General features: G+C 45.0%; 215 protein-coding genes, 10 tRNA genes, 4 pseudogenes, 1 riboswitch and 1 other annotated feature (1 of these 231 running past the window's edge). Of the genes and pseudogenes, 167 read left to right on the top strand and 62 right to left on the bottom strand.

What is annotated here, in order from left to right; genetic code table 11:
• From E5260_RS11735 to E5260_RS11725, 3 genes are all read right to left on the bottom strand, one after another.
• On the bottom strand, positions 1–133 hold the 5' portion of the coding sequence (locus E5260_RS11735; RefSeq protein ID WP_003641147.1) for a cation:proton antiporter family protein. It extends 1,724 nt beyond the left edge of the window; only the first 133 of its 1,857 coding nucleotides appear in the window; the start codon lies at positions 131–133; its stop codon lies off the left edge, out of view.
• Between the two features lie 21 nt (positions 134–154).
• Positions 155–1,108, bottom strand: coding sequence for a GrpB family protein (locus tag E5260_RS11730; protein WP_022637917.1), 954 nt, complete (start codon positions 1,106–1,108; stop codon positions 155–157).
• A 133-nt stretch (positions 1,109–1,241) separates the two neighbouring features.
• Complete coding sequence (locus E5260_RS11725; RefSeq protein WP_003641149.1) at positions 1,242–1,916, bottom strand: DedA family protein; 675 nt, start codon at positions 1,914–1,916, stop codon at positions 1,242–1,244.
• A 204-nt stretch (positions 1,917–2,120) separates the two neighbouring features.
• Here E5260_RS11725 and helD point away from each other — a divergent pair, with 204 nt between their 5' ends.
• The 11 genes from helD to E5260_RS15520 all read left to right on the top strand — a co-directional run bounded on the left by helD (position 2,121) and on the right by E5260_RS15520 (position 13,193).
• On the top strand, positions 2,121–4,427 hold the full coding sequence (gene helD, locus E5260_RS11720; protein WP_003641150.1) for an RNA polymerase recycling motor HelD: 2,307 nt from the start codon (positions 2,121–2,123) through the stop codon (positions 4,425–4,427).
• Positions 4,428–4,720: 293 nt separating this feature from the next.
• The gene (locus E5260_RS11715) at positions 4,721–5,650 is read left to right on the top strand and encodes a nitronate monooxygenase (protein ID WP_003641151.1); all 930 of its coding nucleotides are present in this window, start codon (positions 4,721–4,723) and stop codon (positions 5,648–5,650) included.
• Between the two features lie 168 nt (positions 5,651–5,818).
• Entirely contained in the window at positions 5,819–6,748 is a 930-nt protein-coding gene (gene coaA / locus E5260_RS11710) for a type I pantothenate kinase (protein WP_003641152.1), read from the top strand.
• Between the two features lie 93 nt (positions 6,749–6,841).
• Positions 6,842–8,398: a glutamine-hydrolyzing GMP synthase gene (gene guaA, locus E5260_RS11705; protein ID WP_003644035.1), complete on the top strand. Its 1,557-nt coding sequence runs from the start codon at positions 6,842–6,844 to the stop codon at positions 8,396–8,398.
• Positions 8,399–9,066: 668 nt separating this feature from the next.
• Positions 9,067–10,998, top strand: coding sequence for an AAA family ATPase (locus tag E5260_RS11700; protein WP_003641156.1), 1,932 nt, complete (start codon positions 9,067–9,069; stop codon positions 10,996–10,998).
• A gap of 23 nt (positions 10,999–11,021) precedes the next feature.
• Positions 11,022–11,540 carry a hypothetical protein gene (locus E5260_RS11695; protein ID WP_003641157.1) on the top strand — a complete coding sequence of 173 codons (519 nt, stop codon included), beginning with the start codon at positions 11,022–11,024 and terminating at the stop codon, positions 11,538–11,540.
• Positions 11,541–11,781: 241 nt separating this feature from the next.
• Positions 11,782–11,985, top strand: coding sequence for a transposase (locus tag E5260_RS15540; RefSeq protein WP_003641158.1), 204 nt, complete (start codon positions 11,782–11,784; stop codon positions 11,983–11,985).
• A 31-nt stretch (positions 11,986–12,016) separates the two neighbouring features.
• A complete protein-coding gene (locus tag E5260_RS15535) occupies positions 12,017–12,316 on the top strand; it encodes a helix-turn-helix domain-containing protein (protein ID WP_003641159.1) in 300 nt (99 codons plus the stop codon).
• Positions 12,317–12,323: 7 nt separating this feature from the next.
• Positions 12,324–12,581, top strand: a complete 258-nt coding sequence (locus tag E5260_RS15530) for a hypothetical protein (protein WP_003641160.1) — start codon at positions 12,324–12,326, stop codon at positions 12,579–12,581.
• Between the two features lie 23 nt (positions 12,582–12,604).
• Positions 12,605–12,823, top strand: a complete 219-nt coding sequence (locus E5260_RS15525; protein WP_024002942.1) for a hypothetical protein — start codon at positions 12,605–12,607, stop codon at positions 12,821–12,823.
• A 190-nt stretch (positions 12,824–13,013) separates the two neighbouring features.
• Entirely contained in the window at positions 13,014–13,193 is a 180-nt protein-coding gene (locus E5260_RS15520; RefSeq protein WP_003641162.1) for a hypothetical protein, read from the top strand.
• A 125-nt stretch (positions 13,194–13,318) separates the two neighbouring features.
• On the opposite strand, the gene E5260_RS11680 is transcribed toward E5260_RS15520, so the two are convergent.
• The 3 genes from E5260_RS11680 to E5260_RS11670 all read right to left on the bottom strand — a co-directional run bounded on the left by E5260_RS11680 (position 13,319) and on the right by E5260_RS11670 (position 16,250).
• Positions 13,319–14,743 (bottom strand): hypothetical protein, encoded by a 1,425-nt coding sequence (locus tag E5260_RS11680; protein ID WP_003641163.1) that lies wholly within the window; start codon positions 14,741–14,743, stop codon positions 13,319–13,321.
• A 536-nt stretch (positions 14,744–15,279) separates the two neighbouring features.
• Positions 15,280–15,648 carry a membrane protein gene (locus E5260_RS11675; RefSeq protein ID WP_003641164.1) on the bottom strand — a complete coding sequence of 123 codons (369 nt, stop codon included), beginning with the start codon at positions 15,646–15,648 and terminating at the stop codon, positions 15,280–15,282.
• Between the two features lie 233 nt (positions 15,649–15,881).
• Positions 15,882–16,250 carry a helix-turn-helix domain-containing protein gene (locus E5260_RS11670; protein WP_003641165.1) on the bottom strand — a complete coding sequence of 123 codons (369 nt, stop codon included), beginning with the start codon at positions 16,248–16,250 and terminating at the stop codon, positions 15,882–15,884.
• Positions 16,251–16,815: 565 nt separating this feature from the next.
• Here E5260_RS11670 and E5260_RS11665 point away from each other — a divergent pair.
• Both E5260_RS11665 and E5260_RS11660 read left to right on the top strand, forming a co-directional pair.
• Positions 16,816–17,499, top strand: coding sequence for a CPBP family intramembrane glutamic endopeptidase (locus E5260_RS11665; RefSeq protein WP_003641166.1), 684 nt, complete (start codon positions 16,816–16,818; stop codon positions 17,497–17,499).
• A 219-nt stretch (positions 17,500–17,718) separates the two neighbouring features.
• Positions 17,719–18,063 (top strand): winged helix-turn-helix transcriptional regulator, encoded by a 345-nt coding sequence (locus E5260_RS11660; protein ID WP_003641167.1) that lies wholly within the window; start codon positions 17,719–17,721, stop codon positions 18,061–18,063.
• A gap of 131 nt (positions 18,064–18,194) precedes the next feature.
• On the opposite strand, the gene E5260_RS11655 is transcribed toward E5260_RS11660, so the two are convergent.
• Positions 18,195–19,493 (bottom strand): MFS transporter, encoded by a 1,299-nt coding sequence (locus E5260_RS11655; protein ID WP_003641168.1) that lies wholly within the window; start codon positions 19,491–19,493, stop codon positions 18,195–18,197.
• A 273-nt stretch (positions 19,494–19,766) separates the two neighbouring features.
• On the opposite strand from E5260_RS11655, the gene E5260_RS11650 reads away from it, so the two are divergent.
• The 15 genes from E5260_RS11650 (at position 19,767) to E5260_RS11580 (ending at position 35,652) form a co-directional block, all read left to right on the top strand.
• Positions 19,767–22,271 (top strand): CAP domain-containing protein, encoded by a 2,505-nt coding sequence (locus tag E5260_RS11650; protein WP_024971510.1) that lies wholly within the window; start codon positions 19,767–19,769, stop codon positions 22,269–22,271.
• Positions 22,272–22,756: 485 nt separating this feature from the next.
• Positions 22,757–23,140, top strand: coding sequence for an MORN repeat-containing protein (locus E5260_RS11645; RefSeq protein ID WP_003641170.1), 384 nt, complete (start codon positions 22,757–22,759; stop codon positions 23,138–23,140).
• Entirely contained in the window at positions 23,130–24,977 is a 1,848-nt protein-coding gene (locus E5260_RS11640; protein ID WP_003641171.1) for an acyltransferase family protein, read from the top strand. The genes E5260_RS11645 and E5260_RS11640 overlap by 11 nt, the downstream gene beginning before the upstream one ends.
• 240 nt (positions 24,978–25,217) lie before the next feature.
• Complete coding sequence (locus tag E5260_RS11635; protein WP_003641172.1) at positions 25,218–25,472, top strand: GlsB/YeaQ/YmgE family stress response membrane protein; 255 nt, start codon at positions 25,218–25,220, stop codon at positions 25,470–25,472.
• 11 nt (positions 25,473–25,483) lie between these two features.
• Complete coding sequence (gene amaP, locus E5260_RS11630) at positions 25,484–26,029, top strand: alkaline shock response membrane anchor protein AmaP (RefSeq protein ID WP_003641173.1); 546 nt, start codon at positions 25,484–25,486, stop codon at positions 26,027–26,029.
• Between the two features lie 12 nt (positions 26,030–26,041).
• Positions 26,042–26,224: a hypothetical protein gene (locus E5260_RS11625; protein ID WP_003641174.1), complete on the top strand. Its 183-nt coding sequence runs from the start codon at positions 26,042–26,044 to the stop codon at positions 26,222–26,224.
• 14 nt (positions 26,225–26,238) lie between these two features.
• Positions 26,239–26,661 (top strand): Asp23/Gls24 family envelope stress response protein, encoded by a 423-nt coding sequence (locus E5260_RS11620; protein ID WP_003644046.1) that lies wholly within the window; start codon positions 26,239–26,241, stop codon positions 26,659–26,661.
• 60 nt (positions 26,662–26,721) lie between these two features.
• A complete protein-coding gene (locus E5260_RS11615) occupies positions 26,722–27,162 on the top strand; it encodes an Asp23/Gls24 family envelope stress response protein (protein ID WP_003641176.1) in 441 nt (146 codons plus the stop codon).
• A gap of 203 nt (positions 27,163–27,365) precedes the next feature.
• Complete coding sequence (locus E5260_RS11610; protein WP_022637931.1) at positions 27,366–28,166, top strand: fumarylacetoacetate hydrolase family protein; 801 nt, start codon at positions 27,366–27,368, stop codon at positions 28,164–28,166.
• Positions 28,167–28,297: 131 nt separating this feature from the next.
• A complete protein-coding gene (locus tag E5260_RS11605; RefSeq protein ID WP_003641178.1) occupies positions 28,298–29,308 on the top strand; it encodes a DUF4767 domain-containing protein in 1,011 nt (336 codons plus the stop codon).
• Between the two features lie 361 nt (positions 29,309–29,669).
• On the top strand, positions 29,670–30,002 hold the full coding sequence (locus E5260_RS11600; protein WP_015825253.1) for a PTS lactose/cellobiose transporter subunit IIA: 333 nt from the start codon (positions 29,670–29,672) through the stop codon (positions 30,000–30,002).
• Between the two features lie 106 nt (positions 30,003–30,108).
• Complete coding sequence (locus E5260_RS11595) at positions 30,109–30,681, top strand: hypothetical protein (protein ID WP_003641180.1); 573 nt, start codon at positions 30,109–30,111, stop codon at positions 30,679–30,681.
• A 181-nt stretch (positions 30,682–30,862) separates the two neighbouring features.
• Complete coding sequence (locus E5260_RS11590; protein WP_022637932.1) at positions 30,863–33,397, top strand: M1 family metallopeptidase; 2,535 nt, start codon at positions 30,863–30,865, stop codon at positions 33,395–33,397.
• 141 nt (positions 33,398–33,538) lie between these two features.
• Positions 33,539–35,329: a DUF2075 domain-containing protein gene (locus tag E5260_RS11585; RefSeq protein WP_003641182.1), complete on the top strand. Its 1,791-nt coding sequence runs from the start codon at positions 33,539–33,541 to the stop codon at positions 35,327–35,329.
• 5 nt (positions 35,330–35,334) lie between these two features.
• On the top strand, positions 35,335–35,652 hold the full coding sequence (locus E5260_RS11580; RefSeq protein WP_003641183.1) for a nucleotide pyrophosphohydrolase: 318 nt from the start codon (positions 35,335–35,337) through the stop codon (positions 35,650–35,652).
• 363 nt (positions 35,653–36,015) lie between these two features.
• On the opposite strand, the gene E5260_RS11575 is transcribed toward E5260_RS11580, so the two are convergent.
• Positions 36,016–36,546: a histidine phosphatase family protein gene (locus E5260_RS11575; RefSeq protein ID WP_003641184.1), complete on the bottom strand. Its 531-nt coding sequence runs from the start codon at positions 36,544–36,546 to the stop codon at positions 36,016–36,018.
• 114 nt (positions 36,547–36,660) lie between these two features.
• Positions 36,661–40,443: a MucBP domain-containing protein gene (locus E5260_RS11570; protein WP_024002937.1), complete on the bottom strand. Its 3,783-nt coding sequence runs from the start codon at positions 40,441–40,443 to the stop codon at positions 36,661–36,663.
• Positions 40,444–40,651: 208 nt separating this feature from the next.
• On the opposite strand from E5260_RS11570, the gene E5260_RS11565 reads away from it, so the two are divergent.
• The 4 genes from E5260_RS11565 to E5260_RS11550 all read left to right on the top strand — a co-directional run bounded on the left by E5260_RS11565 (position 40,652) and on the right by E5260_RS11550 (position 42,825).
• Entirely contained in the window at positions 40,652–40,771 is a 120-nt protein-coding gene (locus tag E5260_RS11565) for a putative metal homeostasis protein (RefSeq protein ID WP_003645748.1), read from the top strand.
• Between the two features lie 88 nt (positions 40,772–40,859).
• On the top strand, positions 40,860–41,354 hold the full coding sequence (locus E5260_RS11560) for a kinase (protein WP_024002936.1): 495 nt from the start codon (positions 40,860–40,862) through the stop codon (positions 41,352–41,354).
• A gap of 67 nt (positions 41,355–41,421) precedes the next feature.
• Complete coding sequence (locus E5260_RS11555; RefSeq protein ID WP_003641188.1) at positions 41,422–42,174, top strand: helix-turn-helix domain-containing protein; 753 nt, start codon at positions 41,422–41,424, stop codon at positions 42,172–42,174.
• Between the two features lie 99 nt (positions 42,175–42,273).
• Positions 42,274–42,825 (top strand): helix-turn-helix domain-containing protein, encoded by a 552-nt coding sequence (locus E5260_RS11550; RefSeq protein ID WP_003641189.1) that lies wholly within the window; start codon positions 42,274–42,276, stop codon positions 42,823–42,825.
• Positions 42,826–42,895: 70 nt separating this feature from the next.
• On the opposite strand, the gene E5260_RS11545 is transcribed toward E5260_RS11550, so the two are convergent.
• A complete protein-coding gene (locus E5260_RS11545; protein ID WP_003645746.1) occupies positions 42,896–43,822 on the bottom strand; it encodes a LysR family transcriptional regulator in 927 nt (308 codons plus the stop codon).
• Between the two features lie 186 nt (positions 43,823–44,008).
• Here E5260_RS11545 and E5260_RS11540 point away from each other — a divergent pair, with 186 nt between their 5' ends.
• Positions 44,009–45,898: an FAD-binding protein gene (locus E5260_RS11540; RefSeq protein WP_003641191.1), complete on the top strand. Its 1,890-nt coding sequence runs from the start codon at positions 44,009–44,011 to the stop codon at positions 45,896–45,898.
• A gap of 275 nt (positions 45,899–46,173) precedes the next feature.
• Here the strand turns inward: E5260_RS11540 and E5260_RS11535 are convergent, their stop codons facing one another.
• The 6 genes from E5260_RS11535 to E5260_RS11510 all read right to left on the bottom strand — a co-directional run bounded on the left by E5260_RS11535 (position 46,174) and on the right by E5260_RS11510 (position 53,025).
• Entirely contained in the window at positions 46,174–46,647 is a 474-nt protein-coding gene (locus E5260_RS11535) for a MarR family winged helix-turn-helix transcriptional regulator (protein WP_003641193.1), read from the bottom strand.
• Between the two features lie 108 nt (positions 46,648–46,755).
• Positions 46,756–47,385, bottom strand: a complete 630-nt coding sequence (locus tag E5260_RS11530; protein WP_003644060.1) for an NAD(P)H-dependent oxidoreductase — start codon at positions 47,383–47,385, stop codon at positions 46,756–46,758.
• 170 nt (positions 47,386–47,555) lie between these two features.
• Positions 47,556–48,851, bottom strand: coding sequence for an asparagine--tRNA ligase (gene asnS / locus E5260_RS11525; RefSeq protein WP_003641195.1), 1,296 nt, complete (start codon positions 48,849–48,851; stop codon positions 47,556–47,558).
• Positions 48,852–48,889: 38 nt separating this feature from the next.
• On the bottom strand, positions 48,890–49,897 hold the full coding sequence (asnA, locus tag E5260_RS11520; RefSeq protein ID WP_003641196.1) for an aspartate--ammonia ligase: 1,008 nt from the start codon (positions 49,895–49,897) through the stop codon (positions 48,890–48,892).
• Between the two features lie 77 nt (positions 49,898–49,974).
• Positions 49,975–50,227 (bottom strand) — a binding site (T-box leader).
• 123 nt (positions 50,228–50,350) lie between these two features.
• Positions 50,351–51,757: a C69 family dipeptidase gene (locus tag E5260_RS11515; RefSeq protein WP_003641197.1), complete on the bottom strand. Its 1,407-nt coding sequence runs from the start codon at positions 51,755–51,757 to the stop codon at positions 50,351–50,353.
• A gap of 35 nt (positions 51,758–51,792) precedes the next feature.
• Positions 51,793–53,025, bottom strand: coding sequence for an RNA polymerase sigma factor sigma-70 region 4 domain-containing protein (locus E5260_RS11510; RefSeq protein ID WP_003641198.1), 1,233 nt, complete (start codon positions 53,023–53,025; stop codon positions 51,793–51,795).
• Positions 53,026–53,561: 536 nt separating this feature from the next.
• Here E5260_RS11510 and E5260_RS11505 point away from each other — a divergent pair.
• From E5260_RS11505 to E5260_RS11495, 3 genes are all read left to right on the top strand, one after another.
• A complete protein-coding gene (locus E5260_RS11505) occupies positions 53,562–53,759 on the top strand; it encodes a helix-turn-helix domain-containing protein (RefSeq protein ID WP_003641200.1) in 198 nt (65 codons plus the stop codon).
• 257 nt (positions 53,760–54,016) lie between these two features.
• The gene (recQ, locus tag E5260_RS11500; protein WP_015379962.1) at positions 54,017–55,825 is read left to right on the top strand and encodes a DNA helicase RecQ; all 1,809 of its coding nucleotides are present in this window, start codon (positions 54,017–54,019) and stop codon (positions 55,823–55,825) included.
• Between the two features lie 42 nt (positions 55,826–55,867).
• A complete protein-coding gene (locus E5260_RS11495) occupies positions 55,868–56,749 on the top strand; it encodes an RluA family pseudouridine synthase (protein ID WP_003641202.1) in 882 nt (293 codons plus the stop codon).
• 191 nt (positions 56,750–56,940) lie between these two features.
• Here the strand turns inward: E5260_RS11495 and E5260_RS11490 are convergent, their stop codons facing one another.
• Positions 56,941–57,267 (bottom strand): ArsR/SmtB family transcription factor, encoded by a 327-nt coding sequence (locus E5260_RS11490; protein WP_003641203.1) that lies wholly within the window; start codon positions 57,265–57,267, stop codon positions 56,941–56,943.
• 335 nt (positions 57,268–57,602) lie between these two features.
• Here E5260_RS11490 and E5260_RS11485 point away from each other — a divergent pair, with 335 nt between their 5' ends.
• From E5260_RS11485 to E5260_RS11460, 6 genes are all read left to right on the top strand, one after another.
• Positions 57,603–58,385, top strand: coding sequence for a flavodoxin family protein (locus E5260_RS11485; RefSeq protein WP_003641204.1), 783 nt, complete (start codon positions 57,603–57,605; stop codon positions 58,383–58,385).
• 419 nt (positions 58,386–58,804) lie between these two features.
• The gene (locus tag E5260_RS11480) at positions 58,805–59,806 is read left to right on the top strand and encodes a hypothetical protein (RefSeq protein ID WP_003641205.1); all 1,002 of its coding nucleotides are present in this window, start codon (positions 58,805–58,807) and stop codon (positions 59,804–59,806) included.
• Entirely contained in the window at positions 59,770–61,020 is a 1,251-nt protein-coding gene (locus E5260_RS11475) for a YibE/F family protein (RefSeq protein ID WP_015825265.1), read from the top strand. Before E5260_RS11480 ends, E5260_RS11475 begins: the two co-directional genes overlap by 37 nt.
• The gene (locus E5260_RS11470; RefSeq protein WP_003641207.1) at positions 61,017–61,781 is read left to right on the top strand and encodes a YibE/F family protein; all 765 of its coding nucleotides are present in this window, start codon (positions 61,017–61,019) and stop codon (positions 61,779–61,781) included. The genes E5260_RS11475 and E5260_RS11470 overlap by 4 nt, the downstream gene beginning before the upstream one ends.
• Positions 61,782–61,783: 2 nt before the next feature.
• Positions 61,784–62,401: a GNAT family N-acetyltransferase gene (locus E5260_RS11465; RefSeq protein ID WP_003641208.1), complete on the top strand. Its 618-nt coding sequence runs from the start codon at positions 61,784–61,786 to the stop codon at positions 62,399–62,401.
• A gap of 131 nt (positions 62,402–62,532) precedes the next feature.
• Entirely contained in the window at positions 62,533–63,201 is a 669-nt protein-coding gene (locus E5260_RS11460; RefSeq protein ID WP_003641209.1) for a histidine phosphatase family protein, read from the top strand.
• A gap of 208 nt (positions 63,202–63,409) precedes the next feature.
• Here the strand turns inward: E5260_RS11460 and E5260_RS11455 are convergent, their stop codons facing one another.
• The 8 genes from E5260_RS11455 to E5260_RS11420 all read right to left on the bottom strand — a co-directional run bounded on the left by E5260_RS11455 (position 63,410) and on the right by E5260_RS11420 (position 72,906).
• Positions 63,410–63,739 carry a bacteriocin immunity protein gene (locus E5260_RS11455; RefSeq protein ID WP_003641210.1) on the bottom strand — a complete coding sequence of 110 codons (330 nt, stop codon included), beginning with the start codon at positions 63,737–63,739 and terminating at the stop codon, positions 63,410–63,412.
• Positions 63,740–63,882: 143 nt separating this feature from the next.
• A complete protein-coding gene (locus E5260_RS11450) occupies positions 63,883–64,899 on the bottom strand; it encodes an alpha/beta hydrolase (RefSeq protein WP_011101236.1) in 1,017 nt (338 codons plus the stop codon).
• Positions 64,883–66,283: an MFS transporter gene (locus E5260_RS11445; RefSeq protein ID WP_003641212.1), complete on the bottom strand. Its 1,401-nt coding sequence runs from the start codon at positions 66,281–66,283 to the stop codon at positions 64,883–64,885. The genes E5260_RS11450 and E5260_RS11445 overlap by 17 nt, the downstream gene beginning before the upstream one ends.
• Positions 66,284–66,626: 343 nt before the next feature.
• Positions 66,627–68,108 carry a UDP-N-acetylmuramoyl-L-alanyl-D-glutamate--2,6-diaminopimelate ligase gene (locus tag E5260_RS11440; RefSeq protein ID WP_015825270.1) on the bottom strand — a complete coding sequence of 494 codons (1,482 nt, stop codon included), beginning with the start codon at positions 68,106–68,108 and terminating at the stop codon, positions 66,627–66,629.
• A gap of 194 nt (positions 68,109–68,302) precedes the next feature.
• Positions 68,303–69,505, bottom strand: a complete 1,203-nt coding sequence (gene dapG, locus E5260_RS11435) for an aspartate kinase (protein WP_003641214.1) — start codon at positions 69,503–69,505, stop codon at positions 68,303–68,305.
• 4 nt (positions 69,506–69,509) lie between these two features.
• Positions 69,510–71,411, bottom strand: coding sequence for an asparagine synthase (glutamine-hydrolyzing) (gene asnB, locus E5260_RS11430; RefSeq protein ID WP_003641215.1), 1,902 nt, complete (start codon positions 71,409–71,411; stop codon positions 69,510–69,512).
• 470 nt (positions 71,412–71,881) lie between these two features.
• Positions 71,882–72,208 carry an AzlD domain-containing protein gene (locus E5260_RS11425; RefSeq protein ID WP_003641216.1) on the bottom strand — a complete coding sequence of 109 codons (327 nt, stop codon included), beginning with the start codon at positions 72,206–72,208 and terminating at the stop codon, positions 71,882–71,884.
• On the bottom strand, positions 72,205–72,906 hold the full coding sequence (locus E5260_RS11420) for an AzlC family ABC transporter permease (protein WP_003641217.1): 702 nt from the start codon (positions 72,904–72,906) through the stop codon (positions 72,205–72,207). The genes E5260_RS11425 and E5260_RS11420 overlap by 4 nt, the downstream gene beginning before the upstream one ends.
• 330 nt (positions 72,907–73,236) lie before the next feature.
• Here E5260_RS11420 and E5260_RS11415 point away from each other — a divergent pair, with 330 nt between their 5' ends.
• Positions 73,237–73,455, top strand: coding sequence for a helix-turn-helix domain-containing protein (locus E5260_RS11415; RefSeq protein ID WP_003641218.1), 219 nt, complete (start codon positions 73,237–73,239; stop codon positions 73,453–73,455).
• 984 nt (positions 73,456–74,439) lie between these two features.
• A complete protein-coding gene (locus E5260_RS11410; protein ID WP_025015641.1) occupies positions 74,440–75,582 on the top strand; it encodes a hypothetical protein in 1,143 nt (380 codons plus the stop codon).
• Positions 75,583–76,351: 769 nt separating this feature from the next.
• Here E5260_RS11410 and E5260_RS11405 read toward each other — a convergent pair.
• Positions 76,352–77,074 (bottom strand): DUF4811 domain-containing protein, encoded by a 723-nt coding sequence (locus E5260_RS11405; protein WP_003641222.1) that lies wholly within the window; start codon positions 77,072–77,074, stop codon positions 76,352–76,354.
• Positions 77,074–78,552, bottom strand: coding sequence for an MDR family MFS transporter (locus tag E5260_RS11400; protein WP_003641223.1), 1,479 nt, complete (start codon positions 78,550–78,552; stop codon positions 77,074–77,076). The genes E5260_RS11405 and E5260_RS11400 overlap by 1 nt, the downstream gene beginning before the upstream one ends.
• Positions 78,553–78,681: 129 nt before the next feature.
• Between E5260_RS11400 and E5260_RS11395 the strand changes: the two genes are divergently transcribed.
• Complete coding sequence (locus tag E5260_RS11395; RefSeq protein ID WP_003641224.1) at positions 78,682–79,146, top strand: MerR family transcriptional regulator; 465 nt, start codon at positions 78,682–78,684, stop codon at positions 79,144–79,146.
• A gap of 503 nt (positions 79,147–79,649) precedes the next feature.
• Here E5260_RS11395 and E5260_RS11390 read toward each other — a convergent pair.
• Positions 79,650–79,994, bottom strand: a complete 345-nt coding sequence (locus E5260_RS11390) for a hypothetical protein (protein WP_003644081.1) — start codon at positions 79,992–79,994, stop codon at positions 79,650–79,652.
• Positions 79,995–80,205: 211 nt separating this feature from the next.
• Here E5260_RS11390 and E5260_RS11385 point away from each other — a divergent pair, with 211 nt between their 5' ends.
• The 4 genes from E5260_RS11385 (at position 80,206) to E5260_RS11370 (ending at position 82,718) form a co-directional block, all read left to right on the top strand.
• Positions 80,206–80,853: a metal-dependent transcriptional regulator gene (locus E5260_RS11385; protein ID WP_003641226.1), complete on the top strand. Its 648-nt coding sequence runs from the start codon at positions 80,206–80,208 to the stop codon at positions 80,851–80,853.
• Between the two features lie 251 nt (positions 80,854–81,104).
• Positions 81,105–81,305: a cold-shock protein gene (locus E5260_RS11380; RefSeq protein WP_003641227.1), complete on the top strand. Its 201-nt coding sequence runs from the start codon at positions 81,105–81,107 to the stop codon at positions 81,303–81,305.
• 168 nt (positions 81,306–81,473) lie between these two features.
• Positions 81,474–82,223 (top strand): threonine/serine exporter family protein, encoded by a 750-nt coding sequence (locus E5260_RS11375; RefSeq protein ID WP_003641228.1) that lies wholly within the window; start codon positions 81,474–81,476, stop codon positions 82,221–82,223.
• A gap of 33 nt (positions 82,224–82,256) precedes the next feature.
• Positions 82,257–82,718: a threonine/serine exporter family protein gene (locus E5260_RS11370; RefSeq protein WP_003641229.1), complete on the top strand. Its 462-nt coding sequence runs from the start codon at positions 82,257–82,259 to the stop codon at positions 82,716–82,718.
• A gap of 285 nt (positions 82,719–83,003) precedes the next feature.
• Here E5260_RS11370 and E5260_RS11365 read toward each other — a convergent pair whose 3' ends face one another.
• A complete protein-coding gene (locus E5260_RS11365; protein ID WP_003641230.1) occupies positions 83,004–84,041 on the bottom strand; it encodes an LCP family glycopolymer transferase in 1,038 nt (345 codons plus the stop codon).
• Positions 84,042–84,302: 261 nt separating this feature from the next.
• On the opposite strand from E5260_RS11365, the gene E5260_RS11360 reads away from it, so the two are divergent.
• Positions 84,303–84,965: a phosphatase PAP2 family protein gene (locus E5260_RS11360; protein WP_003641231.1), complete on the top strand. Its 663-nt coding sequence runs from the start codon at positions 84,303–84,305 to the stop codon at positions 84,963–84,965.
• A gap of 184 nt (positions 84,966–85,149) precedes the next feature.
• Here the strand turns inward: E5260_RS11360 and E5260_RS11355 are convergent, their stop codons facing one another.
• The gene (locus E5260_RS11355) at positions 85,150–85,944 is read right to left on the bottom strand and encodes an alpha/beta hydrolase (RefSeq protein WP_003641232.1); all 795 of its coding nucleotides are present in this window, start codon (positions 85,942–85,944) and stop codon (positions 85,150–85,152) included.
• A 62-nt stretch (positions 85,945–86,006) separates the two neighbouring features.
• Between E5260_RS11355 and E5260_RS11350 the strand changes: the two genes are divergently transcribed.
• From E5260_RS11350 to rpoC, 19 genes are all read left to right on the top strand, one after another.
• Complete coding sequence (locus E5260_RS11350) at positions 86,007–86,552, top strand: GNAT family N-acetyltransferase (RefSeq protein WP_003641233.1); 546 nt, start codon at positions 86,007–86,009, stop codon at positions 86,550–86,552.
• Between the two features lie 11 nt (positions 86,553–86,563).
• Positions 86,564–87,088 carry an Rrf2 family transcriptional regulator gene (locus E5260_RS11345; RefSeq protein WP_003641234.1) on the top strand — a complete coding sequence of 175 codons (525 nt, stop codon included), beginning with the start codon at positions 86,564–86,566 and terminating at the stop codon, positions 87,086–87,088.
• Between the two features lie 185 nt (positions 87,089–87,273).
• Entirely contained in the window at positions 87,274–88,956 is a 1,683-nt protein-coding gene (alsS, locus tag E5260_RS11340) for an acetolactate synthase AlsS (RefSeq protein ID WP_003644083.1), read from the top strand.
• Positions 88,957–89,014: 58 nt separating this feature from the next.
• Positions 89,015–89,196, top strand: a riboswitch (Lysine riboswitch).
• A 143-nt stretch (positions 89,197–89,339) separates the two neighbouring features.
• Complete coding sequence (locus E5260_RS11335; RefSeq protein WP_003641236.1) at positions 89,340–90,791, top strand: amino acid permease; 1,452 nt, start codon at positions 89,340–89,342, stop codon at positions 90,789–90,791.
• Between the two features lie 345 nt (positions 90,792–91,136).
• Positions 91,137–91,910, top strand: a complete 774-nt coding sequence (locus E5260_RS11330) for a M15 family metallopeptidase (protein ID WP_015825278.1) — start codon at positions 91,137–91,139, stop codon at positions 91,908–91,910.
• Between the two features lie 382 nt (positions 91,911–92,292).
• Positions 92,293–92,928: a deoxynucleoside kinase gene (locus E5260_RS11325; protein WP_003641239.1), complete on the top strand. Its 636-nt coding sequence runs from the start codon at positions 92,293–92,295 to the stop codon at positions 92,926–92,928.
• Between the two features lie 282 nt (positions 92,929–93,210).
• Positions 93,211–94,488, top strand: coding sequence for a serine--tRNA ligase (gene serS / locus E5260_RS11320; protein WP_003641240.1), 1,278 nt, complete (start codon positions 93,211–93,213; stop codon positions 94,486–94,488).
• A gap of 416 nt (positions 94,489–94,904) precedes the next feature.
• Positions 94,905–94,986: transfer RNA gene (locus E5260_RS11315), tRNA-Leu, on the top strand.
• Between the two features lie 3 nt (positions 94,987–94,989).
• Positions 94,990–95,062 (top strand) — tRNA-Thr (locus tag E5260_RS11310).
• Between the two features lie 24 nt (positions 95,063–95,086).
• Positions 95,087–95,158 (top strand) — tRNA-Gly (locus E5260_RS11305).
• Positions 95,159–95,166: 8 nt separating this feature from the next.
• A tRNA-Leu gene (locus tag E5260_RS11300) sits at positions 95,167–95,252 on the top strand.
• A gap of 10 nt (positions 95,253–95,262) precedes the next feature.
• Positions 95,263–95,336 (top strand) — tRNA-Arg (locus E5260_RS11295).
• Between the two features lie 7 nt (positions 95,337–95,343).
• Positions 95,344–95,417, top strand: a tRNA-Pro gene (locus E5260_RS11290).
• Positions 95,418–95,467: 50 nt separating this feature from the next.
• Positions 95,468–95,541 (top strand) — tRNA-Pro (locus tag E5260_RS11285).
• A 490-nt stretch (positions 95,542–96,031) separates the two neighbouring features.
• On the top strand, positions 96,032–96,499 hold the full coding sequence (locus E5260_RS11280) for a CtsR family transcriptional regulator (protein ID WP_003644086.1): 468 nt from the start codon (positions 96,032–96,034) through the stop codon (positions 96,497–96,499).
• 18 nt (positions 96,500–96,517) lie between these two features.
• Positions 96,518–99,022, top strand: a complete 2,505-nt coding sequence (locus E5260_RS11275; protein WP_003641244.1) for an ATP-dependent Clp protease ATP-binding subunit — start codon at positions 96,518–96,520, stop codon at positions 99,020–99,022.
• 178 nt (positions 99,023–99,200) lie between these two features.
• Positions 99,201–99,803, top strand: coding sequence for a TetR/AcrR family transcriptional regulator (locus tag E5260_RS11270; RefSeq protein ID WP_003641245.1), 603 nt, complete (start codon positions 99,201–99,203; stop codon positions 99,801–99,803).
• A 246-nt stretch (positions 99,804–100,049) separates the two neighbouring features.
• Complete coding sequence (gene rpoB, locus E5260_RS11265; protein ID WP_003641246.1) at positions 100,050–103,664, top strand: DNA-directed RNA polymerase subunit beta; 3,615 nt, start codon at positions 100,050–100,052, stop codon at positions 103,662–103,664.
• A 17-nt stretch (positions 103,665–103,681) separates the two neighbouring features.
• Entirely contained in the window at positions 103,682–107,323 is a 3,642-nt protein-coding gene (gene rpoC / locus E5260_RS11260; protein WP_003641247.1) for a DNA-directed RNA polymerase subunit beta', read from the top strand.
• 653 nt (positions 107,324–107,976) lie between these two features.
• Here the strand turns inward: rpoC and E5260_RS11255 are convergent.
• Positions 107,977–108,657 carry a prepilin peptidase gene (locus tag E5260_RS11255; protein WP_003641248.1) on the bottom strand — a complete coding sequence of 227 codons (681 nt, stop codon included), beginning with the start codon at positions 108,655–108,657 and terminating at the stop codon, positions 107,977–107,979.
• Positions 108,658–108,919: 262 nt separating this feature from the next.
• On the opposite strand from E5260_RS11255, the gene rpsL reads away from it, so the two are divergent.
• The 32 genes from rpsL (at position 108,920) to rplQ (ending at position 126,960) form a co-directional block, all read left to right on the top strand.
• Positions 108,920–109,333: a 30S ribosomal protein S12 gene (gene rpsL / locus E5260_RS11250; protein ID WP_003641249.1), complete on the top strand. Its 414-nt coding sequence runs from the start codon at positions 108,920–108,922 to the stop codon at positions 109,331–109,333.
• A gap of 16 nt (positions 109,334–109,349) precedes the next feature.
• A complete protein-coding gene (gene rpsG, locus E5260_RS11245) occupies positions 109,350–109,820 on the top strand; it encodes a 30S ribosomal protein S7 (protein ID WP_003638057.1) in 471 nt (156 codons plus the stop codon).
• Positions 109,821–109,961: 141 nt separating this feature from the next.
• On the top strand, positions 109,962–112,058 hold the full coding sequence (gene fusA, locus E5260_RS11240; protein ID WP_003641250.1) for an elongation factor G: 2,097 nt from the start codon (positions 109,962–109,964) through the stop codon (positions 112,056–112,058).
• Between the two features lie 951 nt (positions 112,059–113,009).
• Positions 113,010–113,318 carry a 30S ribosomal protein S10 gene (gene rpsJ, locus E5260_RS11235; protein WP_003638059.1) on the top strand — a complete coding sequence of 103 codons (309 nt, stop codon included), beginning with the start codon at positions 113,010–113,012 and terminating at the stop codon, positions 113,316–113,318.
• 37 nt (positions 113,319–113,355) lie between these two features.
• A complete protein-coding gene (gene rplC / locus E5260_RS11230; RefSeq protein WP_003641252.1) occupies positions 113,356–113,985 on the top strand; it encodes a 50S ribosomal protein L3 in 630 nt (209 codons plus the stop codon).
• Between the two features lie 18 nt (positions 113,986–114,003).
• Positions 114,004–114,627 carry a 50S ribosomal protein L4 gene (gene rplD, locus E5260_RS11225; protein ID WP_003641253.1) on the top strand — a complete coding sequence of 208 codons (624 nt, stop codon included), beginning with the start codon at positions 114,004–114,006 and terminating at the stop codon, positions 114,625–114,627.
• A complete protein-coding gene (gene rplW / locus E5260_RS11220) occupies positions 114,627–114,920 on the top strand; it encodes a 50S ribosomal protein L23 (protein ID WP_003641254.1) in 294 nt (97 codons plus the stop codon). Before rplD ends, rplW begins: the two co-directional genes overlap by 1 nt.
• A 23-nt stretch (positions 114,921–114,943) precedes the next feature.
• Positions 114,944–115,783 carry a 50S ribosomal protein L2 gene (gene rplB, locus E5260_RS11215; protein ID WP_003641255.1) on the top strand — a complete coding sequence of 280 codons (840 nt, stop codon included), beginning with the start codon at positions 114,944–114,946 and terminating at the stop codon, positions 115,781–115,783.
• Between the two features lie 42 nt (positions 115,784–115,825).
• Entirely contained in the window at positions 115,826–116,101 is a 276-nt protein-coding gene (gene rpsS / locus E5260_RS11210) for a 30S ribosomal protein S19 (protein ID WP_003638064.1), read from the top strand.
• A gap of 20 nt (positions 116,102–116,121) precedes the next feature.
• The gene (gene rplV, locus E5260_RS11205) at positions 116,122–116,469 is read left to right on the top strand and encodes a 50S ribosomal protein L22 (RefSeq protein ID WP_003638065.1); all 348 of its coding nucleotides are present in this window, start codon (positions 116,122–116,124) and stop codon (positions 116,467–116,469) included.
• 12 nt (positions 116,470–116,481) lie between these two features.
• A complete protein-coding gene (gene rpsC / locus E5260_RS11200) occupies positions 116,482–117,135 on the top strand; it encodes a 30S ribosomal protein S3 (protein WP_003638066.1) in 654 nt (217 codons plus the stop codon).
• Between the two features lie 2 nt (positions 117,136–117,137).
• Positions 117,138–117,572, top strand: a complete 435-nt coding sequence (gene rplP / locus E5260_RS11195) for a 50S ribosomal protein L16 (protein ID WP_003641256.1) — start codon at positions 117,138–117,140, stop codon at positions 117,570–117,572.
• Positions 117,562–117,756, top strand: a complete 195-nt coding sequence (rpmC, locus tag E5260_RS11190; protein WP_003638068.1) for a 50S ribosomal protein L29 — start codon at positions 117,562–117,564, stop codon at positions 117,754–117,756. Before rplP ends, rpmC begins: the two co-directional genes overlap by 11 nt.
• A gap of 22 nt (positions 117,757–117,778) precedes the next feature.
• Positions 117,779–118,048, top strand: a complete 270-nt coding sequence (gene rpsQ / locus E5260_RS11185) for a 30S ribosomal protein S17 (protein WP_003638069.1) — start codon at positions 117,779–117,781, stop codon at positions 118,046–118,048.
• Between the two features lie 42 nt (positions 118,049–118,090).
• Positions 118,091–118,459 carry a 50S ribosomal protein L14 gene (rplN, locus tag E5260_RS11180; RefSeq protein WP_003641257.1) on the top strand — a complete coding sequence of 123 codons (369 nt, stop codon included), beginning with the start codon at positions 118,091–118,093 and terminating at the stop codon, positions 118,457–118,459.
• A 33-nt stretch (positions 118,460–118,492) separates the two neighbouring features.
• Positions 118,493–118,804, top strand: coding sequence for a 50S ribosomal protein L24 (gene rplX, locus E5260_RS11175; protein WP_003641258.1), 312 nt, complete (start codon positions 118,493–118,495; stop codon positions 118,802–118,804).
• 28 nt (positions 118,805–118,832) lie between these two features.
• Positions 118,833–119,375 carry a 50S ribosomal protein L5 gene (rplE, locus tag E5260_RS11170; RefSeq protein ID WP_003638072.1) on the top strand — a complete coding sequence of 181 codons (543 nt, stop codon included), beginning with the start codon at positions 118,833–118,835 and terminating at the stop codon, positions 119,373–119,375.
• A 20-nt stretch (positions 119,376–119,395) separates the two neighbouring features.
• Entirely contained in the window at positions 119,396–119,581 is a 186-nt protein-coding gene (locus E5260_RS11165; RefSeq protein ID WP_003638073.1) for a type Z 30S ribosomal protein S14, read from the top strand.
• Positions 119,582–119,614: 33 nt separating this feature from the next.
• Positions 119,615–120,010, top strand: coding sequence for a 30S ribosomal protein S8 (rpsH, locus tag E5260_RS11160; protein WP_003638074.1), 396 nt, complete (start codon positions 119,615–119,617; stop codon positions 120,008–120,010).
• A 29-nt stretch (positions 120,011–120,039) separates the two neighbouring features.
• Positions 120,040–120,576, top strand: a complete 537-nt coding sequence (gene rplF / locus E5260_RS11155; protein ID WP_003641259.1) for a 50S ribosomal protein L6 — start codon at positions 120,040–120,042, stop codon at positions 120,574–120,576.
• A gap of 34 nt (positions 120,577–120,610) precedes the next feature.
• Positions 120,611–120,976: a 50S ribosomal protein L18 gene (rplR, locus tag E5260_RS11150; protein WP_003641260.1), complete on the top strand. Its 366-nt coding sequence runs from the start codon at positions 120,611–120,613 to the stop codon at positions 120,974–120,976.
• Between the two features lie 20 nt (positions 120,977–120,996).
• Positions 120,997–121,497, top strand: coding sequence for a 30S ribosomal protein S5 (gene rpsE, locus E5260_RS11145; protein ID WP_003638077.1), 501 nt, complete (start codon positions 120,997–120,999; stop codon positions 121,495–121,497).
• A 14-nt stretch (positions 121,498–121,511) separates the two neighbouring features.
• Positions 121,512–121,694: a 50S ribosomal protein L30 gene (gene rpmD / locus E5260_RS11140; protein ID WP_003641261.1), complete on the top strand. Its 183-nt coding sequence runs from the start codon at positions 121,512–121,514 to the stop codon at positions 121,692–121,694.
• A 31-nt stretch (positions 121,695–121,725) separates the two neighbouring features.
• Entirely contained in the window at positions 121,726–122,157 is a 432-nt protein-coding gene (gene rplO / locus E5260_RS11135; RefSeq protein ID WP_003638079.1) for a 50S ribosomal protein L15, read from the top strand.
• Between the two features lies 1 nt (position 122,158).
• Positions 122,159–123,454 carry a preprotein translocase subunit SecY gene (gene secY, locus E5260_RS11130; RefSeq protein WP_003644092.1) on the top strand — a complete coding sequence of 432 codons (1,296 nt, stop codon included), beginning with the start codon at positions 122,159–122,161 and terminating at the stop codon, positions 123,452–123,454.
• Between the two features lie 63 nt (positions 123,455–123,517).
• Positions 123,518–124,168: an adenylate kinase gene (locus E5260_RS11125; RefSeq protein WP_277745822.1), complete on the top strand. Its 651-nt coding sequence runs from the start codon at positions 123,518–123,520 to the stop codon at positions 124,166–124,168.
• 174 nt (positions 124,169–124,342) lie between these two features.
• Entirely contained in the window at positions 124,343–124,561 is a 219-nt protein-coding gene (gene infA / locus E5260_RS11120; protein ID WP_003638082.1) for a translation initiation factor IF-1, read from the top strand.
• Positions 124,562–124,597: 36 nt separating this feature from the next.
• Positions 124,598–124,717, top strand: a complete 120-nt coding sequence (rpmJ, locus tag E5260_RS11115; RefSeq protein WP_003638083.1) for a 50S ribosomal protein L36 — start codon at positions 124,598–124,600, stop codon at positions 124,715–124,717.
• A 27-nt stretch (positions 124,718–124,744) separates the two neighbouring features.
• Positions 124,745–125,110 carry a 30S ribosomal protein S13 gene (gene rpsM, locus E5260_RS11110; protein WP_003641265.1) on the top strand — a complete coding sequence of 122 codons (366 nt, stop codon included), beginning with the start codon at positions 124,745–124,747 and terminating at the stop codon, positions 125,108–125,110.
• 24 nt (positions 125,111–125,134) lie between these two features.
• Positions 125,135–125,524: a 30S ribosomal protein S11 gene (gene rpsK / locus E5260_RS11105; protein ID WP_003641266.1), complete on the top strand. Its 390-nt coding sequence runs from the start codon at positions 125,135–125,137 to the stop codon at positions 125,522–125,524.
• Between the two features lie 86 nt (positions 125,525–125,610).
• The gene (locus tag E5260_RS11100; RefSeq protein ID WP_003641267.1) at positions 125,611–126,555 is read left to right on the top strand and encodes a DNA-directed RNA polymerase subunit alpha; all 945 of its coding nucleotides are present in this window, start codon (positions 125,611–125,613) and stop codon (positions 126,553–126,555) included.
• A gap of 21 nt (positions 126,556–126,576) precedes the next feature.
• Positions 126,577–126,960 carry a 50S ribosomal protein L17 gene (gene rplQ, locus E5260_RS11095; RefSeq protein WP_003641268.1) on the top strand — a complete coding sequence of 128 codons (384 nt, stop codon included), beginning with the start codon at positions 126,577–126,579 and terminating at the stop codon, positions 126,958–126,960.
• A 403-nt stretch (positions 126,961–127,363) separates the two neighbouring features.
• Here the strand turns inward: rplQ and E5260_RS11090 are convergent, their stop codons facing one another.
• The 4 genes from E5260_RS11090 to E5260_RS11075 all read right to left on the bottom strand — a co-directional run bounded on the left by E5260_RS11090 (position 127,364) and on the right by E5260_RS11075 (position 131,432).
• A complete protein-coding gene (locus E5260_RS11090) occupies positions 127,364–128,356 on the bottom strand; it encodes a polyprenyl synthetase family protein (RefSeq protein WP_003641269.1) in 993 nt (330 codons plus the stop codon).
• A gap of 5 nt (positions 128,357–128,361) precedes the next feature.
• Positions 128,362–128,931 carry a Gx transporter family protein gene (locus E5260_RS11085; RefSeq protein ID WP_003641270.1) on the bottom strand — a complete coding sequence of 190 codons (570 nt, stop codon included), beginning with the start codon at positions 128,929–128,931 and terminating at the stop codon, positions 128,362–128,364.
• 3 nt (positions 128,932–128,934) lie between these two features.
• Entirely contained in the window at positions 128,935–129,426 is a 492-nt protein-coding gene (locus tag E5260_RS11080; RefSeq protein WP_003641271.1) for a NusG domain II-containing protein, read from the bottom strand.
• Between the two features lie 95 nt (positions 129,427–129,521).
• Positions 129,522–131,432 (bottom strand): NAD(P)/FAD-dependent oxidoreductase, encoded by a 1,911-nt coding sequence (locus E5260_RS11075; RefSeq protein WP_003641272.1) that lies wholly within the window; start codon positions 131,430–131,432, stop codon positions 129,522–129,524.
• A 282-nt stretch (positions 131,433–131,714) separates the two neighbouring features.
• On the opposite strand from E5260_RS11075, the gene pplA reads away from it, so the two are divergent.
• The 8 genes from pplA (at position 131,715) to rpsI (ending at position 138,485) form a co-directional block, all read left to right on the top strand.
• Positions 131,715–132,641 carry an extracellular electron transfer flavoprotein PplA gene (gene pplA / locus E5260_RS11070; protein WP_003641273.1) on the top strand — a complete coding sequence of 309 codons (927 nt, stop codon included), beginning with the start codon at positions 131,715–131,717 and terminating at the stop codon, positions 132,639–132,641.
• Positions 132,642–132,980: 339 nt separating this feature from the next.
• Positions 132,981–134,093, top strand: a complete 1,113-nt coding sequence (locus E5260_RS11065) for an FAD:protein FMN transferase (RefSeq protein ID WP_003644095.1) — start codon at positions 132,981–132,983, stop codon at positions 134,091–134,093.
• An 85-nt stretch (positions 134,094–134,178) separates the two neighbouring features.
• Positions 134,179–135,021, top strand: a complete 843-nt coding sequence (locus tag E5260_RS11060; protein WP_021356400.1) for an energy-coupling factor ABC transporter ATP-binding protein — start codon at positions 134,179–134,181, stop codon at positions 135,019–135,021.
• Positions 134,997–135,884: an energy-coupling factor ABC transporter ATP-binding protein gene (locus E5260_RS11055; RefSeq protein WP_003641276.1), complete on the top strand. Its 888-nt coding sequence runs from the start codon at positions 134,997–134,999 to the stop codon at positions 135,882–135,884. The genes E5260_RS11060 and E5260_RS11055 overlap by 25 nt, the downstream gene beginning before the upstream one ends.
• Complete coding sequence (locus E5260_RS11050; protein WP_003641277.1) at positions 135,874–136,674, top strand: energy-coupling factor transporter transmembrane component T family protein; 801 nt, start codon at positions 135,874–135,876, stop codon at positions 136,672–136,674. Before E5260_RS11055 ends, E5260_RS11050 begins: the two co-directional genes overlap by 11 nt.
• 64 nt (positions 136,675–136,738) lie before the next feature.
• Entirely contained in the window at positions 136,739–137,527 is a 789-nt protein-coding gene (gene truA, locus E5260_RS11045) for a tRNA pseudouridine(38-40) synthase TruA (RefSeq protein ID WP_003644097.1), read from the top strand.
• 108 nt (positions 137,528–137,635) lie between these two features.
• The gene (rplM, locus tag E5260_RS11040) at positions 137,636–138,079 is read left to right on the top strand and encodes a 50S ribosomal protein L13 (RefSeq protein ID WP_003638098.1); all 444 of its coding nucleotides are present in this window, start codon (positions 137,636–137,638) and stop codon (positions 138,077–138,079) included.
• A gap of 13 nt (positions 138,080–138,092) precedes the next feature.
• Complete coding sequence (gene rpsI / locus E5260_RS11035; protein WP_003638099.1) at positions 138,093–138,485, top strand: 30S ribosomal protein S9; 393 nt, start codon at positions 138,093–138,095, stop codon at positions 138,483–138,485.
• A gap of 298 nt (positions 138,486–138,783) precedes the next feature.
• Here the strand turns inward: rpsI and E5260_RS11030 are convergent, their stop codons facing one another.
• Entirely contained in the window at positions 138,784–139,653 is an 870-nt protein-coding gene (locus E5260_RS11030; RefSeq protein ID WP_003641280.1) for a DegV family protein, read from the bottom strand.
• A gap of 284 nt (positions 139,654–139,937) precedes the next feature.
• A complete protein-coding gene (locus E5260_RS11025; RefSeq protein WP_003644098.1) occupies positions 139,938–141,026 on the bottom strand; it encodes a hypothetical protein in 1,089 nt (362 codons plus the stop codon).
• Positions 141,027–141,314: 288 nt separating this feature from the next.
• On the opposite strand from E5260_RS11025, the gene E5260_RS11020 reads away from it, so the two are divergent.
• The 5 genes and pseudogenes from E5260_RS11020 (at position 141,315) to aroB (ending at position 148,330) form a co-directional block, all read left to right on the top strand.
• Complete coding sequence (locus E5260_RS11020) at positions 141,315–142,403, top strand: Ldh family oxidoreductase (protein WP_003644099.1); 1,089 nt, start codon at positions 141,315–141,317, stop codon at positions 142,401–142,403.
• Positions 142,404–143,280: 877 nt separating this feature from the next.
• On the top strand, positions 143,281–145,293 hold the full coding sequence (gene tkt / locus E5260_RS11015) for a transketolase (protein WP_003641283.1): 2,013 nt from the start codon (positions 143,281–143,283) through the stop codon (positions 145,291–145,293).
• A gap of 19 nt (positions 145,294–145,312) precedes the next feature.
• Positions 145,313–146,206, top strand: coding sequence for a shikimate dehydrogenase (gene aroE, locus E5260_RS11010; protein ID WP_003641284.1), 894 nt, complete (start codon positions 145,313–145,315; stop codon positions 146,204–146,206).
• A gap of 40 nt (positions 146,207–146,246) precedes the next feature.
• Complete coding sequence (aroF, locus tag E5260_RS11005; RefSeq protein WP_003641285.1) at positions 146,247–147,242, top strand: 3-deoxy-7-phosphoheptulonate synthase; 996 nt, start codon at positions 146,247–146,249, stop codon at positions 147,240–147,242.
• A gap of 9 nt (positions 147,243–147,251) precedes the next feature.
• A pseudogene (gene aroB, locus E5260_RS11000) lies at positions 147,252–148,330 on the top strand (3-dehydroquinate synthase).
• A 431-nt stretch (positions 148,331–148,761) separates the two neighbouring features.
• Here the strand turns inward: aroB and E5260_RS10995 are convergent.
• The 5 genes from E5260_RS10995 to E5260_RS10975 all read right to left on the bottom strand — a co-directional run bounded on the left by E5260_RS10995 (position 148,762) and on the right by E5260_RS10975 (position 153,499).
• On the bottom strand, positions 148,762–150,183 hold the full coding sequence (locus tag E5260_RS10995) for a DASS family sodium-coupled anion symporter (RefSeq protein WP_003641288.1): 1,422 nt from the start codon (positions 150,181–150,183) through the stop codon (positions 148,762–148,764).
• Between the two features lie 103 nt (positions 150,184–150,286).
• Positions 150,287–150,613, bottom strand: a complete 327-nt coding sequence (locus E5260_RS10990) for a metal-sulfur cluster assembly factor (RefSeq protein ID WP_003641289.1) — start codon at positions 150,611–150,613, stop codon at positions 150,287–150,289.
• Between the two features lie 63 nt (positions 150,614–150,676).
• Positions 150,677–151,288 (bottom strand): L(+)-tartrate dehydratase subunit beta, encoded by a 612-nt coding sequence (gene ttdB, locus E5260_RS10985; protein WP_003641290.1) that lies wholly within the window; start codon positions 151,286–151,288, stop codon positions 150,677–150,679.
• Entirely contained in the window at positions 151,285–152,217 is a 933-nt protein-coding gene (ttdA, locus tag E5260_RS10980; RefSeq protein WP_003641291.1) for a L(+)-tartrate dehydratase subunit alpha, read from the bottom strand. Before ttdA ends, ttdB begins: the two co-directional genes overlap by 4 nt.
• Positions 152,218–152,473: 256 nt before the next feature.
• Entirely contained in the window at positions 152,474–153,499 is a 1,026-nt protein-coding gene (locus E5260_RS10975; protein ID WP_003641292.1) for a helix-turn-helix transcriptional regulator, read from the bottom strand.
• A gap of 236 nt (positions 153,500–153,735) precedes the next feature.
• Between E5260_RS10975 and E5260_RS10970 the strand changes: the two genes are divergently transcribed.
• The 4 genes from E5260_RS10970 to E5260_RS10955 all read left to right on the top strand — a co-directional run bounded on the left by E5260_RS10970 (position 153,736) and on the right by E5260_RS10955 (position 157,456).
• The gene (locus E5260_RS10970) at positions 153,736–154,578 is read left to right on the top strand and encodes a triphosphoribosyl-dephospho-CoA synthase (RefSeq protein WP_003641293.1); all 843 of its coding nucleotides are present in this window, start codon (positions 153,736–153,738) and stop codon (positions 154,576–154,578) included.
• 330 nt (positions 154,579–154,908) lie between these two features.
• Positions 154,909–155,646: a metal ABC transporter ATP-binding protein gene (locus E5260_RS10965; RefSeq protein WP_003645514.1), complete on the top strand. Its 738-nt coding sequence runs from the start codon at positions 154,909–154,911 to the stop codon at positions 155,644–155,646.
• Entirely contained in the window at positions 155,646–156,518 is an 873-nt protein-coding gene (locus tag E5260_RS10960; protein ID WP_016511596.1) for a metal ABC transporter permease, read from the top strand. The genes E5260_RS10965 and E5260_RS10960 overlap by 1 nt, the downstream gene beginning before the upstream one ends.
• Complete coding sequence (locus E5260_RS10955) at positions 156,515–157,456, top strand: metal ABC transporter solute-binding protein, Zn/Mn family (protein ID WP_003641296.1); 942 nt, start codon at positions 156,515–156,517, stop codon at positions 157,454–157,456. The genes E5260_RS10960 and E5260_RS10955 overlap by 4 nt, the downstream gene beginning before the upstream one ends.
• Before the next feature lie 111 nt (positions 157,457–157,567).
• Here the strand turns inward: E5260_RS10955 and E5260_RS10950 are convergent, their stop codons facing one another.
• The gene (locus E5260_RS10950; RefSeq protein ID WP_003641297.1) at positions 157,568–157,879 is read right to left on the bottom strand and encodes a hypothetical protein; all 312 of its coding nucleotides are present in this window, start codon (positions 157,877–157,879) and stop codon (positions 157,568–157,570) included.
• A gap of 396 nt (positions 157,880–158,275) precedes the next feature.
• On the opposite strand from E5260_RS10950, the gene E5260_RS10945 reads away from it, so the two are divergent.
• Together E5260_RS10945 and E5260_RS10940 are read left to right on the top strand one after the other, a co-directional pair.
• Complete coding sequence (locus E5260_RS10945) at positions 158,276–159,205, top strand: L-lactate dehydrogenase (RefSeq protein WP_003641298.1); 930 nt, start codon at positions 158,276–158,278, stop codon at positions 159,203–159,205.
• A gap of 31 nt (positions 159,206–159,236) precedes the next feature.
• Positions 159,237–160,655, top strand: coding sequence for an anion permease (locus tag E5260_RS10940; protein WP_003641299.1), 1,419 nt, complete (start codon positions 159,237–159,239; stop codon positions 160,653–160,655).
• 76 nt (positions 160,656–160,731) lie between these two features.
• Here E5260_RS10940 and E5260_RS10935 read toward each other — a convergent pair whose 3' ends face one another.
• Entirely contained in the window at positions 160,732–161,694 is a 963-nt protein-coding gene (locus tag E5260_RS10935) for a sugar-binding transcriptional regulator (RefSeq protein WP_003641300.1), read from the bottom strand.
• Positions 161,695–161,889: 195 nt separating this feature from the next.
• Here E5260_RS10935 and E5260_RS10930 point away from each other — a divergent pair, with 195 nt between their 5' ends.
• Genes E5260_RS10930 through citF form a run of 5 tightly spaced genes read left to right on the top strand, consistent with a single transcriptional unit; the run spans position 161,890 to position 166,845 of the window.
• Positions 161,890–163,050: an NAD(P)-dependent malic enzyme gene (locus E5260_RS10930; RefSeq protein ID WP_003641301.1), complete on the top strand. Its 1,161-nt coding sequence runs from the start codon at positions 161,890–161,892 to the stop codon at positions 163,048–163,050.
• Between the two features lie 17 nt (positions 163,051–163,067).
• Positions 163,068–164,123 carry a [citrate (pro-3S)-lyase] ligase gene (gene citC, locus E5260_RS10925; RefSeq protein WP_003641302.1) on the top strand — a complete coding sequence of 352 codons (1,056 nt, stop codon included), beginning with the start codon at positions 163,068–163,070 and terminating at the stop codon, positions 164,121–164,123.
• On the top strand, positions 164,113–164,403 hold the full coding sequence (citD, locus tag E5260_RS10920) for a citrate lyase acyl carrier protein (RefSeq protein WP_003641303.1): 291 nt from the start codon (positions 164,113–164,115) through the stop codon (positions 164,401–164,403). Before citC ends, citD begins: the two co-directional genes overlap by 11 nt.
• Entirely contained in the window at positions 164,403–165,317 is a 915-nt protein-coding gene (gene citE / locus E5260_RS10915; protein ID WP_003644111.1) for a citrate (pro-3S)-lyase subunit beta, read from the top strand. The genes citD and citE overlap by 1 nt, the downstream gene beginning before the upstream one ends.
• Entirely contained in the window at positions 165,307–166,845 is a 1,539-nt protein-coding gene (citF, locus tag E5260_RS10910) for a citrate lyase subunit alpha (RefSeq protein ID WP_003641305.1), read from the top strand. Before citE ends, citF begins: the two co-directional genes overlap by 11 nt.
• A gap of 70 nt (positions 166,846–166,915) precedes the next feature.
• Here the strand turns inward: citF and E5260_RS10905 are convergent.
• A pseudogene (locus tag E5260_RS10905) lies at positions 166,916–167,915 on the bottom strand (IS30 family transposase).
• A 516-nt stretch (positions 167,916–168,431) separates the two neighbouring features.
• Entirely contained in the window at positions 168,432–168,971 is a 540-nt protein-coding gene (locus E5260_RS10900; protein ID WP_003641309.1) for a hypothetical protein, read from the bottom strand.
• A gap of 261 nt (positions 168,972–169,232) precedes the next feature.
• Here E5260_RS10900 and E5260_RS10895 point away from each other — a divergent pair, with 261 nt between their 5' ends.
• From E5260_RS10895 to E5260_RS10870, 6 genes and pseudogenes are all read left to right on the top strand, one after another.
• Positions 169,233–169,469 carry a flagellar biosynthetic protein FlhB gene (locus E5260_RS10895; protein WP_003641311.1) on the top strand — a complete coding sequence of 79 codons (237 nt, stop codon included), beginning with the start codon at positions 169,233–169,235 and terminating at the stop codon, positions 169,467–169,469.
• Between the two features lie 578 nt (positions 169,470–170,047).
• A pseudogene (gene ltrA / locus E5260_RS10890) lies at positions 170,048–171,434 on the top strand (group II intron reverse transcriptase/maturase).
• Between the two features lie 474 nt (positions 171,435–171,908).
• A complete protein-coding gene (locus E5260_RS10885; RefSeq protein ID WP_003641313.1) occupies positions 171,909–173,291 on the top strand; it encodes a class II fumarate hydratase in 1,383 nt (460 codons plus the stop codon).
• Positions 173,292–173,463: 172 nt separating this feature from the next.
• Positions 173,464–174,852, top strand: coding sequence for a flavocytochrome c (locus tag E5260_RS10880; RefSeq protein ID WP_003641314.1), 1,389 nt, complete (start codon positions 173,464–173,466; stop codon positions 174,850–174,852).
• 164 nt (positions 174,853–175,016) lie between these two features.
• A complete protein-coding gene (gene citX, locus E5260_RS10875; protein ID WP_003641315.1) occupies positions 175,017–175,553 on the top strand; it encodes a citrate lyase holo-[acyl-carrier protein] synthase in 537 nt (178 codons plus the stop codon).
• Positions 175,550–176,431, top strand: coding sequence for a LysR family transcriptional regulator (locus E5260_RS10870; protein WP_003641316.1), 882 nt, complete (start codon positions 175,550–175,552; stop codon positions 176,429–176,431). Before citX ends, E5260_RS10870 begins: the two co-directional genes overlap by 4 nt.
• 176 nt (positions 176,432–176,607) lie before the next feature.
• Here E5260_RS10870 and E5260_RS10865 read toward each other — a convergent pair whose 3' ends face one another.
• Complete coding sequence (locus E5260_RS10865) at positions 176,608–177,510, bottom strand: LysR family transcriptional regulator (RefSeq protein ID WP_003641317.1); 903 nt, start codon at positions 177,508–177,510, stop codon at positions 176,608–176,610.
• 174 nt (positions 177,511–177,684) lie between these two features.
• Between E5260_RS10865 and E5260_RS10860 the strand changes: the two genes are divergently transcribed.
• The 4 genes from E5260_RS10860 to E5260_RS10845 all read left to right on the top strand — a co-directional run bounded on the left by E5260_RS10860 (position 177,685) and on the right by E5260_RS10845 (position 182,973).
• Positions 177,685–179,328: a malolactic enzyme gene (locus E5260_RS10860; RefSeq protein WP_003641318.1), complete on the top strand. Its 1,644-nt coding sequence runs from the start codon at positions 177,685–177,687 to the stop codon at positions 179,326–179,328.
• Positions 179,329–179,369: 41 nt separating this feature from the next.
• Positions 179,370–180,341 (top strand): AEC family transporter, encoded by a 972-nt coding sequence (locus E5260_RS10855; protein WP_003641319.1) that lies wholly within the window; start codon positions 179,370–179,372, stop codon positions 180,339–180,341.
• Between the two features lie 502 nt (positions 180,342–180,843).
• Positions 180,844–182,271, top strand: coding sequence for an amino acid permease (locus tag E5260_RS10850; RefSeq protein ID WP_003641320.1), 1,428 nt, complete (start codon positions 180,844–180,846; stop codon positions 182,269–182,271).
• A 120-nt stretch (positions 182,272–182,391) separates the two neighbouring features.
• Positions 182,392–182,973 (top strand): ECF transporter S component, encoded by a 582-nt coding sequence (locus tag E5260_RS10845; protein ID WP_003644117.1) that lies wholly within the window; start codon positions 182,392–182,394, stop codon positions 182,971–182,973.
• 92 nt (positions 182,974–183,065) lie between these two features.
• Here E5260_RS10845 and E5260_RS10840 read toward each other — a convergent pair whose 3' ends face one another.
• Complete coding sequence (locus tag E5260_RS10840; protein ID WP_003641322.1) at positions 183,066–183,242, bottom strand: hypothetical protein; 177 nt, start codon at positions 183,240–183,242, stop codon at positions 183,066–183,068.
• Between the two features lie 71 nt (positions 183,243–183,313).
• Positions 183,314–186,019, bottom strand: coding sequence for a serine aminopeptidase domain-containing protein (locus E5260_RS10835; protein ID WP_003641323.1), 2,706 nt, complete (start codon positions 186,017–186,019; stop codon positions 183,314–183,316).
• Positions 186,020–186,443: 424 nt separating this feature from the next.
• Between E5260_RS10835 and E5260_RS10830 the strand changes: the two genes are divergently transcribed.
• From E5260_RS10830 to cydC, 4 genes are all read left to right on the top strand, one after another.
• Positions 186,444–187,883 (top strand): cytochrome ubiquinol oxidase subunit I, encoded by a 1,440-nt coding sequence (locus E5260_RS10830; RefSeq protein ID WP_003641324.1) that lies wholly within the window; start codon positions 186,444–186,446, stop codon positions 187,881–187,883.
• A complete protein-coding gene (gene cydB / locus E5260_RS10825) occupies positions 187,876–188,871 on the top strand; it encodes a cytochrome d ubiquinol oxidase subunit II (protein WP_003641325.1) in 996 nt (331 codons plus the stop codon). The genes E5260_RS10830 and cydB overlap by 8 nt, the downstream gene beginning before the upstream one ends.
• Before the next feature lie 128 nt (positions 188,872–188,999).
• A complete protein-coding gene (cydD, locus tag E5260_RS10820; protein WP_003641326.1) occupies positions 189,000–190,733 on the top strand; it encodes a thiol reductant ABC exporter subunit CydD in 1,734 nt (577 codons plus the stop codon).
• Positions 190,733–192,493 carry a thiol reductant ABC exporter subunit CydC gene (cydC, locus tag E5260_RS10815; protein WP_003641327.1) on the top strand — a complete coding sequence of 587 codons (1,761 nt, stop codon included), beginning with the start codon at positions 190,733–190,735 and terminating at the stop codon, positions 192,491–192,493. Before cydD ends, cydC begins: the two co-directional genes overlap by 1 nt.
• 206 nt (positions 192,494–192,699) lie before the next feature.
• Here the strand turns inward: cydC and E5260_RS10810 are convergent, their stop codons facing one another.
• Entirely contained in the window at positions 192,700–193,677 is a 978-nt protein-coding gene (locus E5260_RS10810; RefSeq protein WP_003641329.1) for a L,D-transpeptidase family protein, read from the bottom strand.
• Between the two features lie 189 nt (positions 193,678–193,866).
• Positions 193,867–194,674 (bottom strand): annotated as a pseudogene (locus tag E5260_RS10805) (polyprenyl synthetase family protein).
• A 144-nt stretch (positions 194,675–194,818) separates the two neighbouring features.
• On the opposite strand from E5260_RS10805, the gene E5260_RS10800 reads away from it, so the two are divergent.
• Positions 194,819–195,733: a 1,4-dihydroxy-2-naphthoate polyprenyltransferase gene (locus E5260_RS10800; protein ID WP_003641332.1), complete on the top strand. Its 915-nt coding sequence runs from the start codon at positions 194,819–194,821 to the stop codon at positions 195,731–195,733.
• A gap of 212 nt (positions 195,734–195,945) precedes the next feature.
• Here E5260_RS10800 and E5260_RS10795 read toward each other — a convergent pair whose 3' ends face one another.
• Positions 195,946–196,920, bottom strand: a complete 975-nt coding sequence (locus E5260_RS10795) for a Gfo/Idh/MocA family protein (RefSeq protein ID WP_003641333.1) — start codon at positions 196,918–196,920, stop codon at positions 195,946–195,948.
• A 447-nt stretch (positions 196,921–197,367) separates the two neighbouring features.
• Here E5260_RS10795 and E5260_RS10790 point away from each other — a divergent pair, with 447 nt between their 5' ends.
• From E5260_RS10790 to E5260_RS10705, 18 genes are all read left to right on the top strand, one after another.
• Positions 197,368–198,009, top strand: a complete 642-nt coding sequence (locus E5260_RS10790) for a glycoside hydrolase family 73 protein (protein WP_003641334.1) — start codon at positions 197,368–197,370, stop codon at positions 198,007–198,009.
• 50 nt (positions 198,010–198,059) lie between these two features.
• A complete protein-coding gene (locus E5260_RS10785) occupies positions 198,060–198,647 on the top strand; it encodes a xanthine phosphoribosyltransferase (RefSeq protein ID WP_003641335.1) in 588 nt (195 codons plus the stop codon).
• A 22-nt stretch (positions 198,648–198,669) separates the two neighbouring features.
• The gene (locus E5260_RS10780) at positions 198,670–199,218 is read left to right on the top strand and encodes a DUF2179 domain-containing protein (RefSeq protein WP_003641336.1); all 549 of its coding nucleotides are present in this window, start codon (positions 198,670–198,672) and stop codon (positions 199,216–199,218) included.
• A 112-nt stretch (positions 199,219–199,330) separates the two neighbouring features.
• Positions 199,331–200,500 (top strand): 5-(carboxyamino)imidazole ribonucleotide synthase, encoded by a 1,170-nt coding sequence (locus tag E5260_RS10775; protein ID WP_003641337.1) that lies wholly within the window; start codon positions 199,331–199,333, stop codon positions 200,498–200,500.
• Positions 200,501–200,940: 440 nt separating this feature from the next.
• On the top strand, positions 200,941–203,208 hold the full coding sequence (gene pcrA, locus E5260_RS10770) for a DNA helicase PcrA (protein ID WP_003644128.1): 2,268 nt from the start codon (positions 200,941–200,943) through the stop codon (positions 203,206–203,208).
• A 16-nt stretch (positions 203,209–203,224) separates the two neighbouring features.
• Complete coding sequence (gene ligA / locus E5260_RS10765) at positions 203,225–205,264, top strand: NAD-dependent DNA ligase LigA (protein ID WP_003641339.1); 2,040 nt, start codon at positions 203,225–203,227, stop codon at positions 205,262–205,264.
• Entirely contained in the window at positions 205,261–206,436 is a 1,176-nt protein-coding gene (locus E5260_RS10760; protein ID WP_003641340.1) for a CamS family sex pheromone protein, read from the top strand. Before ligA ends, E5260_RS10760 begins: the two co-directional genes overlap by 4 nt.
• A 40-nt stretch (positions 206,437–206,476) precedes the next feature.
• A complete protein-coding gene (gatC, locus tag E5260_RS10755; protein ID WP_003641341.1) occupies positions 206,477–206,797 on the top strand; it encodes an Asp-tRNA(Asn)/Glu-tRNA(Gln) amidotransferase subunit GatC in 321 nt (106 codons plus the stop codon).
• The gene (gene gatA / locus E5260_RS10750) at positions 206,797–208,260 is read left to right on the top strand and encodes an Asp-tRNA(Asn)/Glu-tRNA(Gln) amidotransferase subunit GatA (RefSeq protein ID WP_003641342.1); all 1,464 of its coding nucleotides are present in this window, start codon (positions 206,797–206,799) and stop codon (positions 208,258–208,260) included. The genes gatC and gatA overlap by 1 nt, the downstream gene beginning before the upstream one ends.
• The gene (gene gatB / locus E5260_RS10745) at positions 208,260–209,684 is read left to right on the top strand and encodes an Asp-tRNA(Asn)/Glu-tRNA(Gln) amidotransferase subunit GatB (RefSeq protein WP_003641343.1); all 1,425 of its coding nucleotides are present in this window, start codon (positions 208,260–208,262) and stop codon (positions 209,682–209,684) included. The genes gatA and gatB overlap by 1 nt, the downstream gene beginning before the upstream one ends.
• 104 nt (positions 209,685–209,788) lie before the next feature.
• Positions 209,789–210,811, top strand: a complete 1,023-nt coding sequence (locus E5260_RS10740; protein WP_003641344.1) for a diacylglycerol kinase — start codon at positions 209,789–209,791, stop codon at positions 210,809–210,811.
• Between the two features lie 333 nt (positions 210,812–211,144).
• On the top strand, positions 211,145–212,518 hold the full coding sequence (gene rlmD / locus E5260_RS10735) for a 23S rRNA (uracil(1939)-C(5))-methyltransferase RlmD (RefSeq protein ID WP_003641345.1): 1,374 nt from the start codon (positions 211,145–211,147) through the stop codon (positions 212,516–212,518).
• A gap of 453 nt (positions 212,519–212,971) precedes the next feature.
• Positions 212,972–213,550 carry a TetR/AcrR family transcriptional regulator gene (locus E5260_RS10730; protein ID WP_003641346.1) on the top strand — a complete coding sequence of 193 codons (579 nt, stop codon included), beginning with the start codon at positions 212,972–212,974 and terminating at the stop codon, positions 213,548–213,550.
• 267 nt (positions 213,551–213,817) lie between these two features.
• Positions 213,818–216,157 carry a cation-translocating P-type ATPase gene (locus tag E5260_RS10725; protein WP_024971402.1) on the top strand — a complete coding sequence of 780 codons (2,340 nt, stop codon included), beginning with the start codon at positions 213,818–213,820 and terminating at the stop codon, positions 216,155–216,157.
• A 248-nt stretch (positions 216,158–216,405) separates the two neighbouring features.
• Complete coding sequence (locus tag E5260_RS10720; RefSeq protein ID WP_003641348.1) at positions 216,406–217,722, top strand: PTS transporter subunit EIIC; 1,317 nt, start codon at positions 216,406–216,408, stop codon at positions 217,720–217,722.
• Complete coding sequence (locus E5260_RS10715) at positions 217,715–218,599, top strand: alpha/beta hydrolase (RefSeq protein WP_003641349.1); 885 nt, start codon at positions 217,715–217,717, stop codon at positions 218,597–218,599. The genes E5260_RS10720 and E5260_RS10715 overlap by 8 nt, the downstream gene beginning before the upstream one ends.
• 124 nt (positions 218,600–218,723) lie before the next feature.
• On the top strand, positions 218,724–219,602 hold the full coding sequence (locus tag E5260_RS10710; RefSeq protein WP_003644133.1) for a MurR/RpiR family transcriptional regulator: 879 nt from the start codon (positions 218,724–218,726) through the stop codon (positions 219,600–219,602).
• A 24-nt stretch (positions 219,603–219,626) separates the two neighbouring features.
• On the top strand, positions 219,627–220,403 hold the full coding sequence (locus tag E5260_RS10705; RefSeq protein WP_003641351.1) for a GH25 family lysozyme: 777 nt from the start codon (positions 219,627–219,629) through the stop codon (positions 220,401–220,403).
• A gap of 155 nt (positions 220,404–220,558) precedes the next feature.
• On the opposite strand, the gene E5260_RS10700 is transcribed toward E5260_RS10705, so the two are convergent.
• Positions 220,559–220,924, bottom strand: a complete 366-nt coding sequence (locus tag E5260_RS10700) for a DUF4828 domain-containing protein (protein WP_003641352.1) — start codon at positions 220,922–220,924, stop codon at positions 220,559–220,561.
• Between the two features lie 343 nt (positions 220,925–221,267).
• Here E5260_RS10700 and E5260_RS10695 point away from each other — a divergent pair, with 343 nt between their 5' ends.
• From E5260_RS10695 to E5260_RS10680, 4 genes are all read left to right on the top strand, one after another.
• Entirely contained in the window at positions 221,268–221,468 is a 201-nt protein-coding gene (locus E5260_RS10695) for a cold-shock protein (RefSeq protein WP_003638174.1), read from the top strand.
• 186 nt (positions 221,469–221,654) lie between these two features.
• Positions 221,655–222,662 (top strand): Gfo/Idh/MocA family protein, encoded by a 1,008-nt coding sequence (locus E5260_RS10690; RefSeq protein ID WP_003641353.1) that lies wholly within the window; start codon positions 221,655–221,657, stop codon positions 222,660–222,662.
• 12 nt (positions 222,663–222,674) lie between these two features.
• Positions 222,675–224,009 (top strand): DEAD/DEAH box helicase, encoded by a 1,335-nt coding sequence (locus tag E5260_RS10685; protein ID WP_003641354.1) that lies wholly within the window; start codon positions 222,675–222,677, stop codon positions 224,007–224,009.
• Between the two features lie 47 nt (positions 224,010–224,056).
• A tRNA-Arg gene (locus E5260_RS10680) sits at positions 224,057–224,129 on the top strand.
• A gap of 121 nt (positions 224,130–224,250) precedes the next feature.
• Here the strand turns inward: E5260_RS10680 and E5260_RS10675 are convergent.
• The 8 genes from E5260_RS10675 to E5260_RS10640 form a co-directional block, all read right to left on the bottom strand.
• Positions 224,251–225,432: a site-specific integrase gene (locus E5260_RS10675; protein ID WP_003641355.1), complete on the bottom strand. Its 1,182-nt coding sequence runs from the start codon at positions 225,430–225,432 to the stop codon at positions 224,251–224,253.
• A 167-nt stretch (positions 225,433–225,599) separates the two neighbouring features.
• Positions 225,600–225,914 carry a hypothetical protein gene (locus E5260_RS10670; protein WP_003641356.1) on the bottom strand — a complete coding sequence of 105 codons (315 nt, stop codon included), beginning with the start codon at positions 225,912–225,914 and terminating at the stop codon, positions 225,600–225,602.
• 51 nt (positions 225,915–225,965) lie between these two features.
• A tRNA-OTHER gene (locus tag E5260_RS10665) sits at positions 225,966–226,056 on the bottom strand.
• A gap of 239 nt (positions 226,057–226,295) precedes the next feature.
• Positions 226,296–226,388, bottom strand: a tRNA-Trp gene (locus tag E5260_RS10660).
• A gap of 189 nt (positions 226,389–226,577) precedes the next feature.
• The gene (locus E5260_RS10655) at positions 226,578–226,778 is read right to left on the bottom strand and encodes a hypothetical protein (protein ID WP_003641358.1); all 201 of its coding nucleotides are present in this window, start codon (positions 226,776–226,778) and stop codon (positions 226,578–226,580) included.
• Positions 226,779–226,789: 11 nt separating this feature from the next.
• Positions 226,790–227,566: a DUF4352 domain-containing protein gene (locus E5260_RS10650; RefSeq protein ID WP_025015697.1), complete on the bottom strand. Its 777-nt coding sequence runs from the start codon at positions 227,564–227,566 to the stop codon at positions 226,790–226,792.
• A gap of 64 nt (positions 227,567–227,630) precedes the next feature.
• Positions 227,631–228,020 carry an ImmA/IrrE family metallo-endopeptidase gene (locus E5260_RS10645; RefSeq protein WP_003641360.1) on the bottom strand — a complete coding sequence of 130 codons (390 nt, stop codon included), beginning with the start codon at positions 228,018–228,020 and terminating at the stop codon, positions 227,631–227,633.
• A gap of 30 nt (positions 228,021–228,050) precedes the next feature.
• Positions 228,051–228,377 (bottom strand): helix-turn-helix domain-containing protein, encoded by a 327-nt coding sequence (locus tag E5260_RS10640; protein WP_003641361.1) that lies wholly within the window; start codon positions 228,375–228,377, stop codon positions 228,051–228,053.
• A 256-nt stretch (positions 228,378–228,633) separates the two neighbouring features.
• Here E5260_RS10640 and E5260_RS10635 point away from each other — a divergent pair, with 256 nt between their 5' ends.
• The 4 genes from E5260_RS10635 to E5260_RS10620 all read left to right on the top strand — a co-directional run bounded on the left by E5260_RS10635 (position 228,634) and on the right by E5260_RS10620 (position 230,149).
• Positions 228,634–228,849 carry a hypothetical protein gene (locus E5260_RS10635; RefSeq protein ID WP_003641362.1) on the top strand — a complete coding sequence of 72 codons (216 nt, stop codon included), beginning with the start codon at positions 228,634–228,636 and terminating at the stop codon, positions 228,847–228,849.
• 82 nt (positions 228,850–228,931) lie between these two features.
• The gene (locus E5260_RS10630) at positions 228,932–229,666 is read left to right on the top strand and encodes an ORF6N domain-containing protein (RefSeq protein WP_025015698.1); all 735 of its coding nucleotides are present in this window, start codon (positions 228,932–228,934) and stop codon (positions 229,664–229,666) included.
• An 11-nt stretch (positions 229,667–229,677) separates the two neighbouring features.
• The gene (locus tag E5260_RS10625; protein WP_003641364.1) at positions 229,678–229,887 is read left to right on the top strand and encodes a hypothetical protein; all 210 of its coding nucleotides are present in this window, start codon (positions 229,678–229,680) and stop codon (positions 229,885–229,887) included.
• Positions 229,888–229,900: 13 nt separating this feature from the next.
• Positions 229,901–230,149, top strand: coding sequence for a hypothetical protein (locus E5260_RS10620; RefSeq protein ID WP_003641365.1), 249 nt, complete (start codon positions 229,901–229,903; stop codon positions 230,147–230,149).
• On the opposite strand, the gene E5260_RS10615 is transcribed toward E5260_RS10620, so the two are convergent.
• Positions 230,144–230,365: a hypothetical protein gene (locus E5260_RS10615; RefSeq protein ID WP_025015699.1), complete on the bottom strand. Its 222-nt coding sequence runs from the start codon at positions 230,363–230,365 to the stop codon at positions 230,144–230,146. The genes E5260_RS10620 and E5260_RS10615 overlap by 6 nt on opposite strands.
• Positions 230,366–230,422: 57 nt before the next feature.
• Here E5260_RS10615 and E5260_RS10610 point away from each other — a divergent pair, with 57 nt between their 5' ends.
• Positions 230,423–230,683: a hypothetical protein gene (locus E5260_RS10610; RefSeq protein WP_003641367.1), complete on the top strand. Its 261-nt coding sequence runs from the start codon at positions 230,423–230,425 to the stop codon at positions 230,681–230,683.
• Positions 230,684–230,686 lie beyond the last annotated feature (3 nt).

Genomic DNA, 230,686 nt, shown 5'->3' with positions numbered 1-230,686 from the left:
CGCTGGGGCCAATTACGATACCGACAATGATTTCCATGACGGCCGTTGGCAAACTGTTGATTTTGAATTTAGCCATGATAAGCGGAATTAATAATGCGGCTAATAAAATAATGACTAAGGAAACTTGATCCATGAATAAATACCTCGATTCGTTTTAGTACACACGGAGCTGATCATCATCAAAGCCCCAGAAAGCTTCGCTAGCATGTGCATCGGTGAAAACTTTCAGGATTTGGTCGACACCAGGGGCTAATTTGTCAGGCGTCAGTTGGCTCAATGGTTGCCAACTAATGGCCCCCTCGTATGAGCCGGCTAGCAAATCACCGTGATAGTGACTAGTGGTGTATAAGGTGCCAAGTGACACGTCGCCGTCCGCATTTTCGACCCACGTTACGGTGCCGACTAATTTCAATTGATCGACGTGCAAGCCGGTTTCTTCTAATACTTCACGCTTCATCGCGGTTACTTGTGATTCACCGCGATCAACATGGCCGCCGGGAAAAGTTAACCCCGACCACTGCGCGTCAATCTTATTTTCAACCAGGACATCGCCGGTCGCTGGATTGGTGATGAGGCACATGTTGACGAGTTCTGCACGGACGGTCCGGTCGTGGTGTTCATGCTGATCCTTAGTGGCTAACCAGTCTTGGGCCTTGTCATTGATGCTTGCCATGAATGCTGCTTTCGTTTGTAGGTAGGCTGCGAGATCGGCTTGCCCATTGCGCACACCTTTTTCGCGAATGGCAGTATACTTGCGGCCGTCTGTCCGGTGTGCATTGAGATAATCCCGGAAAGTGAGCAATTGCTGATAATGCTGTTCATCAGTTGTAATGATCACGTGGATGTCGTTAGCAGCTAATTGCGTTGCGTAAGTATGCGTTGTTCCAGCGACCGGTCGTGCGTGTAACGTAGCTACGGCAGCCGCCTGATCTTTAACAAGCAACGCCAAGTCAATTGTTGGACGCGCTAATAATTGGGGCATGGCCGTACTACCCACGTGACTACTTTTTAATAGATTCGCCTGTAATTGCTGGCGTAACAAGGTTTGATACTCGATTGCTTGCTTTTGCCAGTCAGATTGATAGGCAGTTAATTGAATTGGTTGCATAGAATCCCTCCACTCGAATAAGTCATTGAAAGGATACACTTTTTGAGTGGTTTTGAAAAGGAAAGACGTGCCTTTCAAAGCGAGAAGCAATAAAAAAAACACGATTGCAGATCAACCGTGTTGTGTGTGGCGCTTATTTGAGATTGAGTGTTGTCCGTTGTCGCCAGGTCTTAATCAGCGCAACCACTGTGGCTGGAATGAGCGCGGCGGCCATAATTCCTAGAAAACAGAGCGAGAGGTGGTTCTGTACGAAGCTGATCGAGCCAAAGAAGTAACCAAGTGAACAGCCGACACTGACCCAGATACCAACGCCAACTAAGTTCCAGATAGCGAAGGTCGGTTGCGGCATTTTAGCGGCCCCGGCACTCAGCGGGACAAAGGTCCGCACGAGTGGAACAAAGCGGCCAAACATGACAGCTTTCGCGCCATACTTAGCAAAAAATTGTTGTGCGCGTTGTTGCTTGGATTGGGGGAGGTGGCGTTGCAACCACGGTAAGCGAATCAGGTGGCGGCCAATTTCGAAATTGACAGTGTCGCCAATTACAGCAGCCACAAAGAATACTGGCACCAGAATCTGAATACTGAGGGCGTCGCTGTGAGTTGCAGCCATCGTGCTGGCGAGAAAGATCAATGATTCGCCGGGAAGAAATGGGAAAACGACCATGCCCGTTTCAAGAAAGATAACGGCGAATAATAAGATGTAAGACCAACTACCAAGCGTGGTTAATAGTGGGACGATACTTTGTTCTAAATGGGTTAAAATGGTTATTAAATTGACCAACGGCGCCACCTCCAATTTAAGTTGCATTTATTATAAGCGTCTGCGGGTTGAAAAACAGATGTAACCGATTACATTTCTTTCAGTTTAACACAATCGTAACTTTGATAGACCAATGTTCAAACAAATTTGCATAAAAAATCAAAAACTGGCGGCTGCCATGGGTTATTAATTGAGTCGGGCCGCCGATAGTGATAAAATTATTGTTCGATATTTAGGAATGGAGGGCGTTCAATGGCTAAGTCAATTAAAGCTGCAGAACAGGAACACTTAGATCATGTGGTTGCGAAAATTAAGGTGGCTGAAGAACAACAAAGCCAAACCATTACGCGCTCGGAAAAAGATCAGGCCGATATTAAACGTGACTTGCTGAATAACATCAATATTAAAACGGATAGTTACGAAGGCATGATGGAGACCGGATTATCCGTGCGGCAGCAACAACAGATGATGGATGAGCGGCAGAATAGTTGGAAGCACGCGACTAAGCAATTATCGACGTTAAAAAAGTTGGAAAAGAATGCTTATTTTGCGCGGATCGATTTTCATGAGACTGGTGAGCCTAAGCCTGAGACGATTTATATCGGACTCAGTTCATTTTCTGACACGCCGGATCACTTTTTGATCTACGACTGGCGAGCGCCTATTTCCAGTATTTATTATGACGGTGGGTTAGGGCACGTGACGTACCAGACTCCGGATGGTGAGCAGACCGTTAATGTGAAGTTGAAGCGGCAGTTGATGGTTGAGAATGGCCAGATCGTGACAGTCTACGATACTGATGAAGCCGTTGGTGACTCGATGCTACTAGAAGTGTTGGATGAAAAGTCCGATGTGAAGATGAAGAGTATCGTGACGACGATTCAAAAGGAACAAAATACCATTATTCGGGATACGAGTTCTGACCTCCTGTTTGTGCAGGGGGCGGCCGGTTCCGGGAAGACCTCGTCCGTTTTACAACGGGTCGCATACTTGTTGTATCGTTACCGGGGTAATTTGACGGCCGGACAAGTCATCTTGTTCTCACCAAATCAACTCTTTAATGATTATATTAACCAAGTATTGCCCGAACTGGGTGAACAAAACATGGTTCAGATGACCTATTTCCAATACGCATCGTACCGGTTACCACACATGCAAGTTGAAACTTTACAGCAGCGGTTTGAAACTGAAAATACACCGCAGATGGCAAAGATTACGAAGTTGGAAGGTAGCCTCGCATTCTTCAACGCGGTTACCACGTATGGCCGACATTTGGAACAAGCGGACATGCGTTTCCGTAACATTACGTTGAACGATGAAGTGATTATTTCCCGGGAAAAGATTAAATCGATTTACTACTCTTTCAACGAAAACTACCACTTAGCGAACCGGTTATCAGCAACTAAGGAAGAATTAATCAAGATTTTGAATCGCAAGGTTGAATCGGAGATGCGTTCCAAGTGGGTCGAAGAAGCGGTTCAAGACTTATCACGCGAAGAGATCAATCAATTATATGGCAATCAGCCGCGGGAATTTAAGAATGGCGATAAAGAGTTTAAATTCTTAGCACGTAAAATTGTGATGCAACGCTTAGGAAAAGCCCGGACGCAAATCGTGCGTAACCGTTTCTTGAGCATCAACATGCAGTACGCGCATTTCTTACGCGAAGTACCGAAGATCATCAAGTTGGCTGATCACGGTATCTCAGCTGCTGACTGGGATGCTACGGTTGAACGGAAACTAGCCGAGATTAAGGAACGTCATATCTCGTTAACAACGGTCTCAGCTTACATGTACCTGCATGACCTAATGACCGGAAAGCACGGGCAGCGTGACATCCGGTTTGTCTTCTTGGATGAAATTCAAGATTACAATGCCTTTCAGTTAGCTTTCTTGAAGTTTAGCTTCCCCCAAGCTCGCTTCACAATGCTCGGTGACTTGAACCAGGCGATTTTTACCAAGGAAAACAGCCATTCGCTGATCAATGAATTGGCCACGTTATTTGACCCTGAAAAGACGCGGGTCGTGCAATTGACTAAATCGTACCGGTCAACGCAACAGATTACTGATTTCACCAAGGAAATTTTAGTCAATGGTGAAGCCGTCACGGCTTTTGATCGTCAGGGCGACTTGCCAAATGTTGTTGTGACGCCTAACTTTGAAGCGGGGGTTGATCAAGTCGTTGATCAGCTAGCGATGAACGATTCTGAACGTGATACGACGGCAATTATCGGGAAATCCTTAGCAGAATGCGAGGCGCTCACGAAGGCCCTGAAAGCTCGTGGTGAGCAGGTTACGTTGATTCAAACTGAAAATCAACGCTTGGCTCCCGGTGTCATTGTAGTCCCGTCTTTCTTAGCAAAAGGGTTGGAGTTTGACGCGGTCATCGTGTGGAACGCTAATCAGGAAAATTACCAACGTGAAGATGAACGGCAACTATTATATACAATCTGTTCACGGGCCATGCACGAGTTAACGTTAGTCGCGGTGGGTAGCTTGTCACCGTTACTAGCGCGGGTGAACCACGCCTTGTATACATTAAATGAAGCAAAAGTTTAAGTCAGTTTAAGACAGTGAGTACCGCTCCATTCACCTGGAGTGGTATTTTTTTAGTTTTACTTGTGAAGGAAATCTTAAGGTGTGTCAGGATGATCAGTGGTGGAACAGTTGGGGAAGTGTGTCGGAATAGCTGAGAAAACGCTATCATAGCGATGGAATAAGCGTTAAAATTAACTCATCAAGTGCAGTAGTCGGTGAGAGACAATGGCCTTAATACTGACTAGGCACACAATATCGTGAAAATACTAACAACTAGTTAGAACGGTTGTTAGTGACCTGAGGAGGAAACGACGATGTCAATCACTGAAATGTTAGGTATTCAATATCCCATTTTTTCTGGTGCCATGATGCGAATTGCGACCCATGAATTAGTCGGGGCGGTTTCGGAAGCCGGGGGACTCGGTGTTTTAGGTTCAGCGGGGTTATCTGCCGAACAGTTGCGAGCAGAGATCCAAGCAACCCGCAAGCTGACGGATAAGCCGTTTGGTGTCAATTTAATGTTACAGATGAAGAACTGTCCAGAACTGGCCCAAGTCATCATTGATGAGGGGGTCAAGGTCGTGACGACTGGTGCGGGTAACCCGACTTCATATATTCCGCCGCTACACGCGGCCGGTATTAAAGTGATTCCAGTGATTGCTTCGGTCCACCATGCCCATAAGATGGTGGCGGCCGGTGCGGATGCGGTGGTTGCTGAAGGTCAAGAATCAGGCGGACATATCGGTCAAACGTCAACGATGGCATTATTACCTCAAGTCGTGGACGCTGTTGATATTCCGGTGATTGGTGCTGGTGGTGTCGGTGATGGCCGCTCGATTGCGGCGATGTTTGCGCTGGGCGCCCAGGGTGTGCAGTGTGGCACGATCTTTTTGACAGCTGAGGAGTGCCCGGTTCCAGCTAGTTATAAGCAACGGGTATTGGCTGCCAGTGACACGGATACAATCGTGACTGGCCGCAGCCAGCGCGATCCGGTACGGGCGCTAGTTAACCCGATGTTGGCGCAATACTTGCAATTGGAGCAAACTAACGCGCCGGTAGCAGAATTACACGCGTTAGCGGACGGTTCATTTGCGAAAGCCGTTGAAGATGGCGATATGGAACATGGTACGCCCATGGCTGGCGAAGTGGCGGGGATGATGACGACAATTCGGCCAGTCAAGGAAATTATTACGACGTTATTTGGTCAGGCTCGTGAGGTCGCGGCACAACTGAAAATCGAATAAGATACAGTAGCATAGCTCGGTACTAGGTCAGCGTTAACTAGTATCGAGCTATTAATGGTTATTGGCTATCAATTAGGAATCCGGTTAATTTGAATTTTAATCAGCGTTTGATAAGGGTTTCATGTTATAATCAACCCATTAATTTAGTAATGGTGGCAGACAGAAATCATGGAAGATCAGATGAACTATTATCGCTTCTCACGTGAACAGTGGAAGCAATTTTATCGTAACAATCAGCATCAAGTACCATTGACCGCAGCCAATTTGCACGAAATTGAGGCGTTTAATGACCGGATTAGTCTCGACGATGTCCGTGATATTTATATGCCGTTTGCGCATTTGTTGCAGGCCAAGTATGAACACTACTTGTCATGGCGGGAAACGGAGTCCGTTTTTTTACACCGCCAGAACCGCCAATCACCCTTTATTATTGGAGTGTCTGGAAGTGTGGCAGTTGGCAAGACCACCACAGCACGGTTATTAGAGATTCTATTTAAATATTTATATCCAGACCGGCGGACGCAATTGATTACGACGGATGGTTTCTTATACCCGAATGCCGAGCTCAAAAAGATGCAATTGATGGAACGTAAAGGGTTTCCGGAAAGCTATGATATGACGCGGCTGATCCAATTCTTGAACGATGTGAAGAGCGGAAAGCCGTTAGCGAAGGCCCCGGTATACTCTCATCAGACTTATGATATTGTGCCAAACCGCTTTGACGTGATCACGCATCCTGACATTTTGATTATTGAAGGGATTAACGTGTTGCAATTGCCAAGCAATCAGGCGATCTACATTAGTGATTTTACGGACTTCTCAGTGTATGTGGATGCGGATGCCGATTTAATTGAAGATTGGTACTTAGAACGCTTCAAGGCCCTGATGAAAACGGCTTTCCAGGATCCGACGAATTATTTCTATCCTTGGGCGATCGGTGATCCGAAGGACGCGATGGCGATGGCCGAGCGTGTTTGGGAAGAGGTTAACTTGAAAAACTTGAATGATTATATCTTGCCAACCCGTAATCGTGCGGATTTAATTTTGCACAAAGTTGCGCATCATGTGATTGATGCCGTGTATTTCCGCAAATATTAGCACCTAAGAAATTTCTCATACTGGTTGACCGAACGTTTAGAAATCAGTATGATAGACCTATTGAGCATTAATTAATCCAAAGGAGTGAACAACTTGGCAAAAACGGATACCGCGTCTTTCGATTCCATTTTGGTATTGGATTTCGGTAGTCAGTATAATCAATTGATTACCCGGCGCATTCGTGATTTCGGCGTTTATTCGGAACTACTTCCGAACACGATCACCGCTGAAGAAATCAAGGCCCGTCACCCGAAAGGTATTATCTTTTCTGGTGGCCCCAACAGTGTTTACGATGATGGCGCCTTTCGGGTTGACCCGGAGATTTTCAAGTTGGGCTTACCAATCTTGGGGATTTGTTACGGCATGCAACTGATGACCTACACGCTTGCGGGCGGGAAGGTCGAATCAGCTGATAACCGTGAATACGGCAAGGCGAACATTGACGTGACGAGTGACTCGGCGACCCTATTTAAGGACACGCCAGCTGAACAGTCAGTGTGGATGAGTCATGGTGACTTGGTTACTCAAGCACCTGATGGTTTTGACGTGGTGGCCACTTCTAAGAACTGCCCGATTGCGGCAATTCAAGATGTTGACCGGAAGTTATATGGGATTCAATTCCATGCTGAAGTTCGGAATACGGACTACGGTAATGATATTCTACGGCACTTTGCATTTGACGTTTGCCAAGCTGAAGCTAACTGGTCAATGGATGATTTCATTGATATGCAGATTGAAAAGATCCGCGCTGAAGTTGGCGACAAAAAGGTCTTACTGGGACTTTCCGGTGGGGTTGATTCCAGTGTCGTCGGTGTGTTATTGCACAAGGCCATTGGCACGCAATTAACAAGTATTTTCGTTGACCATGGTTTGTTACGGAAGGGCGAAGCTGATCAAGTTATGGCGAGCCTAGAAGGTAAGTTCGGCTTGAACATCATCAAAGTTGATGCTAAGGACCGCTTCTTAAGCAAGTTGGCTGGTGTCAGTGATCCTGAACGGAAACGTAAGATTATTGGTAACGAATTTATCCAAGTGTTTGATGAAGAAGCCACGAAGTTAAACGGGATGGAATTCCTCGCACAGGGGACCCTCTACACCGATGTGATTGAAAGTGGGACTTCAACGGCCCAAACAATCAAGTCACATCATAATGTTGGTGGTTTGCCAGAAGACATGCAGTTCAAGTTGATTGAACCGCTACGGACGTTATTTAAGGACGAAGCACGGGAACTCGGTGAAAAGCTAGGGATGCCGTCTGACCTTGTTTGGCGTCAACCATTCCCCGGCCCTGGTCTCGGAATTCGGGTTATTGGTGAGATTACGGAAGATAAGTTAGAAATCGTGCGCGATAGTGACTTTATCTTACGTGATGAAATCAAAAAAGCCGGCTTGGACCGTGAAATCTGGCAATACTTCACCGTATTACCAGGCATCAAGTCAGTCGGTGTCATGGGTGACGGCCGGACCTACGATTACACCGTTGGTATTCGGGCCGTGACATCAATCGACGGTATGACCGCCGACTTTGCACGTATTCCATGGGATGTCTTACAAAAGATCTCAGTGCGGATCGTCAATGAAGTCGATCACGTTAACCGCATCGTGTACGATGTTACGAGTAAGCCACCTTCGACAATTGAATGGGAATAGAAAATCATATAAAAATGAAATCGTAATATTGATTTAACAGTATTTGTGAGCTTATAAAATGGATGAATTGGTGGCGAATCTGAAAGATTTCCTATCAACAGTCTCACTAAGAATCGTGGAGGTCTTTAGTCACTTAGGAGTGATTAAGGATTTGCACGATTCTTTTTTTATTGGATTCTTGTTTGTTCACAAAACATTGCGGATAATGTAAGTAAGTAGAGATGTATCATATAGAGTGTGGAAGAACTGTTATGGCAATTACAGAAGTTTAAGACTAAATCTAATTGATAATTGATGAACCAAATCACAAAGAGTTTGTTAGCACTTTTGAAGAGTGAATCAAAGAGAACCCAGAAAATAATTTCTAAGTTATGAAAGTGGTAATGATTTTTACAAAGAATTGAATGAAGCTTATTAAAAAACAAACTTTTATTTAAGCGTACTAATTCAGATTTAATGCAGGCGTAATATCGATGGTGTAATAGGATTATGAATGGTTTGTTTTCAGAAGTTAGTGCAATCAAGGTTAAATTCTGAGTGATAATTTTATTTTTTATCATTAGTAGGACATTTTTTGACATTTGTGACTAGTGATATTGCAGTGCACGATACAAAGGTGATAGTGTAGTTAGTATAGAATAGTGAGTGAAAAGGAGTGAGGAGGGGTCATGAGTAATTATCTAGTGGGTCCTGATAAGAAAAATCTGTTTGGTCGGCGGTCAACGTGGGATTTTGATCAGGCAATTGAAGCGTCCAGTGATGGAGATGTCATTGAGATTGAGGCGGGATTTGATCCGTTCAACGGTCAAAATAACCAATCTATAGTTATTACTAAAAGTATTACAATTCAGGGTCACGTTGAAAATAGAGAGAATGAACATATCTATACCAATACAATCGATGGTATTGTAGTGAAGGATGGAGCTACAGTAACGTTGCAAAATATTTGTATTCAGAAAAATACTGATAAGAGTAATGCAATTACTGTGCGTATGGGTTCAACTGTAATTGCTGAAGATGTTTACTTAATTAACAAATCAACGACTGGAACAAACTATCCAATTGTGTATATTAGTGGAAATTCACATGTACAATTAAAGAATGTAACAGTCGGAGCTAGCAAAATTTCAGATGGAAAGCATCGTATTTACGTCGAGAATTCTGAGCTGACTATTCGTAATTCATGGATTTGTGCAAAGGTGTATTTGAAGCATGCTCAATTTTTATGTCATAAAAGTCAACTAGAATACACGGACGGTTGTGTGCTTAACGGAAATGAACAAAGTACTATCCAATTAATATCGTCAACTTTAACGGGTGGAAAAATTCTGTCTAAAGAAGTGTATCCATGCGTTCATATATGTGATTCCAAATTAACCTGTCAAGATTGTTCTATTAATCAGCCCAAGTTTGACATGGCTCTATTGGTGTTAAACAGTCAAATGACACTTAAAGGTGGTCAAGTGGATTCAGTTAGTTTAGATCACACCACGGCTAATATTAACGAAACACTGATTCGGGAAAGCTTTGCAATCGAAAATGGAACACAAGTCACTGGAAATCGCTTTTTTATTCTAGGGCGTGACAACGGCAAAGTAAATTTGTATATTGCGGGCCGCTCTAATATTCAGGTCTGCCATATTATTTTTGGACAAATCTCAAATCCAAATTTGAAACTTGAACGGAATGTAGATATCGGTAAGACAGCATTAGATTACTACCAATATAATTTAAACAATGGGACGTTTGTGGTGGATCAAACAAATCATTACATTTCCGCGGACAAGCAGGGTCAAGTGAGTTATTTTGGTAAAAAGCCTGCGTTGGATCGTCTCAATGAAATGATAGGGATTAGTGGAGTTAAATCGGAGATTAATGAATTTATTGCTATAGCCCAAATGAATAAGCAGCGTAAGGAGCAAGGGATAAGTAGTGATGCCATGACACTACATTCACTATTCCTAGGTAATCCGGGGACAGGAAAAACAACCGTTGCACGTATTTTAGGTGAAATTTTATTTGACAAAGGAATCATTAACGATCAGAAATTTGTCGAGGTTTCACGTTCGGACATTGTAGGACGTTATATTGGCGAAACTGCGATAAAAACTCGTAAAGTTCTAGAGTCTGCTCTTGGCGGAGTCCTATTTATTGATGAGGCATATACGCTAGCTAACGGGGATGAGAAAGACTTTGGACGGGAAGCCATCGATGAGATTTTAAAATTCATAGAGGATCATCGTGCGGATGTTGTTGTTATTTTCGCTGGGTATACCGATCGTATGGAAAAGTTCTTAAAAATGAATGAGGGACTGCGAAGCCGGATTCCTAATCACTTTATGTTTGAAGATTATACACCCCAGGAATTAATTGAAATTGGCTGGAATGACTTAAAGGCTAAAAATTATATTGTGGATAAAACTGCATACACGGACTTAGTTATGCATAATTTTAATGTTTCTCACGATCATAGTAATGGCCGCTGGGTTCGTAATCTTAATGAAAGGTTAATCAGGAAATTTGCTGTTCGTGTCGCCGGCCAGCAAGGAGAAGACCTTTCTGCAATTAAGCAGCAGGATATTGATGCTGCAATGTTATAGTGACAACAGAGGAGTAGTGAAGAATGACAGAAAAGAAACAGTATGTTCGGCCGCCCAAGCCAGTAAAGATAAAGCCTACGGTATCTAGGAAAAAACTTAGCCATAAATTAGACGCATATAATTATTTACATCCCGATTATTGGAAGCGAAAGTTAGCTCACTTATTACTAGTAATACCAGTTGTGTGGACCATTTATGGTATGATTCTACTGGCCATCTTTTATCCAGGTATGCAATCAGGAATTGGAGTTACTGTTAGCTTATTAGGAGTAACGATGAGTGTATTGCATATTGTTCTGACGGCAATAAGTGCTTATTTCTATCCATTTAGTTTGTACTGGTATCGTGAAAGTTTGATAGGACGCATTTTAAATGGCATGTGGTACTTTGGTGGCTTCTGGGCTGTTATTGGAAAAATTATTGTCACACTGATTGGTGGCATTTTGATTGCAGGTCTTTTGGCACCGATTGCTGGACCAATAACATTACGTCGTTGCCGACGAAAAAATATAATCATTGGTGACGCAAAAGATTTTGAATAGAATATTATTAATAATAAGTAAGTGGATCTAGAACCTGTTGCAGTGCTATGATCCCTTTATGGTTGTCAGATGAAATAATATAATTCATCTGACAACCATGGAGGGATTTTTTATATGCCAAGGTCTAGACATACACCGGCCGAAAAATTGGCTTTAATTACTGATTTTCAGAGCTCTGGCCTTTCTATTAGCGCATTTAGCAAGCAACATGAATTGAGTTGTTATTCCATTAGATAATGGGATGTTATGCTATCAACGTGACGGTATTGATGGACTAGCAGAGGCCACTAAGAATCAGCACTACAGTCAGACTTTCAAGCAGAAGATCATTCGAGCATATTTGAATGGCGAGGGAACAATTCAAGGATTAACTAATAAATATGGATTACGTTCAACTTCACAGCTAAGAAACTGGCCAATCAAGTATAATAGGGACAAACTGTGACGGCTTCACCGTCTAGAAAGCAGGTCCTAAAATGAGCCGTAAAACGACTTTTAATGAGCGAGTAACGATTTTGGAATGGATTAATAAAGGTAATCATTCATACAGTGAGGCCGCCGAACATTTCAACGTTTCTTATCAGCAAGCCCGTTATTGGGCCTTAAAGGACCAAGCTAAAGGTTTTGAAGTTTTGGTCGATAACCGAGGACATCGTAAACCCGAATCAGAATTAACCGATTTGGACAAAGCCAATCTGTGGATTAGACAATTAGAATCACAAAGCAAGGATCAGCAGTTATTAGAGGCTTTCATAAAAAAATATCAGGAACTTTAGCGCAAGGGTGAATTCACAACGTCGACTGGCTTACCACGCAATCAAGGAAGTTAGTCAAAATAATCACGGTACGGTCACTAAGTTATTATCAATACTCAAAGTTAGCCGCCAGGCATATTATAAGGGGCTCCATCGTGACGTAACGACTTGGGAAATTCGAGATAACTTCTTAACTGAACGGGTTCAATACTGGTATAACCAACATCATCAAAGTATTGGCAGCTATCTAATCTCAGAAAAGACCCGACCGTTACCGAACAGGTGACGTTAAAGCAAGTTAAGCGAATTATGATCAAGCTTGGAATTCGTTGCCAGGTTCGTCAGAAAAAGCATTCACGGATCAAACAACAGGAGCAATACTTACAAGATAATGTTTTAAATCAGCATTTTAGCGTTAACCAACCAAATCAGGTCTGGTTGGCCGATTCAACTGAATTAATTTATGGTGTTAATGGTCAGTATAAAGTACGCTTGAGTGGCTACTGGGTCTTTGCGGTCGGCATCTAATTGCCCATAAACTAAGTGAAACTGAAACTACGAATGCGGAAGTTCAGGTTTTTCAACGGGCCTTTAATTTTGCGGGTGACGTCCACCCTGTAGTGCATACTGACCGAGGTTCGGCATACATATCAGGAGTATTCAATAATTTTTGGCGCAACATGAGGTACTCGTAGCATGTCACGACCAGGAACGCCATATGATAACGCACCAATGGAACGATTTCAAATTACGTTGGATGGACCGACATGCCAAACCAGCTACCTATAAAGAATTAGTGGCCTTGGTTGAAGAAGGCAGCAACTACTTTAATCAGCTAGACCGTTCATCAGCAAGAAACGACCTCACCCCAGCGGAATACTGGAATGAGGCCGTTTAAGTAGAGCAAAACTTATATTATTTCAAATGACAACTTGACAGATACTCGTACAGTAGGAACTCCAATGAAAGAGGTTTTCGTCTTGGTGTTTTTATTTTGTAAAAATACTAGTGGCTAACTTGATTTTAAAACTCACCATCAATGTTCCGTCTCATTTCAATGAATTTTTTATATCTAGGATATTGAATGTGATGAAAATCTAGCTCAGGCATAATATTGATTAGGGAACTGTCGTGAAAATGCGTGTTATTCAATAGCCATTCTATCTTTCTGTAACATTCAGCAACTACTTCATCATTACTACATTCCATAAAAATCACTGAAGTGACAAAAATATCGTCAATATTATCTTCAGTTTTTTTCAAATTAAAGAAATAACGCTTTAATGAATTAGCAAGATCATCTAGATTGAGTTTTTTGGGATTTTCAATATAGCTGAGGTAAATATTTGCCCAGGTGATTCCAGTTTCGTTTCCTATTGAGGATTCTAAAGTATCAAACGTAACCTGTTTGAAGGTCTCAGGTTCCTTCATAAACTTCTGTATTGTCTTAATGGGAGGTTTCAAGAGTGCTTTAGAAACTTCTGTATAGTCAGAGTTCCAAGTACTTATTTCAAAAAAGTTTCCAATCAATCTTTTTACTAGAGAACGTAGCACGTCAAATTCAGATACGTTTTGAGAAATGTTAAAAAATGGAGTCAGCGGCCACCGGAATATTGGCTGAAATAAAAATCTGCCGTGTGCAATCGCATTTCTAAGTTTAATTACTGATTCAACGAAATACATATCATTTTCTGAATCTATACCATTTTTTGATAGTAAATATTTTATTTTTGTGCTAAAGTTAGGGCTCTTTGCGCCTAGAGCTGTTGATACAATCTTATAATTATCGTTAACATAGTTATCAAGTTCGTCATTCCTTGTTAGCATAAGTGAAGCATATTCTTTCAAACTTGACTTTATTTTGCTTTCCGCAATTTTCTTTAATTCATCTTCGCGGCTGTTACTCAATAGTTCTAAAATTTGAAAGAGTCCAAGTAAAGCTTCATCACGATATAAATTGCTTTCTAAATCCTCATTCTCTAGGTTGAGATTTTTGCGCCATCGGTCGAGTAGAGAAATAGAAAGGTTTTTATACTTTGAATCATTGATTTTAAATAATACTTTTTCTAAATCTTTTGAATAGTCATTCATTTCGGTTTGAAAAATAGTTTTTGGGGGATTGTCGATACCATTTTTAACCACGAAAGAGGATCCTGATTCAGTAATGTCATAAATAGTGATGGGACATTCAAGAAATAGAGAAATTATCCCTTGAATGACAAGTAACCATGGTCTCATTAGTCTTGAAGTTTCTACTTGTGAATAAATTGGGTCTATATTCAATTCACCACGAACTGCAATTACAGTGCTTTTATCACGACTAATTGATTCAACTGTTATACCATTGAAGCTAAAATATATTTTGATATTACTTAAATCGTAAGTATTACTGTCGACAGAGTGAACTGTAAAAAAGTGAGTTTTCAAAATGTTTTCATCTTCTCTCAAGTTTTAGTAAGCATACATTTTTCTTGCTTTTATACATACATCATATCAATAAAAATTTCATTTAAAATTTTTTCAAGCATTGTCAGAATTTATGATAGTTGAAGGATTGATTCAGCTTAAACGCTGGCTGACAAGTGTACTTATCGGCATTTATCGCAAGTATGTCAAATCAGAATTAAATAGCATATCGAATCCATCCGGTAAGGATAGTTATTCTATATTCATCAGTTAACGTTCCACGGGCGTTTCTAAGAGCAGTAGCGATAAACCCGGTGATAGTAGTCGCTATGAACTTTGAAGTGTTAACAAATTGTTGGTAACTTTGTTAGCCAACGGGCATTCGAATGTCAGTATTGAGAAATGTGTGCATAGCACTGAGTAAATTTGGTTTGCTTTGCAATTGCAAAAGACTTGTCAGAATTCGTTAATTGTAACGGCCTTTTATAAATGGTTTGCACAATTGGAACGTACGTTCTTTTTGGGCCTGAATAAAAGCCCAGTTAAGGGCTGATATTACTAACTGATTGCAGATTAGACTATGCTTGTGGTTGACTAAAATGCTTTAATGAAGCTAAATATAAAGATCCACCAATAATTGCGAGAATTCCGCCAATCCAACCCAAGAATGGAATAAGCGCGATTGCGCCGCCGACAATTAGTAAAACGCCTGATGCAGTACCGACACGCTTATCACCTTTATAATAAATTAATGCAATAATTCCTAATGCTAAAATAGCAATTTTCAAAATGTTTAGGAAAGCGGCCGCACCTGATGTATTAGATACTGATCCAGTGGCAGCATCGCTAACAATACCACCAGCAATAAACCAGCCCCCGAATAATAAAATAATGCCGCCGACTAGCCCTACAATCCCGTTAGTAAGTGCTAAATTTTTTGACTTCATGTTGAAGCTCCTCCCTTTATTAACAGCTTTTCGTGTCGATCAGTTTATTGGACATAAGTTGTTGAAGCCTACCCAAACCATTAATCCCCGTATTGATAGGCTTATTTTTCGTATAAATAAACAAAGGTGACCAATATTCTAGCCGATAAATAAGCTTTCCATAAGCGTGCCCGAAGTAACTTGGTTCGAACATTAAGATACTTCATCGTAAGGGGCGTTAGTCGCGTTTAGCCCTATTCCCAGAAGATGACGGCCATTGCTACTCGTACTTGTTGGCGTTCTTCTTCCGTAAGTGCTTCGCCTCCGTATGTCATCGAATCCACATGAGCTGTGAGAAAGTCTTTTAAGTCAGTGGTATCTTTTCTAGCAATCCATTTAGATGCGCTATCTTCACCCAGCAGGTAGTCGGTTGTCACATCATATAGATCTGCAATCTGTTTAAGCATGTTCAAATCTGGCTCATTCGTGCCATATTCATAGTTAGCATATCGCTGCATACTGCTCAACCCTAATTTCCTGGCCACCTCAGTTTTTGACCAGTTCCGACTGTCACGAAGGTTAATTAGTCTTCGAATGAAGTTGTTTTGTGTTTTTGCTGGCATGTTATAGTCTCCCAATGAACGTATTGTATAATATTTAAACGTAAAATTTATATTTTTAAATAAAAAATTTAAGAAATAACTTATTTAAATAAACTATTTAATATAAAACATGATTTATCGATATAAATTAATCGCTTGTTAATTATAATGCATTCAGGTTGTTGGAACAAAATAGATTAGTATCAAGTGTTATCTAGATGATGGTTTTATTCCTAGGATGCTACTAGATTTAGATACGATTTTTCTCACTTTAATATATACGGAGATAATGATTTGAGAATTAGTATGATTTGGAATATCGGCAGAGTTCTCCAAACAGATAAATAATTAAAAATAGGTGGTTAGACTTAAAACGATCACTGTTTTCCGATGATTATGGTTTCTTAAGATAGACTGGTCAAATAGTGCAATCATAATTTCACTCTGAAGAGGTGATTGTTCACAATCAAATGGTCTTCATTATGGTATTATGACAAGGACACTAGTGGATGTTTAGTCAGCTTGGCGGACTAATCCCAAAACGAGCTGAAAAGCTGATGCAAACACATAAGGAGGTTGGAAAATTTTGAAGTCGAATCGTTCTATTGTCACCTGGCTCCTCAATATCGTTAAACTAATTGGTCTATTCGCACTATATCAACTCGCTATGATTCCTACGATGATGCCAGCAATTCGACACGGGTTCTCGGCCACGGCAACACTAATTGCCGGAGTGGCAAGTTTAGTCTTGCTCGGATTACTCATTTGGTGGCTGGTAACGATTTATCGTCGTCAAGCGCCAATCGTGACCAGTTTATCACGACCGACACGTCCGGTGTTAACGATAGTGGGCCTATTTATCCTGGTTGAGTTAGGTAACGTGTTGGCGGGACTTATCGTGAAACAAACCCCTGAAAACCAAGTGATTTTGGATAAGGTATTTACTACTAGTCCAGTCATTAATGTTGTCATGATGGCAGTACTGGCACCGATTGTCGAAGAACTGATTTTTCGTGGGCTGATGTATCGTTGGTTATTTCCGCGGGTCACAAATTGGGTGAGTTTCACGGTTGCATTAGTTTTTGCGAGTTTAGTATTTGCCCTTGCCCATACGTTATCATTTAGCCCTGCGCTACTAGCCTACTTACCGATCGCCGTCGTGCTGACTTTTACGTACGTGTGGTTCAACGATATTCGCTATAGTGTCGCCTTGCACATTATCAATAATTCATTAGCCATGGTTGGCATGTTGACTTTGCTTTCACGTTAACACAGGTTATCCTACCGACATAGCGGTTGACATTCGCGTATTAGTTGCGTGATGTGTAATGATTAAAACAGGCAACGTCCAAATTTTGGGCGCTGCCTGTTTTATTAATAGCGGTGTGGTTGATGTAGTGGTAATCATTGTTTGGTCACTTAATAATATTAAACAGTTCAGTTATACCAAGAATATTATTATGATACAATTTTCGATGGAGGTGGCGAGATGCGTACAATTACACCAATTGAGAACAGTCGGCGACATGAAGAATTTTGTCCATTGGATACAACTTTGAGTATCTTGTCGGGTAAATGGAAATCAATTATTATCTGTCGATTAATGGGGAGTTCGCAGCGCTTTTCGTCCTTATTAAAAGGCATGCCGGGCTGTACCAGTCGAATGTTGGCGATGCAACTAAAGGAATTAGTTGCGGATCAGATTGTGAGTCAACAAACGGTCGCTAATCATTCAGTTTATGAGTTAACGAACATTGGAATATCACTAGTTCCAATCGTTAAAGCAATGGATCGATGGGGGGAGGCTTACCTTGAAACGTTACAGTTGGCGTAGTCGATTGGTCAACGCTTAGACTAAGTATAGGACGTCATTATTAGCCACTATTTTTAACAATCATAAAAATTGCTCGCAGGAATCTTCGGAGCAGTTTTTTTAATACGCATTAAAAGCTGATTGTCTCAAAGCTAATCCGAATAGTGGCTAAGTGCATTTGCAATCAATACTGCGACTAATAAGGCCGTGGCCGCTGCAATCGTCACTGCGTAAAAGCCAATTTTAGTTAAAAGCAGGCCGCCAGCGGCAGATCCTAACGTTAAGCCATAGTATAAAAAAGCACTATTAAATGACATGATGGTTGAACGATTAGATGGCACAATATTAACGATTGTCGCAGTTAATGCAGTGACACCCCAGCCTTGAGATAAGGCGAGCACAACCAGAATAATCAGCAATACTGCTAAATGTTGTCCCCAGATGCCTAAGGATAAGACTAATGTAGCTGAAACTAAGCCATTAATTGTAACGCTCTGTTTTTTACCAAGCGATGATATAAGTTTACCGGCAAAGAAACTCGCAACAAAATTAGCACTTCCATAAGTGATAAAGATGAGACCAGTTTGCATTGTGTTGAAATGAAAGGTCGCGGTTGCAAAAACACCCAAAAAGGTATAAACGCCATAGAACCCAGTCATCCAAGTTAATGTAATCAGTAGAGCAGCGATGGCGTGAGGAGTGTGGACTAATGTCTTAAAACTTGTAAAATAACCGTCAGGCTGGGCATTCTGACTCGGTAATGAAGGTATGGCAATGGTTAAAATCGATAATGCAATCAAGGTTAGCATGGCTGAACCCCAGAAAGCCATATGCCAACTACTGAGTTGTGCTAGTAAAGCACCGAGTGGTACACCGGTAGCAATTGATAATGAAAGTGCCGACATAACGATGCCCATGACTTGGTTAAGTCGTTGACCATTGAAGTAAGTACCGATAAAAGCCCAAATGTTTGGGACAAATAAAGCTGCACCGATGCCAGCGATGGCACGGTAAAGATAGAATGTTAGCAATGAGTTTGCTAATCCACAGAGTAGTGTTCCTAGTAAGAAGATGCCACAGCCACTGATTAGCAAAAAACGTTTATTAAAGCGGTCACCTAATGGGCCGAATAAAGGTGCACCGATGGCATAACATAGTGCGTAAACGGTGACTCCGTATGCCGCGGTGTTAGTCGGCACATGCAGACTAGTAGCGATAGCGGGGAGTAGTGCTGAAATAATAAATGCGTCAGCACCAGTCACAAAAGCCCCACAGAAAAGGCCAATAATAAGCCAATTTTCAGTATGTTGGTTATGGATAGTGATTTGATTGAAAATAGGACTCACTCCTTTTGAATTAGGTACAACTAGGAGTTTAAGGGCCTTACAATAGAGAAACAAGTGAATAAAAGTATACCAGCGACTGTCGTTAATCGGATAGAAATATACCACCCTAGTTTCGTTTGTTTTTGAAAACAGTGGCTATTAATGATAACTAGGTAATGTTTGATTAGCAATTGTTGATTATCAAAATAACTTTATACTGTAAAATTGGAACAATGGTACTTCCTGATTTGCGACTTCTTCAACGACTAAAATTCATAATAGTCCCGATTAAATAAGGTTTTCCAATGTTCAATCAGGACATAAGGGTGTAAACACCATCTAGCATTATGGCATCATTGGTTTATAATGATATTTATATTAGCTTATTGGAGTGAGTTTATGAATAAGAAATTATTGTATACCAGTATTACCACTGCGGCATTATTCGTGGGGACCCAATTGGGTGTTAACAATGCGCAGGCCGACACGGCAACTGATAACAGCGATACGACGAATCAGACGAGTGCCACGCAGGGGAGCGCTCAGACGGCAACTAACGAAAAGTTAGCAACGGTCAAACCGACTAGTCAGCAACAGTATCAAGCCAACGTGCAGACTGCCAAGGGGAACGTAGCCACGGCTCAAAACCAAGTCAATACAACACAAACTAAAGTGGCGACTGCGCAGGGGCAAGTGACTAATCAAAGTCAATTAGTTGCGATTGGACAGTCCCAGTATGATGCTGGTAAAGCCCAAGTTGACCGTGCACAACAAACACTGGATGCTAACAATCAGGTCCTCGCTGAGGCTGAGAATAAAGTCGACGCTGCTAAGTCGCAAATGGCAGCAGCTGAAACACAAATTCCAGCTGACCAACAGCAAATTGCGGCCAACAAAGTCGCTATCGCCAACCAGCCAGCTACCGAGAAGAAAGCACAAACGGCTAAGGACGCGGCTGACACGGCCTTGACGCAAGCTAAAACTGAACAGGCCACGGCCCAATCTGATGCCGATGCAGCCAGTGCCGTCACTGCCGCTAAACAGGCGACGGTTGACCAAGCATCTGCCGCCCAGCAAAAAGCGGCCACCCAAGCAAATCAAGCTAAAGTGGCCGTAGCATCAGCGCAAGATGCGGTTAATAAAAATACCCAGGCAATCAATTCTGCCAAGACAGCGATTCAAAATACGACCAGTCAAATTAATGCGAATAATCAAGCTGTTTCCACAGCGCAAGCCAAAGTGACCGCAGCTCAAGCAGCTTTAGCGGCAGCAGAACGGCCAACGACCACGACAGAATCGCAAAATAAGTATGACGCTGCCGAATTCCCACAATCTCAATTGACTGGGGCCGAAACAGTCAGCGTCGCCTATCCAAGTAATGGCAAGTATGTGCCTAATGCGGATAAAATCAATCAGTATATGTTTGAATATATCAATCAGCTACGGGCGCTGAATGGTCAACCAGCATTGAAACAGACGGCGACGTTGCAAAATAATGCGATTGCGCGAGCAGCTGCCCAAGTCGACGGTGGCTTGGATCATACTGGCTCAAGTTATGCAGAAAATTTAACACAAGTTTATCCGCAATGGTTCATGAGCGATCAAGAAACGGCCTATAATGCTGTGATGGGTTGGTATGATGAATCCAATAACATTGAGTCCGGTTCCTTTGGTCACCGCGTCAACCTAATATACTCGACTGGTGATGCCGGAGTAGCCATCAACTTGGCCAAACACGTGGCGGCATTTGAAGTCGATAATGCCGGGATGACGGAAGCACAGCAAGACAAGTATGTTGATTTGTTCGACAATGCCCATGCGAATGCCGCTACTGGGACTAAGGCCTTACCAGCTGTCACGTTCAATTACGTCCAGACGGCCCCCGCTGATCCGAAGAAGATTGCGGCGGCTAACGCAACGTTGATTGCTGCAACGGCTAGTTTAAATGGTTTACAAAATACCGGGAAGACATTAGCAACCACGCTGGCTAACCAAAATGCCAGTTTACAAGCTTTACAAAACCAGACAAGTGGCTTACAAGCGACTGTTACGACTAAACAGGCCCAAGTTCAAGTCGCTGCAACTAGTTTGAAAGCGGCTAATGTTGCTTTGACGCAAGCTCAAGGGCAATTAGCAATGGCGCAACAGCAACAACTATCGCCCGTTCGTAATTTGAAGACAGCAATCGCGAAGACGGCTGCGGCGCAAGTAACTGCCACGCAAGCCGCTAAAAACTTAGCCAGTGCCAAGACATTGGTAGCCGATTTGACCGCTGAAAATGCCCGATTGGCGGCCGAAATCGCGGCCCTGCCCGCGCGGATTGCAAGCATGAAGGCCCAAATTGCTACGGCTGAACAACAAATCGCTGTTGCCAAGGCCATGCTCGCGCAGGGGCAGGCTCAAGTCGATACAGCAAACGAGCAACTTGCTGCTGGAAAAGCGCAACTGGATCGTAAAAAGACCGATTTAGCACAACTTAAGCAGGTGCTCGGCGCTGCCAGAGTTGATCTCGCCGTTGCACAAGGTGATTTAACGGCTACTAAAGCCTTCTTGGCACGCGTCGAAGCTAACAAATTTACAACGACGACGGCTGCTGCGGCTGATAGAATTGCTGAAACAACAAATGTTGCTCAATCGACTGGTGTTACCGCACCACATGCGACAGCTACTAAAACCGTAGCGAATAACAATGGTACCATTAATGCCACGAGTACTAGCGTAGATGTTTCAGATGGCGATGCAACAACTAAGCTGGTTGCGGGAGCTAAACAACAGCCAGTTGCCGCACAGGCCACGGCGTTACCACAAACGGATGAAAAACAGTCAGCGAGTTTGACTGTGGTGGGATTACTAGCGGCAGGGTTCTCATTATTGGGTTTAACAAAGTTACGCAAACGCGCTTAATTTCTGAGCTCAAAGCTTTTTAGAATTATTGATCATATGAAATAATAAAAACAGTTGGACTAGGATAGCCGATGGATACCGGGAATGATAGATAGGCAATGAATGCTTACCTATGGTTGTCAATCAGCCGAAATCCTTGGCCTGACTGGTTTTTTTAGTGGTTAGATATTAAGTTTAGTGAATTAAACATAACCGGTATTAACAATAAAAGACAACTCATTTTTGATATTTTGTACACGGCAAGGCTAATATTTAGTAATATATTAAGTAATACGGCCATTGAAGTTTTTTTGATTATTTAAATAAACGAATTAAATTAATGGATAATTAACGGAATGAAAAATGATCCGTTATTAAATGCAGAGTTGCAATTGACAGCCATGGTACATAATGTGTCCGTATAATCCCGTGGATGATTGGGAAATCCAGGGTGGCTAACTGCCGATTGCTTTAAGGGGAATTAAGGTTGTGAAAGGAATAGAGGTATGGGAAAAATCAGTAGCAGAATGGTCTTTGAAATTATCACGATTATCGGTATTGTCACTTTTGCCGTTATCAGTCTAACACCATCAACGGCGAAGCAGCAAAGTGTGCAATTGGATCACGGACGGATGAGCTACAGCGGAGCCGTTTTGAAGCACAAGTTTGACGGTCAGGGTACGTTGCAGGTTAACAAACAGGGGCGCTACGTGGGTAATTTTACCAATGGCCGGTTTGAAGGCCCAGGCGAATTCATTGCACCGAACGGGTGGCGTTTGCAAGGCAACTTCAGCAAGGGTGCGTTGAATGGTGTGGTCAAACTGCGGGTCGGCAACAAGACTTATGCCAAAAAAATTACGGGGGACGGTAAGTTAGAAAATGCGGATTAAATGGTTTAGTTTAGTACGGATAACGGGACTCGTGCTGGTATTGACGTATCACTTTTTCCAAACCCAGTTTACTGGTGGCTTTATCGGGGTGGACATCTTCTTTACCTTCTCAGGGTTTTTGATTACGTCATTAATGGTGGACGAGTTTGCTCGTTCGGATAACTTTAAACTAATGGCTTTCTATGGTCGCCGGTTTTATCGAATTGTGCCACCATTATTTATTGCGGTGTTATTGGTGCTACCGCTAACTTACTTGATTGACCACGATTTTGTGACCGACATTGGTAAGCAGGTCGCGGCGGCTCTCGGATTTACGACTAATTATTTTGAAATTGCGACGGGTGGCAGTTATGAAAACAAGTTTATTCCGCACTTATTTGTCCATACGTGGTCATTAGCGGTTGAAATGCACTTTTATATTTTATGGGGCCTGATTGCGTGGTTGGTCGCTAAAATTAGTCGGCGGTTGGCGAGTGGTCGGCGCGCATTGACCCGTTTTCGCTGGGGCTTAGGGCTGTTGACCACTGCCTTTGCGATTGAAAGCTTTGTCATGATGTACTTTGGTGCGGTCGGCTTAAAGGACTTTTCACCAGTCTACTTTTCAAGTCTGACCCACTGTTTTCCGTTCTTTGTCGGCGGGCTTATCGGTGTCCTGAGCGGCATCAAAGCTCAAGGGCCAATCTATCGTTGGACCACGGCGCACTGCAATCCGATCATTGCGGGCGCGGTGATGCTTATTAGTTTTATCTTGTTAGTTGCTTTAGGCGACCGGATGAAGTTCGATGCGCTACAAACGTATCAGGGTGGGCTGTTACTGGCTACTGTACTCGCTGGCATCATGATCTATGGCGCCCGATTGTTGCATGACCACACGCCGAACCTCAAGGAACCGCGGTGGATGACGTTCTTAGCGGATGTGAGCTATAGCGTGTATCTCTATCACTGGCCGTTGTACGTGATTTTTTCACACATGATGGTCAACTGGTTGGCGGCGCTGCTCACGACGGTACTGTCGATTATCCTATCCGCGTTGTCATACTACGTGTTAGAACCAGTGATTGCGGGCAAACGCGCCCACGTTTTCGGTCATACAGTGACGTGGCGACAGTTGCAGTTACCCGTTATCACCGCAGGAGTGTTGTTGGCAGTTAATACCGGGGTCGTAGTCAAAAATGCGCCGCAACTTTCGACACTGGAACAGAATTTATGGGTGAGCGGGATTTACCAAGATATTGATAAAATCGGAACGACTCATGAAGCTGTGCTCGCGGCCGTGACGCCCAAGAAGAAGCAGGCAACGCCTAAAGGTGACCAAGAAAAGGCACCAGGCGTTTCCATTATTGGTGACAGTGTCACGCTGGGGACGCGGAGCTACCTGGGCGATCACGTCGCGAACAGCAATATTGATGCGGAGGGCGATCGGACGATGAACCTGGCATATAAAGTCATGATGAACCAGCAGCGAAGCCATACGTTACGGCAGTACGTGGTGATTTGTATTGGGACCAACGCGCTGGATGATTACGAAGAACAAACCATGAAGATCATTCATGACTTGGAGCCGGGGCACAAGTTGATTCTGATGACACCTTATAATGCCCGGGCCGATGCTGACTGGAATTCATCAAAGTTGGCCGTTTTGGAACGGCGTTTGCCAGCTAAGTATAAGTTCATTACGGTTGCCGACTGGGGCAAGATTGCGGCGCAACATCCAGAAGTTTTCAAAGGGACGGATGGCGTACATTTCGGTGGCATTCGGGCTGGTGATATTTTATACGCCAAGGTAATCAATCAAGCATTGACGGCAGCCAAACAGACTCCGGCTAAACCAGCCTAATCTAGCTAAGTCAGAGCAGTTATTAGTAGTCAATTTAATAGAAATAATCAGCTTGCGATGTAACAATTGGCAGGCTGATTTTTTTATGTTTGTGGTTAAATTGCGAAGCGGCGGGATTCGTTGATGGTAATTGTTCAGATTTTAAGTGACAATTCGACCAGTGTGCATATTAATTGTCCCAAAATTAAATTATGGTTATCATAAGCATGTACTCAAATATAACTGTAAGGAGTGATTAGAATGTTAGGATGGCTATGGTCATTAATTGTTGGTGGTGTCATTGGTGCGTTAGCAGGTGCGATTACCAGCCGTGACGTTCCAATGGGGATCATTGGCAATATTATTGCCGGTTTAGTTGGTGCCTGGATTGGTCAAGCATTGCTTGGAACTTGGGGACCTTCGTTAGCTGGTATGGCATTGGTACCCTCAATCTTAGGCGCTATTATCTTAGTATTAATCGTTTCTGCAATCTTCGGCATGCGTAAAAAACGTTAGGCGGTGATTAGATGAGCCGCTTAGCTAAGTTTACGGTGACGTTAGTCGGAATTGTATTGGTGTTATTAGCGGTTTTTGAACTGGGTCAGTTGTACCCGATCCCGTGGTTGACGTCCTGGTTAGCTGATCTGACGATTAACTACCCAATGGTTTGGAGTATCTTATTGATGGTCTTTGCCATTATTGCCGGAATCGTTGGTATCTTATTGGTAATTGTCGGCTTGTTTCGACCAGTTAAAGTCAGCACGTTGACGTATGATGGCAAGGTTGGCCAGTTAACGATTCCGCAACGGGCTTTGGAACGTGATTTGCAGTACCGACTCGTTAATCAGTTGAATCTGATTGATCCTGAGGTTCACTTGAAATTACGGCGTCGTCGCCGGGTACGAGTAAAAATTGATGCGATGGTTAATACTGACGCATCGTTAGAAACCACGGCCCAACAGGCGGCAACCTTGGCACAGGACTATTTGAAGAATCAATTGGGATTGACGGTCGAACAACCAGTAGTGCAAGTTAAGCCAGCAAATCACCAGCGTAAGTTAACCGTGGTGTAAAGGAGGGTCCTGATGAGTAACGCACAGTATGGTTTTCTGATTGGACTGCTTTTAGGTATCGTCTGGGTATTAACCAGTTTTTCGGCAGTCTTATTAGTCGCAGTTTTAGGGCTGATCGGCTGGGCGATTGGACGGTTTGTCCACGTCGATTTGGCTGCAGTTAGTCAGAAGTTGAGTGAGTATTTATCTAAATAATGGGAGGAATTACAATGGCACAACCAGAACAACAATTACAGACTCAATTGACGTTTGATGACGGTGTGATTGAAAAAATCGCCGGTCTAGCTTCACGCAATGTTGACGGCGTGTTATCCCTAGAAGGCGGCATGTTAAGCAATTTAACGAACCGCTTTCGTGATGAAGCTGACCCGACACAGGGGGTTGACGCCCAAGTTGGTAAGAAACAAGTTGCTTTAGATATGACGATGATCGTTGAATATGGTAAGGACATGCGACAAATCTTCAATCAAATTTGTCAACGTGTTCAGCAAGATGTTGAACGGTATACTGGCTTGAAGGTCATTGAAATTAAGGTACATGTCAGTGACGTCATGAGCAAGCGTGATTGGCAAGATCAGGCCACTGGCAAACCAAATACGGATCAATCAACAGATAAGCGGCAAGTTGAATAGCACGGTCGTTTAGAGTAGTCATTGGTAAGACGATTTTTGACAAAACAAGGAGGAATTTTGATGGAAGCAACAGCGACATCTTTAAAACCAGAAGTTGTTTTTGACGATACGGTATTGGCAAAGATTGCTAGTAACACGGCCCAAGAAGTTGAAGGAGTATTGAGCTTACAGGGAAATCTGATTGATGATATTTCCAATCGCTTTACGGATAAGGATCGCCCGCAGACCGGTGTTTCAGTGGATACCGATGACGATGACCAGACGGTTGGAATCGAATTGACGGCCATTCTAGCTTATGGTAAGAATGGTCAGGAGATTCTAGCACGGGTGGCGGATAAGGTTGCCAAGGCCGTTAAATCAATGACTGGTTATCAAGTGACTAAGTTAAAATTAGTCGTTAAAGACATGTTAACGACAGAAGAGTGGCGGCAACAAAATGACAAGCAAGAAAAAGCACCAGAAAAGAAACACCCAGAACCAAAGGATGACGGCCCACATTAATGGCAGCCGTAATGGTTAAAGGTACTCGCAAATTAGGCGGGTACCTTTTTTAGTGATGAGCGTTACATGAAGAAATATCCTGAGCTAAGTTCGTAATTGCGTTTGAACGTTCATAAAGATTGTCCGGAATGACCGTCACGCAACTATCATTATTGTTATGATTCATGAGATGAGTGTACAATAATATCAATGAGGTGATTAATATGAAAATTGGCATGCGGGCCAACCGACCGTTTATCATTACGGATGAACAGCATGGACAAATAGTTTTAAATGCGAAGACAGTTTTGGAAGCGCTACATATGCCAGCAGCGGACCGGAAACTTGGCTCGCTTGAAACGTTTGCGCCGCAAGAATTAGCGGCACCAATCACGGCCCCGCAACAGATTTTTGCGGTGGGGATGAACTACCGCGACCATTCGGCGGAGATCCACATTACGCTGCCGAAGGTTCCAAGTATTTTTACGAAGTTTAGTAGTTCACTGGCACCAGCGAATGTGACCGTGGTGACGCATGGCCCTGAGACCGACTGGGAAACCGAGCTAGTCGTGATGATTGGCAAGGGTGGGCGCGATATTGCGACGGCTGATGCAATGGCGCACGTGGCCGGAGTGATGGTTGGTGAAGACTTATCTGATCGAGCCGTTCAGTTCGAGAATGATAATCCCCAGTTTTCAATGGGTAAATCGTTTGAAAATTACGCACCAGTTGGGCCGTGGTTAACGACCGTCGATGAATTAGCTAACTTAGACGATGAGGTGATCACGACCACCGTCAATGGTCAGACGATGCAGCAAGCGCCGTTGAGCCAACTGATCTTCAAGGTACCGGATTTGGTGCACTACTTGTCGACGGTCTGTGAGTTACAACCAGGTGATTTGATTTTTACCGGGACGCCTAGTGGGACCGGCGTTGGTCGCAATCCCCAAGTCTTTTTGCAAGCCGGCGATCAACTGTGCGGTCAGATTACACATTTAGGGACGTTAAATATCACGATTAAGTAAATAGCCATAGTCGGTAAGTGAGATGGGTGAAGATTTATATTGTAACGCCCAGCACAATGCCGACTTTTTTTGGTACCATAAAAGTAATTATTGAATAGGGGGATACCGGTACGGGACCGGTGAGGAGCAACATGAAAAAAGTGTGGGTCGGATTATTATTAGGAAGTTTATTATTAGCGGGATGCACGACGTCGCCCAAGTCGTCAGCGCCCAAGACGAGTCAAAAAGCAACGTCAACCAAGGTAGCGGCAAAGCAGGCCGCTAGCCAAAAAAATACCGCTAGCAGTGATTCTTCATCACAGGCTGAGGCAACCTTGTGGAATACGGGCAAGCAAGCGGCTTTATCAACGTTTATGGCCGCTTGGCAACGCGAGATGGGCCAGACCTATGTCGGGACGTATGATGACAAGGTCCCGGATCATTTAGGCTTTCGTTTTCCCAATGCTTTGCTTAATGGTAGCTTAGCAGGCCGAATCAAGTGGGGCTCGCAGTCAGTGGATCTCAAGTGGTCCAAGGACGGCGAAGACCGTAGTGAATTTCAAGTGGTGGCGGTCGCAACGGGTGGTAAGGCGGAAGCACAATATCCAAACACGTACTTCTTTTGCCTCCATCATCGGCGACCAGTCGTCTTTGTGACTCAGACGACCAACGGGGACGAGTTGATCATTCATGATACGCAGAACAGTGCTTTGCAAGCCGGCTTTGCTAAGATCATTACGGGCAGTCGACCGACGACGCTGACAGATAGTTCACTGAACGTGAACATGAGTCGTGATGCGAAGGCTAATCAATGGCCTCAAGGTTATCAGGGGACTTGGTATTACTATAATAAGTACGATCACAAGATTAATTCGATGACGCAAAGTGATACCGACGGGTTGAAGCTATCTTATGTGGCAGCTGAGGGACAAAAATGGATTCATATTATGGGGGCCGAGCAGACTGCTGGGGCCGGTAACTTTGAATACGTGCGTTATCATTATTTTGATGGCCGCCAAATTCCAGTATTAATGAATGCTAGTGGTGCGGGGGCCTGGTTCGATAATAACGCCTATCCTTCAGCAGCCGCGGCAAATCAAATGCGTGACTGGCAATATGGGGATGAATCAAAGACCAGTCCGGCCGCTGACTCATTAGATTAATCGAGGGTGTCATGATCGGTAGTGCGGGCAGGGATAAATTAATCACTGTGAAAATATAATATTAATATAAAAGCCGGGACAAATGCACGTAAATTGCCCCGGTTTTCATTTTGTAAAGTTTATGTATATATTGAAAAAGTCGGAATTGTTTTCTGAAAATAATGCTATACTATGACATAAGTTAACGGTGTCAAGACATCTAACGGCCGGCGCATTCATGTGAACGGCACGACATTTTAAAGCTGATTGTCGATCATGATTGCTGTCATTTGGGGGAATGGCGCGACGATGAAGATTACCGTCAACACAAGTGTGTACGATTGGTCAAAGAGTAGGAAATCTAAAGAAAAAAGGTGTAGACATGCAGAAAAATATGGAACACACGCTCAACCTTACGATGACGATGATTTTGAAAATCGGCAGCGCCCGGTCAATGATTGCGGCTGCCTTAGCCGAGATTGCGGCCTATCGCTACGAGGCGGCGCGTGAAAAATTACGTCAGGCCGAAACTGAATTGCTGACGGCCCAGCGGTTACAGGTACGCCGACTGATCGAGAATGCCAAGGCTCAACGGTTTGTGCACTCGACACTCTTTATGAATGCCCAGTCGGCACTAGTCAACGTGATGGGCGAGTTACAGATGACTGAGAATCTGATTGGCGCTTTTGAACGCTGGGAGCCAGAAGCGGCTTAATACGAACGTGAAGCTGACGAGTGAAAGGTCGTGGTACTGGTTCATGATTAGATTTTGGAAGATGGTATTCGGTAGCAACTTAGACGGATAGAGATGGGGTTAAAAAATGACAGTTACTTTTAGTAATGAAGATGATCACAAGTTTCATAAGCTTACTGACCAATGTTTTACTGCCAATCCTAAATTACTGACAAAGGCAAGTATATCAGTACCACTAACTACCCGTACCATTCAGCCACGCCGTTATTTGGTGGTCACCAAGATCAATCAGGCTACCTTAGCGACAGCTACGTGGCAACCAGTCACCGGTGCAATTGCGCTACATAAGCATGAACGTTTGATTTATGATTTGGGAGCGCTATACGTCGGCCATTTTCAAGTTGCCATTGACGTGGCCGGTTCGCCAATGGACGCGCCGTTACTGATGCGGACAAGGTTTGCCGAACAGTTGCAAGAGTTAAGTGTCGATGCTAGTCGCGTGACCAGTTGGTTGCCCACAGCCTGGATTCAAGACGACACGCGCCACGTTGAATTATTGCCGACCACGGTCCAGTTCGAACGCCGCTACAGCTGTCGCTACATCATGTTGGAGCCGGTGGGTCAGTCGCTGAAGTGGCAGCCGGTGTTGGCGGATGCGGAGTTTGAAGAAATTATCGATGACTTTAGACAAGCGGCGTAATATCGTCGTTCGCACTAATGATTATCGATATCGTACGGTGCAAGGAACCGTGTCATCATTAGTGATGGGGGTTGTCGAGAATTAGTTGCTAGTCGCGTGACAAATTCATGGGCGGCAGAGGACGCATTCCACCCGTAATTGTCGTATAATGAATATATTCTTAAAAAACGAGGAGAATAATATGGCAACCACAACTCATTTTTACGAAACATTTCAACCAGAACATTACGATCTTTATATCAATATTAACCGGGCGGATAAGCTGATTTCGGGGAAATCAACGATTACCGGGGATGCTAAGGCGCAGGAAGTGCTGATTCATCAGAATGGTTTGACCATTGCTGGTGTCCAAGCCGATGGTGCGGACGTGCCCTTTACTGTGGATAATGCGATTCAAGGAATTCGAATTGAACTTGCCAAGGCCGGTCAAACAACTTTGACGATTACGTACAGTGCCAAATTGACGGATACGATGATGGGTATCTACCCATCATATTACGAAGTCAACGGTGTGAAGAAAGAACTAATCGGGACGCAGTTTGAAACGACCGCGGCCCGGCAAGCCTTTCCGTGTGTCGATGAACCAGAAGCTAAAGCGACTTTTGATCTTGCCATCAAGTACGATGAACATGATGGTGAAACGATCTTAAGCAACATGCCCGAAGATCATGAAGCCGATGGAGTGCATTACTTTGAAACCACGGTGCGGATGTCGACTTACTTGATTGCGTTTGCCTTTGGTGAATTACAAGGCAAGCAGACGAAGACCAAGAGTGGCGTGACCATCGGTGTTTTCGGTACTAAGGCCCACAAGGCTAACGAGCTCGACTTTGCTTTGGACATTGCCAAGCGCTCAATCGAATTTTATGAAGATTTTTATCAGACGCCATATCCATTGCCACACTCATGGCAATTGGCCTTACCAGACTTCTCAGCTGGTGCGATGGAAAACTGGGGCTTAGTTACTTATCGGGAAGCCTACTTACTATTAGATCCTGACAACACGGCCCTCGAAACGAAACAACGGGTCGCCACGGTGATTGCCCATGAACTTGCCCATCAATGGTTCGGTGATTTGGTTACGATGAAGTGGTGGGATGACCTCTGGTTAAATGAAAGTTTCGCCAACATGATGGAATATGTGGCGACGGACGCCTTAGAACCAGACTGGCATATTTGGGAAACTTTCCAAACGTCCGAAGCATCAATGGCGCTTCAACGGGATGCCACGGATGGGGTTCAGTCAGTCCACGTTCAGGTGGAAGATCCGGCCGAAATCGACTCGATTTTTGACGGTGCGATTGTCTACGCTAAGGGTGCGCGGATGTTAGTAATGGCGCGGGCCTTAGTTGGTGATGATGCCTTACGAGCAGGCTTGAAGCAGTACTTTATCAATCATAAATATGGTAATGCCAAGGGTGATGACTTGTGGAACGCCTTAGCGGATGCTTCTGGGATGCAAGTTGGAGACATCATGCATTCATGGCTGGAACAACCTGGCTATCCAGTGGTCACGGCAGCGGTTGTTGACGGTCAGTTGACCTTGTCACAACAACAGTTCTTCATCGGTGAAGGTGAAGAAGTCGGTCGTCAATGGCAGATTCCGTTGAATAGCAACTATGAGGCGGCACCAGCGATTATGAAGGACCAAGCTGTGACGGTCGGCGATTATGCTAAATTACGTGATGCGAGTGGGCAACCATTTCGCTTGAACGTTGGGAATAACTCCCACTTCATCGTCAAGTATGACCAAACGTTATTGGATGATATTCTAGCGCACGTTGATGACTTAACGGCCATTGACCAGTTACAGTTGTTACAAGACTTACGCTTATTAGCTGAAGGTCGTCAAATCTCATACGCAGCCGTTGTGCCATTATTAAGCCGGTTTGCAGCCAGCCATTCAACGGTCGTTAACGCAGCGTTGTACCAAGTTGCGGGTAACTTACGTAAGTTTGTTACGCCAGATTCTGATGAAGAAAAGCATTTACAAACGTTATTTGACCAATTGAGTGCCGCTCAGGTTAAACGGTTAGGGTGGTTGCCACAAGCTGGTGAATCTAACGATGATCAGTTGACGCGGCCATACGTCTTGAGCGCGGCTTTGTACGCCAAGAATAGCGCGGCCGTATTAGCTGCCCATGAGTTATTCGAAGGTAATCGTGATAAGTTAGCGACCTTACCAGCCGATGTGCGGGTCTTCATTTTACGGAATGAAGTCAAGAACTTTGGTAGCAAGGACTTATTCGATAGTTTATTGACGGCGTCACGGCAAACAGCCGATGCTAGTTACAAGGCTGACATTTGTGACGCATTGACCGCAACTACGGACCCCGAATTAATCAAACAGTTAGTTGTGAAGTTTGAAGATGCTGATACGATTAAGCCACAAGACTTGCGGGCCTGGTTCCGCGGCGTCTTGGCTAATCCAGCTGGTGAACAAGCAGCTTGGGATTGGATTCGCGACGAATGGTCATGGTTGGAAGCCACGGTTGGTGGTGACATGGAATTTACCACTTACATCACCGTCATTTCCCGGGTCTTCCATACGGCTGAACGTTTAGCAGAATTCAAGGCGTTCTTTGAACCAAAAATCAATACGCCCGGTTTAACGCGTGAAATTAAGATGGATACTAAGGTAATCGCCAGTCGCGTTGCCTTAGTTGAAGATGAACGTGATGCGGTGAATGCGGCGGTCGCGGAAGTTGTAAAATAAGTTAATATTCGTTATAAAGGTAGTTCGGTGCTGGACGTTTCAGCGCGGGCTACCTTTTTAGTTTGTGCGGTAAGCTCTTTTGTCCCTTGATCTTTCATGTATAATAAAGCCAGATAGATTTTTTAACACGAGGATGAAGATATGCGATACAACAAAATTGAAGAAAACATTGGCGACATTGAGCCGGTTGTAGAAATTGTTCCATATAATACTGGTTATAATGTTAGCCTACATAGAGATATGCAGAATAGAGAGCTGATATTTGAATATCCGACAGTCTATTTAATTTATGATAAATTAGGTTCTGGCCGCAGTAGTAATGACCCTAAGTTCAAAGTTTATGTTGGAGAAACTAACGACATAAGTAGAAGAACACGACAGCATTTAAAAGATACTGGAAAGTCACGGATGGATTGGAAAGCATTAAATGAGAGTCATAATTCACAGATGATTGTAATTGGGGACTATTATTTTAACAAATCCCTAACGCTCGACATTGAAAATAAATTGATGATGTATTTATTAAGTGCGGAGAGTGTTACTCAATTGAATAATCGACGCTCAAATCCGCAGCGAAAATACTTTATGTCGGATCAGTTTGAGAATGTGTTTGAAGGAGTCTGGCAAACGCTTAGGAAAAAAAAGCCTGAGATTTTTCCGGAAAAATCAGAAATTGAAAATTCTGCTGTGTTCAAAGCGTCACCTTTCCACTCTTTAAATGCTGAACAGCATGAAAGTAAGAATGAGATTTTTGGTAAAATCGAGTCTGCACTGAAGGAATCATCTACGGAACGCGGTAAGACAATCTTTATTGCCGGTCAGGCAGGAACTGGTAAAACCGTGTTGTTGAGTAATTTGTTTTACGACTTAACGAATAGTAGTTTAGTGCGGAAAGATTCAGTATATTTATTAGTTAATCACGATCAACAAAAAACAGTTTATAAAACGATTGCACATAAATTAGGTTTGGATCACGAACATAAAGACATCGTCTCCAAACCTACTCATTTTATTCAGAAACATACTGGTGCGGCAAAAGTTGATGTTGTACTAGTTGATGAAGCTCATTTACTCCTGACTCAGGGAAAGATGGCATATCGGGGACATAATCAGCTAGAGGATTTATTAAAGTTAGCCAAAGTGGTAGTTATTGTGTTTGATAAGTATCAAATACTAACTACCGAGGGATACTTGGACGACATGGCTGTTCGAAAATTGGAAGATGATGCTGAACGTGAAGGCAATCGAATTGAGCTAACACATCAGGAACGAATGATTGCCGAGCAGCGTACTATTGACTGGTTACGAAATTTTGCAATTGATGGGCGCATTAATGTAATTCCAGATGATGCACAATATCAACTTAAAATCGCGACATCTCCGGAAAAACTACACGCTAAAATCAAGGCACTAGATCGATTGAAAAATAGTAACGGTGCTAGTCTTGCCAGAATGTTGGCAACGTTTGATTGGCCATATGTTGAGAAACGAAAACCAAAAGATGGTGACTGTTGGCGAGTAAAGATTGGGACGTGGAGTTTGCCATGGAATTTGCAGATTCCTATTTCTCGCCAAGAAAAGCGAAGAAACAAAGGGCTAGCTTGGGCCGAACAGTTTCAAACAATTAATGAGGTCGGCTCAACATTTACAATCCAAGGTTTTGATTTGAATTATGCTGGTGTGATTATCGGCCCATCAGTGAAGTATCGAGACGGAAAGTTAATTTTTGATAAACAAGCTAGTAAGAATAAAAAAGCCACGAATCAACGAACATGGAAACATCAAAAAATTGACGTTTCCGAAGAATTGTTACGTAACGAACTAAATGTTTTATTAACTCGTGGTGTCCATGGGTTATATATTTTTGCTGTCGATGAGGAACTACAACAGGCCTTACTAAGGGCAGCTGGAAATCAACATATTTTGAGGTGATTTAATTGAATTATTCGGAGATAGAACAAGCATTAATCGAATTCCGTAATAAAAAAGGCTGGCAGAAGTATCATAACTTGAAGGATTTGGCAATTTCTCTAAACATTGAGTCTAGTGAAGTTTTGGAAATTTTTCAGTGGCATAATGCTAATCAGAAGTTGGATAATAGAGAAAATCAACATTTGCAAGAAGAATTAGCTGACACGTTAATTTATATATTTTATATGTGTGAAAAGCTACAGGTTGATCCATTTGAGATTGTTGCTCAAAAAATGAAAATCAATCAATCAAGACATTGGGATACGGAGAGGAAAACACAATAGTAATGAAGAGGCTAACTTACAATTTAATTTATTAAGTGCCAAAAGTTAAGTTGTATTGAGACGGTAGTTGCTAGATGTTTATGATAATTATTAAATGAATATTATTATTGTGAGGCCAGGGTAAACATGTCAAATGATTAATCGTTTCTACTTCACAGTATTTAAGTTGTGTTCAGCCATTAAATTGACATATGACTTCATTATGAGTGATATAGGCGATATACTAGTACTTGCCAAAGACTGTATGGCGTGGTAGCGAATGTCGGCACTTGTTTCGCAGTTTTTAAGCCTGATTATTATTAGATTGACAGTGGTTGATAGTTCATTATAGGCGACCATTGTTTGGCGACTGCTTATGAATTGTCAATTAACCGCAATAACACGCACACCACAATAATCCACGTCTTTCTGATCGCCAAACTGCTGCATGACCTCGCCGTGCGTGACGCAGGCGATGCAATCGTAAGATGCGGCATACTTATTCAAAGTTGCCAAAACTCGGGCCTTCATTTCAGCTGCTGATTCGTAGGGGAGGGGACTAGCGGTGGTGCGCTTGCCGGCGTGTTGTCGATAGAGCTTGTAGGCCGTGGTCGCTTGTTCATCGGTATCAGTCCGACTACCCGTGTTATCGGGTAGCCACTCGTGTAATCCAAGTTCGACCTTTAGTGGGATATCATTAAAACGCACAATTTCCAGTGCCGTTTGTAAGGCGCGTGTGTAGGGGGACGACAGAATTAATTGGACTTGTGCAAATAACGGCTGCTGGGCGCATTGTTGTGCCAGCATAATACCACGGTCGGTTAAGCCGCCGAGTTCACGGCCGAAACCAGTTAATCCAGCTGTAGTGACCTGTTGATAAGTTGGTTCGGAGTGACGAATGAGATAGACTTTCATCGATTAGGACTTCCTTCATCGGAATTATAATTATTAATTTCATTATAGGCACCTTTGATCAGAAAAAACGACACTTCGAAAAATGAAGTGTCGTTTTCGTTAGACCTGATGACGTTATGATTGCCGATGTTTACCATAGAACCCGAACGTGACGATGGATAATAACAGTCCTAGGATGACCGCTAATTTGCCAGTCTGTTCGTTGGTTTGTGGTAACTGGGCTGAGTGTTCAGTGACGGGACTCGTTGTTTTGACCAAACTTGCCTGGGCGGCCGCGGGTTTAAGCGTTGGTTTCACGGTCGCTGCTGGTTTTACAGCTACCGCTGGTTGAGTCGGCTTAATGCGATCCGGCTGCGTTACGGTCGTTCCTGGTTCGTTAGGCGTCTCGGGTGTGGTTGGCTCAACAGGCTTAATCGGCTTAGTCGGTTGTTCCGGTTCTTCGGGATCAATAATATCGTCGGTACCAGTCGTGTCAGTTGCTTGGTAGACGTACGTGACGTCTACGTTATCAGCAGTGAAGAGACCCATGGCATTTTCCGGCTGACCAACGAGTTCATGATCAGTGAACGTCAGGGGCACGGTTTGATAAGTGGTTCCCGTCTTGCCGCTCAGCACGGTTGGTTCGTTTAGTTTAATGCCGTCCTTGGTCATGTAATGCACCGTAACGGTTCCTTGGGTATCTGGAATTGTGGGGGTGTTTACAGTGTAAACATAGGTCACAGTCTTCGCGGTAGTTCCGAACGTCCCACTGACGTCACCCTGCACAGCCTTGAAGGTGTAACCATCGATAACCAGCTGTTCAGTCGAGTAGCTGTCACCTAAATACCCGCTGTGAACAACGTCAGGATGGATAGACTTACCATGCTCATCCAGATACTTGGCAGTGACGGGTAGCCCAGCCGTCCGTTCATAGACGTAGGTCACAGTCTTAGCAGAAGTCCCGAACGTCCCACTGACGTCACCCTGAACGGCTTTAAAGGTGTAGCCGTCGATAACAAGTTGTTCGGTCGAGTAGTTGTCACCCAAATACCCGCTGTGAACAACGTCAGGATGGATAGACTTACCATCTTGGTCCTGATACTTGGCAGTGACCGGCTGTCCAGCTGTCCGATCGTAAATGTAAACGACGCGTTGCGGCTGTACAGTATAGGTCCCAGTCGTGTTACCCTGTGTCGATTTTACCGTATAGCCGTTAATGTTCAGCGGTGACGTTTCATAGGGCCGTCCTAATTGACCTTGACCGCTTAATACGCTATCGGCGGCTAACTGCTGGCCGTTTTCGTCTAAATACTGAACCGTGATGTCACCCGCATCCTCGCGAGTGTAGACGTAGATGACGGTTTGCGCTTGGTCGCTGAATTGCCCAGTAGCGTTCGCCGGCGTTTGAATTAAGCGGTAGTTTTCAATCGTCTTGGCGCTAGTCTGATAGGGGCGACCGAGCTGACCGTCACCAGTTAGGACGTCGTCGGGAGCTAAGGTCGTGCCGTTAGCGTCTTGATACTTCACCGTGATATGGCCAGCATTCGAGCGCGTATACTGGTAAATAACGGTTTGCGCGTCGGTTGAAAAGGTCCCGGTGGCGTTCGCAGGTGTGGCGACTAGGTAAAAGTTAGGAATTGAAATGGCTTCCGTTTGATAGGCTGCTCCTAGCTGTTCTTTACCGTCTAAAAGCTTGTCGGGTGCTAGTGGGTTACCAGCACTATCTTGATACTTAACAACGATCTGGCCAGCATCGCGGCGCACATAGACGTAAATGACCGTCTGTTCCTGGTCTGTGAAAGTGCCCGTGGCGTTTGTCGGCGTTGTCGTCAGGGTGTAATTTTCAATATCCAACGGTTCAGTCGTATAGGCTTGGCCGAGTGATTGGGAGCCGGAAATTGTCTTATCGGGCTTTAATTGTTTTCCCTGCTTATCTTGATATTTCACCGTAATGTTACCGGCGTCTAAGCGGACATAGACAAACGTGATGCTTTGCGGATCAGTCGTGAAAACGCCAGCCGCATTGCCGATAGTTTGCTGTAATTTAAAATGGTCAAAGGTTGGCGCATCTAAATTGTAGGCGTTACCGAGATTGTGTTTTCCAGGTAGAATTTGCGGTTCGTAGACTAAGTTGCCGTTAGCATCGACCATGTGAATCGTAATGTCGCCGGCGTCCTTACGAGTATAGTAATAAGTGACGGTCTGGGCATCCGCTGTGAAGACACCACTGGCATTGCCGACAATGTTCGTAAAGTCATAATTTGGTAGCTCGTCATCAATGCGCTGAGTCGTGTAAGGCTGACCGACGATTCCGTTTAAGGTGAGGTCAGCGGTGACTAAGGATTCACCGGTAAGCGCGTCGACGTATTTGACCGTGATGGGCGCAGCAGTGGCAGCTAAGACATACGGGCGGACGACGACAAAGTTGTTACCGTCAGAAGCGGCAGTCATGAAATAATAATCGTCCATGGGAATAACCGTGGTACCGTTAAAGGTCGGACCTGTTAGTCCGGGTTGCTGGGGCTTCATATTCGTGTAGTAGATATGACCGTTGCTGTCGTAATTACCACCGCCCGCACCGTTAAAGTACCAGCGAACGTAAAGCTGACCGTTTTTGTAGAAAACAGTTTCACCGACGCCATTATTGGGCTTCAGTTGAACTTTAGAGCCATCTGGCAAATAGCAATCAATCGCCAGCGTCGCAATATTATTATCTGCACTAATATAGGCGGGTGGTAAGGTGATAAATTGGTTACTGAATGTGCCTTTCAGATTTTTAAATCCTTTAAGTGGCGAAAAATCTGAAATGTGGTTATAGGCGGCATCGACCTCCGTTAAATTCTTTAAGTTTGCGAGCGGTGAAATGTCCGTGATCCGGTTTTGCTGAATATTGACCACTTGGAGTTTTTGTAAGTTGGCTAATGGTGAAATATCAGTGACATCACTATAGTAACTGCCAGACGGTGCGTTCAAGTTGTTGTTGAGCCAGACTGTCGTAAGGTTAGTGGCATATTGCAGTCCTTCTAATGAGTAGGAAGTCTTGCCGTCGATATAAGTGTCCTTGCCATAGTAGGTGGTCAGTAGTAGCATATCTGCCTTAGTGATGTCTGCAGCTGAGTTCCAGGTACGATCTGGGTTCTGTTTGCGCAGTTGACTGAGTACCTCTTGTTGCAATAATGTGTTTGGCATCCAATCGTTAATATTTTCTGACGCGGTGCGGCTAATGGCACGGACGACTGGTTGGTTAGTTTTCAAAACTAGCTTTTCCTGGTTTACATTGGTAACAATTTTATCATCGGTTGACGCTGAGCTAGTCGCTGACTGAGTATTCACCTCGGTGGTAGTGGAGTTGGACGGCGCAGGTGCGGCTTGCTGGCTTGGTTGCTTGGAAGCTTGATTATCGGTTGTCGTTGCTTTAGCTTGACTATCAGTCGCTGATTCAGTGTTTGATTCGGTAGTTGGTTCAGTAGTTGATGCGGAGGTTGTTTGAGCTGGTGCGGTTTGAGTTGGGTGCTTAATATCTGTGGTCGGTGTTGATTCTGACGTGGTAGTTGCTTGAGATTGTGATGCTGGATTTGCTGATTGTTGTTGTGGGTTGGTGTTCACTGACGACGAGTGCTCAGAGGGACTTCCGGTTGATGTGGTGGGTGACGTGGCTGCGACTGCTGACTGGTCGGATTTTATCGTGGATACTGATGTAGAAGTATCCGCTTTCAAATTGACCTGAGTAGCGTTAACTTGAGTATTCGTATTCAACTGACTGTTGGTCGGTTCGTTGGTTGTGGTCGTGACTGTATCGTCGGCAGCCGCCGCCTGACTGGCAATCGTTAACGTTGTCAGTATCATGGCGGTTGCGCTCGTGATTACCCATCGCGATTGGTGACGTTTATTCTGATTATTAACATTGTTTGGTTTCAAAGATCCCCACTCCTTCAAAATACTTATATAATGTCGTTGACAATTTAAGGGTAACATTGTCATTGCCGTTAGTCTAATAAATGATAATTTAATTATTGGGAGCTAATTGTATCTGTCAATGTCAGCTGGCTGCATAATAGTTGACGTAAGCATAAGATTGATTATAATTTAAATGGTAATAATTACTATTTATCAGGAGGCACCCATGATGGAAAAACAAGATTTAGCAAGTGCGCGCAGGCGTCTACGGGGGACCAACTTAAAATCGCGGAAACGCGCATTGAAGATTTTACATGATGCCCGACGTAACGCCAGTAAAGCCAAATAGTATCAGCGAACGTTAGCCAATTTGGCTAACGTTTTTTTGTTAGCTGTGCGGTATGATTAAGATACAGGAATGAGTGGAGGACATGTGGATGGAAACAACTTTGGTGATTATTCGGGGGAATTCTGGGAGTGGCAAGACGACGCTAGCGCAGGCGTTGCAACGACGCGTGGGCCATCATACGTTGCTAGTGTCCCAAGATGTCGTTCGTCGCGACATGCTGATGAGTCATGATTACCCGGGAAATATTTCAATTGGTCTGATTGAACAAATTGCGTGCTATGGGCTGGGACGTGTGCCTGTAGTCATTGTGGAAGGCATCTTAGCACGTGATCGGTATGGAAAAATGTTGGCGCGGCTTAGTCAATCGTTTCCACGCGTCCTTACTTATTATTTTGAAGTGAGCTTTGCCACGACCTTGGCGCGCCATCAAAATCGTCATCGTGATTTTGGTGTGGAAGACATGCGTCGGTGGTGGTTTCCACATGATACGTTGGGCGTTGCTAACGAAGTCTTAATTGGCGAGCAACAAGATTTAACAACGGAAGTTCAACAAATTATGACTGCCATGTATGATTGTGACTAAACAACCATGAGTTGATTGGTTTGATCGTGGTTGAGGATTAAGCTGAAATCATAAAGGGGGCGAGCCAATGTTACTCGCAGCATTATTGAAAACGCGTCGTTGTCAGTATGGATTGACACAGGCGCAATTAGCGTCCAAGTTATTTGTTACGACTCAGGCGGTGTCTAAGTGGGAACGCGGAAAGGCGATTCCGTCAATCGATAATTTACTGGCACTGTCGGATCTGTATAATCTATCCTTGGATGAATTAGTTCGTGGTAGTGCTTTCTTTCCAAAGCCATATGTTGTTGGTCGGCGACTAAGCTTTGGGCGACTTCTGGGTCTCGGATTATTTTGGCTATTTGTTTGTCTATTATTTACTGGTTTTGGTTATCAGCCGTGGTGGCTCTTTTTATCACTTTATATTGTTGGATTGATTGTGGTCGTTCCAGTGGGAATCAATAGTTACTGGGTGATTCAGCCTGCTACCATTGAGTTGCATACGTATGCTGCATCGACATTGACGAAGTTTCGCCAAATTGTGTTCAATTGTCCACGGTGCCAACTAATCCACTATACAGATCTGCAGCGAGTTACCATCAGTTATCGGTGTCGCAAACGACTTTCACCATTTGATTTCAATCCGGATTATTTTCAATTGATTTTAAAGACTAATGCCCAAACTTATCAGCTGGAATGTGCGTTGAAGGCCAGCGACTATTTACCGCAATTTGTCAGTTATTTGCAACGACAAGGTGTGACGGTTGATGATCCTCAACAAGTTGTGGAATTGTTAGTTTCAGGAAAGTCGTTGTATCAACATTTTCATACCGAGACTTGATCTTGAGTGGTTGCAACCAACCGTTGCGGTAGCGCTTAAGTGTGTTGCAATGAATTGGTGCACCCAATAGTCTAGTATTTTAATAGAGGAGCGGGTAGGATGAAAATTGTGATTGGTACTAAAATAAAAGAGCAACGACAACAGCATGAATGGTCCCAGCAGACGGTGGCGGAGCGGTTACACGTCTCACGGCAAACTATTTCCAAGTGGGAGTTAGGGAAAAGTTATCCAGATTTAGAGTTGTTGGTAGCACTGAGCAAACTATTTGCTGTCTCGACGGATGAGTTATTAGGTTTGAGCAGAAGACCTGTTCAGCGACCATGGTGGCAGTTGTTATTGCGTAAAAGGAGTCGAACAGATATGACGGTGAAATGGTACAGCGGGGGGCAGGATCGGGCACGTGTTGCTGTGGGCATAATTAGTGATTTAGTTGCTAATCTAAATACCACGAATGAGCAACCGTTACGACAGCTGCTGGCAACTTATTATCAGGAACTATTGGAACAACGAACTGGTTCAGTACTGGGAGTATTCGACAGAATGAACTTAGACATCTCCAAATGTCTGCGGCAGCAACAAATCAAACTATCACCAGAAAATGAGCAACTAATGCAACAGCTGGTGGGGTTGAACATGATTTACTACCGGTGATTTATTTTGAAAGTAAAACGCAAACTGTCAATCATCTAGCTTAATAGATGCTGACAGTTTGCGTTTTATGTTAAAAATCAATCGCAGGATTAAAGGTTTGACAAGCTTGTTCGACTAGATAAGCAATCGGTTTAGCTAGCACGTGACTTGGTAAGTAGGCAATACTAAAATCAAGGCTGAGCTCGCTTGTTGGTAATTTGAACGCATTGATAGGGTACTTGGCTGGTTCAGTGGCTAGTCTTGCCAACATTGCAGTGGCTAGAACAATGCTACCAAGTCCTTGAAGTGTCAAGCTTAGTGCAAAGCGAGAGTTATCGACTTCAATGAGTGGAATCGTTTGAATGCCTTTATCGGCAAAGTAATGGTCAACCAGTTCTTGAAAGCGAGCTTCACCGACTGCACGGATGACAGGCTCACCAGTCATTCCTGTAAGAATGGTGGGGGTGAACGGTCGCCAAAATTGATTGGACTGATATATTCCGGCTGTTTTTGGAATGACTAAAGACAAAGAAATTGTCTGCAAAGGGATGGTTTTGACGTTAGTTTGATGAATTGTTTTGCCAATAAAAAAGTCTAGCTGATGACTAGCTAGCAACGTTTCTGCTTTTGATGTTGTGATTTCTAGTATTTTAGTGCGAATGTTCGGAAAACGTTGATAAAAAGCAGGTAGTGTTTGACTAAACCAAGCATTAGCCATTGGTGGTGTAATCCCAATCGTCATACTTTGATACTTATTTTGACTGATTTCTTTAAGTTCAGTGTTCATTCGCTGATGGAGACGGGCGTCACTTTGCAAATAAGTCAGTAATCTTTCTCCAGCATAAGTTAATTCAAGTGGATGATGGCCGCGGTCGATTAAGGGGGTCCCAAAATGAGTTTCCGCACTTTTAATTGTGCGGCTAATGTACGGCTGACTGATGAATAAACTTTGTGCAGCTTTCGTCATACTATTGTGCTGTTGAATAGCTTCTAAAAATACTAACAATTTATTTTCCATGAAATCGCCACCTTTAATGCTTAATCTTATTAAAATCAAGTATAACCCATTACTCATTTGTAATAACAGATAATCAGATTGTTATTTCTATAAAAATGAAAGCGGTTATATAATACAGATGTAGTTAAAAAATGATTCTGTTTGTGATTTAAATATCAATTTCAATTGTGCTTTAGAATACGTTAAATGGATTTTGAAAGGGTGGTCAGCATGCTCCAAAAAATGAATCAGGTTAAATGGGATTATCAATATGATACGGTAGTTATTGGCTTTGGTGGTGCCGGGGCGACAGCAGCGCGGTTTGCGGCGGATGCACATGCGAAGGTATTGCTCACGGATGCAGCGCCGAATGGTCATGAAGGAGGCAATACCCGTTATTCTGCCCAACTCTTAGGAACGGTAGATAGTTTCGATGAGGGTAAAAAATATTATCAAAACTTAACGGCACCCATGCAATTAGACGATAGTATGGTTGATACTTTCGTAGCGGGCATGGCGAATATGCGCGACTATGTTCAAAAGTATCTCAATGTTGACCCGGTGAGTGTCAAAAATGATTTTACAGCTGCTGATTCTCCAATTTCATTAGACAGTGCAGTTCATGAGTTTCCTGAATTTGATGGAGTCCAATCCTATGACTTTACAACTGTCCATCATGGCATTTTTGATGCAGCTTTGTGGAAAATTCTTCGACAAAAAGTGTTAGATCGGCAGCAACAGATTGATGTCTGGCTTAGTGCTCCGGCACAACATCTGATTCAAGATCCCACTACGAATACAATTATCGGTGTCCAAATCGAACGTCAGCATCGTTTAGTTAATGTTCGAGCTACCAATGGTGTAGTCCTAGCATGTGGTGGTTTTGAAAATAATCAACAAGCCATCCAGGACTACCTTGGTGCTGAGCACTTGGCACCATTAGGCACGCTGTTTAATAAGGGTGCTGGTATTAAGATGGCCCAAGAAGTTGGCGCGGACTTTTGGCACATGCAAAATTATGAATCACTCGGATTTTTACATGGTCTTTCGATTGCCGTACCACAAGGTGAACGTGGTCGCTTGATTTTAGGCTGGCCGGAAGTGAACCATGGTAGCGTTATTACGGTGGCTGATGACGGTAGTCGGTATTTTGATGAGAGTGAAGCCAACCGGCACGGTCACATTTATGATCATGGAATGTGGCGAGTACCGCGGACAAATGTCCATCCATACTTGGTTTTTGATGAAACTCAGTATCAACAGATGTTAGCAAGTCAATATACGCCGATTAATAATCTCACCGATTTAGTTGTGAAGGCCACTACTCTAAACGACTTAGCACGAGTTATGGAAGTTGATGGTACGGTACTTACCAAGACCGTTCATGATTTCAATTATTTTGTTGAGTCTGGTACTGACTACGCGTTTAATCGGCAGGTTGATACGATGCGGGCATTTGATGGTGGGCCATATTATGCGCTTAAGTTAACAAACAACGTACTTAATACCCAAGGGGGGCCACGTCGTAATGACCGGGCAGAGATTTTAGATGCAAATCAGCAACCTATTCCGCACTTGTATGGTGCAGGTGAGTTGGGCGGTATTTGTGCAAATCAGTATCAAGGTGGCGGTAATTTAGCTGAATGCCTGATTTTTGGAAAAATCGCTGGTGAAAATGCAGCTAAACCTAAGGAAGAAACGATACAATTAGTCGATGAAAAAGCAGTGGCTAAGCCGGATGCGAATACTAGTGCTTCGGTGCATCAGACTGGTGCCAATGATTTGCTAGCTGAAGCATCACCGGACATCACAGTTGGTGAACACCAATACTTAGGGCGCTCAGATGATGGCATTGGTGGGCAAGTTGTGGTTCGTATCACGTATGTTGACCAACAATTAACTCATGTTGAAGTAGTTGAACAACATGAGACTGGTGAAGTTGGTGGTCAGGCAGTTGCCGAATTGCCGGCAAAAATGGTGGCTGCTAACACTTATGATGTGGATGCAGTTTCCGGCGCTTCTGTATCGAGCCGTGCCATCAAGGCCGCAGTCAAGGACGCGCTATCCCAGGCCAAACAGACCGTGTCAAATGATTAACCACTGATCGCACAATCCACGAATCACCTAGTGCTTTTAGTATCTTTTAGTGCGTAATACCGGTAAACTAGAATTAACAAATTCAATCAATGGAGGCCGCTCATGCGTATTACAAAAACGAGTTTACTCCTCAGCAGTTTATCATTGGTACTCAACACGTTGTCATTGATTATAGCAATTCGCAAGTATCGATTACAAAATCACTAATCATTAGAAATTCAAAAACACCGCTGTGACTAACGAACGCATTAGTCGTAGCGGTGTTTTTGGTTTTATTAAGCTTCATAATCCGTCAAATCAGCCAAGAAGCGTTGAATCACCGCAAGTTCTGCTGGTGAGTAGTGTTCATGAAGGAGCGTGATTGCTTGATGATTGCGGGTTGCATGCATCTTATCATGATAGCGGGCCAGCTTACGACCACTCGGCGTTAAGCGGTAGAAGATCTTTTTGTGATCATCGGGTTGCTGGAATGAGCCAATTAAGCCCTGCGTTACGAGTCGTTTGGCTGCCCGGGTCACACCACCTCGAGTGACGCCGAGGTTAGTGGCTAAGTCGATGCCCGTTTGTGGACCGGCCTCTAGTTCAGATAATAAATGTAGGCCAACGATGGAAATATCCGGCAACAGGCGGCGTAGATTGGCTTCGGTGATATGCTGCTGTAACCATTTCTGTTCACCAGTAGTGGAAGCACGCTTGGTTCGAATCGTTTTGAGCTGCGTTAGAATTGTCTGTTCCGTGGATATTGACATCGATTGATCCCCCTTAGATAGTTGTGCGTCATGGCGACTGGTTCTCGTGGTGGTTAGCGCGCAATTATCAATTAATCATTAGCTTTTATTACTATTATTATACCGGTTTTAAAATTCACCGGCGAGTTTTTCTGCTGCTACCTGTGCGGCAGTGATGGCCTGTTCTCGCTGTTCTGGAAATTGGTCCAATCCTTCAATGAAGATGGTTCGGTAATCCTGAATCCCATACAGTTGCATCATGCCACGGAGGTAGGGGTCGCCTGCTTCAACCTGGTTGTGCTGATCAGGTTGGTGATAGTAGCCACCCGCAGCCTGAATGTGTAAGACGTGTTTGTCGGGTAATAAGCCGACCGGGCCGTTGACCGTGTACTTAAAAGTTTTACGGGCGACTGCGGTTAAGTCTAAGTATTGTTTGAGTTCGGCTGGAAGAAAGTGATTGTACATTGGATTAACGAAGACGATCTTGTCGGCTGCTAGAAATTCAGCTAGCCAGGCGGCGTGACGGCTAAGTAGTTCAGCTTCCACTGACGTTAGTTCTTCACCGTATTTTTGTTTACGCCAAGCTTCGAAGGTTGTGTCGTTCAAAGCGGGAACGCCGTCCTGATAAAGATCGCGTGTCGTAATCTCATCGTTCGGATGGGTTTGCTGATACGCAGTTTTAAAACTCGCTGCAACGGTCAGTGAGGCACTGGGGACGGTCGTGTGTGGATGAGCATTAATCATTAATAATTTTGTCATTTTAAACAGCTCCTTAATTTTGTTGACAAGCAACATTTTATCTTGAATATTGTTGCTTGTCAACAAATAAGATAAAAAATTCCCCACACATTCGAAAATGCGTGGGGAATTTAAAGGATGCACGATTAATTTTGATTAACCAATGCTACTAGCACTAGGTTGGAGCGACTTTACGGGTAAATACGGTGCAACATACGTGGAAACGGAATGGTTTCGCGAACGTGATCTTGCAAAGTGATCCAAGCCAGAAAACGTTCCAGACCCATACCGAAACCGGAGTGCGGCACCGAACCATATTTGCGTAAATCGAGATACCACTCGTAATCCTGCAAGTCTTGACCGCTGGCTAGTAACCGTTCCTTCAAGTAGTCATAATCCGTTGAGCGTTCGGAACCGCCGATGATTTCGCCGTAACCTTCAGGTGCTAACAGGTCAGCTGCAATGACGACATCATCGCGCGTCGGGTGTGCCTGCATGTAAAAGGCCTTGATTGCTTTGGGATAGTTTAAGACAAAGACTGGTTGGTCAAAGTGTTCTGCCAAAAATGTCTCTTCCGGTGAGCCAAAGTCGACACCCCAGTCGACGTCAAAGCCGTTCGCTTGGAGTAGTGTAATAGCATCGTCGTACGAAACTCGCGGAAATGGGAGCTTGGTGTACTTTTGCAACGTCGCAACATCGCGGTCCAAAACGGCCAGTTCGTGGGGGCAATGGTCAATCACGGCTTGAACGAGGTAGGCCACCAATTGTTCTTGGACTTCCAGACTTTCATCTTGATGTATCCAGGCCATTTCAGGTTCAAGTTGCCAGAATTCTGTTAAGTGGCGACGAGTCTTGGATTTTTCGGCCCGAAAAGTTGGTCCAAACGTGAAGATTTTGCCGAACGCCATTGCGCCAGCTTCACCGTATAACTGGCCGGATTGTGATAAATAGGCGTCCTGACCAAAGTAATCAGTTTTGAATAATTCAGTCGTCCCTTCAGGAGCGGAACCGGTCAAAATCGGCGCGTCAATCTTAATAAAACCGCGGTCATTGAAGAACTCATAAACGGCTCGAATGACCTCGTTGCGAATCCGCATAATTGCGTTGGGACGCGATGACCGTAGCCAAAGATGGCGATGATCCAACAGGAAATCAATACCATGGTCCTTGGGCGTGATCGGGTAGTCGTGACTAGTCCCAACCACTTCAAATTGTGAGATGGCAAGCTCGTAGCCAAAGGGGGAACGGGTATCTGCATGAATCGTGCCGGTGACCCAGAGGCTAGTTTCTTGCGCGAGGTCGGTCAGTTGTGCAAAAGCTGTTTCACCGAGCTCGTTTTTGAGAGCTACCCCTTGAAAAGTTGCAGTGCCATCGCGTAATTGAAGAAAGGCAATTTTGCCGCTAGAACGCTTATTACTGATCCACACCCCAATTTTAACTTGTTCATTGACATGGTCAGCGGCGTTGATAATACTAATGGTTTCCATGATATTGATCACTCCTTCTTGTTGGATTTTAAATCAGATTAAAGTAAATGAATGTTATGTTCGGCACATTGGTCGATCATGGCTTGTGGCCACAAGGCAGCTTGTACTTCACCGACATGGGCTTTGCCAAGTAATAACATGCAGAGCCGTGATTGACCAATCCCGCCACCGATCGTGTAAGGGACGTCCGCGTTCAAGATCATTTGGTGGTATGGCAAGCTAAGCCGGTCTTCGGCGTCCACGTCTTTAAGTTGTTTCTTCATTGATTCAGCATCGACCCGGATTCCCATACTTGAGATTTCGATAGCTTGGTCTAATGGTTCATACCAGAAGAGGATATCGCCGTTCAATTTCCAGTCATCATAGTCGGGGGCGCGGCCATCGTGACGTTCGCCGGAATCAAGCTTCCAGCCAATTTGCATTAAGAAGACACAGCCGAGTTTCTTGCAAATGGCGTTTTCGCGTTCGCGCGGCGTCATGTCAGGGTACATGTCTTCGAGCTCTTGTGTGGTTAAGAAGTGAATTTCGTCTGGTAAGTGGTGAACGGCTTGTGGGAACTTGTACCAAACTTCGTGTTCCATGTGCTTGATCACTTTAAATATTTGACGTACCGTGGCTTTCAAAGTTTCAACGGTTCGTTCTTCCTTACTGATCACTTTTTCCCAATCCCATTGATCAACGTAGGCGGAGTGGTAATTGTCTAAATCTTCATCCTTACGAATAGCGTTCATGTTCGTGTAGAGACCTTCATGCATATCAAAACCGTAGCGCTTTAAAGCGACCCGTTTCCACTTAGCAAGTGAGTGAACGATTTCGATTTGTTCATCACCCATGTCTTGCATAGTGAAGGAGACAGGTTTTTCGACACCGTTTAAGTTATCGTTCAGACCAGTTTTCTTTTCAACGAACATCGGTGCTGAAAGCCGAGATAAGTTTAGTTGCTTCCCAAATTCATCTTGGAACGTTTCACGAATGTAACGAATGGCCTGTTGGGTTTCTTTAACGGATAATTTAGGATCGTAATCCTTTGGAATAATTAAATGCATATGCGTGGTCTCCTTTAAAATAAGTTCAGATTTTAGTTACAGGATAAAAAGAAAAGAGCCTTCCATCCCTTGAATTATCAAGGGACGAAAGACTCTTTCGCGGTACCACCCAAGTTGTTTACCTTACAGTAAACCAGCTTTAAAATAGTGTACAAACATACACCACCGATGGTAACGTACCGGTTAACGGCTAATCCTACTTTAACGAGGTTATTTCAGTTAGCAACTAAGAAAGTGTTTTTCGGATTAGTCAAGTTCTGGTCGGGTTTCCACTCACTCCCGATTCACTGGCAGGTTGACTAATCGTACTCCTCTTTCCTCCGTTTTTTATCTTGTGACATTTATATTAGCACGATTCTGGTATTTGTAAACCACTAAATTAAAAATAAATTAGTTTAGTCTCATGAATTCACCATAAAAATCTTAGCTAAAACCGCAAGCTACCGGGCTTAATTAATCGTTCAAATTATAACGTAATTTCATTTTTTCAGAACCGGCAATGACCATATCGCCGAGTAATTTAGTTTGTAACTTCATCGCGGTATCGGCCAATTGTTGGTTAGCCGTTTCAAGATAGGCCGTGACGTCTTGGTGGTTAGCCAAGTCAGCGTCGGTATCATTCTCGATTTTACGGTAAGCACTCATGGCTTCGAGTTCGTAACTATTCCGCATATCCACGTAAAAGTCGTAGTCGGTGTCACCCAAAAGGGCGGTTGTACAGCTTAACCAGTACATGTGGTTGAGATTAAAGGTGCCGTCCGCATCTTTGTAGCTAGCTGGCGTGTCATTGACATTTGCATAGAATGGTACGACCGTGTTGAAGGTATTGGCACCAAAGGCTAACCAGTGAATACCGGCAACAGCAGCGGGGACGTTGTTGCGAATCTGTAAGATGTGCACATCGTGGTTACGGTTGATCCCGATTGGCCGGAAAAGGGTTTTGTCAGCTTCAGAGCCACTCCCGTAAACATCGTATTTCGTGTTTTCAAAGTGAGAACTCAAAACGAACTTGACGTCTTCGATAGAAATCTTACGGTTAGCATGGCAGATGAATGGTAAGTCTTGTTCCATTGGATCTTGCACAACGTCCGGCGTGAAGTATTTCTGACCGAACCAAGCCCGGGGGTTGTTGTAAACCGTATCTTTGATTGAAGCACTTCCAAAGATGTGCCGCAAGTTGACACGGTCAAAGTCAGGATTCAAGTGGTAATCTTCAATTAATTGTTCAAGGTCAGCTGAAGCTAAGGTATCATCAGCGTTAAAATCGAAATCGTCAATATTCATGCGGTTCGGAGCAACCACGTAAGCATCGTCAGGAATACGTTTAGCAGCCCAGTGGTGACCACCAATGGTTTCTAACCACCAGATTTCGTCTTGATCAGAAAAAGCGATACCGTTTGGTTCGTAAGTCCCGTATTGTTCAAGCAGGGCACCTAGACGAGTAACGCCTTCCTTGGCGCTGTGAATGTATGGTAATACTAGGGTGCAAAGGTCTTCTTCACCAATTCCGCCGGCAACGAAGGGATCGATTCCCAAGATACGCGAGTTCGTGGTGATGGTTTCGGTTGCGGACATGGCGATGTTCTCACTGTTGATCCCTGCTGCTGGCCAGGTCCCATTGGTCAAGATTGAGTTGGGAATTGAAGTATACCGTAAGGGATTGTCAGGTAAGTCGACTTCGACCTTACTAATGACGGACTGATAGTGCCGGGGTTGATCTGCGGGATTGACCACAACTAATCGTTCGGGGTCTAGGGCTTCGTGACCATCATCGTTTCGTGAAATAATGGTCGAGCCATCGATTGAGGCTTTTTTACCGACGAGAATCGTGGTACATGAACCTTTAATACGTTTTTCCATGATATTAAAACACTCCTTTTAAGCTATTAATATCATTATACGCTTTCTGAGCGGGTCGGGATAGAACGGGCTTTTTTGAGAATATAATTAATCCCGCTAATACTAAAACCGGTGACCGCCGCAATTTCACGGTAAGTCTTGCCACGTGCCCGTAACTGGTGAACTTGCGCGTGGCTGGCATGTTGTGGTGTGGGGCTAGGCGTCTGGATTGACGGAACCACCGCTGGCACCGTAGCTGGTAGTGCGATCGGTGCAGGCGGTGTAGTGATTACCGGCGTTTGGTGAGTTAGTTCAGCAAGCTTAACCATGACTAATTCAGTTGTCTGAACATCCCAAATGGCGTTATGCTGGTGTGGATTGCTGATATTAAAGAGTGCGGCTAAGCCATTTAATGGCAGATCATGGCTACCGACCTTATGGTTGCCACGATTGATCAAGGTATTCGTATAGGCTTGGGCATCAAAAATCGTGACCGGGCGACTGACTAGCTGCTGTTCGGTGGGGGTCAATTGCTGATAATACTGAGTTAGTAATAATCGAATGTGTTTCATGTCCTGTGTCTGATCCCAAAAAACGAGGGGGAGTTGTGGCTGGATAACTTGCTGGATAAATGCTTTTAGAATCGTCAGGGGGTCGCCTTGCGCCTCGTAAGCGACGGTCGTTAAGCCAGTTGCTGATAAACCGGCCAACTTTTTGTCAGGTAAAAAGTTAGGATCATCGAAGTAACGATTGAAAAAAGGCGCTGTCTGCGTATGATGGGAAAAACCGATGGCACTGAGCTGGAAGATACTAGCCCGTAATTCGGGTGATTCGATGACGTGCCAACTGACGGCTTTAGCGGAGCCATTACGACGAAAGCGAGTGCCGAACTCGCAGTCGATGATTACGTAAGCGGTCGGACATTCACTCAATTCCGTTGGTGAAGGTAGGATCGTGGGTTGGCTTAGTTCACCGGCCGGCTGCGCAGGGGGAAACTGGTATCCCAGCGTCGCCAGAAATTGAACGGTATCCTGCCCGAGCTGGTTATTGGTTACTTTAGCGACCTTCTTTTCAGTTAAGACAATTTCTTTACGCGCCACGAATAAAATATGATAGCGCTGCTGTTCATCACAGATAATTTCGGTCACGTTGCCGGCAAGGTTGTATTCTGAAGCGAGTGCTAATTGATGGTCCTTTTGAATACGGTAAACGGGATGGTTGACAAAGTATAGACAATTCAAGTTATTTGAGATCTTACGCTCAAGTAAGGTTAGGTTCGTTGGCATCATCGACAACAGCTCCTCTGATCTAAGTACTTATATTTTAGCGGCTTTGTACATTAGCTGGCTAGTGTTTGCACTGCAGATCGAACCATGAATTTGGTAATCACGAATTGGTGCCTGGTGTTATAGTGACCGTAGAGTGCTAGTTGTGCGTCAGGTTGGAGTTGGTAAAATAAAGTCAATGCATGCTTGACGATGATGCAGTTGATGGGCATAGGCTCGGTCGCCTTTAATGGCGTGACTTGTAAGTACAACATAAAGGGGTCCAACTTTAATATCTTGCTTTTATTTAAATACTTAACGGTTAGATTTTTTGACTGCATGCTAATCACCTCAATACGAGTATACGAACATACGTTCTTAAATGCAAGCAAAATAACTGCGTTAACAAATTTATTTTAAGATGAGCGCTAGGTGCACTGGACTGATTCGAAATAATTTATTAAAAATCGCAACGAATCAGGCAAGTCACGGGGAAAAAGCTACAAAAAATTGAGAACTCTTGGTATGATGAATAGTAGTGAATGAGAGGAGGCCGAGTCATGGATCGAGGACGACGCGCAACGCTGGAAGAACGAATTGCGATCGTAAAGTATACGCTGGACCATTGCAACGATTATCGAGAAGCCGCTAAGCATTTTAATGTTTCGTATCCACAAGTCTATACATGGGTACGAAAATATCGACAACACGGCATGGAAGGTTTGGTGGATCACCGTGGCCGACCCAAGCAAGGCTAAGTCAGCATTGTACATATAAACTGTGTGGGCGAGTGCCCTTTGATGGCCAATCTGACATGGTCGTTTAATCGATATCGGTCTCTTTAAAGTGTCCGTTCCTATAAAATCAATAGGGACGGGCACTTTTCGGTATTTTGATAGTTTTCGTGGCGCAAGTGCGACTTAACGTACCTAGTGATTACCGGGGCGCGTTCTTGTCATGGGCCGGTATTCTCGGTAGAATGAGAGTATTAATTCAAAGAGGGAGTTTACGTGTGATGATTGACTTAGCGGCGGCACAGCAAGTATTAAAGACCACGTTCGGATATGATGAATTCCGACCGGGGCAAAAAGCAGTGATTGAACAAGTGTTGGCCGGTGAAAACACCCTAGCGATTATGCCGACTGGGGGTGGTAAGTCATTATGTTACCAAATCCCAGCGTTACTTTTTCAGGGGCTGACCGTCGTTGTCTCACCATTGATTTCTTTAATGAAAGATCAGGTAGACGCGTTAAATGATAATGGCATCGCGGCGACTTTTATTAACAGTTCACTGGATTTCCAAGAGATTAACGAACGGCTCCAAGAACTACGGGCGGGGGATTATACCTTACTTTACGTGGCACCCGAGCGGTTAGATTCGGATTACTTTATTCAAGCGCTGGGCCGGTTGCCCATTCAACTGTTAGCAATTGATGAGGCCCACTGTATTTCACAGTGGGGGCACGATTTTCGTCCCAGTTATTTAGCGCTCAGCACGGCGATTGAACAATTGCCGACCCATCCGCAAGTTCTAGCTTTAACGGCGACGGCAACTGAGCAAGTTGCTGCGGATATTTGCGGCCGCTTAGCGATCGATCCACAACATGAAGTGAATACTGGTTTTGCCCGCGATAACTTGGATTTGACGGTGGTCAAGGACCAAGACACGGACCGTTACATTTTAGATTATTTGAAAGTTAATCATGGTGAAGCCGGGATTATTTACGCCAGCACCCGTAAAGAAGTGATGCGTCTGACGAGTTTGTTGCAAAAGCATGATATTAAGGCCACGCCGTACCACGCTGGGCTAGATGATGCGGTTCGGCGGCAAAACCAAGAGGATTTCTTGTACGACCGTGTTGACGTCATGGTGGCAACCAACGCGTTTGGAATGGGCATTGATAAGAGTAACGTGCGTTTTGTGATTCACGCGCAGGTCCCCGGAACTTTGGAAGCTTATTATCAGGAAGCCGGTCGGGCTGGCCGGGATGGGTTACCTAGTGAAGCGATTTTGATTTTTCGACCGGTTGATATTCAACTTCAGCACTTCTTTATTGATGAGTCGGAGATGGATACGGAGCACCGACACCTGGCGTATCAGAAGCTACAGGTGATGACACGGTATGCGAATACCCAGGGCTGTTTACAACAGTTTATCTTGAAATACTTTGGTGAAAAATCCGCGCCGTGTGGTCGGTGTAGTAATTGTACTGATCAGCGAGAATCACAGGATATCACCACGGCAGCTCAACAAGTCTTATCGTGCGTCGTTAGGCTTCATTCCCGGTTCGGTAAAGGGGTCGTGGCCCAGGTATTGACGGGCGCTAATAATCAACGGGTCCGCGAATCGAACCTCAATACGTTGTCGACGTACGGGTTGATGTCCGGGCAGCGACAGAAGAGTGTCGTGGAACTGATCGATTTTTTGACTGCGAGCGGTTATTTGCAGTCGGTGGGTGGTCAGTATCCAACGCTGACAGTCTCAGCGAGTGGAGTGGCCGTGCTTAAAGGAACGACCACGGTACACCGAAAGACGGCCCAAAAGGTGCAGCAGACGGTGCCAGAGAACAGTGCCCTCTTCGAACAATTGCGGACACTTCGGCGCCAATTGGCGGAAGAACAGGGCGTACCACCATTTGTGATTTTTTCTGACCGGACGCTTCATTCGATGTGTGACCTGATGCCAGAAGACGATGCAGCTTTCTTAACGGTCAAAGGGGTCGGGACCAGCAAACTTGAAAAGTATGGTGAAACCTTTATGGCGACGATTCGAGCGGCAGCTCATGCGGAATCAGCAACTAGCACCGATGAGGAAACCGATTAGATGGCTGATTGGTAAACTACGAGATGAAATGGAGTAACACGTATGGAATTTACTTGGCAACACCAGGGACAACCAATGGCAATGAAACGATTCTTGACGACGCATGCCATCAGTATGCGAACAATCAAGGCAATCAAGCATGGCACCGGCGCGTTTCTTGTCAATAATCAAGTTCAAACGGGCGTTATTACCATTCATGATGGCGATATTGCGGGAATTCAACTACCAGACGAGGCACCGGATACAGCGGTAGTCGTCAGCGAACAACCAATCCAAATTGAGTATGAAGATGCTAATTGGCTCGTTCTTAATAAATCAGCCGGGTTAACCAGCGTGCCGGGGCCTAGTAATCGGACCGATACGTTGGTCAATCGAATCAAGGGTTATTTGATAGCCAGTCATGCCAGTAATCAACGACCGCACCTGGTCACGCGGTTGGACCGGGATACGAGTGGCCTTGTGTTAGTTGCTAAACATCGGGTGGCGCAGGGGATGTTGACAGAGCCCCGAATTGCGGCGCAATTAGTGAAGACGTATCAAGCTTGGATCGAAGGGACCATTACGCCGGCTAGTGGCACAATTGATCGCCCGATTGGCCGGGTGGCTGACAGTCCTCGGCGAGTGGTCACCACGGCGGGCCAACGCGCCATTACGACGTATCAAGTGGAGGCGGACCAATTGCAGCATAACGTGAGTCGGTTACGGTTGGAACTTGTGACTGGACGGACGCATCAAATTCGGGTTCATCTAACCGCGCTTGGGCACCCCTTATTAGGTGATGCGCTGTATGGCGGTAACTTGGCGTGGATTCAACGGCAAGCCTTACACGCCGCTAGTTTACAGTTCTTTGACCCCTTTTCGGAACAGATTTTACACTTTGAGGCGGCATTGCCAGCTGATCTGCAAGCCTTGAATCACGACTGAGTTCAGTTTAGGACCAGTGACCATCCGGATGAATGGTTAATAAAAATCGGCACTGCTAGAATGCGTTGAACATTCTGGCAGTGCCGATTTTTGGTTGGCAACCGTCTAAAATCAAGCTAACGTTTAGCGGGTAAGTTGCAGGCCCGCGTTATCCTGAAGGTTGCGGTGACTATTGAATGAGGCGCTAGTGCTTACGACTGACTAAGTGGCGCGTTATCAGCCGTTAGCGTCGCAAAAGTTGCCTGTAATTGCTGTAATGGTGCGGTTAACGTGAGAAAATAAATATGCTCGACTCCGTTACTGCGCATATCAATGACCCCAGCTTCACGCATTAAGCGTAGATGATGTGAAACGGCGGGGCGTGAAATATTGACCAAGGCGGTAATATCAGTAACGTTGAGACCATTATCACTGTTCCCCAGAGCAATGATAATCTGACGCCGAATTTTTTCGGCGAAGATATTAATTAGTGTGGCACTTTCAATAAGTGCCGTTTCGGATTGTTGAAAATTAGCCATGGTGACTGCGTCCTTTCAAATTCAATTTACACTTAAGGACTAACTCCCCCCATCGGCAGTACGCTGAATTAGTTGTTAAGTGTTGGTATGACAGCTCGATTGTTCAAGTTCTGGTGAAATAGTTGCAGCCAAGAAAACTTTAAGTCTACAAGTTGTCAGTTAGACTAATTGTTATTGGAACGTTCGTACTTATGTATAATTAAAGCAAGTCGTTAATCGATTGTCAAACCTTTTTGTTAAAAGTAAGTACTATTAGCGGGTTTAACAATTGCTGTTCGTTTGATAACCATATTTTTATGTTGAAATGCGTTAAAATAAAAATAGCTTTTGAATGAATGATGGGAGTGGAAAATGTGAAAGTCTTAGGAATATTAGGTTCGCATCGCGCTGATGGCGTGACTGCCCAGCTACTGCAAGCCGTCTTAAAGGGGGCCGCGGCCAGCGCTGACACGGAACTAGTCAACCTCAACGATTATGAGTTGCGACCAGATCACGATAGTCAACCGAATGCTGACTTAGACGCGCTGGAAGCAAAATTAATGGCGGCGGATGTCTGGGTATTAGCTGCACCAACCTATTTGGGGAGCTTATCGGGGGTAATGAAAAACTTCTGTGACTGTTTTCGGGGGCGGATCGCACGGTTTAATTCCGTGGGTGAAGCAGTACCTGATCGCTTTAAGAACAAGCATTATGTGACGATCACGGATTGTTACGCGGGTGGTATTGAAAATTATTTGACCGGCGTGACTGACGCAACGTTTAAAACACTTGATAAATTTTTGACGATGGGTGGTCTCATCAAATTACGGGAGATTGTCGTAACTAAAACGTGGGGTATGCAAACCATCACAGCTGCTAAGCAAGCAGAATGTGAACGGGTCGGCGCGCGGGCTGCACATAAAAAGGAAAGGGATGACAGTACGGTGAAACGGTATATTCAATTATTCTTCATGATTGCGGTGATGGCACTACTAACCATGGGAATCGAAGCGGGGATTCAACAATTGATTCCGCTGAACAATTTTTGGGCCTACTACGGCGTCTTTGTCGTCGTCTTTTATGTTCTTTTAGCAATGATTTTACATTTCTTCACTGTTGTTAAACACCGGCGTCGTTAAGGGATACGGCATGTGCATTCAGCAACAACGACATTAAAATTCAATTGATTAGCAAGCTGGGCTTGGCGTCTTAATCGCCGGAGGTCAGCTTGTTTTGCTATAATAAGAACAATTACGAAGTACCAGCGATTATTTCAGTGTCTACGCGTATAATTAATATGGTATCGTCGAATTAGAAAATGAGGACACTTGGTACTGGTTGCCAGGCGTATGAACCATAATTAAAACATGTTAAATTAGATGAATTTTTATTTGGCAGCATGCTGTGATTGGTTTCGGTTTTGGCGCATCCAAGCTGCCGGTTTTTGAATCTAACTTTGTCAAAAACTAATCATGGGTCATGCCCAAAAACGTATTATTGATTTCAAAATTAATTTTGTTAAATAAAGGCTGTCAATCAAGGTACGAGGAGGAATAGCATGCAAGTTTTTGGACAATTTATTGCAACAGTCGGTTGGCTAGGATTGGCACTAGTCGCCAGCGAACTAGGTGCGACGTTAATCCATTGGCTCGGTCAGTGGGTCGGATTTCGATTAATTGGTGCTCGAATTGTCCGGATTACCGGTTTTCGACTTCAATTAAGTCGGGTTCGTGGTCATTGGAAATTAGAACGACCGCTGACGCGTCATCCACATATCGTGGCAGCACCCCCGGCGGATGCCAAACGGTTCAATCACGCCATTTATTGTTTTGGCGGTGGCCTGTTCAACTTACTGACGGTCATGCTCAGTTTAATAACTCTGAATCAATTTAAGTTTAGTTTCGATTTATGGTTGTTTTCGTTCATTATTTGGATCTGGGTCAATACGTTGAAAGCCGCCCAATTATTACCAATGAACTTGCACGGTTATCCCACGGCGGGCCAGGAATTTCGGCAGGCACGCGAATCAACGGCGGCGATGACCGCCGCGTATGTCACTGCGTGTGCTGCGGCCGTTAAGGTTCAGACTGGTAGTGTCCGTGACCTTGATGCGAGTATGATTGTTATGCCGCGCGATGGTGGCAATCGGAATTATTTAGTCGTCCGGCAAGCCTGGTTGATTCTGGAATGGGGACTTCAACATGGGCTGGACACCCCCGAACTGTTAGCGGGGTTGAGTCGCTTGGAGCCAAGTTTCAATACGTTGCCGCCAGCTGATTTGGCGAAGTATTTAGATGCGACATTGTACTGGAACTTGGTCACCAATCATCGTGACCCCCAGATCATAGCCTGGTATCAAGATGATGGTGTTCAACAGTTATTACGTCGTTACCAACCTTTGGCTCATTATAAGTTAACTGCCGTTTATGAATGGCGGGTCCATCAGCAACCTGAACAGGCCCTGGCATTGATTGAAAAGGGACTAAAAATTGCTCAGCGCCTCCACGATGAGGAAGAAATTGCTTGGCTGAAAGCTTTACGCGTTCAAGTAACGGCCTAGATTACCGTAGAAACTTAGATTCTGTTAAAGATTGCCAGAATCGAAGTTTGTATTGGAAAATGGGTGGTAAACTGGTGACCATTGAAGTGAAAAAAGGTGAAAATGTGAAACAGCGAATCAAGCAACGGTGGGGGTTGTGGTTAACACTGCTGGTGATTATTTTAGGACTAATCGGGGTTGGATTGACCCGAGTTAATGCGGGACTTTATCAGCAGACAGTTGCACAAGTGACCCACGTGCAGACTAAGAGTCGAAGCACGACGACGGATGAATTTGAGAATAAGGATGCGACAGTGACACAGTTGGTAACGGTCCGGGTGCTCAATAAGGCACATCGTGGTCGAACTTACCAGATCAAGAATACGTATACGCGCTCAGGCGCAATGGATCAGCCGTATCACGTCCGTAATCAAGTCTTCTTACGGATTCCTAGCGATCATAGTAGTGCAGTGACGATTCAGGGGTTAAAACGAGATACCGCATTGGCGTTTGTCGCGTGGTTAGCCCTAGCACTGCTCTTGTTAATTATGCGTTTCAGCGGTCTGATGGCCTTTTTGAGTGTCGCGCTCAACGCTGTACTATTTTATGCCGCCATTCAGATCGATTTAGCTACTAATGGTGGTCACATTTACCTGCTCTTTGGCGTATTGGCCGTAATCTTCGCCGTGCTCACACTGTTGCTAGTTCTCGGTTTTAGTCGTCAAATGTTAGTAACATTGGGTGCGACTGTGGTTGGCACGGGACTGGCTGTCATTATTAGTCTGATCGTCTTTGCGGTGACCCATGAGCGTGGTGTGACTTATGAATCGATGCAGTACGTGACGCAGGTTCCCCGACCGTTATTTTTAGTCGAAACAGTCCTCGGTTCACTCGGAGCAGTCATGGATGAATCAACAGATATTGTTGCTTCATTGTTTCAATTGAAAACGGAGCGCCCGGACATTGCACCACGACAAGTATTTAAGTCGGGTATTCAAATTGGCCGGTCTATTATGGGACCCTTGATCAACGTGCTATTTTTGATTTTCATGGCGGATACTTTCGCGATGACTTTGCTCTATTTCCGTAACGGCAATAGCTGGGGTTACACTTTTACAATGAATATGTCGTTGGGGATGGTCCAAAGTTTGATTTCTGGTATCGGTATCGTTTTAGCGATTCCAGTAGCCAGTTGGTTAGCCAGTCGATTGATGCCTAAGGCGGTGATGGCATGAACACGATTACCGTTTTAGGATTGATCTTACTAGGATTGATGACATTAATTGGTGGTAAGACTGGAGCGACGGCCTTTTTGAGTTTGTTATTTAACTTTGGATTGTTGTTTTTAGCCGTTGTTTTGATTTCATGGGGCTTTCCAGCAATGGGGGTGTCGTTGGTCATTGGGACAATCATCTTGGCCTTCACGATTTTCTTTGGGGAGGACAACGAAGTGGCGGCCAAGCCAGCTTATATTGCAGCATTGATTGTTATGGTCATTTTAGTGCTGATTATTTTTCCCGTTGAAAATTGGATCATGGCGCAGGGCTTTAGTTTAGAAGATAGTGAAGATCTGGAAGGTATGTCGTTAGCCATTGGGGTCTCCTTTATTGGCGTAGCAGTAACTGAAGCAATTTTAAGTACACTAGGGGCCATTGCGGAAGCTGCTATTGCGATTGCGGCGGGTCTGAGTGAAATTCTGGCGCAGCATCCGCAGTTGCCAACTAAGCGACTCTATATCGATGGTATCAGTATTGGTAAGCAGATTATCGGGACGACTTTTAATACCTTGTTTTTCGGCTTTTTTGGTGGCTTCTTGGCGCTATTTATCTGGTTTGCGGGCTTACATTATTCCTTCGGGAGTGTTATCAATAATAAAATATTTGTTGCGGAAGTATTAATGGTATTATTCTCGTTAATTGGCGTTATCCTGGTAGTTCCCGTCACGACGTGGGTGATGACGATTCAACATCGGCAACAAATTAAGCACAACGATTGACGATGACCGCGGGATTTGCTACGGTTGAGAAAACAGTTGGGAGCGTTGTGATGATGGAAATTCGAACGGCACAACCGCAAGATAGTGCTCAAATTGCACCATTGATTGCGATGATTTACCGTGATATGGAAATGCCAGTCTTAAAAAATGTTAGCGAGGCCGACCTATTGGCAATGTTGACTGAGTTGTATCAGCGACCGGCCAATTTAGATGGGTTAGCGCAGACTTTTGTGGCGGTCATGGCTCACAAAATCGTCGGTGTCGCGTTCGGGCACTTAGCGAAGAATGAAGCCGCTGTAAACGATTTGTTGCGGACGACTTCAGGTCATCATGCGGGGTTTGAGGCACCACTGGAATTAGGTGGTGAGACCCGGCCGAATGAGTGGTATTTAAGCATGTTGGTAGTTGATCCGCAAGCTCAGGGCCACGGAGTTGGTAGTGCCTTACTAGAAGCATTACCAGGACTCGTTGGTCAACTGGGGGCCACGAAACTGAGTTTAAACGTTGATGATGGCAATCCCCGAGCAGCTAAGTTATACCACCGGCATGGTTTTGTCCCGGATGGTCAGCTCATGATTGGCACACATCCGTACCAGCACTTGGTTAAGCCTTTATCATAATAACTGAAATATCGTGGTGTGTTTCTTAGACCACGGTATTTTTTTACGTCATTATGGCACTGAAGACTTTTCTATTGAGCATGACACAGTTAGAATTAAACTATTGAACGGATTAGGAAGGTGAACGTGCCATGCAGATTTATTTCATTCGTCACGGTCGAACACAATATAACTTAGAACACCGATTTCAAGGTGGACGAGCAGATTCCCCGCTGGTTGCTAGCGGAATCGATGGGGCAAAGGCCGCTGGTGATTACTTAAGAACCACCCAATTTTCAGCAGTATATAGCAGTCCGCAGCAACGAGCGCTGGATACGGCGAAATACATTGTGGCTGCCAATCAGTGGCAACCGTCGATTCAAATCGACGATGGCTTGCGTGAGTTTGATTTTGGTGATTGGGACGGCAAACAGGAAGCGGAAGTACAGCCGCAGTCCTACGCCCAAGTTATTTTTACTAAACCCGCCGAATACCGACCGGAACTAGCTGGCGGTGGCGAAAGTTATGCGGATTTTGTCACCCGAACGACTTCGACGCTACATCGTTTGATTGATCAAGTTGGGGTAGCTAGCACGCAACCACTATTAATTGTATCGCACGGCCTGGTGACGACGATGACTGTCAAGGCGTTAATGGGTGTCCCCGTAGCAGAATTACGAGCACCTTTTGTGGTCGATGGGCAAGTTATGAAGACAGTCGGCCACGGAATCGTGGATAATGATAGCCTGACAGTGTTATCGACGACGGATAATCAGCATTTTGAACTGACGACTTGGAATGAAACCGGGTACTTGAAGTAAATGGCTGAGCCAAGTACAACGCCTTACTTTAGCTGTTAACTTGACTCTGATCGATAAAATTTTAAGTAGTTAGTAAAGGGACGCTTCTGGCATGGTTTGTCAGGAGCGTCCCTTTGAAATTAACGGTTGATTCAAGTTATTTGTCTGTGTTCCGGTTCAAAACTGTTGTTAATATGATTTATAGTGAGCGCTCGCACGTGATAGTGCTTTACCACAGCCCACTAAAAATACTAGCTGCCGCCACGCCCCAATAATATTCGGAGGTGCGGGCGGTTTGGGTGTAGAGTGTGTTAATTGCTTGGAGTGGTTGGTGCATGTGATCACGCATGACGCGCATTGCCATGCCGTTAACTTTAGTGGCAATTAATAAATAGTTACCGTTCTTGTCAAGTTCCATAGCATAGCGAAGTAAGTCAGCACGAACTTGTGCGTCTTGTTTAACTTCAGGATCATTATAGGCAACGTCGATTTGTTGCATCAAACGCTTGGCTTTATCATTTTTGTTCACGTTAATCCCCCCATGCCAAGAGTATAGCACAAGTCTCAGACTTAAATGTTAGCTTAACGGGAAACCGCCCGCATTTCGGATAGTAAAATGCGGGGCGGTTTTTATCAGTCCGCTTGTTTTTTACATGTGATTTCTGCAACGTGATACTGGTGATTTTTGATATGCCCTGGTCGCTAAATTAACGCGGCCGCCATCACTTGGGCCACATCTTGGCTTTGCCAATACTGATCCACTAATGGTGCGAAAGCGTGGTTCAAGCCCTGATACTGAATAAACGTGGTCGCAGTATCGGCAGCGGCCAGGCGTTGTGCATAAGCCCAAGCTTGTGGTCGGAAGGGATCAAACTCGCCGACCATGATCGTGGTTGGTGGTGTCATTGTGAAGTTTTCCTGGTGTAGCGGTGAGATGAGTGGAGAATGTGAATCAAAGTTCTCTGGAACATAATAATCCGTCATGATGCTGTCAAGTTGCCGAAAGAGGTCGTGATAGTTGGTGAGAATGGCACGCTGTGAGTCAATAATCGGAAAGGCGGCCAAATCCCAGAGTGGACCGGCGTGGTCAGCATTTGGGGCGGTAACTGGGTACAACAGCAGTTGTTGATTGATACGATTGCTACCGAGTTGTTGATTCAGATTTGTTGCAGCCATGATGACGTTAGCGCCAGCCGAATCGCCAGCAACGGTAATCATTGTTTCAGCGTCACGTTGTTCCAAATATTGGAAAATCGCGAGCCCGTCTAAAATACCAGCGGGTGCTGGTGCTTCTGGCGCTAAGCTATAATCGACATTAAGAATCTCGCAGTGACTTTTAGCTGCGACCAGCTTTAAAAGGACCGTATTATTGCCGGGAACACCGCCGTAAAAGGCACCACCGTGGAAGTAGACCAGTACTGTGTGATTAATGACATTTTGTGGTGTCAGCCATTCAACGCTGACCGTGCGATTCAGAGCCGTAATATTTCGACTTTGAACTGTAACCGCATCACCAACAGGGTCCGCGATGGCGGGGGTTAAACTACCACTGCGGAGCGCCGCTAGATCATTTTCAAGGATGGCTGGTTGTTTGAAGGCCGTTAGTGTTTGAAGGACGTGCGGGTCAAATTGTTCACCGGCGATGTCGTTGTTAAATGGTTTAACGATTTTGACGACGCCGTTGACGGTTGTTTGAATCGAATTAATTGTTGGCATCATATTCAACATCCTCCTTAGGTTCAACTTTAGCCGCTGCCTCGGCCTTGTTGGCTTGTAATTCTTTTTCGTCTAACCGATAGAATTGCATCATGAAAATCATCGCGGCTAATAAAATAATCGGCATCCAAATAAAAGCGAGATTAATAAATGTAATGGTTCGTCCGGACTGTACAGCTGCCTTGGCATTGAATTGTCCCCATGCGAGAAATTGACCGGCTAGAAAACCGCCAATTCCCATTCCTAATTTGGCGCCAATCATTGGTACGGCAGATAAGAATCCGGTTTCATTTAGGCCCAGTACTTTCGTTGAGTAGTCAACGGTATCTGATAGCATCGCGAAGACAATCGTGAACGTGATCCCCATCGCAATCAAGAAAATGACGGAGCCAGCAATTAGTAGGCTCACACTACGCATCTTTTCAGCGATTGGCAGCAGTAGTTGGCCGATAACGCCCAGTACGAGTGAAAACTGCAAAACGTTACGGTTCTTAAAGCGTTGTGATAGGAATGGTACGGACAGGTTCCCGATGACGGAAACAAAGCCAATCCCCAGGAAAATTGGCGCTAATTCAGGCCGACCGTAGACGTATTTGATAAAGAAGATCGCTGAATTTCCCCGTAGCATCCAGAAGGTTTGTAGCAGAATGAATGAGCAGGCTAATAATAGCCATGGTTTGTTGCTAGCCGCACCCTTCAAGCTTTGCCAGATTGAGAGTGATTCGGCTGACTCAGTGGTACCGTCTGGATTTTGTGCACCGTTAGTTTCCTTGAGATTGAGAAAAGCAAAGATGAAGAGTCCCATGATAACGAGGCCTAAGATAATAGCCCAGAGGGTGAAACCTTTCGACTGATTGCCTTTGCCGAGTAATTTAACCATTGGCAAAGTGATGGCCGCCACTGCACTGGTCCCGATGGTTGTCATGACCATCCGAGCACTCGCTAACTTGGTCCGCTCAACGCTATCATCAGTCAAGCTTGGTAAAATCGAAGTAATGGGCGTGTTGGCACCAGAATAAATCAGGCTAAAGAAAGTGTAAGTGATTGAAATGTAGACGAGTCGCATTGTGGTATTGCCGCCAAATGATGGAATCATGAATAGCGACATGGCCAGCAACCCTAACGGAATGCCAAACCACACAAAGTAGGGGCGCGATTGTCCATACTTCGTGTGTGTATGATCAATCAAATAACCATAAATCAATGCATCAAACGCATCAATGAAGCGCACGACGAAGAACAGCATTCCTGCAAAAGCAGCTGAGATGCCCGCGACCGTTGTGTAATAGAACAGTAAGTAAGTGCTGACCATTTGCCAAATAATATTACCGGCCATGTCAGTGGAACCGTATGCAATTCGGCGTTTCCAAGTTTGAAAAATTGACATTATAAATCCCCCCAAACGAATTAAACTTAAACTAACAATGATAATTAACCCCTTTTATCAACATAATTATATTTCCAAATTAGGTGAATTATCAAAGATAGGCGATAGTTTGGCTGGTTAATAATCGAAAGGTGGGTGCATCTTTTGTACAAACACGACTGATGCCTGTTTTGTAGCGCTGGTTGGGAGAAAGCCAAACAAGCAAAAAACACCCCCAGCAACGGCCAATCAAATTAGCTGTTGCTGGGGGTGTTAATGGTTAAAGACGCGTGTCGCGGATGTCACCAATTGTTAACAGAAATAGAATTGAAAATAGCCTTGTCGGTCAGTTCTGTTTTGACCATTAATCAATGGTTGGTTTCAGAGCTAGTGCTTTAGCGGCTTCTTCACTGTCATCAAAGTGATGCTTAGTCCGGCCGATGATTTGATAATCTTCGTGGCCTTTACCAGCGATTAAAACAACGTCGCCGGGTTGTGCTGCTTCAATGGCCTTGGCGATGGCAACGTGGCGGTCTTCGTAGACGGGCACGTCGGCGTTTGGCACGCCGGCAACCATGTCATTTAGAATCATGGTTGGGTCTTCCGTCCGAGGATTGTCAGAAGTAAAGATTGGCTTAGTACTGTGTTCGACAGCAATTTTAGCCATCTTTGGCCGTTTCGTCTTGTCGCGATCACCACCACAGCCGACGACGCAATAAATATCCTTAGTCGCGAAATCTTGAATCGTTTCTAGGGCATTCAATAAGCCGTCCGGAGTGTGTGAGTAGTCAACGATGACACTGACACCCGTGTGGGAAGGAACGGATTGGAAGCGGCCCTTAACGCCGGTAACCTTCTCCAGTGACTTAATGATTTGGTCTTCGGGGATGCCACTAGCGTAAGCTGCGGCGAAGGCCGCCAGCATGTTGTACACGTTGAACTGGCCAATCAGTTGCATCGTCACGTGGGTTACGTGGCCGAAGACGGAGAGGTCAAATTCAGTCCCGTGGCTCTTGATTTCAACATTTTGTGCGTTGATCATGGCATCTGGTTTGAGTCCAAATGTTAGTACGTGCGCTGCCGTATACTGTTCAAATTCACGGCCAACGGGATCATCGGTGTTCAGAACAGCGACCTTATTAGTTCCGTCGGCGCTGTACTTATTGCCCAGTTGTGCAAAGAGCATGGCCTTGGCTTCCGTGTACTTAGCCATTGTTTTGTGGAAATCCAAATGGTCTTGCGTCAAGTTCGTGAAAACGGCGATGTCGTAATCAATCCCCCAGACCCGTCCGAGTACGAGGGCAATTGAAGAAACTTCCATGGCGACAGTTTCAACACCGGCATCCCGCATGGCCGCTAGAGTCCGTTGCGTTGTGATGGCGTCGGGGGTGGTGTTGGCAGTTGGCAGTTTTTCATCCTTGATTTTGCGATACATGGTCCCAATCAGGCCGGTGGCTTGCTGCTGATCACGATAGATTTGTTCGATCAGGTGGGTGACAGTGGTCTTACCATTGGTACCCGTCACCCCAATCATCCGCATCTTTTGACTAGGCGCACCGTAGAAAACGTCGGCAAGAATTGCCATAGCGCGTTCGGTGTTTTCAACGTAGATGACCGGTACGTTGACGTCTAAAGGTTTTGACGCCACGATGATCTTGGCCCCTTTTCCGATGGCCTGATCAACGAGGTCGTGACCGTCGACGTGATAACCAACGACGGCAATAAACATGGCGCCGGGCTGAACTTCGCGGGTATCCTGCGTCAGCATGGTGACATCAAAGTCCGTGGTCAAGGCGGGCTGAACCTGCTTGAATTTTAAACTATTAATTAATTGACTTGCTTGCATAATATTAGCGTCCTTTTCAATAAAGTTACTGTTTCTAGAATACATGCAAACCGGATAATTGTCACCCCAAATGAGAATTGAAATTAAGCTTGTAATCGCTCGGTACATGGTGTACTGCTGGTTGAACGTGCCATCTCCAGGCCAATCTAGGTCAACAAAAAAGCCCGGCAATTAAGCCGGACTTGCAGGGATGGTTATTCGATTCCTAAGAACTCATCATGTAAGGCGTTCATGGCCGCTTTTAAATCGGCTTCCTTAACGAGCACCCAGATGGTCGTATAACTATCGGTCGATTGTAAAATATCGATATGTTGTGCAGCTAATGCCGAGACGATCCGAGCAGTGACGCCGGGTGTCCCAGTGATACCAGCACCGACAACGGAAACTTTAGCACAGTTCGCAATTGACTGACAATGGACGTGCGCGTCAGTCAGTAGTTGCTTGGCAACGTCCGCGTCACCATCAACCAGGTTGAAGACAACTTGGTGTGGTGTAATGTTAATAAAGTCAACACTCAAACCGTGCTGTGCCATCAATTGGAAAATGGCACTTGAACTTAACGTATCGGTAGGAACAGTAAATTGCGTCAAATCAGTTTGGTGTGCAATCCCTGTCACGGTACGATAATGTTCGATTTGGGTCGTGGTCCGGTCAGTGACTAAAGTCCCTAATTCGTCGGGTTCCTGATAAGTTGACCGAATCCGCATCGGCACGTGAGCTTGTTCTGCAATTTCAACAGCACGCGGATGAATGACCTTAGCACCTTCATGGGCCATGTTAGCAAGTTCTTCGTAGCTGATGGCCTTAATGAAGCGGGCGTGGGTGACGAGTCGTGGATCGGCAGTCATCATGCCGTTGACATCAGTAAAAATATCAACACGTTTTGCTTTTAAAGCGGCGCCGAGGATGGCTGCTGATGTATCGGAACCACCACGGCCAATCGTAGTAATGTGGCCGCTCTCAGTAGCACCTTGAAAACCAGTTACGACTACCACGTCGGCGTCAATAAAGGCGTCCGTGATTGGTTTCGGATCAACGCGGAGAATCTTCGCATTTTGAAAATCGTCGTTAGTCACGATGCCAGCATCATGACCAGTCATGGCCGTGACGTTTAGGCCTTGCTTACGCGCTAACTCGGTAAAGACAGCGGTCGAGATGGTTTCCCCAACTGAGACCAACATGTCGAGTTCTCGATTGGTTAAGCGGGAGTGCTCGGCCCCAACTAATCCGAGTAATGAGTCGGTGGCGTAAGGGGCACCTTTCCGGCCAATTGCTGAGACAACGACAATGACTTTATCGCCCTGATCGACGGCGTATTGAACGTGCTTTAAAGCTTGAATACGGGCGGCTTCGTCCTTGACTGACGTGCCGCCGAACTTTTGAACAATAATTTCCATTGATCTAAAACTCCTCGACTTTTTCCGCAACGGCGTTAGCTTCGGGGCTATCCATCAAGTGGTCAGATTCGACATAGAGTCGGTGCCACATCATGAAGGTGAGGACCGTCCAGAGTTTCCGAGAATTATCCCGAACGCCGGCCTTGTGGTCATCTAAGAGTTTCAAGAAGTAGTCCTTATTGAAGTATTGGTCAGTTTGCGAATCGTTAATGATCTGCTTAGCCCAGTCGTACATTTCATCTTTGAGCCAGAACCGAATTGGTACTGGGAAACCAAGCTTTTTACGGTGAAGGACGTGCGCTGGCACGATGTCTTCGACCGCTTTACGAAGAATGTACTTTGTTGTGCCGTGACTAATTCGAAGATCAGCTGGAATTTCGGCTGCTAAGTTATACACTTCACGGTCAACAAACGGGGTCCGCAGTTCCAAACTGTGCGCCATCGTTGTCCGGTCGGCGTTATGCAACAAGTCACCGTTTAACCACGTGTGCATATCGATGAATTGCATCCGACTGATTGGATCATAGTCGACGGATTCATCATAGAGCGGTTGCGTGATGGACTGGAACGGATGGTTCTGATTGTAATTCTTGAAGAAGGCTTGTTTTTCTTGTTCACCAAAGATAAAGGCGTTCCCAACATAGCGATTTTCTAATGGGGTGGTCCCTCGTAGTAAGAATGACCGACCACGCATTCCCTCTGGCATCATGAGTGCGATACGCTTCAAGGCACCATTAATCGGTTTCGTGTAGCGGAACGGTTTCAATGATTCTGGTTCATGATAGATGGTGTAGCCACCGAAGAGTTCGTCAGCGCCTTCACCAGTCAAACAAACCTTAACGTGTTTGACCGCTTCTTTGGCTAAGAAATACTGCGGCACAGCGGCCGGGTCAGCCAACGGATCATCCATGCTCCACACAAAGTGCGGGAAGGCCTTCATGAAGGCTTCAGGCGTAATCGTCATGCTGTAATTCTTAACACCAAGCTTTTCAGCGGTCTCTTGAGCAACGTCAAGTTCACTATACCCTTCACGTTCGAAACCAACGGAGATCGTTTCAAGGTTTGGGTTGAAGTTTTTTGCAATCGCGACGATGATTGATGAGTCGATCCCGCCTGAAAGGAAAGAACCAACTGGTACATCGGAACGCATGTGAATCTTAACGGAGTCAATTAAGGCATCTTTGATTTTTTGGGCATACTCGTCTTCAGAACGTTGGACCGGATGGAATTCACGGTGATAATACCGATCGATCCGTGGCGCAGACCCCAACTTTTTCGTCAAGGAGCAACCAGGGGCGAGCATTTTGATTTCTTTTGTGAGTGTTTCTGGTTCAGGAACAAATTGGAACGTCATGTAATCTTGTAAGGCATTTTTATCGAAGGTTTTATCCTTTAAAATCTTGTAAATGGCCTTGCTTTCAGAAGCATAATAGAAGTCATCGCCACTGATAGCGTAATAGAACGGCTTGATCCCGAACTGATCGCGCGCGGCAAATAACGTTTTTTCTTGTTTATCCCAGATGACGAAAGCAAACATTCCCCGTAAGTACTTCGTTGCGTCAGCGTGGTACTTGGCGTACATCGCAAGAATTACTTCAGAATCGGAGCTTGTTTTGAATTCATAGCCTTCTTGTTTGAGTTGTTCACGTAATTCAACGTAGTTATAAATTTCCCCGTTAAATGTCATCCAGTAACGTTCATTATCATAAGATAGTGGTTGGTGACCACCGGCTAAGTCAATGATACTTAAGCGCCGAAAACCCATGGTAATGTTGTCATCAGCAAAATAACCGTCATCATCGGGTCCCCGATGGACAATCATTTTAGTCATTTCGTGGATGGTCTGATCGTAAGCTGCGTTATCCGCTTTAGTCCGATCAGTTAAGCAACCAGCAAAACCGCACATGTCTGTTCATCTCTCAATCTTTAAAGTTTAGACAGTTCTTATCTACTATATGTGTACAGATGGTTCGTTGTTAATTTACCCGTTTCATTCACGGATGTAAAGCACTCTGAACAATTATAACGGTTTCTTACCAATGTCTGTCATAATTATGCTTGACAATCCGCGACGTACACTTTGACTATTATACTTGCTTTAATTCATAAGATAAAGCGGAGCGCGCAGATGGAACGCTTTCATTGATAAAAATTTCATGTTGCGCGAAACGTCCAATCAGTTAGATGCCGGTTCCTTGGCGGAGCGGATTTCTACTGACTATTTGGTTAGTTCGAATTGACCGTTATTGACATGACACATTTAGATGCTGATTGCCGGCCTTATGGCTGAAAAAGTCACAGAAAAATCCCGCAAACTCATGCACAAATTTGCGGGACGTTTAAGTGGGAATATTAAATTAGATGTGCCCTTGCGCTCTAAGCCCAGCCAACTAGGCGCAATACGGCCATGGCAACGATGCCTGTTATAACGACGGCTAGTAAACTTTTGGTGAGCACTCCTGCAAGAATGGCAGGAATTGAGGCATAAATATTTGGGAGATTAAATTCTGGCCAGTGTCCCGCATGGTAGGTGAGCAGACTTTCAACAAAAATAGCGGTCATAATGGCAATTGGCACAAATGATAAAAAGCTGATTAGCCATTGGGGGACTGACAGATTTTTAATGATGGCAAACGGGACAATGCGTGATAGCCAAGTCACGAGGCCGCAGAGTAAGATGGTCACAAAAATGTAAGTACTCATTTATGGTCCACCACCATTCCAAAACCGCAACCGAGTAGCGTCGCAAAGATCAAAGCCAAGTTGCCCGGAACCCAACGCATGAGAAAATACATGGCGAGGGCCACAAATAGTACGACCCACAACTGGGTCGGCAATGATTTACTGCGATCCGTGATGATCTGCAAGTAAAGTAAACCAATGAACATACCAACAACGGCGAAATCCAAGCCGAATTGGTTAGGGTCAGTAATCAAGTTACCTAAAAGGCACCCCACCACTGTCGCGGCTGCCCAAACCAAGTAAGCCACAATGTTAGCAGCGTGTAACCAACTCGTTTTTAATTGTTGATTGGTCTGATTGAGCTTGTTCATGCTGAGCGCGAAGGTCTCATCAGTTAGTAACGATCCCAGTCCGATATTTTGCAATAACGACTCTTTTTTGAAATATTGAGCGACTGACATGCTCATTAAAATCATGCGTGAATTAATCAAAAAAGTGGATAAGACGATTGCCGAAATCGGACTACCTGCTAGGAGCATACTGACGATAATAAATTGTGCGGAACCAGCATAGACGATTAGTGACATGAGTAGAACGGCCCAAACTGATAGGTGACTCGTGTTGGCGACAATGCCCATTGCTAGGCCAACGCCAATGTATCCAAAGACGGTGGGAATGACATCTTTGATGCCCGCGCGAAAGGTTAAACTAGAATCCATAAATGTACGACCTCCGATTCAATAAGTATGCGTTAACCAACACTAAATGGGATTATCTGACAATTAGTGTGGTTCATGAAACAGGATAACTATGTAGGTTAAGTTTGAGTGCGTGTTATGATGAAAAAGCACGCTTGATATCCGCCAATAGTAAGGTGACGAATGAGGCAAAGGCGGGTTAAGAATTAGTTTAATACTTTCGGTGAAAATAATGAAGAAAATTATCATTGACTTTTAATCGTGACGTTACGAAATTGTTGCTTGCATTTCAAAAGCTGGGGGCGTAACATAATCACATTGATTTTTTGAAAGGACAAATGGTGAGAGAAAATGACTCTGGAACAATTAGCAGCCCATAGCGGGGTCGCTGCTGATAAAATCGTCGCCTATACCAATGCCGGGTTATTACCTTGCAAGGATGTCAACGCGCATTTTAGCGCCGATGATGAATATTGGCTAGATATGGTCAATTGCTTCTTAGAAAATGGCTCATCCGTCGAGGATTTGAAAGATTTAATGCCACTTTGTGAACAGTGTGCAGCTCAATAAATAAGTAAGTTAAGACAATCGCACCGATTCTACTAGAATTGGTGCGATTGTTTTTTTATTACTCATCGTTATTAAACAATCATGATTAAAACGTGCCGATTCTTAAGTTCAAAAGCAGCCAGCTTAGACCCGCTGGGAAAAGTTCAAGTTAGCGTAAATATGCTTAGATTGGTTCGTCCTACATCGACCTCCAGGCATTTCTGCCAATTGCCGGAACGTGGTGGGCACAGATTTGAGCCGAAAAACCACGTCTCAAATACTGGCCTTTCACTAACCAAGCACAGAACGCTTGCTAAGTGAACTTTCACCACTGGGCATTGTCAAAAATGCCTTCCAGTCGGGATAGTATTCGAATGGCAGACGGTGAGGTACCCAACTTTTGATGAATTGGTCGTTGCTTTTCATAAACGGTAATTTTGTCAATCAACTGTCAGACTAAAAATAATATTGAGATGGCTCACTAATCCTGAATCGGTGTAGTAGGATTTAATCTCTTGACAGAGTGCTTAATGCACCTAGCGCTTTGTTTAAACTTCCAGCATCAAAATAGTCAGCTACTAATTGTACCAAATTAGGTGGTCGTTCATCAGCCATTCGAGCGGTTTCCCGACCGGAGGGGCTGGGTGACAATGCTCAGTAGCCAAATTATTCTTAGTCGGAAGTGGGTTGCTTCCGGCTTAGAATAAGACTCGTATTTGAGATGACGCGGGTTATGCGTTAGCTCAAATCGACGTCGGCTTACGTTCCAGCAATTGTCACCCAGCCCCGGAGGTCGACATAGGACGCGCACCGGCTGACGAACAGGAATCCACCTAATCGGCACGGTTTAATCATAATTAGTCCTGATTGGTGTTTTGGAGCGGACACTATTTTTTAAATGTTCAATCGGAATATAAATTAATTTATATGGGCTAGCAGGATTGAGGGACTAACGGTATACTTATTGAAGCATAAATACCAACCAAAAAGGATAGTGAAGCAGGGATGAAATCGGGGAAGCACCGGGTATCATTATTGATACTGTTATGTTTGATGGTGGTCGGTTTAGCTGGCTGCCATAACAAGGCGTATTCGCAGTCAATCGAGAAGGGGTTAAATGCGGTTGCTGAGAATAAATACCAAAAAGCGCTGACGTATTTTGATAACGCGCTAGCGCAGAAGCCCAAGGATGAAAAGGCACAGGCGTACCGGGATCAAACGCAGGCCTACTTGACGACCACATCGGAGTTGAAGGCCGGAAAAGTTAAAACGGCGCTGACGACGGTTGATAAGGGTGTCAAGATTACGAACGGGGCAACAAGTTTGACGAATAAGCTGAAACAGTTGAAAGTCACCGTAACCAGTGATTATCAGGAATATCAGCAATTGTCAGATGATGTTAAAGCACAGTTAAAGGTGAAGAACGGCAACTATTCAGCGGACGTGCTCAAACGTTGCGCAGCCATCAACTGGGATAAAAAGCCATATTTGAAACCGTTGAAGGCTAAGGTAAAACAGTTATTGACTGCGGCAAAAAAGGCCAAGACGAATATGAAAGTTAGTACGGCTGAAGCGAAACGAGCAGCGGCGTTACGTCGGAAGATTGCTGCCGCTAAAAACAAGTGGAACATGGCCGCATTAGACGATGTGCCCGATTGGTTCATTTTGGCACTTTTTGCCGACGATAGTGATGTGGATGATGCTGCTGAAGAATTAGATGACGAATATGCCGATCAGGCCGACGATAATGACGATTATTCGGATCGGGATGAGCAAACGACTGATTCGAATGATGACACGAACGACACCGACGCGGATTCGGCTGATGACGATTGGAGTGATCAAGATACGGATTCGAATGACGATACCGACGATGATTCCGATACTAATAGCGATGCTGACAGCGATTCGGATTACTCAGAAGATGATGACGATGAAGATTCGAATCGTGATGACGCCGATGACAGCGAAACCCAATCCGATGACGATTACGATGATGATACTGATAGTGAGTCTGATGACGACGATTATGATACTGATGATCAATATGACGATGATGATGACTACGATGACGCCGAGAGTCTACTCAACCCGGCACCTGTTCAACCGTCAGTGGCCGACCGGCTGTTTGCGTCGGCTAGTTGTTAGTCGTTCAGCGGTAAAATCACCAAAGATCGTCTGACAGTTTTAATAATGCAGTTATGGGCGACATAAAAACAAGCGTCCGCGTTGATTAGATCAACGCGGACGCTTGTTTTCTTACGTGGAGTTTGTTGCCGAACATGTCTGAGTACCAGTTGCTCACGGGCAAGCCTTTATCTTAGCGTTGATTAAGGCTGATGTTTAAAGCGAGCGTAAATCGAGCTCATTGTTGAAAATCCGATGACTATTAAGACCATGATTTGTAATACGCCAGTGGGTTGCTGAATTTGCCTGACGATAATGTAAGTCAGAATAGCCAAGTTGATCAGCCAACCAAATCGTCTTATTTGCTTAATTATAAAATTTTTAGGGTCTGTTTTACTAAGCATATAAAGTAAAAGGGCGATGATGATCCAAAACAATCCTGATGTTGAGTGATAGTACACGTAATCATTCCTTTAGACGTCTGACTTTCTAATGACATCGTAACAATCAACTTGGTACGTGATAATCGTATCATTTGCTCGAAAGCATCAAAATCATGTTTTAGTAAAGATAGTGTACATTTTCAGAAAAGAAACGTGAATTTTTTGTAAACCACCGGCATAATTAACCGGCGCATCGATTTTGAATAAGTGTGGTCTTGACGCTGGGGCGCCGGCGCTAGTTTTGGCAAGACGTTAGTGAAAGGGGGGGACAAGCCATGATGATCTTTAGACAACAAAGACCCCGGCATGCCGGGGTCTTGTCAGCTATTTTTAATTGTTAGTTCAAGTTATTTGCTAGCTTTAACGGTTTTAAGCATGCTCTGAATGGCATTGGCTTGATATTGAGCAGCCGCTGCTTTTTGAACTTTTGCGAGTTGCGCTTTGCTCATTGTCGGGTTCTTGACCATTGCGGCCTTGACCTGATTAGTCACGTAGACTTTAGCACGCGCTTTTAATGTCGCTTGCTGTTGCTTCATCAATTTACTGAATTGTTTAGCTTGGGTTGTGCTAAGTACGACCCAGTTCTTATTGATATAGAAGTAGTTGGTTCGCTTGATCAACTGTTTGTCATTGTTGGCTAAGCCAAACCAGAACTTCATGGCGTTACTCTTATAAGTCCACCGTGTCGTCTTAGTAACTAACTTAGGTGTCGCGGTCGTCGTCTTAACTTGGTTAGCAGTCTTGACGCTGGCTGTCGTATGGCTAACTTTTTTCTGATTAGTGGTCTTTTTATAAATATAGACCCGGTGCTTGTCAGCGGTACCCACACTTTGATAGAGCAATAAATCAAGTTGCTTGCTACTACCAGCAGACTTTAATGATTGCGTGGTGGTCGTCGTTGTTTTGACCATCCCGTAATGTTGACCATCATTCTTGGAGACGAAGACGATCGAGGTCACTAAGAGTGCCGCAAAGATAACGGATAGGCTGATTCGTAACGTGTTTTGGTGAACGTAGATAAATGATAAGAAGAGCGCGATTGCGCTAACAACGAGTAGTACGAGAATCATTAGTCGTTCACCTCCTTAGTGTTCATTACTGGCTTAACGGAATGCTGCTTGCCTTTCATGAAGAACGCGACGACGAGCCCGACAACTGAGAAGCCCACGGCAACCCAGAAAGCCGCGTGGTAACCATTTAAGGTTGCGTTGAAATAGCTGTTCTGATAACCAAGTGGATTGCTCTTAATCAAGCTATGAGCTGGTTTTGTGGCGTCCGTAACGTTTGATAAGACGGAAGTCAAGATGGCAGTCCCAATGGAACTAGCGATTTGACGCGTCGTGTTGTTAACGGCAGTCCCATGACCCATTAGTTCAACGGGAAGGGCGTTCATCCCAGCGGTAGTTGCCGGCATCATGACCATGGCAATCCCAAACATCCGAACGGCATAGAGAACCACGATGTAAACCGTTGCGGTATTACGAGTAATGAAGGCAAATGGAATGGTCCCGATTGTCAGTAAAAACATCCCTAAAATTGCCAAGCGTTTGGCACCAAAACGGTCAAAGGCCCGGCCGGTAATTGGACTCATAACCCCCATCATTAGGGCACCAGCTAATAGTGATAGCCCAGATTCAAAGGCGGAGAAACCATGAATAATTTGCAGGTAAAGTGGAATAACCATTTCGGCCCCTACCATGGCCATGTTAGCAACTGAGCTCAAAATAGCTGCAATTGTGAACTCGGCATGCTTGAAGACCCGTAATTGGAGGAATGGATTTTCCATCGTCAATTGACGCCAAATAAAACCAATGATGAAGATAACACCAATAATTAAAGTTGAGAGAACCACGGTTGACGTCCAGCCATTGTCACCAACGGATGAAAAGCCGTATAGTAAGCTCCCAAAACCAATGGTAGAAAGTACCAAGGATGCAAAGTCTAATTTTGGCTTAGACGTTTCCAAGACGTTGGCCATGAAGAAGAAGCCAGCGATTAGAACGATTGCGACGATTGGAACGATCAAACCAAATAAATCACGCCATGATAAGTTGTCGATAACCCACCCAGATAAGGTTGGACCGATGGCTGGGGCCAAACCGATAACAATTCCGGCAGTCCCCATGGCAGCCCCACGCTTATCAGCAGGGAAGATAGATAGCATAATCGTTTGAAGTAATGGCATGGTGACCCCGACCCCAACGGCTTGGATCAAACGCCCAGCCAATAAGAAGCCAAAGTTTGGTGCTGTCCAACAGATAATAGTACCCACTTCGAAAATGGCCATTGCGGAAAGATATAACCATTTAGTGGAAATCCGTGAACTTAACCACGCACTAACGGGAATCATAATCCCGTTGACTAACATAAACCCGGTTGTTAACCATTGCACGGTCGACGTTGTGATGTCGAAATCTTTCATCAACGTTGGGAAGGCAGTGGTTAAAATCGTTTGATTAAGAACGGTACAAAAAGTACCAACTAATAAAACTGCAATGAGCAAGCCACGGTTATAAGGCTTCCCATGCGTATCAACAGGAGTTGACAAGTAAATCCCTTCTCTCTAAAAAAGTACGTTGTCTAATATAATCGGATTTATCGACTTTGTCAACAAGCTTGACATTAATATTAAAAATAATATACTGAGTATTGAAAATGTTAGAAAAGAGGTTGACCCGTGGATAAGCAAGAAGACGGTGTATTTTTTAAGAAATTTAAAGAACAGCTGGGTAAGCATCAATTCACAATCGGAATTAGCGATTTGGCGAAGATGACCGGCGTCTCTCAGACACAGCTACGTTACTGGGAACAGAAAAATTATATTCATAGTCTTAAAGTGAGTGAGAAGAATACCACGCATCGTTATTCGTATGGTATGCTGATGCGTGTTCATTTTATCAAGATGATGTTAGACGAGGGTTTTACACTGGCAGCGGCTGTCGAGCGGGCCGATGGGTATAATAACCAAATGGAAATGATGCGCATCTTTATGATGACGGCTTTTCAAGGAATCGAAGAACGGGATGGTCACCACATGGTCAAGTTGGGATATTTTGACGAAGCGAAGACACAACAGCTTTATTGTTATATTCAAGATGAGACGCCACATTATCGACTTTATCCCGTTAAGTCAGAGCGCTAGCAACCTTCAGCTTGTGTAACCGATTAATTAATGTTAAATTTAAGTTGGTAAATGTCGGTAAGTCACTTGGGCATTTAAGTTTCCCGTTCGTCAACCGATCTTATGGCTGGGTTGACCGTTGTCATGTTGGTCGTGTTTTGAAGTTTAACTTTGCAAAAGGATTTACAACGGAGCGCGAATAAGCGCTGAGAGATGCCTAGCTAGAACTAGGTAGTAATCGTGCATAAAACAACGTGTAATTGAAACTAGTAGTAGTCTTCAATCGCCCGGTGATGATATTTACCAGAGGTCCCAAGTGCTGCGGGAAAGCTTGGGGCTTTTTTGTACTTTCGTACGTTAAAACGTAATCTATCAGTGTGGTTATCAACAAAAAAGAGACCGAGTATCAACTCAATCTCTTTAAATAATCTATAAGTACGCGTGGTGCTTGTCTTTCATTTAGTATTAATTCTACTTCTATATGAAATAATCACGAGTAGCGCGCGTTAATTAAGTAGGAATTGTTAAGATGTCGCAGTTTGAGCAAACTTGGCGGCTAACCATTCATTCCATGGTAGTGCTGGATTACCACTAGTAAAGTATTGTTGATCGAGTCGATCAATCAAGTTGACGTAGGCGGTAAATGAAAAACTAACGGTGTCACTCAAGCGCTGAGCCTTGGTCATGTAGCGGCCGTAAGTAAGGTGTTCATTGATGTCTGTCATATAGCTGGCAACATCATAGTTGGACATCATTTCAAGGTTGTTAGCGTCAAAAAGTGGTAAGTAGAATGCGGCAAAGTCTTCAACTGCCTTGTGCTGCAAAGAACTATCCAATTGCGTAATTGATAATTGAGCATCATCATTCACGATGCGGTTCCTCCTTAGTTGAACAAGCACGTTTCTAAATTAGTAACCAAATTGGTTATTTTGCGCTACAATTAATTATGTCACGATTAGGCAATTATTTCAAAGCTTTGTCGTTATTAGAGACTAGAACTGGTGTCTCAATTGTAGTAAGATGTTAGAATTATATTAGAGAGAATCAGAAGTAACTATTTAGTTGAGGTGAAGAATATTCATGACCCCCATGAAGGAAGATTACTTAAAAATTATTTTCGAGCTTGGTGGTACGAAAAAAAAGGTGTCGAATAAGCAAATTGCCTTAAGTTTAGACATCGCGGCCGGCTCTGTAACGGAGATGGTCGGTAAATTAGTTCAGGAAGGCTTGGCTAAGCATACCCCGTATGCTGGGATTTCGTTAACAAAGAAAGGCATTCGCTACGCTGAAACGTTAGTTCGCAAGCACCGAATCTGGGAAGATTTCTTAGTTGATAAATTGGATTATGATTTGCCAGACGTGCATACGGAAGCGGAAGTGCTGGAGCATGTGACCAGTGAACGACTAGTGGATTCTTTGGAAGCCTTTTTAGGCAATCCGACGCATTGTCCGCATGGTGGCGCGATTCCCGATAAGGATGGTCATTATCAGGAAGACAGTCATGTGAGTTTAGCAGATACGCAGGATGGCACAACGGTTACGATTGAGCGATTTATTGATAATCATGATTTATTAGTTTATTTGCATGATACACCGCTCAAGATTGGACAGCAGGTCACGGTTTTAAAGCACGATCCATTTGAAGGCCCTGTTACCGTTTCCATTCAGAAAACGGGCGAGGAAATCCCAGTTAGCTATAAAGCGGCGCACAATGTCTTTGTAAAGTAAGCATGCGGCACCTATTTCCGAACAAACCTGTTAATTGTTAGTTAGTTATTCTGTTTCATTTATCATCACATAAACATTTCATGGAAATCATGGTGTTTGGCTACCCTTTTTAGAAACAATATGCTACAATTGTTCTTGTAGCTTGGTTAGGTAATTTTGGTCAGATCGTTTCAATAAACTATCCCCATTTGTACCGAATCATGATTTACATTATTTTATACGTGCAAAATGCACTAGGAGGATTTTTTATTATGGAACACGGAACAGTTAAATGGTTCAACGCTGATAAGGGTTTTGGTTTTATCACTCGCGAAAACGGTAGCGATGTATTCGTACATTTCTCAGCTATCCAAGAAGACGGCTTCAAGAGTCTTGATGAAGGCCAAGCTGTAAACTTCGACGTTGAAGAAAGCGATCGTGGCCCACAAGCAGTTAACGTTACAAAAGCATAATTAACAGCTTAAATGGCTTAAACCGGTGATGAGAATTAATTCTCATCACCGGTTTTTTGTCGTTTTGCAGCGGATGCTTAATTATCATAAATAAAGCTTTACTAACAGCCAGACATTGGCTAAAGTAAGAATTATTAGAGAATGTAATTCTGATTATTAAAGGGTGGGATGACAGTGACAACCGATGAGATGATTATTGCGACTTGCTTGAAGGCTGGTAAAATCATGGTCGAGAATGGTTCGGAGATTTCGCGAGTAGATGATACGATGATGCGGATTGCTCAGAATGCGGGGGTTGTTGCTGCCAATACCTACGTGACGATTACGGGTGTCATGATGTCGATTCAAGGACGTAATGCAACGCAGATTGCCGCGGTTAACCAGCGAACGATCGATCTTGAAAAAGTGGCACAGGTCAATCAGTTATCCCGTGAATTTGCGGCTACGACCATTGATTTACCAACTTTATATCAACGGCTTAATCAGTTAGATGCAGCTTCGCGCTCATTTCCGTTGTGGTTGCAGTTGGTCGGTGCAGCCTTAGTCAGTGGCCCCTTGATGATTATGTTTCGTCAGGAAATTGTTAATACGTGGCCAACTGTTATTATTGGAACATTAGGTTACTTGGTCTTTTATCTGCTTAACCGGTATCTTAAAATTAAATTTTTGAGCGAGTTAACGGCGGCACTTCTAATTGGGTTTGGCGCGGAATGGGTGTGTCAGATTGGGTGGGGAACCAATGTCAATGATATTATTATCGGGTCGTTGATGCCACTAGTGCCCGGAGTGCCATTAACAAACGCCGTACGAGATACTCTGGCTGGTAATTTCGTCAGTGGGCCTGCACGTGGCGTGGAAGCGATGCTGAGTGCGGCAGCACTAGGCTTTGGGATCGCCGTTGTCATTACATTATTTTAAGTACGGGCACTAGCCTGGGTATTCGGAGGGATCATGATGGGCACAATTGGACAATTAGTGCTGGCTTACATTGCGGTACTGGGGTTTGGCCTGATTATTAATATTCCACATCAAGCGTTAAACGTTGCGGGCTGGATTGGTACCCTAACGTGGGGTGGCTATTTGATTGTTCAGGCTTTTGATGGTGGGGTCGTCTTAGGAAGCTTAATTGGCTCGGTCGGTATTGGCGTCCTCAGCAGCTTAGCAGCTCGCTACAAGAAGATGCCCGCTATTATCTTCAATATTCCGAGTTTAGTTTCATTCGTGCCCGGCAGTCAGGCTTATCAGATGGTGCGTAACTTTGCGCTGGGTAATTATCGTGAGGCGGTTTCATTCACGTTGCAAGTGATTATGATTACTGGTGCGATTGCATTGGGATTCTTATTAGCTGAATTACTCAACCGGCTTATCGCATTTTGTATTCGCCAGTGGCGGTTGCACCGATTGGAGTCGTAACCTAACTGTTGGCTGATTAGTTGTGAATCGTGAACAAAGTTTGCGGACGCTAAGACTAAGCGCCATAAATAAATTCCGCCAAAAGTGGTGGGTTAGTGCGACTAATTTGCCGTGTGCCAGCGTTCTGAATAGTTACGCGCTTAGATTAGTTATTACGACTCGCATTCAATACAGAAAAAGGCGCCAACTGAACTGCTCTACTAAGCAGTTCAGTTGGCGCCTTTTTAATTAGTTAGCTGAGACATCGCAACAAGTAGTCACGACTCTTATCATCAAATCAGATGGTTAGTTTTGGTTAGCAAATTTTTCGCCGGTTGTCGCAGCCTTTAAATTAAGGGACTTACGTAAGACGTTCGTGACCCGTTGCTTTTCAGATTGCGAAACAACTTCGAAAGACTGACCATCAATCATCTTACCAGTACCCTGGGCGTGATCAGAGACGATATTCTTGGTTGCACTACGGTAATTAGTGACGATACTAGTTAAATTACCGAATGTTAAGTCAGTCCGTGTTTGTTTAGCAAGTGAATTTAAGAAATCTTGTTTAAGCAAGTTGGAAGCACTGGCGCTTTCTCCGATAATGGCGGTAATTAATTGCCGTTGCCGCTGTTGCCGACCATAGTCGCCGAGTGGATCATCATAACGCATCCGGGAGTAAGCCAAGGCTTTGGCACCATTCATATGTTCTTTTTGGCCCTTAGTAAAGGTGTAGCCTTCGTAGGTAAATGTCCGAATTGGAGTAATGTCAACGCCACCGATTTCATCCACAACTTTTTTCATGCCACCCATGTTGATCAGGGCGTAATAGTCGATTGGAACGTTCAACCATTTTTGAACGGTCTTGATGGTCGTTCCGGCACTACCATAAGCGTAGGCAGCGTTTAACTTAGTCGGGAAGTCCTGTTCGAAGCCGGAGACAGCTACTTCAGAATCACGTGGTAAACTCATCAGGGTCGTTGTCTTAGTCTTGGGGTTGATCGTTGCTAAGATGATCGTATCGGTCCGGCCTTTATAGTTCCGCCCGAGGGCCCCGGTATCAGTTCCGAGTAATAGGATCGAGACGGGTTTCTTACCATTCAATACGGCGCTCGTATTCCGACTCTTTTTAATACCACTACTCTTGAAGACGGTGTCGGCCGCATTCTTGGCGTTAAAATAAGTTCGCGCGGCAAAGGCCCCGGTCCCAACTAATAACACGGCAATAATGATTAAAACGGTATTGCGAACGGGGTGCTTCTTCTTGGGCCCGTTGCCGTTCCCCTGTGAATTGTTTCCTTGTGATTTCTCACGATGCATTTCTGAGCGACTTGGCATGTCTTCCATGAACTCTTCCTCCAATGGTAATAGTTATTCATAGTTTAGCATTTTTTCGGGTCAGCGGGAACTGAATCCACGTAAGATTTAGCTTGATTACCGATGACTGTCAGATAAATCATAACCTTTTTGTTAATAAAACGTGATTAAAATGGGAATTCTTTGTTTTTTTTTAAGGTTCCCTGAGAGATATTAATGATTCGTTCAGTCGATTAATAGACTATGGTATAATTTTGTTAATTTTAATATTAAATGGGGGTTCTTGTTTTGATGATCGATAAGTCGCGTAGTCGGCCGATCAAGTTTGTCATTGGGGTAATTTTATTTGCCTACTTAAGCTATTTTATTAGTGACGGCGCGGTTGGTATTGATTTACTAGATGTGGCCTTAACGTCGCTGGTCCAAATTAGTAATAGCGGTATTTGGACGGTATTTTATAAGGTGATTGCTTGGTTGGCGTCACCCGGAATGGACATTTTGTGGATCGTCATCCTGGCGTTTCTAATGTACGGATTTAAATATAAGATTCAAGCGTTCTGGACGCTAGCATATATGGTTGGTGCAATGGCGTTAGGCTTTATTGTCAAGCACATCATCGGCCGAGCGCGACCAATTGGTCATTTAGCGCAGGATACCGGATATAGTTATCCCAGTGGTCACGTTTTAGGAACCTTTGTGTTGGTCAGCGTGATTATCATGTTGATTGTTCCTGAGTTGCCAAGTTATCGAATGGCAATGATCGTCAAGTGGGTGAGTGTCGTATGGTTAGTATTGGTCATTTTCTCACGTATTTACTTGAATGCACATTATCCAACTGATACGATTGGGGCCGTGTTGTTGGCATGGTCTTGGAGTCAAATCATGCAATGGTTCTACGTTTTCTGGGCACCAGGATTATTGAAATGGCCGTTGTTTTATCGCTCATATTTATAAAGACAATTAACAAACTTAAACTAATCTATTATTTAGCAGGCAACCGTGTCACTAAATAATAGACTCAAAATAAAAAATTGTTTGCTTTAATCGACACTACTCGGCTGATTGCGAGAAATTGATCGAAGCAAACGATTTTTTGTTTACAGCTATAAAATATTAACTAGCAACGACTGGTAATGAACTAACGATTATCAGCTAGCCATTCAAGTGCTAACGTTAACCAGTGGGCGACGTGCGGCTGATTGGCGTCTGGTTTCCATGCTGTTTGTGCATTCGCAAGGGCTAGTCCGTGTGGGCCATGTTTAAAGACGTGTAGTTCATAAGGAATCTTAGCAGTTGCTAACGCAGTCGCGTAGGCAAGCGTATTGGTTGCTGGAACAATTGGGTCGTCAGCCGTTGTCCAGATAAAAGTCGGCTGATTATCTGAATTGACGTGTTGGTCAGCGGCCAGTTCGTTCGGCGTTGGTGTCCAGGTAGCCAAGGTCGCGTCATCCTTGGGGAAACCTAGCAATGGACTGATGACTGGATAGCCGAGTACCACGTTATTCGGCTTTAACATGGCGGGCGTTACGTTTAATTCAGTTGCCACGCGGGTCGCCCAGTAATCGTTATACAGTGCCACAATGTGACCACCCACGCTAAAACCAGCAGGCGTGATCTGTTGCGGATCAATATGCCATTCGGCCGCGTGTTGACGAAGCAAGTTGACTGCTCGTCCTAAATCTAATACGGGTGCTAATCCGAGTGGTTGTTGATCAGTGAGTAGCGTATATTCCAAGTAAAAGGCCTGGTAACCGTGCCCAGCGAAAGCCATGGCGAGACTCTCTGCTTGCGCCACTGGAATATGCGTGTATGAGCCGCCCGGAACGATAATAATGGCGGGTAAGTTCGTTTGGTGTGCGTTCGTATCCGGTTGATGCAAATAACCGGTCAATTGCGCGCACGTCGCTGTTAATTTTTGCTTAATAACTTGCATGCAATCACCTCAATTTGATATGGTTAACATAACTATTATAACGCAAGTCAGGTGGAACAGATATGGGCATGGTTACGGTTACAACTCGGAATGAGCAACTCGAGTTACGGCCATTTACGTTGGCAGATACAGAGGATTATTATGACTTAGTTCGTGATCCGTCAATTGCGGCATCGGCGGGCTTTACGCCAGCGCACAGCTTAGTGGAAGCCGAATTCTTATTGAAACAGCAAGCGAAGTTACCACAGATTTTTGCGATTGAACTAACAGCGATCCACCGCGTGATTGGCAGTGTGGGGTTGTATGAGCGCATGACGAATACGGGCGAACCAGCAACTTTAGAGATGGATCTCGGGTATATGTTGAACGCTCGATATTGGGGGCGGGGCATTATGACGGCAGCAGTTGCACGTATTTTACGATACGGGTTTGAAACGCTTCATTTGCGGCGGATCACAGCCAGTTGTCTAGCTAATAATCCGGCGTCTAAGCGAATCTTAGAGCATGCTAATTTTCGACAGTATGATGCTGTTCGCCATCCAGATTACGCCCCGTTTGGCGCTGGTCAGACGGAGTTATTCTTTGATTGTGTGGAATTAAACCTTTAGGAGGTGAGTTAATGCAACTCGCAAAATCGTTTGAACAGGCCGCCTGCGTGTTGGTATTGTTGGCTACACAGCAACCGGAGATTCCGTTGACTGCGGATGTCTTGCACGAGCGAATTGGTGGTTCCGCTTCGTATATTCGTAAGATTATTCGTAAATTAGTAGTGGCAGGACTGGTCACGTCCACCAGTGGAAATAACGGGGGTGTCCACTTGGCACGCTCACCTGAGGACATTTCAATTACAGATGTGGTCGCGGCCATCGAGGGGACGTTGCAGACCTTTCCGAATTATGGTTATTTTGACCGAGTATTTAAGGACGTTGAACCGGTCGCTCATGAAGGGACGAAAGTGGTCAACGGGATTTTTTCGCGAGCGGATCAATTATGGTTAGATTTTTTAGACCAGCAAAAACTGGCGACGTTGATCAAGGAATTATTAGTTGTTACTCAAATCCCAGTGTTGGATTGGACGAATTACTCAGATGATAAAATGGCCCAATTAAATGCGTTGCTTAGTCGGATGCGGGCACATAAGTGAGACGTCGTACAAACTCGATAAAAATTGGGAGCGGTTTCGCTTGGTAAACCAATATTGACGCGCTTTTGCCAATCGGGGATCATTTTCAAAATGATACACTTTATTTCACAAGGCTGAAAATACTGTTATTAAAGCGTTTTTTATGGTATTCTAACAATGAATTTCACAAGATAGAGGGGAACAACATGCCAGATAAGAAATATTACGGGGCCGATGCGATCGTCGACAGCCTTGTAAACCACGACGTTAAGTACGTATTCGGGATTCCAGGCGCTAAGATCGATCGGGTCTTTGAGCGCTTGGAGCACCCAGTCAACCCGAAAAGTCCGCGGTTGATCGTGACGCGGCATGAACAGAATGCCGCGTTTATCGCTGCCGGAATCGGTCGGATTACTGGGAAACCTGGTGTAGTGATGACAACATCTGGCCCCGGTGCCAGCAATTTAGCCACGGGGCTCGTAACGGCAACTGCTGAAGGTGACCCAGTCTTGGCAATTTCTGGTCAAGTTCAGCGTGCTGACTTGTTACGGTTGACCCACCAAAGTATGAATAACGCGGCACTATTTAAGCCGATTACAAAGTACAGTGCGGAAGTTCAAGAACCGGAAAACATTTCGGAAGTGCTCGCAAACGCCTACCAAGAAGCCACAGCTGCTAAGCAGGGCGCCAGCTTTGTTAGTGTGCCACAAGATGTCACTGATTCGATTGTACGCACACCTGTTATTACACCAATCCAGGCACCTAAGTTAGGACCTGCTAGCCCGGTCGAAGCCACGTTATTAGCACAAAAAATCAAAGCAGCTAAGTTGCCGGTCTTGCTAGTTGGGATGCGGGCTTCTTCACCAGAAGTGACGAAAGCAATTCGGAACTTGGTGGCTGCTGCTAATCTACCAGTTGTCGAGACTTTCCAAGCGGCAGGCGTGATCTCACGTGATTTGGAAGCCAACCATTTCTTCGGTCGGGTCGGGTTATTCCGTAACCAACCAGGGGATATGTTACTAAAGAAGTCCGACTTAGTGATTGCGGTCGGTTATGACCCGATTGAATATGAACCCCGCAACTGGAATGCGGAAGGCAAATCCCGTATCGTGGTTATCGATGCAATGCGCGCTGAAATTGATCATAATTTCCAACCGGAAACCGAATTGATCGGTGATATTGCCCAGACGTTAGACTTTTTGTTGCCGTACATGAAGGGCTATGATATTAGCGATAGTGCGCGAGCTTACTTGGGTGAATTACAAGAACGGCTTCAGACGCGTGATTTCGTACCTAATATTGATAAGCAGTCCAAGTTAAATCATCCGCTGTCAGTAATTGCAGCCTTACAACAACGGGTCAGTGATGACATGACAGTGACGGTCGATGTCGGCAGTCATTATATCTGGATGGCGCGTCACTTTCGGAGCTATGAACCACGGCACTTGTTGTTCAGTAATGGGATGCAAACGCTAGGGGTGGCCTTACCTTGGGCAATCGCAGCGGCTTTGGTTCGTCCAGATACGCAAATCGTATCTGTCTCTGGTGATGGTGGTTTCCTATTTTCCGCCCAAGAGCTGGAAACGGCTGTTCGACTGAAGCAAAATATCGTTCATTTGATCTGGAATGATGGCACCTACGATATGGTTAAATTCCAAGAAGAAATGAAGTATGGCGAGGATGCAGCGGTCCACTTTGGCCCAGTTGATTTTGTGAAGTATGCTGAAAGCTTTGGTGCGACTGGCTTGCGGGTAAACCAACCTGCTGATTTGGAAAAAGTGCTTGATCAGGCCTTTGCCACGGATGGTCCAGTTGTGGTGGATATTCCAATTGATTATTCTGATAACAAGGCGTTAGGTAAGACAATGTTACCAGACCAGTTTTATTAAAATTAACATTAGTGACCGGTTGTCAAAAGATGGTCGGTCAGATATAATGGTTGAGTATATCGAAAGAAGAGGATGCGGTTAACAATAGTAGCCGGCTGGAAGTGGGTCACCACTTATGAAGGTCAGTGAACGGGGCAACCGCCGAAATCGATGGATCAGTGACCGATTCATCCGTTGGGCCTTGGTTGAATAAATCAAGGACTGTCGCAGCTAGAATAGTTGCGGGGCGCTATCGACGATGAAATCAGCAATTATGTCAATCAATCTGATTAAAGTCTTTTTGCGCACGTTATCGTGAGGCAAAGAGGCTTTTTATTTTGATTGTGCTAACCTGAATCGGTGTGAACACTTTTAGATATAAATCGATTTTTGGAGGTTCTGCAATGGCAGAAAAACAACATCAGGAAGTGCATCGTTCCTTACAGACGCGGCATTTATCCATGATTGCATTAGGTGGTAGTATCGGGACCGGGCTGTTTGTCGCGTCCGGTTCGGCAATTTCAACGGCTGGGCCGGGGGGAGCATTACTGGCCTACGTTGGTATTGGAGTGATGGTTTACTTTTTAATGACTAGTCTGGGCGAAATGGCAACTTATTTGCCCGTTTCAGGTTCGTTTTCCACGTATGCCACGAAGTTTGTTGACCCGGCACTTGGGTTTGCGATGGGCTGGAATTACTGGTTCAACTGGGCAATCACGTTAGCGGTCGATATTAGTACGGCGGCGATTGTCATGCAGTTCTGGTTGCCATCCGTGCCGGGGTGGGTTTTTAGTCTGATTGCGCTCGTCTTGATTTTTACGATCAACGCGCTGTCAGTCCGGTCGTTTGGAGAAACTGAGTACTGGCTTTCGCTAATTAAAGTGGTGACCGTGCTCGTATTCTTGGTTATCGGTGTCTTGACGATCGTGGGAATCATGGGCGGTCATGCCACTGGCCTCAGTAACTTTACCTATAAAAAGGCACCATTTGTCGGTGGAATTCCAACGATTTTGAGTGTCTTCGTGGTCGCTGGTTTTTCGTTTCAAGGAACCGAATTAATTGGGATCACGGCCGGGGAGTCAGCAACACCGGAGAAAAGTATTCCGGCGGCTATTAAACAAGTTTTCTGGCGTATTTTGTTATTTTACATTTTAGCCATTTTCGTGATTGCGGCGATTATTCCTTATACGTCGAAAGATCTTCTAGGGTCATCAGCGAGCGATATTGCCATCAGTCCGTTCACGTTAGTCTTTAAACGGGCTGGGTTGGCGGCTGCGGCCAGTGTGATGAACGCAGTGATCTTGACGTCCGTATTGTCAGCTGCTAATTCGGGGATGTACGCCTCGACACGGATGTTATATTCTTTGTCATTACAGGGTTATGCCCCCAAGACATTTGGTCGGGTCAATCGTCGTGGGATTCCAATCATGGCATTATTAGGAACGACGGTGATTGGATTACTCACGTTCTTGTCGAGTCTATTCGGTGAACGGATTTATATTTTCCTCGTTTCGGCCAGTGGGTTAACGGGCTTTATCGCTTGGCTAGGAATCGCTATTTCGCATCTGCGTTTCCGTCGCGCGTTTGTTAAGCAGGGGCATCAATTGAGTGAATTGCGGTACCATGCCAAGTGGTTCCCATTTGGCCCGTGGTTCGCCTTTATCTTGTGTGTCGTGGTCATTATTGGTCAAGACTTACATTCATTTGCAACGCTTGATTGGCAGGCTATTGGGGTGACCTATATGAGCATCCCGTTATTCATCATCTTGTATGTCTATTATAAGATTCGCTATCATACTAAGATGATTCCGCTAGACAAGGTTGATTTGACACGCAAACGACACCATCAAGATTAAGCACGCACTTTGATAGTTTGATTAAATGCGGTTGACACTGGGTCAATCGCATTTTTTGACGGCGAGAGTTGGACCTGTCAACTCAAGGCGCGGTCGTATTTTTAGGTGTCCTGATTTATGCTGATAACACTGCTCGCAACAGATGGTCACGGCGGATCGTTATGAGTGGGGGCTTGCACGATTGTAATGATAGCAAGCGGCAAATTGAGGGTGCGCTAATCTGATATCTATGGTAATTTGATAGAATGAGAATATGGAATCATTAAAAATTCGCAAACTTATCCTTAAGAATAGGCTAGTCGGCTATGACTATGCTAAGCTGAAATGAGAAAGGCAGCGAGAGAGATGTTAAAGAGAAATTTGTTAAGAGGTCTAGCATTAGTGTCATTAGCAGGTGTCCTGGCTGGCTGTGGTGCTAGCCAGTTGACGTCTAAAGCGACTAGTAGTTCTACGAGTGCTAAGTCGACGAAGACGCAGACCAAGCGGCAACGACTGATTAGTGCCTTACCGAAAGGCGTTAAATCGACCGATAGCGACTTAGTGGTCGTCAATAAGTGGCATAAGCGCGCTGAGATGACATTTAATAAGTCGAGCGTGGATGGTATTGAAGTCCGTAGTTCTATCGTCAAACCATTGGAAGCCTTTCTAGCGGGGGCAAAAAAAGCCGGCTATCCAGCAACAATCGTGTCTGGGTATCGTTCAGTCGCTTATCAAAAAGAGGTTTGGGATCAGTCGATTCAAACCTATGAGAATCAAGGAAAATCAGCCAAGGAAGCCTTAAAGCTGACTAAAGAATATGTCGCAGTTCCTAGTGGTAGTGAGCATGAAACTGGTCTCGCAGCAGATATCATGAACACGCACTGGTACAGCACTCATGGTAATCAATTATTGTCATCATCCGACAAGAACAAGGGTCAGCAGTGGTTGATTAATCACGCGGCGGACTATGGATTTGTGTTGCGCTTTACTAAAGATGGTAAGCAGTCGACTGGGATTGACTATGAATCTTGGCATTTCCGTTACGTTGGTAAGGCGAGTGCGGAATTCATGACTAAGCACAATTTGACTCTCGAACAGTACGTCAGTTTGCTGCAAGCTCGAGAAAAGGCGGCCAAGTAATAAGCTAGCCGTATTATTGATGGCCCCAATTAATACCATTTATGGCGTACGTTAGGAATTAGCTAGCGTGCGCTTTTAAATTGTCTTCGGTTTAGCAATGTGGGTTCGTCTCAACTGAGTATTATTTGGTCACGACAGATTATGCTGGTCAGAGGCCGCACTCAAAGCTGAAGTGCCACCAGCGCCGGCTTGGGTAGTAACCCAGTGTGTGTTAGTGAGTTGCTTGGATCGCTGACTAGTGCGTCGCAGTTGTGGCTGGTGCGAAGTTTTTTACTGAATTGACTCACCAGATATTGCATTTTAAGACGTGGGTGCGTACAATATGTAGTGTTGCTTTTAGAGATAATCAAAATTTTGACGTGATTAAAAGGAGAGACGCCCCATGCTTGTAATGTCAGGAACAATCGGTGCCGGCAAGACGAGTTTAACGCAGTTAGTGGCTAACCACTTTGGTTCTAAAGCGTTTTACGAGTCAGTTGATGATAATCCCATTTTGCCGTTATTTTATAAGGATCCTAAGAAGTACGCCTTCTTATTACAAATCTATTTTTTAAATAAACGGTTAGACAGTATTAAATCAGCTTTTGCTAACGATCTGGACGTCTTAGACCGGTCGATTTTTGAAGATTCATTATTATTTCATTTGAATGGTGATCTTGGCCGGGCGACGAATACCGAAGTTGACATTTATGATTCATTATTAGATAACATGATGCAGGAATTGCCAGAAGCGTCTCATCAAAAGAGTCCTGATTTACTTATTCATATCAATATTTCTTTTGATACGATGCTCAAACGAATCCAAAAGCGGGGCCGTTCTTACGAACAAATTGATCAAGATCCTGATTTATATAAATATTATCAGACTTTGAATGAACGCTATGACGACTGGTACGCTAATTATGATCATAGCCCGAAGATGCAGATCGACGGGGATCAGCTGGACTTTGTCGCCGATGCGGATGCGCGTAAGGAAGTCATTCGGTTGATCGACGAAAAAGTGGCTAGTTTAGGCTAGTTGCCTTTTTAGAATCAATGTTTTATAGTAGACAGTGAATATTAAACACGGCGCGTTTTTAAGTAGACGTTCAGAGAACCGGTGGGTGGTGTGAATCGGTAGTCGAAACTCCGGCGCGACAATGTGGGCAGGTAATACTGCACGGCACGGCCGTTATCCGTTTAAGGGTGGGATTAATCATGATCCTGAACTTGGGTGGTACCGCGAATCGCAGTCTCTTCGTCCCAATTGGGAGGAGAGACTGTTTTTATTTACGATTAAAAGTGAAAAGGAGACGTCGTTATGTTAGATGTTAAAATGATTCGTCAAAATCCAGATTTTGTAAAAGAACAGCTTGGTCATCGGGGTGTTGCTGCGAGTGACATCGATGATTTATTGGCCGCTGATGAAAAGCGTCGTGAATTGATCGCCAAGAGCGAACAATTGAAGTCGACGCGTAACCAAGTTTCAGGCGAAATTTCACAGAAGAAGCGGAACAAGGAAGACGCTAGTGCCGAAATTGCAGAAATGCAAAAAGTTAGCGCCGATGTGAAGACGTTGGATGAAGAACGGCGGACAGTTGATGCCCAAGTTCAGGATATGGCTGCACATTTACCAAACATGCCCCATCCCGACGTACCAGTTAGCTTGAAAGAAGAAGATGCCGTTGAATTACGTCGAATCGGGACACCACGGCATTTTGACTTTACGCCGAAAGCACATTGGGATATCGGTGAAGATTTAGGCATCTTAGACTTTGAGCGCGGTGCTAAGGTTTCTGGTAGTCGTTTCTTATACTACGTGGGCGATGGTGCTAAACTGGAACGCGCCGTTTACAACTTTTTCTTAGACCAGCACGAAGCTGAAGGGTATACGGAAGTTTTGCCGCCATACATGGTCACTGATGAATCTATGTACGGTACCGGCCAATTTCCTAAGTTCAAGGAAGACGCTTTCCAGATTACGACGCAAGATTTGACGTTGATTCCAACGGCCGAGGTGCCATTAGTCAACTATTATCGTGATGAAGTTATTCCCGCTGAAAAATTACCAGTTTACTTTACGGCCTTATCACCAGCCTTCCGTGAAGAAGCTGGTAGTGCTGGTCGTGATACGAAAGGCTTGATTCGCTTACACCAATTCAATAAGGTTGAAATGGTTAAGTTCACGAAACCAGAAGATTCATGGGATGAATTAGAGAAGTTGACCAACAATGCCGAATCATTGCTAAAGAAACTTGGGTTACCATATCACGTTATTACGTTAACGACTGGTGACATGAGCTTCACAGCTGCCATGACACATGACTTGGAAGTTTGGTTCCCAGAACAAGACAAGTACCGGGAAATCTCGAGTTGTTCAAATTGTACTGATTTCCAAGCTCGGCGGGCGCACATTCAATATCGCGATGACGATGGCAAATTGCAATTCGTTCATACTTTGAACGGGAGTGGCTTAGCTGTCGGTCGGACCGTTGCAGCTATTTTGGAAAACTATCAAAATGAAGATGGGACGGTTACGATTCCAGATGTATTAGTTCCATATATGCACGGTAAGACGAAGATTGAAAAACAAGGTTAATTGAGATGAAGTTAGCGAACTCGCAGTGATGCGAGTTCGCTTTTTTTGCATAATTAATGAGTATTAAAGGGAACTGTCGATTTTAAAATGTGAGTGGAAATAACGGCCGAGTTGACTAAATAATTGCGGGACGGGCAGAATGTCGGGAGAACATTTCAGGCGCAAAAGGGCGAAAAAGCTGGGTTTACTGAAATTTATTCACCTTTTTTTGAAAATAGGGTTTGCTATTTTCGGCTACCGTGCTATAATATTTCTTGTCGGAAAAATATAACTTGTTTATCCAGTAAAAAGTATATTTATCCATTTATTTGAAAAAAGTTGTTGACAAGTATTCAACATGATGATAAAGTTAAATAGTTGTCAAGGCATACCAGTAAGAACTGTTTGAACCGGCAACAAGGCATGATTAACATCATGCGGGTGTGGCGGAACTGGCAGACGCGCTAGATTTAGGTTCTAGTGTCTTACGACGTGGGGGTTCGAGTCCCTTCACCCGCACATGCCGACTTAGCTCAGTTGGCAGAGCATCTCACTAGTAATGAGGAGGTCGGAGGTTCGAATCCTCTAGTCGGCATTTACAATTTAATAGCTTTATTATGCGGAAGTAGTTCAGTGGTAGAACATCACCTTGCCATGGTGGGGGTCGCGGGTTCGAATCCCGTCTTCCGCTTTTAATTTGCCGGGGTGGCGGAATTGGCAGACGCACAGGACTTAAAATCCTGCGGTTAGTGATAACCGTACCGGTTCGATCCCGGTCCTCGGCATTTTAAATAAGCACCCATAGCGCAATTGGATAGAGTGTCTGACTACGAATCAGAAGGTTGTAGGTTCGACTCCTACTGGGTGCATTAGTATCGGGAAATAGCTCAGCTTGGTAGAGCACCTGGTTTGGGACCAGGGGGTCGCAGGTTCGAATCCTGTTTTCCCGATCGTTTAACACAGTCTTAGTTAAGTGCTAAGGCTTTTTATTTAATTTTCTCGGGAAGTAGCTCAGCTTGGTAGAGCACTACGTTCGGGACGTAGGGGTCGCAGGTTCAAATCCTGTTTTCCCGATTACGGTTAAACCAACTAATCCAGTCATTTGGCTGGATTTTTTTTATGGCCTTTTTTGTAAGCAGGGGTGTTTCAACGGTCAGGGGACACTTTTGCGACGTTACTCACTAAGTCAGCCATGTGAAGAATACGGTGGTTGTGACTCATAATCCCGACAAGGCAACAGCCACTGTTAGTCATGAGCTCGGAGAAATTAGTCTCGGAACTGCTGTTCATCGTTGTGATACCAGTGCCCATCGCCTGCAATGAGGAGTGACTCAACTTGACATATTTTAAATAGGTAGTTCAATGAATATGGAGACCTAATAATTTAATCATTATGAGGTTCTAAACGGTTGAATCAATTGAAAGCAAACGTTTGGCGTGCTATGCTGTAACAACCGTTAAGCACATGCTAGTCCGCGGTTTGGGTGAAATTCTTTGCTTTTTTCCATTATCCTCGTATAATAATAGTCAATATTAGTCAAAGATAATGAAAAGGGTGAAGCACATGCAAAGTCAAAATATCTCGGATATTATTGAAAAGTATTTAAAAAGTATTTTGGCGGACTCGGAGCATGTTGAAATTCGACGGTCAGAAATTGCCGACCTTTTCAACGTGGTACCCTCACAGATTAATTATGTGATTAAGACCCGGTTTACGATCCAAAATGGTTACTTAGTTGAAAGTAAACGTGGCGGTGGTGGTTATATTCGCATTGAGAAGGTTAATTTGGTCGATGATGCTGATGTGTTGGACGCCCTCATACAGGTGATCGGCGATTCAATCACACAACGAGATGCTTATGCGGTCGTCCAAAGTTTATACGAGGACGACGTCTTAAATCGTCGAGAAGCGCAATTGATTTTAGTGGCGATTGACCACGAGACGTTAGGATTAACGGACCGGGATTTAGAAAACAGTCTGCGGGCCCGGATAATTATCGGAATCTTGAACCACTTGCGTTACGAAAGCTAAAGAAAGCGAGGAATCGCAATGGATAACTTATTTACACCTAGTGCCAAAAGTGTGCTGGTACTGGCACAGGAACAGGCCAAATATTTCAAGCATCAGGCAGTTGGTACGGAGCATTTGCTATTAGCATTGGCCATCGAAAAGAATGGAATTGCTAATAAGGTGCTACAACAATATGCCGTTAGTGAAGATGACATTCGTGAAGAAATCGAACGGTTCACTGGCTATGGGACGTTGAGCAATGTTGGCAAGGATACTTACTTGCCATATTCACCAAAGGCCAAAGAAATTTTGTCCGTTGCCGGTGATGAAGCAAAACGGCTCGGTGCCAACAAGATTGGAACGGAACATTTGTTGTTAGCGATGCTCTCTGATGAAAGTATCCTTTCCTCGCGAATTTTAATGAATTTAAACTTAGATCTAGGTCAGACGCGTAAAGTCGTTCTTCGCAAGCTAGGTGTCAGTGACGCCATGAGTAAGCGCAAGGGTAACGCGGCTAATCGCGGTGGCAAGAAGACTGAAGGAACGCCAACCTTGGATTCTCTGGCGCGCGATTTGACCCAATTAGCTAGTGAACAAGAAATGGACCCGGTAGTAGGTCGTTCCAAGGAAGTCAAACGGGTCATTCAGATCCTGTCACGGCGGACGAAGAATAATCCGGTCTTGATTGGTGAACCTGGGGTTGGGAAGACTGCAATCGCCGAAGGTCTAGCCCAAAAGATCGTGGCCGGTGATGTGCCAACTGATATGGCAGATAAGCGCTTGATGATGCTCGATATGGGATCATTAGTCGCTGGGACAAAGTATCGTGGTGAATTCGAAGACCGCCTGAAAAAAGTGATTGATGAAATTTACAACGATGGCCATGTGATCTTATTTATCGATGAATTGCATACCTTGATTGGTGCCGGTGGTGCTGAAGGGGCTATTGATGCCTCTAATATTCTGAAACCCGCACTTGCACGAGGGGAACTCCAAACGATTGGGGCAACCACTTTAAATGAGTATCAAAAGTACATTGAATCTGACGCTGCGTTGGAACGGCGTTTTGCAACGGTCATGGTCAATGAACCGACCGAAGACGAAGCCGTTGAAATCTTAGATGGACTACGGCCACGCTATGAAGAACATCATCGGGTTACGATTACGGATGAAGCTGTTGATCAAGCAGTCAAGCTATCCAGCCGGTATATCAGTGATCGTTTCTTGCCTGATAAGGCCATTGACTTGATGGATGAGGCGGCAGCTAAAGTCCGCATCGATCAGATGGATCAACCAACGAAGCTATCCAAGAACCAGGACAAGTTAGCGCAACTGCGTGAGGATAAGGAAACAGCGATCGAAGCACAAGATTTTGAACAGGCCGCTGATATTCGTAAGCAGGAGATGCAACTGAAGCAACGCCTAGATCGAATCGAAGCTGACCAAGACGCCGAAGTGACTGAGGGGGCAACACCACACTATGATTTACAAGTCACAGGTGAGGATATTGCTCAGGTCGTTGCCGAATGGACCGGGGTTCCGTTAACGCAATTGCAAAAATCTGAAAGTGAACGCTTAGTTAACTTGGAAAAGATTTTGCATGAACGGGTTGTTGGACAGCCAGAAGCCGTATCCGCAGTGGCTCGTGCTATTCGCCGTGCGCGCAGCGGGTTGAAAGATCCGAGTCGGCCAATTGGTTCCTTTATGTTCTTAGGACCAACTGGGGTTGGTAAGACGGAGCTAGCAAAAGCCTTGGCAGCAGCGATGTTCGGGTCTGAAGATAATATGATTCGGATCGACATGTCTGAATACATGGAACGCTATTCGACTAGTCGTTTGATTGGCTCGGCACCTGGTTACGTTGGTTATGACGAGGGCGGTCAGCTGACAGAGAAGGTTCGCCAGAAACCATACTCGGTCGTGCTATTTGATGAAGTTGAAAAAGCTCATCCGGACGTCTTTAACATTTTGTTACAAGTTTTGGATGACGGCTACTTGACGGATTCTAAGGGTCGGAAGGTAGACTTCAGAAATACGATTCTGATTATGACGTCGAACCTTGGGGCAACCACACTTCGTGATGAAAAATCAGTTGGTTTTGGTGCAACTGATAAGGCCAATGACTACAATGCGGTTGCTGCGACGATTCGAGCAACGTTAAAACAGACGTTCCGCCCAGAATTCTTAAACCGGATCGACGAAACAATCGTCTTCCATTCATTGAATAAGGAAGAATTACACGAAATCGTTAAGTTGATGTCACAAGAAATTGTTGATCGAGTGGCCCAACAAGGTATCAAGATCAAAATCACTCCGGCTGCCATTGACGTGGTTGCGAAGGCTGGCTTTGACCCTGAGTACGGAGCACGACCAATTCGACGGGCATTACAGACTGAAATCGAAGATCGGTTGAGTGAAGAATTATTGACCGGCGCGATCAAGGTCGATGACCAAGTTACGATTGGTGCTAGCAAGGGTACCATTACAATTAATATTAAAAACCAGCCTAAGGCAGATGGTCGTTCGACCGTTTCCTCAAAGTAGGCGCGATTAAATTAAAGATGACGCTTGAAGTGGTAGTCCACTTCAGGCGTCATCTTTTAGGTTCAATCGGTATTAAGATGCTACCCACTGAAGTGAACTGTAGGATCTGAGGCTGGTGGTTCGGTGCTGATTGGTGTAAATTATAATAGGAAATAAAGTCAAGAAAGAAGATGATAACATGGCGACACGAGCCGAACAGATGGCGAAGACGCACCAGGCGATTTTAGGCACAGCCCGGGAACTGTTTTTAAGAAATGGGTATGATGCGACAAGTACGCGCGACATTGCGAATGCGATTGGCATTACGCAGCCCGCGCTTTATCACCATTTTAAAGATAAAGAGGTCATCTTTCTGGCTGTCATTACGACGGTCGGTGCGGAAATCAAGGCTGGCATTGAAGCGATTCAAGTCCGTGCGGATTGGTCTCCGTTGGATCAATTAACAGAAGTCTCGCTATTACTAACGCATAAGCATCCGGCTGATGTCTTCACGTTAATTCATTCCAGTTTCAAAGCATTAACGCATGAACATATTCGCGAGTTGGGCGGCATATTTGTTACTGATTATGTGAAGCCGATTCAAACCGTTTTTGAGCAACCTGACATGCAACTACATGTGGGGGTCACACCACAGATGGCGACGAATTTCTATATCACCAGCTTGAGTCCATTGTTTAACAGTTTTCATCAAATCGGTGATCCTCATGCTGACGAGCGGACCCGCGTTCAAACTCTTTTAAAGATGATCTTATACGGGGTTGCGAGTGAACCAGAAAACTAATGGCGGCAGAGAAGTCTACTAGTTGACAACTAACGTTATTCGATGTATATTATAACTTGTCTGTAACCGTGAACTCGAGCGAACGCGCAATCTATTGTCTGTGCGGCTCGTTAATATAAATCCAAAAATAGTCAACTTAAGCGACTATTTTTGGTTTTTTTATGCCTAAAATTCGGTCAAAAACGCATTTGTAACACAAATGTAATATTTGACCGGAGGTGGCGGGTTCCGGAATAATAAGAAGGGGTGAACAACTTGGCCGGACATTTAGTAAAATACGGTAAACACCGTACCCGTAGAAGTTATGCACGTATCAAGGAAGTTCTTGATTTGCCTAACTTGATCGAAATCCAGACCGATTCTTACCAATGGTTCTTGGATGAAGGTCTCCGGGAAATGTTTGAAGATATTATGCCGATCGACGATTTCGCAGGAAAACTTTCACTTGAATTTGTCGACTATCAATTATTAGAACCAAAGTACACCGTCGAAGAAGCTCGTGAACATGATGCCAACTACTCGGCACCATTGCACGTTACCCTACGTTTAACTAACCATGAAACTGGTGAAATTAAGTCGCAAGACGTATTCTTCGGTGATTTTCCATTAATGACTGAACAAGGGACGTTTATTATCAACGGTGCCGAACGGGTCATTGTTTCACAATTGGTTCGTTCACCCGGCGTTTACTTCAATGAAGAATTAGATAAAAATGGGCGTCCTAGCTACGGCACAACGGTTATTCCTAACCGGGGTGCTTGGTTAGAACTTGAAACTGACGCCAAGAATGTCTCATACGTACGGATCGATCGTACGCGGAAGATTCCATTGACGGAATTAGTCCGGGCCTTAGGCTATGGTTCTGACGATGACATTATTGACATGTTGGGTGAAACTGACAGTTTGATGTTGACGTTGGAAAAGGACGTTCATAAGAACACCGACGACTCCCGGGTTGAAGAATCCTTAAAAGATATCTACGAACGGCTACGTCCTGGTGAACCTAAGACGGCTGACAGTTCGCGGAGCCTATTGACTGCTCGGTTCTTCGATCCAAAACGGTATGACTTCGCACCAGTTGGTCGCTACAAGGTTAACAAGAAGTTAAGCATGAAGACGCGCTTAATGGACCAAACGTTAGCTGAGACATTAGCTGATCCTGATACTGGTGAAGTTATTGCGCAAAAGGATACGGTCATTGACAAGAATGTCATGGCTAAACTATCCCCATACTTGGAACGTGACGACTTTAAGACGGTTACTTACACACCATCTGACGAAGCCGTTGTTACGAATCCAATGGTCTTACAAGTTGTTAAGGTTTATTCACAAAACGACCCTGAAAAGGTTGTGAACGTGATTGGTAATGGCAACATTGATTTGAAGTTCAAGCACATTGTGCCTGCTGATATCATTGCTTCCATTAATTACTTCTTCAACTTGCAAGAAGGTCTTGGCTCAACCGATGATATTGATCACTTGGGTAACCGGCGGATTCGTTCCGTGGGTGAATTATTGCAAAACCAATTCCGGATTGGGTTATCCCGGATGGAACGGGTTGTGCGTGAACGGATGTCGATTCAAGATGCTGCGACGGTAACGCCACAACAATTGATTAACATTCGCCCAGTGGTTGCTTCAATTAAGGAATTCTTTGGGTCATCACAATTGTCACAATTCATGGACCAAACCAACCCCTTAGGTGAATTAACGCATAAGCGGCGTTTATCAGCCTTAGGACCTGGTGGTTTGACTCGTGATCGGGCCGGATATGAAGTTCGTGACGTGCACTATACCCACTACGGTCGGATGTGCCCAATCGAAACGCCTGAAGGCCCTAACATTGGTTTGATCAACAGTTTGTCTTCTTATGCGAAGGTCAACCGTTACGGCTTCATCGAAACGCCATACCGGCGTGTCGATTGGACAACGCATAAGGTTACCGATAAGATCGACTACTTAGCAGCCGATGAAGAAGACCAATTTGTGATTGCACAAGCCAACTCTCCATTGAATGATGATGGTTCTTTCGTTGAAGACACTGTTTTAGCTCGTAACAAGGAAGAAAACTTGGAAACGCCAATCGAAAATGTCGATTACATGGACGTTTCGCCTAAACAAGTGGTTGCCGTCGCAACGGCATGTATTCCTTTCTTGGAAAACGATGACTCTAACCGTGCTTTGATGGGTGCCAACATGCAACGACAAGCGGTGCCGTTACTTGATCCTCACGCGCCATTAATTGGGACTGGGATTGAATATAAAGCTGCACATGACTCAGGGATTGCCTTGATTTGTCGTCATGAAGGAACGGTTGAATACGTTGATGCTCGCGAAGTTCGCGTTCGTCGCGATGATGGTTCATTAGACACTTACAAGTTAATGAAATTCCGTCGTTCTAACGGTGGTAAGAACTATAACCAACGGCCAATCGTTAAAGTTGGCGATCACGTTGATAACGATGAAGTCTTAGCCGATGGTCCAGCAATGGAAGGTGGGGAATTAGCCCTTGGGCAAAACCCATTAGTTGCTTTCATGACTTGGAATGGTTATAACTTCGAAGATGCCATCATTATTAATGAACGTTTAGTCCGTGAAGACGTCTACACGTCAATTCATATTGAAGAATATGAATCAGAAGCACGTGACACCAAGCTTGGACCTGAAGAAATGACTCGTGAAATTCCTAACGTCGGGGAAGATGCATTGAAGAACCTTGACGAAGACGGGATTATCCGGATTGGGGCCGAAGTTAAAGACGGTGACATCTTGGTTGGTAAGGTAACGCCTAAAGGGGTTACGGAATTGTCAGCTGAAGAACGGCTTCTCCATGCGATCTTTGGTGAAAAGGCGCGTGAAGTTCGGGATACGTCACTCCGGGTTCCTCATGGTGGCGGCGGTATCATCCAGGACGTTAAGATCTTCACTCGTGAAAACGGTGATGAATTATCTCCTGGCGTTAACATGATGGTTCGGGTCTACATCGCACAAAAGCGGAAGATCCAAGTTGGTGACAAGATGGCCGGTCGGCATGGTAACAAAGGGACGGTTTCAATCGTGGTTCCTGAAGAAGACATGCCGTACATGCCTGATGGGACACCAATCGATATCATGTTAAGCCCAATGGGTGTGCCTTCTCGTATGAATATCGGGCAAGTGCTCGAATTGCATTTGGGGATGGCTGCTCGGAAGTTAGGAATTCACATGGCAACGCCTGTCTTTGATGGTGCTCAAGATACAGATATTTGGGAAGCCATTCGTGAAGCTGGGGTTGATTCAGATGCCAAGTCGATCGTCTATGATGGTCGGACTGGTGAACCGTTCGATAAGCGGGTCGCTGTTGGGGTCATGCACTACATGAAGCTTAGTCACATGGTTGACGATAAGATCCATGCTCGTTCAATCGGACCTTACTCTTTGGTTACGCAACAACCACTTGGTGGGAAAGCGCAATTTGGGGGCCAACGTTTCGGTGAAATGGAAGTTTGGGCCTTGGAAGCTTATGGTGCAGCTTATACCTTGCAGGAAATCTTGACTTACAAGTCCGATGACGTTGTTGGTCGGGTTAAGACCTATGAAGCAATCGTTAAGGGCGAACCAATTCCAAAGCCTGGCGTACCGGAATCATTCCGCGTGTTGGTTAAGGAATTGCAAGCACTCGGTCTTGACATGAAAGTCTTAGATTCTGAAGACAAAGAAATCGAATTGCGGGACATGGATGATGATGACGATGAAGTTGTCAATGTCGATGCACTCAGCAAGTTTAAACAACAACAAGATGAGAAGGCTGCGGACAAGGCCACAAAAGCTGACGCCGCTAAGCCTTCTGAAACAACCAACGCTCAGCAAGATAATCAATAAAAAGGGAGGTCGGTCCTTTGATCGATGTCAACAAGTTTGAAAGCATGCAAATCGGTCTGGCATCCCCAGACAAGATTCGCAGCTGGTCATATGGCGAAGTCAAAAAGCCAGAAACCATTAACTACCGGACATTGAAACCTGAAAAAGACGGTCTGTTTGACGAACGGATTTTTGGTCCTACTAAGGATTGGGAATGTGCTTGTGGTAAATACAAACGGATTCGTTATAAGGGTATTGTCTGTGACCGTTGTGGGGTCGAAGTGACTCGTAGTAAAGTCCGTCGTGAACGGATGGGTCATATCGAACTTGCCGCACCAGTTACTCACATCTGGTACTTTAAGGGAATTCCTAGCCGGATGGGCTTAGTCTTAGACATGAGTCCCCGGGCACTTGAAGAAATCATTTACTTCGCTTCATACGTCGTTATCGAATCTGGTAATACGCCACTTGAAAAGAAGCAATTACTTTCTGAACGTGAATACCGTGAGAAGAAGGCTCAATATGGTAACGAATTTGAAGCTGCCATGGGTGCCGAAGCCATCAAACGGTTATTGAATAACGTGGATCTTGAAAAAGAAGCACGTGATTTAAAGGAAACTCTGAAGGATGCTTCTGGTCAGAAGCGGACCCGGGCCGTTCGGCGGCTTGATATCATCGAAGCTTTCGTGACATCTGGTAACGAACCAGCTTGGATGGTAATGGACGCAATTCCGGTTATTCCCCCGGACTTACGGCCAATGGTTCAATTGGAAGGTGGTCGTTTTGCCACCTCTGACTTGAACGACTTGTACCGGCGGGTTATCAACCGTAATAACCGGTTGAAACGCTTGTTGGACTTAAATGCACCTGGGATTATCGTGCAAAACGAAAAGCGGATGTTGCAAGAAGCCGTTGATGCGTTGATCGATAATGGTCGTCGTGGCCGTCCCGTTGCTGGTCCTGGTAACCGGCCATTGAAGTCTCTTTCACACATGTTGAAAGGGAAGCAAGGGCGGTTCCGTCAAAACTTACTTGGTAAGCGGGTTGACTATTCTGGTCGTTCGGTTATCGATGTTGGGCCTTTCTTGAAGATGAACCAAATGGGCTTACCACGTCAAATGGCGTTGGAATTGTTCAAACCGTTTATCATGAAGGAATTGGTTAAACGTGAATTAGCTTCTAACATCAAGAATGCTAAGCGAAAGATCGAACATGCTGATGACGATGTCTGGGGTGTGTTGGAAGACGTTATCAAGGAACATCCTGTTCTCTTGAACCGCGCCCCTACGCTTCACCGTTTAGGGATTCAAGCTTTCGAACCCGTCTTGGTTAGTGGTAAAGCGATGCGGCTCCATCCATTGGCTTGTGAAGCTTACAACGCCGATTTCGATGGGGACCAAATGGCTATTCACGTCCCACTTTCAGATGAAGCCCAAGCTGAAGCACGGCTCTTAATGTTAGCTGCCCACCATATTTTGGCGCCTAAGGACGGGAAACCCGTTGTTACGCCATCTCAAGATATGGTTATCGGTAACTACTACTTGACGACTGAAGAAATCGGTCGTGAAGGCGAAGGTATGATCTTCAAGGACTTGAATGAAGCTCAAAAGGCTTACCAATCAGGTTATGTACATTTGCATAGCCGGGTCGGCATTCAGGTCTCATCAATGCCTGACAAGCCATTCACGGACGATCAGAAGCAAGCAGTCTTAGTCACGACGGTTGGTAAGGCAATCTTCAACAACATTTTGCCTGGCAAGTTCCCTTACTTGAACGAACCAACTAACGATAACTTGATTGCTGGTACACCGGACAAGTATTTCTTGAAGCCTGGTGAAGATATTCATCAATTCTTGGATGCCCAGGAAATCATTCCACCATTCAAGAAGGGCTTCTTGGCCGACATTATCGCTGAAGTTTACAAGCAATATCACGTGACAGCAACGTCACTCTTGCTTGACCGGATGAAGGACTTAGGTTACAACATTTCAACTAAGTCTGGTTTGACGGTTGGGGTTGCCGATATTACTGGTTTGAAAGAAAAACCAGCAATTATCGCCGAAGCCCATAAACAAGTTAATACGATTTCGAAACAGTTCCGTCGTGGTTTAATTACTGATGACGAACGTTATGAACGGGTCATTGGTGTCTGGAACGACGCTAAGGACCAAATCCAACAAAAACTGATTGAAAGTTTCAACGCGGATAACCCAATCTTTATGATGAGTGATTCTGGTGCGCGTGGTAACATTTCAAACTTTACTCAGTTAGCTGGGATGCGTGGTTTGATGGCTGCCCCTAACGGTAAGATCATGGAATTACCAATCCTTTCAAACTTCCGTGAAGGTTTGTCTGTCTTGGAAATGTTCATTTCAACCCACGGTGCTCGTAAAGGGATGACCGATACGGCGCTTAAGACTGCCAACTCAGGTTACTTGACTCGGCGTCTGGTTGATGTGGCTCAAGATGTTATCGTTCGTGAAAAGGATTGTGGGACTGACCGTGGGTTGCGGATTCACGCAATCATGGAAGGTAACGAAGTCATCGAACCGTTGTATGACCGGATCTTAGGTCGTTACACGATGAAGACTGTCTTTGATCCTGAAACGCATGATGAAATTGTTGGTAACAACGTCTTGATCGACGAAGACTTAGCTCATAAAATCGTTGATGCTGGTGTAACGGAAGTTACGATCCGTTCTGCATTTACTTGCAACACTAAGCATGGGGTTTGTGAACATTGCTACGGCCGTAACATGGCTACTGGTGATGAAGTTGAAGTTGGTGAAGCTGTTGGGACAGTTGCCGCACAGTCTATCGGTGAACCCGGTACTCAGCTGACCATGCGGAACTTCCATACCGGTGGTGTTGCCGGGGACGATATTACCCAAGGGTTGCCTCGTGTGCAAGAAATTGTGGAATCACGGAATCCTAAAGGGCGTGCCGAAATCTCAGAAGTTACTGGGACGGTTGAATTAATTGAAGAAAATCCAGCGGAACGGACGAAGGAAGTTACGGTTAAGGGTGAAACTGATACCCGGACTTACACGTTGCCGTTAACAGCACGGATGGCGGTTAGTGAAGGCGACTTTATTCACCGTGGTGCTGCGTTGAACATTGGGTCGATCGATCCTAAGCAATTGATTCAAGTACGTGATGTCTTATCAACTGAAAACTACTTGCTCCGTGAAGTTCAAAAGGTTTATCGGATGCAAGGGGTTGAAATTGGCGATAAGCACGTTGAAATCATGATTCGGCAAATGTTACGGAAGGTTCGGGTCATGGATCCGGGCGATACCGACGTCTTGCCTGGGACGTTAATGGATATTGCAGACTTCAAGGACGAGAACTACAAGACCTTGATTGCTGGTGGTATTCCTGCAACGTCACGGCCAGTCATTCTTGGGATTACTAAAGCCGCTCTTGAAACGAATAGTTTCTTGTCAGCTGCTTCATTCCAGGAAACGACACGGGTCTTAACTGATGCTGCTATTCGTGGTAAGAACGATCCACTGATCGGGCTTAAGGAAAATGTTATCATTGGTAAGATCATTCCTGCTGGGACTGGTATGCCGGTTTACCGTCATATCAAACCAAAGGAAGTTGGCAACGTGGCTGATGGGGTTTACTCAATCAGCGACCTTGAAAAACAAATGCAAGAACAAGATGCTAGCAAGTAATTGCTAAGTAACTAAAAAGGGCGGCCATTGTGGTCGTCCTTTTTGTATGCACGATTGTAGGTAGGCTATCTGGGGCGTTCGGCGATGAAGGTTAATCTTCAGGGGGAGAAGCCTAACTGAGCCTCACTGGAAAAGTTCAAGTTTGTGTAAACTTGCTTAGTTAGTGTGTCCTGCACTGCGCTCCAGGCATTTCTGCTAATTGCTGGACTGCCGTGCCTTAATACTATATTGGTGAAACGTGTTCAGATTGGAATGAGACTTTCGGTTAGCTAACACTAATCCTCAGTCTCAGCCCGTCTAAACCGGACACTCTTGCAGTGCTAAGAAACGTCTTCCGCTCGGGATGGTGTTCGAATGGTGGGCACGTGCGTACGCAACTTTTGACGGATTAGTCGTTACTTTTTTGAGACCGGAATCTTATCGGGTAACTTTCAGGTTAATAATAGAATTGTGAGCTGTCCCCGATTTCTAAATCACCATATTACTACTGAGGGTCAGAACAACTGATACAATATTAACGCTTGTTTAAAGTTCCAAGTAGTAAACAATTCGACAACAAATTGTACCAAGTTGAGTGGTCGTTCATCCGCACAGGACGCGTACTGACTAACAAGCAATAATCGGGCGTACTAGAATATTGCAATTATAGCTCGCTATGCGAGACCCGTGAGTTGGGTGACCATGATGAAGCTCCAACTGATGAAGGGCACGAATGGTAAGCGATGGCGTGGGGCACTGATGATAAAACCAACTAATGCGGCAACGGCCGCAATGGCGAGACAGGTCAACAGTGTGTCGGCTGGAATGATGAAGACAAGCATGAGTAGAACGTCAACATCGCCGAGACCAAAGGTGGCAGTTAGCCGGGCCAGCAAGTATAACCCGACTAGTAAGGCAAGTACGAGGTAGAGACTGATCGTCAGGGGTGGCCGTTGTTGCCATAAGCCCAGTCCGGCTGGAAGAAGTAATGTCAGCGGGTAGACTTCAAAAGTGAGATAATCAGTAAGACTATTGAAAATCAATACCAAGTAACTAATCAGCAGTGGCAGCGTCAATGACAATGACGCACTGCTAGAAACTAGTAGACCACCACAAAGTAATTCAATTAGACTGGAACGGAGGCTGATAGGAGTGCGACAATCATAGCACTGCCCCCGTTGAAGCAGAATGCCGAGTAATGGTATCAGTTGCCAGAACCGTAATTGATGTCGACAGTGTGGACACCGTGATCGTTGAGTGCTAATGAGTATGTGTCCGCTGCTGATGCGTTCCGCCATACAGGTCACGAATGAGCCCAGACAGAGACCAATAATAAAAAGACTGCTGGTTAACATGGAAGGACCACCTTTCATCACTAGTTACGCAATGTAAAGCATCACTATTTTTTCAGGACATTTATTGACAACTTCGGCATGTCATGATAGTCTAGTAAAGGTGCTTTTTGCAGACAGATTCCTGTATCAGGAATACAGACATGCTGACTGGTCGGCTAAGCGCACAATTACCATGCTCCAGGCATTCTTTTTTACTCAAAAAAGAACCACCTGGATGTGTGGACTTAAAAAACAGATATTTGGAAGGAGGACACTTTAGAACATGCCAACAATTAATCAATTAATTCGCAAAGGCCGTAAGTCTAAAGTATCAAAATCAAATGCCCCAGCGTTAAACTTTGGGTATAACAGTTACAAGAAGGTTGCAACTAATAACCCAGCGCCACAAAAGCGTGGGGTTGCTACTCGTGTCGGTACCATGACTCCTAAGAAGCCTAACTCGGCTTTACGGAAGTATGCCCGTGTACGTTTATCTAACTTAATCGAAGTTACAGCTTACATTCCTGGTATTGGTCATAACCTCCAAGAACATAGCGTTGTCTTAATTCGTGGTGGTCGTGTTAAGGATTTACCTGGTGTTCGTTACCATGTTATCCGTGGTGCTTTGGATACTGCTGGTGTCGAAGATCGTCGCCAAAGCCGTTCCAAGTATGGTACCAAGAAGCCAAAGAAATAATAAGGAGGTAAGTTAAATGCCAAGAAAAGGTGCACCTGCAAAACGCGAAGTTTTAGCAGATCCAATGTATAACTCTAAATTAGTAACGCGTTTAATTAACCACTTAATGTTAGATGGTAAGCGCGGTACCGCATCAACTATTTTGTATGATGCTTTTGATCAAATCAAAGAACAAACTGGTAACGATCCTTTGGAAGTCTTCGAAGAAGCTATGAAGAACGTTATGCCAGTACTTGAAGTTAAGGCCCGCCGTGTTGGTGGTTCTAACTACCAAGTTCCAATCGAAGTTCGCCCAGATCGTAAGACGACTCTTGGCCTTCGTTGGATCGTTCAATATGCTCGCTCACGTGGCGAACACACTATGTCCGACCGGTTAGCTCGTGAAATCATGGATGCTGCTAACAATACTGGTGCTTCAGTTAAGAAGCGTGAAGATACTCACCGGATGGCTGAAGCCAACCGTGCCTTCGCCCATTATCGTTGGTAATATTTCCGTGAGATGGTTAAAGGTCGCCTTTAACTAATCACAAAAAGGTGACTATTATATGCGCGCATATAGTAGTCATTTTTTGAAATAAACTTTATACTGTTAATTCCATTTATATTGAGAGGAGTAACACATTTTCTAATGGCTAATACACGAGAATTCTCACTCGATAAGACCCGTAATATTGGTATTATGGCCCATATCGATGCTGGTAAGACCACGACTACTGAACGGATCTTGTACTACACTGGTAAAATTCACAAAATTGGTGAAACCCATGATGGTGCTTCACAAATGGACTGGATGGCCCAAGAACAAGAACGTGGGATCACCATTACCTCTGCTGCCACGACTGCACAGTGGAAGAACCACCGGATTAACATCATCGATACCCCAGGGCACGTTGACTTCACTGTTGAAGTTGAACGTTCACTTCGGGTTTTAGATGGTGCGATCGCCGTATTGGATGCCCAATCAGGTGTTGAACCTCAAACTGAAACAGTTTGGCGTCAAGCATCAACGTATAACGTTCCCCGGATCGTTTTCGTTAACAAGATGGACAAGATTGGTGCGGACTTCAAGTACTCTGTAAGCACGATCCATGATCGTTTACAAGCTAACGCCCACGCCATCCAATTACCAATTGGTGCCGAAGATAATTTCGAAGGGGTCATTGACTTAATCGAAATGAAGGCTGACCTTTATGATGAAGATCAACTTGGTACTGAATGGGATACGGTTGACGTTCCTGATGAATACAAAGAAGAAGCCCAAGCTGCACGTGATGACTTAATCGAAGCCTTAGCTGACATCGATGACGGCATCATGGAAAAGTACCTTGGCGGTGAAGAAATCAGCAAAGAAGAAATTAAGGCTGCTATCCGTAAAGGAACGTTAGCACTTGAATTCTTCCCAGTATTAGCTGGTTCAGCCTTCAAGAACAAGGGTGTTCAAATGTTAATGGATGCCGTTGTGGACTACTTACCATCACCACTTGATGTTAAGCCATACAAGGCTACTGATCCTGAAACTGAAGAAGAAGTTGACTTGATTGCCGGTGATGATAAGCCATTCGCTGCCCTAGCATTTAAGGTTGCTACTGACCCATTCGTTGGTCGTTTGACTTTCATCCGGGTATACCAAGGTACTTTGGAATCTGGTTCATATGTCTTGAACGCCACTAAGGACAAACGTGAACGGGTTGGTCGTTTACTTCAAATGCATTCTAACCAACGGAAAGAAATCCCAGAAGTTTTCTCTGGTGATATCGCCGCTGCAATTGGTTTGAAGAACACGACTACTGGTGACTCATTGACTTCGATTGACCATCCATATCACTTGGAATCAATGGAATTCCCTGACCCAGTTATCCAGGTTGCCGTTGAACCTAAGACTAAGGCTGACCAAGATAAGATGAACGTTGCCTTACAAAAGCTTTCTGAAGAAGATCCTACTTTCAAGGCTGAAACTAACCCTGAAACTGGTGAAACTTTGATCGCCGGGATGGGTGAATTGCATTTGGATATCATCGTTGACCGGATGCGGCGTGAATTTAATGTTGAAGCCACTGTTGGTGCGCCTCAAGTTTCATACCGTGAAACCTTTACTAAGAGCACTCAAGTTCAAGGTAAGTTTGTTCACCAATCTGGTGGTAAAGGTCAATATGGGGATGTTTGGGTTGAATTTACACCTAACGAAGAAGGTAAAGGCTTCGAATTCGAAGATGCCATCGTCGGTGGGGTTGTTCCTCGTGAATACATTCCTTCAGTTGAACAAGGTTTGAAGGAAGCTATGGCTAACGGTGTGTTAGCTGGTTATCCTTTGGTTGACGTTAAGGCTAAGCTCTATGATGGTTCTTACCATGATGTCGATTCTAGTGAAGCAGCCTTCAAGATTGCCGCATCATTAGCATTGCGGAATGCCGTTAAGACTGCTGGCCCTGTTATCCTTGAACCTATCATGAAGGTTGATATCGTTGCCCCAGAAGATTACTTAGGTGATGTTATGGGTCACGTTACTGCTCGTCGTGGTAACATCGAAGGTATGGAAGAACGTGGGAATGCCCAAGAAGTTCATGCATACGTTCCTTTGGCTGAAATGTTTGGTTATGCAACCACATTACGTTCAGCTACTCAAGGTCGTGGGACTTTCACAATGACCTTTGATCATTACGAAAAGGTACCAAAGTCAGTTCAAGAAGATATCATCAAGAAGAATGGCGGCACTCCTGCCAAATAAGCTTGATTGATAATAAGAAGGACGTTCAGCTTCGGCTGGACGTTCTTTTTTTACATAAATTTCTGGTCGAACTAAATGTGATTACTGCTCGTCGTAAGACAACGTGGCACATCAATTGAAGCGGCTTGGGATAGTTTGGCCGTCACTGGCATTGGGTACGGCTGTGACGAGCACAGTGCTGCTCAGGCCTGTGTCATCGCGCAAGGGTACAATCGCGCAACAAGGGTCGCACTAGTTAAGTTACTAGCCGCTGCGACCATAAAACTGGCAGCCATAATATTAAAGGGTGCGAGACTCATAGCATAATAAGGAGAACGCGGACAACATCACATTTTTTGTACCGGAGATAACCACATGAGTTGACGGTTGTCGGTGACCACGGCCAAGGTGCTGACGGTCGGTGGTAAGCAGATGACAATATAATAGAAGGTAGATGAACAAGAACGTGGGTCAGTGTGACGGCGCCGTCAGATGTAGGAGCGATTGAATTAAGCGTGTTGAAGTCCGATTAAATGACTCCAGACAAAAATGTATGACGCTGAACGCGGGTCTTGTTCCTGAGAAAGTGTTAATGCAATCTAGTAGGTGTCCACATGATCGTGGCCGGTCGGCAGTGAGAAATGTAAAGCGCTCACCAAAAAGAAATTAGGCGCAAACGCTATTAATTGGATGGAATTTGTGTTACATTAATTGAGCTGGTTCAAAAAGGTAACACGGTTTACAACGATGGTTATAAAAAAAGTGCGAAAACACTTGCTATTACAGAGCTTTTCATTTATTATAGATTGTGCTTGGTATTTAGAAGGGGATAACTATATCCCCATCATCAAGTAGTCGTAGTTAGCTTTGATGTGAAAGGTTGCGACACGCCCGGCCACATTGTCATGGGACGTGGCGGTAATTTTCACGGAGCTAGTCTTATTTTCAAAATAGACGAAGGAGGTCACAACAATGGCAAAGCAAAAAATTCGTATTCGCTTAAAGGCATACGAACACCGCATTCTTGATCAGTCAGCTGACAAGATTGTCGAAACGGCAAAGAGAACTGGTGCTACTATTTCAGGTCCTATTCCATTGCCTACTGAACGGACTATTTATACCGTTCTACGTTCACCACATAAGTTTAAGGACTCACGTGAACAATTCGAAATGCGGACTCACAAGCGGTTAATCGATATCGTTAACCCAACGCCTAAGACGGTCGACTCATTAATGAAGTTAGACTTGCCTAGCGGTGTAGATATTGAAATCAAGCTTTAATTTACTAAACTAAAATCAATTAATTGGAGGTGTACTCATGACCACTAAAGGAATCTTAGGGAAAAAGGTAGGAATGACGCAAGTCTTCACTGAAAGCGGCGAATTAGTTCCCGTTACAGTTGTTGAAGTTCAACCTAACGTTGTGTTGCAAGTTAAGACCGTTGAAAATGACGGTTACGAAGCAATCCAATTAGGTGTTGACGACAAACGCGAAGTCTTGACGAACAAACCTGCTCAAGGTCATGCAGCAAAAGCAAAAACGACTCCTAAGCGCTTCATTCGTGAAATTCGTAATGTTGAGCTTGGAGATTACACAGTAGGTGACGAAGTCAAAGCGGATATTTTCGCAGCTGGCGACGCCGTTGACGTTACGGGTATCACTAAAGGTCATGGTTACCAAGGTAATATCCATAAGGACGGCCAAAGTCGTGGACCAATGGCTCACGGTTCTCGTTACCATCGTCGTCCTGGTTCAATGGGTGCCATCATCAACCGGGTATTCAAAGGTAAGAAATTACCAGGCCGGATGGGTAATCACCAACGTACGATGCAAAACTTACAAATCGTTCGTGCCGACGTTGAAAACAACGTTTTATTAATTAAAGGGAATGTCCCTGGCGCCAACAAGTCATTTGTAACAGTTAAAACATCTGTTAAGAGTAAATAAGGAAGGAGGACATAATACATGACTAGCGTAGCATTATTTAAACAAGACGGTACGCAAAATGGTGACGTTACTTTGAACGACGCTGTGTTTGGTGTTGAACCAAACGAAAACGTGGTTTTTGATGCCATCTTGATGCAACGTGCATCAATGCGTCAAGGAACTCACGCAGTTAAGAACCGTAGTGCTCGTCGCGGTGGTGGTCGTAAACCATGGCGTCAAAAGGGTACTGGTCGTGCGCGTCAAGGTTCTATCCGTTCACCACAATGGCGTAAAGGTGGGATTGTCTTCGGACCAACCCCTCGTTCATACAGTTACAAATTACCTAAGAAGGTTATGCGCTTAGCTTTGAAGTCTGTCCTTTCACAAAAGGTCTTAGACAACAGCTTAGTTGCAGTTGATAGCTTAGCTTTCGACGCACCAAAGACTAAGGATTTTGTAAATGTATTAAACAACCTCAACGTCGATACCAAGACTCTTGTTTTGGTTGAAGAGGACAATGAAAAGGCTGCTTTGGCAGGTCGTAACTTACCAAATGTTAAGATCCTTAAAGCCAAAGGTGTTAACGTCTTAGATGTCGCTAATAGTGACAAATTAGTCGTTACCCAAAAAGCCCTCGATCAATTAGAGGAGGCGCTCGCATAATGGAAGCACGCGATGTAATTTTACGTCCTGTAGTTACTGAATCATCAATGGCTGACTTGGACGACAAGCGCTACACATTTGATGTCAACGTACAGGCAACGAAAACCCAAGTTAAAAAAGCAATCGAAGAAATCTTCGATGTTAAAGTCGTTAAAGTGAACGTTATGAACGTTAAAGGAAAACTTAAGCGCCAAGGTCGTTACGCCGGCTACACTAAGAAGCGTCGTAAGGCTATTGTTACCTTAAGTTCTGATTCTAACGAAATCAAGTTGTTCAACGACGATCAACAATAAATCTAATTTAGGAGGTAACTCTAGTGGGTATTAAGAAGTATAAACCAACCACTAACGGCCGTCGTAATATGACTGCTTCAGATTTCTCTGAAATCACTAAGACGAAGCCTGAAAAGTCATTATTAGACTCACAAAGTCACACTGCCGGTCGTAACAGTTATGGTCACATTACTGTTCGTCATCGTGGCGGCGGTCATAAGCAACAATACCGTTTGGTTGACTTTAAGCGGATTAAGGATGAAGTTCCAGCAACCGTTAAGGCAATCGAATATGATCCTAACCGGACAGCTAACATTGCATTATTAGTTTACGCTGACGGTGTGAAATCATATATCTTAGCACCAAAAGGTTTGGAAGTTGGTATGCAAGTTCAATCAGGTGCCGAAGCCGACATCAAGGTTGGTAACGCATTACCATTAACTAACATCCCTGTTGGTACTGTTATTCACAACATTGAATTGAAGCCAGGTAAGGGTGGCCAATTAGCTCGCTCTGCTGGTACCTCAGCACAATTACTGGGTAAGGAAGGCAAGTACGCAATTGTTCGTTTGTCTTCTGGTGAAGTTCGTTTAGTATTATTAACTAGCCGTGCTACTATTGGTACTGTTGGTAATGAACAACACGAATTAATCAACTCAGGTAAAGCCGGTCGTACACGTTGGCAAGGTAAGCGCCCAACTGTTCGTGGTTCTGTAATGAACCCTAACGATCACCCTCATGGTGGTGGTGAAGGTAAAGCACCAATCGGTCATCCATCTCCAATGTCTCCATGGGGTAAGAAGACGCTTGGTAAGAAGACTCGGAACAAGAAGGCTCGTTCAAACAAGCTTATCGTTCGTGGTCGCCGTCCAGGCAAACACTAATAAAATTTGAATTTACTGTAGTTATCGAGAGGAGGTCACACGATGGGTCGTAGTTTAAAGAAGGGACCTTTCGCAGATGCGCATTTATTAAAGAAAATCGATGCACAATCTGATTCTGACAAGAAATCTGTCATCAAGACGTGGTCACGTCGTTCAACAATTTTCCCAAGTTTTATCGGGTACACAATCGCTGTTTATGATGGTCGCAAGCATGTCCCAGTTTACATCCAAGACGACATGGTCGGTCATAAGTTAGGTGAATTTGTACCAACACGGACGTTCCATGGTCATGGAACTGACGATAAGAAAACGAAGTAATAGTTAGGAGGATATAAAGAATGGCTGAACAAGTAACATCTGCACGTGCAACTGCAAAAACTGTTCGTATTGCCGCTCGTAAGGTCCGCCTAGTTGTCGATCTTATCAGAGGTAAAAGTGTTGCCGAAGCCTTAGCAATCTTGAAGTTCACTCCACGGGGTGCTTCTCCAGTAGTAGAAAAAGTTTTACTTTCTGCTGTTGCTAACGCTGAAAATAACTTTGACTTAGATCGCGAAGATTTGGTCGTAAGCGAAGCTTTTGTTAACGAAGGACCAACCTTAAAACGGTTCCGTCCACGGGCAAAGGGTTCTGCTTCACCAATCAACAAGCGGACTAGCCACATTACGATCACAGTTACTGAAAAATAGGAGGGATAACGCGTGGGTCAAAAAGTAAATCCAACCGGATTACGTGTAGGAATCATTCGCGACTGGGAAGCAAAATGGTACGCTGAAAAAGATTTTGCTGCCTACTTGAACGAAGATTTACGCATCCGTAAGTATATCGAACAACGACTTGCCGACGCTTCCGTCTCCACCGTTGAAATCGAACGCGCTGCAAACCGCGTAAACATTTCAATCCATACCGCAAAACCAGGGATGGTTATTGGTAAGGGTGGTTCTGAAGTTGAAGCTCTTCGTAAAGAATTAAACAATTTAACTGGTAAGCGAGTACACATCAACATCATCGAAATCAAGAAGCCTGATTTAGATGCTAAATTAGTTGGTGAAAGTATTGCGCGTCAATTGGAAGGCCGGGTTGCTTTCCGTCGTGCGATGCGTGGTGCTATGCAACGTACAATGCGTTCCGGTGCTAAGGGTATTAAGACACAAGTTGCTGGCCGTTTAAACGGTGCCGACATGTCTCGTGTTGAAGCATACTCAGATGGTACGGTTCCATTGCATACGCTTCGTGCTGACATCGACTATTCATGGGTCGAAGCACGGACGACTTACGGTAAATTAGGTGTTAAGACCTGGATCTACCGTGGCGAAATCTTGCCAGAAAAGAAATCTGCTAAAGGAGGAAACTAAACATGCTGGTACCTAAACGGGTTAAGTATCGTCGTGTTCATCGTGGTAAAATGCGCGGTGAAGCTAAAGGCGGTAAAACAGTTGCTTTTGGTGATTACGGTTTACAAACCCTCGAATCACACTGGATCAGCAACCGGCAGATTGAAGCTGCCCGTGTTGCTATGAACCGTTACATGAAGCGTGGCGGTAAGGTATGGATTAAGATTTTCCCTCACAAGTCCTACACTGAAAAAGGTGTCGGTGTCCGGATGGGTAATGGGAAAGGTACTCCTGCAGGTTGGGTAGCACCAGTTAAACGTAACAAGATTATGTTTGAAGTTGCTGGTGTTCCAGAAGAAGTTGCACGCGAAGCTTTACGCTTGGCTGGAACTAAATTACCTGTTAAAACTAAGATTGTTAAGCGTGAGGAAGTAGGTGGCGAATCAGATGAAGGCTAAGGAAATTAAAGCATTGTCCACTACTGAAATGCTCGAAAAAGAAAAGTCTTACAAAGACGAACTTTTCAACTTGCGTTTTCAATTGGCCACTGGTCAGCTTGAAAACACCGCTCGTTTAAAACAAGTTCGTAAGAACATTGCGCGTATTAAAACTGCGTTGCGTGAACAAGAGTTAAACAAGTAGAGTATAAAGGAGGCAATCACGAATGAGTGAAGATACTCGTAATAGCCGTAAGGTTATCCAAGGACGCGTTGTTTCTGACAAGATGGACAAAACCATTGTTGTTATTGTCGAAACTTACAAGAACCATCCGGTATACGGCAAACGTGTTCGTTATTCAAAGAAATTCAAGGCTCATGATGAAAAGAATGAAGCTAAAACTGGCGATATCGTCAAGATCATGGAAACTCGTCCTCTATCAGCTACTAAGCGTTTCCGCTTAATTGAAGTTGTTCAAAAAGCTGTTATTATCTAGATTATTAGCTGAATAAAATTACATGAAGGGAGGACACTTACTGTGATCCAACAAGAAAGTCGTTTAAAAGTTGCTGACAACTCCGGTGCCCGTGAAATCCTTACTATTAAGGTATTAGGTGGCTCTGGTCGTAAAACTGCTAACATTGGTGATGTCATTGTTGCTACGGTTAAACAAGCAACACCCGGTGGTGTTGTCAAAGCTCATGATGTCGTTAAAGCTGTGATCGTCCGGACTAAGTCTGGTGTTCACCGTGCTGACGGTTCATACATCAAGTTTGATGAAAATGCTGCAGTTATTATTCGTGATGACAAGACTCCACAAGGTACTCGTATCTTTGGACCTGTCGCTCGTGAATTACGTGATAAGGACTTCATGCGTATTGTTTCATTAGCGCCAGAAGTACTCTAGTCACACACCGTAAATAAGGAGGTGCGCAACCTAATGTTGATTAAAACTGGTGATAAAGTTCGAGTAATCAGCGGTAAGGATCGTGGTCAAGAAGGTACTGTTAAAAAGGTTATCTCTGCCAAGAACCGGATCGTTGTTGAAGGTGTTAACAAGATCAAGAAACACCAAAAACCAACGAACGTTAACCCACAAGGCGGTATCGTGGACATCGAAGCACCAATCGATGCTTCTAACGTTATGTACCTTGACCCATCAACCAACGAACCTACACGTTTAGGTGTTCGTCGTGAAGATGGCAAGCGTGTCCGTTACGCTAAAAAGTCTGGTAAAGACTTAGAAAACTAAGACTGACTGAAAGGAGGAAGCAAGTTTCATGGAAAACCGTTTAAAAGCTCAATATGAAAAAGAAATCGTTCCAGCATTAGTTGACAAGTTCAATTACACTTCAGTAATGCAAGTGCCTAAGCTGGCTAAGATCGTTTTGAACATGGGTGTTGGTGATGCAGTTACCAACGCTAAAAACTTAGACGAAGCAGTTGAAGAATTAACTTTGATCTCCGGTCAAAAGCCATTGGTTACCCGGGCAAAGAAATCTATCGCTGGTTTCCGTCTTCGTGAAGGTATGGCAATTGGTGCCAAGGTTGACTTACGTGGCGAACGTATGTATGACTTCTTGGACAAGTTGATCAATGTTTCATTACCACGTGTTCGTGACTTCCATGGTGTAAGTACTCGTTCATTTGATGGTCGCGGTAACTACACATTGGGTGTCCGTGAACAATTGATCTTCCCAGAAATCAACTATGATAATGTTAACCGTGTTCGCGGTTTAGACATTGTAATCGTTACGACAGCTGATAGTGATGAAGAATCACGTGAGTTGTTAACTCAATTTGGCATGCCATTTGCTAAATAACCGAAGGGGGTTAATCGAAGTTGGCTAAAAAATCACAAATTGCTAAACAAAAGCGCGGTGCTAAGTTTAACGTACAAAACTACACCCGTTGTGAACGTTGTGGTCGTCCACATTCAGTTTACCGTAAATTCCACTTGTGCCGTATCTGCTTACGCGACCTGGCCCACAAAGGTCAAATCCCTGGTATGAAAAAGGCCAGCTGGTAAAAACAAACCCAAGTTAAAGGAGGTTAAACTTTCATGATGACTGATCCAATCGCAGATTTCTTGACTCGTATCCGTAACGCTAATATGGTACGCCACGATTCACTAGAAGTTCCTGCATCAAAAATCAAACGCAACATTGCTGAAATTTTAAAGAATGAAGGTTTTGTTCGCGACGTTGAATACATCGATGATGACAAACAGGGCATCATCCGCGTCTTCTTGAAGTATGGTAAGGACAACGAACGTGTAATCAGTGGCTTGAAGCGTATTTCAAAGCCAGGTTTACGTTCATACGTCAAGGCTGATGCTGTTCCTAAGGTTTTAAACGGTTTAGGGATTGCTATCATCTCAACTTCAGAAGGTGTCATTACTGATAAAGAAGCTCGCGCCAAGAAGCTTGGCGGCGAAGTATTAGCTTACGTTTGGTAATCATTAATTAAGACGGGAGGTGCAAGTAAGTGAGTCGTATTGGTTATAAAGTAATTGAACTACCTGCTGGGGTAGAAGTATCACAAGCTGGTGAAGTCGTTACGGTTAAGGGTCCTAAGGGTACTTTAACGCGGAACATCGCCAGTGATATTACGATGACGGTTGAAGGCAACGAAGTTAAATTCACTCGTCCATCTGATGACTACAAGATGAAGGCATTACACGGTACTACCCGTGCAAATGTTAACAACATGGTTGAAGGGGTTACTAAAGGCTTTACTAAGAACCTTCAATTGGTCGGTGTTGGTTACCGTGCCCAATTGCAAGGCAAGAAGTTAGTATTAAGCGTTGGTTACTCACACCCTGTTGAATTCGCAACGCCTGAAAACTTGACTGTTGAAGTTCCTGATAACACGCATATCAATATTTCTGGTATTGGTAAGCAAGCTGTTGGTGACTTTGCTGCCGAAGTTCGGGCCGTTCGTTCACCTGAACCTTACAAAGGTAAAGGGATTCGTTACGTCGATGAATATGTTCGTCGTAAGGAAGGTAAGACTGGTAAATAATGCAGCGTAAAGCTGTCCATACTAATATATAGAGGTGACTATTGTGATTTCCAAACCAGATAAAAACAAAACACGTCAACGTCGTCACGCACGTGTTCGCGGTAAGATTTCTGGGACTGCTGAGCGCCCACGCTTAAATGTTTATCGTTCAAACAAAAACATCTACGCTCAAGTTATTGATGATGTAGAGGGTGTAACGCTCGCAAGTGCCTCAACTTTAGATAGCGAAGTTAAAGGTAACAACAAGACTGAAAAGGCTGCATCTGTCGGTGAAGTTGTTGCTAAGCGCGCTGCTGAAAAGAAAATCGTTGACGTCGTTTTCGATCGTGGCGGTTACTTATATCATGGTCGGGTTCAAGCTTTGGCTGAAGCCGCTCGTGAAAACGGACTTAAATTCTAACAAAGGAGGAATAATACCATATGACTTTCATTGATCCATCAAAATTAGATCTTGACGATAATGTTGTTGCCATTAACCGGATTACCAAAGTTGTTAAAGGTGGTCGTCGCCTACGTTTTGCTGCATTAGTAATCGTTGGGGACCACAAGGGACACGTTGGTTTCGGTACTGGTAAGGCTCAAGAAGTTCCAGAAGCAATTCGGAAAGCTTCCGAAGCTGCTAAAAAGAACTTGATCACTGTACCAATGGTTGGTACCACCATTCCTCATGAAGCACTTGGTGTTTACGGTGGTGGCCGCATCATGCTTAAGCCAGCCGTTGAAGGTTCTGGTGTTGCCGCTGGTGGCGCCGTTCGTGCCGTCATGGAATTAGCCGGTGTGGATGATGTTACTAGTAAACGATTAGGCTCAAACACCCCCGTTAACGTTGTTCGTGCAACGTTCGAAGGCTTAAAGAGCTTAAAGACTGCTGAACAAGTCGCTGCTTTACGTGGCGTTTCAGCCGAACATTTAGCTGAATAGGGAGGACAAACAACATGGCTCAATTAAAGATCACTTTAGTACGCAGTGCTGCTCACCGTCTTCCTAAGCAACGTAAAATCGTTAAGGAATTAGGTTTGGGTCGGATTAATAGTTCCGTTGTTAAACCTGATGACGCAGCAACTCGCGGTCAAATTTTCCACATCGCACACTTAGTCGATGTCGAAATCATCAAGTAATTCAAATTTTCAAAGAGGAGGTGCCTACTAAATGAAGTTACATGAATTAACACCTAGTGAAGGTTCACGTTTTTCACGTCGTCGAATTGGTCGTGGTGACTCAAGTGGCCAAGGTAAGACTTCTGGTCGTGGCCAAAAAGGTCAAAAGGCGCGTGGTAAAGTTCGTGTCGGTTTCGAAGGTGGCCAAATGCCATTGTACCGTCGGATTCCTAAGCGTGGATTTACTAACATTAACCGTAAAGAATATGCGGTTGTTAACCTTGACGGCTTAAACCGTTTTGATGATGGTGCCGAAGTTACACCAGAATCATTAAAGGAAGCTGGCTTAGTTAAGAAGAGTTCTGCTGTTAAAGTTCTTGGTAATGGTAAACTCAACAAAAAGTTAACAGTTAAGGCAAGCAAGTTCTCTGCAACGGCGGTTGCAGCCATTGAAGCTGCTGGCGGTAAAACTGAGGTGATCTAATTTGCTGACTACCATGAAGAACGCTCTCAAAGTTAAGGATATTCGGAATAAACTTCTGTTCACGTTGGGCGTTTTGATTGTATTTCGTCTTGGCTCTTATATCACAGTTCCTGGAGTTAATGCACAGGCACTTCAGTCGGTGGCATCTTCAGGGCTGATAAGTATGTTGAATACATTCAGTGGTGGCGGTTTAACAAATTATTCCATCCTTGCTATGGGGGTATCCCCTTACATTACTGCACAAATCATCGTTCAATTGTTACAAATGGACATTGTTCCTAAGTTTGTTGAATGGGGCAAACAAGGTGAAGTTGGTCGACGCAAGCTTAATCAAGCGACCCGTTGGTTAACGATCGTCTTGGCCTTTGTTCAGTCGATTGGGATTACGGCTGGTTTTAACTCTTTGAGTCAACTCAAGCTCGTTAACAATCCAAGTATTTCGACTTACCTGACCATTGGGGTGATCCTCACTGGTGGGGCAATGCTGACGACTTGGATGGGTGATATGATTACGGATCGAGGAATCGGTAATGGGGTTTCCATTATTATCTTCGCCGGGATCATTGCCCGTATGCCAACATCGATTTATCAAATTTATCAAGAACAGTTCGTTAATGTTTCACAGAGCGACTGGTGGAAGAGTGGCTTGTTTGTTGTTGGGTTAGCCTTGCTTGTGCTGATCATCGTTATGTTTGTAACGTGGGTCGAACAAGCTAATGACCGAATTCCAATTCAATACACTCGTCGTGCAGCTGGTGCACCTGACAGTAGTTACCTACCATTAAAGGTGAACGTTGCCGGGGTTATTCCTGTTATTTTCGCGAGTTCCTTCATTGCAACGCCCCAAACGATTTTGCTAGGGTTCCAATCCAGTCATGGTGACGAAACCTGGTATACCGTTTTGAGTAATATCTTCAATATGCAGTCGACGACTGGTGCTATTCTTTACACCATTCTGATCGTGCTCTTCACGTTCTTCTATGCGTTTGTTCAGGTCAATCCTGAAAAGCTCTCTAAGAACTTACAAAAGCAAGGCAGCTATATTCCTGGTGTTTGGCCAGGTAAGGATACTCAAGATTGGGTTTCAAAATTGTTAATGCGACTAAGTACGGTCGGTGCCCTCTACCTGGGGTTGATTTCCTTGATTCCATTATTAGCTTCTGATATTTGGGGTCTCGATGAATCAATCGGTTTAGGTGGGACGAGTTTACTAATCGTTGTTGGGGTTGCCCTTGAAACAATTCGTCAAATTAAAGGATTGATGATGAAACGTGACTATGTCGGTTTCATTCGTTAATCAGCGAATGTGTTGGGGAGACTCAACACATTTGTGCATTCAGGAGGAAAAAACATGTCAACAATGAACCTGATTTTAATGGGATTACCGGGTGCCGGTAAGGGTACTCAAGCACAGAAGATTCTTGAAGATTTTGATATTCCACATATCTCGACCGGAGATATCTTCCGTGCAGCCATTAAGAACGAAACGAAGATGGGCTTGGAAGCCAAGAAGTATATTGATGCAGGTAACTTAGTACCAGACGAAGTCACTAACGGCATCGTCCGTGATCGGTTAGCTGAAGCGGATACTAAAAATGGTTTCCTATTAGATGGTTACCCACGTAACATCGATCAAGCTCATGCTTTGAAACAAATCGGTGAAGAACTCAATAAGCCACTTGATGGGGTCATCAACATTCATGTTGAACCCGCAGTACTTGTTGAACGACTTTCCGGTCGGTTTATCTGCCGGACTTGCGGTGCAACTTACCATAAGTTGTACAACAAGCCTAAGGTAGAAGGAACCTGTGATGTGTGTGGCGGTCATGATTTCTATCAACGTGATGATGACAAGCCAGCAACCGTTAAGAATCGGTTAGACGTGAACATTAAGTTGAACACGCCATTAATTGAATATTACGGTCAAGAAAAGTTACTCTACAATGTCGACGGTGATCGCGACATTGATGATGTCTACAAAGATATCAAGAAAATTCTTGATAACCTGTAAACCAGGTTCCTTCAGCAGCGACGTTTGCTTTTCAAAGGTCGTTGTGATAAAATTATTCAGGTTTAGCCGTTGACTGATTTAATATTTTTTTAATGTTATGATTAGACAATGACTGGTTCAGTAATGGACCAAATACGTGGTAGCACGGAATCTGATAATAAGGAGGGACAGTACTTGGCAAAGGAAGACGTCATCGAAATTCAAGGAACCATTAAAGAAACGTTGCCGAACGCAATGTTTAAGGTTGAACTTGAAAACGGCGCTGAAATCTTGGCACACGTATCAGGTAAGATTCGGATGCATTACATTCGAATTCTGCCTGGTGACAAGGTTACAGTTGAAATGTCACCTTATGATTTAACTAAGGGCCGGATTACCTACCGTTTCAAGTAGGCTCGGTCTACGTACCTTATAGGAGGTAAAAAACTCATGAAAGTAAGACCATCTGTAAAGCCAATGTGCGAACACTGCAAAGTTATTCGTCGTAAAGGCCGCGTGATGATTATCTGCTCTGCTAATCCAAAGCATAAGCAACGCCAAGGTAAATAATTTAATTAAGTTGGAGGTGAAATATTAATGGCTCGTATTGAAGGGATTGACTTACCACGTGACAAGCGTATTGTCATTGGTTTGACTTATATCTACGGTATCGGTAACACTTCTGCACAGAAGATCCTTGCTGAAGCCGGTGTTTCAGAAGACGTTCGTGTACGTGATTTAACTCCTGACCAGGAAGACAAAATCCGTGCCGTTGTCGATGGTTACAAAACTGAAGGTGACTTACGTCGTGAAGTCAGCTTAAACATCAAGTTATTGCAAGAAATCGGTTCATACCGTGGCATGCGTCATCGTCGTGGTTTACCAGTTCGTGGTCAACACACGAAGAACAATGCTCGTACTCGTAAGGGTAAAAAGGTCAGCATCGCTGGACGTAAAAAATAATAATAAAGGAGGTTTTCGAATTTTATGGCAACTAGAAAGACAACCCGTCGTCGTCGGGTAAAGAAGAACATTGAATCTGGTGTGGCTCACATCCATTCAACGTTCAACAACACACTTGTTATGATCACTGATATGCAAGGGAACGCCATTGCATGGTCATCAGCTGGTTCATTAGGTTTCAAAGGTAGTCGTAAGTCAACACCTTTTGCTGCTCAAATGGCTGCAGAAGCTGCTGCTAAGGCATCAATGGAACATGGTATGAAGACTGTTGAAGTCGCTGTTAAGGGTCCTGGTTCAGGCCGTGAAGCCGCTATCCGTGCTTTACAAGCTACTGGTTTGGAAGTTAGCGCAATTCGCGATGTTACGCCAGTGCCTCACAATGGTTCTCGTCCTCCAAAGCGTCGTCGTGTTTAATCTGTGACGTTCATTTTGAGGGCAAACTTCATTTTGTACGCACAACTACTAAACACCACGCGTTTTGAAAGGGGTAAAAGATAAGAATGATTGAATTTGAAAAACCTAACATTCATAAAATTGATGAAAACGACAACTATGGTAAGTTTGTTGTAGAACCGCTTGAACGCGGTTATGGTACAACTTTAGGGAATTCACTTCGTCGGATTCTTCTTTCTTCTTTACCTGGCGCTGCTGTTACTAGTATTCAAATTGATGGTGTTCTTCATGAATTTTCAACGATTGAGGGCGTAACGGAAGACGTTACAGCAATTATCTTGAATGTTAAGAAGATTGCACTTAAGTTGGAATCAGACGAAACCAAGACGTTGGAAATCGACGTTAAGGGTCCTGCTAACGTTACTGCCGGTGATATCATTGGCGATGCGGACGTAGAAGTCTTGAATCCAGACTTACCAATTTGTACCGTAGCAGACGGGGCACACTTCCATATGCGTATGACCGCAAATACTGGTCGTGGTTATGTTTCCGCTGAGGATAACAAACATCGTGAAGATGACATGCCAATTGGCGTTTTAGCTGTTGATTCATTGTATTCTCCAATCGAACGTGTCAACTATCAAGTTGAAAACACGCGGGTTGGTCAACGTGATGATTTCGATAAGTTAACCTTAGACGTTTGGACAAATGGTTCAATCACTCCAAGTGAAGCCATTAGTCTATCAGCCAAAATCCTGACTGATCACCTTTCAATCTTCGTAAATCTCACCGATGAAGCTAAAAACACTGACGTGATGGTCGAGAAGGAAGAAACGCATAAGGAAAAGATGTTAGAAATGACGATTGAAGAGTTAGATCTCTCCGTCCGTTCATACAATTGCTTGAAGCGTGCTGGCATCAACACGGTCCAAGAATTAACTAACAAAACTGAAGCTGATATGATGAAGGTTCGCAACCTTGGACGCAAGTCACTCGAGGAAGTTAAGGCAAAATTAGCTGACCTTGGGTTATCATTACGCAAAGAAGACTAATACAAGGGAGGATATCCGTTCATGAGTTACCGTAAATTACAACGTACAAGTTCACAACGTCGTGCCTTATTACGCGATTTGACAACGTCATTGATCGTTAACGGCAAGATCGAAACGACCGAAGCCCGTGCTAAGGAAGTTCGTTCAACTGCTGACAAAATGATCTCTTTGGCCAAGAAGGGTGATTTAAGCGCCCGTCGGAAGGCTGCCGCATTCATGCGGGACGTCGTTGCCGATGTTAAGGAAGATGGCGACAACGTGGCTGTACAAACTGCATTGCAAAAGCTATTTAGTGACTTAGGTCCTCAATATGCTGACCGCAATGGTGGTTACACACGAATTTACAAGACTATGCCTCGTCGTGGCGACGGTGCACAAATGGTTGTCTTGGAACTCGTTGACTAGTTAAGATTGTTTTACGGATCACTGGGACTGATGATTGACGGGCGTTATGATGGTGGCTACTGGCAAAATAGTAGCTAAGTCTAGTTCGGAAGTTATTTATGGTTAGACATAGATGGCATATCGCAGTTCTAAGTGATTTTTTTTGGTGCTAGTTACGAGCAACCGCTGATTTAGGGATTGATTCCCTAAATCAGCGGTTTTTTGTTGGAATGGATAGGTGTTTTTAATACTCGTGATGACAACGGTTTGTTATTTGCAGATTATGACCTGTTGAATCGGGAAAGTGGATATAGTGGTCTCAGGTACTGACTGTGAAGATGAAGCACATGGGCGTTTAGCTGTGTCTGGGCGACAAAAAAGGTATCAAACAGGATGCTTGATACCTTAGTCGATTGATTACTAGTTAATTATGCCGGTCCAACAGCCGTTTGGTTAGACTAATCAGATCCGTCTTCGCAGGCTGGTCTGGAAGTTTACGCATGATTGCCAGCGCGTCTTGAGTGTACTTGGTAGCGAGTTCTTGGGCTTGCACCACACCGCCGGCATTGATGACAAGTCGTTGTACTTCCTGGCGCTGAGTGTCCGAAATTGCCCCCTGTAGTCGCATCAGCGGCAATAAATCGTGCTTAGCTTCTGTCTGTAAGGCAAAAATCAACGGCGAGGTGTAGACACCTTCAGCAACGTCTTCGAGGATGGGTTTGCCCGTTTCCTGACTGACTTCTTGATAGTCTAAAATATCGTCAAGAATTTGGAAGGCCATCCCAATTGCGAGACCTGCTTTACGAGCGCGCTGGGCGAAATGACTACTTTGACCAGATTCATAAGCACCTAGAAAACAACTCAGTGCGAATAACTCGGCGGTCTTACCTTGAATTTGTTGCAAGTATTCTGCCATGGTAATGTCAAGGTGGTAGTGGCGGTCCTTTTGTTGGACCTCGCCCACTAGAATCTTTTCCATGTTCTCAGAGTTCATCTGGATGCTTTTGAAACTGCTTGAATAGTGCGCTAGAATCTTGAATACCACAACGAATAGGTAGTCGCCCGCATACACAGCAGTATCTTTACCAAAACGTTCTTGAATCGTGACATGGTGCCGACGTAGTGCAGCATCGTCAACAATGTCATCATGGATCAGCGTAGCGGTATGGAGCGTTTCTAATGACGCCGCTAAGGCCACCATCCGTTGCCGATCAGTTGTTGTAAATTGTGAGAATAGGAGGCAGTATGCCGGGCGTAAGAGCTTACCACCACCATGAATCATTTCTAAAATCGCGTCATTGATGTCGGCATCTTGAATATTGATGTTCGCCGTCATCAGCTGCATCACTTGTTGCAGCTCCGGTTGTAGTGCCGGGTAATCACGCCAAATTGGGTGTAATTGTGTTGCCGATTGCATATGGGTTACTCCTTTGTTTGATCTGGATGGTGTTCTCGATTGAATTTGAGATAGCGTAAGATCGTGACGTGGGTGAACAAGTAGTTGGCGGCGATTCCGAGAGCACTTCCCGCTGCTAGTCCAATAATCGAAAGCACTGGCAAGTAGAGCATGACCGTCCACGTCTGTGCAATAAGACTCGCGACCAATAGCTGACCAACATTATGCATGACGCCACCAGTTGCTGAAATTCCAATAATACTAACGCGTTTAGGCCCTAATTGTTTGACCAACAGCATGGCAAACAGGCTGAGAAAGGCGCCCCCAAAACTATACAGAAAGGTTGATAAAGTGCCACCTAGGAGGGCCGTTAAAATCAAACGGAGCCAGGTTAGGGTTATCACGTCAGTTAATGATAATGTATAGATTGCAACAATGGTAATCAGATTGGCTAAACCAAGCTTGGCACCTGGGGCAAAGGCAAACGGGAATGGAATCATCCGTTCAAGGATGCCGATGATCACGCCTTGTGCAACCAGTAACGCGATATAAATATTACGATGAGTTTTGTTTGATCGTTCAAATGAATTATTCATATTCTACTCCGTAACTAAACCATTACCGCCAGATTTGACTTGACCGTTGCTGGCCTTAATTTCAACCAAGAGTTTGTGGGGCAAACAAACAATCGTTTGACCAGGTTTATGAATCCAGCCTCGGCGGACACATACTTGGTCAGAACAGTTGGCTTTCGTAATCGCAACGCGCTTAGGTTTAAATGTGATCGTGTTGTAGTGCCCATGGTTATCGCGATAGGTGAAGTGCTTAGTCGTTTTCAGATTCGTAATATTGACACGCTTCAAGACGGTCCCATTATGTGAGACCACGGCGTTATACGTGGTTTCACTGCTCGTGGCCTTTCGCTTAGCCACTAGTGCCGCATGTTCAGCTTGTTGTTTTTGCTGGTATGAAAAAATCGCTAGTGGGGTGAACGATAAAATAATTAGCGCAACAATAATAATAATATCAAACGGCTTGATCATATCCCCATAACGTTTGAATGTCCGGATCATTGTCCGTAATTTACGCATCGTTAACCCTCCAATTCAATGAAATAAAAAATGGTTCAAGGGGGGAAAAACAACCCTTGAACCATCGGGAAAGGATTTAATTAATTATAACGCATCTAGCGGGTTTTAACACCGTCGTAATGAGAACGAACGTTGCCGTACCACCAGTGTCCAAGGTGTTTTTGCATCCACGGAACGACCCAGTAGTCTAACCCAAATGTCCGTCCGGAACCGTTCATTAAGGCGAGGGCAACAAAGATCATCCAAATGTTGACCCAGTAGAACATGCCAGATAAGCAGAAGACGACAACTAAGCCAATGGTGACTGCGTTAGCAAACCAAGTAAAGAGTCCGAAGAAAATACATAATGCAATGACGATTTCAACACAAGTCATGAATTTCTGGAAGAAGAGGGCCATTTGCATGTTCGGAATGAAGACCTTGGTAATTGATTCGAACCAATGTGGCATTTTGTCAAAGACCATCAGGGGTTCTTTACCGTACATGTATGAAAGACTGAAGACACCCTTAGCGGCTTTAGCGGTTGACGTGGCAGCTTCAGAAGCACCACTGGTTGCAGCGGCTTTAGTTGCTTGAGAGGCACCACTGGTTGCGGCCACGGTAATCCATTCGAATGGTAACCGTAACTTGTCAGTGAACCAGGATTCAGATCCCTGAACTTTAGTCCAGCAGTCCCATAACCACATGGCACCATAGAAGAACCGCAGTGGCACACTCCAGAGTACGTTACCAGCCCGTGAGACCCAACCGCGGAAGACGTTACGGTTATTACGAGTCCGGAAGAATTCGTGCATGAAGTACTGGAATAGGTAGTAACCTGAGAAAATCTGAACGTAGTACATCCAGTTGATGGCGTGTTTTAAAAGCACGGCAATAAAACCAGAGACGTTCCACTTCTCTAAAACTTGTGCAACGGCATATTTGGAACCAATTGAGTCGACGGATGCTTGATAAGCGCCCTTAAATGGCTTGATCGTAACGTCAGTCTGGTCAACGTTCTTAATAATACCTTCGACGGCCTTAGCTGCGGTTTCTTCAGCCCCTTGAACGATTTGTGGGACTGGCCGTGGTTGGTCAGGTTCTTGGTAGCTGGTTGAATCACCGGCTAAGAAGATATTGTTACAATCCTTAGCTTGCATGAATTCATTGGCCATCAAGCGACCACCGCGGGGGTTAGTTTCAATGCCGAACTTTTTAACGATACTATTAGCACGAACACCGGCTGTCCAGATTAACGTGTAGGTTGGAATTGGATCCTTGCCTTTTAAGTTAACATGGTCTTCACAGACTTCGGTAATCATGGAGTTCGTCATGATTTTGACACCATGTTTTTCCATGTACTTAGCGGCCTTACCGGCTTGCGTCCGGTTGAGCATGTTAATAATAGTCGGCGCTGCTTCGACCAATTGGAGCGTGATTTCACTTGGATCGAGCTTGTTGTCTCGAGCCAAAACATCACGATATTCGATTAATTCACCAATCAGTTCAGAACCAGTAAAACCAGAACCACAGACTGTAAAGGTCAACATGGCTTTGCGCTTAGCAGGGTCGAGCTCCGCCGCCCCCCGCCGAATAATTGCAGATAAGTGAGCACGCAATGCCATCGCTTGTTCGAAGGACCACAATTCGAAGCCGTGTTCCTTAACACCGGGAGTCCCAAAGTCATTGGATTCCCCACCCAAACTAATTAAAAGTTGATCATATTGATAACTTCCGTGTTCGGTAGTAACTGTTTGTGCCTTTTTGTCGATGCCCGTCACGGTATCGGTCACGAGACGAACGTTTTTTCGCCGTGCGAACAACCGTTGCAAATCATATTGGATATGCTCAGGTTCCACCCGTTCGGTAGCAACTTCATGTAATTCAGTCATATACGTGAAGTATGAATGCCGGTCAATCAACGTAATCTCGACGTCTGCATTTTTTTTGAAATGCTTAGACAGTTTCTTGGTTGCGTAAACACCAGCAAACCCCGCACCGACAACGACAATATTTTTCTTTGCCATTGCGTAACAACTCCCTTGAATAATAGTGTAAAAAGATAATTCCACTAATAATTATAACGATAATGTAAGCGGTTGTCTATGGATTATGGGAAAGAATGCATAAACTATCACATTATCTAAGCCGCGAAAATAGTGGCATCGAGGTTTGAACGGAAAACGTTGTCAATACCGCTATTATTAGGCTAAAATATCATTTTTTTAATGGAATGGGATTGACTATTACCAGTTTAAACGTTAAGATTAATGTGAATTTTCATACAAAAAGGTTAGGAGTGGGATATCATGAAATTCAAATCAGTTATTACGGGTGCTTCAGTTGTTGCAATTTCAGCTTTAGCTTTAGCAGGTTGTGGCAGCAGTTCTTCAAGTTCTAGCTCGAGTTCATCCAAGAAGAGTTCATCTTCAAGCTCATCAGCTAAGACAACTAAGGTTGCTAAATTAACCGCTGGCAGCAAAATGAAAGCGGGTACTTATAACCTTGAAGAAGAAAATTATTCACATGGTTATCGGACCAAGATGAGTATCACAGTTAATAACAACGGTAAAATCACTAAGTCCAGTTATGACCAAGTGAACAAGAACGGCAAGTCCAAAGTTGATGATACTTCATATAACAAACAAATGAAGAAGATCGCTGGGACTAACCCCAAGACTTACATGCCTAAGTTAAACAAGACGCTGACGGGCTCTGCCGCTACTGGTAACGTGGGCTCCATTGATGTTGTGACTGGTGCGACTGAATCATCAAAGACCTTCCAAAACTACACACAACAATTAGTTCAAGCTGCCCAAGCGGGTAACAAGTCGACCATTAAGATTGACAATGGTGCCAAGATGAAAGATGGTACCTACAAGTTGAACGAAAAGAACTACTCACACGGTTACAAAGTTACTTTCGCAATCACGGTCAAGGATAATAAGATTACGAAGTCTGAATATAACCAAGTGAACAAGAATGGCAAGTCCAAAGTTGACGATGCAGCTTACAACAAGCAAATGAAGAAGGTTGCTAAGACTAACCCTAAGACTTATCAACCAGCTTTGAACAAGTCATTAGTTAAGAGTAGTGATCCAACTAAGGTTGACGTTGTCACGGGTGCCACTGAATCTTCTAACACCTTTATTATGTACGCGGAACAATTACAAAACGCGGCACAAAAGGGTGACACCAACACGATTACTGTTGACAACATGATTTTCTCTGAATAAGCAATTTAATTATTAGATTCTTTTGAGGCCTGAGGCGCATGCTGAGGGCCTTTTGTTTTTAATTGAACAACCACAAAAGTTTGTCACTCAGTTGGGCACGACTTTGAGCAAGCTAAATCCATACATGGATATTGGTTTAAAAAATAATAGTGGCGGTGAATGTTAAGTGCAAAATGGCTGTGGTAGTACAAACCCGACCGTCGAGTTGTACCGTTTGCTGTAGGTGCGCTGATGTCAGACTAGCGTAGAAAAGCTTGGATGACGCGCAAACAGTCTCACCGGATGAATCAAGACTTTGGTATAATGACAATTGAAATTAAAAATAGGGGAAGTATTGGAATGAAGCTAAAAAAATGGGTTCGAATTGGATTAATTGTTGCAATGATCGTGCCATTGACGGCGTGTGGGACGAGTACGAGTCGCAAAAATGCTGCTAGTAGCCGACCCAAACCAACTAAGGTCGTCAAGACGCCGATCGAGGATACCCAGTTCATGATGGGCACAGTTGTCACGTTGCGGATTTATAATAAGGGTAAGGATAACGTGTTAGCTGGGGCGTTTAAGCTGTTGAAAACGGAAGCTAAGGAAATTACGGTCAATCAAAAAGGATCTGAAATTGATAAGATCAACGCCGCTGCCGGTAAAAAGCCAGTGGCTGTCAGCAAGGATATCTACCCAATGATCAAAGCAGCTTACTATTATAGTAAGAATTCAGACGAATCCTTTGATTTAGCCATTGGCCCGATCACATCACTCTGGCATATTGGATTTTCTGATGCCAAGGTGCCCACTCAACAAGAAATTGACAAGAACGTTAAGCTGGTAGACTACAAAAAAGTTAAATTAAATGACAAGAAACGGACCGTTTATCTAGAAGAAAAGGGAATGCAACTAGACCTTGGTGGGATTGCCAAGGGTTACATGACCGATCAAGTGAAGACGTACTTATTAAATCATGGGGTTTCAACGGCCATTATTGACCTCGGTGGTAATATTTATGTTCTGGGTGACAGCCCTAAAGGAACGAAGTCAGGTAACTGGACAGTCGGTATCCAAGATCCAAAAGCGTCACGGGGTACGGCCATTGGCTCACTACCTGCTAAGAATAAGTCAATCGTTACTTCTGGGATCTATGAACGCTATTTGAAGAAGAATGGTAAAGTTTACAGTCATTTGATGGACCCACAAACAGGGGCCCCTTATCAAAACAATTTGATGGGCGTTTCCATCATCTCGAAGAAGTCGGTGGATGGCGATGCACTATCGACGGCCACCTTTGACAAAGGCCTCAAAGGCGGGATGAAGTACATTAATGGTAAAGCGGATCAAGGTATTGGGGCCATTTTTATTACCAAGGATAAAAAAGTATACGTCTCCAATAACTTGAAGAAGCAGTTCACGCTGTTTGGCGATGCTGGTTACAAATACGGGCCAGCCACTGATTTAAAGTAAGATTGGACGTGAAGTTCAGTTACTACAAGTTCCGTCAGATATGTTATGATAATAACCATGAATTTTAAGGAAATGAGGGACAATGGTGAGTCCGATTATTGACGTTAAACATTTAGATTATCGTTACCCGCAACAAGCTACGGATCAGTTAACGTTACACGATATTTCATTTACGGTCATGCCGGGTGAATGGGTCGCCATTGTCGGCCATAACGGTTCTGGTAAGTCGACCTTGGCCAAGAATTTAAACGGACTGTTAGCACCAGCGGCTGGAACGATTACGGTTGATGGTCAAGTATTATCTGAAGAAACCGTTTGGGACATTCGGCGCAAAATTGGGATGGTTTTCCAAAACCCAGATAATCAATTCGTTGGGGCAACCGTTGCTGATGATGTTGCGTTTAGCCTTGAAAACCAGGGCGTGCCGCGTTCTGAGATGCTAACGCGGGTACAGGCGGCTCTAGAACAAGTCAACATGCAGGATTTTGCGACACGTGAACCGGCACGTTTGTCAGGTGGTCAAAAACAACGGGTGGCGCTGGCTGGTATGATAGCGGCGCGGCCTCAGATTTTGATTCTGGACGAAGCGACGTCAATGTTGGATCCCCGTGGTCGTCAGGAAGTATTGACGACGATTCGCGATATGAAGGCTAATTCAGCGTTAACGGTCTTGTCAATTACGCATGATATTGACGAAGCGGCCAGCGCTAATCGGGTCTTAGTGATCAATGACGGTGAGGTTAAGGAAGAGGGGACTCCAGCGGAAATTTTTCAGCATGGAGAAGCCTTAATTAAGATGGGATTGGACATGCCATATGCTGAGCGCTTAAAAGCAGCGCTAAAGCGGCAGGGTGTTCAAGTGCCCGCACAGTATTTAACAGAGAAAGGAATGGCGGACTGGTTATGGCAATTACGTTCAAACAAGTAGATTTTACTTACCAACCGGGTACGCCGTTCGAAACTAAGGCGTTAACTGATATTAACGTCACCATTCCCACCGGCTCTTATACGGCTTTGATTGGTCATACGGGGAGTGGTAAGTCTACACTTTTACAGCATTTGAACGCCTTACTCAAACCGACTAGTGGAACGGTCACGATTGGTGAACGGGTCATTACGCCAACGACGAGTAATAAGGATTTGAAACGATTGCGGCAACACGTGGGCATCGTCTTTCAGTTTCCAGAAAGTCAGTTGTTTGAAGAAACGGTGGCCAAAGACATTGCATTCGGGCCCCAGAATTTTGGGGCCAGCGAAGCGGATGCTTTGAAAACTGCGGCTGAAATGTTGGCTTTAGTTGGGTTAGACGAGTCGTTACTGACGCGGTCACCGTTTGACCTCTCTGGTGGACAGATGCGGCGAGTGGCCATTGCGGGGGTCCTTGCGATGCAGCCGCAAGTCCTAGTCTTGGATGAACCGACTGCCGGATTGGACCCTCAGGGCCGTTTAGATATGATGGAGATGTTTGCCCGTTTGCGCCATGAACGTGATTTGACCGTGGTACTAGTGACCCATCAGATGGATGATGTTGCCAATTACGCGGATAATGTAATCGTGATGGATCGTGGACAAATCGTCAAAACGGGGACGCCTCGTGAGATCTTCAAAGATCCTGCGTGGCTGACTGCCCATCAACTGGGCTTACCGAAAACAACGGCCTTTGCACATACACTCCAAAAGCAAGGCTGGCAATTTAATGAGTGGCCGTTGACCGAGGACGAATTAGCAGCAGCCATCGTCCAACAGTTGCCACCGAACGCAATGGGGGAGGTGGCCGCTCATGATGAATAAATTGATCTTTGGTCGCTACATTCCGGGAGACTCCGTGGTTCACCATATGGACCCCCGGGCGAAACTGTTACTGAGTTTTTATTTTATTGGGATTATTTTTATTGCCAATAACTGGGCGACCTATGCCTTGCTATTTGCCTTTACATTGGCCGCTATTTACCTATCCGGTGTGAAATGGTCGTTCTTCATCAACGGCGTCAAACCGCTGATTTGGTTGATTTTATTCACCGTCATCCTGCAAGTGTTGTTTAGTGCAAGTGGCGGGCACGTTTACTTTCAATGGGGCATCATTACAATCAGCCAACTTGGATTGATCAACGGAGTCTATATTTTTTGCCGGTTCGTGTTGATTATTTTTATGTCAACGCTGTTAACTCTAACAACGCCGCCACTGGAATTGTCGGATGCCATTGAATATATCTTGATGCCGCTCAAAGCGGTCCATTTTCCAGTCTATGAAGTGGCGCTGATGTTGTCGATTGCCTTACGCTTTGTGCCAACGTTGATGGACGAAACGGAAAAAATTATGAATGCACAACGGGCCCGGGGGGTCGACTTTGGTGAAGGCAATATCTTTCAACAAATGCGTGCCGTAGTTCCGCTGCTGATTCCGCTGTTTGTCAGCTCATTTAACCGGGCTGAGGATTTAGCAACGGCAATGGAAGCACGTGGCTATCAAGGCGGCGAGGGTCGCAGTAAGTACCGGATTCTTAAGTGGCACCAACGTGATACGTGGGCTACCGGATGCTTTGCGATCTTGACCGTTGCATTGATTTTCTTGCGTGCATAAATGAAGACTGATTAACGTGGGCGTCGCACTGATGGCGACCCACGTTTTTAACTGGAGGGATATTGTGACCACGCGGTATAAAGTAGTTTTAGCATATGACGGCACCAATTTTGCGGGTTTTCAACGCCAGCCACACCAGCGAACTGTCGAGCAGGTCGTCACTAAGGCGGTCAATAAGATGGCGAAAGATCCCGTTGAACCGATTGTGATCTACGGCGCGGGCCGAACGGATGCTGGTGTACATGCGTTTGGACAGACGTTGCATTTTGACTTGCCGTACGAAATTAATCCAGAAGGGGTTCGGCGCGGCCTGAACAGCATGTTACCGATGGATACAATCGTAAAGGCCGTTTCCATTGTGCCGAATGATTTTCACGCGCGTTATGATACGGTCGGTAAGCGGTACTGGTATCGGGCCTATCAAAATGAATTTGTAGATCCATTTAAACGGCACTATACGGGGCATTTTAAGTTCGCTGCGGATATTGACAGAATTCAGCAAGCCATCGGTGACTTAGAAGGACGGCACGATTTCTCGACCTTCGTTGCGTCCGGTTCGCAAGCACATGACCATGTTCGTGAGATCTATTCAGCCAAAGCGTGGGCCTTGCCGGATGAACGCGAAATTCAGTTTGAATTTTGCGGTAGTGGTTTTTTATATAACCAGGTTCGAATTATGGTGGCTGTTTTGATGGAAATTGGTCAGGGCCGGCGCGCAGTTGACTGTATTCCAGCATTACTAGCGGCTAAAGACCGTGAGCAAGCGCGGGGAACGGCTCCTGCGGCTGGACTTTATATGAAAAAAGTGTATTATGAACAAAATGAATTACAAGCTGATTTGATAAAGTATTGACTTCTGAGGCGAAATTGGGTAGACTAGTCGTTGGTATTGTTTGCCCCACGATAAGCCCCGGAAATCTTATTGAGTGTCAAACAAACACAGAAAATGGAGGAACACAACGTGCGTACAACATATATGGCTAAACCAGGTGAAATTGATCGTAAATGGTATGTAGTTGATGCAACCGATGTACCTTTGGGTCGTCTTTCAACTGTCGTCGCATCAATCTTGCGTGGTAAGAACAAACCTACCTTTACCCCTAACGTGGATACTGGTGATAACGTTATCGTTATTAATGCAAGCAAGGTCGCTTTAACTGGGAAGAAAGCAGAACGGAAGATTTATTATCATCATACTGCTTATGCTGGTGGTTTAAAGGAACGGACTGCCGGTGACTTCTTGGCAAAGGAACCTACTAAATTGATTGAAACTTCAGTTAAGGGTATGCTTCCTCACAACTCTTTAGGCCACAAGATGGGCTTGAAGTTGCATGTTTATGCTGGTGCAGAACATACGCAACAAGCACAAAAGCCTGAAGTTTTGGACATCACTAACTTAATCTAAGGAGGAAACTACATTGGCTCAAGTACAATATCGCGGCACAGGCCGTCGTAAAGATTCAGTAGCCCGCGTACGCTTAGTACCAGGTACTGGTAAAATTGTTATGAATGACAAATCTGTTGAAGATTACATTCCATTTGCAGATATTCGCAAGGAATTGTTACAACCATTCGAAGTAACTGAAACAACTGATCAATATGATGTTTTAGTTAACGTTAATGGTGGTGGCTTCCATGGTCAAGCCGGCGCAACTCGTCATGGGATCGCTCGGGCATTGCTCGAAGTTGACCCAGATTTCCGTACTCCTTTGAAGCGCGCGGGTCTCTTAACTCGTGATGCTCGTATGAAGGAACGTAAGAAGCCAGGTTTGAAGAAAGCCCGGAAAGCTTCACAATTCTCAAAACGTTAATATTATCCAAAAACGTTGTTTTATCAACATTTTCTGGCTATATGAGAAAGCACCTGTCTATGGACGGGTGCTTTTTTTTGTTGTTTGAACAGAAAAAATAACACAAAACTAAAACATGGTAGGGCTCATGATATAAAATAGACCACTTTGTTAGCGTCCTGGCTGGCAGCACGTGTTCATGTCAGTACGACTTCCGGGGTGAGCGACTATGCAGTTAGCCCGCCTTGAAACAAGCTAAGCAAGTAACGCTCGGTTACTTAAAAATGGATTGGGCCATTGACGGCTCAATCCATTTTAATTACTGACGTTTAGTTTTACCAAAAGAGAAGACGGCAACGCAACCGAGGCCGGTATGGCTAGTGATAGTCGGCCCAATGTGTTCGAGCAAAATTTCAGCATCAGGAACCTTGGCTAAAATCTTTTCACGAACGGTTTGGGCGGCTTCCTGAGCGTCGCTAGTGGCAATGATAATGCGCGGCTTGGTCTGATCACGTAAATCGGCTAGTGTGTTGTTAACTAGTGTGGTCAGTGACCGGCGCCGTGAGCGCACCTTTTGTACTGGACGCAAGTGGCCGAGTGGATCGACGTCCATGACTGGCTTGATCTGTAAGAGTGATCCAACCGTCGCGGAGGTCCGTGAGACCCGGCCGCCGTGATAAAGGTAATTTAAGTCATCAACGGTGAACCATTGGTGATAATAGAGGCGGTTTTCAGTCAGCCAATCCGCCAATTGGGCGATTGGCATACCAGCATCGCGCTTGTCAATGGCATCTAGTAGCATCAGGCCTTCACCGCAGCAGGCTGCTCGGGAATCCACGAGGTAGATCTCGGCATCTGGCTGGTCTTGTAAAAGCATGGTCTTGGCCTGTTGCGCATTATTGAAGGTCCCACTTAAGCCTGATGAAAAGCCGAGGTATAGGATTGGCGTATGTGCCTGAACGTACGGCTTGAAAAATTCAATAAACTGGCCGATATTAATCTGAGCGGTAGAAGGCATCACACCGTTACCAATCCGATGATAAAAGTCAGTCAAGTCAAAGTGGTGACCCAAATCGTCCGCGTATTCCTGGTCGTCAATCGTGACGTTCATTGAAACAAAATCGACATGCTTGTCCTTAAGTAGTTGATAAGGTAAATCAACGGTTGAATCTGTTAATAGCTGATACATAGCTTTCTCCCTTAATTGTACTTACTGTTACATTGTACGCTTATTTGGGCGGCCATGGAAAATTAATACATGCTGTATTTTTACATACAGCAGTAATTTACGGTAACAACTAGTTGGTTGTCGCAATCCTGGTAGCAGCGTGAATGCTGATCAAGAAATTGAACTGGGCATGTCAGTAAATACTGGACGCATCGGAAGGTCAGTTATGGGTTAACTGCAATAATGGCGTAGTGACTAGGACCGTGCTTTTCAGTCATGGTGATGAGGTTCGACGACTAATTTGCCTATTCAATGAGGCGCTGTAAGTTGATTGAAATCAGCCGATCAATGGCGTGATTTTGCTGCTGGCGGTAGGGGGTGGCCCCGGTTTCATAAAGGAGTTGCGCCTGGTGATGATGAACGCTGATCTGTTCGAGTTGCGGAGGCAATCGAAGAATCGCGATACCGGTGGTCAGTTGGTGCTGTTGAATTAATTGGCTGCGCTTGAATAGCAGTAAGTGTGAGGCGCTGGGGCCGTATGACTGTGATAACAAGACGTAGTGGTCATAGAAGGCCATTCCTTGAATATTGGGTGGGAGCTTGCCGTGCCAGTCACTAACTGCCTTTGGTAAAATGGCGTGACTCGTGGTCATTCTGTATGGCGTGCCGGCGCTCGTCAGTGGATAGCGGGCAACCAAGGTGGTCTGTCCAGGTTTGAACTGGCCGACATAAAGGGCCTGATGGTGATAGGTCAGTAGTGAGGCATTGCTCAGTGTTGGCAGTGACCAGCGTTGCTGATAGTGAACGGCAATGGAAGTGGTCGGGTCGAAGTGCCGTAATGCGGCCAGACTAACGCTCACGATAGCCCCATGACCGTGGCGATGACTGCACAACCAAATCCGCTGGTGGTGAGGGTCATAAGCTAGACCACCCACATGTGGTTTACCATGCAATAAGACAGTGTTGCATAATTGATGTCGGAAACGATCCTGTACATATAGGACAGATTGGGTTCGACCAGTGGCATCGTAAGCGGTGGTTAGACGATAACGACCGGCAATAACAACGCCCTGTGGAATCATCATTGTCGTCGTCGTGAGTTGTTTAGTGACGAGGTCCTTAGTCAGGGTGGCTTGTAGTCCCGGCTGAATGGTGGTGCCTTGCAACATACCGATTGGGTCGAATTTTGCTAGTTTAACCAGATCCGGATACTGACGGATGGTTTGATAAAATTCGGTTGGTGAAAAAACAGCTTGGGTGGCTGTTCTTTGAAGGGTGGTTGGTGGGTACGGTAGTGTCGGTCGTACGCGACTAGCTAGACCGCCGAGGGGATGGCCCCAAATTAACAAGCCTGTGATTAGTCCTGTATAAAAATGATAGGTATAACGGTGCATCGCGGGTCCCTCCTCTAGTTTAAGTGTCTTCAATATAGCATGGAAAGACAGGCCGCTTAGCGGATAGTGAAAGGTTAGTTAAGGAAAGAAACTGAGTGGGGCATAATTGAAAAATTAACGTTTTACACATCTGTTTTTAATTACATTTACATAAAACATTGAATTTTCTAATTAGGAATCGGATAATGAACGTGTTCAAGCTGTTTAGCAATCTGAATAAAGTGTGATATCCCGGTGCTCGCCAAGTTAGGCGAGTGCTGGCTGTCAAAAACGGAGGAAAATATAACGATGCGAATTAGTGCGGAAACGGAACGACAATTTTTAGAAGCAGTTTTTAAGGCCCAACGGTTTAGTGCCAAGGATGGGGCACTGCTGGCAGACACCCTGGTCGATGCAGATTTACGTGGAATCTCATCACATGGTATCCAGCGGCTGGCTTGGTATACGCGGATGATCAAGGATCATACCTTGGAACCGACGAATCAACCGAAGATTTTGAATGAAACACCTACCAGTCTATTGATCGATGCGAACCAGAGCATGGGCCAGATTGCGTCGGCGTTTACGATGAATAAACTGATTGAAAAGACTAAGCAACTCGGTGTTTCATTAGCGGTTATCCGCAATTCGAATCACTTTGGAACGGCGGGCTATTATTCGCGCATGGCTTGCAAAGCGGGTTTGATCGGTATTTCAACGACTAATACGCGGCCGTTGGTGGTGCCGACGAATGCGACAGAAGCTTTTTTGGGTTCCAACGCATTAGCTTTTACTTTTCCAGCCGACCCGCATCCTTTCGTTTTTGACGGCGCGACTGCGGTGGTTTCAAGCGGGAAGATTCAAGTGCTGGCCAAAAAAGGTGCACAGATTCCGGGTGATTGGGCGGTTGATGAGCATCGTCAAGTCTTGCATGATGCGCAGACGGTGGAGGATAACTTGGCTAAAATTGCGTTTTCTGAGAATCGTCCTGGTGGTGGGGTCCTGACCCTAGGTGGCCAGCAGGAAGTCAATTCAAATTACAAAGGCTTTGGCAACTCACTAATTATTGAGTTACTCACGGGAATTTTAGCGCAAGGGTCGCTGTCGGCTGATACGAACACCGGTAAGCATGACTTTAGTCAGTTCTTCATGACGATTAATCCCGCCTTATTTGGCGATCCCGAGGTGTTGAAGGCCAACGTGACGACTATGTTTGACCGTATTCGGCATTTGAAGCATCTACCAGGTACTAAGATCATGATACCAGGTGACCGGGAATACCGGCACTATGATGAAAATTTGGTGCAGGGCGTCAGTATTGATCCACAGACGTTGACGGAAATGCAGCAAGTTGGTGCTGAATTTGGAGTGGCAGTCCCCGCAGCCTTGAAAGCGTAGTTTGGTGTAGTTGCGGCAATTATTGTGACTAAAATGGGGATCACATAAACTGATGATAGTGTGGCTGGAATCTGCTCTGGATGCTGGCGACACTATTTTTGGTTATCACGATTATGTGCGGTGGTGAAGACCAGCTAGCTGGTTGGGAATAGATGGCAGTTCAGACAACTGACGAGCGGCTAAGGTTAGTTGCTAAAGCATACGGAACATTGTTGAAATTGTAATCGAAAATGACCGTTTGTCAGTCGTTCGTTGTGAGAAATTTAGCGTTGGAGTGCGGCTTTTAGACTTTAATGATTTGCCTGGCGGTGGATTATAAGTTAAGTCAGTGCAAGCTACTGGCTAAAAATATTTTCAGAAAGTGGCAGGGAACCATTTTAATATCTGTAAAATGATTTGACACGCAAACTTGCTGATTTACCAGTATTTATTAGCAGTTAGCGAGGATGATGACGACTAGCAAATCGAGGGTGGACCAACATGTTTTTGTTGATTAATAGAAAAAGTTTGCAAAAACCATTTGACAATTCTATTGATTAGCCGTATATTTTAAGTCATCAAATACACATTATAAATTAAGGAGATTTTAATCATGACGATTAATACCAATTTACAATTGAATTCGTATTATTATTACTGGTTTACTTAGTGCCTTGGCATCCACTGCGAGGCACGCCCTCGCAACGGATGTGACCAGTAAATTTTGGAATGATTAAAATTTATGGAAAAGTCATATCAGTGTTGTGAACAACCACTGTGTGACTTTTCTACTTCTGAGTAGCGGTGTTTTTCGGGCACCCTGCGAAGAATTAGTGGACTCACAGTTGGTGTAACTGTGAGTCTTTTTTATTAGCCAAAATGAGAGGGAGCGAAGTTAATGCAAGCATTTGATGAAATTGATGAATTAGCGGTGAATAATCTACGAGTACTGAGTGCGGAAATGATTGAACGGGCCGGTTCTGGTCATCCAGGATTGCCACTCGGCGCGGCTCCAATGATGTGGGCACTGTGGAGCCGACAATTACGGGTCGATCCACAGCAGTCTCAATGGGCTAATCGCGATCGCTTTGTCTTATCAGCCGGACACGGGTCGGCGTTGTTGTACAGTCTGCTACATGTGAGTGGCTTCAACGTGACAATGGGCGAGTTACAACGTTTTCGTCAATTCGGCAGTCATACGCCAGGCCACCCTGAACTGGGAATCGTGGATGGTGTGGAAGCCACGACCGGTCCACTGGGACAGGGATTAGGGATGGCGGTGGGCATGGCCCTGGCTGAACGGCAACTAGCGGCTCAGTTCTCCGAGTCACCGCAGTTGGTGGATCACTATACTTATGCGTTAGTCGGTGATGGTGATTTGATGGAAGGTGTCTCCCACGAAGCTGCCAGCTTTGCCGGTAATCAACAATTGCAAAAATTAATTGTATTGTACGACGATAACGCTGTTTCGCTTGATGGCCCCACCAGCCGGTCGTTTCGTACCGATGTGAACCAGCGCTTCGCTAGTTATGGTTGGGATACACAAACGGTAGGTGATGGCAATGATTTAACGGCGATTAATGCCGCCATTGAGCGTGCCAAACACAGTTCACGTCCAAGCCTGATCGCTGTTAAAACGACGATTGGATTTGGCGCACCACAAGCGGGTACGAATGCGGTGCATGGCAATCCGTTGGGAACGGCCGGTTTAACTAGTTTGCGGCAACAATTAGGGTGGCAAGCCGCGCCATTTACGGTGATGCCGGCCGTTGCTAAACGCGCACAGCAACTAATCTTGCAACGTGGTCAGCGTACACATCGCCGGTGGCAGTCACAACGAGAGGCTTTACCACAAGCCGTGCAACACCGTTTCGAACAACAGCTCAGTATGCGTCTGCCAGTTGACTTAGCCACCAGTTTACCGATCTTTGATGAAGGCGCCCAAGCTTCGCGGATCACGAGTCATACCGTCATTCAGAAGCTAGCCGCTCAGTTACCAGGATTAGTCGGGGGCGCGGCTGATTTAGCCAGTTCGAATAAAACGACCATTGAGCAGGATCAATTGTCGACTCCGGTGACCCCGGATCAGCGCAACGTTGCCTTTGGTGTCCGGGAGTTTGGTATGGGCACCATTTTGAATGGGATGACTTTACACGGTGGCTTGCGGGTCTTTGGTGGCACCTTCCTTGTCTTTTCCGATTACACGCGTGCGGCTATTCGATTGGCGGCGATGATGAAGTTACCAGTCACTTACGTTTTCACGCATGACTCGATTGCAGTCGGCGAGGACGGTCCGACTCATCAGCCAATTGAACAGCTAATGAGTTTACGATTGATTCCGAATCTAACGGTGATCCGGCCCGCTGACCCAAATGAAACGGTCGCAGCTTGGTGGCAAGCCATCAACGCGACGGATCATCCAACCGTGCTCGTCTTGACCCGTCAGAATTTGGCAGTGCTATCCGGATCTAAGACTAAGGCCATGACTGGTGTGGCTCGTGGCGGTTATGTTCTCTCACCGCAGCGTGGCCGCCAGCCAATGGGAATCTTGATTGCAAGCGGGTCAGAAGTTGCTTTAGCTCTTCAGGCCCAGGCGAAACTAGCTACGTTAGGTGAAGATGTCAGTGTCGTTTCAATGCCGTCGATGGAAAACTTTGCGCGCCAATCAACGAATTACCAAGCTCAGGTCTTGCCACCTCAAATTCGGCGGCGAGTTGCAGTCGAAATGGGCGCAACATCTGGCTGGGAACGTTACGTTGGGTTAGATGGGGCGGTACTAGGCTTGGACCACTTTGGCGCCAGTGGAGCGGCCGACCAAGTATTAGCCGCTAACCAGTTCACGGTAGCAGACCTAGTGCGGACGTATCAACAAACGCACGTGGATCTTGGTCAACAATTGCGAGTCATTTAGAAAGGAAGTTAGTTAAAGCATGATTGATGGACAAACGGCACTCTTTGGATTTATCGCGCACCCCGCGCGGCACAGTCGCTCACCGCGAATGCATAATTTGAGTTTTGACTACTGGGGGCTAAATGCGCGCTACTTGGCGTTTGATGTGGCACCGGATGGATTGGCTGATACGCTTGCTGGAATTCGTAGCATGGGTATCGCGGGGGTGAACCTTTCAATGCCATTCAAACAAGCCGTTATACCGCTACTAGATGGTTTGACAGTGCGAGCGCAACGGATTCAAGCGGTCAATACGATTAAGAATGAAGCTGGCAAGCTGATTGGTGACAGCACGGACGGCGCTGGAGTTTTTCAGGATCTCTTACATCAAGGTCTGAACTTGGTTGATAAGCACGTCATGGTTTTAGGCGCGGGAGGCGCAGGTAAGGCAATCATTGCGGCGGCTTTAGATTATGGTGTCGCGAGTGTAACGGTCTTTAAACGCAACAACGAACGCTACGCCGGTGTTCAGCACTGGTTGGAGCAACTCAGTACCACGACTTCGGTACCACTCCGGCTCTGTGCCTATGAAGACCAAGTACGGATGCAGCAAGTTGCTCGTACCAGCGATTTGATCATTAACGCGACCAATATCGGCATGACGACTGCTGGAACGCCATTACCAATCTCAATTATCCAGCAATTAGTCCCACAACAGACGGTCTATGATGTGATTTACCAACCGCTTGAAACGACTTTTTTGCGCTTAGCGCGTCAGCAGGGGTGCGCCACATATAATGGCTTGGGGATGTTAATTTGGCAAGGTGCCTTGGCTTTTGAGTTTTGGACTGGTAAGCAGATGCCAGTTCAACAGGTCCGCCAAGATATGTTAGCCAGCATTCAAGCGACTCCGCCGATTACGGCGCGGGCTTAGGCCTTAACTTTTGAGAATTGATTAGTAGGAGGAAATTATTATGATTATTATATTAAAACCAGCAACCGCTACGGCCATGCAGGCAAAGTTAGTGAGTCAATTTGGTGCGGATCACGAGATCTTCACGCACAATAATCGAATTGCAATTCAAGGATTGCGTCCAGAAGCACTTCCCACGGATGTGCAAGCAGCCAGTGAATCAATCTTGACGGCAGTTCCCGCAGCGGTCCAAAGCAGCCGTCTCTTTCACCCAGAAGATACGATTATTAAGACGCCACACAGTGTGATTGGCGGTAATCAATTCGTCATGATGGCTGGCCCGTGTTCAGTCGAAAGCGCTGAACACGTGGACCAGATGGCCGCGGTTGCCAAGCAGGGTGGTGCGACGATTGTTCGTGGCGGAGCATTCAAGCCACGGACGTCCCCTTACAGCTTCCAAGGCCTCGGGGAGACGGGACTCCAATACTTACGGACGGCGGCTGATAAACATGGCCTTGATATGATTACCGAAGTGATGGATGATGAACACGTGGCGATGGTGGCGAAATACACGGATATTTTTCAAATTGGTGCACGCAATATGCAAAATTTCTCGTTGCTTAAAGCCGTTGGACAGACCCAAATTCCGGTTGCATTAAAGCGAGGAATGTCGGCAACAATCGACGATGTGCTCAATGCAGCTGAATACATTGCAGCTGGTGGTAATCATCAGATCATGCTTTTGGAGCGGGGAATTCGAACGTTTGATAATAAGTACACACGCAACACGTTTGACTTAGGTGCAGTGCCAGTCTTGCAATCGTTGACACATTACCCAGTCATCGTTGATCCGAGTCACGCGGTCGGTACCTGGGAACTCGTGACCCCGATGGCGATGGCAGGTGTAGCAGCTGGCGCCAGTGGCATGATCGTTGAAATTCATGACCAGCCAACGCAAGCTTTATCCGATGGGCCGCAAGCGTTAAAACCCGCGACGTACTTAAAAATGGCGCAACAGGCTTTCCAGTTACATGACCTGATGCAAACGTGGGCGTAGGATGTGCCTATGACAAACATTGAAGTCAAGACGCGAGTTAAACAGTATCAGATCAAGATCATGATTGACAGTTTACATCATCTAGGAACGTTGGTAACTAAGGTATGGTGTGCCCGTCAAGTAGCGGTGGTAACGGATACCAATGTGGGCCCGTACTATGCGAAGCTGGTAACTGATGAACTGACGGCGGCTGGATTCAAGGTGCGTGTGATGACGGTTCCAGCCGGTGAGGCGAGCAAAAGTTGGTCACAAGTCCAGTCGTTAATCGATCAGCTGAGTGCCGCCCATTTTAGCCGCAGTGACGGTGTCATCGCTCTTGGTGGCGGGGTGGTTGGTGACTTAGCAGGGTTTGTCGCTTCGATTTATATGCGCGGTATTGCCTTGATTCAAGTACCGACATCATTATTAGCGCAAGTCGATAGTTCGGTGGGCGGTAAGACCGCGATTGACTTACCAACTGGCAAAAACTTAGTGGGCAGTTTTTACCAACCAGATTTAGTCGTCATTGATCCGGCAATTCTGGTGACGTTACCGCCGCGGATGCTCGCAGAAGGTTATGGCGAAATCGTTAAGTGCGCAGCATTAGTTGGCGGTGATTTTTGGCAATCCTTGCAACAAATTACCAGTGTGGCAGCGATTTTACCAGCAGCACCAGATTTAATTGCAGCTAGTGTGGCGTTCAAAGCGCGCGTCGTTATGGCGGATGAACATGAACAGGGTCAGCGGCAATTATTGAATTTTGGTCATACGATTGGTCACGCAGTCGAACTATTGGCTGACGGTCAACTAATGCATGGGGAAGCGGTAGCGATTGGTCTAGTACAGGTTTGTCGGTTGTTTGCAGCACATGGGTTAGCGCCGACTAGTTTAACGTCGACGCTCAAGGCACGCTTAATGGCGGTAGGTTGCCCACGGAATTACCGCCGATAGCGCCGCAAGCCGTGGCCGCAGTGATGCAACACGACAAAAAAGTGCACGGTACAGCGCTGACCTGGGTCTACTTATCGGCGGTTGGGCAACCCCACCTGTATCCCATAGCGGTCACGGACTTGGCGACTTGGATGGGTGACTTGTGGTCGGTGTCGTGATTAGACGTAAGTTTACAATATGCTTCAGTTCGACACATGACGGTTAGCCGGGTGGGATCTGAAAATTTGAGGGAGCATCAGAACTTTTGACGTCCAGGTTCTGATGGACTTACATGGTAGATTAACAATCGGCTTTCCAAGTAATAGTTGGAAAGCCGATTGTTATTGGTTAGGGCGTGATGTTTGTATGATCAAGTCGTTAGTCAGGAGTAAGTTCACATTGTGCGCGTTAATTTTCATGAAGCATGCATTAAAATATGCCAGTCTTGAGTTTAAAAAGCCAGTTTAGGGTCACCGGCAAAAGTTCTGATTTGCGTAAACTTGCTCGGCTAGATCGTCCTTCCCCCAGAAATGGGCACTCAGCCCGGAGTCGGGAAATACGTGAATGAGTGTCTGAACCTGTCAAATGGTATAGTTGAAAAACAACTAGCTTACCAATAGCCTAAAAGTTTCATCCAGAGTGTGCCACCAACGCCCCATACTAATAGATAGAAACCACCAAGGCACAGATTCAGACGCCACCATTCGGACTGCGTTATGTAACCTGATCCGAACATAATCGAGGCGGGACCGTTGGCGTAATGGGTGGTCGAACTGAAAATGGCACCGTCAAAGCCTAATAGTAGGGCTGCTAGCATTGGGGGGGCGCCGGCTGAAATTGCCACACCCAAGAAGGCGCCGTACATGGCGGAGACGTGAGCAGTGGCGCCGGCAAACAGGTAGTGGCTGTAAAAGTAAACGAGCATCAAAGCTGCCAAGACCCATAGCCAACTGATTCCTTGCAGGGCCTGGCCCATAGTTTGTGAAAGCCATGGAATAAAGCCAAGACTGTTCAGTTTGCCAGCCATAAAAATAAGAATTGAAAACCAAACGAGTGTGTTCCAAGCCCCAGTTTCATGTAATAAGTCGTCAACGGATAATACACCGGTTAATAAGAGCAAAGTGACGGCTATGAAGGCCACTAAGGTCGCGTCTAGCCCAGTGAGACTAGCTGAGATCCAAAGAAAGAGGGCCAACATAAAAATACCGCCCATGAGTTTTTCGGCCAAAGTCATGGCCCCCATCTGCTCAAGTTCGTTGGCAGCCCACGCATGCGCGTTGGGTGTATCCTTAATTTCTGGCGGATAGAGCCAATAAATAATAGCTGGAACGCTAATTAAGCAAATAAGACCAGGTAATAGAGCGGCGAGTAACCAGTCCATCCATGTGATGTGAATCTGCATTGCTTGGGCCAAGGCCACGGCAACGAGATTTGGTGCCATCGCGGTCATGAATAAGCCACTGGTGGCAATATTACCATGGAAAGCTGACATAATGAGAAAACTACCAACCTTACGCTGCGTACCGTTTTGTGGGTCAGAGCCGTATGCTTTAGCTAAAGATTCAATAATTGGGAAGACGATTCCACCGGCGCGGGCGGTATTGCTAGGCGTGGCCGGACTAGTGACGAGATCGACACCAATCAGCGCGTAGGCTAATCCAAGGGCCTTTTTACCAAATAATTTGACGAAGACCAGCGCGACTCGTCGCCCTAGCCCCGTTTTTACGAAGCCTCGTGATAGGAAGTAAGCCATTGCAATCATCCAAACCGTGTTATCACCAAAGCCGGCCATGGCATCCGTCATCGAGGTAACACCAAGTAAGACACCAAGTGTGAGACCAATAATTGCGACACCGGCAATAGGTAACGGCTGGGTAATGCAACCAATGATAGTGCCAACAAAGAGAGCCAGCATGTGCCATGCTAATAGACTGAGCCCCGCGGGACGAAATGGCGCGCTCAGCCAAATAATCAAACCAATTATCAGCGGCCATGTAAGTTGCTGGTAGTTGACGGATTGTAATTTGGTCATCGAAAACGACCACCTTTCTAGTCAAACGTTAAAATCGTCTCACGGTGACTGCTGAAACTAGTCAGCAAATGATGCTAATCCGGACACGATTTCTAAATTAGAATTAATGCAACCCTAATGTCATTTTTGCTGCCCGTGACATTTTATCAAGCGACCAGGTCGGTTCCCAGACAAGGTTGATGAGTACCTGATCGATACCCGCGACGGTCATTAATGCGCTTTTGATATGGTCATTCAAATAGCCTGTCAGTGGACAGCCCATGATGGTCAGTGTCATGGTAACGGTGCAGAGCTTTAGGTCAGCATCGTAAGCAACATCGTAGATCAAACCGAGGTCAACAATGTTCACACCAAGTTCAGGATCGATCACGGTACTCAGAGCGGCTAAAGCTTGGGTTTTTAAAGTAGATTGTGTATCCATACTAATCATGAGAAAGACTCCTTTAGACCAACAGCCTAAGCAGGGTGATCCGCTTAGGCTGTTAATGGTCGGTTATTTAATGAATTTAACTTGTTCGTTGATTTTTTTAATCTCAGCTTCTTTACGTTCGTTGAAGATGACCTTGTTCTTTTCAAACAAGTTGTCGCCATTCGTATCGATGGAGACAATTAACGGACCGAAGTCTTTGACCTCACACGCCCAGAGTGTTTCGGGCATTCCGAGGTCTTTCCACTGGGCATCAACAATCTTATTGACGTGCAGGGCGGCATAAACAGCATTGCCAGCGGGGTAGACGAGGTGTAAGGCGTGATATTTCTTGCAGGCCCGTTCGGTTCCCGGTCCCATGCCGCCTTTACCAACGATTAGTTTGACACGGGTTTGTTTTACGAATTCTTCTTCAAATTTTTCCATCCGCATACTAGTCGTTGGCCCGACTGCGATCATTTCGTACTTGTCATGGCCGAGATCTTTAATGATCGGGCCAGCGTGGAGAATTGCTCGGTCTGTCACGTTAACGGGTAGGGGACGATGTTCTTCGACGAGCCGCCGATGGGCAACGTCCCGACAGGTTGTTAGTGAGCCATTCAAGTAGACGATGTCGCCGATACGAATGTCCTTAATATCGTCATCAGAAATTGGGGTGGTTAAGTGGTAAGTTTTCATGATAATTCGACTCCTTTGTTCAGTGGTAAGTCATAGTTTAGATCTGCGTCAAAGTTGATAAGTCCGCGCCGGTGTGACCAGCAGCCGGTACTAACAGCGACGCCAATTGTTGATGGGTGTCGGGCGGTATTCTCGACATTGACACCCATTACTGACTTTTGACCGCCAAACCCCTGTGGTCCCAGGCCAATGTGATTGATGCCGTCTTCTAATAAGTGTTCGAGTTTGGCAGCATTAGCGTTTGGATTTTCACTATCGACGCGCCGCATTAAAGCTAATTTAGAATTAAGCGCAGCCGTTTCAACGGATGTGGCGACGCCGACACCGACGAGTAAAGGTGGGCAAGCGTTAATGCCGTAGCTCGTCATGCGATCCATCACGAAACGGACGACGCCTTCGTAACCTTCACCAGGCATCAGGACTTTGGCAGCCCCGGGTAATGTGCAGCCACCGCCGGCCATGTACACGTACATTGAGATGTCAGTGCCATTACCATCAACTTGCAGAAAAATCGAGGGGATGCCGTCACCAATGTTCATACCGGTATTGTATTCGTCAAATGTCTGAACAGCATTATGTCGGAGTGGCGCTTTTTTTGTCCCACGATAAACGGCGTCTTTCAAAATTTGATTGAGTTCGCCTAATAGTGGGAACTGCGCGCCGCATTTAATGAAGAATTGTAATGCACCGGTATCTTGGCAACTTGGGCGTTTAAGTTTATTGGCAAGTAATTGGTTTTCCATCATCGTGTCGTAGACGAGCTTTTGGAGTGGATCGACTTCGATCTTACTGAGTTCTTCGAGTTTGGCAGTCACATCATCTGGTAGTCGATGACTGATGAGTGCAATATAATCGGCCAAAATGTCGCGCATCCGTTGGCCCTTAGTTGATAACGTTGGTTCGGTATAGTCGTATGTCATTGTATCCATAGCTGGTTTCCTCCTATCAATTTACAGCTACATTGTAAGTAACTGTGTGATACAAAACTAACCGCTACTCGCCAAGTTATGCCAGGTATCAGATTGTGAAAGTGATGGTAAGCGGACAGGTAGCCGGTTAAAAATGACAAAAAAATACCAAGGCCTTCTGACGAGTGATGCCATCGTACCTTGGTATGACCCAATATTTGATCAAAATATCGGTAAGTTCAGTTGTTCGTAATCACAAAAATTGTTATGCCGTTAATTATTGATTGAGCAGTGTTTTTAATTGCGCGATTTTTTGTTTGAGCGCCTGATATTCTTGAAAATGTAGTTTATACATGCAACTTTCACAAGCACTGAGTTGATCAGTACTTGTGAGTTGGGCCCAGTGCTTGAGTTGCTTTTGGACAATGGTAGTTTGTGTGGGAGTGAGCGGTTGCTTGAACTGGTCATATTCAGGACGCTGCCCGTGTGACAAGTGTTGACGGTAACTGGAAGGTGTCTGACCAAAATGCTTCTTAAACATTAGATTAAAGGACTTGACCTCCTGAAACCCATTGGCTAAAGCTAGATCGGCGACCCTTGTGGTTGGGTTTTCCAGATCGTAGATGGCGTGTTGTAGTCGGCAGCGGGTTAGATATTCGTAAAAATTCAGGCCGAGTTCCGCTTTGAAGATGCGTGAGAGATAGGCTGGTGAATAGTGACTGATTTTTGCCGCTTCGTTTAAGGTAATTGGTCGATCGTAAGCCTGGTTAATGTAATCAATGACCCGGTTTAGTGAACTCTGCGTCTTGGGTTGGGGGTAAGTCATCGTGATTCCAGTATCAAAGAAATCGTGATGTAGCAGGTTCGTCAATTGAAAGTACAGGGCGTTCAAGTCAAAAATTGGCCAGTCCTGCTGATGTAATCCTAGATAGAGTTGTGCCAGGATTTGGCGAATCGTTTGGTAGTCACGGTGTTGGGGCGTCGTCACGCTGTTGAGTAGAAAAGCACCTGAACTGAGGTCGATGCCCTGATTAGTGTAGAAGTCGGGCAGAATATGTAAACGGAGCGCGATACATTCTGGGGTCAAGGCAAAGGTGGCATGGCCGCGATTGGCATTGATCAAGATGAGGTCATTTGCGTGTAATTGATGGCGAGTCCCGTCAACATTCACTTCGACGGTACCTTGCAATAACCATAAGAGTTCGATTTGCGGATGCCAGTTGTAGTGGTAACTACCAATCATGTATGTTAATAAGTCAAATTGGACGGTTGGAGTGGATTGAAAATGCTGACTAGGTATCATGACAGGGTCCTCCTTAGGAATAACTTTGATTAGCTCTAGCTTACACGTTCAGAAGATGCTTGAACAGCAGTCGACAAAAGAATACAAAGAAAAATGACAAAAATTGACTAGTATCAGTTATGATGGAAATATAAGTAATGGTAACTGAATGTTGGTTGTGGTCACGCTTAATCAAGACTGAAAGTGACCCAGGCACATCATCGTTGTTAGACTAAGGATGAAATGGTGGAGAAATAGTGGATACGAAGATAATTGTCAATCATGCGCTACGAGCGCTTTTATACGAAGTGACGGTCAACCCTAAGCCCGGGCTGGTCGACCCGTTGTCGGCGGGTCCCCATCCAGACATGAACGCTTTTATGTTTATTGATAGTGCTTTGAGTCTAGCCCCCTACTTTAATGCTTGTGCAGCGGCGGGCGTCGCGTATACGGCTGTCGATTTGACGGGTTTGTTCAAGCAAATTCGGGGCAGTGGTGTTCAAGCGGAACAAACCATGTTTGCGGCGACCAAGGGCGTGAATACCCATAAAGGGGCGGTGTTCTCACTGGGCGTGCTAGTGACAGCGGCGGCGTATCAGTTGCAGCACCCCGACGTCGACTTAGCAACGATTGTGCGCACGATGCTGGCGGGGTTAACGGCAAATGATTTTAATGAATTAAACACGAAGGATCCAACGACCTTAACTGCTGGAGAACGTCAATACTTAACATATGGCATCAAGGGAATTCGTGGTGAAGCCGAGGCGGGTTATCCGACCGTGATGCAAGTGGCACTACCCGCATTGAGACGTAGTCGTGGCACGATTAATCAGCGGTTATTAGACACACTGATGGCGATTGTCCAGGCGACGGTCGATACCAATCTGGTAAAACGGGCACACGACCCACACGTCATTGACTGGGTCCACGACCAAGCACACCGCTACTTCGATTTAGGGGGAAGCCGCAGTGAAGCTGGAATGGCGTTTTTACGCGAATTGAATCAGATTTTTGTCGACCATAACTATAGTTTAGGTGGCTCGGCCGATTTGTTGATTTTGACGATTTTTATTGGATTGCAGACAGATATATTAGCTTAATAATGAGTGTCGTGATTGTAAGTGACGACACTTTTTTAATACCAAATATTAATGGAAATTAAATGACGATTGCAATGCTTAGTTGATGAGTGGTCAGTGCTTTTTAGTGGTGATGGCATCGAAAGTCGTTTCAGTAGGTTCTGGATTAAGCTTTTAGTATGTTGGTTGTAACGCCTTGGTTAAGCAGAAATAGTATTAGAATGAACGAAAATTTAATACCAATTATAAAAAAGTTAACTGCACCTAACAATTATTTGCATTAGCGTTAATTATCAGTTATGCTTATGACGATGTAGAAAACCGACTACCGCGATGAACGGAGGAAATGTGATGTTAAAAGTACAAAACCTCACCGTGGCATACAGTGACACACCAGTCTTTACTGATGTTGCCGTTAACTTTAACGCCGGCAAAATTACTGGAATCATTGGTCCCAACGGTGCGGGAAAATCAACGATGATCAAGGCAATGCTTGGTCTGATCAAATCCCAAACGGGAACCGTCGAATATGAAGGTCGTGCGCTAAAACAATTTCAAAAACAGATTGCATATGTCGAGCAACGTAAAGATCTCGACTTAACCTTTCCAATCAATGTTTTTGACGTCGTTTTGACTGGGACCTATGGCAAACTCGGACTTTTCCGCGAACCAAGCAAGGCGGATCGTCAGCGTTGCCAAGATGCACTTGAGCAACTTGAGTTAGCCGATTTAGCACAGCGCCAAATTAGTCAGCTCTCTGGAGGACAATTACAACGGGTCTTTGTGGCTCGAGCCTTAGTCCAAGAAGCCGATATCATTATTCTTGATGAACCTTTCGTCGGCATTGATTTACAGAGTGAGACGGCTATCATGACGATCTTGCATCAGTGGCGTGATGCCGGCAAAATGATTATTGTCGTGCATCATGATTTGAACAAAGTTTCACGTTACTTTGATGATCTCGTGATTTTAAATCACGGTATCGTTGATTATGGTCCCGTGGACGCGGTCTACACACCCGCAAACATTGAACGGACGTTTAGTGCTGATCTTTCGGCCGTCCTGTTTACGAAGGAGGAAACGCGATGATGCAATCAATTACGACCTTTATGGCTGCTTTGGGGAAGTATGATTTCTTACAAAGTGCGCTAATTACGGCTATTATGGTCGGGGTCATGTCAGGAATTATTGGTAGCTTTATTATTTTACGAGGCATGTCGATGATGGGCGATGCCATCTCGCATGCCGTTTTACCTGGTGTTGCGGTAGCTTATATGCTCGGTATCAACGTCCTAATTGGTGCTTCGGTTTTTGGAATTCTAGCCGCTAGCTTGATTGGATTCGTTGCGAGCCGTAGTAAGATTAAGACTGACACCTCAATTGGGATTGTCTTCAGTGCGTTTTACGCACTCGGTTTTATCCTAATTTCATTAGCTGAAAGTTCGACGAACTTGCACCACATCTTATTCGGTAACATCCTTGCTGTGAGTGATACTGATATGATGACGACGACGGTCGTGTTAGGACTAGTGATTTTATTCGTGGTCTTCTTCTACAAGGAATTACTGATTACGTCATTTGATCCGACCTTTGCGAAGACTTATGGTCTCAAGGTCCAACTGTTACATTACGCGTTAATGCTGGTCTTAACGCTAGTGACCGTTTCAGCGCTACAAACCGTCGGGATCATTTTAGTGGTCGCGATGTTGATTACACCGGCTGCGACGGCCTTTCTATGGACAGAACGACTGGCAGTCATGCTTGGACTGTCAGCCTTAATTGGGGTCTTGTCCTCAGTGGTGGGCTTATATCTCAGCTACACGTTGAACTGGGCTTCTGGTCCGGCCATCGTGCTAGTAGCGGCTATTTTCTTCGGTATTTCTTTCATCATCTCACCTAAGCAGGCCTTGTTGCCGACGCTTTGGAAAGGGCAAGCAGCAGCGCGACGGGTGACAGCATGAAAACGAAATTAATTGCACTGATTGGAGTCATCGCGATGGTTACCGGGATGGCAGTATTTCTGAATCAACGCCAGCAAAGTGCCAAAGCGACGACCACTAGTGCCAAAATCCGGGTCGTAAGTACGAACTCGATTCTAGATGATATGGTGAAAAATGTGGGTGGGCAGTACGTCCAAAATTACAGTATTGTGAAGCGCGGCACTGACCCGCATGAGTATGAACCACGGCCCACTGATATTGCGGCAACTGCCGAAGCTGACGTGATTTTTTATAATGGCTTAAACCTTGAAACTGGCGGTAATGGCTGGTTTAAAAAGTTAGTGACGGCTTCCAAAAAGGACTTTGACCACGATGTTTTTGCGGCCAGTAAGGGAATTAAGGTCAAATATTTAACGACGAACGTTAATGAGCCGGACCCCCATGCTTGGTTAGATCTCGCCAACGGGATTCAATATGTCAAGAACATCAACCGGACGTTGCAGGCCAAGGATCCTAAGCACGCCGCTGTTTATCAAAAGAATACGGATCGCTACGTGGCAAAACTAACAAAACTGCATGAGAGCGCTCAAACCAAATTCAAGCAGATCCCGACGAGTCAACGATTATTAGTGACATCCGAAGGCGCCTTTAAGTATTTCTCGGCGGCCTACCATGTGCCCGCTGCTTATATTTGGGAAGTGAATACGGAATCGCAAGGCACGCCAGCTCAGATGCGGACGGCGTTGAAGAAAATTGAAGGAACCCAGGTTCGAAGTTTGTTTGTCGAATCATCCGTATCACCGAAATCGATGAATAAGCTTTCACAGGAGACGGGAATCCCCGTTGCTAGTACGATTTTTACCGATTCGCTGGCAGCTAAAGGCAAGCCGGGTGATACGTACTACTCAATGTTGAAGTGGAATCTTGATAAGATTTATGCTGGGCTGACTCGGTCGTAGTACTTGGGCCTATAATTCGGTTGTGTTGATGTCATGTGATATAAGTTTGTTCTAAAAAGGACCGTGGAAGTTAAATCTTCCACGGTCCTTTCTTTATTTTGAACTGCTAGTTTAGTCTTCCGATTCGAATGACAATTCCGTCATTGATAGTTCCAGATCATCAAGTACGTCGTTTTCACTCAGAAATTGTTCCCAGGCAGCCGGTGTTTGTTCGCGGGTATGGGGGACGATTTTATCATGAATATTGGCAATCACATCATCGAGCATCTTATCCGCTTGCCGGGCGATTTCAGCATCGTTATAGCGGCGTGCTGGCGCCCGGTCCTCATTTTTTCGATTCAGAAAATCGGTTGCTTTCTCCATAAAAATGGTAATAACTTGGGAGTTGTTTGCGAGATAGTCTTTTAAAGTTTCATTATCCAATGTATTAGTCCTCTCTAGTTTGAGTCGTACTTCTAATATACCACGCTAATCAGGTTTTAACTGTTTCAAGATCGGTTGGCGGGTAAAAAGTTTTGTAACTTGCGCAGATGTTTCGAATTGACGCCAATCAGGCAATTTAAACGCAGAATTGTAACCGCTTACGAAAATGATTTCACAAGCTGACACTTTAGAAAAAGTTCACAATCAAAATAATTTTAAATGCTGCTACACAGGCGTTTTAAGTAATAATTATATTTAAATTTTTCAAAAAAATAATTTATTTTTAAAAAATTAGCAAAAATGAAAGCATTTGCGTTATAATACTTGTGAGTTAAGTAACTAAGTAGTTGGAACCACATGTGCAGCACACATTTTTGATGAAAGAAGGATATTGACATGGATAAGAAGCAACGCAAAGTCGTAATTGTTGGTGATGGCTCGGTGGGTTCATCATTTGCCTTTTCATTGGTCCAAAATTGCGCCCTAGATGAACTCGTTATCGTTGACTTGGTTAAAACGCACGCAGAGGGGGACGTTAAGGATTTGGAAGATGTTGCCGCCTTTACGAATGCGACCAACATTCATACCGGTGAATATGCGGATGCGCATGATGCTGACATCGTTGTCATTACGGCTGGTGTGCCTCGTAAGCCTGGTGAGAGTCGTTTAGATTTGATTAACCGCAATACGAAGATTCTGGAATCCATCGTCAAACCAGTGGTTGCGAGTGGTTTTAATGGTTGCTTCGTTATCTCAAGTAATCCCGTCGATATTTTGACTTCGATGACGCAACGTTTATCCGGTTTTCCACGGCATCGGGTCATTGGTACCGGGACTTCCTTGGATACGGCGCGGTTACGGGTCGCCTTGGCTCAGAAGTTGAATGTTGCCACCACTGCAATTGATGCTGCGGTACTTGGAGAACATGGTGATAGTTCCATCGTTAATTTTGATGAAATTATGATCAATGCTCAGCCCTTAAAGACGGTCACAACGGTCGATGATCAGTTCAAAGCTGAAATCGAGCAAGCTGTTCGTGGTAAAGGTGGTCAAATCATTAGTCAGAAGGGGGCCACGTTCTATGGGGTCGCCGTTAGTTTGATGCAAATCTGCCGAGCAATTTTGAACGATGAAAATGCTGAGTTGATTGTCTCCGCCGCTTTGTCTGGTCAATATGGCATTAACGATTTGTACTTGGGGTCACCCGCCATTATTAACCGCAACGGGCTCCAAAAAGTGATCGAAGCTGAGCTATCAGATGATGAGCGTGCCCGGATGCAACATTTCGCAGCCAAGATGCTGACCATGATGAATGTGGCATCATAAAAATGATGAGTAAGTATGAGGAGGAATTGAGATGACACTAAATAAGGTCAAGTATCGTGATTTTATTGCACCGTTATTGGTGGGCCTGATCATTTGGTTAAGTAGTCCTATCAAACCAGCCAGTGTTTCGATGAACGCATGGCATATTCTGGCAATTTTTGTGGCAACCATTATTGGTTGTATTACGCGGCCGTTACCAATCGCCGGGGTCGCAATCATTGGGTTGACACTAACCGTGTTATTGGGCATCGTGCCTATGGATACAGCGGTTGCCGGATTTGGGAGCAGTACGGTATGGATGATTGCGATGGCGTATTTTATGTCACGTGGTTTCATCAATACTGGTTTAGGTCGACGTGTCGCGTTGGTGTTTGTGCGGCTGTTTGGGAAACGAACGTTGGGTTTGGCATACGCACTGATTGGCGTCGATTTAGTAACAGCACCCGCAACGCCAAGTAATACGGCCCGTGCTGGTGGGATTGTTTATCCAATCATTCAGTCGTTAGCTGAAACGTTTGGTTCTGATCCCAAGGATGGCACACAAAGTAAAATCGGTTCATTCTTAGTGTTCGCAGAATTTCACGGTGATTTAATCACCAGTACGATGTTCATGACGGCGATGGCGCCTAACTTAGTTGCTGTCACGTTAGCCAAGAGTTTACACATCACGTTATCGTGGATGCAATGGTTCTTAGCCGGGATTGTCCCAGGACTTATTTGTTTATTGGTTGTGCCATATTTAATTTATAAAATGTATCCACCAGAAATTAAAGATACGCCCAATGCCAAGCAATGGGCGGATGATGAGCTGGCAAAGATGGGTAAGATGAGTCTTCCAGAAAAAATCATGGGCGGCGTCTTCTTGCTAGCCTTAGTCTTATGGATGTTATCCAGCTTTATCGGTCTCGAAGCTTCATTAGTTGCCTTTATGGCCGTCTCCTTGCTACTCGTTGCTGGAGTTCTATCGGTAGATGACGTGCTACACGAAACTGGTGCTTGGAATACCTTGGTGTGGTTCTCAATTTTGATCTTCATGGCTAATGAGTTGAACAAACTCGGCTTTATTCCATGGTTGTCTGGCGCGATTGGTGGTGCCTTGAAAGGCTTCAGTTGGGGCATTGTTTTAGCGGCACTCGTCTTGTTCTACTTCTACAGTCACTACTTGTTTGCTAGTGGGACTGCCCACGTTTCCGCAATGTACGGTGCCTTACTTGGGGTCGCGGTTTCCGCGGGAGCGCCAGCAACCTTTGCTGCACTGATACTTGGCTTTACTGGTTCGATCTTCGCTTCGACGACGCATTATGCGAACGGCCCGGCGAGTGTTCTCTTCGGTTCTGGGTATGTTACTCAGGGAAAATGGTGGCAATTAAACTTTATTTTAGGTCTCTTCTACCTAGTCGTTTGGGGTGGCATTGGCGCTCTCTGGATGAAAGTGATTGGTATTTGGTAGTCTGATTTTAAGCATAAAAACAGGTACCAAGCTGCCGGCAACGGTCAGCGTTGGTACCTGTTTTCGAAGAAGCGGATTATTTGGATAGTGGTGTGGCTTGATCTTCTTGGAGAACCCGATTCGCGACGGCTTCATCAATGATGATGTCAGTGAGTAATTGTCCGCGGAGGGCGCCAAGTAAGGCTTCGCTCTTGAACTTACTTTTGATGATGCCGAAACGACGCGGCACTTTGAGAATGGCGGGCATTTTAGCGCCAAAGAGTTTGTCGTGGTCGGCGTTCAGAATGTGACCATTGATGTCGTATGGCCGACCGTATAACAGGCCGACCACCGCCTGCGGATCAGCGCCACCCAGAATGGCTTGGCGATGTTGATGCCAGACGGGAATCGAGTCAATGGATGCTAAGGTGCCAATTCCGGCAAATAGCATGTCCATTCGGTCAAAGTTACTGATGGCCGGTGTAATGGCTGGTTCTTGAGCCAATGCTTGGTGTGCTTGATCATTAAACAAGTAGAGTGGTGCCGGGATGGTGACGTACTGTGCGCCGAACTTAGCGGCGGCTTTTTGAACCAACGGTGTTGAGCCGTTCGCTGCGTTCGTTTTCAGGTTATCACCCATAAACTGGGTGAACAGTAAGTCATCACGAGTGCTCGTTTGAAAATTATCGATGACGCTAAGGACAGTGCCACCCCATGCCACCCCAATTACATTACTTTGAATGATCTGGCGCTGGATTGTTTCGGCGGCAAACTCGATTACGTGGCGTTCATCGTCACTCGTGGTATCCGCGTCTTTGATAATATAAATATGTTCAATTGGAAAACGATGTTTAAATTTAGCCTCCAGCTCACTATTTCGTTCGATGGGGGTGTTAATGTTAATTTTGACTAGGCCGGTTGCCATGGCTTCGTCTAAGTATTTTGAAATTAGATAACGACTGACTTGGTATTTCTTTGAAATTTCAGCGATGTTGATTTTGGATAAGTAATAATCATGTGCAATTCCAATCAACAGGCGGCGATGATTCATATCGTCCATATCGATGACCTCTTTATCAACCTAAGATTTAAAATTTTAAAACTCGTTTATAATATTTTAAGTTTATTATACCAGAAAAGCTGACTTTTTAAAAATTATAAAAATCCAATCTAAATTTGATATTTTTAAAAAATGGTCGTACACTGGGGATAACAAAGTGAACGGTATTATTTTGAGAAGAGAAGGCAGATATTGATGGTAGAACAAGATGAGATTTTAAAGTTGCACGCCGCCCATACGGGGGTTTTGGACATTCATTCAGACCTTGCAGTGACCGATAAGGCTGATTTAGGTAAAGCATATACACCTGGTGTTGCGGTGATTTCCAAGCTGATTGCGGCGCATCCGGAATTAAAGGCAAAATACACGATGAGTGGTAAATTAGTAGCGTTGATCACGGATGGGTCAGCAGTACTGGGCCTCGGCAATATTGGTCCCGCGGGTGGTTTGCCGGTCGTAGAAGGTAAGGCACTCCTATACAAGAACCTCGCAGGGATTAATGCGATTCCGCTGGCGTTAAATCAGGTCAGCGTGCCAGCAATGGTGGCGACAATCAAAAACATGTCGCTCTCATTTGCGGGCATTCATCTGGAAGATATTACGGCGCCTAAGTGTTTTGAACTAGAAGCGGCCTTGAAAGATGAGCTTGATATTCCGGTTTATCATGACGATCAGGAAGGCACCGCAATTGTCGTGTTGGCGGGACTGATCAATGCCGCTCACGTAGTCGGTAAGTCCTTACGGCAGATGCGCATCGTTGTCAACGGCGTCGGCGCATCCGGGTTAGCTACAGCTCGGTTATTAGCAGCGGTCGGTGTCAAACAACTGACCTTGGTCGATGTTTACGGGGTCGTTACAGCGGATGATCAGCGGTACAACCAGTATCAACGGAATCTTGCCAAACAGTTGGGAACACCTGCACAACTAAAGGGGCAACCACTGGCGAAGGTCATGGCCGACCAGGACGTCTTCATTGGCTTGTCAGACGCCAACGTCTTATCAGCAGGGGCCGTCCACTTGATGAATCATGATCCAATCGTCTTTGCACTCGCTAATCCAGTGCCAGAAATCAATCCAGCAGTAGCTGAGAAGGCTGGGGCCACAGTCATTGCAACGGGTTCTAGCCAGTATCCAAACCAGGTCAATAATATTCTGGCTTTTCCGGGGCTCTTCAAGGGCTTACTCACAAATGGGGTCAAGCAAGTTGATAATGCGTTACAGATCCAAGTGGCTCAGGCTTTGGCTAAGACCGTGTCGAACCCAACTGCGACGACGATTGTGCCGAGCGTCTTTGATTCACAAGTGGTACCGAACGTGACGGCGGCCGTTGCAGCGTACGCGCAAGCACAGCATTAATCATAGGAGGTTGTCTGATGGCAGCGCAAGTTGTTGAAATGCAATTAAATAATCCGCACGAGCATGCCCAGTGGCGACAATTCTTAACGTCATTAGGGATTACTAATTTTAGCCCGCAAGAGGTTGAACATATTGATGTGACCTTAGGATTGATCGAGGATGGCCAACTTGTTGGGACCGGATCGTTAGCGGGCAACGTGCTTAAATATGTGGGTGTCTGTAATAAGAATAGTCAGCCGGGGGCCCGGTTTAATCAAATCGTGAGTGCACTGGTCAATCGGCTGTTTCAAGCACAGATCTTTCATATGATGGTATTTACCAAGGCCAAGTATTCAGCGAGTTTTCAACACGTAGGCTTTAAAGAATTAGCTCATTCGGATGAAGCGGCCGTATTAGAAAACGGCGCACCGGATATGACGGATTTTGTCAAACAGTTGCCGATGATTCCCAACCAAGCACAACAGCGTGTCAGCGCGATTGTTATGAATGCGAACCCGTTTACGCGGGGACACCGCTATTTAGTGGAACAAGCCGCGGCGGTCAGTGATTTAGTTTACGTCTTCGTCGTTGCGACAGATGCGAGTCTATTCCGTACGGCCGAGCGCGTTAAGCTGGTTCAACAAGGAACAGCCGATTTGGCCAACGTTCGGGTCGTCAGCGGGCAGGACTATCTCGTGAGTGCAGCGACCTTTCCAGCCTACTTCTTGGATTCAGCGGCGAGCGCAATTGAAGCGCAGACGACGTTGGACGCCCGGATCTTTAAGCAGCAACTTGCACCAGCACTGCACATTACGACCCGGTTCGTTGGTAGTGAACCGACGTCGCGGACGACTGCGATTTATAACCGAGTTTTGCAGCGTGAATTACCACCGGCAGTTGCTGTACGAGTGATATCGCGAACGACGGTGGCTAATCAACCAATTTCGGCGCGGACTGTTCGGCAACGGATTCAAAGCGGCAACTTAACTGAGTTAAACCAACTGGTACCGGCAACAACGGCCCAGTTTATAAAAAATAACCTAACAACATTACAAGCGCGAATTCAGAAAGGAATGAAAATTGATGGAAATTAAGACAACGGCAGTCGCCGGAACCTTGGAATCATCTGATATTCAAATTATGTTAATGGCGGGAGACAACGGCATTCAAATCGACCTTGAATCGGATGTTATCAAACAGTTCGGGGCACAAATCAAGCACGTGATCACGACGACGCTTCAACAATTGAATATCGATAATGTGAAGGTGCGCGCTGTTGATAAAGGGGCGTTGGACTGCGTCATTAAAGCGCGGACCATTACGGCAGCACAACGGGCGTTAGAAACCACGACACCAGCATGGGAGGTATTATAATGGCTGAAAATGAAGAACGCTTACGGCGGACAATGATGTTTGTACCTGGTAATAATCCAGCCATGGTAAAGGATGCCGGGATTTACGGTGCAGACTCGATCATGTTTGACTTGGAAGATGCCGTCTCAATGGCTGAAAAGGATGCGGCCCGGGTGCTGGTTTACGAAGCGTTAAAAACGCAAGATTATGGCAACGCTGAATTGGTCGTTCGAATCAATGGTTTGGATACCAAGTATTACGCTGATGATGTCAAAGCAATGGTCAAGGCTGGCATTGATGTTATCCGTTTGCCAAAAGTCGAATCGGCTACCATGATCCAAACGTTGGAAAAGGATGTCGCGGCAGCTGAAGCTGAATTTAAGATACCAGTTGGCACGACTCATTTGATGGCTGCAATTGAAAGCGCTAAGGGCGTGCTTAATGCCCCGGCAATCGCGGCAGCCTCGGATCGAATGATTGGGATCGCCTTGTCAGCAGAAGATTATACGACGGACATGAAGACCCACCGTTATCCTGATGGCGCGGAACTGGAATTTGCCCGTAACATGGTGCTTCATGCTGCTCGTGCCGCTGGAATCGCCGCGTTCGATACGGTCTTTACAAACATGGCCGATCCCGATGGCTTCTACCGTGAGACGCGGCATATTCATCAATTAGGATTTGACGGTAAATCATTGGTCAACCCTCGACAGATTGCAATGGTCAATTCAGTCTATGAACCAACCAAGGATGAAGTTATTAAGGCCCAAAAAGTCATCGCCGCGATTGAGGAAGCCCGGATCAAGGGTTCTGGTGTTATTTCCATGAATGGCCAAATGGTAGACCGGCCCGTTGTTTTGCGGGCTCAACGTGTGATGAGCTTAGCCAAAGTTTCCAACTTACTCGACGAGGAGGGCAATTACATTGAAAAATAGTGTAGACCGCGAATTACCAGCAGAATTAATGACGAAGTTAAATTACCAAGGTTTTGAGTCAACCGAAATCGGACATCCTGAAATTCAACGGGTGGCCCCCAAAGTTCACGTTTCAACAGGGGACAACAAAGTCGTTGATTCCGTTGCTGACGTGGTAAAAGCCACTGTCAAAGATGGTATGACGATTTCATTTCACCACCATTTTCGTAATGGGGATTTCGTCTTCAATCAAGTGATGCGGGCCATTATTGATGCCGGTATTAAAGATTTGACCTTGGCGCCATCCTCCTTAACGGGCGTGATGAACGATATGGTGATCGAAGCAATTAAGGCCGGAACGATTACGAATATTACTAGCTCGGGGATGCGGGGCTCTCTTGGGGACTTCGTTTCACACGGTGGTTTAAAGAACCCCGTAATCTTCCGTTCTCATGGTAATCGGGCCCGGGCCATTGAACATGGTGATATTAAAATTGATGTCGCCTTTCTAGGTGTGCCGAATGCTGACCGACTAGGAAATGCGAACGGGATGGCTGGTAAAGCAGTCTTTGGTTCCTTAGGTTACGCCCTGATGGATGCGCAATACGCCAACCAAGTTGTCTTATTGACCGATAATATTGTGGCTTATCCAAATACACCGGCCTCAATTAAACAGACACAAGTCGATTACGTCGTGCAAGTCGACCAAGTTGGTGACCCTGACAAGATTGGTTCAGGTGCGACGCGCTTCACCAAGGACCCAAAGGAATTGAAGATTGCCCAGACCGTTAATGATGTGATCGTGAACTCACCATACTTTAAAAACGGCTTCTCATTCCAAACTGGTTCCGGCGGTGCTGCGTTAGCTGTCACTCGGTACTTGCGGCAAGCAATGCTCGATAATCAAATCAAAGCATCGTTTGCACTTGGTGGTATTACGAAACCAACCACTGATTTGCTCGAAGAAGGGTTAGTTGATAAAGTCATGGATGTTCAAGACTTTGACAAAGGGGCGGCAGCATCGATGCACGCCAATCCTAATCAACAAGAAATTGACGCATCATGGTACGCTGACCCTGATAATAAAGGAGCGATGGTTGATCAATTGGATGTTGCCATTCTGAGTGCGTTGGAAATTGATACGCACTTCAATGTCAACGTCATGTCCGGTTCGGATGGCGTGATTCGTGGCGCCATTGGTGGACATCAAGACGCGGCTACGGCCAAACTGACCATTATCTCTGCACCACTTGTCCGTGGTCGGTTAGCGACGATTGTGCCAGAAGTAACAACCGTTGTAACGCCGGGGGACTCCATTGACGTTGTTGTGACGGAATACGGGATTGCAATCAACCCGCGGCGTCAAGACCTAGTTAAAGCACTCAGTCATGTCCCAGGCGTGCCGGTCTATACGATTGAAGAATTACAACAATTAGCCGAAAAGAAAGTCGGCCAACCCCAACCACTTGAATTTACAGATCGCACCGTTGCCTTGATTGAATATCGCGATGGCACGATTATTGATACGATTAAAGCGGTGAAGGACTAAAGTATACTGATGACAAAAATGACCTTGCTTGGCAAATTGCTAGCTAGGTCATTTTTTGTATGACGAATTGTCAAATCAAGCGCAACTTTGTCCCGAAGAAAACTTCAAATGGACTCTTCCAGCCTAAGACCTTACGTGGTCGGTGATTTAAATCCCTGACAAACTTGTCGATATCTTGATCAGTCAGTTGGTCTAGGTCGGTTCCTTTGGGGAAATACTCACGGATAAGTCCGTTGGTATTCTCATTGGTTCCCCCGTTGCTGAGGCGCATGAGGATCTGGGAAATAGACTGGGATACTTAGCTCTTGACTAACTTCGCGGTATCCTGCGAATTCAGTTCCACGATCCGGCGTAAGCGTCCGAACTCGTTTGGGCGTCACGGTATGCAAGAGGTCAATCATCGCTTGTGTGACGTTCTTGGCGTTTACTTTGGGAACCCGCTGAGATAATAAATACCGAGATTTGCGGTCCACCAAGGTTACCAGGGCCGAACGCCCGGTTTTACCGCGAACGGTATCACTTTCCCAATGACCAAACCAGCTTCGATTCTCACATGAAACAGGTCGTTCATGAACGGAAGGGACGTCGTTAAATCGTCCCCGACGTTCCTTAATGGTTCCCTTGACCTTTCGGGTTTTACCACGGTGACGGAGCTTACGGGCAAAGCCATGAGCCTCGTGATTCTTACGTTTGATGCCTAAATTATCACGTTCAATCCCACGATAAATGGTGTTATAACTGACATGCCATTCACTGTTTTCGTGGACTAAACGACCGGAAATTTGTTCCGGGGACCACTGACGTTGAACAATACAGTGAAGAACAAAATCCCGTAACTTCAAATCAGTTAGAAGCCTAGGACGTCGGCTTTTTAGTCGCCGTCCCTGATAGTTCTCTTGGGCTTTGACGGCCGAGTATGCCTTACGACCACCATTGCGCTTGATTTCGCGCGATACGGTGGCTTTGGAACACCCAATTTTCTCCGCAATAACTTGATAGGTATTGTTTAAAGTGACGCCCAACAGTATGCATTCTCGGTCTTTTAAGGTAAGATGGTTGTACGGACTCATAGCCTAGGATCTCCTTTAGATGATTGTTGTGGTGACTTCATTTTATAGGACTCAGGCTATGAGTTCTTTTTTATTTTTTTCTTACTTGTTGCACTTCAATTGTAAATTCGTCATTAACAACATGTGTGGCGCTTGTTCGCATCGAGGTTTATGGGGAAAAATAATAAACTAAGACGGTTAATCCCAAGTTTTAACTTAAATTCAGTTGTACTACGCTAAATTTATTTTTGTGAATAAATCGGGGGAAGTTATAAGTGATAGTATTAGTGAATTTAGGTTACAAGAATAGGAAAATCTTGGTAGACCAGATTGACAATGTTATTAGCCCCCATGCGCGTAAGTATTGAGCACATTTTTTTGCTTTTTCGTATTGTTGCAATACCATTGCTAAACGGATCTTACTCAATAATAGTAAATCATACCGGTGAGCGTGTTTGGTTAACTCGATACTTTTTTGTAAATAGTTAATTGTTATGCTTTTACCGAATGCATTGGAGTTGGTCATGTTAATGAATGCTAAATTAGAATAAATAGCATTTTGTAGTAAAACATTATTATCTCCATACTGGTTAAGTTTAGTAATAATTTTTTCCCAATTCTTAGTGCAGTTTGGAAGTCAAAAATATATAGTAAATTATTAATAATAAAAAGGTCTGTATGATTCCAGATACTTACCGTAGACAATTCGTTCCAGACAGGTTTGACAAGGTTAGTAAGTTGATCGCAATTGTACGTATCAACGTGTATAAGAGCATCTAAAACACAAATTATATAATGGATATAGCGTAACGTCGATTTTTCTTCCAGCTGTCGAGCCTTTTTCAAAATAGATTTCATTTTTTTAACTTCAGAAGTATCTGAGATACTTTCAAACTCATTTAGTGTATTTTCAAGTTTTGATGGTTTTTCAGAAAGTATAGGTGAAATACATGCACAGGCAGCCAAGTATAAGAGAGTTGCACCTAAGCCTAAGGGAAAATGGAAACTTAGGAAAAAATTCAAAAAAACTGTTAAAATAACAAAAAAGTTAAAGAAGTCTGGGTCTGCAGCAATCATGACTTACGTAGTACAGGCGCTTGCGTCCAAATATGGCGGACAAGCAATTTGGATGTTCGGGGGTACATTTTTTGGGAGCTATTTTCCTGCAGGAAATACTTATTTAACTGCGTGGGCGTATAAGCGCGCTAACAAGTATGTAGTACAATATAAAACAGTTATTCATATTTATACGAATAAATCTAGGAAACACATTCGTAAAAAGGCTTCACGTATTCAGTCGTTTGTAAAGAAATATAAGGTGGTTAGGGTGGATTAATTATGGATCAATACCCAAATTTTAAGCTATTTATTGATAAATATTTACCATGGCTAGCCGTTATTGGCTTTGTTGTGACAGTTAGTGTTAATGGCAATGTTTGGTTGTATTTTATGTCGGTGCTGATTGTATTTGTTGTGATTGCAATTATTGACTTGCTGTTTAAGTATTGGAACCACGCCAAAATTTTAGGTATCATGATTGTTCTTTTAGTACTTGGACTATGGTTGAATCGCTAAGAAAATACCAGGATTAGTGTCTGACGCGGCATTTTCAATGGATTTATAAAGAGGCATTGTGCTTTTCTGAAATGCCATGGCTAGCATCAATAAGGGGCTTCTGTCAACCAGTGTCGATGAAGTTATATCTAGAATCCAATTCATTTATGAATTGGATTCTTTTTTGAAGTGCGCCCGGCATGGGTGATAACTAGGCGGTGTAAGTCCGCTGTGGGCCGTAGTAGTCGGAACCACGAGTTGAGGGCAAGGGCGTTCGCCGTGAGACGGAGTCTGAAGGAAGCCTAAGACAAAATACCGAACCGATGTACAAGAAGTGGCTACAAGGCTGATTAGACTGGATGAAGTTGCTTCACAAACTGAAGTCCTACACTACTTGAAGTCGAAGTTAGTAAAGCCAACGGTTGCATGGTATGAAAGCTATCATTCTTACCCGGGGAGGCCTGTCGGATAAGCTCCCAACAAGGACGCCGATATGGGTTTACAGGAGTAAACTAGTCAGCCGAGGTCATAGTAATCTGCCGTATGGCAGATGAAGGACTGAACAATAATAATTCTCACCGATACTGGAGGTGTTGGTAGTGCGAAGATTGCAGAAAACAGAACAAGCTGACCGCCAAGGGATGAATAGTCTGGAAGACAAAGAGTATCTTGGGGCGCATAGTACTACTAACGGTGAAAGTACGGCGCAGGATGGCATTCAATTTGTAGACCGGGTCCTTCCTTGCAAGTAGTAATCTGAACCTAGCGTTTAAGCGTGTTCGGAGGAATAAGGGCGTAGCTGGAATTGACGGCATGACCGTTGACCAACTGGCCGAATATATTTACAAGAACCGGGAAGAACTCCTAGAGAGTTTACGTAATGGAATATATCGGCCGCAACCAGTCAGACGGGTAGAGATACCAAAACTCGATGGCTCAACCAGAAAACTGGGAGTACCTACAGTTGTTGATCGTATGATCCAATAAGCTGTGGTACAGGTGCTTTCGCCGATATACGAACAAGTATTTTCCGACAATAGCTATGGATTCCGACCAGGTCGGAGTGCGCATGACGCGATTCAAAGTGTCACCGAACTCTACAATCAAGGCTACCACTATGTGGTAGACCTCGATTTAAAGGCATACTTTGATACGGTTAACCACGACTTACTAATGAACTTCATCAAACAACGAGTAACTGATCCATGGCTACTCCACCTAATTCGGCGCTTCCTAACAAGCTGGGTCATGAATGGCGAGCTGTTTCGAAAGACGACGAAGGGAACACCACAAGGTGGGAACCTGTCGCCGCTACTGGCCAATATTTATCTCAACGAGTTGGACAAGCTATTGACCCAGCGGGGCCACCGATTTGTGCGCTATGCCGATGACTGTAATATTTATGCCAGAAGTAAGCGAGCGGGAGAACGAGTCTTACGCAATGTCACAATCTTTCTTGAAATTAAGTTGAAACTAACAATTAACTGTCATAAAACGACGGTTGGCTCACCACTCCGACTAAAGTTTCTAGGATTTACGCTCGGTGTAGACCGTAATGGGGCATATGCACGACCGCACAAGGTCGTGAAACAGCGAATCAAACAAGCCCTTAAGATAATGACTGGGCGAAGTCGTGGAATTAGTTGGTTAATGTTGATGAAGAAAATTAAACAGAAAATGCGAGGATGGCTACAGTACTATGGGATTGGCAAGATGAAGACGTTTATTCAACAACTGGACCAATGGTTGCGAAGTAGGATTAGACAGTTGATATGGAAACGGTGGAAGAAAATCAAAACCCGATATCGTGAGCTAATTAAGCTAGGAATGACACCGGAACAGGCCAAGACTAATGCCAATACCCGCAAGGGATATTGGCGAATTGCCCATAATAAAACACTAACCTATACGTATACAAATCAAAAGCTGGAGCGTCTTGGACTAATAAACCTGTCCAAGACACTCCAGCAAATACAGAGTGCTTAAATTATTGAACCGCCGTATACGGAACCGTACGTACGGTGGTGTGAGAGGTCGGTAATTGAAATAATCAATTACCTCCTACTCGATTGCAACCGAATTTGATAAAAAAGTTTTACTAGTTAACCATACGTCGTTCTTTTGATTTGCCTGATTTCATCTCTTTTCAACTATGACTCGATATTTTGTGGTTTGGTATATTTAGGTCTACAAATAAGAAAAAGTGACAATTATGAGTAAAATTAAGCAAGAGGAATAAATAAGAACATGTGAAAAAATAAACATTTTTATCTAGAACTCATTCTAAGCAATCTTTGTATGCTAATATACTGATACATAAACCTCATAACTAATACTTATAGCTAAAACTGAGTTTGACTATAGCTATATGGGGGCGCTAAACTAGGATTATAAACTAAATGTTATTTTTTTCACACACTTAGTAAGCGCTTACCAACACATTAATTGGAGGTTATCAACATGACAGAATATCGAGTTGAATCAGATACTTTAGGCGAAGTTAAAATTCCTGCGAACGCCTTATGGGGTGCTCAGACAGAACGGAGTCGCCATAACTTTCCGACTGGTACGAAGATGCCGTTGGAAATGATTCGGGCATTACTTCAAATTAAGCGGGCCGCAGCGATTGCGAATAAAGAAGTTGAAGCAATGACTGCTGAAAAAGCTGATTTAATCGTGGCTGCCATTGATAAGTTATTAGCGCTCGACGATGAAGATTTGCGTAAGGACTTTCCGCTGGTTGTTTACCAAACTGGTTCGGGGACGCAAACGAATATGAACGTTAATGAAGTGGTCGCACACATGGCTGGTAAGATCAATCCTGATATTGAAATCTTGCCGAACGACGATGTTAACCATGGTCAAAGCTCTAACGATATCTTCCCAACGGCGATGAACATTACGGCCGCAGTTGCCGTGGATAAGCTGATTGCCGCAGCGGAACACTTATTAGCGGAATTGAAGATCAAACAAAAGAAGTACTGGCGGGTAGTAAAGATCGGCCGGACCCATCTTCAAGATGCAACGCCATTAACTTTTGGCCAAGAAGTGAGTGGTTGGGCCAGTGCGATTGAACATGATATTGCCTACTTAAAACAGTTGAATCCAACGTTAGGCGAGCTTGCAATGGGTGGGACCGCCGTTGGGACTGGTCTAAATGCTGCCCCTCATTTTGCTGAAAATATTGCTGCGGCGATGAGCAAATTGTATGGGATTGAATTTACGGCTGATTCCAATAAGTTCTATGGTTTGGCCCATCATTCTGGCTTAAACGTGGTTCACGGGGCCATCAAGACCCTAGCAGCCGATTTGATGAAGATTGCCAATGATGTGCGGTTCTTGGCAAGCGGTCCACGGGCCGGTTATGACGAATTAAACATTCCGGCTAACGAACCCGGCTCATCAATCATGCCTGGGAAAGTTAACCCAACCCAAGCTGAAGCCATCACTATGGCAGCGGTACGAGTTATGGGGAATGACGTGGTCGTCGATTTAGCTTCTAGCCAAGGTAATTTTGAAATGAACGTTTACAAGACCGTTTTGATTGATGCCTTCCTTGAATCTGCTGAATTGTTAGCTGGAACGATTACCGGCTTCACTGACCGAATGATTGCTGGTTTGACGGTCAACCAAGACCGGATGGCAGAGTTAGTCGACAGTTCCTTGATGACGGTTACGGCATTGTCACCACATATTGGCTATCATGATAGTGCGATGATTGCTCAAGCAGCTGAAAAAGCGGGGACGACATTGCGTGAAGCAGCCATCAAGTCTGGCAAAGTAACCGCGGAACAATTCGATGAATGGATGGTTCCACTGGATATGACGAATATTGATGATTAAGCTAAAATAAGTATTGATCGGCGTTGAACCGTTAACGTGGATCAAGGTGGCACGGGTCATTGTTCCTAGACTTGGAATGGTGGCCCGTGTCCAGTTAACGACAATAATAAATGAGATTTTGGTTCCATCCTGGGGAATACCCCGGACGAATTGAGAGGAGAAGTGGCAATCAATGGCTGAAAAGTTTACATTTACACCAACCGCCTTAGCGGATCTAAAACCGAACTATGACGTAGTGATTATTGGATCGGGGGGCGCGGGTTTGACTGCGGCAATCCAGGCACATGAATTGGGCCTGAACCCGGTTATTTTAGAAAAAATGTCGAAAATCGGTGGTAACACCACCCGGGCTTCATCCGGTATGAATGCGGCGGAGACGAACGTCCAATTGCATCACCATATTGTTGATAGTTTTGGCGATTTCTACGGCGAAACCCTTAAAGGTGGTGGCGGTATGAATAACCAAGCACTGTTGAAATTCTTCACGGAACACAGTGCGCTCGCAATTGACTGGTTAGCAGACCACGGCATTAAGTTGGATGATTTGACGATTACTGGTGGGATGAGTGTGATGCGGACCCATCGGCCAAGTTCCATGGCTCCCATTGGTGGTTTCTTAGTCACTGAGTTGTTGAAACAAGTGGCGGCTGACCAGTTACCACTCTTCACAGATGTCAAAGTCGATGAACTAGTCGTCGAAGCCGGCAAAATTAGTGGCGTCAAGGCAACAACCCCAGATGGAGCTGTCACGATTACGGCTGGAGCCGTCTTGTTAGCAACCGGTGGCTTCGGTGCGAATAAGACCTTGTTAGGCCAGTATCGTGATGATCTTAAAAACTATCAGACGACCAATCAGCCGGGCGCGACTGGAGATGGGATTCTGTTGGCACAAGCTATTGGGGCTAAGTTGGTTGATATGGACCAAGTCCAAGTTCATCCGACGGTCCAACAAGATACAGATCATGCTTATTTAATCGGTGAAGCGGTTCGGGGCGAAGGTGCGATTTTGGTCGATAACCAGGGGGCTCGTTTCGTCAATGAACTCGACACGCGTAAGAACGTGACGGCCGCTATCGACCAACTGGGTGGTACTGGTGCCTACTTGATCTTTGACCGCGGTATTCGTGACCGGGTCAAAGCGGTTGAATTCTATGATCACATTGGCCTGGTAAAGACTGGGACTGACTTGGAAACACTGGCGACTGCGACCGGCTTAGACGCTGCGACGCTTAAACAGACGGTGGCTGACTGGAATCAGGCAGTCGCTAACCATAATGATGCGGCCTTTAACCGGACGACTGGGATGGATCGCGATATTGCGGCGGGACCGTTCTACTCAATTCACATTGCGCCAGCTGTTCACTACACGATGGGTGGGATTGCCATTAATCCCGCAACCCAAGTGTTGAATCAGGACGAACGACCGATTGCCGGCCTGTTTGCAGCCGGTGAAGTGGTCGGCGGTCTCCACGGCAATAACCGGATTGGTGGTAATTCAATCGCTGAAACGGTAATCTTTGGCCGTCAAGCCGGACAACAAATGTTCAAATATTTACAATAAGTTATTTTGACTAACCCAAATCAATAGTCCATGCGCTTGAGTAATCGGTGCATGGGCTATTTTTGATTTGGGCTGTAGTTAGAGACCAAAGAAATTAGTTTAAAAATCAACTAATTTCGGTTAAGCTGGAAATATAACAAATATATAGGAAGAAAGTGACAAGCATGGCGACGATTTTTACAACCGGTGAACCGCAAACAATCACGGCAATGCTAGCAGCCCGTGATCAACGGGTCGCGTATCAGCAACAGTTGACAACGACTAACCCCCGGGCCACGATTGCGGCGATCAAGTTGAATATCCCAGGACCGATTAAGAATAACGCTGCACTACGACGGTTGTTTTTGGCCGGTGTCCAGCGGTTTGAAGCTGAGTTGTCGACATACACGGTGGCAGCTGATTGGAATCATCCGGCGGGTAATGAGCGGTTCTTGATTCTGACGACTGACTTTGCGACTAGCAAACGGCTGGCGGTCGCTTTTGAAGAACACGATCCGTTAGGTCGCTTATATGATATTGACATCTTACAAGCGGGTTCACAGCGCGCGCTGTCGCGGACGGATTTGGGGCTGCCGAAGCGTCGTTGCTTATTATGTCACCGTGAAGCCAAGGATTGCGCGCGTTCACGGCGGCATTCAGTGGCTGAGCTACAGCAAAAGATTGCGGCGATGTACATGAAGGAATTTGGTGAACGCGGATGAATACACGTGATTTAGATTATTTTCGGGCGTTAGTTGATTGCCAAAATTATACGATGGTCGCCAAGCAGTTTGCGGTCTCACAACCGGCAGTGACTCAAGCAATTCATCGGTTGGAAAAAGAGTTTGCAGTCAAACTGGTGATTCAAGACCGTCGCCATCAACAGACAAATATTACCCGGGCCGGTCAGCTGCTTTACAAGAATGCACGCCAGATCCAGGCCAGTTTGCAACTTGCTCATCGCGAAATTCAGAGTACGTTACAGACTGATATTCGTTTTGGCTTACCACCAATTATTGGCACTTTATATTTCCCTCAAATTGCGGAAAAGTTACTTCAGAACGGGTTACTGCAACAGTTAAAAATAACGGAAACGGGCTCAGATGAGCTATTGCGTAAGTTAGTGCATGGTGAGATCAACATCGCGTTATTAGGGTCCTACTTACCATTTGATTTGCCGACAGTTCGTGCGGTTCACTTAGGGGCACGGCCATTCAGTATTATCGTGAGTCCTCAAAATAGTTTGGCGAAACAAGCCGCCGTTAGTTTTAAGAATCTCGGTCAGGCACAGTTCATTGGATTGGATGGCAAATACGTGCACCCACAAGCCTTCCGAGCCTATTGTGACTTTGCCGGGGTACATCCAGAAGTTATCTACCGGACCCCCGATATCTCATGGGTCAAAGCCTTAGTTAAAGCCAACTTGGGCATTAGCTTACTGGTTCGTGATGTGGTTAAAGCGGATGATGGCGTCGTATGTTTGGAGATCAAAGATCAATTGCCGGTCAGCTTCAATATCTCGGTGGTCACACGGGCCGGGTACTTACCAACCACTGATGAACAACGGTTTATTGATCAATTACTTAAAATGAAGATTTAAACGTCGCGACTGAGCCATCTGTCTAAGTGAACAGCACGATTCCTTGAGTGGTTCAACTTTTACTTTGAGATTGACGTGTCTTCACGATTGTTTCATTTGGATATATCGCAATTTGTCTTGATTACGAAAACTGCACCACCCTCACAGACTATTCTGTAAGGGTGGTGCAGTTTTGCTTAATCGGTCTGATCAGTGTCAACCGCTAATGTTTCGTGCAAAATGGTCAGTAGCTGTTGCTGCACGGGGGTCAGAATATGGGTTGTTCGGTAGACGATGCTTGTGATGAATTCAGGGGGTTCAATGTCCATCAAGTCCAGTCGTACGACGTCAGTACGGTAGTGATCGACGATTTTGGTAAAGAAACCGATGCCGACATTTTCACCAATCAATTTCATTAAAACGTGGGTATCGTTGGAACGAAAGACGATGTTGGGGCGAAAGTGATTCCGGCGCGTGAGTTTGTTGAAGGCCGTATTATGGATGAAATTACTATTAAAGAAAACAAATTTTTCACGTCGTAGTTCGTTAAAGTAGACCCGTTTACGTTGTGCTAACGGATGTTGCTTGGACACGTAGATACAGAAGGGCTGACGGTCAAATTCTTCGGCAATCAACGTTTGGTAAGCGAGCGGCTCCACCGAACCAAGCAGGGTCATGTCAACGCGACCGTCCCGCACAGCGTTACGTAGCCAGATCGAGCCCCCCTCAATGGTTTCGAGACCGGCTAATAGCCCTTCCGCGGCCAATCGGGCACCGATTTTTGGAAAATAATGGTTTTCAATAATTGGCGGTAATCCTAAAATCAGTCGATTTTGGGATAGATTGTCGATTTCTTGGTGGGCGAGGCGTAACTCATGTAAAACGATTTTAGCGTGTTCAGCAAGTTGCGCCCCACTAGCAGTGACGTGTAACGTATTTTTAACACGGTCACGAATCACGAGTGGTGCCCCAAATTCAGACTCCAGGCGTTTGATTGCGGTGGTCACAGTTGGTTGGCTCACACCGAATGTTTTCGCAACTTTTGAAAAATTTTTTTGAGAAATTAATTCATCGAAATAAGCTAAGTCTTTTGTGTTCATTTTTATTCCTTTCTAAATCAGCTTTTGTAGCGACCTTATTTAATATATTTATATCATATCATAGTTTTGACTATAACATTTTACTGGCGTTACAGTATTACTTGTAAATTGATAGGACGTTTTTCCTAGCAATGAAAATTGATGAAAATGTAAATTAATTAGGAGGCCGCAGTAATGACAAAAACTGCAAGTGAAATTTTAAATAACCCATTCTTAAATAAAGGCACTGCCTTTACCAAAGAGGAACGTCAAGCACTTGGCTTGACGGGGACGTTACCAAGCAAGGTTCAAACAATTGATGAACAGGCGACGCAAGCTTATGCCCAATTCAAGAGCAAGCCTAGTCGTTTGGAACAACGGATTTTCTTAATGAATCTCTTTAACGAAAACCGGACGTTGTTCTTCCATCTGATGGATGAACACGTGGTTGAATTTATGCCAATCGTTTATGATCCGGTCGTTGCTGATTCCATCGAACAGTATAATGAATTGTTCTTGGATCCACAGAATGCGGCCTTCGTTTCCGTCGATGCACCTGAAGATATTGAAGCAACTTTGAAGAATGCCGCGGACGGCCGTGATATTCGCTTAGTCGTTGTGACGGATGCTGAAGGGATTCTTGGTATGGGTGACTGGGGTGTCAACGGTGTTGATATCGCCATTGGTAAATTAATGGTTTACACCGCCGCCGCTGGTATTGACCCATCACAAGTACTGCCAGTTAGCATCGATGCTGGGACGAACAACCAGAAGTTATTAGATGATCCATTGTATCTTGGTAACCGTCACAAGCGTGTGTCCGGCGAACAATACTATGACGTGATCGACAAGTTCGTTGCTGCTGAACAACAATTATTCCCAGATTCATTGTTACACTTTGAAGATTTCGGTCGCGACAATGCGCAAGTAATCTTGGACAAGTACAAGGATCAAATCGCAACCTTTAACGATGATATCCAAGGAACCGGGATGGTTGTTTTAGCTGGTATCTTAGGTGCATTGAACATTTCAAAGGAAAGCATCAAGGACCAAAAAATCTTATCATTTGGTGCCGGAACGGCCGGTATGGGAATTGCCAACCAAATCTTGGATGAATTGATGCAAGCTGGTTTAACAGAAGAAGAAGCTAAGCAACACTTCTACGCTGTTGATAAGCAAGGTTTACTATTTGACGACACGGAAGGTTTAACCCCAGCCCAAAAAGCCTTCACGCGCAAACGGAGTGAATTTAGCAACGCTGACGAATTAACCAACTTGGAAGCCGTTGTTAAAGCCGTTCACCCAACCGTTATGATTGGGACATCGACTCAGCCTGGTACCTTTACTGAAAGCATCATCAAGGAAATGGCGGCGCACACGGAACGGCCAATCATCTTCCCACTTTCTAACCCAACCAAGTTAGCAGAAGCTAAAGCGGAAGATTTAATCAAATGGACGGATGGCCGGGCCTTAGTTGCCACAGGTATCCCAGCTGATGACGTTGATTACAAGGGTGTTACTTACCAAATCGGTCAAGGAAACAACGCCTTGATGTACCCTGGTTTAGGATTTGGTTTGATTGCTTCCACAGCCAAAGTGTTGAACGCTGAAACCTTGTCAGCGGCCTGCCACGCATTAGGTGGAATCGTTGATACGTCGAAGCCAGGTGCCGCAGTCTTGCCACCAGTTGCGAAGATTACTGAATTTTCACAAAAATTAGCTGAAGTCGTGGCACAAAGTGTTATCGATCAGAAGCTCAACAAAGAACCAATTGCGGATGCTAAACAAGCGGTTGCTGATATGAAGTGGGTCCCAGAATACCGTTCCATCAGCAAATAGTGTCGGTAAAATAAGAGAATTGTAAGAGGGTATAAAAGCACATGGGAGTTTTATGGAATTCAATTCAAAGCGTCTTAGTTGTCGTTTTGATTATGATATTAGGTTTCGTCCTACGACGAGCAGGTTGGTTTGATGATAAGTTTGCTGGAACGATTTCCAAATTTATTAAGAACATCGCTTTGCCAGCATCGATTTTTGTATCTGTGCTGAGCCGACTTACTCGTGGGCAGCTAGGATCATTTGCAGGTTACTTGGCTTACGCCTTTCTAGCCGTGATTATTGGCTACTTGATTGCCTTTGCGCTAGTTAAGGTGATGCGGGTCCGTCCGGGTCGTAAGGGGATTTTCATCAATGCGATCGTCAACGCCAACACGATTTTCATTGGGTTACCTTTGAACATTGCGTTGTTCGGTGACAAGAGTATGACGTATTTCCTTGTTTACTATATTGTGAACACCGTTTCGACGTGGGCATTCGGGGTCTTCTTGATTTCAAACGACGACCCGACGAAGTCCAAGGAAAAGACGCATAACAAGATCGACTGGAAGAAAGTTATTCCAATGCCATTGGTTGGTTTCTTAGTTGCGTTAATTTTCTTACTACTAAATATCCCAATCATGAAGGTATCATTCGTTAGTTCAACGTTGACTTACGTTGGGAACTTGGTAACGCCACTTTCCTTGATCTACATCGGGATCGTGTTGGCCGACGCTGGTCTGAAGAGTATTCGTTTCGACCGTGATACGATCGTTGCGTTGATTGGTCGCTTCATCTTGTCACCAGTCATCATGATTCTTGTCTTGATGGTTGCTGGTAACCTCGGTGCTAGCTTCCCAACCTTAGCATCGCAAACATTGATCGTTCAATCAGCAACGCCAATGCTAGCCGTGTTACCAATCTTGGCTAACGAAGCACATGGTGACGTGGAATACGCCACTAACATCGTGACAACGAGTACCGTGTTGTTCATCGTGGTTGTGCCAGTCTTGATGACCTTGATCCAATATATTTAAAGTTTATTTAGAAGCATTCCGGTTGAGAGAGACGGAATGCTTCTTTTTTTGATCAAAACTGCTTGAGTTGAACCCGATTAAAATATGTTAAAGGTCAAAATTAAGGTCGATCAGTCGAATTCTTTCAGCTGACCGACCTTAATTTTTTGCGAAAGGAGTGCTTGAAGATACAAGCTTGTGGCGATTGCATTTAAACAGATGAATATGATAGAAACAAATTTAAGTCGGGACGTATGACTGTGGGACTGGTCAGCTCGGTTTTCAGCGGCGATTAACAAAAGTTGGTTAAGTCGTAACCCATAATAATGCGGTTAAATTAAAATTAGTGAATCTTACGGATTATTAATAAATTTGTTTAAAATAACCAATGCTGTAAAGTGCTGCCTTGAAAGGATTCAATTAGGAATTGATTGAAATTGTTAGATTTACTTGACTAATTGCACAAAAATTAATAGAATTAACAACGTTGCATTATTAAGATTTTGATTAGGAGGCGTACCGGATGAAAGCATCACAACGATTGCTGGTTAAAAAATCAGTCAATCCAGCTAATTTTAATAAGGGTGGCCTCGAAAAGACGTTGAGCGCATTTAGTTTAACCATGATGGGTGTTGGCGCAATCGTGGGTTCTGGGATTTTTATCACCCCCGGAATTATCGCCGCTAAGTATGCCGGTCCGGCTGCCATGCTCTCATTTGTGATTGCTGCGGTAGTGTGTTCGCTGGCCGCATTATGTTACGCTGAATTTTCTTCAACCATTCCCTTGGCGGGGAGTGCCTATACTTACGTTTATACCGTTTTTGGGGAATTCTTAGCGTGGATTCTTGGTTGGTCTCTGATCTCAGAATATTTATTCGCGGTATCTTCGGTGGCGGTAAGTTGGTCATCGTACTTTCAGAATTTAATGAGCGGCTTTGGCCTAAAACTACCAACATTTCTGACCGCCGCAGCTGGTACTGCCGGTGTCAGTGGTGCTGGATTCAACTTAATTGCTTTTGTCGTGGTTTTGGCTGTCTCACTGTTATTGGTCGGTGGGTTACAAGAGTCAACACGGGTCAATTCAATTATGGTAATCGTTAAGATTCTAGTGATTGTTCTTTTCATTGGCGTGGCAATTTTCTTTGTGAAACCTGCCAATTATCATCCGTTCATGCCCCATGGTGTTAGCGGACTGGTCAAAGGCGCGTCGTTAGCATTCTACGCGTATATTGGGTTTGATGCGGTGTCGACTGCTTCAGAAGAAGTGAAAAATCCTAAGCGTAATATGCCAATCGGAATTGTCGGTTCGTTAGTCGTAGCATCGATTTTATACGTGGCAATGGCCGCCGTTCTGGTCGGGGTCGTGCATTACAGTAAGCTTAACGTGGGTGATCCCGTGGCGTATGCCTTAGCCGTCATTCATCAAAACTGGGCGGCGGGGATTGTGTCACTGGGTGCCGTTGTCGGTATGACGACCGTTTTGATTGTCATGTTATATGGTGGGACCCGGTTACTGTTTGCGATTAGCCGGGATGGGTTGTTACCGAAAGTCTTTCGGACGGTCAGTCCCCATACCAAAGTGCCAGTTAAGAGTACTTGGATTTTTGGCATTATTGCCAGTGTATTTGCGGCTGTGATTCCATTAGATAAAATTGCGGAGTTAGTCAATATTGGAACGCTATTTGCATTCGCTATGGTGTCTATCGGTGTTGTCTTCCTGCGTCGACACGAAACGCTACAACAAATCAATAGTTCATTTAAAGTACCATTTTATCCAGTGTTACCAGTTGTCTCGTTCCTCGCATGTGTCTACCTGATGCTTAATTTGCAGGCATTTACGTGGCATATGTTTGGTATTTGGCTGGTTATTGGCATCGTGATTTACTTTGCCTATAGTTATCGGCACTCCCGTATTCGAGCAGGGTTACGTGCCAAAGAATCAAAATCGTAATTAATAGTGGGTGCTTACCGGGGCGGGTAAGCACCCATTCTTTTCGCGGCTACTAAGCTTGGGGATATGCTATAATTAAGCGCATAATTCATAAGGTAAAGAGAGTTGAGGTGGCTGATGATGCAGAGACGTTCAAACGCCTATCATATCAGTGTATTAGCGGTACTAATGGCAATCGTGATCATTCAGAATATTGTTCCGTTTTTTGGGTACATTCCATTACCAGGATTGAGTATTACGACAATTCACGTGACGGTTATCCTGGCCGCCGTGGTCTTGGGACCGCGTGATGGGGCAATTATTGGGGGCGCATGGGGAATTATTGCGTGGATACGGGCGTTCGTCGCACCGACGAGTCCCTTAGCACCAATCGTATTTACCAATCCATTGATTTCGGTGATACCCCGGATTCTCGTCGGTTTGATAGCCGGTTGGGTCTTTATTTGGTTTCAGAAGCGGCATCAAAAAGTGTTGGGGATGACGCTGGCGGGCGTGGCCGGGGCATTAACGAACACGATTCTAGTCTTAGGTTTGATTGGGCTACTCTATAGTCATCAAGCAGCCGGCTTTTATCAAGTTAATTTGAGCAAACTAATGCCGTACTTGTTAACGATCGTGGCCTCGAATGGGATTCCGGAAGCGATTTTAGCTGGAATTCTCACACCACTGATCGGGACACCATTACTACGTTTTAAAAAATAAGTCGCTAAAGTGACAGCTAGCTTGAATCAATTCAAATTTAAAACAGCCACCCTTGAAATCTCCTGAATTTCAAGGGTGGCTGTTTTAAATCGCTATTTAACGGCTTGAACTTGTTTCTGACTAATAATTACTTTGTTGTGATACTTATCAACGATGGCTGGATCAGGACTTGTAAAGGTGATTAAATACGAATTAGTGTAACTTTTCGCAATGGTCCCGGTATAAGTCTGCCCTTCCAAAATGAACGTCACTTGTGTTCCAATATCCATGATGATGCCTCTTTTCGCACGATAGTTTTATTAAGGATAACACACCAGTGGACGTAACAGGTAAAAGTTCACTAATTAAAACGTCGCCGAACTTGGGCCCAAATCCCCGTTGCTAGGGCTAAGAGACTGGTACCCAGCGTTGCGAGCCATGACTGAGTTGTTTCGTCGGTCTGCGGGAGCTCAGTTGTGGCTTTGGATGATGGTGAGGAGACGGCAACTAAGTCGGCACTGTCAGTATTAGTTGTTGTGGCAGATACCGTGGCTGGCGTCGTCACACTTGTTTCCTGGTCACTATAATCTTGAAGCAGACTAGCCGTGACGGCCGAACCGCTGTCATCGTGATTAACTAACCAGTCAGTGTTAGTCATGGCGGTTGAACTGACCATAATTGAATCACTGACTTGGCCCTTAATCACGCTGCTCTGATCGATAGTGCTTGTCTGGTTCACAGTGGTCGTCGCACGTGTTGCGTCAACCGCCGTGTCGGAATCACTATCCACTGCGTTATCCGTGTCGTTCAAGTCAACGTAACTAGTCGTTGAATCATCATTAGGTTTCGCATGATTGGTCGTGTCTGGTGTTGTATCACTAGTTATGTTGGTAGTGTCAGTGGTCGTGTTATCCACGATAGTTTGATGGTCGCTGATGGCCTCATCAGCCGTCGTTTCATCGGTAACATTGTCCTGTGCTGTGGAATCGGTCGTTGTACCGTTGTCAGCCGCTCCCTGATTACGATTATCCGTTACTTGATCAACATCAACTGCTTCATCTTCAGCATCCGCTACGGATAGCAATGGTGTTAAGAAAGCTAACAAGTGTTGGCGGTATTGTAGGATCGCGTTATTAGCCGCAGCGTGACCACCGACAGTCCCTGGTAAGATCCAAACTTCTTGGTTGGCAGAATGATTGGCGGCCGCTAATTCCAATGATTGAGTATATGGAATGAAGGCGTCGTCTTGCGTGTGGATCAAGAGTAACGGGATAGTGATTTTGCTAGCTGCATCGGTTGCTGATAAGTCATCGACACTGAAACCTTGTTCCTTGATCAAACGAGCGTTCATCGCGGCCACGATTTTATCATAGGATAAGAAGGGCAGGCTCGTGATGGCTGGCAGACCAACGGATTGAAGTGCGTTTGAAACGGCGGTGATGGCTTTGCTGTATAGCGAACTACCTAGTTCTGGTAAGGTCGCGTACCCGGCGTCCGACACAACTGCTTTAACGGATTTTGAAAGTCCAGGAACTGAGGCTGCTTCTAACACGGTGTCGGCACCTAATGATTGACCATAAAAGACGACTTGACTGTCGGCGCCATTGCGTTCGTCGACCATCTTAACCCAATTCAGCCAGTCATACTTGTCCTGATAACCAAACGTTAAGTTATCACCGTCACTTAGGAACTGCCCACGTTGACTCGGCATGAGGACGTTATAACCCATGTCATACCAAATTTTTGAAACGTAGCCGATCCAATCAACATGTTCCGTCCAACCTTGGCCGATGATGACGGTCTTGGTGGAATCACCATTTTGAATATAGTAAGCACGGACAGACTGCGTCGGGTCATTGTATTCAGGCAGGGTCCAGGTTTCTTTGGTAACGTTATCCCACCAAGTAACCGTTGTCGGGTAATATTCTTCGGCCGCAGCCCGGTCAGCAGCATAAGCGACTGGATCGAGGCCGGTCCACGTATTGGAGATGTCATAGCGGTGCTGGTTCATTTCAGTACGTAAATTAGATAGGGCTTCTGAGCCAGTTCCCGTGAAGACGATTGGGTAGAGTACATTACCCACGATCGTGCTGGCGATATCTGTGGGGAGCTCTTTCAACTCGTCAAGAATTGTCGTCAGTTTGGCTTTGGCTGCTGCTAATTGTTCTTTTCCAGACGGGGTCGCTGCTTGATTTGCTAAGTCCTTGATCGTATTAACGACGGCCACAATATCACTGGCATCTAACGTGACCGTGGTGGTGTCCGTCTTATCAGAGGTAGTAACTTTTTTCCAGGTCACACTGTAAGGGCCACTTTGTGTAATGGTGACCGTACTCTTTTGATTGCCAGTCGTGTCGTTGGTTTCGTAGATTAAGCCATGACCGCTGTCACTTGTCGCGGCACTAGCCGCGCTGGTCGTCGCCACACTAGTTGGCGTTGCCGCAGCGGTCGAATTGGTGTTGGTACTCGTATCATCAGTTGAATCAATAGCTGAATCGGTCGTTGATTTAGTCGTGGCTGTCACCATATCCGTGACTTGAGTAGCGTCACTCGTCGCTGAGCTAGCGGCCTGTTCGTTACCACTTATGGTATTGGCTGCCGTCGAATTAGTAGCGCTGGTCGTCTGACTAGTTACTGTGCCACTCGCACTGTTAGCAACCTCACTAGCTTGGTCGGTAGCTGACGCTGCACTTGTGGCTTGTTCAGTCGCGCTAGTCTCAGTAGCGTTAGTACTAGTCGTAATTTGATTGGTGTCAGTGGTAGCGCTGCTGTCGGTATTTGACGTGGTATTACTGTCTTCACCAGTAGTCATGCTACTTGTCGTGGTTGACTCGGTTGCCGTTGCCCCGGCGGCTTGGCTGAGTTGACTGGCAACGCTAGCTGGGGCGTTGGCCGCAGAAGTGGTCGTGGCACTAACGGGGGTAGCCGTTGCTGCTAAGGCGTTAGTCGTCAGCATTAACGTACTACCGAGCCCCGCAATGGTAATCCCCGCGTAAACCCAATGTTTGCCATCTTTGAACATTTTATAATGATCAACGGTGGTTGATTGTTGTGAATTCCTTTTCATTATATTTACTCCTCGTAACGTTTTATTCTATTGCACGTTTTAAAATATAGCACGACAACCCAGGCTTGTTTGCGTTTTCGCGGGCTAAACTTGTTAAATGAGGTACTTTTTTAATAACGGCATCAGTTGTTTATTGTATGAACTAATTTGTTAACTGATTGAGTACGATGATTGATTTTTATGATGCGACAAGCTCAGTTATTCGCGGGAGTCACGCGTGATTTTACCAGCAGATGCCAGATTGCAAAATGTGAACTTACAAACGAATAAGCGTACTAATAGTGGCCTTGAAAATTAGCGGCTTTGACTATTTTGGGAATAAAAGTTGAGATTGATTGAAATTTCACTTATCACTTGCTATTATGAAAGGTGAATAAAGTGTTTCCGCTTTCGTAGGGAATAAATTAATAAAGGGGGGACCATTATGAATCTCGGATTAAGTATTTTATCCTTGGCGCGCTTTCAGTTCGCGATGACCACGGTGTTTCATTTCTTCTTTGTGCCATTATCAATCGGCTTAGCCTTGGTTGTTGCCATCATGGAAACGGTGTATGTTGTCAAAAAAGACATCATGTACAAGCACATGGCACAATTTTGGGGCCGCATTTTCTTACTTAGCTTTGCCGTTGGTGTCGTGACAGGGATTATACAAGAATTCCAATTTGGGATGAACTGGTCTGATTATTCACGGTTTATGGGTGACATTTTTGGGGCGCCACTAGCGATTGAAGCGTTAGTTGCCTTCTTTATGGAATCCACGTTTATTGGGTTATGGATGTTTGGTTGGGATCGGTTTAATGCCAAGCTCCACTGTGCGTTTATCTGGCTAACGTCGATTGGGACGATGATTTCCGCGATGTGGATTTTAGCAGCGAACAGTTTCATGCAAAATCCAGTTGGTTTCATGATCAATACCAAGACTGGTCGTGCACAGATGACGAGCTTTGCAGCAGTCGTCAAGAACGAACAGCTCTGGTATGAATTACCACATGTGTTGTTTGGGGCGTTTGTTACCGGCTCATTTGTGGTTGCTGGGATGGCGGCGTTTGCGTTACTCAAAAAGAAAAACGTCACGTTCTTCCGCAAATCGATCAAGGTCAGTTTAATCGTTGGCCTGGTTGCTTCCATCGGTGTGATTGGAATGGGAGATTTACAGACGCGTTACATCATTAAAGAACAACCGATGAAGTTTGCCGCAACGGAAGGCTTATATAAGGATTCCGGCTCGCCAGCTTCATGGGCAGTTATTGAAGGGATGGATACTAAGAACCATAAGGCCAACTGGTCGATTGAAATCCCGTATGTGTTGGATATTTTAAGCTATCATAAGTTGTCCGGTAATGTGAAGGGACAAAATACCCTTAACAAGGAACTTCATGCCAAGTATGACAAGAAATTTGGTAAGGACATGAACTACTACGTGCCAACAAAGACGCTTTTCTGGAGCTTCCGGGTCATGACGGTAGCTGGTGGGCTCTTCGCACTGATTGCCATTATCGGTCTATACTTCAACCGTGCAAAGTCAACGCTGATTGAGCGGCAGCGCTGGTTCCTGTGGGTACTAGGAATCTGTACGTTCTTACCATTCGCCGCAAACACGGCCGGGTGGCTGATTACTGAATTAGGTCGTTATCCATGGGTTGTTTATGGTTTACTGACGATTGCAGATGCCGTTTCACCAAATGTTAGTGTCGCTTCGTTGCTGATCTCTAACATCGTGTACTTCTGCTTGTTCAGTGGCTTAGGCATTGTCATGATCGTCTTATCACGGCGTGCCTTACACCAAGGCCCTGATGATTTGTTACAAGCTAGCGATGACGCACCGTACGATCCTTATGGTAAGGAGGCGTTCAGTCATGAGTAATCTACAATTCTTATGGTTTATTCTGGTGGGCGTTCTATTTAGTGGTTTCTTCTTCCTTGAAGGTTTTGACTTCGGGGTTGGGATGACGATTAAGAGCTTAGCCCAAACACGCGCTGAGCGCGATGTTGTGATTCATACGATTGGCCCACATTGGGATGCCAATGAAGTGTGGTTGATCACTGCTGGTGGGGCGATGTTTGCGTCGTTCCCAATGTGGTATGCTTCCTTATTCTCCGGATTCTATCTTATCTTATTGTTGATTCTAGTGGCCCTCATTATGCGAGGGGTCTCATTTGAATTTAGAAGCCGGATGGAAAGTGACGCCGGCCGGAATTTCTGGGAATGGGCCGCAGCCCTAGGTAGTTTCTTTGCTGCCTTCCTATTTGGGATGATGTTTACTGCTTTGGTCAAAGGGATGCCAATCAATGCCAATGGCGATATGACTGCCCACTTCACCGATTACGTGAACTTGTTCTCAATCGTTGGTGGGGTTGCCGTAACGTTACTCTGCTATTTGCACGGGTTAAACTTTATTCGTCTGAAGACGACCGGGACGTTGCGTGAACGGGCGCTTCAGTGGGCCAAACCGTTATACTGGGTCCTGTTTGCCGGTGAAGTTGTCTTCGCAATTCTGCTGTTCTTTAACACCGATTTCTTTACCAAGAAACCAATCTCAACCACGATTTTAGTGGTCGCCTTAGTGGCTTTGACGGTCTTGGCAACTTGGGGTGTTTATGGAAATCATGAATGGCTCTCATTTATTAGCAGTGGTCTCTCACTGATCGACGTGGTCGTGCTCCTGTTCAATGGACTATTCCCACGTGTCATGGTGGCGAACAATTCTGCATACAGCATTCTGATTAAAGATGCGTCTAATTCACCATATACGTTGCATCTGATGACTGTAATCTCATTATCGGTATTACCGATTATGTTGATCTACTTTATTTGGAGTTACTGGGTCTTCTATAAACGGTTGGCATCGTAATTCAAATGCAGATGACGACAGTATCACTGGTGCGGTGGTACAATTAATTTAACAGCACCAACGGGGTCGCGACCTTGGCCAAGTGCCAGGGTGCGACCCCGTTCATTTTAAGTAGGGAGTGATCGAATGTGTTTGATCCGGCATTATTTAAACTACCAGGGATGCGCCGAGCAGCCACGATTTTAGGGTTATTGGCCATCGTCGAGGGTATTTGTATTGTCTTTCAGGCCTACTATCTATCAGTGGCGATTGTTGGACTGTGGCACTTGCATTCATTAGCGTCGATCAGTCAGCCCATGCTATGGTTCGCATTAGCTTGGGTCGGACGGCAGTTACTGGTCGTCATTAAAAATCGTGTGATGTACCCGTTAGTCGAACAGACGACGGGTGACTTGCGGCGTAAAGTGATGCAGAAGTTATACCAACTCGGCCCAAGTTATGTAGCTAAGACTGGGACTGGTAACGTGGTGACGACAGCGCTTGAGGGTATCGATAAAGTTCAGACATACTTAATGTTGGTTGTGATTAAAGTAATCGACATGATGGTTATCCCGTGGATCATTTTAATTTACATCGCGTGGTTGCGCTGGCGTGAGGCCCTTTTTCTACTGGCAATTTTTCCATTAATTATTCTATTTATGATTATTTTGGGCTATGCCGCTCAAGCTAAAGCGGATAAGCAGTACGTGGGCTATCAACGGATGTCTAATCACTTCGTTGATACACTGCGCGGTTTACCGACCTTGAAGCAGTTAGGACTGAGCAAACGGTACGCTGACAACGTTTATCAGGTTAGTGAAGGTTATCGTAAGCAAACGATGGCGGTCATCAAGATTGCGATGTTATCGACTTTCGCCTTGGATTTCTTCACGACCTTATCGATTGCGGTTGTCGCGGTCTTCCTTGGTTTTGGTTTGATTAACGGCACGATTACGTTGCTACCAGCGTTGGTTATTTTGGTCTTATTGCCAGACTATTTCTTGCCATTACGAACATTTGCTAATGATTATCATGCCACTTTAAATGGCAAGAATGCGTTTGCGGATGTCCAGAAGATGCTAGCTTTGCCGGTGCCAACTGAACGTCAACAGCTCGGTACTCAGCCTGTGCAATGGCAAAGTGATAGTACGTTAAGCTTACATGACGTTGATTTTAAGTATGATGATGATCAGCTGGCCTTAAAACACATTAATATTGATGTGCATGGTTACCAACGGATCGGGATTATTGGGGCATCCGGCTCCGGCAAATCAACTTTGATCAATTTGTTAGGTGGCTTTCTAACCCCGGTCGCTGATCAGGGTAAAATTCAAGTCAACGGGCAAACAGTCTCGCATTTGAGCCAGGACGCCTGGCAGCAGAGCTTTTTCTACATTCCGCAAAACCCATATCTGTTCCATGCAACGTTAGCAGAGAACATCGCTTTTTATCAGCCAGACGCTTCACGTCAAGCGATTGAACGAGCTGCTGAAAACGCTGGATTAACGGCCTGGATTGCAACGTTACCAGCGGGGTTGGATACGGCGATTGGTGAAGGCTCCCGTGGTGTCAGTGGTGGTCAGGCGCAACGGATTGCTTTGGCGCGGGCCTTTCTTGACGACTCGCGGCGAGTTCTGTTATTTGATGAACCAACTGCCCACTTGGATATTGAAACTGAAGCGGAACTGAAAACGACGATTTTACCCGTACTTGATAATCACTTAGTTTTCTTTGCGACTCACCGGTTACACTGGATTAATCAGATGGATTACGTGTTAGTGATGGATCATGGGGAAATCGTTGAACAAGGGACACCGACGGAATTGGCCGCGCATGACGGGGCGTACGTTCGGTTACGTGATGAAATGGTAGGTGCGATCTAATGAAAGATTTTTTGGCAACTTTTAAAAATGATACTTGGGTCATGCCGTATTTGCGCAAGTATAAAAAGTTACTAGCCCTGACGCTGTTTTTGGGTCTAATGACATTTTTCTGCGGTTCAGCGCTGATGTTCAACTCGGGCTACTTGATCAGTAAAGCCGCACGACACCCGTATAATATTCTGATGATTTATGTGCCAATCGTTCTAACGAGAGCGTTTGGGATTGGTCGGCCTGCCTTTCGCTATGCGGAGCGAATTACGAGTCATAACTGGGTGCTACGGATCGTGTCAGATTTTCGTAAGAAACTGTACCAATCCGTCGCCAAGCACGCCGTAGCGATTCGCCAAAATTTCCAGACTGGTGATGTCCTGAGCATTTTAGCTGACGATATTGACCATATTGAAAATTTATATTTACGGACCGTTTTTCCAACGGTGATTGCCTGGTTGATGACGCTAGTGATTGTGATTGGTCTGGGCTACTTTAGCTGGTGGTTCGGGCTATTGATGTTGTTGATGTTAGGATTGGTCGTTGTGATAATGCCGCTATGGTCGGTCTTACTGAATGGTGCTCGTGAATCACGCAGTCGTCAGATTCAACAGGGCTTTTATACGCAGCTGACTGATTCGGTAATGGGGCTCGGTGATTGGTTGATTGCCGGACGTCAAACGGATTTCTATGAGCGGCAAACCCAGCCTATCGAAGCAATTGCGGCACTTCGTAAACAGGACCATCGCTTTCAGTGGTGGCGAGATTTTACGATTCAGATCATTTTCGGGGTGATTTGTTTGGCGCTCTTGATCTGGAGTAGTTTTTACTGGACAACGAATGCGGCTAGTTCCAATTGGATTGCGGCGTTTGTCCTCTCCGTATTCCCGTTGGTCGATGCCATGCAGTCTGTTAGTCAGGGTGTTAGTGAGTGGCCAAGTTATCAACGGTCAATCAAACGAGTCAACGCCTTAGACACCACGCCTGAAGATGAACACGATCAGACAGTCTTAACGGAGCCATTTCAAGTATTGCGTATTGCGGACCTTGACTTTAAATATGCGGAAGGTGGTCACGCGATTTTTGACGGTTTGAATCTGACTTTAAAAGCCGGTGAAAAGTTAGCCCTGCTAGGACCTTCCGGAACGGGAAAGAGTACCTTGCTCAAGCTGATTTTAGGTGACCTGACACCGGATAGTGGGACGGTTCAATTGAATGATGTGCCCATCACACGGTTACAAAATGAGCGCGCCCAGTTATTCGGCGTCTTGGATCAGCAGCCATACTTGTTCAATACCACGATTATGAACAATGTGCGGATGGGTAACTTGCAAGCGACTGACGAACAAGTTAAAGCCGCACTAGCAGCAGTCGAGTTAGCGCCCTTGATCGACACGCTCCCCGATGGTTACGAGACAGTTGTAGAAGAGGGCGGTGCGCGCTTTTCTGGTGGCGAACGACAACGGCTCGCGTTAGCTCGCATCTTATTACAAGATGCGCCCATCATCATTTTAGATGAACCGACAGTTAGTCTTGATCCGATTACCGAGGCCCATTTGCTGACCACGGTGTTCCGGGTCTTGCATGATAAGACGATTCTGTGGGTCACGCACCATTTGGCCGGGGTCAACCATGTCGATCAAGTTCGCTTCTTGGAAGATGGTCAATTCGATATGGCCGGTACGCCGAGCGAATTGTACGCGAATGCACCGCGGTTTAAACGCCTTTATGATTTGGATCAAGGGCGTGATGATGCGAACAATGATCGGTAATCCGGTTGATAGCAGTCTTCCACGTGCACCTTGGGCTTGTGAAACAGACTTTTAATTACTGCGCTGAATGGGTATTCAGCCTACGAATGTAGTGGTCATGATGACCATTACTGATTACACCGCCGATTTAGAGCGTAAAAAGGACTTGGTCGCTGTGACCAAGTCCTTTTTATATGCAATTAATCGCCAGGTTATGATTTAACCTGTTAGTAATTTTGTAATTGTGCCCGATTCTGAACGTCGACCACGTAGGCTTTCGTGCCTAAGCGGCTGAGTAAGGTCCGTACATCATTGTAATTGATTGAGACGCAACCAGCCGTTGCCCATTGATTCTTGACGTGAATAAAGAAGCCCGAGCCATTATGCTGACCGTGATTGTCCATCACAATCGCTAATTGATACTGATTGTGGGGCGCGGCCTTCGTGTAATCGATCAGATGCTCGTTCTTATTATTGGCCCAGTTTCGGTTCTGCCAAGTGTTATATTGCCGGTCATGTGGATCTTCAATCCAGTAAGATTTCCGGTTGATCTGTCGATAGGCCATACCACTAGTTCTTGCACTGGCAGCTTTACCAAATGCGAAGCTTAAGTGATAAACGCCTTTGGGTGTGGTACTGCTGCCTTCGTGAGAATTGCCGATGCCAGCGGCCCCGATGCGACTTGCGGAAGTTAGTGTATTCTTCCAGCCGCGATTGGTTTTTTGCCAAAGTTTAAGAGTGGCCGTGGATGAGCCATTTTGAATGACCGTCACGATTTGCTGAGCCTTTTTGGACACGCGCATTCTGGAGACGAGTGTTGCTTCGGATGGGGTGGCAGCTTTGGCTTTAACTGGCTTTAAGTAGCCACTCCAAATCCAGCCAGTGGCCCCATTCTTGCTATTGTGAACCCAGTAGTAACGAACCTTTTTGCCGTGCATGATAATATCAGTTTGCTGAGTCGTTGTCCAGACGGTGTTGCGATAGTTCTTCAAATCATGATTGGCCCTGAATGTCCAACGATTATAATTACCATTAGCCCTAAAGGTATGTGATTTGGTATCGGTCGTATAATAGGCCTTTCTAGCCGTTGCCCGCGTTGGCGTGCGATGATAGTAAGTGCTGGCATTCGCAGATACTGAACTTAGCATTGTGACCGCTGCGATCATTAGTACGCTCCCCAGCAACCAATTAACAATCTTTTTCATGAAACCCCTCCTAGTAAAAATAGCCCCGTTATTACAATTTTTATACAAACACTATAATACTATTTATCTCGGCGGAATGGATAACAATTTTGACTAAATCGCGGCGGTGTAGGGTGAGTAATGGTTGTAGCTGAAAAATCAGCGCGTCAGAGTAATAGGTTACTTTGACGCGCTGATTTAATTTGTGTATTAATGGTTGCGAACCAGTAATTCAGTCACTAGCCGGCGTAAAGTTTGTTGTGTTTCACCAGTTGGTAGCTGATCGATTAGGTTCAGTGCGGTTTTGGTATAGTGAGTAGCCAATTGTTGTGCCTGGGTAACGCCCCCCAAAGCAATGACCTGATCGCGAATTGTCAGTAGCTGTTCATTACTGATGTGGTCGCCGGGTTGGGGTAATTGTTCGGCCAATTGTGGTTCAGCGGTCAGGGCGTAGATAAGTGGCAGTGAATAAACGCCGTCCCGTAAGTCATTAAGCACCGGCTTTTGAGTTAAGGCCTCATCACCGGCGTAGTCAAGGACATCATCTAACATCTGGTAGGCTAACCCCATCCTTTCACCAATCTGTTGCGCTAGTTTAACGACGCTTGCGTCGGCACCCGCGAAGTGGGCACCTTGTTCACAACTGAGGCTGAACAGACGGGCCGTTTTGCCACGAGCAATTGCTAAGTAGTCGTTGACCGTAGTCTTGGTGGATCGTTGTCACATGGCGGCGTTCTGGCGATTCATCAATTACATCATCGTGAATCAGTGTCGCCACGTGTAGTAGTTCCATAGCCGCTGCGCCAGCACGTAACCGGGCCGTGTTATGATCCGGTCCAAATTGACTAAACAAGTAAAAGAAGCCCGGGCGTAAAAACTTACCACCCGCAGCGAGTAAGTCGTGTACGCGGTCATTAATGGCGGCGTTATCAATTTTTACGTTAGTAGCTAGATACGGCTTCAGCGCTGCTAGCTCCTTTGCGACAAGACTTTCCGGTTGCCAAATGGTTTGCATCATAATCAAAATACCCCGCTTTATTTGAGAGATGGCTCCGGGACGTTTTGACGCCAACACTTGCAGCCAGTCACATTCTAAAATACAATCTATATTAAAGGTACAAATAACTTGTTTCGTTGTCAAACAAAAGGATGGTGTAAATCATTGAAACCAAAAGTGTTTCTTGAATTTGTTGAAATTAAATCATTAATTGCGAGCGTGTTACCGTTCGTTTTGGGGAGTATGTACGCCTATTATAATTATCATCAGTTACATCTTGGTTATTTATTGCTATTTTTCATTGCATCTTCACTTTTTCATATGGCGACTAATGCGAATGATAATTACCAAGACTTCCTACACGCGCCACGTAATGACGACAATCAAGAATTTTTGCAAGAGACTAATGTGGTCGGTGTTAACCAGATTTCCATTGGTCAGGCCCGGACGATTACGTTTGGTTTAGCCGGAATCTCATTGATTATCGGACTATGGTTAGTAACACAAACCGGGTTGCCGTTGTTGTGGATGGGGCTATATTCATATGCGGTCGGTTACTTTTACGCTGGCGGTCCGAAGCCAATTTCACAAGGCCCGTTTGGCGAATTTTTCTCGGGCTTTACGATGGGCTTTATGATCTTCTGGATTGCCGTCTTTATTAATACGTATGACACGGCAGCCATTACTTGGCAGTCAACGCTGGCTGTTTTAATTGCGTCAGGTCTGGCCATTTTTGCAATTTCTAACATTATGTTAGCTAATAATATTTGTGATATGGACGAGGACATTGCGTTAGGCCGACACACGATTTTGTATTACCTTGGCAAACCGGTGATGCTTCAGGTATTTGCATGGAGTTACGTTGCTGGTTATGCTTGTCTGGTGATTGCGGTCTTGATGGGTGTGCTACCAAAGTTTAGTTTACTAACGTTGCTCAGTATTATTCCAGTTTGGAAAAATACGCGGGTCTTCTTGCACAAACAGGTCAAACGAGAAACTTTCACGATTTCAATTAAAAACGCAACGTTGATTTGTCTTTCATTTATCGTTTTCATGGGCTTAGGACTGATTTTTAACTAGTCCTTCAATAAACGAGTATGGCTTTGAGAAAGCGCCAACTAACCAAGTTGATACTAAGCAGTATTTTTCCCAGCGAGTCCAAGCTGGCTTTCTGATTTTATGGCTTGGGGTTTTTCAATGGTATTTCACGGGGGTAAAAAAAGCTTAGATATCGTGTGAAAAAACACACGGTATCTAAGCTTTTTTAATTTACATAAAGATGTTATTTATAACTAGTTTTCAAATGGATAGCGGAAGTCCCATTGTGCACGAGCGGCAGTCATGATATCCATAACGTCAGTCGTTTTAGCAAGACTCGTGTTGTGTAATTCGCCAGCAACCATTTTTTGCATGTCAGCAATTTCGTAATTCATGGCGTTAGTGCTATCGCCGGCTGTGATGGTTTCAGTATGGCCTTCGCTGTCGGTGAAAGTGGCACTGTCGGCACGTGGATAGGTATCAACGGTAAAGTAACCATTCTCATACGCGACGATACCGCGTTTAGGCATTTTAGCTCGGAACGTTAAGGCAACGGTGGCCAGTTCATCATTGGCGTTTCGTAACGTGATTGTCGAAGATTCATCGACGCCACTGCTGAATCGGTGCATGGTTGTTCCGGTAATGTATGGTTTAGCAGTCAAGAATTCTTCCACGAAGGCTAGGGCATAGACACCAATGTCCAGTAAAGCACCGCCGGCAAGGTCGGGATTAAAGAAGCGATTAGTTGGGTCTGGTTCTTTAAAACTACCAAAGCTAGCTTGGATCATTTTCAGATCACCAAGATGACGTTCTGCCGCAAAATCATGGAGCTTCTCGTATAATGGCATGTGATACAGGGTCATCGCTTCCGCTAAGATAAGGTGGTTGCTAGCAGCCACTTCCTTGGCGATTGCGAGTTGGGTACTAGACATTGTGATGGCCTTTTCACTGAGGACGTGTTTGCCAGCACGTAAGGCGGGTAAAATCGTGTCAATGTGATAATTATGGGGCGTTGCCACGTAAACGATGTCGACTTGTTCATCAGCCAGTAGCTCGTCTAAATTACCATAAGCTTTGGGAATATTGTGTTCGGCAGCAAAGGCGTTAGCTTTATCCTGCGAACGTGAGCAAACGGCGTAGATTTCTCCGTCAGGTTGATCAAAATATTTAACGAAACTGTGCGCGATGTTACCAAGGCCAACAATGGCCCAGCGATAAGTTTTCGACATTATAGGTTCCTCCTAGGATTAATCGAATGTGACCACTTACATTTTAGCAAAAAAATAAGGAATTGGCGCCCAATAATCATGTAAAATTAATACAAAAGTCGGTAAAATAGAGTGTAATATGACCGGTGCTCATTGCGATTTAGGCTTACTTAGAATTAAAACATGTTGGTTAGTTGGACTCTTATTCGTCAGCACGTGTGCGTCTTATGCCGACTTCCGGGGCCGGGTGACAATTACTGGAACGCAGCCGATGTCGATTTGAGCTAACGCCCAAGCCGCTTCATCTCAAATACGAGTCTTATTCTAAGCACGTTTACGCTAACTCGAACTTTTTACAGCGGGCCTAAGCTGGCAGCTTTTGAACTAAGAAACCAGCATGTTTTAATCCTAATTCATGATAAATGAACAGGTGTAATCTGTAAGGCAATTACCAGAAAGGAGGCGGCTATGATGGCGGGTAAGCGGCGAAAATCGCGCCGGAAGCAACGGACAAAGACACAATTATTTGTGAAGAAGGGCCGCCTTCAGTGGGTCAATATCTTATTAGTGTTGGCGGCGATGGTGGGGATGGTTTGGTATATTCAGCATAATTGGGCGGTTAAGTCGCGGGTTACGGCGACAACACCTACAACAACGCATGCGGCATTTATTAAAAAGCTAGTACCAGCTGCGCAACAGCTTGATCAGCAATACCACGTGCTGGCTAGTATCACGCTAAGTCAGGCGATTTTGGAATCGGATTGGGGACAAAGTACCAATGCGACAGAGAATAATAATTTATTTGGGGTTAAGTCCACGTCGGGACGGCTCATGACGACGCAGGAATATTATGACGGGGCCTATCATACGGTCAAACGGCGCTTCGCCGTTTATGATAGCTGGCACGCTTCGCTGGTCGATCATGCCAAGAAATTGGCGTACGGAACGACTTGGGATTCTCAGCACTACGCTGCGGTGATTAAGGCAACTGATTATCAGACAGCTGCGCAAGCATTGCAGACGGCTGGATATGCGACTGATCCAAGTTATGCACAAAAATTAATTAATATTATTCAAAAATATGACTTACAACGGTATGATAGAAAGTAATGAAATTAATAGCAGTATTTCAATGTCGCTTATAATTCTAGGAGGGTACTATGCGAGAACTTGAAGAACGCATTTTGAAAGATGGCCGGGTACTTCCCGGTGAAGTATTGAAAGTGGACGGCTTTTTGAATCACCAAGTTGATCCCGACCTGATGTTTGCCATGGGAACGGAATTTGCCCACTTGTTTCAAGATGCGGGTGTAACGAAAATCTTGACGGTTGAATCATCAGGAATTGCGCCGGCAGTCATGGCGGGGTTAGCAATGCACGTGCCCGTTGTGTTCGCACGTAAGCACAAATCAGTCACGTTAATTGATGATTTATATACAGCCGAAGTTTATTCTTACACGAAGAAGACGTCTAACCACATCTCGATTGCCAAGAAGTTCTTACAGGCGGATGACCAAGTCTTGTTAATTGACGACTTTTTGGCCAATGGTCAGGCGGTTCAAGGGATGTTTGAAATCTGTGATAAAGCGCACGTAAAAATTGCGGGTGTCGGTATTGTGATTGAAAAAGTCTTCCAAACGGGTCATCAACTGATTGCTGATCGGGGTGTCCGTTTAGAATCACTAGCACAGATTACGTCATTTGATGGTGACCGGGTGCACTTTGCATCGGAGGACACCCAGGCTTAAGTTAAGAAAGCGGGGGATTGTGATGCAAATTGACATGGGGATGCTAGTCCTTATTTTCATCATCAACTTTGCTTACATTACGTTAAATACCGTACGTTTTTTGCTTGTAATGCGGGGTTATCGGTATTTTGCAGCTTTTGCAAGTGTCATTGAGATTACGATTTATGTGCTAGGATTATCATTGGTCTTAAATCGTCTCAATAATCCGATCAATTTAGTCGTATACGCGTTAGGTTACGGTGTCGGGGTGTATGTTGGGATGGTAATTGAAGATCGATTAGCGTTAGGGTATACAATGATTTCAGTCATTTTACCTGATCCCAAGTCGTCGTTACCGGGAGTACTCCGTGAAAATGGTTTTGGGGTCACACAACACGCTGCTTATGGTCTAGAAGGTGAGCGGCTAGAACTAGAAATTTTGGCCCCACGGAAGAACGAACGGCGGCTGTATGGCCTGATTAAAGACGCGGCGCCCAATGCGTTTGTGATCGCGTATGAACCACGCTACATCTCCGGTGGCTTTTGGCTCAAGCGAGTTAAGCGACGCAATGCTCGCCGAAAAAAGCAGTGATAAACTTGCAACTGTGCGTGTCAGCAAGTATGATTGTTACAGGATAATGAGCGTTAAAATAATTCAATAATCAGATTATAATTATTTAAAGCATAGGAAAGTAGGGACTGAAGTGGACAACTCGATTTTAAACCCAGGTGGTACGCTTGGCATTATTGGAAGTAGTACTAATGGTGTTGGATTAGTAATTGCCGCGCGTAATGCTGGCATCAATGTCGGGGTATACGGCGATAACGAAAATACTGAGACCATGGAACTGGCAGATTTTCGCGTTGTCGGGGCCCTCAATGATCAACAACAGTTACAGAACTTCGCAGAACGTTGTGATATGGTGACTTACGAGTCGGAAACCATTGATGCGTCGGTCATTAATTTTTTGGCGGCCCATACCCGGGTTCCACAAGGCGCCGATGCGCTTGAGATTACACAGGACCGCTCTTTGGAACGGGCGTTTTTCAGCCAACTTAACTTGAATGTAGCACCGTCAGCGACAATTGTCAGTTTGGATGATGTCTATCAATCGATCGGGTCAATTGGATATCCTAGTATTTTGAAGCCGATTCAAAAGGGCTTGGGTCAAAATCGGCAACTGGTCATTAAGACGCAGACGGATATTGTCAAGGCGGCTGATCTGTTGGATTGGGGCACATACTTGTTAGAGTCATTGATTCCATATGATAAGGAACTCTCCGTTTTTGGCGCTAAGAGTGGTGATACGACAGCTTTCTTCCCAACCGTTGAAAACCGGTATCGTAATCATGAGCTAGTTGCCTCGATTGTGCCAGCTCAAATTGATTCAGCTGTGAATGACGAAATGCTGCGGATCACAAAGGAAATTAGTGATAACTTGAGTTATACGGGTGTCTTTGAAGTTGCCTTCTTCTTAACGAAGAGTGGTAATTTATACGTGAAGCGGATTGTCCCTGCGATGCATCAGGCGGGTTATGTCTTCGAACGTGCTACGAATATTAGTATGGCAGAACAACACTTGCGAGCAATTGCGGGACTGCCGTTAATGCCAGTCAAGCAGTTGATGCCCGTGGTTGCTGCTTACTTTACACCGGCTCAGGAGAGTGGCATTCGCACGCAGTGGCAGATTAAGACGAACTGGTTCTTTAATTTCTATCACCGAACGTTGTTACAAGCGCACCGGGCACCAGTCGCTGGCCACGTGCTAGTCGAAGCACCAAGTGTTAAAGAAGCACTCGAACAGATCGAAGACACAAGTATTTGGCAGTTTGGGCAAACGACGCCGGCTGATAATGAACCTGAAGCTGAGTAGTGTATGATCAGAACCTAGTTTTACGGATTATTACGGTTAAACTAATCGTACTGTTCGCACCGGGTGACCAGCTATTATGGGTAACCGTCGTGAATAAATAAAGTTCGAAATCCAATTCATTTTGTGAATTGGATTTTTTTAGCGGTTGGGGAGAAGCCAGCCAAATGGCGAGATACGGTTATCTGAGGGGGAATCGTTGAGATTGGCGTGGCGGGTATTTTGGTTAGAAATTGAGGGAGTCTCAAAATTACTTAAAGTTACGCAATATTGCCGTCAATTCGTTTCCCGTGAATAGTAGAAGTTGTAAAATTAACATAGGTGTCACTGACAATGGAAAAACCGCGATTTTTGTATGAGATGCTGACCTTAAAGTACAGCAATCACGGCCAAAATTTGCTATAATGTTTGGTGACTGATTTTTAGAAAGGGTGGCGAACAGCGTGTCGAAAGAAAGCCTATTGGCAGGAATGAATGACAAGCAGCAAGAAGCCGTTTTAGACACAGAAGGACCGCTACTAATTATGGCCGGTGCGGGCTCGGGGAAGACCCGTGTATTGACGCACCGGGTAGCTTATTTAATTGAAGAGCAAGGGGTCAACCCCTGGAATGTTTTAGCGATTACGTTTACGAACAAGGCCGCACGCGAAATGCGTGAACGGGTTGGTAAGCTGTTAGGTGAATCGGCGCAGGAGGTCTGGGTCTCAACGTTCCATGCCCTGTGTGTCCGAATTTTACGACGTGACATTGAACAAATCGGGTATAACCGAGCGTTCACAATCGCCGGCACTAGCGAGCAACGGACCTTAGTCAAACGAATCTTGACGGAACAAAATATCGATTCGAAAAAATTTGATCCACGGTCAATCTTATCCGCAATTTCAAATGCGAAAAATGACTTACAAACGCCGGAGATGTATAAAGAATCGGCTGCCAGTCCCTTTGAGAGTGTCGTGGCAGACGTTTATTTGCAATACCAACGTGAATTAGCGGCTGATCAAGCCGTTGACTTTGATGATCTGATCATGCTGACGATTCAATTATTCAAGCAGAATCCAGAAACGCTGGCGTGGTACCAAAACAAATTCCATTATATTCACGTGGATGAATATCAAGATACTAATAACGCACAGTATACGTTAGTCAACTTGTTAGCTGACAAATATAAAAATTTGTGTGTAGTTGGGGATGCGGATCAATCCATCTATGGTTGGCGGGGTGCCAACATGGAAAATATTCTCGATTTCGAAAAGGATTATCCGCAAGCTGACACGGTGATGTTGGAGCAAAACTATCGTTCGACAAAGACAATTTTGTCGGCGGCTAATGCAGTTATTAACAATAATTCAACGCGGCGGCCGAAGAAATTATGGACTGAGAATGAACCGGGTGACAAGATTTCTTATTATCGTGGTCAGAGTGAAAGTGATGAAACTCACTTTGTCATTGCCAAGATTCAAGAAAGCATGCAGCAGGACAAAATGGACTACGGCGATTTTGCGATCCTTTATCGGACGAACGCACAATCCCGGGTAATGGAAGAGTCACTCGTTAAGGCGAACATCCCCTATACAATGGTCGGTGGTAATAAGTTCTATGACCGTAAAGAAATTCGGGACGTCTTATCCTACTTGACTTTGGCAGTGAACGATCAAGATTCAATGAACTTTGAACGGGTCGTTAATGAACCTAAGCGCGGCATTGGTCAAACGAGTGTTGAAAAATTGCGGTTGTTCGCGGATGAAGCGGGTTATTCCATGTTGGAAGCAGCTAGCAATGTTGATATGGCTAATGGCATTTCAGCACGAGCGAAGGGTGCTTTAGCGAAGTTTGCAGCGACGATGAATGAATTGCGCGCTATGCGGGAATACTTATCCGTGACGGATTTAACACAAGAGATTCTTGACCGCACGGGTTACATGAAGGCGTTGAAAGATGCTAAGGCAACGAAATCGTTAGAGGCACAAGCCCGTATCGAAAACATTGAAGAATTCTTGTCTGTCACCAAACAATTCGATGATAGTTATCAACCTGAAGATGAAGATAGTGACAAATTCGTGGACTTCTTAGCGGATTTAGCACTGGTTTCGGATGTGGATAACGTTGAGGAAGAACCCCAAGCCGTGACGCTGATGACGTTACATGCAGCGAAGGGGCTAGAATTTCCGGTTGTTTTCTTGATTGGGATGGAAGAAGGTATCTTCCCACTGTCCCGGGCAATGATGGATGAAGACGAGCTGGAAGAAGAACGGCGGTTAGCATACGTTGGGATTACGCGGGCTGAGAAGAAGCTGTACTTGACCAATGCATACTCACGGATGCTTTACGGTCGGCGGCAGAATAATCCGGCTTCCCGTTTCGTTGAAGAAATCGAACCAGAATTACTCAAAAATGAAAATACGTTGGATGGTGCAAGTAGCACTGGTCCTAAAGTTCCATTTGGTGCGGATCGTGAACGGCGTGCTTTTACACCTTCATATAAAAAGAATCCAGTGGGGACGCGGGCCACGGTCAAGAAGGCTAGTGGCACGGGTGCTGACAAGAATAGTTGGTCGATCGGTGATAAAGTCAAGCATCGTAAGTGGGGAACCGGAACGGTCGTGAAGGTCTCCGGTGCTGGTGAAGATGCTGAACTAGACATTGCTTTCAAATCTGAAGGAATCAAGCGGTTATTAGCCGCATTTGCACCGATCCAAAAAGTACAGGACTAGTTAGGAGGACTGGCTGATGGCGGACAAACCCAACACAATGACGGTTGAGCAGGCGGCTGATGAAGCGGCTGCTTTACGGCAAACGTTAAATGAATGGCGTCGGCAGTACTATGACGAAGATGCGCCGAACGTTGAAGATAGTGTGTATGATCAAAAGTATGAACGGTTGGTCGAACTCGAACAAACTTTTCCACAGCTCGTTACACCGGATTCACCGACGCAATTAGTTGGTGGAACGGTTAAAGCAGGCTTTGATAAAGTGACCCATGAGATTCCGATGTTGTCATTGGGCGACGTCTTTTCACAAGCTGAGTTACAAGAGTTTGTTGATCGCTTGGAACAAAACGTTGGTCATCCAGTCGATTATAATTGTGAGTTGAAAATTGATGGTTTAGCGCTGTCGTTACGTTACGAAGATGGGGTGCTCGTTCAAGGGTCCACGCGGGGTAACGGTACGGTTGGCGAAGATATTACGGCTAATATTAAGACAATCAAGTCGATTCCACAACGGTTGACCCGACCACTGACGATCGATGTACGTGGGGAATGTTATATGCCTAAGGCAGCGTTTGCTGCCTTGAATGAACGCCGAGAAGCAGCGGGAGAACCAGTCTTTGCGAATCCACGCAATGCTGCGGCCGGTACGTTACGGCAGCTAGATTCACGAGTCGTGGCGGAACGACAGCTCAGCACGTTTATGTATAACATTGCCGACTACGAACCGTTAACCGCCCGTACGCAGAGTGACATGTTAACGGAGTTCGCAGATCTTGGTTTTGCCATCAATCCTGACTTTAAGGTGGCCCATTCGATGGCCGATGTCTTTAGTTACATTGACCATTATCAAAATGAACGGCCAGAATTAGCATATGGCATTGATGGCATCGTGATCAAAGCTAACCCGTTACCGCTGCAACGCTCACTAGGAGCGACAGTCAAGGTGCCACGATGGGCGATTGCCTTTAAGTTTCCACCTGATGAGCAGCCGACCCTTTTAAAGGATGTTGAATGGACCGTTGGCCGTACAGGAGTCGTTACGCCAACTGCGGTTATGGAACCCGTTCAACTAGCTGGGACGACGGTTGCGCGGGCTTCGTTACACAATCCCGATTACGTGGCGGCCAAAGATGTCCGCATCGGTGATACGGTCTTGCTACACAAGGCTGGCGATATTATTCCGGAAATTTCATCGGTTGATTTAGCCAAACGACCCAAGGATGCGCAACCATTAGTTATTCCAACCACGTGTCCGTCTTGTGGGGCGCCGCTGGTTCATTTGGAAGACGAAGTGGCTTTACGGTGTATTAACCCGAAATGTCCAGCACAAGTCCAAGAAGGGCTGGTTCATTTTGCCTCTCGCAATGCCATGAATATCGATGGCTTGGGACCACGAATCATTGCGCAACTCTATGCAAATCGGCTGGTTAGTGACGTTGCTGGTTTGTACCGATTAACTAAGGCACAACTGTTAACATTAGATAAAATAAAAGATAAATCTGCTGAAAAGCTCTTGACAGCAATTGACCGTAGCCGTGATAATTCACTTGAACGGTTATTGTTCGGTCTTGGTATTCGGCACGTTGGTGCTAAAGTGGCGCGGTTAATCGCGCAGCATTTTGGGACGATTGAGGCGTTGATGGCAGCTAGCCAAGAAGAGATTGCGGCGATCGATTCGATGGGCGATGTGATTGCGAACGCAGTGGTTCAATATTTTGAGAGCGACGAAGTTCATACACTCATCCGCGAATTGCAAGCAGTCAACGTGAATACCACTTATCAAGGCCCTAGTGCCACCGTGGCAGAAGATAGTAACAGTTGGTTTGCAGGCAAGCGGGTCGTGTTAACTGGTAAGCTGGAAAGCTTTACGAGGCCAGATGCGACTCAATGGCTACAAGCTCACGGCGCCACGGTTACGGGAAGCGTCTCTAAAAAGACGGATCTCGTGATTGCAGGTAGCGATGCCGGAAGCAAGTTGCAAAAAGCACAGCAGCTGGACATTACTGTATGGGATGAAGCCCGGTTCAGCGAAACAATGAGGGAGGATGCACAAGCGTGAATGTTAAACGCATACGCACGATTGGCTTAGTGGCAGTAGCTGCCATTGTTCTAGCCGCCTGCGGTAATTTAAAGAATTCGTCCTTTGGGTCGACTAGTAGTAGCACCACAACGACCGGAACGAAAACAACGACCACCACTGGAACTGCTGATAGTGAGTTCTATCAAGGCGTCATCAAAAATGGCCGTTATCGGACGAGTAAGTCGCGAGGCGTGGTCGTTTCGCAAAATGATAACGTCATGAATTTGAAGAGCTTCGAAAGTGGCTTATTGGACGTGTCTAAAAAGGTCTTTCCAACGAGTAAGTATGTCTTTCAAGAAGGGCAGTATTTGAGCTCATCGACAGTTGAAAATTGGCTCGGACGGAAATCAAGCAGCAATTCGGAGGGCTTGAACCCAGAGAATAACGGTAAGAAGGATCCGAATACTCGGAATCCGATTTACTTACAACAGCTTGAAGAACAAGATTATATGGTTCAAAATGGTAGTAAGTTATCGCTTGGCGGGGTCACGATTGGCTTGGGAATGAACTCGGTCGATTATTATACTAAGGTCGAATATGGGGCAACATACGAAACGGACATCTCAACGACTGAGTTAACGGCGCAAGGTAAGAAGATGGCGAATACTGTCTTACAACGGTTGCGGCAACGCTCAGCTTTGAAGAATGTGCCGATTGTCTTGGCACTCTATAAGCAGTCTTCGAATGATAGTTTAGTTGGGGGCGACATGATTGCCTACGCGGTCTCTAAGAACGGCTCCACTTCGATCTCAAACTGGACGTCGTTGAATTGGAAGAATTATGTCTTCCCAGCGACCTCTGAGTCAAAGAACTCAGGTGCGAATAGTAATGATGAGTCGGACTTTAGTCAGTTTAAGTCCCACGTGCAGAATTTCTTCCCGAACTTGTCTGGCGTAACGGCGAATGCTCATTACAAGGACAAATCGTTGAGTAAATTAAGTGTCAACATCACGACTAAGTTCTACAGCGAAACGGAAATCATCAGTTTCACGCAGTACTTAGCAACGGCTGCTAAACGGTACTTGCCATCTGGTGTACCGGTTGAAATTACGGTTAAGAGTGCCAATGGTGACATTCAAAGCTTCTTAGCCAGAACGGCGAAGGGTAGTTCGTATTACACCCATGTCTTTAGTGACCAGGGCGACGATTAAACAATAATATTGAGTAAGATTTGAGAAAGAAGGAAATCTGATGGCTGAAGAACGAATTAATGCCGAACAAGTGCAACACGTGGCGAGCTTAGCCAAATTGGAGTTTACACCAGACCAATTAGCGATGTTCACACCGCAACTAGAAAAAATTATCGGCATGTTCGAAGAATTAAGCACAGTTGATACCACGGGTGTACCCGTTACGTCACGGATGAGTGATCATACGAATACGCTACGTGAAGACGTGGCAGTTAAGAGTGATGAAGCACTCCGGGAAGCATTGCTGAAGAATGCCCCAGAAACGGCCAATGGCTTGATCAAAGTGCCAGCAATTATTGATGAAAGTGGGGACGGTGAATAATGACTTATTTCGACCAAGATCTAACTAGTCTACACGCTGACTTGGTAGCCAAGAAGATCAGTGCCACGGAACTAGCGAAGGCCACTTTTGCGAATATGAATCAGGTTGACCCTAAGCTAGGGGCGTTCTTGAATTTAAATGAAGAACAGGCCTTACAACAGGCGGCTGCTTTGGATCAGAATGGCATCGACGCGAACAACTTTTTTGCTGGGATTCCGATGGCAGTCAAGGATAATATTGTGACGAAGGGCCTAACGACGACGGCGGCTTCTAAAATGTTGGAAAACTTCGTGCCGGTCTATAATGCCACGGTGGTTGACAAACTATTAGCAAGCAACGCGTTGATCGTTGGTAAGACCAACATGGATGAATTTGCCATGGGAGGGTCAACTGAAACGTCGGCGTTCCATGTCACTCGTAATCCTTGGGACATCAGCCGGGTGCCCGGTGGGTCTTCAGGTGGCTCAGCTGTCGCAGTGGCTTCTGGACAAGTGCCAGTTGCATTCGGTTCTGATACGGGTGGTTCGATTCGGCAACCATCATCATTTAACGGAATTGTCGGTATGAAACCAACGTACGGTCGGGTCTCACGCTGGGGGCTGATTGCCTTTGGATCTTCATTAGATCAAATTGGCCCAATGACACGGACAGTCAAGGATAACGCGGCCGCTTTGAATATGATTGCAGGTAACGATGTGCATGATACCACGTCATCCAAACAAACTGTACCAGACTTTACGGCTGGTTTGACGGGTGATATCAAGGGTATGAAGATTGGGTTACCAAAAGAATACATGGGCGACGGGATCGATCCTAAAGTTCGTGAAGTCATTCAACAAGCAGTCAAGCAGTTTGAAGACTTAGGTGCTACGGTTGAAGAAGTCTCCTTACCAAACAGTCGCTACGGTGTGGCTGCTTATTACATCATTGCGTCTTCAGAAGCTTCTTCAAACTTACAACGGTTTGACGGGATTCGTTATGGTTTCCGGGCTGACGATGTTAAGAATTTGGAAGATGTCTATGTCCGTAGTCGTTCCGAGGGCTTCGGTGATGAAGTTAAGCGCCGGATTATGTTAGGGACCTTCTCCTTGTCAGCTGGTTATTACGATGCGTACTTCCACAAAGCTGGTCAAGTTCGGACGATGATTATCAATGACTTTAATAAGGTCTTTGAAGATTACGATTTGATTATGGGACCAGTTGCACCAACACCGGCCTTTAAGTTGGGTGACGAATTATCTGATCCAATTACGATGTATATGAACGATGTCTTGACGATTCCAGTCAACTTGGCTGGGTTACCAGGAATGTCAGTACCAGCTGGGTTTGCAGACGGGTTACCAGTTGGCTTGCAATTAATTGGTAAGGCGTTTGATGAAAGCACAATGTATCGAGCGGGCTATGCCTTTGAACAAGCAACGCAAGTTTACAAGCAAACCCCGAAAGTCGGAGGTGCTAACTAATGAATTTTGTAACCACGATTGGTTTGGAAGTCCACGTTGAATTAAAAACGAACTCAAAAATATTTAGTCCTTCACCCGTGCAATTTGGTTCCGAACCAAATGCCAACACGAACGTGATCGACTGGGGGTATCCGGGGGTATTGCCAACGCCTAACAAGGGCGTGGTCGAAGCTGGGATTAAAGCAGCAACGGCTTTACATGCTGAAATCGAACATCACACGTACTTTGACCGGAAGAACTATTTTTACCCGGATAACCCGAAGGCCTACCAAATTACGCAACATGAAAAACCAATTGCGCATGATGGTTGGATTGAAATCGAAGTTGATGGTAAAAAGAAAAAAATCGGTATCGAAGAGATGCATATTGAAGAAGATGCCGGGAAAAACACCCATGAAAACGACTATTCCTATGTCGATTTGAACCGGCAAGGGACGCCGCTAATTGAAATTGTTTCTAAGCCTGACATTGCCTCCCCAGAAGAAGCTTATGCTTACTGTGAAGCGTTGCGGCAACGGATCCAATTTACGGGCGTTTCGGACGTTAAGATGGAAGAAGGTTCAATGCGGGTCGATGTTAACATTTCAATTCGGCCGGCCGGTTCCGACAAGTATGGTGTGAAGACCGAAATGAAGAACTTGAACTCCTTCAACTACGTGCGCAAGTCGTTAGAATATGAAGAGCAACGCCAACAACAAGTTCTCATGGCGGGTGGCAAGATCCAACAAGAAACGCGGCGTTTTGATGAAACAACGGGCCAAACGATCTTGATGCGGGTCAAGGAAGGTAGCGATGATTACCGTTACTTCCCAGAACCTGATATTCCAGCAGTCGATATCGATGATGACTGGATTGCATCCGTTAAGAAGACCATTCCAGAAATGCCTGGTTCGCGGCGTGAACGTTACATCAATGAATTTGGTTTAACTGCTTATGATGCGGGTGTGTTGACCCAAACTAAGGAAATGTCTGACTTCTTTGATGCAACCGTTGCTGAAGGTGCGGATCCTAAATTAGCTTCAAACTACTTGCAAGGGGACGTTAACGCGTACTTGAACGAGCATAAAGTTGATTTGTTAGCGACTGACTTAACGCCAACTAACTTAGCTGGGATGATCAAGATGATTTCAGATGAAACCATCTCAAGTAAGATTGCTAAGAAGGTCTTTAAGGCCATTATGGCGGGATCAGAACCTGTCCAATGGGTCAACGACAAGGGCTTAGTCCAATTGTCTGATCCGGCGAAGTTACAACCAATCGTTGACGACGTATTGGATAATAATCAACAATCAATTGATGACTTTAAGAACGGGAAAGACCGGGCCGTTGGGTTCCTCGTGGGTCAAATCATGAAGAAGACACGTGGTCAAGCTAACCCGAAAGTCGTCAACCAACTATTAATGACATCATTAAAAGCACGGTAGAAGCGTTGGTCGATAAGGTGTTGAGCCTCGATTGATGCATGTCCAGCGTTGGGGTAGGGATGAGACGCTGAACGCTTGACCGTGTGAGCGGAGGAATAGGAAACATGCGTAAACGGGCACGACTTATTTATAACCCGACTTCTGGACGTGAGGCATTGGCCCACGATTTAGTTGAAATTCTTGGTATCTTTGAACAAGCTGGTTATGAGACCAGTGCGTTCGCAACGACGCCCGCCCCTAATTCGGCGGCTGATGAAGCGCGACGTTGTGCCAAGGACGGGTTTGAACTGATTGTAGCAGCTGGTGGTGATGGGACCATCAATCAAGTAGTAAACGGGTTAGCCGGGTTAAAGCGGCGACCTAAGATGGCTATTATTCCGGCGGGTACGACCAACGATTATGCCCGGGCACTGCGGATTCCGCGCAATGATCCGGTTGCGGCGGCCAAGGTAGTCCTAAAGAACCAGACGGTTAAGATGGATATCGGTCAGGCTGGTGAACAGTATTTCATTAACATTGCGGCTGGGGGCATGTTAACGGAGCTGACCTATGACGTACCATCACAATTGAAGTCGATTTTTGGGTACGCGGCATACTTAGCCAAGGGTGCTGAGTTATTACCACGAGTAAAACCAGTTGAGATGGATTTGAAATATGATGGTGGTCATTATCAGGGCAAGGCTTCGATGTTTTTCTTAGCGCTGACTAATTCAGTTGGTGGCTTTGAGCAGTTAGTGCCGGACGCGTCATTAGATGATGGTAAATTTACCATGATTATTGTGAAGACGAGCAACCTTGCCAAAATGCTTCACTTAATGACATTAGTGCTCAATGGTGGCAAGCATATCAATGATCCAAGCATTATTTATGTGAAGACGAGCAAGGTCGTCGCCAAACCAGCTGACAAGGATCGCTTAATGATCAACTTGGATGGGGAGTACGGTGGTGATGCACCGATGACGTTCCGGAATTTGAAGCAACATATCGAAATGTTTGCCGATACGGATCGGATCCCCGATGAGGCAATCACGGATACGGATCCAGAGTTGGAAGACGCTGAGCGACACTTTGTCTCAGCCGTTGATCAGTTGCCAGCTGCAACTGAGGACGACGAAAAAACAGAATAACTTGCTTAAATTACCGTTTACCGATACAATGGTGGACGGTAATTTTTTTAAAAGTGTTACCATCACAGGGACCTGACTGAGCATTGCCTAACGATTTAATCGTTTGTCGATTTAGCAATGATTTGTCAGTGGTGCAAAGCATGAGACAGCTCAAATTCGCGCGTTTTGACACTCATGGTAAGCAATTTGAATAGCATGTTTAATCAGTAAATGTTAACGACACTGCCAAGTGTGGCAGTATTAATGACCATATCACTCGCTGCCCGGAGCAGTGGCTACCAGGCAGTAACTAAAAAATAATAAGTCACTAACAAAGAAAGCAAGAGGAAACAAATGAAAGTTAATTTACCAGTGCACAAGGGTGAAGTTTTAGACGTCACTATCATGGATTTAACCTATCAGGGTATGGGTGTTGCTAAAGTCGATAATTACCCAATCTTTATCGAAAATGCATTGCCAGAAGAAAAAATTACGGTCAAGGTCACGAAGACGACGAAGAACTTTGCGTTTGGTGATGTGGAAAAGATTAACCAAGTGAGTCCTCACCGGGTTAATCCTAAAGGGCGCGTTTATCGTCAAACCGGGATTGCACCACTACAACACTTGGAATACAGTGAACAATTGAAGTTTAAACAGCACCAGGTGGCCGAATTATTTGCAAAGGTCCACATGGATGATGTCGAAGTCTTACCAACAATTGGTATGGTCAACCCGACGCAGTATCGGAACAAGGCCCAAGTACCCGTACGACAAGTCCAAGGACAACTAACGACTGGTTTTTACAAGAAGAACAGTCATCAATTGATGCCAATTGAAGATTATTATATTCAAGATCCTGCAATTGATAAGGCTATCGTGGTAGTTCGCGACATTTTACGGAAATATCACGAGGCAGCCTACGATGAATTCCATCATAGTGGGACGATTCGGACGATCATGGTACGGCGTGGGTATTACAGTCATGAGATGATGGTTGTTATTGTGACGCGAACGAAACACTTACCAATGGCTGACGTGGTCACACAAGAGATTCAAGCAGCATTACCTGAAGTTGTCAGTGTGATTCAAAACGTTAATTCTAAGAAGACTAACGTGATCTTAGGGCCAGTTAACAACGTGTTAGCTGGTAAGGCCACTATCGATGATCAGTTACTGGGCCTGACATTCGCTATTTCAGCCCAGTCCTTCTATCAAGTGAACCCACAACAGACCGAAAAGCTTTATCAGTTAGCCATTGATCAAGCTGGTTTGACGGGTAATGAGACGGTGATCGATGCTTATTCCGGTATCGGAACGATTTCGTTAACGATGGCCCAACATGCCAAGCAAGTGTATGGTGTTGAAATCGTGCCAGCAGCCATCGATAACGCACGGCAGAATGCGGATAAGAATGGTATTACGAACGCGACCTTTGTTTTGGATAGCGCTGAAAAAGCCATGGCTAAATGGCAAGCAGATGGCGTTAAGCCGGACGTGATCGTCGTTGATCCGCCACGTAAGGGCTTGGACGCCGACTTTATCAAGAGTGCCGGTGAAATGGCGCCTAAACGGGTGGTTTACATTAGTTGTAACCCATCAACCTTAGTTCGAGACGTCCAACGGTTTGCAGAATACGGCTACCATATTAGTGCCCCGGTCCAACCCGTGGACCAGTTCCCACAAACACCACATATTGAATCGGTAACGGTGTTAGAACGCGAACAATAAGCATTTTAAAACTGGATTATTAATGAAATTATGAAAAGTGTGTTGGATGCCTGATTATTTGTCGGGTAACCAACACACTTTTTTACTCAGCTTGAGGGCTAACTTTGAATTAGAAGCACAAAATAACCGTTTTTAAGCGCTGATATTGATTTGAATTCGTCCGATTTTAATAGACAGATCATTTAGAATCGGCTAATAAAACAGTTTATTGATAATTATAATTATTGCTTTAAATAATTTAATAAATAATGCGCTGTAATTGCTGTAAACTAGTTCACTGGAGCTGTTTGAGTCAAATTTAGCGTATTAAATTAAATAATTGTATTTATTGGTCAAAAAACACCCACAAAAGCCATCAATTGTATTACTTTTGATAAAAGTATGTATTTCATCTCGGTTTTTGACCAGTTTGGGTTATAATGATAAACGAAATAAACCGATAAATGGGGGAGCATGATGGTAAAGAGAAGAACACTGACACAGGCAAAAGTATTAGCAACAGCTAATCAGTTAATTGAAAGCAAGGGAATTAACGGATTAACAATTCGGGATTTAGCGTTAGTTTTGGATGTGCGGCCGCAATCGATTTATAATTATGTTGATAGCTTGAGTGATTTATTAGATCAGGTTGGCCTCCAATTTGTTCAAAATGTTGCGGATCGTTTAACTGAAACAATCTCAGACGTTGACGGTGATGAGGCTTTGATGGCATTTGCTCAAGAATTCCGGGCGGCCTGCAACCAGCATCGGGGGTTGGCACCGTTATTACTTGACTTAAATGATAACCTAAGAATCCCACGGTCTCGTAAAGCAATTGTGCAGTTATACCAAGATATGTTTAAACCATTACAATTGGATGATTCGGCGCGGGTGGAGAATACCTTGTACCGTTCCACGTTGTTCGGATTCATTATTCAAGAGATTGGCGGCTTCTTTAAGATGCAGGGGACTGAACTTGATGAACGGTTCACGAAGGTTATGCAGTTAGCGATTGACCAGACACACTTACCTGCTGATAAAACGAAAAAATAATTTAAGATTCAGTGCGGCTATCTTAGCAGATAGCCGTTTTTTTTATAGGTTAAATTCGCCAATATTTAGCAGTAAATGGGGCGTAATACAATAATCTTTGCTAAGGCTGAAATCAAAATCAATAATGATTTATTGAAGTAATTTTATGATCAATCGTAATGAAAATCTTAATTCTGCATGGTAAACGCTAAATTAGGGCGTTATTTTGGCCCCAGGCTTAAAAAATCGTTTACAATAAGGTTAAAGTTAATTTTAAGGGGGCCCACCATGTCGGAACGTTATTTATCAGCAATTGAACACGGGTTAACGACTAAGCAAGTTGACCAGCGCCTGACAGCGGGTCTAAAGAATGAGCCGTTACCGCCCTTAACGCGGTCTGTTAAACAGATTTTTCGTGATAATTTGCTAACACTTTTTAACTGTATCAATGTTTTGTTAGCCGGATTAGTCTTTTTGACGGGAAGCTATAAGAACATGCTGTTCTTATTCGTGGTCATCGTCAACACGGCCATCGGTATTTTTCAGGAGATTCGTGCCAAGCGTCAGGTCGATAAGCTGGCATTATTATCGGCCACTAAGGTTCAAGTCCGCCGTGACGGTCAAACGGTGGCGATTGGTCAGGACGAAATCGTTCAGGATGATTTACTATTAGTGACCCGTGGCGAGCAGATTCCTGTGGATGGGCTCGTGCGGGCGACCGCTGGATTAGAGGTCGATGAGTCGCAGATTACTGGTGAGGCTGATCCGGTTATTAAGGGGCCGGGTGATGATCTGGTTTCTGGGAGTGTCATCCTTGGTGGTCACGGAATCGTGCAGGCAACGCAGGTTGGTCACGGCAGTTTTATCAAGCAGATGGCGCGAGCAGCTAAGCAAAAACGGCGGACGCCAAGTCAACTGTTAACGATTATCAATCGAATTATCAAAATTTTGACTTTTACGATTATTCCACTAGGTGCTGGACTGTTCATTTCCACTATGATGCGGGGTGAAAGTCAGAACCGGGCCATCCTCGGGACGGTGGCCGCGATGGTCGGGATGATTCCGGAAGGACTGGTGCTGTTAACGTCAGTCGCTTTAGCTGCTGGGGCGTTCACTTTAGGCCGGCACCAGGTATTGGTGCGGGAGCTACCCGCCATTGAAGCACTGGCCCGGGTCGATACGTTGTGCCTCGACAAGACTGGAACGATTACTAGTGGCAAGTTAGTTTTTGAACGCGTTGAGCCGTGGAACCAGCATGATTTGACAGCAGTGGAGCACCGGTTAGCTGCGTTAGTCACTGCCATTGATGATGATAATGAAACGGCCCGGGCCATCAAGACTGCTTTTGGTCAGCCGCCAGTGCAAGCGACAGAAGTTCTTCCCTTTTCTTCAAGTCGTAAGTGGAGTGGGGCTGCGTTTGATGGTCACGCTTACGTTATGGGCGCACCGGAATTTATTTTTACCACGGTACCCGGCGAGTTACAGTCTCGCATCAAAACGCTCGCGCAACAAGGTTATCGGGTATTAGTGTTAGCCGAAGTGGCCGCCTTAACGACGCCCAAACCGACTCGACCGATGACTTTGGGATTAATTCTGATCACGGATGAGTTGCGGCCACACGCTAAGACGACGTTTGGTTTTTTTGCTAATCAAGACGTCGCCCTAAAAGTTATTTCTGGTGATAATCCGGTGACGGTCGCTAGTATTGCACAACGGGCTGAAATCAAAGACGCTGATCGGCTGGTTGATATGAGTCAAGTGGGGACTACCCCCGACTATGATCAGCTAGTGACTAATTATACGGTGTTCGGTCGAGTGACGCCGCAACAAAAAGAGCAACTAATTAAAGCCTATCAGCGCAACGGCCATACCGTAGCGATGACTGGTGACGGCGTTAATGATTTGTTGGCGCTGAAACAGGCGGATTGTAGTATCGCGATGGCGAGTGGGAGTGAAGCCACGAAGAGTTTGGCTGATTTTGTCTTAATCGATTCGAACTTTGATGCGATGGTGCAAGTGCTGAACGAGGGTCGCCGCGTTATCAATAATATTGAACGGGTCGCCGCGCTCTACTTGATTAAGACGATGTATTCGGTCGCTCTGACGTTGATTTTTATCTTCATGAGCCACAGCTACCCGTTTGAGCCCATCCAATTAACACCGATTTCATCGTTGATGGTTGGTATTCCAACCTTTTTCTTGGCGTTACAGCCTGATTATACGCGAATTACCGGGCGCTTTATGAAACAGGTGATGGAGATTGCCGTTCCCGCGGCGATCTGCGTGGTCGGCTATATCATGGTCATCATGGTGTTAGGTAATAAGTTCCAGCTGAATTTCGAAACGACCGCGACATTGAGTGTGTTGATGACCGGGATCTTTAGTTTAAATGCGTTATTGATTGCAGCCCGGCCGTTGAACCGGTTCAAAATTGGGTTAGTCGTGTTAATGGCAACACTGTTCGTCCTAGTCTTTTTGTTTGCCGGCCGAATTTTCTCATTGGTTAATCTATTAGATTGGTCGTTAGCTGTGATTTACCTACCACTGATGATCAGTGCGTATCCGGTGTTCATTGTTCTGCAAAATGGCTTAGGAAAACGCGTTCTCAGTAAGATCAATTGGCGATAATCAATCAAATTCAGGTCACGGGGCCACGCTGCAATTGCGGCGTGGCCTTTTTTGGTGTGATCGGGTCGCCACGCTCCCGTCTCAGTATAAGCCGCACCGTTGCTGACCAATCAGATTAAATTAACAATCCGATATAAGCATGATTGATACCAGCATAGCATGTAAATTTATAACAGATTTTAATAGGCAGTAGCGTCTAAAACGGCTTATAATGAAGTTCAGTAGATTACTGGAATGGGGGCAGTATTGTGTGGCTTGATGAACAACGGTTAATTCAACGGTTAGTGCCGCGATTGTTGCGGTTTCGGCAAACTAACTTTTATCGGATTATTCAACGGACCTTGATGTTGACGTTCCCATTCATTTTGATCGGGACGTTCAGTCAGATTATTCAGCTGACCGTGTTGACGAAAACGGGGTTTATTGCCAGTATTTTTCACCTGTCAAAATGGGTCCCGTATTACCGTTACTTACACTATCCGTTTGATAGTTTAACAACCTTGACGCTCAACGGTGTGGCCGTAGTGGCAGCGTTTGGTGCAGCAAAATACCATGCCAAACTCAATCAGCGCGATGACCAATTAGCGGGATTGACCGCCGCGATTGCGTTATTGATCGTGGCTTATCAGTATACGAATCAAAACCAAATTGGTATTTTTAACACTTTATTGATCGGGACTAACGGTCTAACGGGCGCATTGATTGTGGGTGGCTTGACCGGCCTGTTTTTCAAATGGTTCAGCAAGCCGGTTCCGGCACAAAGTAGTCCGCATACGGCCGATATCTTGACACGGACTTTCAGTTCACTACTTCCAATGGCCTTAATACTAGTATTGGCCGTGCTAGTGAGCCTCGCTTTGAACTGGCTGATGATTATTACGTACTCTGCTGAAAGTTGGTCGGCATTTCAAAAGTACGCAACGACTAGTCACAGTCTGTGGCTGACCTTTGGCATGGCAGTTGTGACGCTGTTGTTAGAAATTCTTGGACTAGCTGGTCCGTACCAAGAACGCTTGGTGACCAACAGTGCGACAATGACGGCCAATTTGAATTATGCACTCACACATCACTCGGCGTATCACGTGCCGTATCCGTATACGGCCAACACGTTGTATCACGCATTTGGGACGTTTGGCGGAACGGGGATGTTGCTGGCCTTAGTGATTGCCATTTATATCGGTAGCAACAATCATAACTACCACGTAGTCGCGCGGTGGAGTCTATTACCTGCGCTCTTTAATAGTAATGGACCGCTACTGACAGGCTTACCAGTTCTATATAATCCAATCTATCTAATACCATTTGTGCTTGCGCCTGTCGTAAATATGGGACTGGCGGCGCTGGCAATTGGGTTTCATTGGATTCCACCCGTGGTTTATCCGGTTCCCGTGGGTACGCCGGGACCGTTGATTGCCTTTATCGGCACTAACGGTAACGTGGTGGCACTTTTACTTGGTATCGTTGATTTGGCACTATCAGTGGTGATCTATTTGCCGTTCATGCGGTTGGCGGAAACCATTGTGCAGGCGGCGCAAGCACAGGTGGGGGGTGCTAAGCATGTATAATCGACCTAATTGGCAGCGACGGCGGCGAAGTCTGTTAGTGCTTGTATTAGGCTTACTGTTTCTGGGCTTTTTGATTCAGCCCTCATACCAGTGGACGAAAACCAACGTGGCTGCGATGGCAGGACGCCATGATTCGCAGATGTCACCAATTATTATGATTCCCGGCAGTAGTGCGACTCAGAATCGGTTTGACACCTTAGTCAAGCAACTTAATAAGGCTGATCATCGTCGGCATAGTTTAATTAAGCTGACCGTGATGACGGATGATACGATTAAAATGACGGGGTCGTTGCGTGCCCGTGATAACGAGCCAATCATCGTCGTTGGCTTTCAAAATAATCGTGACGGCTATGATAATATTAAGCATCAGGCCCGTTGGTTCTCACTGGCCTTTAAGAAGTTGGCTGCCAAGTATCAATTCAATAATTTCAAAGCAATTGGTCACTCGAATGGTGGTCTGATTTATACGTACTACTTTGAACACTATTTTAATCGCGACGATATTAAGGTCAAACGAATTATGACCATTGGCTCACCTTACAATTTCTCAGAAGCTAATTTGAATCATAAGACACAAATGTTAGCTGACTTTATTAAGTACCGCGATCGATTGCCTAAGTCAGCGACAATGTATTCGGTCGCAGGTACCGAAAACTATGATTCAGACGGTCTTGTTCCAGCGCGGAGTGTCGAGGCTGGCAAGTATATCTATCAAGGGCAAGTCAAGCATTTTACAGAGATTACGGTTACTGGTACGAATGCCCAGCACTCCGATTTACCTCAAAATGCGCAAATTGTCACGTTGATTAGAACTTACATGTTGGATAAGCCGAAACAGACTCGTAAGGGCTTAGTATCGACGGGGACTGTCGAATGAGCGGCAACGAGGTTCAGTCGTTGTGGACTGGACAGTGTTCAAGAGTTTGTGACGGTGGCACCTGTGAGGAAGTTTAGGGTGTTATTAAGAATTGTGGTAAAATTTGGTCATGGAGGTGGCCGAAATGTCCACACAATCACCAGTACATCGCAATCGGGTCCTGACTTTAATTCGGTCTTATTATCCGAATTTAAGTGTGACGGACCGCAAGATTGCTGACTATATTATTGCCGACCCAATTAAAACGGCGGCTCAGTCGATTTCAGACTTGGCTGCCGCGGTTGGCGTTTCAACGGCCACGGTTTCACGGTTTGTCAAACGGATTAGTTTTAGTAGCTTCCGTGACTTCTCACGTGAACTAACGGCGGCCGAACCGATTGAACAAACTAATGCGGAAGCTTTTCAAGATGTCGAAAAACAAACGACTTTCAAAGGAATTGCGGAATCAACATTCAATAGTATTCGTAGTTCGCTAGATCAGACAAGTCAGGTAATGACGGAAGCAGATCTCAAGCGGGCGGTGGAATTATTGCTAAATGCTCGCTCGATTGGCTTTTATGGCCTCGGGGGCTCCGCAGTCGCTGCCTTAGATGGGTATCATAAGTTTGTGCGCACCGGTATTCCGTGTGCCCATAATAGTGACTATGATATGCAACTGATGCAAGCGGCTCAGATGAATGCCAGTGACGTGGCAGTGGTTATCTCACATACCGGGCGTAATCAGCAAACACTACAAGTGCTAGCCACCCTGACTTCACAAAGTGTGCCAGTGATCGCTTTAACTAGCTTCGGTAACTCGCCCCTGGCTAAGGACAGTACCGTTGCCTTTATTTCAGTTGCAGAAGAAATTAACTATCGTTCGGAAGGGCTGACTTCGTTGATTGCCCAGATGAGTATTATCGATAGTCTCTTCTTGATGACTGCTGTTCATGGCAATATCGAAATGGCAGAAAGTCTTGGCCGGGTTCGCGAGGCCATTAGTCAAACACGAACGGAGCTTTAATGCTGTAGGCAAAGGATTGATGAGATGACAAAGCGGCAACATTATCGACCAGTATACGCAAAAACGCGGTGGGCGCGGTGGCGTTATCGACTGGGCTGGTTATTAGTTCTATTAGTAATCATTGGCAGCGTTTGGGGCGGCTTGGCTTGGTTACGTTGGCGTAGTGACGCTGTCGTGAGTGGGTTTGATGTCCGTGGGGTTGCTGTGTCACAAAATGACGGTTATTTAGATTTTGCGGCCTTGCAAAATGATGGGCTCAAGTTTGTCTATTTACACGCTACTCAAGGAGCTAGTTATACGGATGATAACTTTGCAAGCAATTATGAACGAATCGTTGGCACAAGTTTAGGTGTTGGCGTAATCCATACGTTTAGTTTTTCATCGACTGCTGCGGCCCAAGCGGCCTATTTCGAGAAAACGGTCGGGGATAGCATCGGCAATTTACCAATTGCGATTCAAGTGCAATACTACGGTGACTACACGGACCAGACGATTGCGGTTCGAAAAAGTCGTGCCAAGCTTAAGGCATTAGTGACCACGTTGACCCAGGATTATAATCGCTCCTGCGTCGTATGGTCAACGCCCGCAGTTGCCAAGCAGATCGTTAAGCCCGCACTAAAAGACACTGACTTATGGCTGGACACGGCGAAGACCCACCAACAGGGACGACGAGTGATGTTTATGCATTATTCCGATCGCGCCGTTTACCGCCAGAACGGGACTCGTCAAGAGTTCGCTGGAATTCTATTCAACGGTAGTGTGACAGCGTACAATAAAGTTGTGGCGCAGGGCTTAAATTAAGGCCTAATCCTTGAATAACTTATTTCGCAAATCAAATTAACAGCTTATTAGCTGCTAGGCTGACTAAAAATAAGTCGCAAGTTCAAGACTCTTCTTGAACTTGCGACTTATTTTGATGGCGACCTATTAAAATCCTTAGGACGTCACTAGCGTCATTAGGTATTTGGCGATAAGATGACATAACTGCGATCATCGGCTTCGTCAAAGAGGGTTACAGGTCGTTGCTCATTAGCCCGCACCTCAAGGTGAAATCCATATTGATCAAGTAAGACGAGCGCACTCGATGAGATGGATTCGACGGTGGCTGGTACCGAGCGCCCGTCGATGCGAATCATCATGTTGGGATCAATCTCCAACGTGTGGTCCCGGTGATGAGCCTCATCACGATAGGTCCAAGTTCCCGCGTAGAAAACCGCTAAGTCACCGTCAGCGATCGTACTAGGGTGCCGTTTGTGGAGTAGTGTACTAGAAAGTCCTGCAAGTAATGATAAACCAAATAATATTGCGCCACGCCGCTTCACTGGATCAACCTTCTTTCTGAATAAATCTATAGTTAAAATATACCACTAAAACGGCGTTAACGTCACGTAATAAGTGGATTCTTATTAAAGCCTTTATGTCACTGTTACCTGCGGGTAATGAACGTAATATTTTATCAATTTCGGAAGGGCGGTAACTAATTTTTTTGAATTAATTTGTGTTCTGATTGGAAATTACTGGGTGAGTGTGTTAATCTATATAATGTGATTGGCATTTATGTGAAGTTTTAAAGTATCATTTAATTGTGTTACCGTAAATTCTTTATAGGTGTTAATAACATGTGTTAGTTACTTTTTATTTTTATATCCTAGGAGGATTTAGTTCATGAAAAATGGTACTGTAAAATGGTTCAATGCTGATAAGGGTTATGGCTTTATTACTGGTGAAGATGGCAACGATGTATTCGTTCACTTCTCAGCTATCCAAACTGACGGTTTCAAGACCTTAGAAGAAGGCCAAAAAGTTACCTTTGATGAAGAATCAAGCGATCGTGGCCCACAAGCTGCTAACGTTGTTCCTCAATAAGCTTAGCTTTTAAAAGGGCTGCCCGTGTGGCGGCTCTTTTTTTATGCGCAAAATAGCGGGTGACTTTTGATCCTTATGGCCCAACTTAACGGCGAAAACTGGTAAAATAGAACTATAAACTAAACGCACGAGTAAGCGCCACCAATCACGACTGGTTGACTAGCGCCGTTGAGAGGAGTCAAATCGATGTTAAAATTAGGAATTATCGGAACGAATTGGATTACGCAACAATTTATTGATGCTGCCGCTGCCTCTGGTGAATGGCAATTGACGAGTGTTTATTCCCGCCATGCTGAGACCGCGCAGGCTTTTGCCGCCAAGAATCATGCCGATGAGACTTTTACGGATTTAGATGCATTTTTCAGTCGGGGTAGTTTTGATACGGTCTACATTGCGTCACCAAACAGTCTGCATTTTGCCCAGGCTAAACAAGCAATCGCCTATGGTAAGCACGTCATCGTCGAGAAGCCAGCCGTGGCGAACCAACAAGAATTTGAACAGTTAGATGCCGTTTTAAAGGCTCACCCTGATGTCCTATTATTTGAAGCAGCACGCCAGATTCACGAAGTTAATTTCCAACGCGTCAAGGATCAGATTAAAAAGTTATCCTTAGTTCAGGGTGCGACGTTGACTTACATGAAGTACTCGTCACGGTATGACGCCGTCTTGGCTGGTGAAGAACCGAATATCTTCTCGTTGAACTTTGCCGGTGGGGCGCTTCAGGATTTAGGTGTGTACCTGGCCTACGATGCGGTCGGCTGGTTCGGCATGCCGGAAGAGGTGGCTTACTACCCAACCTTGATTCGAACGGGCGTTGACGGTAAGGGTGTGGCTATTTTACGCTACGCTGACTTTACGGTGACCTTGAACGTTGGTAAGACTAGTAATTCGTTCTTGCCATCTGAAATCAACGGTCTGCGCGACGCTATTGTGATGGATAATCCTGCTGAACTTGGACAAATCACTTATCAAGATAAGGATGGTCAGGAGCATGCGATTGGGGCGCAACCCGATACCAATCCAATGCTGGCCGAGGCGCGCGACTTCGCAACCGTTATCAATGACCCAAGCAATCACCAGACGGAATACTTAGCTTGGCGGCAACTTAGTCGAAATGTTAATAAACTATTATTTAATTTGCGGCAGTCAGGGCACCTATATTTTACGGGTGAAGCCCCTGATACCGATAAATAGAAATGAGGCACTATGTTAGACGTATTTAAAACTAAATTTGCGGCGGCGGGGTTCACCGAGTTGTCGCCGATTCAAACGGCAGTGGCCGAGCCACTTGCAGCTGGTCAATCGGTGTTAGGACTCGCACCAACGGGGTCTGGTAAGACCCTAGCGTTTACGTGGCCAATGCTCGAAGCGTTGCGGGTCGGAGAAGGCACGCAGGCACTGATCTTAGCGCCATCACAAGAACTCGCAATGCAAACAACCAACGTGGTGCGCGAGTGGGGCCAGTTGATCGATGCCAAAGTCCTCGCGATTACGGGGGGGGCTAACGTTAAGCGGCAGATGGAAAAGCTCAAAAAGCATCCTGAAGTAATTGTTGGGACGCCGGGGCGGATTACTAACCTGATTGCGGATGGTAAGATCAAGCTTGGGCATTTGAAGATGATGATCGTCGACGAAGCCGATGAATTACTGACAGATGAAACCTTGGATCAGATTCGTGAAATTCTCGACGCTACATTTGCTGAAACGTTACAATTAGGCTTCTTCTCAGCAACCGAAACTAAAATTTTAGATGAGTTGCCACGCTGGTTTGGTCAGCATGTTGAAAAAATCGATGTGCGGGCCATTGATCAGACCCAGGGGGTGGTTCGGCACCGGACGATGCAAGTGGGTAATCGGCACCGGGTGGACTTACTGAAACGGATTAGTCGTGTTGACCATATGCGGGCCCTCGTTTTCTTCAATAAGATGCAGGAACTCCAACATGTCGCCTTAGAATTACGACACCAGCACGTGAGTTACGTTGCCTTGACCAGTAATCAACGTCAGGTTGAACGTGAAAAAGCGTTGCGGTTATTCCGGCAAGGCAAAGTCGGGCTGTTGTTGACCACTGATTTGGCGGCTCGGGGTCTAGACGTGCCTGAATTGCCAGCTGTGATCAACTATCAGCTACCTAAAGATGTCACGACTTATATTCACCGGAGTGGTCGGACAGGCCGCATGGGTGCTGATGGACTAGTCTTGACGTTCGGTGACGACCATGATGTCCGCGACTTTAAGAAGCTGATGGCGACGACCGACTATGAAATTAAGCCGGGTTACTTGGTTGATTATCATATTGTTGATACGAAACCAGATAAAGTTGTTCCACCGTTAACGTTCGACCATCCAGAAACGGCTGGCAACGCGGCTAACGGTCGGCACCGGGTCGTGAGTGCTGGTCACCCAGATGAGGTTAAACGAGTGGAGACGAGCCGGAAGCGGCCCGCTGCGGCAACACCTAAAAAGAAGAAAGGTCACAATAAGCATTCTAAGAAAAAAGGGATGCGCAAGAAAAATCGTGATCGCTTTAGCAATCAGTAATTGCCAAAATGCACAATCCGTGAGATGATATTTTACGGATTGTTAATGGCCTCATAGCACAACTGGATAGGGCACCCGCCTCCTAAGCGGTTGATCCCGGTTCGAGTCCGGGTGGGGTCATATTTATATCAAACTAACCGCTTCGTATCAGCTTAAAACGTTGGTATGAAGCGGTTTTTGTTTTTGGCAAAACGCTGAAAAACGGTATAAAAGGATATTTTGGTGCACATTTTGGTGCACATTAGGCGTTTTTGTAAGATTTGTGCACCGACTTGTGCACCAAACCGTCCATCGAACTTAGAGCCACAAGGGCTTTGCTCGTCTCCTTTTTTTCCATTTCTCGTAAAAGGTGCGAGTAAACACGGATGGTTGTAGAATAATTAGAATGACCCAATCGTTCAGAGATATAGTAAATTGAGACACCTTTGTAAATCAAATATGAAGCGTGTGTATGGCGCAGTCCGTGAAAGGTAATGTCTTTAGACCCAATACGTTTTAAAACTCTGTGAAGCGTCTGATTTGCGCTTGTGTTGTCCGGTACACGTCCATACTGATTAATAAATATCAAATCAAGTGGATTATCAATTCCTAGTTCTTCTAACTTTATAATCTGCAGAGCGTGAAAACTTTTTAAAATATCAGCTAAGTGATCAGTAATTTTTATTAGCCGCTTGGACTGTTCGTTTTTGGTATCAGCGAATCCATTTCGTTGTAATGTATCCCAGGTCTTATTGATTCTCAGAGTTTTGAAATCAAAAGAGAAACAATCCCATGTTAGACCGGCAACTTCGCTGTAACGAGCACCAGTTTGCAAACTAACCAACGCCATCAGCTTAGTTAAATGAGCAAACGTTAAGTCTGATTCAAGCGCGCGAGTCAGCTTTTCCGCATCTTTACCGTCTAAATATTTCATTTCTTTAGGCTTTTCTGGGCGCCCACTAATTTTAGTGTGCGCTGTAAAATTGCGCTTAATAATGCCATCATCGATAGCATATTGGACGGCTGACTTAATTTGCACGTTAACTTTTTCGGAGCTGCTAAGCGAACGAGGGCTTCGACCTACAGGATTAGCATAATCGTTTAGAAACTTCTGATAATCGGTGCGTGTTATTTCATCTAACCGTTTGCCCGCAAAATAATTATTAACAATTCCAAGTGTATACTGATAACGTAGGCGACTGGACTTTGCTAAAATTGGCTCCTTATAAGTCTGATACCATTTTAAAAAGTAATCCGTAAATAGTTGCTTACCTAATCTTGGATTTATACCATTGCTAACATCAATTTCATTTTGGTTAGCCCATTCTTGGGCTTCACGCTTAGTTCGAAAACCACCTTGATTGATAAATTTACGATTCCCTAAATCATCGTAATATGAAACACGCGCATTCCATTTTTTACCACGCTTATTAATACTTGCCATTTATATTTCCTCCTTAAATTTCACCTAGGCGGGTAGAATTTTAAGGACTTACAGGCATCACCTCCTTAGTTGTGATAATATTATGTATGTAAAAAGAGCGGAGCAATCCACTGGTTTTTATTGGTAGCACATCTTACTTCTTGGCGGGAGGGGATGTGCTTTTTAGTTTAATTAGATTGAAACTTTGACCAAATTTTCAAAATCTTCTTAACTTCAGCTGGTGCAGTTTGATAATCAAAGCGATTTGCATCAAACATAAAGTATATTGCACCAAAATTAAATGTTCTATCATAGAAACCAGTGTGAAGTATATACATACCATTTTCTCTAAGATATTTGTAAACAGGAGCCATGTGTTTATCAGTGTTTCCCGTATCATTAAGCTTTGGAAAGGTGGCATCTGTCATAATGCCATGCACTTCCATGTAATCTAAAGCTTCTTCTTTTGTTTGAAGTATTTCGTCAGGATCAAAATATGTCATATTAATCACCCCCAAACAAGTCAGCTTTTAATGACATCAGTATTTGGTCAACGCGAGCGGCAGGAGTCGGACCTACGTGATGCTTGTTGAAAGCAGAGAACCTTGTATGACTTTTGTTGTTCTACCGTTGAACTACGCTCGCATGTTAACAGAAGTTTCAATAGATGTTGTAAAAAGTTGTGTACATACCAAACAATCCCACGATGATGGCAACTATTAATTTGAGGGTTATTATAAACATGTTGTAGGGGCTGTTATGATTTGTTTGCAGAAGTGTATCCACAACTAAGTAAAGAGATAGTACTATCAATCCCCAATCTAATAGTTTTGTGATATCAATATTCATAGGTGCCTCCATAATTATTTGCTATTAACGTACAATGCGAGCGGCAGGAGTCGAACCTGCATAGTAGTTGTTAAGAGCGGGGGACTCTATTTTGGAGTGGACATGTTCTACCGTTGAACTACGCTCGCATGTTGCCCGCTAGGCTGGTAGTGGGCAGGGTGCTATTTTCGCTTGTGATTCCAGTAAACTAACATGACGACTAGCGCTATGAAGCAAATGATGCCAATTGCAATTGTAAAGTCGAACACGTGTGTGCTGTACGTTCCTACATACAATTCCATAGCTTTTACCCCGATTAAAATATATTTATACTAGTTCTACTTAGCATGTTTATACCCGGCTAAGCCGATAAAATATAATATCGCGATTGGCACCCAAATCACCATAACAATTGCTTGTGAAGGAATCCAGGTTGCCAGGATAAATAGTACGGCTAATATTGGCAAAAAGATGTGGCCTAGTGTTCCTAATATCTTCCATAGTGCTAGAAAGATGACGATCATTATTAGTAGTCCCATTACAATTACTCCTAATTAATTAAGCTTGATAGTGTTGCTTCTTTAACATTACTCATAGGAATTTTGACTGTACTATGTCCACTCAACACATCTGATGAATTGGATTCTCCAGTTCCGTCCTGTATTTTAAAAATAAGTGGATTTTTGTTATTCACTAAGTTAAATGCTTCATACACGACATTCTCTGATTTTCCGGGTAAAATTGAATGTTTTTGAAAACTAAGATCTTGGTCCGTAAGTTTAGCAGTTGCATCGTTGTATAGTGCATTTGGATCGTCAATTTCATGGTCGTCAGATAAATTTTCTTTAGTAGAATCGCTATTTTGGTAAACAGTTAAGCCTAAACTAGCGTCTTCGTTATTTCCTGTCTGAATACTATCAGCTGAGCGTGTCTTTTTAGAAGTATTGGTTATTTTTGCTATCACAACCACAACCCTTTTGCCCGTCGCTGTGTTATCGTCATAGGTCGGTACTTTGGCAACATGAGTAATTTCGACAGTTCCACGTTTAGGAAAGATCGCTGTTTTACCGACAAACTTTGCCTTAGTCTTATCAATTTCTTGTGCTTGAACTTTATCATGCGCTGCAAGAATTAGTTTTTCGTCACTGGTTAATTTTCCTTCTTGAGCGTGTTCAGCAATTTTACTAGTGTATTTTTTGTTCAGTTGCGATGTGGTTTCTTTTTTTAGGTCACTATTTGAACTTGAAGATTTACTGCTAGAATTCCCACATCCTGCAAGTAACAATCCCCCTAATAAAACAGAACTGGCCATAATAATTTTTCTCATTACAATAATTCCTCCAAATTTCCCAGCTTTTACCGACATCCGTATCTGGTCTGTAAGTTAACTTCTAGTTACTAACATTAGTGCGGAAGGCGTTAACGACATCATCTTCTAATCGTTTGGGTATACCAAAATTTTCCATAAACGGCATGACACTATTGTCAGCATACGTATCAACTTCGCTTAAATAAATTGGAATAAGTATTTTCAATGCTTCTAAATTAGCCATGCGCTCATATTTAGATTTATTGCTAAAACTAGAAAAATATAATATTCCTTCATCATGGTTGATAACGTGGCCTAATTCATGTGCCATTTGAAAGGCGATTTCAGACGGATTGTGCCATTTTAGGTTAATTAGAACGATGTTATTTTCCGGTTTGGCTGACGACGGAGTGTATGCATCTAGTTTGTCTGTTAAGATGCAAGATATTCCATGATCCCAAGCATACTGCATTAAACGCTTGATGTAGATATTCAAATATTATCAGTCCTTCCCACCGTTTAAGATGCGTTTGATGTACTCCATATCTTCAGGAGGGATAGGCTTACCCTGATAGGTCATAATATAGTCGTCATCTGTAATATCAACTTGTTTGGGCTTCATTGAAGTAGAATTGTCATCCGTTTTGCCTAATAAGTAATCAACAGAAACATTTAAAACATCGGCTACGGAAGCCAAAGCTTTAGGGCTTGGATTACGTTTTTTCCACTGATACATATAATTTGCGCTTATCCCGGCTTTACGTTCAACCTCAGCAATTGAATATCCACGTTCTTTCGAAATTGTTTTTATCCTGTCAAACAGCGTCATGGTAGAGTTCCTCCAATGATTGGCAAGATAATTCTACAACATGTATAAAAAATAGTTGTAAAAATCTAAAACATGTTGTAGAATTATCTTTGTTAAGAAATATTGTTAACAAATTAGCAAAACTAAAAGAGCTTATTAATCATCTTGGCGGGCGATAAATAAGAGCTTTGTAGCTATTTCGTTATGTCTATATATTAAGACATGTTATAGACTTTTGCAATATCTTTCTTAATAAATATTAAAAGGAGGCAAACTGATGTTTATTCGTATGGAAACAAACAATAAAGCAGAAGCGATTAAATCGTGGCTGGCAAATCATCGCCAGTTAGAAAATCAAGGGACTATCGCTGATCATTTCAAAAAATCAATCACTTTTGTAAATCTTGCGTTGAATAAAAAGATAACAACAAACGGTGCAGAGCGATTAGTTAATGAAGTGTATGACTACCTTGTTAAAAAATACAAAATCTAAGGAGGACTAGCAATGAATCAAATTACACCATTTAATTTCGAAGGCAATCAACATTAATCGCAGAAAGAAAGGAATGATTCACATGCAAGAGGTACAACAAGTTAAATTTAACGGAGATCTAATTTTAACTACTGAACAGTTAGCCGAATTTTATGGAACAACCTCACGACGCATTACTGATAATTTTAATGCTAATAGGGACAAATTTATTGAAGGTACTCATTATTTTCATTTAGAAGGTAGCCAACTGAAACAATTTAAGAACCAAACCCGAAAAACGGGATTGGTTAGTGAACACGCCGGTGCAATTAATTTATGGACTAAACGTGGTGCTAGCCGGCATTCTAAAATGCTTGGAACTGATCAAGCTTGGGACATGTTTGATGAGCTGGAAGAAAACTACTTTGACCCGAAACAGTTTGCACTACCAACATCACCGAGAGAGATTGCCAGATTGGCGCTGCAAGCCAATGAGGAAACTAATCAGCGCCTAGACAGTGTAGAGGGCGATGTGAAAGACCTCAAAGAGAACCAAGTTATTCCAAATCCTGAATACAGCGCACTTAGCCGTCGAGTTAACCAACGGGTGTCGGAAGTGGCTCACAGTTATGGGCATATCACACAGAAACAGCGTGGCGAGCTGTTTAAGGACATTAACGGTGGCATCAAGAAGATTGCTAACGTGAGCGCTCGGTCAATGCTACGCAAGAAGGACTACCAGATGGTAATGGACTTCATTAATGATTGGGAGCCGTCTACAGCAACTAAGACGATTATTCGGCAGACGTCACTTAGATTAGACAAACAGCCAGCATAGGAGGCAAAACAATGGAATTTGAAAATGTACGTGAAGCACTGAAATTCTTGCTTGAGTATAACGATGCGACATTGAACCCTAACCTTAAATCTCGGGTTAACGGTGGTGAGTGGTCGCCAAGCACAGTTAACGAAGTTCAAATGGCAAACTATGACGCTTTAGCACAAGCAGCGGACATGCTTGGTATGAGCGACCTTTACTTAAATGAACAGCCAGCATAGGAGGATTAGCAATATGGAATTAGTAGATGCACTAAAAATGGCAGGCAGGAATGGGAAGATCGTTCGAGCTAGTGATTTGAAATATGATTCAACTTACTACGTTCAAGCGACTGATACAAAAGGAAGATTAATTGCGTTTACACATGGTGAACAGCTTTCGGTTTGTTGGGAACCAACGTTCACAGACTTAGTTGCAAACAATTGGCTAGTAGTTCAAAAAGGTGACCCTTACCGTGAACAAGGGTCACTAAAAAACTTATAGAGGGAAAGATGTATTTAGACTAATACGCTTTATCTTTCCATTACCGTATCCGAATTGTAAGTATCCCTTATCCTGTAAAGATTTCAAAGCGTTCGTCAAAAGACTCTCATCATTAATTCCTAATTCGGATAGGAGACCATCAATGCTAACTGGGCCGGGCAAATGGCTTGGCGCATGCAAACGAATAGCGGCAATTAAGTCTTGTTCATTAACCATATTCATCACCTCGATTAATTGAACTAACAAAATTATACACCGAAAGGAGTGACCAGGATGGACAGTTTGATAAGTGCTTTGTCGAAGCTTTTTACGCAAGCATATGAACAAGGAATCGCGGACGGCCGTAGTCAGCAAGCTGTTGATCATAAAATGATTGGACGTAAAGATTTCTACTCTGAGTTTGGCATTAAGGTTGATACATTCGACAAGCACTATCGCGACAAAGAAGGATTCCCAAAGCCAGAAGAAGACGGAAAATGGTACGCCCCAGCAGTCGAAAAATGGTTATTGAATCATCAAAATTTAAGTGATTAAAAC

This window comes from Lactiplantibacillus plantarum, from assembly GCF_014131735.1.
GTDB lineage: Bacteria > Bacillota > Bacilli > Lactobacillales > Lactobacillaceae > Lactiplantibacillus > Lactiplantibacillus plantarum.
The sequence above is the reverse complement of the archived record's forward strand: the minus strand, read 5'-3'. Positions and strand labels throughout refer to the sequence as shown.

Coding starts and splice junctions, on each gene's coding strand:
- E5260_RS10955 (WP_003641296.1), top strand. CDS start 156,515: ATGAAAACGAAATTAATTGCACTGATTGGAGTCATCGCGATGGTTACC.
- E5260_RS11555 (WP_003641188.1), top strand. CDS start 41,422: ATGTTACTCGCAGCATTATTGAAAACGCGTCGTTGTCAGTATGGATTG.
- E5260_RS11350 (WP_003641233.1), top strand. CDS start 86,007: ATGGGCATGGTTACGGTTACAACTCGGAATGAGCAACTCGAGTTACGG.
- cydC (WP_003641327.1), top strand. CDS start 190,733: ATGAAAGATTTTTTGGCAACTTTTAAAAATGATACTTGGGTCATGCCG.
- rplC (WP_003641252.1), top strand. CDS start 113,356: ATGACCACTAAAGGAATCTTAGGGAAAAAGGTAGGAATGACGCAAGTC.
- E5260_RS11670 (WP_003641165.1), bottom strand. CDS start 16,250: ATGCCAGCAAAAACACAAAACAACTTCATTCGAAGACTAATTAACCTT.
- ligA (WP_003641339.1), top strand. CDS start 203,225: ATGGCGGACAAACCCAACACAATGACGGTTGAGCAGGCGGCTGATGAA.
- E5260_RS11100 (WP_003641267.1), top strand. CDS start 125,611: ATGATTGAATTTGAAAAACCTAACATTCATAAAATTGATGAAAACGAC.
- citX (WP_003641315.1), top strand. CDS start 175,017: ATGGCGACGATTTTTACAACCGGTGAACCGCAAACAATCACGGCAATG.
- E5260_RS11535 (WP_003641193.1), bottom strand. CDS start 46,647: ATGTCAATATCCACGGAACAGACAATTCTAACGCAGCTCAAAACGATT.
- E5260_RS11440 (WP_015825270.1), bottom strand. CDS start 68,108: ATGCAAGCAAGTCAATTAATTAATAGTTTAAAATTCAAGCAGGTTCAG.
- E5260_RS10685 (WP_003641354.1), top strand. CDS start 222,675: ATGTTAGACGTATTTAAAACTAAATTTGCGGCGGCGGGGTTCACCGAG.
- rplP (WP_003641256.1), top strand. CDS start 117,138: ATGCTGGTACCTAAACGGGTTAAGTATCGTCGTGTTCATCGTGGTAAA.
- E5260_RS11595 (WP_003641180.1), top strand. CDS start 30,109: ATGACAGTTACTTTTAGTAATGAAGATGATCACAAGTTTCATAAGCTT.
- E5260_RS11625 (WP_003641174.1), top strand. CDS start 26,042: ATGAGTAACGCACAGTATGGTTTTCTGATTGGACTGCTTTTAGGTATC.
- E5260_RS10895 (WP_003641311.1), top strand. CDS start 169,233: ATGGATCAATACCCAAATTTTAAGCTATTTATTGATAAATATTTACCA.
- E5260_RS10960 (WP_016511596.1), top strand. CDS start 155,646: ATGCAATCAATTACGACCTTTATGGCTGCTTTGGGGAAGTATGATTTC.
- E5260_RS10965 (WP_003645514.1), top strand. CDS start 154,909: ATGTTAAAAGTACAAAACCTCACCGTGGCATACAGTGACACACCAGTC.
- rpsH (WP_003638074.1), top strand. CDS start 119,615: ATGATGACTGATCCAATCGCAGATTTCTTGACTCGTATCCGTAACGCT.
- E5260_RS11445 (WP_003641212.1), bottom strand. CDS start 66,283: ATGTCAATTTTTCAAACTTGGAAACGCCGAATTGCATACGGTTCCACT.
- rplO (WP_003638079.1), top strand. CDS start 121,726: ATGAAGTTACATGAATTAACACCTAGTGAAGGTTCACGTTTTTCACGT.
- E5260_RS11460 (WP_003641209.1), top strand. CDS start 62,533: ATGCAGATTTATTTCATTCGTCACGGTCGAACACAATATAACTTAGAA.
- E5260_RS11410 (WP_025015641.1), top strand. CDS start 74,440: ATGAAATCGGGGAAGCACCGGGTATCATTATTGATACTGTTATGTTTG.
- asnB (WP_003641215.1), bottom strand. CDS start 71,411: ATGTGCGGTTTTGCTGGTTGCTTAACTGATCGGACTAAAGCGGATAAC.
- E5260_RS11470 (WP_003641207.1), top strand. CDS start 61,017: ATGAACACGATTACCGTTTTAGGATTGATCTTACTAGGATTGATGACA.
- aroE (WP_003641284.1), top strand. CDS start 145,313: ATGATTGATGGACAAACGGCACTCTTTGGATTTATCGCGCACCCCGCG.
- E5260_RS15525 (WP_024002942.1), top strand. CDS start 12,605: ATGATCAAGCTTGGAATTCGTTGCCAGGTTCGTCAGAAAAAGCATTCA.
- gatC (WP_003641341.1), top strand. CDS start 206,477: ATGGCTGAAGAACGAATTAATGCCGAACAAGTGCAACACGTGGCGAGC.
- gatA (WP_003641342.1), top strand. CDS start 206,797: ATGACTTATTTCGACCAAGATCTAACTAGTCTACACGCTGACTTGGTA.
- E5260_RS10780 (WP_003641336.1), top strand. CDS start 198,670: ATGCAAATTGACATGGGGATGCTAGTCCTTATTTTCATCATCAACTTT.
- rpmJ (WP_003638083.1), top strand. CDS start 124,598: ATGAAAGTAAGACCATCTGTAAAGCCAATGTGCGAACACTGCAAAGTT.
- E5260_RS11380 (WP_003641227.1), top strand. CDS start 81,105: ATGGAACACGGAACAGTTAAATGGTTCAACGCTGATAAGGGTTTTGGT.
- E5260_RS10990 (WP_003641289.1), bottom strand. CDS start 150,613: ATGATTAGTATGGATACACAATCTACTTTAAAAACCCAAGCTTTAGCC.
- helD (WP_003641150.1), top strand. CDS start 2,121: ATGGCTAAGTCAATTAAAGCTGCAGAACAGGAACACTTAGATCATGTG.
- rpsS (WP_003638064.1), top strand. CDS start 115,826: ATGGGTCGTAGTTTAAAGAAGGGACCTTTCGCAGATGCGCATTTATTA.
- E5260_RS11515 (WP_003641197.1), bottom strand. CDS start 51,757: ATGGAAAAACGTATTAAAGGTTCATGTACCACGATTCTCGTCGGTAAA.
- gatB (WP_003641343.1), top strand. CDS start 208,260: ATGAATTTTGTAACCACGATTGGTTTGGAAGTCCACGTTGAATTAAAA.
- E5260_RS11425 (WP_003641216.1), bottom strand. CDS start 72,208: ATGAGTACTTACATTTTTGTGACCATCTTACTCTGCGGCCTCGTGACT.
- E5260_RS10725 (WP_024971402.1), top strand. CDS start 213,818: ATGTCGGAACGTTATTTATCAGCAATTGAACACGGGTTAACGACTAAG.
- amaP (WP_003641173.1), top strand. CDS start 25,484: ATGAGCCGCTTAGCTAAGTTTACGGTGACGTTAGTCGGAATTGTATTG.
- E5260_RS11695 (WP_003641157.1), top strand. CDS start 11,022: ATGACAGAAAAGAAACAGTATGTTCGGCCGCCCAAGCCAGTAAAGATA.
- recQ (WP_015379962.1), top strand. CDS start 54,017: ATGATTGACTTAGCGGCGGCACAGCAAGTATTAAAGACCACGTTCGGA.
- E5260_RS11565 (WP_003645748.1), top strand. CDS start 40,652: ATGGAAAAACAAGATTTAGCAAGTGCGCGCAGGCGTCTACGGGGGACC.
- ttdA (WP_003641291.1), bottom strand. CDS start 152,217: ATGGATACAATGACATACGACTATACCGAACCAACGTTATCAACTAAG.
- E5260_RS11280 (WP_003644086.1), top strand. CDS start 96,032: ATGCAAAGTCAAAATATCTCGGATATTATTGAAAAGTATTTAAAAAGT.
- E5260_RS11540 (WP_003641191.1), top strand. CDS start 44,009: ATGGATTTTGAAAGGGTGGTCAGCATGCTCCAAAAAATGAATCAGGTT.
- alsS (WP_003644083.1), top strand. CDS start 87,274: ATGCCAGATAAGAAATATTACGGGGCCGATGCGATCGTCGACAGCCTT.
- E5260_RS11360 (WP_003641231.1), top strand. CDS start 84,303: ATGATCGATAAGTCGCGTAGTCGGCCGATCAAGTTTGTCATTGGGGTA.
- citE (WP_003644111.1), top strand. CDS start 164,403: ATGGCTGAAAATGAAGAACGCTTACGGCGGACAATGATGTTTGTACCT.
- E5260_RS10810 (WP_003641329.1), bottom strand. CDS start 193,677: ATGAAAAAGATTGTTAATTGGTTGCTGGGGAGCGTACTAATGATCGCA.
- E5260_RS11575 (WP_003641184.1), bottom strand. CDS start 36,546: ATGAAAGTCTATCTCATTCGTCACTCCGAACCAACTTATCAACAGGTC.
- E5260_RS11615 (WP_003641176.1), top strand. CDS start 26,722: ATGGAAGCAACAGCGACATCTTTAAAACCAGAAGTTGTTTTTGACGAT.
- E5260_RS11610 (WP_022637931.1), top strand. CDS start 27,366: ATGAAAATTGGCATGCGGGCCAACCGACCGTTTATCATTACGGATGAA.
- E5260_RS11490 (WP_003641203.1), bottom strand. CDS start 57,267: ATGGCTAATTTTCAACAATCCGAAACGGCACTTATTGAAAGTGCCACA.
- E5260_RS11370 (WP_003641229.1), top strand. CDS start 82,257: ATGATGGGCACAATTGGACAATTAGTGCTGGCTTACATTGCGGTACTG.
- rplE (WP_003638072.1), top strand. CDS start 118,833: ATGGAAAACCGTTTAAAAGCTCAATATGAAAAAGAAATCGTTCCAGCA.
- rpsK (WP_003641266.1), top strand. CDS start 125,135: ATGGCAACTAGAAAGACAACCCGTCGTCGTCGGGTAAAGAAGAACATT.
- E5260_RS11325 (WP_003641239.1), top strand. CDS start 92,293: ATGCTTGTAATGTCAGGAACAATCGGTGCCGGCAAGACGAGTTTAACG.
- asnS (WP_003641195.1), bottom strand. CDS start 48,851: ATGGAAACCATTAGTATTATCAACGCCGCTGACCATGTCAATGAACAA.
- E5260_RS11530 (WP_003644060.1), bottom strand. CDS start 47,385: ATGACAAAATTATTAATGATTAATGCTCATCCACACACGACCGTCCCC.
- tkt (WP_003641283.1), top strand. CDS start 143,281: ATGCAAGCATTTGATGAAATTGATGAATTAGCGGTGAATAATCTACGA.
- E5260_RS10670 (WP_003641356.1), bottom strand. CDS start 225,914: ATGACATATTTTGATCCTGACGAAATACTTCAAACAAAAGAAGAAGCT.
- E5260_RS10625 (WP_003641364.1), top strand. CDS start 229,678: ATGGAATTTGAAAATGTACGTGAAGCACTGAAATTCTTGCTTGAGTAT.
- ttdB (WP_003641290.1), bottom strand. CDS start 151,288: ATGAAAACTTACCACTTAACCACCCCAATTTCTGATGACGATATTAAG.
- citC (WP_003641302.1), top strand. CDS start 163,068: ATGGCAGCGCAAGTTGTTGAAATGCAATTAAATAATCCGCACGAGCAT.
- E5260_RS11560 (WP_024002936.1), top strand. CDS start 40,860: ATGGAAACAACTTTGGTGATTATTCGGGGGAATTCTGGGAGTGGCAAG.
- E5260_RS10655 (WP_003641358.1), bottom strand. CDS start 226,778: ATGGGACTACTAATAATGATCGTCATCTTTCTAGCACTATGGAAGATA.
- E5260_RS11030 (WP_003641280.1), bottom strand. CDS start 139,653: ATGTATCAGCTATTAACAGATTCAACCGTTGATTTACCTTATCAACTA.
- E5260_RS11585 (WP_003641182.1), top strand. CDS start 33,539: ATGCGATACAACAAAATTGAAGAAAACATTGGCGACATTGAGCCGGTT.
- E5260_RS11020 (WP_003644099.1), top strand. CDS start 141,315: ATGCGAATTAGTGCGGAAACGGAACGACAATTTTTAGAAGCAGTTTTT.
- rlmD (WP_003641345.1), top strand. CDS start 211,145: ATGAAAGTTAATTTACCAGTGCACAAGGGTGAAGTTTTAGACGTCACT.
- rpsJ (WP_003638059.1), top strand. CDS start 113,010: ATGGCAAAGCAAAAAATTCGTATTCGCTTAAAGGCATACGAACACCGC.
- citD (WP_003641303.1), top strand. CDS start 164,113: ATGGAAATTAAGACAACGGCAGTCGCCGGAACCTTGGAATCATCTGAT.
- E5260_RS11600 (WP_015825253.1), top strand. CDS start 29,670: ATGCAGAAAAATATGGAACACACGCTCAACCTTACGATGACGATGATT.
- E5260_RS10615 (WP_025015699.1), bottom strand. CDS start 230,365: ATGGTTAATGAACAAGACTTAATTGCCGCTATTCGTTTGCATGCGCCA.
- E5260_RS10635 (WP_003641362.1), top strand. CDS start 228,634: ATGTTTATTCGTATGGAAACAAACAATAAAGCAGAAGCGATTAAATCG.
- E5260_RS11065 (WP_003644095.1), top strand. CDS start 132,981: ATGAAGCTAAAAAAATGGGTTCGAATTGGATTAATTGTTGCAATGATC.
- E5260_RS10645 (WP_003641360.1), bottom strand. CDS start 228,020: ATGCAGTATGCTTGGGATCATGGAATATCTTGCATCTTAACAGACAAA.
- E5260_RS15540 (WP_003641158.1), top strand. CDS start 11,782: ATGTTATGCTATCAACGTGACGGTATTGATGGACTAGCAGAGGCCACT.
- E5260_RS11275 (WP_003641244.1), top strand. CDS start 96,518: ATGGATAACTTATTTACACCTAGTGCCAAAAGTGTGCTGGTACTGGCA.
- E5260_RS10690 (WP_003641353.1), top strand. CDS start 221,655: ATGTTAAAATTAGGAATTATCGGAACGAATTGGATTACGCAACAATTT.
- E5260_RS10880 (WP_003641314.1), top strand. CDS start 173,464: ATGGCTGAAAAGTTTACATTTACACCAACCGCCTTAGCGGATCTAAAA.
- E5260_RS11590 (WP_022637932.1), top strand. CDS start 30,863: ATGGCAACCACAACTCATTTTTACGAAACATTTCAACCAGAACATTAC.
- aroF (WP_003641285.1), top strand. CDS start 146,247: ATGATTATTATATTAAAACCAGCAACCGCTACGGCCATGCAGGCAAAG.
- E5260_RS11635 (WP_003641172.1), top strand. CDS start 25,218: ATGTTAGGATGGCTATGGTCATTAATTGTTGGTGGTGTCATTGGTGCG.
- E5260_RS11375 (WP_003641228.1), top strand. CDS start 81,474: ATGACAGTGACAACCGATGAGATGATTATTGCGACTTGCTTGAAGGCT.
- E5260_RS11050 (WP_003641277.1), top strand. CDS start 135,874: ATGATGAATAAATTGATCTTTGGTCGCTACATTCCGGGAGACTCCGTG.
- E5260_RS10795 (WP_003641333.1), bottom strand. CDS start 196,920: ATGTCGAAAACTTATCGCTGGGCCATTGTTGGCCTTGGTAACATCGCG.
- E5260_RS11075 (WP_003641272.1), bottom strand. CDS start 131,432: ATGGCAAAGAAAAATATTGTCGTTGTCGGTGCGGGGTTTGCTGGTGTT.
- E5260_RS10790 (WP_003641334.1), top strand. CDS start 197,368: ATGATGGCGGGTAAGCGGCGAAAATCGCGCCGGAAGCAACGGACAAAG.
- E5260_RS11620 (WP_003644046.1), top strand. CDS start 26,239: ATGGCACAACCAGAACAACAATTACAGACTCAATTGACGTTTGATGAC.
- E5260_RS10705 (WP_003641351.1), top strand. CDS start 219,627: ATGACAAAGCGGCAACATTATCGACCAGTATACGCAAAAACGCGGTGG.
- E5260_RS11640 (WP_003641171.1), top strand. CDS start 23,130: ATGCGGATTAAATGGTTTAGTTTAGTACGGATAACGGGACTCGTGCTG.
- E5260_RS10785 (WP_003641335.1), top strand. CDS start 198,060: ATGCGAGAACTTGAAGAACGCATTTTGAAAGATGGCCGGGTACTTCCC.
- E5260_RS11465 (WP_003641208.1), top strand. CDS start 61,784: ATGACCGCGGGATTTGCTACGGTTGAGAAAACAGTTGGGAGCGTTGTG.
- rpmD (WP_003641261.1), top strand. CDS start 121,512: ATGGCTCAATTAAAGATCACTTTAGTACGCAGTGCTGCTCACCGTCTT.
- E5260_RS11355 (WP_003641232.1), bottom strand. CDS start 85,944: ATGCAAGTTATTAAGCAAAAATTAACAGCGACGTGCGCGCAATTGACC.
- E5260_RS10640 (WP_003641361.1), bottom strand. CDS start 228,377: ATGACGCTGTTTGACAGGATAAAAACAATTTCGAAAGAACGTGGATAT.
- E5260_RS11405 (WP_003641222.1), bottom strand. CDS start 77,074: ATGATTCTCGTACTACTCGTTGTTAGCGCAATCGCGCTCTTCTTATCA.
- E5260_RS10740 (WP_003641344.1), top strand. CDS start 209,789: ATGCGTAAACGGGCACGACTTATTTATAACCCGACTTCTGGACGTGAG.
- asnA (WP_003641196.1), bottom strand. CDS start 49,897: ATGCATTTAATTATTCCAAAGGATTACGATCCTAAATTATCCGTTAAA.
- coaA (WP_003641152.1), top strand. CDS start 5,819: ATGGAAGATCAGATGAACTATTATCGCTTCTCACGTGAACAGTGGAAG.
- rplD (WP_003641253.1), top strand. CDS start 114,004: ATGACTAGCGTAGCATTATTTAAACAAGACGGTACGCAAAATGGTGAC.
- E5260_RS10830 (WP_003641324.1), top strand. CDS start 186,444: ATGAATCTCGGATTAAGTATTTTATCCTTGGCGCGCTTTCAGTTCGCG.
- fusA (WP_003641250.1), top strand. CDS start 109,962: ATGGCTAATACACGAGAATTCTCACTCGATAAGACCCGTAATATTGGT.
- E5260_RS11025 (WP_003644098.1), bottom strand. CDS start 141,026: ATGCACCGTTATACCTATCATTTTTATACAGGACTAATCACAGGCTTG.
- E5260_RS11645 (WP_003641170.1), top strand. CDS start 22,757: ATGGGAAAAATCAGTAGCAGAATGGTCTTTGAAATTATCACGATTATC.
- dapG (WP_003641214.1), bottom strand. CDS start 69,505: ATGGAAATTATTGTTCAAAAGTTCGGCGGCACGTCAGTCAAGGACGAA.
- rpsM (WP_003641265.1), top strand. CDS start 124,745: ATGGCTCGTATTGAAGGGATTGACTTACCACGTGACAAGCGTATTGTC.
- E5260_RS11545 (WP_003645746.1), bottom strand. CDS start 43,822: ATGGAAAATAAATTGTTAGTATTTTTAGAAGCTATTCAACAGCACAAT.
- E5260_RS10900 (WP_003641309.1), bottom strand. CDS start 168,971: ATGATTGCTGCAGACCCAGACTTCTTTAACTTTTTTGTTATTTTAACA.
- E5260_RS11090 (WP_003641269.1), bottom strand. CDS start 128,356: ATGCAATCGGCAACACAATTACACCCAATTTGGCGTGATTACCCGGCA.
- E5260_RS11085 (WP_003641270.1), bottom strand. CDS start 128,931: ATGAATAATTCATTTGAACGATCAAACAAAACTCATCGTAATATTTAT.
- E5260_RS10630 (WP_025015698.1), top strand. CDS start 228,932: ATGCAAGAGGTACAACAAGTTAAATTTAACGGAGATCTAATTTTAACT.
- rplW (WP_003641254.1), top strand. CDS start 114,627: ATGGAAGCACGCGATGTAATTTTACGTCCTGTAGTTACTGAATCATCA.
- E5260_RS10855 (WP_003641319.1), top strand. CDS start 179,370: ATGGGAGTTTTATGGAATTCAATTCAAAGCGTCTTAGTTGTCGTTTTG.
- E5260_RS10710 (WP_003644133.1), top strand. CDS start 218,724: ATGTCCACACAATCACCAGTACATCGCAATCGGGTCCTGACTTTAATT.
- E5260_RS10930 (WP_003641301.1), top strand. CDS start 161,890: ATGGTAGAACAAGATGAGATTTTAAAGTTGCACGCCGCCCATACGGGG.
- E5260_RS11485 (WP_003641204.1), top strand. CDS start 57,603: ATGATGGGAGTGGAAAATGTGAAAGTCTTAGGAATATTAGGTTCGCAT.
- E5260_RS11365 (WP_003641230.1), bottom strand. CDS start 84,041: ATGGAAGACATGCCAAGTCGCTCAGAAATGCATCGTGAGAAATCACAA.
- E5260_RS11080 (WP_003641271.1), bottom strand. CDS start 129,426: ATGCGTAAATTACGGACAATGATCCGGACATTCAAACGTTATGGGGAT.
- E5260_RS11700 (WP_003641156.1), top strand. CDS start 9,067: ATGAGTAATTATCTAGTGGGTCCTGATAAGAAAAATCTGTTTGGTCGG.
- E5260_RS10730 (WP_003641346.1), top strand. CDS start 212,972: ATGATGGTAAAGAGAAGAACACTGACACAGGCAAAAGTATTAGCAACA.
- E5260_RS11420 (WP_003641217.1), bottom strand. CDS start 72,906: ATGGATTCTAGTTTAACCTTTCGCGCGGGCATCAAAGATGTCATTCCC.
- E5260_RS11505 (WP_003641200.1), top strand. CDS start 53,562: ATGGATCGAGGACGACGCGCAACGCTGGAAGAACGAATTGCGATCGTA.
- rpsG (WP_003638057.1), top strand. CDS start 109,350: ATGCCAAGAAAAGGTGCACCTGCAAAACGCGAAGTTTTAGCAGATCCA.
- E5260_RS11345 (WP_003641234.1), top strand. CDS start 86,564: ATGCAACTCGCAAAATCGTTTGAACAGGCCGCCTGCGTGTTGGTATTG.
- E5260_RS11715 (WP_003641151.1), top strand. CDS start 4,721: ATGTCAATCACTGAAATGTTAGGTATTCAATATCCCATTTTTTCTGGT.
- E5260_RS10695 (WP_003638174.1), top strand. CDS start 221,268: ATGAAAAATGGTACTGTAAAATGGTTCAATGCTGATAAGGGTTATGGC.
- E5260_RS15535 (WP_003641159.1), top strand. CDS start 12,017: ATGAGCCGTAAAACGACTTTTAATGAGCGAGTAACGATTTTGGAATGG.
- E5260_RS10885 (WP_003641313.1), top strand. CDS start 171,909: ATGACAGAATATCGAGTTGAATCAGATACTTTAGGCGAAGTTAAAATT.
- E5260_RS10840 (WP_003641322.1), bottom strand. CDS start 183,242: ATGGATATTGGAACACAAGTGACGTTCATTTTGGAAGGGCAGACTTAT.
- E5260_RS11550 (WP_003641189.1), top strand. CDS start 42,274: ATGAAAATTGTGATTGGTACTAAAATAAAAGAGCAACGACAACAGCAT.
- E5260_RS10945 (WP_003641298.1), top strand. CDS start 158,276: ATGGATAAGAAGCAACGCAAAGTCGTAATTGTTGGTGATGGCTCGGTG.
- E5260_RS11335 (WP_003641236.1), top strand. CDS start 89,340: ATGGCAGAAAAACAACATCAGGAAGTGCATCGTTCCTTACAGACGCGG.
- E5260_RS11730 (WP_022637917.1), bottom strand. CDS start 1,108: ATGCAACCAATTCAATTAACTGCCTATCAATCTGACTGGCAAAAGCAA.
- E5260_RS10860 (WP_003641318.1), top strand. CDS start 177,685: ATGACAAAAACTGCAAGTGAAATTTTAAATAACCCATTCTTAAATAAA.
- E5260_RS10850 (WP_003641320.1), top strand. CDS start 180,844: ATGAAAGCATCACAACGATTGCTGGTTAAAAAATCAGTCAATCCAGCT.
- E5260_RS11675 (WP_003641164.1), bottom strand. CDS start 15,648: ATGAAGTCAAAAAATTTAGCACTTACTAACGGGATTGTAGGGCTAGTC.
- E5260_RS15520 (WP_003641162.1), top strand. CDS start 13,014: ATGATAACGCACCAATGGAACGATTTCAAATTACGTTGGATGGACCGA.
- E5260_RS10835 (WP_003641323.1), bottom strand. CDS start 186,019: ATGAAAAGGAATTCACAACAATCAACCACCGTTGATCATTATAAAATG.
- E5260_RS10995 (WP_003641288.1), bottom strand. CDS start 150,183: ATGACCAAATTACAATCCGTCAACTACCAGCAACTTACATGGCCGCTG.
- E5260_RS11510 (WP_003641198.1), bottom strand. CDS start 53,025: ATGATGCCAACGAACCTAACCTTACTTGAGCGTAAGATCTCAAATAAC.
- rplQ (WP_003641268.1), top strand. CDS start 126,577: ATGAGTTACCGTAAATTACAACGTACAAGTTCACAACGTCGTGCCTTA.
- E5260_RS10975 (WP_003641292.1), bottom strand. CDS start 153,499: ATGATACCTAGTCAGCATTTTCAATCCACTCCAACCGTCCAATTTGAC.
- E5260_RS10865 (WP_003641317.1), bottom strand. CDS start 177,510: ATGAACACAAAAGACTTAGCTTATTTCGATGAATTAATTTCTCAAAAA.
- E5260_RS10870 (WP_003641316.1), top strand. CDS start 175,550: ATGAATACACGTGATTTAGATTATTTTCGGGCGTTAGTTGATTGCCAA.
- E5260_RS10940 (WP_003641299.1), top strand. CDS start 159,237: ATGACACTAAATAAGGTCAAGTATCGTGATTTTATTGCACCGTTATTG.
- cydB (WP_003641325.1), top strand. CDS start 187,876: ATGAGTAATCTACAATTCTTATGGTTTATTCTGGTGGGCGTTCTATTT.
- E5260_RS10715 (WP_003641349.1), top strand. CDS start 217,715: ATGTATAATCGACCTAATTGGCAGCGACGGCGGCGAAGTCTGTTAGTG.
- E5260_RS11385 (WP_003641226.1), top strand. CDS start 80,206: ATGACCCCCATGAAGGAAGATTACTTAAAAATTATTTTCGAGCTTGGT.
- E5260_RS10620 (WP_003641365.1), top strand. CDS start 229,901: ATGGAATTAGTAGATGCACTAAAAATGGCAGGCAGGAATGGGAAGATC.
- rplX (WP_003641258.1), top strand. CDS start 118,493: ATGTTGATTAAAACTGGTGATAAAGTTCGAGTAATCAGCGGTAAGGAT.
- E5260_RS11125 (WP_277745822.1), top strand. CDS start 123,518: ATGAACCTGATTTTAATGGGATTACCGGGTGCCGGTAAGGGTACTCAA.
- rpsL (WP_003641249.1), top strand. CDS start 108,920: ATGCCAACAATTAATCAATTAATTCGCAAAGGCCGTAAGTCTAAAGTA.
- E5260_RS11660 (WP_003641167.1), top strand. CDS start 17,719: ATGCGTACAATTACACCAATTGAGAACAGTCGGCGACATGAAGAATTT.
- E5260_RS10610 (WP_003641367.1), top strand. CDS start 230,423: ATGGACAGTTTGATAAGTGCTTTGTCGAAGCTTTTTACGCAAGCATAT.
- E5260_RS11725 (WP_003641149.1), bottom strand. CDS start 1,916: ATGCAACTTAAATTGGAGGTGGCGCCGTTGGTCAATTTAATAACCATT.
- E5260_RS11415 (WP_003641218.1), top strand. CDS start 73,237: ATGACTCTGGAACAATTAGCAGCCCATAGCGGGGTCGCTGCTGATAAA.
- E5260_RS11480 (WP_003641205.1), top strand. CDS start 58,805: ATGCAAGTTTTTGGACAATTTATTGCAACAGTCGGTTGGCTAGGATTG.
- E5260_RS11605 (WP_003641178.1), top strand. CDS start 28,298: ATGAAAAAAGTGTGGGTCGGATTATTATTAGGAAGTTTATTATTAGCG.
- E5260_RS11450 (WP_011101236.1), bottom strand. CDS start 64,899: ATGATGCCAACAATTAATTCGATTCAAACAACCGTCAACGGCGTCGTC.
- E5260_RS10845 (WP_003644117.1), top strand. CDS start 182,392: ATGCAGAGACGTTCAAACGCCTATCATATCAGTGTATTAGCGGTACTA.
- E5260_RS11495 (WP_003641202.1), top strand. CDS start 55,868: ATGGAATTTACTTGGCAACACCAGGGACAACCAATGGCAATGAAACGA.
- rpsQ (WP_003638069.1), top strand. CDS start 117,779: ATGAGTGAAGATACTCGTAATAGCCGTAAGGTTATCCAAGGACGCGTT.
- E5260_RS10935 (WP_003641300.1), bottom strand. CDS start 161,694: ATGGACGATATGAATCATCGCCGCCTGTTGATTGGAATTGCACATGAT.
- E5260_RS11055 (WP_003641276.1), top strand. CDS start 134,997: ATGGCAATTACGTTCAAACAAGTAGATTTTACTTACCAACCGGGTACG.
- rpmC (WP_003638068.1), top strand. CDS start 117,562: ATGAAGGCTAAGGAAATTAAAGCATTGTCCACTACTGAAATGCTCGAA.
- rplV (WP_003638065.1), top strand. CDS start 116,122: ATGGCTGAACAAGTAACATCTGCACGTGCAACTGCAAAAACTGTTCGT.
- E5260_RS11270 (WP_003641245.1), top strand. CDS start 99,201: ATGGCGACACGAGCCGAACAGATGGCGAAGACGCACCAGGCGATTTTA.
- E5260_RS10650 (WP_025015697.1), bottom strand. CDS start 227,566: ATGAGAAAAATTATTATGGCCAGTTCTGTTTTATTAGGGGGATTGTTA.
- pplA (WP_003641273.1), top strand. CDS start 131,715: ATGAAATTCAAATCAGTTATTACGGGTGCTTCAGTTGTTGCAATTTCA.
- E5260_RS11330 (WP_015825278.1), top strand. CDS start 91,137: ATGTTAAAGAGAAATTTGTTAAGAGGTCTAGCATTAGTGTCATTAGCA.
- rpsE (WP_003638077.1), top strand. CDS start 120,997: ATGACTTTCATTGATCCATCAAAATTAGATCTTGACGATAATGTTGTT.
- E5260_RS10675 (WP_003641355.1), bottom strand. CDS start 225,432: ATGGCAAGTATTAATAAGCGTGGTAAAAAATGGAATGCGCGTGTTTCA.
- E5260_RS11650 (WP_024971510.1), top strand. CDS start 19,767: ATGAATAAGAAATTATTGTATACCAGTATTACCACTGCGGCATTATTC.
- serS (WP_003641240.1), top strand. CDS start 93,211: ATGTTAGATGTTAAAATGATTCGTCAAAATCCAGATTTTGTAAAAGAA.
- E5260_RS11255 (WP_003641248.1), bottom strand. CDS start 108,657: ATGTTAACCAGCAGTCTTTTTATTATTGGTCTCTGTCTGGGCTCATTC.